The organism is Methylobacterium sp. C33D (assembly GCF_053345825.1).
This window is the reverse complement of record NZ_JBKFAV010000009.1, coordinates 1-188,148: the sequence shown is the minus strand read 5'-3', so window position 1 is coordinate 188,148 and position 188,148 is coordinate 1. Positions and strand designations below refer to the sequence as shown.

General features: G+C 72.8%; 165 protein-coding genes, 1 rRNA gene and 1 pseudogene. 84 read left to right on the top strand and 83 right to left on the bottom strand.

Features of this window, described 5'->3' with window-relative positions; genetic code table 11:
* Window positions 1-121, bottom strand: a 16S ribosomal RNA gene (locus ACLBXO_RS09595); the annotation flags it as partial.
* 1,067 nt (window positions 122-1,188) lie between these two features.
* Here ACLBXO_RS09595 and ACLBXO_RS09590 point away from each other — a divergent pair.
* The 6 genes and pseudogenes from ACLBXO_RS09590 to metB all read left to right on the top strand — a co-directional run bounded on the left by ACLBXO_RS09590 (window position 1,189) and on the right by metB (window position 6,643).
* Window positions 1,189-2,913 (top strand): putative bifunctional diguanylate cyclase/phosphodiesterase, encoded by a 1,725-nt coding sequence (locus tag ACLBXO_RS09590; RefSeq protein WP_447685230.1) that lies wholly within the window; start codon window positions 1,189-1,191, stop codon window positions 2,911-2,913.
* 32 nt (window positions 2,914-2,945) lie between these two features.
* Window positions 2,946-3,176: pseudogene (locus ACLBXO_RS09585) on the top strand (BLUF domain-containing protein); the annotation flags it as partial.
* A gap of 239 nt (window positions 3,177-3,415) precedes the next feature.
* Window positions 3,416-3,667 (top strand): hypothetical protein, encoded by a 252-nt coding sequence (locus tag ACLBXO_RS09580; protein WP_447685229.1) that lies wholly within the window; start codon window positions 3,416-3,418, stop codon window positions 3,665-3,667.
* 56 nt (window positions 3,668-3,723) lie between these two features.
* Window positions 3,724-4,824 (top strand): catalase family peroxidase, encoded by a 1,101-nt coding sequence (locus ACLBXO_RS09575; RefSeq protein ID WP_447685228.1) that lies wholly within the window; start codon window positions 3,724-3,726, stop codon window positions 4,822-4,824.
* A complete protein-coding gene (locus ACLBXO_RS09570) occupies window positions 4,821-5,423 on the top strand; it encodes a cytochrome b (RefSeq protein WP_447685233.1) in 603 nt (200 codons plus the stop codon). The genes ACLBXO_RS09575 and ACLBXO_RS09570 overlap by 4 nt, the downstream gene beginning before the upstream one ends.
* Before the next feature lie 59 nt (window positions 5,424-5,482).
* On the top strand, window positions 5,483-6,643 hold the full coding sequence (gene metB, locus ACLBXO_RS09565; protein ID WP_331316235.1) for a cystathionine gamma-synthase: 1,161 nt from the start codon (window positions 5,483-5,485) through the stop codon (window positions 6,641-6,643).
* A 9-nt stretch (window positions 6,644-6,652) separates the two neighbouring features.
* On the opposite strand, the gene ACLBXO_RS09560 is transcribed toward metB, so the two are convergent.
* Both ACLBXO_RS09560 and ACLBXO_RS09555 read right to left on the bottom strand, forming a co-directional pair.
* Window positions 6,653-7,408, bottom strand: coding sequence for a hypothetical protein (locus tag ACLBXO_RS09560; protein WP_331316233.1), 756 nt, complete (start codon window positions 7,406-7,408; stop codon window positions 6,653-6,655).
* Between the two features lie 153 nt (window positions 7,409-7,561).
* Window positions 7,562-9,691 (bottom strand): TonB-dependent receptor, encoded by a 2,130-nt coding sequence (locus tag ACLBXO_RS09555; protein WP_447685227.1) that lies wholly within the window; start codon window positions 9,689-9,691, stop codon window positions 7,562-7,564.
* Window positions 9,692-10,203: 512 nt separating this feature from the next.
* On the opposite strand from ACLBXO_RS09555, the gene ACLBXO_RS09550 reads away from it, so the two are divergent.
* From ACLBXO_RS09550 to ACLBXO_RS09540, 3 genes are all read left to right on the top strand, one after another.
* Window positions 10,204-11,184: a hydroxyacid dehydrogenase gene (locus tag ACLBXO_RS09550; RefSeq protein WP_331316229.1), complete on the top strand. Its 981-nt coding sequence runs from the start codon at window positions 10,204-10,206 to the stop codon at window positions 11,182-11,184.
* A 301-nt stretch (window positions 11,185-11,485) separates the two neighbouring features.
* Window positions 11,486-13,831 carry an Orn/Lys/Arg family decarboxylase gene (locus ACLBXO_RS09545; RefSeq protein ID WP_331316228.1) on the top strand — a complete coding sequence of 782 codons (2,346 nt, stop codon included), beginning with the start codon at window positions 11,486-11,488 and terminating at the stop codon, window positions 13,829-13,831.
* Window positions 13,831-14,409 (top strand): N-acetyltransferase family protein, encoded by a 579-nt coding sequence (locus ACLBXO_RS09540; protein WP_447685226.1) that lies wholly within the window; start codon window positions 13,831-13,833, stop codon window positions 14,407-14,409. Before ACLBXO_RS09545 ends, ACLBXO_RS09540 begins: the two co-directional genes overlap by 1 nt.
* A 163-nt stretch (window positions 14,410-14,572) precedes the next feature.
* Here ACLBXO_RS09540 and ACLBXO_RS09535 read toward each other — a convergent pair whose 3' ends face one another.
* Genes ACLBXO_RS09535 through ACLBXO_RS09525 form a run of 3 tightly spaced genes read right to left on the bottom strand, consistent with a single transcriptional unit; the run spans window position 14,573 to window position 16,384 of the window.
* Window positions 14,573-15,145 (bottom strand): YceI family protein, encoded by a 573-nt coding sequence (locus tag ACLBXO_RS09535; protein WP_331316225.1) that lies wholly within the window; start codon window positions 15,143-15,145, stop codon window positions 14,573-14,575.
* Entirely contained in the window at window positions 15,142-15,747 is a 606-nt protein-coding gene (locus ACLBXO_RS09530) for a cytochrome b (RefSeq protein ID WP_447685225.1), read from the bottom strand. The genes ACLBXO_RS09535 and ACLBXO_RS09530 overlap by 4 nt, the downstream gene beginning before the upstream one ends.
* 16 nt (window positions 15,748-15,763) lie before the next feature.
* Window positions 15,764-16,384 (bottom strand): YceI family protein, encoded by a 621-nt coding sequence (locus tag ACLBXO_RS09525; protein ID WP_447685224.1) that lies wholly within the window; start codon window positions 16,382-16,384, stop codon window positions 15,764-15,766.
* A 101-nt stretch (window positions 16,385-16,485) separates the two neighbouring features.
* Between ACLBXO_RS09525 and ACLBXO_RS09520 the strand changes: the two genes are divergently transcribed.
* Together ACLBXO_RS09520 and ACLBXO_RS09515 are read left to right on the top strand one after the other, a co-directional pair.
* Complete coding sequence (locus ACLBXO_RS09520) at window positions 16,486-17,442, top strand: LysR family transcriptional regulator (RefSeq protein WP_447685223.1); 957 nt, start codon at window positions 16,486-16,488, stop codon at window positions 17,440-17,442.
* 177 nt (window positions 17,443-17,619) lie between these two features.
* Window positions 17,620-17,982 carry a hypothetical protein gene (locus tag ACLBXO_RS09515; protein WP_331316216.1) on the top strand — a complete coding sequence of 121 codons (363 nt, stop codon included), beginning with the start codon at window positions 17,620-17,622 and terminating at the stop codon, window positions 17,980-17,982.
* 21 nt (window positions 17,983-18,003) lie between these two features.
* Here ACLBXO_RS09515 and ACLBXO_RS09510 read toward each other — a convergent pair whose 3' ends face one another.
* The 3 genes from ACLBXO_RS09510 to ACLBXO_RS09500 all read right to left on the bottom strand — a co-directional run bounded on the left by ACLBXO_RS09510 (window position 18,004) and on the right by ACLBXO_RS09500 (window position 20,170).
* Window positions 18,004-18,552 (bottom strand): hypothetical protein, encoded by a 549-nt coding sequence (locus ACLBXO_RS09510; RefSeq protein ID WP_447685222.1) that lies wholly within the window; start codon window positions 18,550-18,552, stop codon window positions 18,004-18,006.
* 367 nt (window positions 18,553-18,919) lie between these two features.
* Window positions 18,920-19,126 (bottom strand): hypothetical protein, encoded by a 207-nt coding sequence (locus ACLBXO_RS09505; protein ID WP_447685221.1) that lies wholly within the window; start codon window positions 19,124-19,126, stop codon window positions 18,920-18,922.
* A gap of 267 nt (window positions 19,127-19,393) precedes the next feature.
* Window positions 19,394-20,170 carry a hypothetical protein gene (locus tag ACLBXO_RS09500; protein ID WP_447685220.1) on the bottom strand — a complete coding sequence of 259 codons (777 nt, stop codon included), beginning with the start codon at window positions 20,168-20,170 and terminating at the stop codon, window positions 19,394-19,396.
* Between the two features lie 154 nt (window positions 20,171-20,324).
* Here ACLBXO_RS09500 and ACLBXO_RS09495 point away from each other — a divergent pair, with 154 nt between their 5' ends.
* The gene (locus tag ACLBXO_RS09495) at window positions 20,325-20,576 is read left to right on the top strand and encodes a hypothetical protein (protein ID WP_331316215.1); all 252 of its coding nucleotides are present in this window, start codon (window positions 20,325-20,327) and stop codon (window positions 20,574-20,576) included.
* Between the two features lie 48 nt (window positions 20,577-20,624).
* Here the strand turns inward: ACLBXO_RS09495 and ACLBXO_RS09490 are convergent, their stop codons facing one another.
* The 3 genes from ACLBXO_RS09490 to ACLBXO_RS09480 all read right to left on the bottom strand — a co-directional run bounded on the left by ACLBXO_RS09490 (window position 20,625) and on the right by ACLBXO_RS09480 (window position 22,841).
* A complete protein-coding gene (locus ACLBXO_RS09490) occupies window positions 20,625-21,080 on the bottom strand; it encodes an SRPBCC domain-containing protein (protein WP_331316213.1) in 456 nt (151 codons plus the stop codon).
* Between the two features lie 139 nt (window positions 21,081-21,219).
* Window positions 21,220-21,513 carry a hypothetical protein gene (locus ACLBXO_RS09485; RefSeq protein WP_331316212.1) on the bottom strand — a complete coding sequence of 98 codons (294 nt, stop codon included), beginning with the start codon at window positions 21,511-21,513 and terminating at the stop codon, window positions 21,220-21,222.
* 41 nt (window positions 21,514-21,554) lie between these two features.
* Window positions 21,555-22,841, bottom strand: coding sequence for an allantoate amidohydrolase (locus ACLBXO_RS09480; RefSeq protein WP_447685219.1), 1,287 nt, complete (start codon window positions 22,839-22,841; stop codon window positions 21,555-21,557).
* Window positions 22,842-23,325: 484 nt separating this feature from the next.
* Here ACLBXO_RS09480 and ACLBXO_RS09475 point away from each other — a divergent pair, with 484 nt between their 5' ends.
* Window positions 23,326-23,892 (top strand): PAS domain-containing protein, encoded by a 567-nt coding sequence (locus tag ACLBXO_RS09475; RefSeq protein ID WP_447685218.1) that lies wholly within the window; start codon window positions 23,326-23,328, stop codon window positions 23,890-23,892.
* A 13-nt stretch (window positions 23,893-23,905) separates the two neighbouring features.
* Here ACLBXO_RS09475 and ACLBXO_RS09470 read toward each other — a convergent pair whose 3' ends face one another.
* Window positions 23,906-24,340: a GlcG/HbpS family heme-binding protein gene (locus tag ACLBXO_RS09470; protein WP_331303728.1), complete on the bottom strand. Its 435-nt coding sequence runs from the start codon at window positions 24,338-24,340 to the stop codon at window positions 23,906-23,908.
* A 137-nt stretch (window positions 24,341-24,477) separates the two neighbouring features.
* Window positions 24,478-27,783 carry a DEAD/DEAH box helicase gene (locus ACLBXO_RS09465; RefSeq protein WP_447685217.1) on the bottom strand — a complete coding sequence of 1,102 codons (3,306 nt, stop codon included), beginning with the start codon at window positions 27,781-27,783 and terminating at the stop codon, window positions 24,478-24,480.
* Window positions 27,784-28,162: 379 nt separating this feature from the next.
* On the opposite strand from ACLBXO_RS09465, the gene ACLBXO_RS09460 reads away from it, so the two are divergent.
* Together ACLBXO_RS09460 and ACLBXO_RS09455 are read left to right on the top strand one after the other, a co-directional pair.
* On the top strand, window positions 28,163-31,003 hold the full coding sequence (locus ACLBXO_RS09460; protein ID WP_447685216.1) for a PAS domain-containing protein: 2,841 nt from the start codon (window positions 28,163-28,165) through the stop codon (window positions 31,001-31,003).
* 100 nt (window positions 31,004-31,103) lie between these two features.
* Window positions 31,104-31,409 (top strand): hypothetical protein, encoded by a 306-nt coding sequence (locus ACLBXO_RS09455; RefSeq protein WP_331316201.1) that lies wholly within the window; start codon window positions 31,104-31,106, stop codon window positions 31,407-31,409.
* A 143-nt stretch (window positions 31,410-31,552) separates the two neighbouring features.
* Here the strand turns inward: ACLBXO_RS09455 and ACLBXO_RS09450 are convergent, their stop codons facing one another.
* Window positions 31,553-32,608 (bottom strand): DUF2891 domain-containing protein, encoded by a 1,056-nt coding sequence (locus tag ACLBXO_RS09450; protein ID WP_447685215.1) that lies wholly within the window; start codon window positions 32,606-32,608, stop codon window positions 31,553-31,555.
* A gap of 158 nt (window positions 32,609-32,766) precedes the next feature.
* On the opposite strand from ACLBXO_RS09450, the gene ACLBXO_RS09445 reads away from it, so the two are divergent.
* Window positions 32,767-33,570 (top strand): CDP-diacylglycerol diphosphatase, encoded by an 804-nt coding sequence (locus ACLBXO_RS09445; protein WP_447685214.1) that lies wholly within the window; start codon window positions 32,767-32,769, stop codon window positions 33,568-33,570.
* 27 nt (window positions 33,571-33,597) lie between these two features.
* On the opposite strand, the gene ACLBXO_RS09440 is transcribed toward ACLBXO_RS09445, so the two are convergent.
* Window positions 33,598-34,500: a LysR family transcriptional regulator gene (locus ACLBXO_RS09440; protein ID WP_447685213.1), complete on the bottom strand. Its 903-nt coding sequence runs from the start codon at window positions 34,498-34,500 to the stop codon at window positions 33,598-33,600.
* A gap of 170 nt (window positions 34,501-34,670) precedes the next feature.
* On the opposite strand from ACLBXO_RS09440, the gene ACLBXO_RS09435 reads away from it, so the two are divergent.
* From ACLBXO_RS09435 to ACLBXO_RS09410, 6 genes are all read left to right on the top strand, one after another.
* The gene (locus tag ACLBXO_RS09435) at window positions 34,671-36,203 is read left to right on the top strand and encodes an ABC transporter substrate-binding protein (protein ID WP_447685212.1); all 1,533 of its coding nucleotides are present in this window, start codon (window positions 34,671-34,673) and stop codon (window positions 36,201-36,203) included.
* 10 nt (window positions 36,204-36,213) lie between these two features.
* Window positions 36,214-37,131, top strand: a complete 918-nt coding sequence (locus ACLBXO_RS09430; protein ID WP_447685211.1) for an ABC transporter permease — start codon at window positions 36,214-36,216, stop codon at window positions 37,129-37,131.
* A 10-nt stretch (window positions 37,132-37,141) separates the two neighbouring features.
* A complete protein-coding gene (locus ACLBXO_RS09425) occupies window positions 37,142-38,077 on the top strand; it encodes an ABC transporter permease (protein ID WP_447685210.1) in 936 nt (311 codons plus the stop codon).
* A gap of 60 nt (window positions 38,078-38,137) precedes the next feature.
* Entirely contained in the window at window positions 38,138-39,559 is a 1,422-nt protein-coding gene (locus ACLBXO_RS09420; protein WP_447685209.1) for a M20 family metallopeptidase, read from the top strand.
* A 4-nt stretch (window positions 39,560-39,563) separates the two neighbouring features.
* Window positions 39,564-41,168: an ABC transporter ATP-binding protein gene (locus tag ACLBXO_RS09415; protein WP_447685208.1), complete on the top strand. Its 1,605-nt coding sequence runs from the start codon at window positions 39,564-39,566 to the stop codon at window positions 41,166-41,168.
* A gap of 188 nt (window positions 41,169-41,356) precedes the next feature.
* Window positions 41,357-41,701, top strand: a complete 345-nt coding sequence (locus ACLBXO_RS09410; RefSeq protein WP_331316190.1) for a hypothetical protein — start codon at window positions 41,357-41,359, stop codon at window positions 41,699-41,701.
* Here ACLBXO_RS09410 and ACLBXO_RS09405 read toward each other — a convergent pair.
* From ACLBXO_RS09405 to ACLBXO_RS09355, 11 genes are all read right to left on the bottom strand, one after another.
* Entirely contained in the window at window positions 41,674-42,126 is a 453-nt protein-coding gene (locus ACLBXO_RS09405; protein ID WP_012321295.1) for a MucR family transcriptional regulator, read from the bottom strand. The two genes, ACLBXO_RS09410 and ACLBXO_RS09405, sit on opposite strands and share 28 nt — an antisense overlap.
* A gap of 225 nt (window positions 42,127-42,351) precedes the next feature.
* Window positions 42,352-43,440 (bottom strand): YeiH family protein, encoded by a 1,089-nt coding sequence (locus tag ACLBXO_RS09400; protein WP_331316188.1) that lies wholly within the window; start codon window positions 43,438-43,440, stop codon window positions 42,352-42,354.
* 179 nt (window positions 43,441-43,619) lie between these two features.
* Window positions 43,620-44,552 (bottom strand): ABC transporter permease, encoded by a 933-nt coding sequence (locus ACLBXO_RS09395; RefSeq protein ID WP_331316186.1) that lies wholly within the window; start codon window positions 44,550-44,552, stop codon window positions 43,620-43,622.
* Entirely contained in the window at window positions 44,545-45,315 is a 771-nt protein-coding gene (locus ACLBXO_RS09390) for an ABC transporter ATP-binding protein (protein ID WP_020093977.1), read from the bottom strand. Before ACLBXO_RS09390 ends, ACLBXO_RS09395 begins: the two co-directional genes overlap by 8 nt.
* A gap of 169 nt (window positions 45,316-45,484) precedes the next feature.
* A complete protein-coding gene (locus ACLBXO_RS09385; protein WP_331316184.1) occupies window positions 45,485-46,624 on the bottom strand; it encodes an amidohydrolase/deacetylase family metallohydrolase in 1,140 nt (379 codons plus the stop codon).
* A 138-nt stretch (window positions 46,625-46,762) separates the two neighbouring features.
* Window positions 46,763-47,779 (bottom strand): ABC transporter ATP-binding protein, encoded by a 1,017-nt coding sequence (locus tag ACLBXO_RS09380; RefSeq protein WP_331316183.1) that lies wholly within the window; start codon window positions 47,777-47,779, stop codon window positions 46,763-46,765.
* Window positions 47,776-48,786, bottom strand: coding sequence for an ABC transporter ATP-binding protein (locus tag ACLBXO_RS09375; protein ID WP_331316182.1), 1,011 nt, complete (start codon window positions 48,784-48,786; stop codon window positions 47,776-47,778). Before ACLBXO_RS09375 ends, ACLBXO_RS09380 begins: the two co-directional genes overlap by 4 nt.
* On the bottom strand, window positions 48,786-49,760 hold the full coding sequence (locus tag ACLBXO_RS09370; protein WP_419539369.1) for an ABC transporter permease: 975 nt from the start codon (window positions 49,758-49,760) through the stop codon (window positions 48,786-48,788). The genes ACLBXO_RS09375 and ACLBXO_RS09370 overlap by 1 nt, the downstream gene beginning before the upstream one ends.
* Window positions 49,757-50,698: an ABC transporter permease gene (locus ACLBXO_RS09365; RefSeq protein WP_331316181.1), complete on the bottom strand. Its 942-nt coding sequence runs from the start codon at window positions 50,696-50,698 to the stop codon at window positions 49,757-49,759. Before ACLBXO_RS09365 ends, ACLBXO_RS09370 begins: the two co-directional genes overlap by 4 nt.
* 434 nt (window positions 50,699-51,132) lie before the next feature.
* Window positions 51,133-52,719 carry an ABC transporter substrate-binding protein gene (locus ACLBXO_RS09360; RefSeq protein WP_331316180.1) on the bottom strand — a complete coding sequence of 529 codons (1,587 nt, stop codon included), beginning with the start codon at window positions 52,717-52,719 and terminating at the stop codon, window positions 51,133-51,135.
* A 591-nt stretch (window positions 52,720-53,310) separates the two neighbouring features.
* Complete coding sequence (locus ACLBXO_RS09355; RefSeq protein ID WP_331316445.1) at window positions 53,311-54,588, bottom strand: polyhydroxyalkanoate depolymerase; 1,278 nt, start codon at window positions 54,586-54,588, stop codon at window positions 53,311-53,313.
* Between the two features lie 270 nt (window positions 54,589-54,858).
* Here ACLBXO_RS09355 and ACLBXO_RS09350 point away from each other — a divergent pair, with 270 nt between their 5' ends.
* The 5 genes from ACLBXO_RS09350 (at window position 54,859) to purQ (ending at window position 58,359) form a co-directional block, all read left to right on the top strand.
* Window positions 54,859-56,250, top strand: a complete 1,392-nt coding sequence (locus ACLBXO_RS09350) for an ActS/PrrB/RegB family redox-sensitive histidine kinase (protein WP_331316179.1) — start codon at window positions 54,859-54,861, stop codon at window positions 56,248-56,250.
* A 46-nt stretch (window positions 56,251-56,296) separates the two neighbouring features.
* Window positions 56,297-56,896, top strand: a complete 600-nt coding sequence (locus ACLBXO_RS09345; protein ID WP_447685207.1) for an ActR/PrrA/RegA family redox response regulator transcription factor — start codon at window positions 56,297-56,299, stop codon at window positions 56,894-56,896.
* A 127-nt stretch (window positions 56,897-57,023) separates the two neighbouring features.
* Window positions 57,024-57,263 (top strand): hypothetical protein, encoded by a 240-nt coding sequence (locus tag ACLBXO_RS09340; RefSeq protein WP_447685206.1) that lies wholly within the window; start codon window positions 57,024-57,026, stop codon window positions 57,261-57,263.
* 176 nt (window positions 57,264-57,439) lie between these two features.
* Window positions 57,440-57,679, top strand: a complete 240-nt coding sequence (gene purS, locus ACLBXO_RS09335) for a phosphoribosylformylglycinamidine synthase subunit PurS (RefSeq protein WP_020093986.1) — start codon at window positions 57,440-57,442, stop codon at window positions 57,677-57,679.
* The gene (purQ, locus tag ACLBXO_RS09330) at window positions 57,679-58,359 is read left to right on the top strand and encodes a phosphoribosylformylglycinamidine synthase subunit PurQ (RefSeq protein WP_447685205.1); all 681 of its coding nucleotides are present in this window, start codon (window positions 57,679-57,681) and stop codon (window positions 58,357-58,359) included. Before purS ends, purQ begins: the two co-directional genes overlap by 1 nt.
* A 428-nt stretch (window positions 58,360-58,787) precedes the next feature.
* Here the strand turns inward: purQ and ACLBXO_RS09325 are convergent, their stop codons facing one another.
* The 5 genes from ACLBXO_RS09325 to ACLBXO_RS09305 all read right to left on the bottom strand — a co-directional run bounded on the left by ACLBXO_RS09325 (window position 58,788) and on the right by ACLBXO_RS09305 (window position 65,580).
* Window positions 58,788-61,223, bottom strand: a complete 2,436-nt coding sequence (locus ACLBXO_RS09325; protein ID WP_447685204.1) for a penicillin-binding protein 1A — start codon at window positions 61,221-61,223, stop codon at window positions 58,788-58,790.
* A 170-nt stretch (window positions 61,224-61,393) separates the two neighbouring features.
* Window positions 61,394-62,671 carry an N-acetylmuramoyl-L-alanine amidase gene (locus tag ACLBXO_RS09320; RefSeq protein WP_331314750.1) on the bottom strand — a complete coding sequence of 426 codons (1,278 nt, stop codon included), beginning with the start codon at window positions 62,669-62,671 and terminating at the stop codon, window positions 61,394-61,396.
* A 135-nt stretch (window positions 62,672-62,806) separates the two neighbouring features.
* Window positions 62,807-63,265, bottom strand: a complete 459-nt coding sequence (locus ACLBXO_RS09315) for a hypothetical protein (RefSeq protein ID WP_447685203.1) — start codon at window positions 63,263-63,265, stop codon at window positions 62,807-62,809.
* Between the two features lie 352 nt (window positions 63,266-63,617).
* Window positions 63,618-63,974, bottom strand: a complete 357-nt coding sequence (locus ACLBXO_RS09310; protein WP_331314754.1) for a phasin — start codon at window positions 63,972-63,974, stop codon at window positions 63,618-63,620.
* Window positions 63,975-64,305: 331 nt separating this feature from the next.
* Complete coding sequence (locus tag ACLBXO_RS09305; RefSeq protein ID WP_447685202.1) at window positions 64,306-65,580, bottom strand: glycosyltransferase; 1,275 nt, start codon at window positions 65,578-65,580, stop codon at window positions 64,306-64,308.
* A gap of 144 nt (window positions 65,581-65,724) precedes the next feature.
* Between ACLBXO_RS09305 and ACLBXO_RS09300 the strand changes: the two genes are divergently transcribed.
* A complete protein-coding gene (locus tag ACLBXO_RS09300; protein WP_447685201.1) occupies window positions 65,725-66,990 on the top strand; it encodes a glycosyltransferase family 4 protein in 1,266 nt (421 codons plus the stop codon).
* 212 nt (window positions 66,991-67,202) lie between these two features.
* Window positions 67,203-67,379, top strand: a complete 177-nt coding sequence (locus tag ACLBXO_RS09295; protein WP_012321273.1) for a hypothetical protein — start codon at window positions 67,203-67,205, stop codon at window positions 67,377-67,379.
* A 41-nt stretch (window positions 67,380-67,420) separates the two neighbouring features.
* On the opposite strand, the gene ACLBXO_RS09290 is transcribed toward ACLBXO_RS09295, so the two are convergent.
* The 5 genes from ACLBXO_RS09290 to ACLBXO_RS09270 form a co-directional block, all read right to left on the bottom strand.
* Window positions 67,421-69,913, bottom strand: coding sequence for a putative bifunctional diguanylate cyclase/phosphodiesterase (locus tag ACLBXO_RS09290; protein WP_447685200.1), 2,493 nt, complete (start codon window positions 69,911-69,913; stop codon window positions 67,421-67,423).
* Between the two features lie 94 nt (window positions 69,914-70,007).
* Window positions 70,008-71,690, bottom strand: a complete 1,683-nt coding sequence (locus tag ACLBXO_RS09285; RefSeq protein ID WP_331314760.1) for an acyl-CoA dehydrogenase family protein — start codon at window positions 71,688-71,690, stop codon at window positions 70,008-70,010.
* A gap of 232 nt (window positions 71,691-71,922) precedes the next feature.
* Window positions 71,923-72,129 carry a hypothetical protein gene (locus ACLBXO_RS09280; protein WP_331314762.1) on the bottom strand — a complete coding sequence of 69 codons (207 nt, stop codon included), beginning with the start codon at window positions 72,127-72,129 and terminating at the stop codon, window positions 71,923-71,925.
* 119 nt (window positions 72,130-72,248) lie between these two features.
* Window positions 72,249-73,799: an FAD-dependent oxidoreductase gene (locus ACLBXO_RS09275; RefSeq protein ID WP_447685199.1), complete on the bottom strand. Its 1,551-nt coding sequence runs from the start codon at window positions 73,797-73,799 to the stop codon at window positions 72,249-72,251.
* 125 nt (window positions 73,800-73,924) lie between these two features.
* Window positions 73,925-74,833, bottom strand: coding sequence for a DMT family transporter (locus tag ACLBXO_RS09270; protein ID WP_447685198.1), 909 nt, complete (start codon window positions 74,831-74,833; stop codon window positions 73,925-73,927).
* A gap of 229 nt (window positions 74,834-75,062) precedes the next feature.
* Between ACLBXO_RS09270 and ACLBXO_RS09265 the strand changes: the two genes are divergently transcribed.
* Window positions 75,063-75,935, top strand: a complete 873-nt coding sequence (locus ACLBXO_RS09265) for a YihY/virulence factor BrkB family protein (RefSeq protein WP_447685197.1) — start codon at window positions 75,063-75,065, stop codon at window positions 75,933-75,935.
* Window positions 75,936-76,130: 195 nt separating this feature from the next.
* On the opposite strand, the gene ACLBXO_RS09260 is transcribed toward ACLBXO_RS09265, so the two are convergent.
* Entirely contained in the window at window positions 76,131-77,906 is a 1,776-nt protein-coding gene (locus ACLBXO_RS09260; protein ID WP_447685196.1) for a glucan ABC transporter ATP-binding protein/ permease, read from the bottom strand.
* A gap of 367 nt (window positions 77,907-78,273) precedes the next feature.
* Window positions 78,274-78,741: a CAP domain-containing protein gene (locus tag ACLBXO_RS09255; RefSeq protein ID WP_447685232.1), complete on the bottom strand. Its 468-nt coding sequence runs from the start codon at window positions 78,739-78,741 to the stop codon at window positions 78,274-78,276.
* A 219-nt stretch (window positions 78,742-78,960) separates the two neighbouring features.
* On the opposite strand from ACLBXO_RS09255, the gene ACLBXO_RS09250 reads away from it, so the two are divergent.
* Window positions 78,961-80,040, top strand: coding sequence for a diguanylate cyclase domain-containing protein (locus ACLBXO_RS09250; RefSeq protein WP_447685195.1), 1,080 nt, complete (start codon window positions 78,961-78,963; stop codon window positions 80,038-80,040).
* Here ACLBXO_RS09250 and ACLBXO_RS09245 read toward each other — a convergent pair.
* Window positions 79,993-82,710, bottom strand: a complete 2,718-nt coding sequence (locus tag ACLBXO_RS09245; RefSeq protein WP_447685194.1) for a DUF3772 domain-containing protein — start codon at window positions 82,708-82,710, stop codon at window positions 79,993-79,995. The genes ACLBXO_RS09250 and ACLBXO_RS09245 overlap by 48 nt on opposite strands.
* A 509-nt stretch (window positions 82,711-83,219) precedes the next feature.
* On the opposite strand from ACLBXO_RS09245, the gene ACLBXO_RS09240 reads away from it, so the two are divergent.
* The gene (locus ACLBXO_RS09240; protein ID WP_020094004.1) at window positions 83,220-83,768 is read left to right on the top strand and encodes an HNH endonuclease; all 549 of its coding nucleotides are present in this window, start codon (window positions 83,220-83,222) and stop codon (window positions 83,766-83,768) included.
* Window positions 83,769-83,784: 16 nt separating this feature from the next.
* Here the strand turns inward: ACLBXO_RS09240 and ACLBXO_RS09235 are convergent, their stop codons facing one another.
* The 3 genes from ACLBXO_RS09235 to ACLBXO_RS09225 form a co-directional block, all read right to left on the bottom strand.
* Window positions 83,785-84,027, bottom strand: coding sequence for a hypothetical protein (locus tag ACLBXO_RS09235; RefSeq protein ID WP_331314773.1), 243 nt, complete (start codon window positions 84,025-84,027; stop codon window positions 83,785-83,787).
* A gap of 31 nt (window positions 84,028-84,058) precedes the next feature.
* Window positions 84,059-85,003 carry an outer membrane protein gene (locus tag ACLBXO_RS09230; protein WP_447685193.1) on the bottom strand — a complete coding sequence of 315 codons (945 nt, stop codon included), beginning with the start codon at window positions 85,001-85,003 and terminating at the stop codon, window positions 84,059-84,061.
* Window positions 85,004-85,267: 264 nt separating this feature from the next.
* Window positions 85,268-86,260: an outer membrane protein gene (locus tag ACLBXO_RS09225; RefSeq protein ID WP_331314777.1), complete on the bottom strand. Its 993-nt coding sequence runs from the start codon at window positions 86,258-86,260 to the stop codon at window positions 85,268-85,270.
* A 277-nt stretch (window positions 86,261-86,537) separates the two neighbouring features.
* On the opposite strand from ACLBXO_RS09225, the gene ACLBXO_RS09220 reads away from it, so the two are divergent.
* A complete protein-coding gene (locus tag ACLBXO_RS09220) occupies window positions 86,538-86,879 on the top strand; it encodes an MmcQ/YjbR family DNA-binding protein (protein ID WP_331314778.1) in 342 nt (113 codons plus the stop codon).
* A gap of 39 nt (window positions 86,880-86,918) precedes the next feature.
* On the opposite strand, the gene glmM is transcribed toward ACLBXO_RS09220, so the two are convergent.
* From glmM to pal, 6 genes are all read right to left on the bottom strand, one after another.
* A complete protein-coding gene (gene glmM / locus ACLBXO_RS09215) occupies window positions 86,919-88,259 on the bottom strand; it encodes a phosphoglucosamine mutase (protein WP_026605059.1) in 1,341 nt (446 codons plus the stop codon).
* Window positions 88,260-88,328: 69 nt separating this feature from the next.
* On the bottom strand, window positions 88,329-89,141 hold the full coding sequence (locus ACLBXO_RS09210) for a sulfite exporter TauE/SafE family protein (RefSeq protein ID WP_331314779.1): 813 nt from the start codon (window positions 89,139-89,141) through the stop codon (window positions 88,329-88,331).
* Between the two features lie 388 nt (window positions 89,142-89,529).
* Window positions 89,530-91,452: an ATP-dependent zinc metalloprotease FtsH gene (gene ftsH / locus ACLBXO_RS09205; RefSeq protein ID WP_331314781.1), complete on the bottom strand. Its 1,923-nt coding sequence runs from the start codon at window positions 91,450-91,452 to the stop codon at window positions 89,530-89,532.
* Between the two features lie 48 nt (window positions 91,453-91,500).
* Window positions 91,501-92,538, bottom strand: coding sequence for a tRNA lysidine(34) synthetase TilS (tilS, locus tag ACLBXO_RS09200; RefSeq protein WP_447685192.1), 1,038 nt, complete (start codon window positions 92,536-92,538; stop codon window positions 91,501-91,503).
* 71 nt (window positions 92,539-92,609) lie between these two features.
* Complete coding sequence (gene ybgF, locus ACLBXO_RS09195; RefSeq protein ID WP_447685191.1) at window positions 92,610-93,599, bottom strand: tol-pal system protein YbgF; 990 nt, start codon at window positions 93,597-93,599, stop codon at window positions 92,610-92,612.
* A gap of 158 nt (window positions 93,600-93,757) precedes the next feature.
* Window positions 93,758-94,252: a peptidoglycan-associated lipoprotein Pal gene (gene pal / locus ACLBXO_RS09190; protein WP_012321252.1), complete on the bottom strand. Its 495-nt coding sequence runs from the start codon at window positions 94,250-94,252 to the stop codon at window positions 93,758-93,760.
* A 350-nt stretch (window positions 94,253-94,602) separates the two neighbouring features.
* On the opposite strand from pal, the gene ACLBXO_RS09185 reads away from it, so the two are divergent.
* Entirely contained in the window at window positions 94,603-95,007 is a 405-nt protein-coding gene (locus tag ACLBXO_RS09185) for a response regulator (protein WP_331314783.1), read from the top strand.
* Window positions 95,008-95,044: 37 nt separating this feature from the next.
* Here ACLBXO_RS09185 and ACLBXO_RS09180 read toward each other — a convergent pair whose 3' ends face one another.
* Window positions 95,045-96,091 carry a WcbI family polysaccharide biosynthesis putative acetyltransferase gene (locus tag ACLBXO_RS09180; protein WP_447685190.1) on the bottom strand — a complete coding sequence of 349 codons (1,047 nt, stop codon included), beginning with the start codon at window positions 96,089-96,091 and terminating at the stop codon, window positions 95,045-95,047.
* A 73-nt stretch (window positions 96,092-96,164) separates the two neighbouring features.
* Here ACLBXO_RS09180 and ACLBXO_RS09175 point away from each other — a divergent pair, with 73 nt between their 5' ends.
* The 3 genes from ACLBXO_RS09175 (at window position 96,165) to ACLBXO_RS09165 (ending at window position 98,920) form a co-directional block, all read left to right on the top strand.
* On the top strand, window positions 96,165-97,232 hold the full coding sequence (locus ACLBXO_RS09175; RefSeq protein ID WP_042675851.1) for a GSCFA domain-containing protein: 1,068 nt from the start codon (window positions 96,165-96,167) through the stop codon (window positions 97,230-97,232).
* Between the two features lie 90 nt (window positions 97,233-97,322).
* On the top strand, window positions 97,323-97,922 hold the full coding sequence (locus ACLBXO_RS09170; protein ID WP_331314786.1) for a nitroreductase family protein: 600 nt from the start codon (window positions 97,323-97,325) through the stop codon (window positions 97,920-97,922).
* 155 nt (window positions 97,923-98,077) lie between these two features.
* Window positions 98,078-98,920, top strand: coding sequence for an SHOCT domain-containing protein (locus tag ACLBXO_RS09165; RefSeq protein ID WP_447685189.1), 843 nt, complete (start codon window positions 98,078-98,080; stop codon window positions 98,918-98,920).
* 67 nt (window positions 98,921-98,987) lie between these two features.
* Here ACLBXO_RS09165 and ACLBXO_RS09160 read toward each other — a convergent pair whose 3' ends face one another.
* Window positions 98,988-100,013 (bottom strand): KpsF/GutQ family sugar-phosphate isomerase, encoded by a 1,026-nt coding sequence (locus ACLBXO_RS09160; protein ID WP_273560757.1) that lies wholly within the window; start codon window positions 100,011-100,013, stop codon window positions 98,988-98,990.
* Window positions 100,014-100,240: 227 nt separating this feature from the next.
* Here ACLBXO_RS09160 and ACLBXO_RS09155 point away from each other — a divergent pair, with 227 nt between their 5' ends.
* A complete protein-coding gene (locus ACLBXO_RS09155) occupies window positions 100,241-101,674 on the top strand; it encodes an FAD-linked oxidase C-terminal domain-containing protein (protein ID WP_447685188.1) in 1,434 nt (477 codons plus the stop codon).
* A gap of 94 nt (window positions 101,675-101,768) precedes the next feature.
* On the opposite strand, the gene ACLBXO_RS09150 is transcribed toward ACLBXO_RS09155, so the two are convergent.
* From ACLBXO_RS09150 to ACLBXO_RS09135, 4 genes are all read right to left on the bottom strand, one after another.
* Window positions 101,769-102,311, bottom strand: coding sequence for a MucR family transcriptional regulator (locus ACLBXO_RS09150; protein WP_447685187.1), 543 nt, complete (start codon window positions 102,309-102,311; stop codon window positions 101,769-101,771).
* 403 nt (window positions 102,312-102,714) lie between these two features.
* The gene (locus ACLBXO_RS09145) at window positions 102,715-103,935 is read right to left on the bottom strand and encodes an ABC transporter permease (protein ID WP_447685186.1); all 1,221 of its coding nucleotides are present in this window, start codon (window positions 103,933-103,935) and stop codon (window positions 102,715-102,717) included.
* Window positions 103,936-104,032: 97 nt separating this feature from the next.
* Window positions 104,033-104,527 carry a DUF4112 domain-containing protein gene (locus ACLBXO_RS09140; RefSeq protein ID WP_447685185.1) on the bottom strand — a complete coding sequence of 165 codons (495 nt, stop codon included), beginning with the start codon at window positions 104,525-104,527 and terminating at the stop codon, window positions 104,033-104,035.
* Between the two features lie 141 nt (window positions 104,528-104,668).
* On the bottom strand, window positions 104,669-105,838 hold the full coding sequence (locus ACLBXO_RS09135; RefSeq protein ID WP_447685184.1) for an aminotransferase: 1,170 nt from the start codon (window positions 105,836-105,838) through the stop codon (window positions 104,669-104,671).
* A gap of 400 nt (window positions 105,839-106,238) precedes the next feature.
* On the opposite strand from ACLBXO_RS09135, the gene ACLBXO_RS09130 reads away from it, so the two are divergent.
* The 5 genes from ACLBXO_RS09130 to ACLBXO_RS09110 all read left to right on the top strand — a co-directional run bounded on the left by ACLBXO_RS09130 (window position 106,239) and on the right by ACLBXO_RS09110 (window position 116,573).
* Window positions 106,239-106,415, top strand: coding sequence for a hypothetical protein (locus ACLBXO_RS09130; protein WP_331314799.1), 177 nt, complete (start codon window positions 106,239-106,241; stop codon window positions 106,413-106,415).
* A 298-nt stretch (window positions 106,416-106,713) separates the two neighbouring features.
* Window positions 106,714-108,195, top strand: coding sequence for an MdtA/MuxA family multidrug efflux RND transporter periplasmic adaptor subunit (locus tag ACLBXO_RS09125; RefSeq protein ID WP_447685183.1), 1,482 nt, complete (start codon window positions 106,714-106,716; stop codon window positions 108,193-108,195).
* Between the two features lie 64 nt (window positions 108,196-108,259).
* Entirely contained in the window at window positions 108,260-111,379 is a 3,120-nt protein-coding gene (locus ACLBXO_RS09120; RefSeq protein ID WP_447685182.1) for an MdtB/MuxB family multidrug efflux RND transporter permease subunit, read from the top strand.
* Entirely contained in the window at window positions 111,376-114,831 is a 3,456-nt protein-coding gene (locus tag ACLBXO_RS09115) for an efflux RND transporter permease subunit (protein ID WP_447685181.1), read from the top strand. The genes ACLBXO_RS09120 and ACLBXO_RS09115 overlap by 4 nt, the downstream gene beginning before the upstream one ends.
* Window positions 114,832-115,004: 173 nt before the next feature.
* Entirely contained in the window at window positions 115,005-116,573 is a 1,569-nt protein-coding gene (locus tag ACLBXO_RS09110; protein ID WP_447685180.1) for an efflux transporter outer membrane subunit, read from the top strand.
* A 111-nt stretch (window positions 116,574-116,684) separates the two neighbouring features.
* Here the strand turns inward: ACLBXO_RS09110 and dmeF are convergent, their stop codons facing one another.
* Window positions 116,685-117,659: a CDF family Co(II)/Ni(II) efflux transporter DmeF gene (gene dmeF / locus ACLBXO_RS09105; RefSeq protein WP_447685179.1), complete on the bottom strand. Its 975-nt coding sequence runs from the start codon at window positions 117,657-117,659 to the stop codon at window positions 116,685-116,687.
* Between the two features lie 116 nt (window positions 117,660-117,775).
* On the opposite strand from dmeF, the gene zwf reads away from it, so the two are divergent.
* Window positions 117,776-119,302: a glucose-6-phosphate dehydrogenase gene (zwf, locus tag ACLBXO_RS09100; protein ID WP_447685178.1), complete on the top strand. Its 1,527-nt coding sequence runs from the start codon at window positions 117,776-117,778 to the stop codon at window positions 119,300-119,302.
* Between the two features lie 275 nt (window positions 119,303-119,577).
* Here the strand turns inward: zwf and ACLBXO_RS09095 are convergent, their stop codons facing one another.
* The 3 genes from ACLBXO_RS09095 to ACLBXO_RS09085 all read right to left on the bottom strand — a co-directional run bounded on the left by ACLBXO_RS09095 (window position 119,578) and on the right by ACLBXO_RS09085 (window position 122,658).
* Window positions 119,578-120,543 (bottom strand): homoserine kinase, encoded by a 966-nt coding sequence (locus ACLBXO_RS09095; protein WP_447685177.1) that lies wholly within the window; start codon window positions 120,541-120,543, stop codon window positions 119,578-119,580.
* A 117-nt stretch (window positions 120,544-120,660) separates the two neighbouring features.
* On the bottom strand, window positions 120,661-121,662 hold the full coding sequence (gene ispH / locus ACLBXO_RS09090; RefSeq protein WP_331316151.1) for a 4-hydroxy-3-methylbut-2-enyl diphosphate reductase: 1,002 nt from the start codon (window positions 121,660-121,662) through the stop codon (window positions 120,661-120,663).
* 135 nt (window positions 121,663-121,797) lie between these two features.
* Window positions 121,798-122,658, bottom strand: coding sequence for a C40 family peptidase (locus ACLBXO_RS09085; RefSeq protein ID WP_447685176.1), 861 nt, complete (start codon window positions 122,656-122,658; stop codon window positions 121,798-121,800).
* A gap of 347 nt (window positions 122,659-123,005) precedes the next feature.
* Between ACLBXO_RS09085 and ACLBXO_RS09080 the strand changes: the two genes are divergently transcribed.
* The gene (locus ACLBXO_RS09080; protein ID WP_331316149.1) at window positions 123,006-123,338 is read left to right on the top strand and encodes a hypothetical protein; all 333 of its coding nucleotides are present in this window, start codon (window positions 123,006-123,008) and stop codon (window positions 123,336-123,338) included.
* A gap of 60 nt (window positions 123,339-123,398) precedes the next feature.
* Here the strand turns inward: ACLBXO_RS09080 and ACLBXO_RS09075 are convergent, their stop codons facing one another.
* Window positions 123,399-124,109, bottom strand: a complete 711-nt coding sequence (locus ACLBXO_RS09075) for an MgtC/SapB family protein (RefSeq protein ID WP_020094035.1) — start codon at window positions 124,107-124,109, stop codon at window positions 123,399-123,401.
* 233 nt (window positions 124,110-124,342) lie between these two features.
* Between ACLBXO_RS09075 and ACLBXO_RS09070 the strand changes: the two genes are divergently transcribed.
* The 9 genes from ACLBXO_RS09070 (at window position 124,343) to ACLBXO_RS09030 (ending at window position 132,508) form a co-directional block, all read left to right on the top strand.
* A complete protein-coding gene (locus tag ACLBXO_RS09070; protein WP_447685175.1) occupies window positions 124,343-125,407 on the top strand; it encodes an AAA family ATPase in 1,065 nt (354 codons plus the stop codon).
* 146 nt (window positions 125,408-125,553) lie between these two features.
* Window positions 125,554-126,432, top strand: coding sequence for a DUF58 domain-containing protein (locus ACLBXO_RS09065; RefSeq protein ID WP_447685174.1), 879 nt, complete (start codon window positions 125,554-125,556; stop codon window positions 126,430-126,432).
* 36 nt (window positions 126,433-126,468) lie between these two features.
* Window positions 126,469-126,966, top strand: a complete 498-nt coding sequence (locus ACLBXO_RS09060; protein WP_447685173.1) for a DUF4381 family protein — start codon at window positions 126,469-126,471, stop codon at window positions 126,964-126,966.
* Complete coding sequence (locus ACLBXO_RS09055; protein WP_447685172.1) at window positions 126,963-128,006, top strand: VWA domain-containing protein; 1,044 nt, start codon at window positions 126,963-126,965, stop codon at window positions 128,004-128,006. The genes ACLBXO_RS09060 and ACLBXO_RS09055 overlap by 4 nt, the downstream gene beginning before the upstream one ends.
* A 112-nt stretch (window positions 128,007-128,118) precedes the next feature.
* Window positions 128,119-129,048, top strand: coding sequence for a VWA domain-containing protein (locus ACLBXO_RS09050; RefSeq protein ID WP_447685171.1), 930 nt, complete (start codon window positions 128,119-128,121; stop codon window positions 129,046-129,048).
* 13 nt (window positions 129,049-129,061) lie between these two features.
* Complete coding sequence (locus ACLBXO_RS09045; protein WP_447685170.1) at window positions 129,062-129,982, top strand: tetratricopeptide repeat protein; 921 nt, start codon at window positions 129,062-129,064, stop codon at window positions 129,980-129,982.
* Window positions 129,983-130,002: 20 nt separating this feature from the next.
* Window positions 130,003-131,253 carry a hypothetical protein gene (locus ACLBXO_RS09040; protein WP_447685231.1) on the top strand — a complete coding sequence of 417 codons (1,251 nt, stop codon included), beginning with the start codon at window positions 130,003-130,005 and terminating at the stop codon, window positions 131,251-131,253.
* Between the two features lie 96 nt (window positions 131,254-131,349).
* Complete coding sequence (locus ACLBXO_RS09035; RefSeq protein WP_331316146.1) at window positions 131,350-131,820, top strand: EF-hand domain-containing protein; 471 nt, start codon at window positions 131,350-131,352, stop codon at window positions 131,818-131,820.
* A gap of 178 nt (window positions 131,821-131,998) precedes the next feature.
* Complete coding sequence (locus ACLBXO_RS09030; RefSeq protein WP_020094045.1) at window positions 131,999-132,508, top strand: hypothetical protein; 510 nt, start codon at window positions 131,999-132,001, stop codon at window positions 132,506-132,508.
* A gap of 112 nt (window positions 132,509-132,620) precedes the next feature.
* On the opposite strand, the gene ACLBXO_RS09025 is transcribed toward ACLBXO_RS09030, so the two are convergent.
* Window positions 132,621-133,451 (bottom strand): pyruvate, water dikinase regulatory protein, encoded by an 831-nt coding sequence (locus ACLBXO_RS09025; RefSeq protein ID WP_012321220.1) that lies wholly within the window; start codon window positions 133,449-133,451, stop codon window positions 132,621-132,623.
* Between the two features lie 499 nt (window positions 133,452-133,950).
* Here ACLBXO_RS09025 and ACLBXO_RS09020 point away from each other — a divergent pair, with 499 nt between their 5' ends.
* The 3 genes from ACLBXO_RS09020 to ACLBXO_RS09010 are packed head-to-tail and all read left to right on the top strand — an operon-like array spanning window position 133,951 to window position 136,003.
* Complete coding sequence (locus ACLBXO_RS09020) at window positions 133,951-135,144, top strand: uroporphyrinogen decarboxylase (RefSeq protein ID WP_447685169.1); 1,194 nt, start codon at window positions 133,951-133,953, stop codon at window positions 135,142-135,144.
* 3 nt (window positions 135,145-135,147) lie between these two features.
* The gene (gene hemJ, locus ACLBXO_RS09015) at window positions 135,148-135,579 is read left to right on the top strand and encodes a protoporphyrinogen oxidase HemJ (RefSeq protein ID WP_447685168.1); all 432 of its coding nucleotides are present in this window, start codon (window positions 135,148-135,150) and stop codon (window positions 135,577-135,579) included.
* 49 nt (window positions 135,580-135,628) lie between these two features.
* Window positions 135,629-136,003: a lysozyme inhibitor LprI family protein gene (locus ACLBXO_RS09010; RefSeq protein ID WP_447685167.1), complete on the top strand. Its 375-nt coding sequence runs from the start codon at window positions 135,629-135,631 to the stop codon at window positions 136,001-136,003.
* Between the two features lie 34 nt (window positions 136,004-136,037).
* On the opposite strand, the gene ACLBXO_RS09005 is transcribed toward ACLBXO_RS09010, so the two are convergent.
* The 7 genes from ACLBXO_RS09005 to ACLBXO_RS08975 form a co-directional block, all read right to left on the bottom strand.
* Window positions 136,038-136,775, bottom strand: a complete 738-nt coding sequence (locus ACLBXO_RS09005) for an aspartate/glutamate racemase family protein (protein WP_447685166.1) — start codon at window positions 136,773-136,775, stop codon at window positions 136,038-136,040.
* Between the two features lie 107 nt (window positions 136,776-136,882).
* A complete protein-coding gene (locus ACLBXO_RS09000) occupies window positions 136,883-137,734 on the bottom strand; it encodes a LysR family transcriptional regulator (RefSeq protein WP_447685165.1) in 852 nt (283 codons plus the stop codon).
* Window positions 137,735-137,757: 23 nt separating this feature from the next.
* The gene (gene hisG / locus ACLBXO_RS08995; protein WP_447685164.1) at window positions 137,758-138,750 is read right to left on the bottom strand and encodes an ATP phosphoribosyltransferase; all 993 of its coding nucleotides are present in this window, start codon (window positions 138,748-138,750) and stop codon (window positions 137,758-137,760) included.
* The gene (locus ACLBXO_RS08990) at window positions 138,747-139,889 is read right to left on the bottom strand and encodes an ATP phosphoribosyltransferase regulatory subunit (RefSeq protein WP_447685163.1); all 1,143 of its coding nucleotides are present in this window, start codon (window positions 139,887-139,889) and stop codon (window positions 138,747-138,749) included. The genes hisG and ACLBXO_RS08990 overlap by 4 nt, the downstream gene beginning before the upstream one ends.
* 174 nt (window positions 139,890-140,063) lie before the next feature.
* A complete protein-coding gene (locus tag ACLBXO_RS08985) occupies window positions 140,064-140,306 on the bottom strand; it encodes a hypothetical protein (protein ID WP_447685162.1) in 243 nt (80 codons plus the stop codon).
* 92 nt (window positions 140,307-140,398) lie between these two features.
* A complete protein-coding gene (gene hisS / locus ACLBXO_RS08980; RefSeq protein ID WP_331316144.1) occupies window positions 140,399-141,958 on the bottom strand; it encodes a histidine--tRNA ligase in 1,560 nt (519 codons plus the stop codon).
* Window positions 141,959-142,274: 316 nt separating this feature from the next.
* Window positions 142,275-142,778: a DUF3429 domain-containing protein gene (locus ACLBXO_RS08975; protein ID WP_091978948.1), complete on the bottom strand. Its 504-nt coding sequence runs from the start codon at window positions 142,776-142,778 to the stop codon at window positions 142,275-142,277.
* Between the two features lie 458 nt (window positions 142,779-143,236).
* Here ACLBXO_RS08975 and rho point away from each other — a divergent pair, with 458 nt between their 5' ends.
* The 12 genes from rho (at window position 143,237) to ACLBXO_RS08915 (ending at window position 154,191) form a co-directional block, all read left to right on the top strand.
* Window positions 143,237-144,601, top strand: a complete 1,365-nt coding sequence (gene rho, locus ACLBXO_RS08970; RefSeq protein WP_419539366.1) for a transcription termination factor Rho — start codon at window positions 143,237-143,239, stop codon at window positions 144,599-144,601.
* A gap of 318 nt (window positions 144,602-144,919) precedes the next feature.
* Complete coding sequence (locus ACLBXO_RS08965; RefSeq protein WP_447685161.1) at window positions 144,920-145,531, top strand: Maf family protein; 612 nt, start codon at window positions 144,920-144,922, stop codon at window positions 145,529-145,531.
* A 12-nt stretch (window positions 145,532-145,543) separates the two neighbouring features.
* Window positions 145,544-146,539: a cation diffusion facilitator family transporter gene (locus ACLBXO_RS08960; RefSeq protein ID WP_447685160.1), complete on the top strand. Its 996-nt coding sequence runs from the start codon at window positions 145,544-145,546 to the stop codon at window positions 146,537-146,539.
* Window positions 146,536-147,384 carry a shikimate dehydrogenase gene (locus ACLBXO_RS08955; RefSeq protein WP_447685159.1) on the top strand — a complete coding sequence of 283 codons (849 nt, stop codon included), beginning with the start codon at window positions 146,536-146,538 and terminating at the stop codon, window positions 147,382-147,384. Before ACLBXO_RS08960 ends, ACLBXO_RS08955 begins: the two co-directional genes overlap by 4 nt.
* Window positions 147,381-148,019, top strand: coding sequence for a dephospho-CoA kinase (coaE, locus tag ACLBXO_RS08950; protein WP_447685158.1), 639 nt, complete (start codon window positions 147,381-147,383; stop codon window positions 148,017-148,019). The genes ACLBXO_RS08955 and coaE overlap by 4 nt, the downstream gene beginning before the upstream one ends.
* 57 nt (window positions 148,020-148,076) lie before the next feature.
* Entirely contained in the window at window positions 148,077-148,313 is a 237-nt protein-coding gene (locus ACLBXO_RS08945) for a hypothetical protein (RefSeq protein WP_331316136.1), read from the top strand.
* A gap of 133 nt (window positions 148,314-148,446) precedes the next feature.
* Complete coding sequence (gene dnaQ, locus ACLBXO_RS08940; protein ID WP_331316135.1) at window positions 148,447-149,184, top strand: DNA polymerase III subunit epsilon; 738 nt, start codon at window positions 148,447-148,449, stop codon at window positions 149,182-149,184.
* 224 nt (window positions 149,185-149,408) lie between these two features.
* Window positions 149,409-150,626: an extracellular catalytic domain type 1 short-chain-length polyhydroxyalkanoate depolymerase gene (locus ACLBXO_RS08935; protein ID WP_447685157.1), complete on the top strand. Its 1,218-nt coding sequence runs from the start codon at window positions 149,409-149,411 to the stop codon at window positions 150,624-150,626.
* Between the two features lie 116 nt (window positions 150,627-150,742).
* Window positions 150,743-151,648, top strand: coding sequence for a TIGR01459 family HAD-type hydrolase (locus tag ACLBXO_RS08930; protein WP_447685156.1), 906 nt, complete (start codon window positions 150,743-150,745; stop codon window positions 151,646-151,648).
* 230 nt (window positions 151,649-151,878) lie between these two features.
* Complete coding sequence (locus tag ACLBXO_RS08925; protein ID WP_447685155.1) at window positions 151,879-152,277, top strand: DUF350 domain-containing protein; 399 nt, start codon at window positions 151,879-151,881, stop codon at window positions 152,275-152,277.
* 76 nt (window positions 152,278-152,353) lie between these two features.
* Entirely contained in the window at window positions 152,354-153,031 is a 678-nt protein-coding gene (locus tag ACLBXO_RS08920) for a DUF1190 domain-containing protein (protein ID WP_447685154.1), read from the top strand.
* Window positions 153,031-154,191 (top strand): glutathionylspermidine synthase family protein, encoded by a 1,161-nt coding sequence (locus ACLBXO_RS08915; protein ID WP_447685153.1) that lies wholly within the window; start codon window positions 153,031-153,033, stop codon window positions 154,189-154,191. Before ACLBXO_RS08920 ends, ACLBXO_RS08915 begins: the two co-directional genes overlap by 1 nt.
* Here the strand turns inward: ACLBXO_RS08915 and ACLBXO_RS08910 are convergent.
* A complete protein-coding gene (locus ACLBXO_RS08910) occupies window positions 154,178-154,810 on the bottom strand; it encodes an HD domain-containing protein (RefSeq protein WP_447685152.1) in 633 nt (210 codons plus the stop codon). The genes ACLBXO_RS08915 and ACLBXO_RS08910 overlap by 14 nt on opposite strands.
* 291 nt (window positions 154,811-155,101) lie before the next feature.
* Here ACLBXO_RS08910 and ACLBXO_RS08905 point away from each other — a divergent pair, with 291 nt between their 5' ends.
* Window positions 155,102-156,067, top strand: a complete 966-nt coding sequence (locus ACLBXO_RS08905) for a YiiG family protein (protein ID WP_447685151.1) — start codon at window positions 155,102-155,104, stop codon at window positions 156,065-156,067.
* Window positions 156,068-156,098: 31 nt separating this feature from the next.
* On the opposite strand, the gene ACLBXO_RS08900 is transcribed toward ACLBXO_RS08905, so the two are convergent.
* The 4 genes from ACLBXO_RS08900 to ACLBXO_RS08885 all read right to left on the bottom strand — a co-directional run bounded on the left by ACLBXO_RS08900 (window position 156,099) and on the right by ACLBXO_RS08885 (window position 159,431).
* Window positions 156,099-156,950: a hypothetical protein gene (locus tag ACLBXO_RS08900; RefSeq protein ID WP_447685150.1), complete on the bottom strand. Its 852-nt coding sequence runs from the start codon at window positions 156,948-156,950 to the stop codon at window positions 156,099-156,101.
* Window positions 156,947-157,426 carry a hypothetical protein gene (locus tag ACLBXO_RS08895; protein WP_331316125.1) on the bottom strand — a complete coding sequence of 160 codons (480 nt, stop codon included), beginning with the start codon at window positions 157,424-157,426 and terminating at the stop codon, window positions 156,947-156,949. Before ACLBXO_RS08895 ends, ACLBXO_RS08900 begins: the two co-directional genes overlap by 4 nt.
* A gap of 53 nt (window positions 157,427-157,479) precedes the next feature.
* Window positions 157,480-158,538: a DUF4424 domain-containing protein gene (locus ACLBXO_RS08890; protein ID WP_447685149.1), complete on the bottom strand. Its 1,059-nt coding sequence runs from the start codon at window positions 158,536-158,538 to the stop codon at window positions 157,480-157,482.
* 497 nt (window positions 158,539-159,035) lie between these two features.
* Complete coding sequence (locus ACLBXO_RS08885; RefSeq protein ID WP_447685148.1) at window positions 159,036-159,431, bottom strand: hypothetical protein; 396 nt, start codon at window positions 159,429-159,431, stop codon at window positions 159,036-159,038.
* Between the two features lie 135 nt (window positions 159,432-159,566).
* Between ACLBXO_RS08885 and ACLBXO_RS08880 the strand changes: the two genes are divergently transcribed.
* The 8 genes from ACLBXO_RS08880 (at window position 159,567) to ACLBXO_RS08845 (ending at window position 172,478) form a co-directional block, all read left to right on the top strand.
* Window positions 159,567-160,145: a peroxidase-related enzyme gene (locus ACLBXO_RS08880; protein WP_447685147.1), complete on the top strand. Its 579-nt coding sequence runs from the start codon at window positions 159,567-159,569 to the stop codon at window positions 160,143-160,145.
* A 352-nt stretch (window positions 160,146-160,497) separates the two neighbouring features.
* A complete protein-coding gene (locus tag ACLBXO_RS08875; protein WP_331316118.1) occupies window positions 160,498-162,753 on the top strand; it encodes an ATP-binding protein in 2,256 nt (751 codons plus the stop codon).
* A 15-nt stretch (window positions 162,754-162,768) separates the two neighbouring features.
* Window positions 162,769-163,230, top strand: coding sequence for a response regulator (locus ACLBXO_RS08870; protein WP_331316117.1), 462 nt, complete (start codon window positions 162,769-162,771; stop codon window positions 163,228-163,230).
* Complete coding sequence (locus ACLBXO_RS08865) at window positions 163,227-164,954, top strand: response regulator (protein ID WP_447685146.1); 1,728 nt, start codon at window positions 163,227-163,229, stop codon at window positions 164,952-164,954. The genes ACLBXO_RS08870 and ACLBXO_RS08865 overlap by 4 nt, the downstream gene beginning before the upstream one ends.
* A 177-nt stretch (window positions 164,955-165,131) precedes the next feature.
* A complete protein-coding gene (locus tag ACLBXO_RS08860) occupies window positions 165,132-168,359 on the top strand; it encodes a PAS domain-containing protein (protein WP_447685145.1) in 3,228 nt (1,075 codons plus the stop codon).
* A 155-nt stretch (window positions 168,360-168,514) separates the two neighbouring features.
* Entirely contained in the window at window positions 168,515-169,144 is a 630-nt protein-coding gene (locus tag ACLBXO_RS08855) for an SOUL family heme-binding protein (RefSeq protein WP_447685144.1), read from the top strand.
* Window positions 169,145-169,401: 257 nt separating this feature from the next.
* The gene (locus tag ACLBXO_RS08850) at window positions 169,402-172,008 is read left to right on the top strand and encodes a TonB-dependent receptor (protein ID WP_447685143.1); all 2,607 of its coding nucleotides are present in this window, start codon (window positions 169,402-169,404) and stop codon (window positions 172,006-172,008) included.
* Window positions 172,009-172,247: 239 nt separating this feature from the next.
* Window positions 172,248-172,478, top strand: a complete 231-nt coding sequence (locus ACLBXO_RS08845; protein WP_273560702.1) for a DUF6894 family protein — start codon at window positions 172,248-172,250, stop codon at window positions 172,476-172,478.
* A 32-nt stretch (window positions 172,479-172,510) separates the two neighbouring features.
* Here ACLBXO_RS08845 and paoC read toward each other — a convergent pair whose 3' ends face one another.
* From paoC to ACLBXO_RS08815, 6 genes are all read right to left on the bottom strand, one after another.
* Entirely contained in the window at window positions 172,511-174,730 is a 2,220-nt protein-coding gene (gene paoC / locus ACLBXO_RS08840) for an aldehyde oxidoreductase molybdenum-binding subunit PaoC (RefSeq protein WP_447685142.1), read from the bottom strand.
* A gap of 3 nt (window positions 174,731-174,733) precedes the next feature.
* Complete coding sequence (locus ACLBXO_RS08835; protein WP_447685141.1) at window positions 174,734-175,684, bottom strand: FAD binding domain-containing protein; 951 nt, start codon at window positions 175,682-175,684, stop codon at window positions 174,734-174,736.
* Window positions 175,681-176,256: an aldehyde dehydrogenase iron-sulfur subunit PaoA gene (gene paoA, locus ACLBXO_RS08830; RefSeq protein WP_331316105.1), complete on the bottom strand. Its 576-nt coding sequence runs from the start codon at window positions 176,254-176,256 to the stop codon at window positions 175,681-175,683. Before paoA ends, ACLBXO_RS08835 begins: the two co-directional genes overlap by 4 nt.
* A 260-nt stretch (window positions 176,257-176,516) precedes the next feature.
* Window positions 176,517-176,714, bottom strand: coding sequence for a hypothetical protein (locus ACLBXO_RS08825; RefSeq protein ID WP_012321181.1), 198 nt, complete (start codon window positions 176,712-176,714; stop codon window positions 176,517-176,519).
* 141 nt (window positions 176,715-176,855) lie between these two features.
* Complete coding sequence (locus ACLBXO_RS08820; protein ID WP_447685140.1) at window positions 176,856-179,306, bottom strand: bifunctional diguanylate cyclase/phosphodiesterase; 2,451 nt, start codon at window positions 179,304-179,306, stop codon at window positions 176,856-176,858.
* Window positions 179,307-179,495: 189 nt separating this feature from the next.
* Complete coding sequence (locus ACLBXO_RS08815) at window positions 179,496-179,966, bottom strand: NUDIX hydrolase (RefSeq protein WP_447685139.1); 471 nt, start codon at window positions 179,964-179,966, stop codon at window positions 179,496-179,498.
* A gap of 245 nt (window positions 179,967-180,211) precedes the next feature.
* On the opposite strand from ACLBXO_RS08815, the gene ACLBXO_RS08810 reads away from it, so the two are divergent.
* Complete coding sequence (locus ACLBXO_RS08810) at window positions 180,212-180,685, top strand: CYTH domain-containing protein (RefSeq protein ID WP_331316102.1); 474 nt, start codon at window positions 180,212-180,214, stop codon at window positions 180,683-180,685.
* A 370-nt stretch (window positions 180,686-181,055) separates the two neighbouring features.
* Here ACLBXO_RS08810 and ACLBXO_RS08805 read toward each other — a convergent pair whose 3' ends face one another.
* The 3 genes from ACLBXO_RS08805 to ACLBXO_RS08795 all read right to left on the bottom strand — a co-directional run bounded on the left by ACLBXO_RS08805 (window position 181,056) and on the right by ACLBXO_RS08795 (window position 182,968).
* Window positions 181,056-181,637, bottom strand: a complete 582-nt coding sequence (locus ACLBXO_RS08805; RefSeq protein ID WP_447685138.1) for a hypothetical protein — start codon at window positions 181,635-181,637, stop codon at window positions 181,056-181,058.
* A 247-nt stretch (window positions 181,638-181,884) separates the two neighbouring features.
* Window positions 181,885-182,124, bottom strand: a complete 240-nt coding sequence (locus tag ACLBXO_RS08800) for a hypothetical protein (protein WP_331316100.1) — start codon at window positions 182,122-182,124, stop codon at window positions 181,885-181,887.
* A 235-nt stretch (window positions 182,125-182,359) separates the two neighbouring features.
* Window positions 182,360-182,968 (bottom strand): PAS domain-containing protein, encoded by a 609-nt coding sequence (locus tag ACLBXO_RS08795; protein ID WP_447685137.1) that lies wholly within the window; start codon window positions 182,966-182,968, stop codon window positions 182,360-182,362.
* Between the two features lie 168 nt (window positions 182,969-183,136).
* Between ACLBXO_RS08795 and ACLBXO_RS08790 the strand changes: the two genes are divergently transcribed.
* The 5 genes from ACLBXO_RS08790 (at window position 183,137) to ACLBXO_RS08770 (ending at window position 187,624) form a co-directional block, all read left to right on the top strand.
* On the top strand, window positions 183,137-183,433 hold the full coding sequence (locus tag ACLBXO_RS08790) for a hypothetical protein (RefSeq protein ID WP_331316096.1): 297 nt from the start codon (window positions 183,137-183,139) through the stop codon (window positions 183,431-183,433).
* Between the two features lie 73 nt (window positions 183,434-183,506).
* Window positions 183,507-185,078: an ABC transporter substrate-binding protein gene (locus tag ACLBXO_RS08785; protein WP_447685136.1), complete on the top strand. Its 1,572-nt coding sequence runs from the start codon at window positions 183,507-183,509 to the stop codon at window positions 185,076-185,078.
* Window positions 185,079-185,553: 475 nt separating this feature from the next.
* A complete protein-coding gene (locus ACLBXO_RS08780) occupies window positions 185,554-186,876 on the top strand; it encodes an MFS transporter (RefSeq protein ID WP_447685135.1) in 1,323 nt (440 codons plus the stop codon).
* A 130-nt stretch (window positions 186,877-187,006) separates the two neighbouring features.
* Window positions 187,007-187,186, top strand: a complete 180-nt coding sequence (locus tag ACLBXO_RS08775; protein ID WP_012321170.1) for a hypothetical protein — start codon at window positions 187,007-187,009, stop codon at window positions 187,184-187,186.
* A 24-nt stretch (window positions 187,187-187,210) separates the two neighbouring features.
* Entirely contained in the window at window positions 187,211-187,624 is a 414-nt protein-coding gene (locus ACLBXO_RS08770) for a VOC family protein (RefSeq protein WP_331316090.1), read from the top strand.
* A gap of 119 nt (window positions 187,625-187,743) precedes the next feature.
* Here the strand turns inward: ACLBXO_RS08770 and ACLBXO_RS08765 are convergent.
* A partial coding sequence (locus tag ACLBXO_RS08765; protein WP_447685134.1) for an outer membrane protein occupies window positions 187,744-188,148 on the bottom strand: 405 nt, incomplete at its 5' end.

Here is a 188,148-nt window from a genome sequence, read left to right as displayed (position 1 = left end):
GAAGGCACGTTCCCACGCGTTACTCACCCGTCCGCCGCTGACCCCGAAGGGCCCGCTCGACTTGCATGTGTTAAGCCTGCCGCCAGCGTTCGCTCTGAGCCAGGATCAAACTCTCACGTTGAAGAGAAAGATCCGGCCGATCACGTATATTCTCAGACGGAGCCTCACATCGACCAAGCATCCCGACGCTTCACAGCGCCAAAACACCCGTCGGTGAGCTCAGAAAGAAGAACAACAGATCGGCACAAGTCTACTCACGCCAGGCCCTAAGACCCGGCCGCAAGGACAAACGCCGCCCGCGTCTCCCTTCCTCATTCCAACTTGTCAAAGATCAGTAATCACTCTCGTAATTACCGGCTGAGGAGAAGTCAAGTACCTCGGCTCTCGCCAGATCTACTTTTCTAAACCTCTGGAAGTCCGCCCAACCCGTTCCGTTTCTCTTCCGGACCGCGTCGGGAGGCGCCGTATAAGCTGCCCCAGACTTCCGTGTCAACCGCTCTTTTCCCGGCGAAAGAACCGAACCGGCCGGGCCGGATCTCGGTGCCTCCGTCGACAGTACGCCGCGCGGAACGGCCCTGAGGCCCTTCGATGCGGCGCTGGACGATGGACGCTCCCTCAGTCGCCGGGCCCCGGTCGAACCTGGGCCCGCGCCCGACAGCGTCGCGATCCCGGAGGACCGGTGCTGGCCGGTGATGCTGAAGGAAGGACCGGCGGACGGCGTGCCGTCGTGGCCGGTGACAGGGATCTAGTGGTGCGGCCCGCGATGCGCAAGGGGCCGCGCGCAGGACGGCCAAGCCCGTGACGCACGGCTCGCCGCGCCCGGCCGGCTCCCGCGCCCGGCCCGAAGGCCGCCCGAGGACGGCGCGGCAGGCGCCTATCCGGGCACGCGGCGCCGCGCCCGCACCGTCCGCGATCGTCCGCGATCGTCCGCGATCGTCCGCGATCGTCCGCGATCGTCCGCGATCGTCCGCATCGGGGGGCGAGCGCGGATCCGCCGCCCTCGACGCCGTCACCCTCCACGCGCGTCCCGCCGGCGGGCCCGCCGGGTGGGCGAACGGGAGCTATTACCGTCTTAACCTAGGTCAATACGGTATTTATCTGAGGCTTAAATACGGAATTAGCATCTTTCCGACTATCCAGGCGCTGTTTCCCTGCCGCGCGTCGCCCGGCACTCACGCGAGGCCTGGCATGCGTCCGGATCCCCAGCCCGCCCGCCCGCCGCTCCGCGACGCGGGGCTCCCGATCCCGCCCGGGCGGGGCGGGGCGCGCGACCCCCTGGTGCCCTATCTCGACGCGGTCCGGCAGGGCTTCCTGATGATCGACCGCGGCGGGACGATCGTGGCGGCGAGCGCGCCGGCGCGGCGGCTCCTGGCGAGCCCGACCCTCGCGCCGGAGGTCGGCTCGGCCGCGCTGCCGCTGCTGCGGGCTCTCCGGGACGGGTCCGCCCCGGCGCGGCGCGCGACCCTGCGCGCCCTGCGCGGCGCGCTGACCCGGCGGCAGCCCGCCCTGTTCGAGGTGCAGCGCCGGGACGACACGGTCCAGGTCGAGCTCCAACCCCTCGCGGAGGGCGGCTGGGTGGTCGCGCTGGAGGATGTCAGCACCCGCAAGGCCACCGAGGCCCGGGCCGACGCGATGGCGCGGCTCGACCCGCTCACCGGCCTGCCGAACCGCCTGCTCCTGCGCGAGCGCCTCGCCGAGGCGCTCGCCCGCCTCGCGCGCACCGGCGAGAGCTGCGCCCTGCTGCTCATCGACCTCGACCGGTTCAAGCCGGTCAACGACACCCTCGGCCACCCGGTCGGGGACGCGCTGCTGGCGACGGTCGCCGACCGCCTGCGCTCGACGGTGCGGGACACCGACACGGTGGCGCGGATCGGGGGCGACGAGTTCGTCATCCTGCAGGCCGGGATCCGCGACGCGGCCGGCACGCAGGCCCTCGCCCGCCGCGTCGTCGACCTGATCGGCCGGACCTACATGGTGGAGGGCCATCTCCTGACGATCGGCGCCAGCGTCGGCGTGGCGCTCGCTCCCGCGGACGGCGCCGATGCCGAACGGCTCCTGAAGAACGCCGACCTCGCCCTCTACCGGGCCAAGCTCGACGGCCGCGGCACCTACCGGTTCTTCGAGCCGGAGATGGACGCGCGCATGCAGGCGCGCCGGACGCTCGAGCTCGACATGCGCCAAGCGCTGGCCCGCCGGGAATTCCAGCTGCACTACCAGCCGCAGATGCAGCTCGCGAGCGGCACGCTGATCGGCTGCGAGGCCCTGATCCGGTGGCGCCATCCCGACCGCGGGCTGGTCTCGCCCCTCGACTTCATCCCGCTGGCCGAGGAGATCGGGCTCATCGTCCCGATCGGCGAGTGGGTCGTCCGCCAGGCCTGCCGGGACGCCATGTCCTGGCCGGATCCGATGTCAGTGGCGGTCAACGTCTCGCCCGCGCAGTTCAAGAGCGACCGGCTCGTGGAGACGATCATCTCGGCCCTGGCGGGTTCGGGGCTGCCGCCCCGGCGGCTCGAGGTCGAGATCACCGAGGGCGTGCTGCTGCAGGAGAACGACCGGACGCTCCAGACCCTGCACCGGCTGCGGGAGCTCGGCGTGCGCGTCTCCATGGACGATTTCGGCACCGGCTACTCCTCGCTCAGCTACCTGCGCTCGTTCCCCTTCGACAAGATCAAGATCGACCGGTCCTTTGTGAAGGACCTGACCAGCAAGCCGGACGGCGAGGCGATCATCCGGGCCATCGCGGGGCTGGGGAAGAGCCTCGGCATGACCACCGTCGCCGAGGGCGTCGAGACGTCGGAGCAGATGCAGCGCATCCGCCTGGAGGGCTGCACCGACGTGCAGGGCTACCTGATCAGCAAGCCCGTTCCCGCCGAGGACCTGCGCCAGGTCTTCGCCGCCTTCCCGCAGGCCTGACTCCCCGCCCCTCCCCTCCCGGACGCGAAGCCATGAGCGACCTCTACCGCCTCGTCTACGCCAGCAAGAACCTGCTCCAGGGGCCGGAGGCGATGGCCGCGGTCCGGCAGATCCTGGACGCGTCCCGGCGGAACAACGCCGCGCTGGACGTGACCGGCGCCCTGATGTTCAACGCGGGCGCCTTCGCGCAGGTGCTGGAGGGCCCGCGGCGGGGCGTCGAGGCGACCTTCGAGCGGATCCAGCGCGACCTGCGGCACGACGACGTCACGGTCCTGCAATGCGGCCCGGCCGAGAGCCGCGGCTTCGCGAACTGGTCGATGGCGTTCGTGGGCGCGTCGCGCAGCGGTCAGGCGCTCTTCAGCGGCCTCGGGACCGAGAGCGGGTTCGACCTCGCGCGGCTCGACGGCGACCGGGTCTTCACCATGCTGCACGGCCTCGTGCTCGAGGAGGAGGGATACCCGGCTCGGCCGGGACGCGCGGCGCGACCGAGGCCGCCCTCAGCGTGCTCAAGGCGGCGCTGGCGAGCGAGCGGCAGCGCACGACCGAGTTGCGGACGGAGATCGACGCCCTGCGCGTCGCGCTGGCCGCGTCCGAGGACCGTCACGACGCGCTGCGCGACGAGCGGGACCTGTGGGCCGGACGGGCCGGCCTGCTCGCCCGCGCCCTGGCGCAGGAGGCCGACGCTGTGTGCGCCGCCGCACCGGTCGAGGCGGGCGAGCGGCCCCCGGCGCTGCACGGGGCCCGCGCCGCCTGAAACCGCCGCGGCGGGCGGGCGAAGAGGCGTCATCGTGGCCGATCCTGAGGGACCCGATGACGCTGCTGCACGACCTCACGGGTGCGTCCCCCGGCATGACCGGGATCGCTCTGCTCCTGCGCCTGTCCGCCATCGGCGCGGCGCTGGCCGGGACCGCCGGCACCTTCGCGTATGCCGGCGGCTGGCTCTCGCCCGGCCTGCTCACGCCGGCCCGGATCATCGACCGGTTCGAGCAGGTGAACGGGCCGCATCCCGGCTTCCGGCGCAACCACGCCAAGGGGATGTGCGTCGCGGGCCGCTTCACGGGCAGCGGCGCGGGCGCGCGCCTCTCGAAGGCGGGCCTGTTCGCGGCGGGACGCGTGACGCCGGTCGAGGGGCGGGTGGCGCTGGCCGGCGGCCAGCCCTACGCGGCCGACGCCGCCGCCACCGTCCGCAGCCTCGCCCTGCGCTTCCGGTTGCCCGACGGCGAGGAGTGGCGCACCGGCATGAACAACATCCCGGTCTTTCCGGTGCGCACGCCCGAGGCCTTCTACGCGCAGCTCCTCGCGGCCAGGCCCGATCCCACCACCGGCAAGCCGGATCCGGAGCGCCTGAAGGCCTTCTTCGCCGACCATCCGGAGAGCGCGAAGGCGGCCGCGCTGATCAAGGCCCGGACGGTGACCGCGGGTTTCGCCGACAGCACCTACTGGAGCCTCAACGCCTTCCGGTTCGTCGCCGCGGACGGCGCCGCCCGGCCGGTGCGCTGGGCCATGGTCCCCGAGCCGGCGCCGGCGGCCGAGGCCGCGCCGGGCGACGCGAACGCCCTGTTCGACGCGCTCGCCGCGCAGCTCGCGCAGGGCCCGCGCCGCTGGCACCTGATCGTCACGCTCGGCCAGGCCGGCGACCCGACCGCCGACGCGACGCGGCCCTGGCCCGCCGACCGCGAGACCGTCGATGTCGGCACCCTCACCCTCACGGCGGCGGCGCCGGAGGCCGCCGCCACCTGCCGCGACATCAACTTCGATCCGCTGGTGCTGCCGGACGGCATCGCGCCGAGCGACGACCCGCTGCTGAGCGCCCGGTCGGCGGCCTACGCCCAGTCCGTCACCCGCCGCGCCGGCGAGGCCAAGACGCCGAGCGCCGTCACCGGCGCCGCGATCCACGGAGCCGCCCTGTGACCGAGCCCGACCGCTTCAACCGGCCCGCGCGCCTGCTCCACTGGACCATGGCGGCGCTGATCCTGGCCATGCTGCTGATCGGCGTCGCCATGGTGACCTCCCTCGCCGATTACGGCACCCTCGTCGCCCTGCACCGGCCGCTCGGGATCCTGATCCTGGTCCTCGCCGGGTTCCGGCTCGCCAATCGCTGGCGCCACGCGCCGCCGCCGCTGCCGACGGATCTTCCGGGCTGGCAGAAGCGCGCCGCCCACGGCTCGCACATCCTGCTCTACGGCCTCATGCTGGCCATGCCGCTCATCGGCTGGGCGATGCTGTCGGCGGCGCGCTATCCCGTCATCCTCGCCGGCCCGGTGGTCCTGCCGCCGATCCTGCCGCAGGACCCGGCGCTGTACGCGGTCCTGCGCCGGCTCCACACCGCGCTGGCCTACGGACTGTTCGCCGTGATCCTCGCGCATCTCGCGGCGGCGCTGCTGCACGCGCTGATCCGCCAGGACGGGGTCTTCGCCAGCATGGCACCCTGGCGGTCGACGCGGTCCGGGACCGCCGCGCCGCCGCGGCGGCGCTCTCGTTCTCTTGAAAGTCTGATCCGTTCTCCATAAAGAACGCTCGCCCGGTCCGGTAGGACCGGGCGAGCGGTCACGGCGTGGAGGACGCGGCGATGTCAGAGGGATTAGCGGCCCGTACCGTAGCGGCGGCCAACGGCGTGGCCCAGGACGCGGCCTTCGGCGCGGTGATCGCGCCGATCCACCTGTCGACGACCTTCAAGTTCCCGGCCTTCGAGCAGCCCGGCCCCTACGATTACTCGCGCCTGGGCAACCCGACCCGGGACGCGCTGGCCGACACGATCGCCAAGCTCGAGGGCGGCGCCCGCGCCGTCCTGGTGGCGAGCGGCATGGCGGCCCTCGACCTCGCCCTGTCGAGCCTGCGGCCCGGCGATCTCCTGGTCGCGCCGCACGATTGCTACGGCGGAACCCACCGCCTGCTCAGCTTCCGCGCGGAGCGGGGCCATTACCGCGTCGCCTTCGTCGACCAGACCGATCCGGACGCGCTGGCGGCGGCCCTGGCGCAGGGGCCGAAGGTCGTGCTGCTCGAGACGCCGAGCAACCCGCTGATGCGCGTGGTCGATGTCCGGCGGATCACCGCGGCCGCGAAGGCGGCCGGCGCGCTGGCGGTGGTGGACAACACCTTCCTGTCGCCCGCCCTGCAGCAGCCGATCGCCCTCGGGGCGGACCTCGTCGTCCACTCCACCACCAAGTTCCTGAACGGCCATTCCGACGTGATCGGCGGGGCCGTGATCGCCGCCGACAAGGCGATGGGCGAGGACCTCGCCGCCTGGGCGAACACGATCGGCGTGACCGGCTCGCCCCTCGACGCCTACCTGACGCTCCGGGGCCTGCGCACCCTGTTCGTCCGGGTGGAGCAGCAGCAGCGCAACGCCGCCGCCCTGGCGGCCTTCCTCGACGCCCATCCGGCGGTGGCCCGGGTGCACTATCCGGGCCTGCCCACGCATCCGGGGCACGCCCTGGCCAAGGCCCAGCAGGCGGGTTTCGGGGCGATGCTGAGCTTCGAGCTGGCCGGCGGCCGCGACGCGGTGAGAACCTTCGTGGAGGCCCTGCGGGTGTTCACGCTGGCCGAGTCGCTCGGCGGCGTCGAGAGCCTGATCGCCCACCCGCCGACCATGACGCACGCGGCCATGGACCCGGAGGCGCGGGCCATCGCGGGCATCACCGACGGGCTGCTGCGCCTGTCGGTCGGCCTGGAGGCGGAGGCCGACCTGCTGGCCGACCTGTCGCGGGCCTTCAAGGCCCTGGACGGTTGAGCCGGCCGGTCACTCCTCCTCGACCACGCTGAACCCGGACTCGTCCTCGACCACCCGGAAACGGGCGAGCTGCACGGTCCGGGAGCGCTCGGCCGCCTCGTCGCGGCACTTGTCGACATGAGCGGCGCGGTTGACCACCTGCAGGTTCGGCGCGCCCCAGTAGCCGAGAAGCTCCGGCCAGGGCGCGTCGCGGTGCTCCCGCCAGACCCGGTAGAGCGGCAGCAGGTGGTCGACCTCGGCCGTTCTCAGCAGGCGCTTGCCGGTGGTGGTGCAGCGGTGGCGCTGGCGCAGCTTGAGCGCCCGGACCTGGGCGTGGGGCGCGATCCAGAATTTCCAGGCCGCCACACAGGCCGCGTGCCAGCCGGCATTGGTGTTGGGCGCGCCGCGCGCCCAGAGATCCCGGTGCCAGCCGAACCGGTAGACCGGCTGGCCGCAGATGCAGCAGGCCCCGCGGCCGCGGGCGAAGGCCGGATCGCGGAACGGCGCGGGCGGCGTGCGGAAGCTCCCGGCCCGCCCCTCTACGCCGATCTGCCAGGCCCAGCCCTCCGGCGTGCCGGACCGGGCCGCCAGCGCCCGGGCGAGCCGGTCGGCCCGGAGGATGTGGTTGCGCCAGTAGCTCTCGACGGCGAGCCGCGGCGTCGGCGGGATCAGGGGCCGCGCGAGGGCGTGCTGCAGGACCGGCGCCGGGAAGATCGCCGGCAGGGCCTTCTCCAGCCGTTTCCGGGCCTGCACGTTGCGGAGGGTGCGCCAGCTCGATGTCGTCATGCCGGACCGGTGGTACCCCGGCCGTCGCGGCGCCGCGACGGCGCCGGTGCAACAGCTCGCCGGTCCCGCGCGGTCGCCGCTCAGGGTTAAGAAAATGTTTCCCGTGAAACATCGCGCCGCCCGACGGGCCCGGCGCGGCCGCGCCGGTCCGGCTCAGAGATCCACCGCCATCGACAGCAGGTAGGTGCGCGGCGCGCCCTGGAAGAAGGTGCCGAACGAGGCGACCCCGGTCCAGTACCGCGCGTCGGTCACGTTGAGGACGCTGGCCCGGAAGGTCGTCGGCCGCCCGGCGACGCGCGTCGTGTAGCGCAGGCCGAGGTCGAGGCGCGCCCAGTCCGGCAGGGCCTGGGTGTTCGCGAGGTCGACGAACTGTCGCCCGGTATAGATGACCGCGCCGTTGAGCGTCAGGCCGGGCAGCCCGGGCAGGTCCCACTCGGCCCCCAGGCTCGCCTGGACCTCCGGCACGCCGATCGGCCGGTGCCCGCGATTGGCGGCGAGCGCCGTCCTGACGAGGCGTCCGTCCAGCAGGGTCACGCCGCCGACCACCCGGACCTGCGGGGTGATCGCGCCGAACAGGTTCAGCTCGAGCCCGCCGACGCGCTGCTCGGCGGTCGCCGCGAAGCGCCCCTGCGGGCCGAGCTCGCCCGCGGGCTTGGTGATCCGGAAGGCGCCGAGCGTGGCGCCGAACTGGCCGAGATCGAGCTTCACGCCGGCCTCGACCTGCCGGGCCACGTAGGGGGCCAGGATCGTGCCGGAATTGGTCGCCACCGCCGGGGCCACGTCGCCGCGGCTCAGGCCCTCGATGTAGTTGCCGTAGAGCGAGACCGAATCCCAGGGCCGCACCACGAGGCCGACCATCGGGGTCGTGGCGCTCCTGTCGTAGGACGAGGCCAGCGTGCCGACATTCGACACGTAGTTGTGCGCCTCCACGCGCTGGCGGCGCACGCCCAGGGTCAGCAGGACGCGCTCGTCGAGGGCCGACAGCGTGTCGGCCACCGCGATCCCCGACAGGGTGCTGTCGGACAGGCGGGGCCGGCCGACGCCGTAGATCGGCGCGATGTACGGGACGAGGGCCGGCGCGTAGAGGTTCGACAGGTAGGCGCCCCGGCCGGGCGAGAACCGCCGTCCCGTCGCCTCGTCGTACACGGAGCCCTGCACCGTCAGGGCGTGGCGGATGAAGCCGGTCTCGAACCGGGCCCGGACGCCGCCGTCGTAGGTGAGCCGGTCGACGTTCAGGGCGTAGAATTGCGGCGTGCTGGTCGTGTCGCCGCGGCCGTTGAGGATCGTCGGCGCCGACTGGAAGTAGCGCTCCACCCCGGTCTGCCCGCCGCCGACATCCGCGAACAGCGTGACCTGATCGGTCAGGTCGTACTCGGTGCGCAGCAGGCCGCCGCGATCGTCGACGTCCGAGTATTCCCAGGGCTGGGTCAGGTTCAGGCGGCCGTCGGGCGCCCGCGGCACGGGCACGCCGGCCCGCAGGAGGAACGGGCGCAGCGGCGCGTCGAAGCGGTCGGTCTGCGCCAGCAGGTAGAGCCACGCGCGGAACCGGTCGCCCTGGTAGTCGAGGGCGAGGGCCCCGACGCCGGTCGTCTCGGTCTGGCGGTCGAAGGGCGTGGCGCCGCCGTGCAGGCTGCCGACGACGCGGGCCCCCCATTCCCGGCCCGGCCCCCAGCGGCGGGCGACGTCGGCCTGGCTGCCGCCCCAGGCGGACGAGCCGTAATCCAGTGTGACGCGGGTCAGGTCCGCGCCGGCCCGCTTGGGCACGATGTTGACCACGCCGCCGACCGCGCCGTTCGGCGACACGCCGGTGAGGGCGGCGGACGGCCCCTTCAGGACCTCGATGCGCTCCACGTAGTCGGTGAAGATGCGGAAGCTCGGGGCGATGCCGTAGAGGCCGTCGAAGGCGACCTCGCCGCTGGTGTTCTCGTTGGACGGGAAGCCCCGGATGGAGAAGGAATCGAACGGCGCCCCCGTGGTCTGGGTGGCGCGCACCGACGGGTCGAGGACCAGGGCTTCGGACACCGTCCGCGCCTGCCGGTCCCGGACGAGCGTGTCGGTGTAGCTCGCGATGCTGAAGGGCGCCTTCTGCGTCTCGGTATCGCCCAGCAGGCCGAGGCGCCCGCCCCGCGCCACCTGACCGCCGGCATAGGCCGGGACCGGGCCGCGCGGCTCGGCCGCGCTCGCGACCGAGAGCTCGTCGAGCTGGACGTCCCGCCCCGCCCCGGCCTCCTCGGCGCGGGCGGCGTGCAGCCCGGCCCCGACGAAGCCCAGCAGGACGGCCATCGGGAGAACCGGCCGGGCCGCGCGCCGCCGGCGCCGGGTCCGCGCGGAAGCAGGCACTGAGAAGTCGTGGGACCGCATTGTCGTGACGAAGGCTCCGAATCACGGAGCAAGGCAGCAAATATCTCTACATGTGTCAAAAATACATTTGGAGTAATTACAATTCTACTCGGATCAGGCCGGACGGATCTGCGCGATCGACATTGAGTACGCTCTATACTGACTTCCTTCGTCGAACGACATCTCCATCAGGGCTTCGACCATCATCGCACGGTCGAGTCGGCGCTTTCGCGGAAGGCCGGGCCGGATCTCGTCCGAGACGCGCGGCCGGGATCGTCGGGCCGGGCGGGGCGCGCGGGGCTCGACCCGGCCGCGATCGGGTGTGGATCGTGCGCGTCCGATCGGGTCGCCGCGGCGGGGACCGGGGCGCCCGGTTGCCAGGGTTGCCCACCCCGCCTAGACGGGCCCGGCGCGAATTTTGCCCGTCACCCCTCCTCTTGTGCAGAGGTTCCCCCGTGATCACCGGTCCGTGCCTCATCGTCCAGCCGATCCACGCGGCGGGCCTCGACCGGTTGCGCGCGGCCGGGCTGGAGCCCCGCCCGGCGAGCGGGACCGATCCCGGGACGCTGGCCCGCGAGGTTGCCGACTGCGTCGCCGTCGTCACCCGCAACACCGGCTTCCCGGCCCGCGCCATCGCGGCGGCGCCGGCCCTACGGGTGATCGGCGTGCACGGCACCGGCACCGACCACGTCGCCACCGCCGAGGCGACCGGGGCCGGGATCGTCGTGGTCAACACGCCCGGCGCCAACGCCGTCTCGGTGGCCGAGCAGACGCTGGCGCTGATCTTCGCCCTGGCCAAGGCCCTGCCGGAGGCCGACCGCTCGGTCCGGGCCGGCGACGACAGCTTCAAGTTCACCGCCCGGCTGGTCGAGCTCGCCGGCCTGACGCTGGGCCTCGTCGGCTTCGGGGCGATCGGGCAGGCGACCGCCCGGCTCGCCGGCGCCCTGGGCCTGCGGGTGCTGGCCTACGGCCCGAGCCGCCCGGACGCCGATTTCGCCAATGCCGGCGCCCTGCGGGCCGCCTCGGTCGACGCGCTCCTGGCGGAGTCCGACATCGTCTCCCTGCACGTGCCGCTGACCCCGGGCACCCGCGGCCTGATCGGCCGGGACCAGCTCGCCCGGATGAAGCGGGACGCCTTCCTGATCAACACCAGCCGCGGCGGCCTGATCGACGAGGCGGCCCTGGTGGAGGCGCTGGAGGCCGGCACGATCGCGGGCGCCGGGCTCGACGTCTTCGCCCAGGAGCCGCTGCCGGTCGACCACCCGCTGGCCCGCCAGCCCCGGGCGATCCTGACGCCCCATGTCGGCGGCTCCACCGGGGCGGCCCTGATCCGCACCGCCGAGACCGCCGCGGCCCGCGTGGTCGACGTCCTCGCCGGCCGGCGGCCGGGCGGGCTGGTCAACCCGGACGTCTGGGAGCGGCGGCGCGGGGTGTGATGGCCCCCCTCTCTCCCGTGCGGGAAGAGGGTTGGGGAGAGGGACGAGAGGCTTCGGGATCGGGCACCCGATCGACGCGATTCCAGGGGGAAGCCTCGTCCGGTGAGGTCTCACCCCTCACCCTGTCCCTCTCCCGCACGGGAGAGGGGACCCGCGGCCGATCCTGACGGCGCGGCCGTCGTGGCCGGCCCGGATCACGGTGTTTCGTCCGGACCGCGACCGCCCGCCGCGCGCCGTGTCATGCAATCGTCGCAGACGGGCCGGAAAGCCACCCGCTGCATCCGAGGCCAGAGAGGGCTCCATGGACTTCCACCGCCGCTTCACGGTCCTGATGTGCGCCCCGGCCTTCGACCCGGACGATCTCGAGGGCGCGCGCGTCAACCAGATCGTGGCGGCCGTGGAGCAGCGCGGCTTCGAGGTGGTGCGCGCCCGGCGCGTCGAGGACGCGGCCATCGCGGTCCAGACCGATGCCGCGGTCGGCTGCCTCGTGGTCGACTGGGGCAAGCGCGGCCTCGACGGCAAGGCCGCCGCCCTCATCGACATGATGCGCCGGCGCGGCCTGGAGATGCCGATCGTCATCATGGTGCGCCGCAAGCGGCTGGAGGACATCCCGGTCGAGCTCCTCGACTTCATCGACGGCTACATCTTCCTCGCGGAGGAGACGCCGGAATTCATCGCCCGCGGCCTCGTCAGCCGGGTCACGCAGTACGCCGAGACGCTCAAGACGCCGTTCTTCGGCGCGCTCGTCGACTACGCCGAGAAGGGCAACCAGCTCTGGACCTGCCCGGGCCACAACGGCGGCATCTTCTACAACCGCTCGCCGATCGGCCGGATCTTCGTGGAGCACCTCGGCGAGGCGATCTTCCGCGACGACCTCGACAATTCGGTCCTCGACCTCGGCGACCTCCTGACCCACGAGGGACCGGCGCTGAAGGCCCAGAAGGAGGCCGCCAAGATCTTCGGGGCGGAGAAGACCTACTTCGTCCTCAACGGCACCTCCGCCTCCAACAAGATCGTCCTGTCCTCCCTGGTGGCGGAGGACGACCTCGTCCTGTTCGACCGCAACAACCACAAGGCGGCCCACCACGGCGCCCTGTTCCTGGGCGGCGGCATCCCGATCTTCCTGGAGACCGACCGCAACGCCTACGGGCTGATCGGGCCGATCTTCCACGAGGCCCTGGACGAGACCCGGATCCGGGAGAAGATCCGCCGCAACCCGCTGGTGACCGACCCGGAGGCGTGGCGCCGGGAGCGGCCGTTCCGGGTCGCGGTGATCGAGCAGTGCACCTACGACGGCACGATCTACGACGCGCAAGCGATCCTGGAGAAGATCGGCCACCTCTGCGACTACATCCTGTTCGACGAGGCCTGGGCGGGCTTCATGAAGTTCCACCCGCTCTACGCGCGGCGCTTCGCCATGGGGCTGACCGGCCTCGACGAGACCTCGCCCGGCATCGTCGCCACGCAGTCGACCCACAAGCAGCTCGCGAGCTTCTCCCAGGCCTCGCAGATCCACACCCGGGACGGGCACATCCGCGGCCAGACCCGGCGGGTCGAGCACAAGCGGCTCAACGAGAGCTTCCTCGTCCACGCCTCGACCTCGCCCTTCTACCCCCTGTTCGCCTCCCTCGACGTCGGCGCCCAGATGATGAAGGGGCGCTCGGGCATGATCCTGTGGGACGACACGATCCGGCTCGGGATCGAGTGGCGCAAGAAGGTCCGGGCGATCCGGCGCGAGTTCGAGGAGAACGAGCGCGATCCCGCGCGGCGCTGGTTCTTCGACCCCTTCGTGCCGGACGTGACGGTGAACGCCGACGGCGCCGAGGTGCCGTGGGAGAGCGTGCCGACCGACGAGCTCGCCGCCACGCCGCGCCACTGGGAGCTGAAGCCGGGCGCGCGCTGGCACGGCTTCACCCACGTGGCGCCGGGCTACGCCATCACCGACCCGAACAAGCTCACCGTGCTGACCCCGGGCTTCGACCGGCACACGGGGGCCTACGCCCAGCACGGCGTGCCGGCGCCGATCGTGGCGCAATACCTGCGTGAGAACCGGATCGTCGCCGAGAAGAACGACCTGAACTCGCTGCTCTTCCTGCTGACCCCGGGGGTCGAATCCTCCAAGGCCGGCACGCTGATCTCGGGCCTCGTCGCCTTCAAGCGGCTCCACGACGACAACGTCCCGCTGGAGGAGGCCATGCCGGAATTCGTCAACCGCCGGCCGAACCGCTACCGGGGCGTGCGCCTGCGCGACCTCTGCGGCGAGTTCCACGCCTTTCACCGGGAGGCCGGCACCTCGACGCTCCAGCGGCGCCAGTTCGCCCCCGAGCACCTGCCCGAGATGGTGATGCCGCCCAAGAAGGCCGCCCAGATGCTGACCCGCAACAAGGTCGATTACGTGCCGATCGCCGAGGCCGAGGGGCGGATCGCCACCACGCTGATGCTGGTCTACCCGCCGGGCATCGGCACCGTGCTGCCGGGCGAGCGGCTCGACGAGCGGGCCAAGCCCATGCTCGACTATTTCAAGATGTTCGAGGCCTCCGCCAACCTGTTCCCGGGCTTCGAGGCCGAGATCCAGGGCGTCTACCGCGAGGTCGAGCCGGACGGGCGGATCCGTTTCCACACCTACGTCGTGCGCGAGGGGGCCTGATGGAGATCGAGGTCGAGACGCCCGGCCCGGTCCCGGCCCGGTCCTGCCCCGACATCGTCATCCGCCCGTCCTCGGACGCCGATGTCGAGGCCATGGTGGCGATCTACGAGCACCACATCAGCCGGGGCGTCAGCGACGTCGGCGTCGCCGAGGAGGACCGGCTGCTCCCCGACGACCTGAAGCGGCGGCGCAAGACCATGCGCAAGAAGCGCCTGCCGCACCTCGTGGCCGACCGGGACGGCGCGGTGGCGGGCTACGCCTACGCGGTGCCGTTCCGGAAGCGGCCGGCCTACCGCTACACCCTCAAGCACTCGATCTACGTGCATCCCGCCCACCTGCACGCGGGGATCGGCCGGCGGCTGCTGCCGGCCCTGATCGAGGCCTGCGCGGCGGGCGGCTACCGCCAGATGATCGGCTACATCGACGCCGAGAACGCGGCCTCCCTGCGGCTCCACGAGGCCTGCGGGTTCGAGCGGGTCGGCTACCTGCGGGCGGTGGGCTTCAAGTACGGCCACTGGTCGGACAGCGTCATGGTCCAGCGGGCGCTGGGCACCGGGTCGGAGGACCGGCCGGGGTAGCGGGCCGGGACCGGGCGGCCTCCGACGCCCGGCCGCCGTCCTCGCGAGCGTGGCGAAGCAATCCAGGAGCGCCACACGGACGGAGGGCGCGCTGCCCTGGGTCGCTTCGCTGCGCTCGCGATGACGGAGCGCGTGACGTCCGAAGGATCCGACCGGGCGGGGTTCAGTGGCCGGAGGCCGGCCGCGCCGCCGCGACGAGGTCGACCTCGACGCCGACGTCGAGCGCCACCCACTGGCCCGAGGCCCAGGCCCCCTGCCCGACGCCGAACTCGGTGCGGACGAGGCCGACGCGCCCCGCGGCGTGCGCCGTGCCGCCCTCGACGGTCAGGTGGAACGGCAGCGTCACCGGCCGGCTCGTGCCGCGGATCGTCAGCGTGCCGACGGCCGCGTAGTCGCCCTGCCCCTTGTCGACGAAGCGGGTCGCCTCGAAGCGCGCCTCGCTTCCCGCCTTGACGTCGAACCAGTCCTTCTGCGGCAGGGCCTCGTCGCGCTGGACGTCCCCGGTCCGCGCGCTCGCGAGGTCGACCAGCACGAGCGCGTGCCCCGCCTCGGGCTTGGCGGGGTCGAAATCGATGTCGGCCCTGAACCGCTCGAACCGTCCGGTGAAGGGCACGCCGACCTGCACACCCGAGAACCGGATCGCGCTCCTGGCGGGATCCACCGCCCACTCGGCGGCGGCGGCCGGCAGGGCGACGGCCTGCAGCGCCGCGAGCAGGCAGAGGTGACGCGCGTTCATCGGGTCGGCTCCACGGTGGCGGCGGTCGAGGCCGGGCGTCCCGGCAGCATGCGGCGCAGCACGTCGTCGTGCAGGAGGAGGTGGTGGCGCAGGGCCGCCGCCACGTGGACGGCGAGCAGCGTCGCCAGGAACCACGCCCCCAGGGCGTGGACCCGCTTCAGGATCCCCTCGGCGGCGGCGGGGTCGGGAACGAGGCCCGCGAGCGGCAGGTGCGGCCAGGGCACGATCCCGTAGAGCACTGTCGGGATGTTGAACGGCGACAGCGAGACCACGGCCCAGCCGGTCAGCGGCAGCCCGACGAGGAGCAGGTACAGCAGGTGATGGGCCGCCGCAGCCGCCCGACGCTCCCGCGCCGGCATCCCGGCCGGGTGCGGCGGCGGCCGGTGGGTCAGGCGCCAGAGGACCCGCAGGGCCGTCAGCGCCAGCACGGTGATCCCCACCGACTTGTGCCACTGGTAGAGCTGGAACTGGCGCAGCGGCGCCAGGGCCGCGTGCGTCATGGTCAGGCCGAGGCCGATCAGGACGAGCACGCCCAGCGCGCTCGCCCAGTGCAGCAGGATCGCCACGGCGGAGTACCGCCGCGCGGAAACCCCTCGCGCCATGGCGGATCCTCCCGGGTCAGTCCTGCTTCTCGAAGGCGCCCGCGATGGTGAGGTGCAGCTCGTCGCCGATCAGCGGCACGTAGGTCTTCACCCCGAACTCGGACCGCTTGAGCGTGCCGGTAGCCTCGAAGCCGACCGTGTACTTCTTGCTCAGCGGGTTCACGCCGGCGCCGACCAGGGTCACGTCGAGGGTCACCGGCTTGGTCACGCCGTGGAGCGTCAGGTCGCCCGTCACCTTCGCGTGGTCCTTGCCGGCCGGCGCGACCTTGGTGGACACGAAGGTCATGTCGGGGAACTTGGCGGCGTCGAGCCACTGGTCGCCCTTGAGCTCGTCGGTGAGCTTGGCGCTGGTGGTCGTCACCGAGGCGACCGGGATCTTCACCGAGAGCTTGGCGGCGGCCGGGTTCTTCGGCTGCAGCTCCAGCGTGCCGGACACGTCCGAGAAGCCGCCGGCGTAGTTCGAGAAGCCCATGTGGGAGACGCGCCAGCCGACCTGGGTGTGGCCGGGATCGACCGCGTAGGTGCCGGCCTGGATCTGCGCCGGATCGCGGGTCGGCGGGGTCTGGGCCAGCGCGGGGGCGGCGACCGGGGCGGCGACCAGCAGGGCCAGAAGGCCGGAGGCGAGAATCGACTTCAAGGGTGTCTCCTGCAGAGCAGACGGCCGAGCGCGATTCGCTGCGCCGCAGCCGCCGTGTAGACCCGTTCACGGCACCGGTTGAGCCTGCTATCCGGAACCCCATGGTTGCGAGAACGGAAACCTTCGGGGGCGGGCTCGACGATGTGCGGGCCTTCTGCGCCGTCGTGGATCGCGGCACGGTGACGGCCGCCGCCGCGGCGCTGCAGGAGACCAAGGGCAGCGTCAGCCGGCGGATCTCCCGCCTGGAGCGGGCGCTGGGCGTCCGGCTGATGGCCCGCACCTCCCGGGCGGTCTCGCCGACCGCCGAGGGCCTCGCCTTCTACGCCAAGGCCCAGGAGAGCCTGACGCTCCTCGACGAGGCGGCCGAGACCGCCCGGGACGCCCGCACGGTGCCGGCCGGCCACCTGCGGATCACGACCTCGATCGATTTCGGGATCGAGGTGATGCCCGAGATCGTCGCGAGCTTCCGGGCCGCCTACCCGCAGATCACCGTGGAGATGCTCAACACCGACGCGCGCCTCGATCTCGCGGCCAACCGGATCGACCTCGCCCTGCGGCTGGGCGGGGCGGAGGAGACCGGCTACCGCGCGATGGTCCTCGCGACCCTGGCGCTCGCGCTCTACGCCGCCCCCGCCTATCTGGAGCGCCGCCCGGCCCCGGCGGAGCTCGCCGATCTGCGCGACCACGACCTGATCCTCGCGCGGGAACGGATCGGCACGGCCGGGCTGACCCTCTCGGACGGGCAGGGCCGCACGGAGCCGCTGTCCGTGAGCCCGGCGATCCGGGTCAGCGACTTCGCGACCGCGCTCCGGCTGACCCTGGCGGGCGCCGGGATCGGCCATCTCCCGAGCCTCGTGGCCGCCCGGGCCGTGGAGGAGGGGCAGATCGTGCGCGTGCTCAGCCCCTGGGCGACGCGCAGCAGCCGGCTCCGCGCCGTCACCCTGGCGGGGCGCGAGCTGCCGGCCCGCGTCCAGGTCTTCCGCGAGCATGTCCGGACCGTGCTGGCCTCGCGGGGCTGCCCCCGTGAAGTCGCGGAACTCGACGGCGAATACAGATAAATAGATTTGTTTGTCTGTATATGTGCTCTACAGACGTCTATATCGATAAATTTTTACGGGATATCGTAGCGTCCGGTTGAGGCGCGGCGCGCATGCTGCGCCGCAGCGGCAAAATCGGCCGCCCGGTCGGCGCCCCACGGGGTCCGGCCCGCAGCGTGTCACGTCTGGATATCGGTCATGTCCCTCCGCAGCCGGTGCCTGCGCGCCGTCGTGTTCGCCGGGATCCTGGCGCTGGTCGGGATGGGCATCAGCCTCGGGACGGCCCGGGCCTCGCTGCCGGCCACGACCCGGATCGTGCTGCAGAAGGGGGGCCGGTACATGCCGACCGACCTGTACCTGCGCCGCGGCGACACCGTCGCCCTGCGCAACGGCGACGCGCGCCTGACCCACCACGCCTTCATCGAGGCGGAGCGGTTCTCGTTCGATGCCGGCACTCAGGAGCCCGGCGCCGAGACGCGCCTGACCCTGGCCGAACCGGGGGATTTCGTCATCCAGTGCGGCATTCACCCGAAGATGAAGCTCACACTCCACGTCGAGTAGGGCTCCGGCCCCGCGATCGCCTCAGCCGTCGCGGCCGAAGCCGAGACCGCGGATGATGTCGCCGATCGGATCGATCTTCTGCGACGGGGCGGCCGCGGGCGCGGGCTGCGGCGCCGCGGCGGTGGCGGTGGCGGTGGTCGGCCGGTCGGATTCGGCGGTGCGGACCACGGCGGCGTGGCGGAGGCGGGCCGCCCGGTGGACGCCGCGCTCGGTCCCCTTCGCGCGGTGCGCCGCTATCCTGCGCGGCGGCTCGGCCGGGCGCGCCATCTCGGCGGGGAGCGCTGCGGCCGGCATCGCGGCGGCCGGGACGGCCGCCGCCACCCGCGGCGCCGGGACGGCCGCCAGCGCGCCGGTGGTCTCCGGCGCGGCCGGCTTGGCCGGCGGGTCGACCCAGGCGCTCGGCATGCGCGGTGCGGCGACCGGCTTCGCGACCGGTGCCGCGTCCGTCACGGCCGGACGGGCCGGGCGCGTCTGCACCTCGTAATTGCCCGGATGCAGAATATGCGCGGCTGCCACCAGCCCGAATACGGCAACGGCAGCGGTACCGAGGGTGGAGCGATAGTGTTCCATGGCGGAAAAACGTACCGCCAAGCTCCGAGTTCCGCGTGGTCGAAACGTCCTGGGAGCCGCCGCGGGGTGAGGCGGCCGGCGGAAACAAAAAAGGCCACTCCCGAAGGAGCGGCCCGAAGTCTAGGGAGGAAACGCCCAAGAAGGGCAGCGGGATCGCGACGCCATCGCCATCCCGCAGTGCAAAGATAGGATACCGCATTGCGGCATGCAATGGATCGGGGAGCGCAGAGGTATGCATATGTGCCCCGGCGAGGCCGCAGAACCATGCGCATCCTGCATGGCACTGCGCGGAGCCGCGAGCGCGAAGGCCGCTCAGCCCCGGCGCGCTGCGGGCGGGTCTGAAACGCGGCGCGCGCGGGCGGCGGATCTAGGCACCGCCGGACCGGCCGTCCTGGCCGATCAGGCGCTCGACCTCGGCTTCCGCGACGGCGCGCGCCGCGTGCTCGGAGATGTGCGGGCGGTACGATCCCCGGACCAGCTTGCCGCGGTCGCGGATCGCCCAGGTGAAGCGGCCCGGGTCATGCCGGCTCGGCCTGACCTCGACCGTGTAGAGATGCCCGCCCGTCGCACCCATGCCGGGAATGTGCGGAAGCCTCCCGCGTCGCGACAGGGGGTGCGACCGTGGGCGGCAGCCGCGGCCGCCGGAGCCTCTCCCCCGCCGCGCCGCGCCGGGCTCCGGACCGGGGCCGGCTCTCCGATCCGGGCTTCCCGCCCTCAGGGGCCGAGGGGCAGCGCAGGCCCCGCGGGACGAGGGGCCTGGGCCGGAACGCCGTGGCGGCCGCGTCGTCGGTCCCGCCCCTCGCGATCCTGCCACCCGGTCGCGCCATGCGCGGGAATCGCCCTAGCGCGCCGGCCGCCGCCGACCCGGGGCCGGTCCGCGCGGTCCCGACCCGCCGGCCGTCCGGGCGTCGGCCCCGCTCCGGACCGGGCCCTCGGCCGGGCCCTCGGTCCGTGTCCCGAGCCAGACCACGTGCTTCGGGCCGCTGCCCCGGCCGCTCGCGTGGACGCGCTGCTCGTCGACCGCGAAGCCGGAGCGCTGCAGCCGGCTCTTGAACTTCCGGTCCGGGGCGCCCGACCAGACGCCCAGGATGCCGCCCGGCCGCAGGGCCCAGCGGGCGCGCTTCAGGCCCCAAGTGTCGTAGAGCCGGTCGTTCGCCTCGCGCATCAGCCCCTCCGGACCGTTGTCGACGTCGAGCAGGATCGCGTCGTAGCGCCCCGGGCCGGCCTGGATCAGGCGGTTGACGTCGGCCTCCTGCAGGTCGACCCGCGGATCGTCGAGGCAGCCGGCGAAGACGTGGGCCAGCGGCCCCCGGGCCCAGGCGACCACGGCGGGCACCAGCTCGGCCACCACCACCTGCGCCTCCGGCCCGAGGCCCTCGAGCGCCGCCCGCAGGGTGAAGCCCATGCCGAGGCCGCCGATCAGCATCCGGGCCCGGGGCCGGTCCCGGAGCCGCGCGCAGGTCATCGCGGCGAGCGCCACCTCCGAGCCGCTGCGCCGGTTGTTCATCAGCTCGATCGTGTCGGCCATGATGGCGAACTCGTCGCCGCGCCGCATCAGGCGCAGGTCGGTGCCGCCGCCGGGCACGGATCCGGTATCGAGGTGAACCCAGGGTATCACGCGCGCGTCCTCGTTTGCCGGCGCCCGGTCGTGCGGGCGGCGGAGGGATCGCGGCGGGAGCGGGGCGGCGCGCGGGCCCGGCAGTGCGCGCCGCGCAACCCCCCGCCCGGCACCGCGCCTTGCCGCGACCGATTCCGGCGGCGTATCAGCACCTATGGCCAAGCGCATCAAGTCGAGACCGCAGGAGCGGGGCTCCGTCCTGTTCGATATCGTCTTCACGGACGGGTCCCGGGCCTCGAACCGGCGCGTCCCGGCCGAGATCCTCGGCGGCCTCGACGGCGACGAGCCCGCCCGTCAGCTCATCGCCGAGCAGGAGGGCGAGATCGCCCGCAAGGCCGGGCGGCCCGAACGCGCGATCGAGAGCCTGACCCGCTCGCCGATCGTCAGGCCCAAGCCGGTCGCCTGACCGGGCGGACCGGAGCGATCGCGGGCGGCCGACAGCGACCGGGCGCGGTCAGGCGCTCTCGGCCAGCCGGCGCGCGACCTCCTCGCGCAGGGCCTCGTTCATCGCGGCGAACCGGGCCTGCATGCGGGTCCGCAGCCACGGGAACAGGCCGGGGGCGAGCAGGCCCGCGACGGTCTCGGCCTGGACGAGGCGGACCCCGTCGGCGGTCTCGGTGATCCGGACCTCGTGCTCGCCGATGAGCAGGGGCGGCATCGGGATGCCGCCGCGCCACGTGAGCCGCCGGCCGGGCTCCCAGCAGGTCACCGTCACCTCGCGCGCCCGGTAGGCGCGGCCGTTCAGGGTCCGCTCCAGGCGCCAGCGCGCGCCCTCGCGCAGGCGGCCCTCCGCCTTGCGGATGTACGGGTTCCACGCCGGGTAGGAATCCAGATCCGTCAGCACCGACCAGACCAGTCCGGCCCGCGCGGGGATCGCGATCTCCGTGCTGCTGATCCGAGCGCCCGTCATCCGTCCCTCCCGGCGGTCCGGCGACCGTTCGCGCCGGCCGCTCCCGCTCTCCGAGAACGCGCACCGCCCACCCTGCGGTTCAGACCGCGGTTCGGGCCGCAGTTCTGCCGGCGGTTCAGCCGCCGCGCCGGGGCGCGGCTCAGTCCGCGCCCTCGACCACCTCCAGCGCCCGCAGGATGGCGAAGCCGATCCGCTCGGCCTCGGCCTCCGCGTCGGCGGGGACCAGCGCCACGGTCTCGACTCCCGGCTCGTCCTCGGGCCCGACCACGATCCGGATGACGTCGCCCTCGGCCGCCGACGGGTCGTGGATCAGGCCGACCCGGTGGCCGGCCCCCGTGCCGAACACGCGCAGGGGCGCCTGGCCCGGATCGGGCTCCGGCGCCGGATTGCGGGGGACGCCGAAGGCGGGGCGGATGACGTTGTCGTCGGACATGCGGGAACCCAGACTCCGTTCGTGCGCGGTCGGCGCCGCGCTCAGGCCGGCCCGGTCCGGGCGCCGGCGAGGCCCGCCGTCGCCAGCACCGCGTCGGCGAGAACCTCCAGTCCGGCCCCGGCCCAGGCCGGCGTGATGCTCTCGGCCTCGTTGTGGCTGATCCCGCCGTGGCAGGGGCAGAACACCAGGGCCGCCGGCACCGCGCGGGCGCAGTAGACGGCGTCGTGGTAGATCGCGGTCGGCATCCGCGTCCAGGCATGGCCCCGCGCCTCGGCCGCCGCCTGGACGCGGTCCACCAGGACCGGGTCGAACGGCGTCGGCGGCGCCCGCCAGAACTCCGCGACCTGGATGGCGACGCCGCGCGCCGCCGCCAGGGCGTCGGCCCGGGCCCGGATCTGCGCCCTCATCGCCTCCAGCTGCGCGGTGTCGCCGTGGCGGGTGTCGAGGCTGAACCAGACCCGGCCGGGCGTGATGTTGCGGCTCGCCGGCTCCGCCCGCAGCACCCCGACGGTGGCGCGGCCGCGCTCCCCGCCCGCGCCGACCGCCGCCTCCGCGATGCCCTCGAGCGACGCGATCAGCGCCGCCGCGGCCATCATGGCGTCGCGCCGGCCCGCCATGGGGCTGCCGGCATGGGCCTCCTCGCCCAGCACCGTGATCTCGTACCAGATCTGGGCGAGGGCCCGGTCGACCACCCCGATGGTGAGGCCGGCCTCCTCCAGGCGCTTGCCCTGCTCGATGTGGAGCTCGAAATAGGCGCCGATCTCCCGCAGGGCGGCCGGGTCCGCCGCGCCCTGCCAGCCGATGCGCCGCAGCTCGTCGCCGAAGGCGTGGCCCGCGAGGTCCCGGGTGGCCAGGATGTCGGCCTCCGGGACGATGCCCATGGCGACGCCGCTGCCGCTCATCGGCGGCGCGAAGCGCGCGCCCTCCTCGTTGCACCAGTTGATCAGCAGGAGCGGCGCCTCGGTCTCGATCCCGGCCTCGTGCAGGGCGCGCATGATCTCCAGCCCGGCGAGGACACCGAGGGGGCCGTCGAACTTGCCCCCCGTGGGCTGGGTGTCGAGGTGGCTGCCGATGGCGACCGGCTTCCGGCCCGGATCGCGCCCGGGCCGGTGGAACACCATGGTGCCGACCCGGTCCACGGTGAGCGTCAGCCCCGCCGCCTCGCCCCAGCGCCGGAACAGGGCGCGCCCCTCGGCGTCGCGGTCGGTCAGGGCCTGCCGGTCGTTGCCGCCGTTGGGCAGCGCGCCGATCCGGGCGAGGTCCATCAGGCTGGCCCAGAGCCGGTCCTGCGAGAGCGGGAGGTTGGTGCGGTCCATCGTGCGATCCATCCTGCGCCCCATCCGGCGGCCCACGGCGCCTCTGCTGCGGGCCTCTCCGGCCGAATGCCTACCGGAAGATGCAGGTTACGGCGCAGCGACGACCCGCACCAGGGCAGGCCCGGCGCGGATCCCGTGTCGGTCGAAGGCTGGCGGCGCAGGCGCCCCTCGGCGCGCGCCAATCCCCGGGCCGAAGTGCGGATTTCTGCCGGATTGCGGCGTCTACCGATCATTTGTGATCGAACTGTCCCGCCGCAGCGCTGTGAATCCGACCTTTGTGCCGGGCCGGGACGGCCGAGGATTGTCGAGTACGGGATTGTCCGGAGTCGAAGTCTCGATCATCCGCAATGCAACCCGGTGGCGGGAGGCCGCGGCGGCGTGTCAGAAGCCATTCGCGCATCCGATACTGGACTTCGGGCTCGCGGACAGCATGTGTTGCGGGTCAGTCTGTCCGCCATTGTACAATCGTCGATTGTAGCCAGTTCGGAGGGGTTTCATGGTGCTGGCTTCCACGGCCGCCTCTGCCCTGCAGGCGGCCGGATTCGTCGGGATCTGGGATACGGACGTTCGGGCTGGCCGGTCCGTGCTGGATACGGGCGCGGCGTCGCTGATGGCGGGGGATCCGGGGCTCGCCGGGACGCCGCTGCCGCTGGACGCCGCCCTCGGCCGCATCCACCCTGCGGACCGGGACTGGGTGTTCGGCCGGATCCGCCACGTCCGCCAGACCGGCGGCCCGGTCTCGCTGAAGTTTCGCGTCGTGACCGGGACGGGCGAGACCCGCTGGATCCTCAACCGCGGCTGCCTGACGGCCGATCCGGACGGCCTGCTGCACGGGCGCGGCGCCTATATCGACGTCACGGACCTCCACCGGCACGGGATCCAGACCGGGGTGATGGAGGGGGAAGTGGGCGGCGCGGCGGGTGGCGCTGACCTGAACGCCGCGGCCGATCACGGCATCCAGATCCACGCCGCGCTGGAGCGCCACGGCGATCCCTTCCTGCGCTCGGTCTCGGGGATGCTGCTCCTGGGGATCGGCCGCGCGCTGGCGCGGCGCGACCCCTGAGAGGCCCGGCGGCTCAGGTCCGCCAGGGATGGGCCGGCAGCTCGGTCCGGCCGATGGCCTTGGCGCCGGCCTCCGCGACGGCGTGGTCGTTCTCCACCGTCGAACCGCTGACCCCGATGGCGCCCGACATGACGCCGTCGGCGTCGACGATCGGGATCCCGCCCGGGAAGGTGATCAGCCCGTCATTCGAGTGCTCGATCCCGTAGAGCGGTCCGCCCGGCTGGGACAGCTGGCCGATCTGGCCGGTCATCATGCCGAAGAACACCGAGGTCTTGGCCTTCTTGTGGGCGATGTCGATCGACCCGACCCAGGCATCGTCCATGCGGTGGAACGCCTTGAGGTTCCCGCCGGAATCGACCACCGCGATGCACATCTGGGTGCCGAGCTCCACGGCCTTCGCCCGGGCGGCCGCGATCGCCTTCTCGGCCTGCTCGATCGTCACGTGCATGGGACCCTCCCGTTCGCGTTGTTGGCGCGACAGCCTGTGACGGTTTGAAGCGGCCGATGCAAGATCAACCGCAGGTCGGCGGCGGGCGGCCCGGGCCGCCAGTCCGCGCCTCTGGTCCGCGCTTCTGGTCCGCGCTGTCAGCCCGCGCGCTCCCGGGCGGCGCGGATCCGCTCCAGGAGATCGGTCGCGAGCGCCGCGCAGGCGGCGGAATCCGGGCAGGGCCGCTTCCACACCACCCGCCCGTCGCGCAGCACGATCCCGGCCTCGGCGGCGATCGCGGTCAGCGGCCGGTCGGGCCGCAGGTCGGCGGCGACGCCCTGCGGGCCGCCCCGGAGCCGGGCGACGCCCAGCGCGCAGCAGGAGGCGCGCAGCCGCGCGAGGTCGAACAGGGCGAGCACCGGCGCGGGGGCCGCGCCGAACCGGTCCTCGACCTCGCCGGCGAGCGCCTCGATCGCCTCGGCCTCCTGCAGGCGCAGCAGGCGCGTGTAGAGGCTAAGGCGGATCTCGGGCTCGGGGACGTAGTCCGCGGGGATCCGGCTCGGCAGGCCGAGCTCGATCGCCGGGCTCCAATCCTCGGCGCGCTCGCCCTTGGCGGCGGTGAGCGCCAGCTGCAGCAGGTGCTGGTAGAGGCCGAGCCCGACGAGCTTGGCGTGCCCCGCCTGATCCTCGCCGACGAGGTCGCCGGCGCCGCGCAGGTCGAGGTCCCGGGCGCTGACCGCGAAGCCGGCGCCGAGGCGGTCGAGGGCCTCCAGGGCGCGCAGGCGCTGGAGCGCCGCCGCCGGCGGCGGCGCGGCCGGGTCGCTGAGCAGGTGGACGGTGCCGCGGCGCTGGCCGCGGCCGACGCGGCCCCGAAGCTGGTGGAGCTGGGCCAGCCCGAACCGGGCGGCCTCCCAGACCAGCATGGTGTTGGCCCGCGGCACGTCGAGGCCGCTCTCCACGATGGCGGTGGCGAGCAGGACGTCGCCGTCGCCCTCCGCGAACCGGACCATGACCTCGTCCATGGCGGACGGCTTGAGGTCCCCGTGCGCCACCAGGATGTCGAGGCCGGGCACGAGGGCGCGCAGGCGCTCGGCCATGGGGCCGATGTCCTCGATCCGCGGGCAGACCACGAAGCTCTGGCCGCCCCGGCGGTGCTCGCGGACGAGGGCCTCGCGGACCGCCTCGGCGTCGAAGGGCGCCACCACGGTCCGGACCGGCTGGCGCAGGGCCGGCGGCGTGGCCAGCACGCTGAGGCTCTGGAGGCCGACGAGCGCGGCCTGGAGGGTGCGGGGGATCGGCGTCGCGGTGAGCGTCAGCACGTGGCCGCCATCCGCGAGGCGGCGCAGGTCGGCCTTCATCTTGGCGCCGAAGCGCTGCTCCTCGTCGATCACGGTCAGGCCGAGATCCGCGAACGCCACCCCGCTGCCGGCGAGCGCGTGGGTGCCGACCACCAGCCGGATCGTGCCGTCGGCGAGCCCCGCCTTGACGCGCTTGGCCTCGGCCGGCGCCACGAGGCGCGAGAGCTGCGCCACCTCGACGCCGAACCGGCCGAAGCGGCGGCGCAGGGTCTCGGCGTGCTGGCGCGCCAGCACGGTGGTCGGGGCGATCAGCGCCGCCTGCCTGCCGGAGAAGATCGCGGCCGCGAGCGCCCGGAGCGCCACCTCGGTCTTGCCGAAGCCGACATCGCCGCAGACCAGCCGGTCCATCGGCCGGCCGGAGGCGAGGTCGGCCATCAGCGCGTCGACCGCCGCCGCCTGGTCGGGCGTCGGGGCGAAGCCGAAGCCCGCGGCGAACCGCTCCATCTCCCGGGCCGGCGGCGCCAGGACCGGCGCCTCGGTCTGCCGGCGGGCCCGGGCGGCCTCCAGCATCAGGCGGGCGGTCCGCGCCATGGTGGCCTCGGCCTCCAGGCGGCGCCGGGGCCACGTGCCGCCGTCGAGCTTGTCGAGGGTGACGGCGTCGGGCTCCGACCCGTAGCGCCAGATCCGGTCGGCCTGCGTGACCGGGACCATCAGGACCGCGTCGCCGGAAAAGCGCAGGCGCAGGGCCTCGGAGGGCTCCCCGCCCTGGGCAGCACCTTGCGCGGAGACGGGCTCCAGCCCCTCGAACACGCACAGGCCGTGGTCCCGGTCGACCGCCACGTCACCGGGGCGCAGGTCGACCTCGCCCATCGGCAGGATCGCCCGGGCGCCGCCCGCGACGGCGGCCTCCGGACCGAACAGGTCGGCGGCGGCGATCACGGTGGCGCCCTGCTCGGGCACCCGGAAGCCGGCCGCCAGCGGGGCCTCCAGGGCGAGCACGTCGCCGGGCGCGGCCCCGGCGACGTCGGCCCAGGCGTCGATCAGCCGGATCGGGCGCTCGGCGATCTTGCCCGCCTGGCGCACGAGGCGCCGGAGCGGCCGGACCGAGCCGGCGAGCACGACGACGTCGCCGGCCATCAGCCGCGCGCGCAGGACCTTGGCGAAGGCCGTGCCGGGCCGGCGCTCCCCGGCGAAGCACGGCATGGCGCGGGGTTCCCCGGCCGCCTCGGTGGCGGTGAGCCGGCCGCGATCCGCCACGACGGCGCGCCACGCCTCCGGCGTCAGGTAGAGGCCGGCGCCGGGCCCCGCCGGCGCGTCGCGGGTCTTCAGCCGGCCCCGCGCCTCGTCCATCTGCTCGAAGAACGCGTCGATCCGGGCCTGCGTGCCGTCCTCGACCGCGAGGCGCGCCTCGGGCACGTAGTCGAGGAGCGTGACGAGGCGCGGGTAGTAGCGGTCCAGGCGGTGCTCCTGGCCGGTGAACGGCTCGAAGCTCTGGCCGGAGCCGGGCTCCAGGATGATCTCGGTCGCCGGGTCGATGACGAGGTCGTCGGCCTCCGCCAGGGAGCGCTGCGAGATCGGGTCGTAGGAGCGGATCGCGGTGACGCGCCCCCCCGCGTGCTCGATCCGGCAGGGCCGCGGCGCGGCGGCGGGGAACACCTCCACGGTGCGCCCGCGGACGGCGATCTCGCCGGGCTCGTCGACCCGCTCGTCGAGGATGTAGCCGAGGCGCTTGAGGTCGGCGGTCACGGCCGCGACGTCGAGGGGGTCGCCGACCCGCAGGGTCACGCGGGCCGAGGCCCAGGTCTCCGGCGGCGGCACCCGCTGCACGAGGGCGGGGGCGGTCGTCAGCACGAAGTCCGGCAGCGCGGCGCGGTCGGTCAGCCAGCGCATCACGGCGGCCCGGGCGCCCATCGTCGCCCGCGACGGCGAGGCGTGGTCGAAGGGCAGGCAGTCCCACTCGGGATAGACCGCGACCCGCGCGTCGGGATCGAGCGCCCGCAGGGTCGCGGCGAGCTCCTCGAGGCGGCGGGCGTCCCGGGCCACGTGCACCACCGGACCGTGCCCCTCGGCGAAGGCCAGGAGCGCCACCGCCAGGGCGCCGGTCGGCATCAGCGGCGCGTCCTCCAGCCCCTGCCGGGCGACCGCCTTCGTCCTGCGCTTGGCCATGCCTGATCCGAACCCATCCCTCGTGAGCCGGCAACGCCGCACCCGCCCGCGGGCTCCCGACCGCGGCGATCCGATCCACAGGGGCCGCTCGACAGGGGCCGCGCGACAGGGACCGCGCGACAGGGACCGTGCGGCGCCCGCCGGACCGCGTCGCGCGGCCGCGACGGGCGCCGCAGGAAGAGATCCCGTCGGGCCCCCGTCGCTCGGTCGGCCGCACCAGCAAGTCTTGGACGGTGAGCGTGTAGCCGCACCGCCGGGAACAATCCGGCGCGACTGTCGAGTATTGAACCATCGCGGAATGCTTGCGCTGGTCGCGCCGACGGACCTGTGATGCAGAGTTTCACTAGGGAGAAGCGGGAGCGTGGGCTATGACGGCCCTGTGTCGCCGAATGAGACAATACCCCGCCCGTCGGGTTTCGAGCCCCAGCACCCCCAGCGGCTCGCCGCCTTGCGCGCCTGCGCGATCCTCGACACGCCGCCGGAGCGCGCGTTCGACGAGATCGCCGAGATGGCCGCCCAGGCCTGCGGCACGCCGATGGCCCACATCAATTTCGTCGACGCCGACCGGCAGTGGATCAAGGCCGCCTTCGGCCACGCCGCGCGGACGATGCCGCTCGCGTTCGGCTTCTGCACCGAGGCCATGCGCGCGGACGGCGTCCTCGTGCTGCCCGACCTGGCCGCGGAGCCGGAGAGCGCCGCCAACCCCCTCGTGACCGGCGAGCCGCACCTGCGCTTCTACGCCGGCGTGCCCCTGGTGACGCCGGACGGTTGGGCGATCGGGACGCTCTGCGTCCTCGACCGCGTCCCGCGCACGCTCACCGACCAGCAGCGCTTCATCCTGACGGCGCTCGCCCGGACGGTGATGACGCAGCTCGAATCCCGGAACGCCGAGGCGGCCCTGCGGCGGAGCGAGGAGCGCTACCGCTCGCTGTTCACCTTCATCGATGCCGGCTTCTGCCTGATCGAGATGGAGTTCGCCGACGGCGACCGGCCCGTCGACTACCGCTTCCTGGAGGTCAACCCCGCCTTCGAGCGGCAGACCGGGCTGCGGGACCCGGTGGGCCGCCGGATGCGGGACCTCGCCCCCGACCACGAGCAGCACTGGTTCGACCTCTACGGCCGGGTCGCCCTGACCGGCGAGCCGGTCCGGTTCGAGCAGGCCGCCGCGGCGCTGGGCCGCTGGTATGACGTGCACGCCTACCGGGTCGACGGGCCGGCGCGGAACCGCGTCGCGATCCTGTTCAACGACATCACCGAGCGCCGCCGGAGCGAGAACGCGCTGCGGGCCCGCGAGGCGGAGCTCCGGCTGGTCGCGGACGCGATGCCGGTCCTGATCGCCTTCATCGACCGCGACCTGACCTACCGGTTCGCGAACGCCGCCTACGAGGCCTGGACCGGCCAGGCGCCCGACGCCGTCGTCGGCCGGACCGTCGGCGACCTCCTCGGCCCCGGCGCGTTCGAGGCCCGACGCGCCGGCATCGAGCGGGCGCTCGACGGTCAGGAGGTCCGGGAGGAATGGGCCTGGACCTTCCCGGACGGGCAGGCCCGGATCGCCGACACCCGCTACCTCCCGCGCCGCGGTGCGGACGGACGCGTCGACGGGTTCTACGTCTTCGCCCACGACGTCTCCGAGCGGAAGCGGAACGAGGTCCTGCTCCAGTCCCGGGCGGAGCACCTGGAGGCGCAGGTCGCCGCCCAGACCCGCGACCGCGACCGGGTCTGGACGCTGTCGCCGGTGCTGAAGCTCGTCTCGGACCGGGCCGGGCAGGTCCAGTCGGTGAACCCCTCGTGGAGCCGGGCGCTCGGCTGGTCGGAGGCGGAGACGGTCGGGCGGCCGGCGCTGGACTTCCTCGCCCCCACCGAGCGCGCGGCGGCGGAGGCGGCGCTGCGCCCGCTCTGCGCGGACAGCCGGGTCGAGGATGTCGAACTGTCCTGCCTGACCCGCGCCGGCGACCGGCGGCGGGTGCTCTGGACCGTCGTGCCGGAGGACGGGCTGTTCTACGGCTTCGGGCGCGACATCACCGAGCAGCGCCAGGCCGAGGAGGCGCTGCGCCAGTCGCAGAAGCTCGAGGCCATCGGCCAGCTCACCGGCGGGGTGGCGCACGACTTCAACAACCTGCTGACCATCATCCGGTCCTCCGTGGAGTTCCTGCGCCGGCCCGACCTCGCCGAGGAGCGGCGCCGCCGCTACCTCGACGCCGTCTCCGACACCGTCGACCGCGCGGCCAAGCTCACCGGCCAGCTCCTCGCCTTCGCCCGGCGCCAGGCGCTGAAGCCCCAGGTGTTCGACATCGGCGCGCGCCTGCGCAGCATCGCCGACATGCTCGATTCGGTCACCGGCGCGCGCATCCGCGTGGTCATCGACCTGCCGCAGGCGCCCCGCTACGTGCGCGCCGACGAGAGCCAGTTCGAGACCGCGCTGATCAACATGGCGGTCAACGCCCGCGACGCCATGGACGGGGAAGGCAGCCTGACCCTGCGGCTGGAGGGCGACCGTCCGATGCCGTCGATCCGGGGGCATGCCGGCGCGCAGGGGCCGTTCGTGGCCGTGCGGGTCTCCGACACCGGCGCCGGCATCCCGGACGCGGATCTGGGGCGGATCTTCGAGCCGTTCTTCACAACCAAGGAGGTCGGGAAGGGCACCGGCCTCGGCCTGTCCCAGGTCATCGGCTTCGCCAAGCAGTCGGGCGGCGACATCGACGTGGCGAGCGCGCTCGGCCACGGCACCACCTTCACGCTCTACCTGCCGCAGGTCGAGGCGCCCGCCGCGACGTCCGAGGCCGGCCGCGAGGCCCGCCGGGCGGCGGAGCCGCGACGGGGCCTGTGCATCCTCGTCGTGGAGGACAATCTCGGGGTGGGGCGCTTCTGCACCCAGATCCTGGAGGATCTCGGCCACGCGCCGGTCTGGGCGAAATCCGCCGAGGAGGCGCTGGACGAGCTGCGCCGGGCGCCGGACCGGTTCGACGCGGTCTTCTCCGACGTGGTCATGCCGGGGATGGGCGGCTTCGCCCTAGCCCGGCAGCTCCGGACCCACCGTCCCGACCTGCCGGTGGTGCTGACCTCGGGCTACAGCCACGTCCTCGCCAAGGACGACGCGCACGGCTTCGCCCTCGTGCGCAAGCCCTACTCGGCCGAGCAGCTCGCCCAGGTCCTCTACGAGACGGCGCAACGGGGCGGGCGGCGGGCCTCTCCGGCTCGGCCCGACGCCGACGCCGATTAACAGTCTTCGCCATAATTCATCCGCGGACTGGACCGAAATATTCCCGCAGATCGGATCCGGATGTAGTCTATCCCCTTCGACCACCGGGGCATCGACCGCCATGCCGCTGACCGGACGTTTCTGGTTCCGCCGGACCTGGACCGGCAAGCTGATCCTGCTCGTCGAGGAGGAGCGCGGGCGCTGGTTCCGGCGCCGCCTCGGCCGAACCCTGCGCTGGCGCGACGCGCGGCTCCTCGACCTCGCCGAGGGGCCGCTGCGGGGCCTCATGACGCTGGAGCGGACCTACCGCGCCGAGTTCGGCCCCGGCGAGCCGCGCCGCCCCGCCGGCCTCACGGCGGTCCCGGGCGGGCTGGCCCTGCCGCGCGGCGGACCGGAGCCAGGAACAAGGACGCCCCTCTCGGGTTGACCGGAAGCAAGACCGCGACGGCGTCGCCGTCTTGCGGCCCCTCGTGGGCGTTTCCTCCCTAGACTTCCGGACCGTTCCTCTTGAGGGCGGTCCTTTTTTGTTGCCGTCCCCCGCGCCTCGACCGGGCCCGGGACGGACGCTTCTCACGAATCTCTCAAGAACGTCTTCCCGCTCCCGCGGGCGTCGCCCGCGGCGCCGGCCTCGAGGGCCAGCAGCGCGAAGGTCGCGAGCCAGTGCTCGCCCATGTAGTCGCCCGTGACGTGCGGGAGGCCCGCCGCGAGGTGCGCCTCCGCGGCCGCGCGGAGCGGCGGCCGGCGGGGGTCGTCCGGGCCGAGGGAGGCGGCGAGCGCGCGGAAGCACCACGCGCGGCTGAGGTTCAGCCCGTCGAGATGGGCGATCTTCCCGTCCGAGCGGTCGGTCACGCCGACGGGGCGGAACAGGGTCGCGGGCCGGGACGCCGCGAGACCGGGCAGGAACCGGTCGAACCAGGGCGCGAAGCGCGCGGGCGGCAGCAGCCGGCGCATGCACTCCGCCTCGATCAGCGCCGAGGAGAGGAAGTCGTCGCCGCCGGGCTCGCCCCAGGCCGGGCAATCCGCGTCGTCCCCGTACCAGCGGAGGGCGGTGTCGCGCAGCAGGGCGGTCAGCCCGGCATCCCCCGCGCCCTCCGCGTAATCGGCCGCCAGGCGCAGCGCGAAGGCGGTGTTGAAGTGGGTCCCGACCCGCACCGGGTAGGCCGCCACCGGCAGGAACTCCGCGAAGCGCCGGACGATCAGCGCGGCCAGCGGCGCCAGGGCCTCGGACCAGCGGCGCTCGGGGAGCGCGGCGAGCTCGTCGGCGAGCTTCAGGAGCCAGCCCCAGCCGTAGGGCCGCTCGAAGCCCCGGGCGGTCGGGGCGGCGAAGTAGGCGCATTCCCCCGCCACCGTCCCGGGGGTCAGCTGCGCGTCCAGCCGGGCGCGGATCGCCGGGGCCTGCGGGCCGTCCGGGAACAGCCGCAGCACCCGCGCCAGCAGCCACGTGCCGTGGACGCAGGAATGCCAGTCGTAGCTGCCGTGGAAGGCCGGGTGCAGGGCCGCGGGGGTGCGGGCATCCTCCGGCCCGGCCAGAACGTGCCCCGGCTTGTTCGGATACTCGCGGCCGACATGGCCGAGGGCGACGGCGGCGAAGCGCGCGGCGGTGTCGGGGGTGAGAGCGGGCGTCATCGCGGCATTCCGGCGGGCGTTCTGCGGGGATTCGGCAAGCGCCGGCATAGCGGCTTTCCCGGTGCGGCGTCAGGGCCCGCGGATCCTTTGCCGGCGCGGCCCCGGATCGGCTATCGCGGAGGGCCGGGCCGGACGGGCCGGCCTCACCGGGAGCTCCCATGCGCCGCGCGCCGCCCGCCGCCCACCTCGTCGCGGCCCTGTGGGCCGTCGCGGCCTTGTCGGCCGCCGCGGCCCTGTCGGCCGCCGCGGCACCGGCCGCCGCCGCGCCGGACCCGAGCCGCGACGTGCTGTGGGCCGCCCTCAAGACCTGCGTGCTCGCCAAACGGCTCGCCAACCGGACCTTCCCGTGCCTCTCGGTCGATCTCGGGGACGGTGACCGTCCGGGCTCGGCGGTCCTGCGCGCGCCCGGCGAGCCGACCCACAGCGTCGTCATGCCGACCGACACCGTGCCGGGCCTGGAGGCGCCGGTGCTGCGCGGGCCGCGCGGGACCGCCTACTGGCGGGCGGCCCTGGCGGCGCGGCCGCTCGTGTCGGACGTGCTGAAGGGGAAGCTCACCCCCGCGGAGGTCGGGCTCGCGGTCAACTCGGCCCGCGGCCGCAGCCAGGACCAGCTCCACATCCACCTCGACTGCCTGAGGCCGAGCGTGCTCAAGGCGATCCGGGCGCACGGCCGGCAGGTGCGCCACAGCTGGAGCCGCTTCCCGGTGCCGCTGGCCGGCGACCGCTACTACGCCCTGCGCGTGCCGGAGGCGGAGGCCGCGCAGTTCAACCCGTTCGCGGCCCTGCACAGCCTGCCGGGCGCCCGGCCGGACCTGCACCGGACGAGCTTCGCGGCGCTCGCCACGCCCCCGGGCGATCCCGAGCCGGGCTACATCCTGCTGGCCTACCGGGCGCCGAGCGCCAGCGCCGAGGACGTGATGGATCACAGCTGCACCGTCGCCACCGCCCGGGGCGGCGCCTGAGCGCCCGCGGGCCGGGCGTCTCGAGAATCACGGCGATCGCGGCGGCGGCAGCGCGTCGAGCAGCTGGCGCAGGAACGCCCGCACCGCCTTCGGCAGCCGCCGGTCGCGCATCGCCTGGATCTTCACGCTCCGGGCGAGGCTCGCCCGGGACTGGATCGGCAGGCTGACAAGCTCGTTGAGACGCAGGGGCGTCTGCACCGACAGCGCCGACATCAGGGCGATGCCGCGGGAGCGCCGCACGAAGGGCAGCAGCGCCGAGAGCGTGTTGGAGGTCAGCACCGGCTCGACCGCGATGCCCTCGTGCGCGCAGGCGGCGTCGAAGACCTGCCGCAGGGTCGTGTCCCGGGTCGGCAGGGCGACGGGATAGTCCAGCAGGTCGACGAGGCGCAGGGCCGGCGCCCGCGCGAGGGGGTGGTCGGGCGCGGCCAGCGCCAGCATGTCGACCTGCCCGTCGTAGAGCACCTCGACCTGCGCGGTGGGTGTCAGCGCGAAGGTGATCCCGAGATCGGCATCCCCCACCGCCACCGTCTGGGTGACCTGGGCCGGGGGCTGGACCGTGACCTCGAAGCGGATGCCGGGATGGGCCGCGTGGAAGGCCGCGATCGCGTTCGGCACGATGTCGAGGGAGAAGCCCTCCGAGCAGGCGACCCGGATCAGCCCGCGGGCGAGCCCTTCCAGCTCCCGGATCTCGGTGACCACCTGCTCGGAGCGGATCAGCACCTGATGGGCGTGCTGCGCCAGCAGCTCACCGGCCGGGCTCGGCACCATGCCGCGCGGGCGGCGCTCGAACAGCACGCAGTCGAGCTCGGCCTCCAGGTTGGCGATCTGCCGGCTGATCGCCGAGGCCGCGACGTTGAGCTGGGCCGAGGCCGCCGCGATCGACCCGGTGCGGGCCACGGCCAGGAAGTAGCGCAGGGCCGTACTCTGCATTATTGTGCCCGATACGCTGTATGGTGCCGTGCACATTGCCGATATGGCAACGCAGCACTCGCTAAATTCTACTTGTTGCGATCCCAGATGCACAACACCATGGCAGGGTGAAAAACGCGGCAGCCGCGGAACCGTCCGCCGGGCCTGTCCGCCGCGCCGTCGGAGCCTGCATGCCGCTACGGACTCTCACCCGGGCCGCCACCCTGGCCGCCTCGCTCGCCACGCTGATGGCCGCGCACCCGGCGCTGGCCGGCAAGGCCGACGACACGCTGGTCTACGCGTCGGACAGCGAGCCCGAGAACGTCAGCCCGTATCACAACAGCGCCCGCGAGGGCGTGATCCTGGCCCGGAACTGCTGGGACACGCTGCTGTACCGGGATCCCAAGGACGGCACCTACAAGCCGTTCCTGGCGACCGCCTGGACCTGGAAGGACGACACGACGCTGGATCTCACGATCCGCGAGGGCGTGGTCTTCCACAACGGCGATCCGCTCGGGCCGGAGGACGTGGCCTTCACGTTCAACTACGTGCTGACGCCCGAGGCGCGCACGGTCACCCGCCAGAACGTCGACTGGATGAAGTCGGTGGAGGTGACCGGCCCGCACACGGTCCGCATCCACCTCAAGGCGCCGTTCCCGGCCGCACTCGAATACCTCGCCGGCCCGACCCCGATCTTCCCGGCCAACTACTTCAAGAAGGTCGGGCTCGACGGCTTCGCCAAGGCGCCGGTCGGCAGCGGCCCGTACCGGATCACCAAGGTCGACAGCGGCCGCGGCGTCTCCATGGAGCGATTCGACAAGTACTGGGCCGGAAGCCCGTTGGGTAAGCCGAAGATCGGCAAGCTGCAGTTCCGCGTGATCCCGGACGGCGAGAGCCGGATGGCCGAGCTGATGACCGGCGGCGTCGACTGGATCTGGCGGGTGCCGAGCGATCAGGCCGAGCAGCTGCGCGCCGCGCCCAACATCACGGTCCTCAATTCCGAGACGATGCGGGTCGGCTTCCTGCAGTTCGACACGCTGGGCCGCGCCAAGGAGAACTCGCCCCTCAAGGACGTGCGCGTCCGGCAGGCGATCTCCTACGCCATCGACCGCAAGGCGATGGTCGACAACCTCGTGCGCGGCGCCTCGCGGGTGATGAACGCGCTGTGCTTCGTCGACCAGTTCGGCTGCACCGACCAGGGGGTGATGCGCTACCCCTACGACCCCGCCAAGGCCAAGGCGCTGCTCAAGGAAGCCGGCTACCCGAACGGGTTCGAGATCGACCTCGGCGCCTACCGCGAGCGCGACTACGCCGAGGCGGTGATCGGCTATCTCGGCGCCGTCGGCATCAAGGCGCGGCTCAACTACTTGCGCTACGCGGCGTTCCGCGATTCGCTCCGGGCCGGCAAGACCTCGATCGGCTACCAGACCTGGGGCTCGTTCTCGGTGCTCGACGTCTCGGCCTTCGACGGGGTGTATTTCCGCGGCGGCGAGGAGGACCTGACGAAGGATCCGCAGGTGATCGCCGACCTGCAGGAGGGCGACGGCTCCACCGACCCGGAGAAGCGCAAGGCCGCCTACGCCAAGGCGCTCCAGCGGATCGCCGCGCAGGCCTACGCCCTGCCGATGTTCTCCTACTCGACCAACTACGCCTTCACGTCGGACCTCAACTTCACCGCCCAGCCCGACGAGGTGGCGCGCTTCTACGCGGCGTCGTGGAAGTAGGAGGCCTTCCATGCTGGCCTTCACGTTCCGGCGCGTGCTGGTCGCCCTGGCGGTGGCCCTCACGGTCTCGGTGGCGAGCTTCCTGCTCCTCCACCTCTCGGGCGACCTCGCCACCGCCATCGCCGGCCCCGAGGCCACGGGCCCCCAGATCGCGCAGATCCGCCGGGATTACGGCCTCGACCAGCCGCTGCTGACCCAGTTCCTCACCTGGGGCTGGCGGGCCCTGCACCTCGATTTCGGCAACTCGTTCTATTTCCGCGAGAGCGTGATCGACCTGCTCGCCGCCCGCCTGCCGATCACCCTCTACCTGGGCATCATCGCCCTCGGCGTGGCCCTGTTCGTGGCGATCCCGCTGGGCGTCGTCGCCGCGGTGAAGCGGGACACGTGGATCGACCGGACGGCGCTGGCCGTCTCGGTGCTCGGCCAGGCGATGCCGAGCTTCTGGTTCGGCCTCACGCTGATCCTGATCTTCTCCGTCAACCTCCGCTGGCTGCCGGTCTCCGGCAACGCCACGTGGAAGAACTTCGTCCTGCCCGCGGTGGCGCTCGGCTACTACGCGATGCCCGCCGTAATGCGGCTCACCCGCAACGGCATGCTGGAGGTGCTGGCCTCCGACTACGTCCGCACCGCCCGCGCCAAGGGGCTGCCGCCCAGAAAAATCCTGGTGCGGCACGCGCTCCGCAACGCCGTGATCCCGGTGATCGCCCTCTCGGCGGTGCAGTTCGGCTTCATGCTCGGCGGCTCGATCGTGATCGAGGCGGTGTTCTCGCTCCAGGGCCTCGGCCAGCTCGCCTGGGAATCGATCGCCCGCAACGACTTCCCCGTCGTCCAGGCGATCGTGCTGGTGCTGGCCATGATCTATATCGGCCTGACGCTCGCCGCCGACCTGCTGAACGCCTTCCTCGACCCGCGCCTGCGCCAGTCGTGAGGATCCGCCGATGAGCCTCCCCCCCGACACGGCGGCGCTGGCCGCCCCCGCCCTGCCCCCGGACGCGCCGGTCGCGCTGGCGCCGGTCCCCTCCCCCACCCGCCTGATCCTGCGCCGGGGCCTGCGCCACACCGGCTTCCTGATCGGGGCCGGGATCCTCGGGCTGATCGTGCTGGCGGCGCTCGCCGCCCCACTCATCGCGCCGCACGACCCCTACGCGCAGGACGTGTCCCGCCGCCTGATCCCGCCGATCTGGCAGGCCAAGGGCTCCTGGGACCACGTGCTCGGCACCGACAAGCTCGGCCGCGACTACCTCAGCCGCCTCCTCTACGGCGGCCAGATCTCGCTGCTGATCGGGATCTCGGCGGCGCTGATCTCCGGGCTGATCGGCACGACGCTCGGCCTGTGCGCCGGCTATTTCGGCGGCTGGGTCGACTCGGTGGTGAGCTACGTCGTGACCACGCGGCTCGCCATGCCGGTGGTGCTGGTGGCGCTCGCTATGGCGGCCCTGGTCGGCGGCTCGCTGAAGGTGGTGGTGCTGGTGCTGGGCTTCCTGCTCTGGGACCGCTTCGCCGTGGTGACCCGGGCCGCGACCCAGCAGATCCGCAACCAGGACTTCATCTCGGCCGCCCGCGCCGCGGGGCTGACCGACCTGCGCATCATCCGCCAAGAGATCCTGCCCAACATCATGAACGCGCTGATCGTCGTGGCGACCCTGGAGATGGCCCACGCGATCCTGCTGGAGGCCGCCCTGTCGTTCCTCGGGCTCGGCGTGCAGCCGCCCCTGCCCTCCTGGGGCCTGATGATCGCCGAGGGCAAGCAGTACATGTTCTTCCAGCCCTGGGTGATCACCATCCCGGGCGTGGCGCTCCTCCTCCTCGTGCTGGCGATCAACCTCCTGGGCGACGGCCTGCGCGACATCACGGCGCCCGAGGCGCGCCACTGACGTCTCCGCCGGGCCGGAGCCGGCCGACAGATTAACGAAATGTTTCACGGGAAACACACCATGACGCGAGACGCCGCTATCGCGCGCGCCACGGAGGCCTTCGATTCGGGCGCGTTCCTCGCCCTCCTGCGGGAGGCGGTGGCGATGCCGACCGAGAGCCAGGCCCCCGGCCAGGAGGCGGCGCTCCGCGCCTATCTCGACGCCTTCATCGCGCCGCTGGTCGCCCGCCTCGGCTTCGCGGCCCCAAAAATCTTCCCGAACCCGGACGGGGTGCATGGGCCCTTCCTGATCGCCGAGCGGCACGAGGGTATGGGCCTGCCGACCGTGCTGATCTACGGCCACGGCGACACCGTGCGGGGCTATCCCGAGCAGTGGCGCGCGGGCCTCGGCCCCTGGGAGATCGTGGTCGAAGGCGACCGCTGGTACGGCCGCGGCACCGCCGACAACAAGGGCCAGCACGTCCTCAACCTCGCCGCCCTGGAGCAGGTGATCGCGGCGCGCGAGGGCCATCTCGGCTTCAACGTGAAGCTGCTGATCGAGATGGGCGAGGAATCGGGCTCCCCGGGCCTGCGGCCGTTCTGCCGCGAGCAGGCCGATTCCCTGCGCTCCGACGTGCTGATCGCCTCGGACGGGCCGCGCCTCAACGGCGAGCGCCCGACCCTCTTCCTGGGCTCCCGCGGCGCCTACAATTTCGAGCTGAGCCTCAACCTGCGCGAGGGCCCGCACCATTCGGGCAACTGGGGCGGCCTGCTGCGCAACCCCGGCACGGTGCTGGCCTCGGCGATCGCCTCGATGGTCGACGCCCGCGGCAGCATCCGCGTGGACGCCCTGCGGCCGCCGCCGATCCCCGAGGGCGTGCGCGCGGCGCTCGCCGACATCCGGGTCGGCGAGGACCCGACCGCGCCCACGATCGACACCGACTGGGGCGAGCCGGGCCTCACCCCGGCCGAGCGGGTCTTCGCCTGGAACACGCTGGAGGTTCTGGCCTTCAAGACCGGCGACCCGGACGGGCCGCTCAACGCCGTGCCGCCCCACGCCAAGGCGACCCTGCAGCTGCGCTTCGTGGTCGGCACCGACTGGCAGAACCTCATCCGGAACGTGCGCGCCCATCTCGACGCGCACGGCTTCCCGATGATCGAGGTCCGGCCGGCCCGCGCCGCGGAGGTGTTCCAGGCGACGCGCCTGCCCGTGGAGGATCCCTGGGTGGAGTGGGCGCTCCAGTCGATCGAGGCGAGCAGCGGCAAGAAGCCGGCGCTGCTGCCCAATCTCGGCGGCTCGCTGCCGAACGACGCCTTCTCGGAAATCTTGGGCCTGCCGACCCTCTGGGTGCCGCATTCCTACCCGGCCTGCCGCCAGCACGGGCCCGACGAGCACATGCTCGCCTCCGGCACCCGCGAGGGCCTGGCGATCATGGCCGGCCTGTTCTGGGATCTGGCCGAGGCCGGCCCCGACATCCTCCGCCGCCGCACCGCGAGGGCCTGACACGATGAGCGAGCCGGTCGTCCGCATCCGCGATCTGACGATCGCGCTCCCCAAGGGCGCCGACCGCCCGCACGCGGTCGAGGGCCTGAACCTCGACCTCGAGGCCGGGAAGATCCTGTGCGTCGTCGGGGAATCCGGCTCGGGCAAGTCGATGAGCGCCTACGCGCTCACCGGCCTCCTGCCCCGGGCGCTCAAACCCACCGCCGGCACGATCCTGTTCGAGGGCCGGGATCTCCTGACCCTCGACGAGCCGGCGTGGCGCGCGCTGCGGGGCCGGCGCATCGCCATGGTGTTCCAGGAGCCGATGACGGCCCTGAACCCGGTGATGCGGATCGGCGACCAGATCGCCGAGATGTTCGAGGCCCACAACCTGCTCACCCGGAGCGAGCGCTGGGCCCGCGCCGTGGCGCTGGCCACCGAGGTCGGCCTGCCGAACCCCGAGGAGGCAGTGCGGGCCTACCCGCACCAGCTCTCCGGCGGCCAGCGGCAGCGGGCGATGATCGCCATGGCGCTGGCCTTGGAGCCCTCGGTGCTGGTCGCCGACGAGCCGACCACGGCGCTCGACGTCACCACCCAGGCCCAGATCCTCCGGTTGATCCGCGAGTTGCAGCAGAAGCGCGGGATGAGCGTCCTGTTCATCACCCACGATTTCGGTGTGGTGGCGGAGATCGCCGACCACGTGGCGGTGCTCCAGCGCGGGCGACTCGTCGAATCCGGCACCGCCGAGGCGGTGCTGCGCAACCCGCAGGCGCCCTACACCAGGGCGCTGCTCGCCGCCGTCCCGAGCCTGACGCCGCCGCCGCGCGCAGCCCTGGAGGCGGCTCCGGTCGCCCTCTCGGTGACCGGGCTGTCCAAGACCTATTCCGGGCGCTCCGGCCTGTTCGGCAAGCCGCGGGTCGTGGCCGCGGTCAGGCAAGTCTCCTTCGACGTCCGCCGCGGCGAGACCCTGGGCATCGTCGGGGAATCGGGCTCGGGCAAGTCGACGACCGCGCGGCTCGCGATCCGGCTGATCGAGCCCGATGGCGGAACGGTCCGGCTCGGGGATCTCGACTACACGGCCCTCGGGAAGGCGGCTCTGCGCGACAAGCGCAGCCGGATCCAGATGATCTTCCAGGACCCGTTCGCGTCGCTGAACCCGCGGCGCACCGTGGAGCAGATCATCACGGCGGGGCCGATCGCCCACGGGGTCCCGGCCGCCGAGGCGCGGGAACGGGCGCGCAGCCTCCTCGACCTCGTCGGCCTCGATCCGAAGGCCGCCGCCCGCTACCCCAACGCCTTCTCGGGCGGGCAGCGCCAGCGCATCGGCATCGCCCGGGCGCTCGCCATGGAACCGGACGTGCTGGTGGCCGACGAGGCGGTCTCGGCGCTGGACGTCTCGGTCCAGCGGCAGGTGCTGGATCTGCTGGAGGATCTGAAGCAGCGCCTGTCGCTGGCGATGCTGTTCATCACCCACGACCTGCGGGTGGCTGCCACGATCTGCGACCGGATCGCCGTGATGCACCGCGGCGCCATCGTGGAGATGCGGGGCACCGCGGACCTGTTCGCCGCGCCGGAGCACGCCTACACCCGCACCCTGCTCGCCGCGGTGCCGGGGGCACACGCGTCCTGAGCCGCTCCGGCCCCGGACCGGCCAATCTGGGACGCAGAGACAAGTTTTTTGGACGGGACTGCCCTGTCCGGATCCTGCAAGTTCAGTAGGATAGCGCCGTTGTCGAGGGTGGAGCACCCCGGCGGATCCACGGCTGCACCCGCTATCCGTCCCCGCTCGCACCTCGCACGGGGACAGGGTTATCGAGCGTGTCGATCTCAGACAAGACCGACGACATCCGGCCGAACCGCAAGCGCGGCGAGATGGATCTGCCGCCGGTGCTGCGCCGCGGGCGCGAACACCGGATCGTGCGCTGGATCGGCGCCGCAAACCGCAAGGCTCCGCGTCCCGCGGAAGCCGCTGCGCCCGCCGACGACCGGGTGATCAAGCTGAGCTGGGCCGACACGTTCGGCCGACCGGGCCGCGGCGAGCCCGGCCGGTCCGCCCCCGGCTCCGCGCAGGTGCTGCCGTTCCAGGGGCGCCGCAGCGAGACCGCGCCGCGCGCGACCCCGCGCCGCTCCGCCGATCAGCCGCCGGTGCCCGTCCTGCGCTGATCGACGCGCCCGCCGGGCACACCGAGACCGATCGCCTTCGCCAGCGCGGAGCGCTGCGCGGCGTAGCCCGGCGCGGTCATCGGGTAATCGTCCGGCAGGCCGTAGCGCTCGCGGTACCGCTCCGGCGTCAGGCCGTGGGCGGTGAGATGGCGCTTCAGGGTCTTGTAGGTCCGGCCGTCGATGAAGCTGACGATCCCGTCCTCCTGGACCGACTTGCGGATCTGGGCCGGCGTGGGCCGCTCCACGGCCGGTTCGGCGGCCGCCGCCGGCGGCTGCCCGTCGAGGGCCGCCAGGGCCGCGTGCACGCTCGCCATCAGCTCGGGCAGGGCCGTCGGCGGAACGGAATTGTTCGAGACGTAGGCGGCGACGATCTCGCCCACCAGCGTGACCAACCTGAGGCTGTTCTCGGGATTCTTTTCAGGCACTGCGCGAGTCCACACGAAGCTTTCGACGACGACGCCTGCGGTTCCAAAGCAAAAACCGCGTATGTGTCAAGCCGATCTCGACAGAGGAGCGATCTCGCATAGCGCTTTTCGATGCGAGAGCCGGCACCCCGGCGCGAAAGGCCTCGGTCACCTGCACAAAGGTGCCCATTGAATGCCGGTTACAGAGACCGGAGGGACGCAGGGCGGGAAATACCCCGCGCGGCCTCACCCGATCCCGAGGGCGCGGATCAGCGCGAGGCTGAGGGCGATCAGGACCGCCAGCGAGGCGGTGACCGCGAGGGTGACCCGGCCGCCGACCCGGGCCAGGACCCGGACGTCGACCCCGAGGCCGAGGGCGGCCATGGACAGGACGGTGAGCACGCCGGCGAGCTGGGTCAGAGGCTTCACCGCCGGATCCGGCACGAGGCCCAGGGAGCGCAGGGTGGCCAGCGCCAGGAAGCCGAGGATGAACCAGGGCACCAGCTTGGTGAAGCCCGGACGGGCCGGCGCCGCCGGCGCCCCGGCCGCCCGCGGCAGCCGCGGGGCGATCAGCGAGAACGCCACCACGACGGGGCCGAGCATCAGCACCCGCACCAGCTTGACCAGGGTGCCGACCTGGGTCGACAGCAGGCTCACCGGCACGGTCGCGGCCAGGACCTGCGGCACCGCGTAGACGGTCAGCCCCGCCAGCACCCCGTACTGGTTGTCGGTCATGCCGGCGAGGGGCACGAACAGCGGCAGCCCGAGCACCATCAGCACGCCGAGGACGGCGGTGAACGCGATGGCGGCGGCGATGTCCTTCGCCTCCGCGCCGATCACGGGCGCCACCGCGGCGATGGCCGAGTTGCCGCAGATGGCGTTGCCGCAGGCCACCAAGATCGCCATCCGGGCCGGCAGCCCGAGCGCCCGGCAGATCGCCACGCTGGCGGCGATGCCGAGGACGACGGTCCCGACGATGCCGGCCAGCAGCGCCGGACCGGAGGCGAGGATCGCCCCGAGGCTCAGGGAGGCGCCGAGCAGCACCACGGCGACCTCGAGCAGCTGCTTGGCCGAGAAGGCGATGCCGGTGCGGAACTGCGCCGGAGGCGTCCAGGCGGTCCGCACCGCGATGCCGATCAGGATCGCCAGGACCAGGGCCTCGATGTAGGGGTGGCCGGCGACCCGCTCCTCCACCGCCTGCGCGGCCATCGCCACGCCGGTGATCGCCGCGCACAGGCCGATCCCGGGCAGGACCGAGGCGGCGGTGTCAGATCGCCCTCCCCGGTCGGGGCGCGCCGGCGTCGGGGCCGTCTTGGAGGGGGCTTCAGGGTTCACGGGATCGGGCTCCGGGGGTCGTCGGCGGAGCCTATAGGAAGAAAACGTTCGCCGCACCCGCGCGACGGAGAAGTTCGATCTCCATCCGCGCGCCGTGCGAGAAGGTCGATCTCAGACGGTCCTTCCCCCGGAGGCCGTGCAGGCGGGCGGGCGAGGCCGGTGCCGCGCACCGGCCGCGTTCAGGCCTGCATGCCCCAGCGCTGGACGGTGCGCCGCTCGATCGTCTGAAAGATCAGGTTCTCGACGACGAGGCCGATCAGGATCACGGTGAGCAGCCCGGCGAACACGTTCGGGATGTCGAGCATGTTCTTGTTCTCGAAGATGAACCAGCCGAGGCCGCCCGCCCCGGACGACACCCCGAAGACCAGCTCGGCGGCGATCAGGGTGCGCCACGCGAAGGCCCAGCCGACCTTCAGGCCGGTGAGGATCGAGGGAAAGGCCGCCGGGATCAGGATCTTGCCGATCAGCCGCGGGCCCGACAGCCCGTAATTGCGCCCGACCATCTTGAGCGTCCGGCTCACCGACAGGAAGCCCGAATGGGTGTTGAGGGCGATCGCCCAGGTCACCGAGTGGACCAGCACGAAGATCAGGCTGCCGTTGCCCAGGCCGAACCAGATCAGCGCCAGGGGCAGCAGCGCGATCGCCGGCAGCGGGTTGAACATGGACGTCAGCGTCTCGAGCAGGTCGGTCCCGATCCGCGACGCGATGGCGACGCCGGTCAGCACGGTCGCCAGGGCGACGCCGGCGGCGTAGCCCATGAGCAGCACCTTCAGCGAGCTCCAGGCCCGGGCCGGCAGCGTGCCGTCCGCGATGCCACGGAAGAAGGCCTCCACGGTCGCCGAGAAGGTCGGGAACAGGAGGTCGTTGTCGAGGTAGCGCCCGTAGGCCTCCCAGATCCCGGCGAGGATCACGAGGATCACGATCTTGCGCAGCCAGGCCTGGTTGTAGAGCCGCTCGGTGATCGACAGCGGCTTCTCGACCACCGCGGCGCCGTGGGCGTGGCCGGTCTCGCGCACGATCTCGGGCCGGCCGGACGGCGCCAGGGGCGACAGGCGCGGCGCCGCGCCCGTCCCGGCCAGCGGGGCGCCGCTCAGGGCTTGCGCGCTAGACATTCTCCGCCTCCTGGATCTCTTCCGAGAACAGCATGTGCTGGATCCGGCCCTCGAGCTGCAGCGCAGCCTCCGGCGAGGCGGCGCTGTTGAGCTCGGCCTTCACCTCGCCGGGATGGGGCGAGAGCAGCAGGATGCGCGAGCCGACCTTGATCGCCTCGGGGATCGAGTGGGTGACGAACAGGACGGTGAAGCGCGTGCCCTCCCACAGGGCCAGCAGCTCGTCCTGCATGCGCCGCCGGGTGAGCGCGTCGAGCGCCGCGAAGGGCTCGTCCATCAGCAGGATGTCGGGCTCCATCGCCATGCCGCGGGCGATGGCGACGCGCTGCTTCATCCCGCCCGACAGGGTGTGGGGGTAGCTGTCGGCGAACTTCGTGAGGTTGACCTTGTCGATGTAGAGGTTGGCCCGGTCCAGGGCCTCGCGACCTCTCAGCCGGCCCGAGGCCTCGAGGGCGAAGACCACGTTCTGCCGGACCGTCTTCCACGGCAGGAGCTGGTCGAATTCCTGGAACACCATCATCCGGTCGGGGCCGGGCTCGGTGACCGGGCGCCCCTTCAGGCGGATCTCGCCCTCGGTCGGCGCCATGTAGCCGCCCACCGCCTTGAGCAGGGTCGACTTCCCGCATCCGGACGGCCCGAGCAGGACGAACCGGTCCCCGGGCCAGACCCGGAAGCTCACCCGGTAGGTGGCCGTGACGAGGTGCTCGGGCGTCTTGTAGCGGAGCGTGACGCCGTCGACCTCCAGCAGAGGCTGACCCGTGTCCATCCATCCTCCCTGGCGCCGCGGCTTGGACCGCGTTTCGCTGAGGGCCGGAGATGGTCCGCCCCTCACAGGAAAGTGTATCGGGCCGCGGAAGAGGCTGTAAAGGTCGATATTCTGTATGCGATGGGATCTTGGTCCCGATCGTCAGGCCCGACTGGTCAGGCCCGACAGGTCAGGCCGGATGCCACCACCGGCCCTTCAGCACCACGCCCTCGGCGGTGATCCGCCGGTCGCCCGTCATGTGCTCGCCCCGCGTGTCGACGTAGTCGAACGCGCCGTCCCGCACCGCCAGCACGGTGGCGTCGCCGAGCGCCCCGACCTTCAGGGTCCCGTACTCCATCCGCTTGAGCGCCACGGCGGCGTTCACCGTGGAGGCGGCGATCACGTCGGTGAGGCTCATGCCGAGGCAGAGCATCTTCGACATGGTGGTGACTTGGTCGAAGGCCGGCCCCTCGATGCAGAGCTGGTGCACGTCCGACGAGATCGTATCGGGCAGGAAGCCTCCCGCCAGCATGGCCCGCGCCGTCTTGAAGGCGAACGAGCCCTTGCCGTGGCCGATGTCGAAGATCACGCCCCGCGCCCGCGCCTCGCGCAGCGCCGGCTTCACGGCGCCCTGGGCCGTGATGGGGGAGTTCGGGAACGGCCGGAACGCGTGGGTCAGCACGTCGCCGGGCCGCAGCATGGCCAGCACCTGCTCGTAGCTCGGCGGCGGCTCGTCGATATGGGCCATCAGCGGCAGGCCGGTCTCCTCCGCGACCTGCAGCGCGATGTCGAGCGGCGCGGTGCCCTGGTCGCCCGAGGCGTGGCGCCCGACCCGGACCTTGATGCCGACGATCACGTCCCGGTTGGCGTCGGCGACCTCGACCGCCTCGCGGGGCGCCATGAGCCGCGGATCCTCGCTCTCGCCGACCATGATGGTCTTCGAGAACCCGAAGATGCCGGCGAAGGAGACGTGCAGGTAGGCGAGGATCCGCGCCTGCGACCGCTCGATCACGTGGCTGCGGAAGCCCGCGAAGTTGCCGGGCCCGGCGCTGCCGGTATCGACCGAGGTGGTCACCCCGGAGGTCCGGCAGAATTCGTCGGCGTCGATGCCGAGGGAGGTGCCGCCCCAGTAGACGTGGGTGTGCAGGTCGATCAGGCCCGGCGTGACGATCGCGCCTTCCATGTCGCGGACCTGCGTGCCGGGGCCGGCCGGCAGGTCGCGGCCGAAGCCCGAGACCCGGCCGTCCGCGAAGGCGACGTCGCAGATTCCGTCGTGGTTCTGCGACGGGTCGATGACCCGCGCGCCCTTCAGGATGAGGTCGTGCTGCACGGAAGGCTCCGAATGTTGGTCGCGAACAGCTCGACCGTCATCGCGAGCGCAGCGAAGCGAAGCGACCCAGGGATCCGCCATGCTCGGGGATCGCGCGCGACACCGGGTTGCTTCACTGCGCTCGCAAAGACGGCTCCGTCAGGCCGCCCGGGCGGGGGCGGCCGCGTCGTTGAGGTGGCAGGCGGCGAAGTGTCCGGCGCCGACCGCGTCGAGGCCCGGCACCTCGGTCCGGCAGCGGTCGAAGGCGTGCGGGCAGCGGGTATGGAAGCGGCAGCCCGCGGGCGGGTTGATCGGGCTCGGCACGTCGCCCTTGAGCACGATGCGGGTGCGCCCGGCCCCGGGCTCGGGGATCGGCACCGCCGAGAGCAGGGCCTGAGTGTAGGGGTGCTTGGGCGCGAGAAAGAGATCGCGGCGCGGCCCGATCTCGACGATCTTGCCGAGATACATCACCGCCACCCGGTGGGTCATGTGCTCGACGATGGCGAGGTCGTGCGAGATGAACAGCATCGCGAGGTCGAGCTCGCGCTGCAGGTCGCGCAGCAGGTTGACGATCTGGGCCTTCACCGAGACGTCGAGGGCCGAGACCGCCTCGTCGCAGATGATCAGGTCCGGCTCGGCGGCGAGCGCCCGGGCGATGCCGATGCGCTGGCGCTGCCCGCCCGAGAACTCGTGCGGGAAGCGCCCCAGCGCCTCCCGCGGCAGGCCGACCCGCTCCATCAGGCTGGCCAGCCGGCTCTCCAGGTCGGCACTGTTGCGGGCCAGCCCGAAATTGCGGATCGGCTCGGCCAGGATCGCCCGCACCCGCATCCGCGGGTTGAGCGACGAGAACGGGTCCTGGAACACCATCTGGATGTGGCGCCGGAGGGGCCGGAGCGACCCGGCCGAGAGGTCGTCGATGCGCCGCCCGTCGAGCACCACCTGCCCGGCGGTGGGCGCGTAGAGGCGCATCAGCGCCTTGGCGACCGTGGACTTGCCGCAGCCGGACTCGCCGACGAGCGACAGGGTCTCGCCCCGGGCGACCGTGAAGGACAGGCCGTCCACCGCCTTGAGCACGCGCTTGGACTGGCCGAACAGGCCGCCGCCGAGGGCGAAGTGCTTCTTGAGGTCGTTGACCTCCAGCAGGGTGCGGGCGGCGGGTGCGGGCGTGGCGCTCATGCCGCGAGGGCGTCCTTCGGCGCGTAGTGGCAGGCGGCGAGGTGGCCCGGCGCCTTCGGCTCCAGGGCCGGCGCGTAGGCGCGGCACAGGTCGGTGACGTCCGGGCAGCGCCCGGCGAAGACGCAGCCCTCGATCCGGCCCTTGAGGCTCGGCACCATGCCGGGGATCTCGGCGAGCCGTTCGTCGCCGCCGTGCTCGACCGCGCCGAGCTTCGGCACCGCCCCCATCAGGCCGCGGGTGTAGGGGTGGCGCGGCGCCCGGAACAGGTCGCGGACCGGCGCCTCCTCGACCTTGCGGCCGGCATACATCACCACCACCCGGTCGGCGACCTCGGCGACCACGCCGAGATCGTGGGTGATCAGCATGATCGCGGCGCCGACCCGGGCCTTCAGGTCGCGCATCAGGTCGAGGATCTGGGCCTGGATGGTCACGTCGAGGGCCGTGGTCGGCTCGTCGGCGATCAGGAGCTTGGGCGAGCAGGCGAGCGCGATGGCGATCATCACCCGCTGGCGCATGCCGCCGGAGAGCTGGTGGGGGTATTCCCGCACCCGGCGCCGCGGCTCGGGGATGCCGACCAGCGTCAGCATCTCCACGGCCCGCTCCTCGGCCTCCCGGCGGCCGAGCCCCTGGTGCAGGCGCAGGGTCTCGCCGATCTGGCGGCCGACCGTCAGCACCGGGTTCAGGGAGGTCATCGGCTCCTGGAAGATCACGCTGATGTCGTTGCCGCGGATCTTGCGCATGGCGCTGTTCGGCAGGTCGAGGAGGTTCCGGCCCTCGAACTTGATCGCGCCGGCGATGCGGGCCGGCGGCTCGGGCAGGAGCCGCAGGATCGACATCGAGGTCACCGACTTGCCGCAGCCGGACTCGCCCACGATCGCCAGGGTCTCGCCCGACTGGATCGCGAACGAGACCCCGTCCACCGCCCGGTTCACCCCGTCGGGGGTGCGGAAATGGACCTGCAGGTTCTCGATCGACAGCAGGGGGGGGCCGCTCACGCCTGTGCTCATCACACGTCCTTCGCCATGCGGGGGTCGAGGGCGTCGCGCAGGCCGTCGCCGACGAGGTTCACGGCGAGCACCGTCATCGAGAGGAAGATGGCCGGGAACAGGATGATGTAGAACTTCACCTGCCAGAGGGCCCGGCCCTCGGCCATGATGTTGCCCCAGGAGGGCGTCGAGGGCGGCACGCCCGCGCCGATGAACGACAGGATCGCCTCGGTGATCATCGCGGAGGCGCAGATGTAGGTCGCCTGCACGGTCATGGGCGCCAGCGTGTTGGGCAGGATGTGGCGCCAGATGATCGCCGGCATCCGGGTGCCCGTGGTCACCGCCGCCTCGACGTAGGGCTGCTCGCGCAGCGACAGCACCACGCCGCGCACGAGGCGGGCGACGCGCGGGATCTCCGCGATGGTGATGGCGATGATCACGTTCTGGACCGAGCCGCGGGTGAGCGCCATCAGCGCGACCGCGAGCAGGATCGGCGGGATCGACATCATGCCGTCGACGACCCGCATGACGATCCCGTCGAGCCAGCGCACCATGCCGGAGACGAGGCCGACCGCGAGCCCCGCGACCGAGGCGAGGAACGCCACCGAGAAGCCGACCAGCAGCGAGACCCGGGCGCCGTAGACCACCCGCGAGTAGACGTCGCGGCCGAGCATGTCGGTGCCGAACCAGTACTGGGCCGACGGGGCCCGGGTGCGCTTGGCCGGCGCCAGGGCGGTCGGGTCGACGGTGCCGAGATAGGGGGCCAGCACCGCCATCAGGAAGACGATGAGGAGCAGCACGCCGCCGACCACGATGGTCGGGTTGCGGCGCACGTAGGTCCAGACCCGGCCCCGGCGCTTGCGGGCCGGGATGACGTCCGGCAGCGGCGCCGCGACGGCGAGGCCCGGCGGCGGGGGCGCCTTGGGGGCGGCCCCCTCGGGCGGGGTGCCCGCCTGCGGGGCGCTGCTGGGGAAGGGCGCGACGGTCGCGGTCAATAGCGGATCCTCGGGTCGAGCACGGTGTAGAAGAGGTCGATGGCGAGGTTCACGAGCACGTAGACGAAGCTGAACAGCAGCACGACGCCCTGGATGACCGGGTAGTCGCGCCGCAGGATCGCGTCGACGGTGAGGCGCCCGAGGCCGGGAATCGCGAAGACCGTCTCGGTCACCACCGCGCCGCCGATCAGCAACGCGATGCCGATGCCGATCACGGTGACGATCGGCACCGCGGCGTTCTTGAGGGCGTGGACGAACAGGACCGGCCCCTGCGACAGCCCCTTGGCCCGGGCCGTGCGCACGTAATCCTGCTGGAGCACGTCGAGCATGGTCGCGCGGGTCACCCGGGCGATCAGCGCGATGTAGACGAGACCGAGCGTCACCGCCGGCAGGATCAGGTTGGACAGCCAGGGCCACAGGCCCTGCTCGATCGGCGTGTAGCCCTGCACGGGCAGCCAGCCGAGCTCGAGAGCGAAGACGTAGGCCAGCACGTAGCCGACCACGAAGACCGGCACCGAGAAGCCCGTCACGGCGAGCCCCATCACGAGGCGGTCGATCAGGCTGCCGGCCTTCCAGGCGGCGACGACGCCGAGCGGCACCGCCACCACGATGGCGAAGACCAGGGTGACGAGCATCAGCGAGACGGTGGGCTGCACCCGCTGGCCGATCATGGTGGTGACCGGCAGGTTGGTGAAGATCGAGGTGCCGAGATCCCCGTGGAGGATCTGCCACGACCATTCCCAGAACCGCACCAGGAACGGCCGGTCGAGGCCGAGCGTCGCGCGGATGCGGGCGACGTCGTCGGGGGTTGCCTGGTCGCCCGCGATGATCGCCGCCGGGTCGCCGGGGGCGAAGTAGAGGAGGCTGAAGACGAACAGCCCGACCACCGCCATGACGGGGATGGTGGCGAGGATGCGCCTGCCGATATAGCCGAGCATGGGTCCTCGCTATCGTGCCGGGCCGAGGGCGCGGCGGGCGCCGCGCGTCCCCCTCCCCCCTCTGCGGGTGCCGATATTCACACGTCTGGGTCTGGTGCCAACGCTGGCGGCAGAGCGCGAAGGGCCCCCTCTCCCGGGCGGGAGAGGGTTGGGGTGAGGGATGAGAAGGTTCAGGACAGAGCACCGCCTTGCGGCGTGGACCGGTCGCGCCTCCTTCTGAGAGTTCTCGTCCCTCACCCTGTCCCGCTCCCGACGGATCTCGGGCCTGCCCGAGATCCGCACCGCGGAGCCCGGGTCGGGCAAGCCCGACCGGGATGGAGAGGGGATCCGCGCCTGATCCTGCGGCCGCGTCGCCGAGCGCGCTGCCCGAAGCGGGCAGCCGGCACGCGAGACCGGGCCGATCGGGCAAGCCGACGTGGCGAAGTCCTGCGCCATCACGCCTTCGACACGCCCCAGGTGAAGGGGATCGGCCCCTTCACGATGCCCGAGACGTTCTTCCGCCACGCCTGGTAGCCGAGGAAGAACCCGGTGGGCACGTAGACCACGCCCTCGCAGGCGGCGGCGTTGACCTTGTCGATGGCGGCCTTCTCGGCGGCCGGGTCGGCGGCGTCGAACCACTCGGCGATGGCGGTCTCCACCGGCGGGATGTTCGGCCAGCCGAACCACGCCTTGTCGCCGCTCGCCCGCACCGCCGGGTAGCCCGCCGGGTTGATGCAGTCGGCGCCCGCGTGCCAGGTGTGGAACATGTTCCAGCCGCCCTGGGACGGCGGCGCCTTGGAGGCCCGGCGGGTGCCGGTGGTGCCCCAGTCGGTCGCGACGAAATCGACGTTGAAGCCCATCTTCTTCAGGAGGTCGGCGGTGATGTCGCCCTGCGCCTTGGTGATCCCCTGGTCCTGCGCCACGATGCAGACCACCGGCTCGCCCTTGTAGCCGGCTTCCTTGAGCAGCTTCTGGCCGAGCTTGATGTCGCCCTTGCCGACATTGCCGCCGCCCGCCTCGCTGTAGAGGGGCGTCCCCGGCGTGAAGAAGCCCGGCAGCTTCTTCCACAGGCTGTCGTCGTCGCCGACGATCGAGCGCATGTAGTCCTCCTGGCTCATCGCGGTCAGGACGGCCTGGCGGATCTTCGGGTTGTCGAAGGGCGGATGCAGGTGGTTCATCCGGAACGACCCGATATTGCCCAGCGGGTCGGCGATATCGACGTTGAGGCTGCTGTTGTTGCGCAGCAGGGGCACGAGGTCGGAGATCGGGTTCTCCCACCAGTCGACCTCGCCGTTCTGCAGGGCCGCCGACGCGGTTGCGGCGTCCGGCATGATCACCCACTCGACCCGGTCGACCAGCATGCGCTTGCCGCCCGCGAGCCAGGAATTCGGCTCGTCGCGGGGCTTGTAGTCGGTGAAGGTCTCGAACACCGCCCGGGCGCCCGGCACCCACTCGTTGCGGACGAACTTCATCGGGCCCGAGCCGACATACTCGGTGATCTGCGTGAACGGGTCGGTCTTGGCGATCCGCTCCGGCATCATCAGGGCCATCGGCGCGTTGGTCTTGCCGAGCGCGTAGAGCAGCTTCGGGAACGGCTTCTTCAGGCGCCACCGGAAGGTCCTGTCGTCGGTCGCCGCGAGGTCGTCCTGGATCCCGCGGATCATCAGGCCGATCGGGTCCCGGGCCATCCAGCGGGTGAGGCTCGCCACCACGTCCTTGGCCAGCACCGGCTCGCCGTCGTGCCACTTGAGGCCGGGACGCAGCCGGAAGGTCCAGGTCAGCTTGTCGCCCGAGACCTCCTCGGACTCGACCATCTGGCGCTGCGGCTTCAGCTGCGCGTCGACGCCGTAGAGCATGTCCCAGACGAGGGTGCCGGCGTTGCGCACCACGTACTGGGTCCCCCAGATCGGGTCGAAATTGGCGAGGTTCGCCTGCGGCACGAAGCGCAGGACCTTGCCGCCCTGCGCGAGGGCCGGCCGCGCGAGTTGCGGCGCAGCCAAACCGAGCGCGGCCGAACCCTTGAGAAAGGTCCTGCGGTCCATCGTCGTCTCCCTGGCGGTGCGGATCTCAAGCATCGGTCGCCGGCCCGCACCTTGCGGGCGAGTTTGAACGGTTCTGATGCACGGGCGCAATGGCCCGGCGTGACAACGGCGCCCGGCCACGCGCCCGCCCCGCCGCCGGCCCCGGGGCGACGTCGGCGTGGATGGGGGCTGTGGCGGCGCGGCTCGAACTCACGGGGCGCGTCTCGCAAGCCCCGCGCCAGCCCGCCCGTCACTGCGTTATGTATTCAGGACTGTGGCGCGCGCGGCGTTTCGGCCGATCTGTCCCGCACCGTCATCGCGGGCGCCGCGCAGGGACACAGGGCAGCGCGATCCCCGCCGGCGTCGCGCAGCCCGGGTTGCCTCGCTCCGCCCGCGGAGCGGCTATGCCCAAACCGCCGATCGGGGACGGGATCACAGGTCGTTTCGCGGCTTGGATGCGAGCGTGGCGCTTCCCGCACGGTCGCCGGGGGCCGTGCGGGCCTCTCCCGGCGCGAGGGGGGCGAGAGGGCGCCCGCCCTTCGGCCTGAGACGAATCCGCGAGCCTCCGCGGAGGAGGGCCCGGCGGGGGCGGCCGGAGCCGAACCGGGCGCCTCAGCCGACCTGACGCAGGTGGCCGCCCCGCGCGCCCGGCACCGCCTGCATGGCGCGGATGAAGGCCGCGATCCGGGGCGCGATCACCGACCGGTAGCGCGAGCCGTTGAACACGCCGTAATGGCCGACGCCGGCCTGGAGGTGGTAGGCCTTGCGCGCCTCGGGAAGGTTCGGCGTCAGGTCGAGGGCCGCCTTGGTCTGGCCGACGCCGGAGATGTCGTCGTTCTCGCCCTCGACCGCGAGGATCGCGCAGCGGCGGATGGCGCCGAGGTCGACCGGCGCGCCGCGGTGCGTCATCCGCCCCGTCGGCAGGGCGTGGTCGACGAACACGGTCTGCACGGTCTGGAGGTAGTACTCGGCCGTCAGGTCCATCACGGCGAGGTACTCGTCGTAGAACTCGCGGTGCTTCTCGGCCGAGTCGCCGTCGCCCGTCACCAGATGGTCGAACATGTCCGAATGGGCGGTGACGTGGCGGTCGAGGTTCATCGCCATGAAGCCCGACAGCTGCAGGAAGCCCGGATAGACCCGGCGCCACGCGCCCGGGTAGATCGGCGGCACGAGGCTGATCGTGTTCTGCTCGAACCATTTCTGGCCGCGCTCCTGCGCGAGGCAGTTCACCGCGGTGGGCGAGCGGCGGGTGTCGATCGGGCCGCCCATCAGGGTCATGGAGGCCGGCACCGCCGGCTCGTCGGCCGCCTCCATCAGCGCCACCGCGGCGATCACCGGCACCGCCGGCTGGCAGACCGCCATGACGTGCAGGTCCGGCCCGAGGACCGCGAACATCTCCTGCAGATAGTCGATGTAGTCGTCCAGATCGAACTGGCCCGCGAAGAGCGGCACCATCCGGGCGTCGGTCCAGTCGGTGATGAACACCCGGTGGTTCGGCAGCATCGCCTCGACGGTGCCGCGCAGCAGCGTGGCGTAGTGCCCCGACATCGGCGCGACGATCAGCAGCTTGGGCTGCGGCTCCGCGGGGGCCGCCGGGAACGCGCGGTCGAAGGCGATCAGGCGGCAGAACGGCCGCTCCCAGACCACCCGCTCGGTGACCGGGACCGCCACGCCGTCCACCACCGTCTCGGTGAAGCCGAAGGCGGGCTTGCCGTACTGGCGGGTGACGCGCTCGAACATCTCGCAGCCGGCGCTGACCGCGCGGGCATAGGGTCCGTAGGCCAGGGGATTGCCCGGCATCTGCAGCCCGTAGCGGGTGAGGTCGGCGGCGACGCGGGCCGGTGCCATCAGGGCGCGGGCGCCCTCGTACAGGGAATAGGCCAGCAGCATCGTCACCTCGCGGTCTCGGTGTGGCCGCGGGCATCGGGCCGCGCGGCCCACACCCCCTGCAACCCGAATCGATAGGATAATGCTCCAGCCTGAACGCGGGCGGAACATCCCGGAGCTGCGGCGACTTGCCTGTGACCACGTCCGCGGGCGACCGTCCGCAGCGACGACGTGTCCGGGTCGGCGCGCCGGGATCCCGTCGCCGCGTCATGCGAAGGGAGTCCACGGGACGCCGCGCCGGCGGGCCCGTCCGGCGACGCACCGATACAGACTATGCCCGATACCGATCTCAGCGGCCTCGGTCGCGACGCGCGACACCTGCGGCTCGACACCTTCGTCCGCCTGCGCTGGCTCGCCATCACGGGCCAGAGCGCGGCGGTCGTCGGGGCGCAGTTCGGCCTGGGCCTGCCCCTGCCCTTCGGCTGGTGCTTCCTGGTGATCGCCACCTCGTCCTGGCTGAACCTCGCCCTGCGGATCCGCTTCCCGGCGAGCTACCGGCTCAGCGACGATTCCGCGGCCCTGCTGCTCGCCTTCGACATCGTGCAGCTCGCGGCCCTGCTGTTCCTCACGGGCGGGCTCCAGAACCCGTTCTCGCTGCTGTTCCTCGCCCCCGTGCTGATCTCGGCGACCGCCCTGCCGCCTGAGCGGACGCTGGCGCTCGGCCTCCTGGCGGTGGGGCTGGCGACCCTGCTGGCCCTGGTGCACCGGCCCCTGCCCTGGTTCGCGGACGGGCGGATCGAGCTGCCGTTCCTGTACGTCTCCGGCGTCTGGACCGCGATCCTGCTCGGGACCGCCTTCACGGGCGTCTACGCGTGGCGGGTGGCCGAGGAGACCCGGCTCCTCGCCCAGGCGCTCGCCGCCACCGAGCTGGTGCTCGCCCGCGAGCAGCACCTGTCGCAGCTCGACGGGCTCGCGGCCGCGGCTGCCCACGAATTGGGCACGCCGCTGGGCACGATCATGGTGGTGACCAAGGAGCTGATCCGCCAGCTCGGGCCCACCGCCTCGCCGGCGGTGGCGGAGGATCTCAACCTGCTGCGCGAGCAGGTCGACCGCTGCCGCGGCATCCTCGGCAAGCTGACCTCCCTCGACGGGGACGGGGCCGGGGCCGGCTTCCTGGAGACGGTGACGTTCAGCCACCTCGTGGAGGAGCTGGTGGCGCCGCAGCGGGCACTCGGCGCCGCCCTCGCCGTCACCAGCACCGGCGAGGGGCCGGAGCCGGCCTGCCGGCGCAACCCGGGCGTCATGTTCGGGCTCGCCAACATCCTCGACAACGCCGTCGACTTCGCCGAGGCCGGCGTCACCGTGGAGGGGCGCTGGACCCCCGACCGGGTCTGGATCGAGATCCGCGACGACGGGCCGGGCTTCTCCAGCGAGGTGCTGCTGCGGGCCGGCGAGCCCTACGTCACCACCCGCAGCCACGACCGGCCGCAATCCGGCGGGACCGTGGGGGCCGGCCTCGGCCTCGGGCTGTTCATCGCCAAGACCCTGATCGAGCGCTCGGGGGCGCAGCTCGCCCTGATGAACGTCGCGGCGCCGGACGCCCACGGGGCGATCGTGCGCGTCTCCTGGGCCCGTCACATCTTCGAGCGCGGCGCCGCGCCGCGACATTCTCCGGAACTCAGTATCCACGCCCCCCTGCCACCGGGCGATGCCGTCCCTATATGAGGGACAGACCAAGAACCCGACGACGAAAACCCGAAAGGAGTGCCGGATGCTCACGCAGCCCGGGACCTCGGCGGCGACAGACGCCGCCGTGATCAACGATGCCGATCCGCTGGCCGCCTTCTCCGACCGCAGCCTGCTGATCGTCGACGACGACAAGCCGTTTCAGACCCGCCTCGCCCGCGCGATGGAGAGCCGCGGCTACCACGTGCAGGTGGCCGACAGCGTCGCGGACGGCGTCTCCGCCGTCGAGGCCCGCGCCCCGGCCTTCGCGGTGATCGACATGCGCCTGGGCGACGGCAACGGCCTCGACGTGATCGCCCGCCTCAAGGAGCGCAGGCCCGAGGCCCGCGGCGTGATCCTGACCGGCTACGGCAACATCGCCACCGCGGTCACCGCGGTGAAGCTCGGCGCCTTCGATTACCTCGCCAAGCCCGCCGACGCCGACGAGATCCACGGCACGCTGATGGCGCAGCCGGGCGAGCGGGCCGACCCGCCCGAGAACCCGATGTCGGCGGACCGGGTCCGCTGGGAGCACATCCAGCGCGTCTACGAGCTGTGCAGCCGCAACGTCAGCGAGACCGCCCGGCGCCTCAACATGCACCGGCGGACCCTGCAGCGGATCCTGGCCAAGCGCGCGCCGCGCTGAGGCCGGTCCAGATCGGGCCGCGGCCCGGCCCCCGCCCGATCGGTTGCATCGCCCCGCCTCTGTGGGCTAGCTGCGCGGGTCCCGGACGGTTCGTCCGGGGCCCGAAATCTTTTCGAGGGCGGATCTCGTGAACGGGCGCAACGCCATCACCATCATCAGCATGATGGTCCTCGTCGGCACCGAGGTCTTCGCCGTGGCCATCGCGGCGGGCTGGGCCATCGCGGGCATCTTCGATCTCGGCGAGCGGGTCGGACACGTCCTGATGGGCCTGTTCAGCCTGTTCGCGGCCTGGATCATGCTCCAGCTCTGGCGCCGGGCGACCAGCATCGAGCCCCTGCGGGGACCGGTCCCGGCGGCGCATCGCTGACGCGCGCCCGCGCGCGGGTTCCGCGTTCGAGTTGTATCGAACAGCGGAATGATCCCTATGCGTGCGGCGTGTTCGACAGTGCGCCGGCCTTCCTGCTAGAAGCGACCGGCGACGGTCTGTGTGATGTTGTCGCAGGTCACACTCCCGTCCCGGACACGCGTGAGACCCGAAGATCCATGAAAGCCCGTATCATCGTCACCCTGAAGACCGGTGTACTCGACCCGCAGGGCAAGGCGATCGAGGCCGCCCTCAGGTCCCTCGGCATCGAGGGCGTCGACGGCGTCCGGCAGGGCAAGGTCTTCGACATCGAGGTGTCGGCGGCCGACGGCGCCGCCGCCGAGGCGACGCTGCGCACGGCCTGCGAGAAGCTCCTGGCCAACACCGTCGTCGAGAACTACGCGATCGAGATCCTCTGATGCACGCCGCGGTCGTCGTCTTCCCGGGTTCCAACCGCGAGTCGGACGTGGTCCGGGCCCTGCGGCGCTCCGGCGCGCAGGTGAGCCTCGTCTGGCACGCGGACCACGCGCTCCCCGCCGGCACCGACCTCGCCGTCCTGCCCGGCGGCTTCTCGTACGGCGACTACCTGCGCTGCGGCGCCATCGCCGGCCGGGCCGCCGCCATGGACGCGGTCCGGGCCCACGCCGCCCGCGGCGGCCTCGTGCTCGGCATCTGCAACGGTTTCCAGATCCTGTGCGAATCGGGCCTGCTGCCCGGCGTGCTGATGCGCAACATCGACCGGCGCTTCATCTGCCACCGGCAGACGCTCCGGGTGGAGCGCACCGATACCCGCTTCACCAGCGCCTACACCCGGGGCCAGGTGATCGACGTCTGCGTCGCCCACGGGGAAGGCAACTACTTCGCCGATCCCGAGACCCTGGCGCGGATCGAGGGCGAGGGCCGGGTCGCCTTCCGCTACTGCGACGCGGCCGGCGCGATCACCGTCGAGGCGAACCGCAACGGCTCCCTCAACGCCATCGCGGGCGTCCTGTCGGAGACCGGGAACGTCCTCGGGATGATGCCGCATCCGGAGAACTTCGTCGAGGATCTGGTCGGCGGGACCGACGGGCGCGGGCTGTTCGACAGTCTGGCGGCCTGAGATCGCCGGGCGAGAATTGACTTAACTCCGCATTAAGGTTTTCGAGGCATAAACAGGCATCCAGTGATCTGGATGTCGAGTTGGACATGTACGTCCGCTCTGTTTTGATGCCTCCCTGATGACTCCTCGAGCCGCTCCATCCGGGGCGGCTTTTTTCTGCGCGCCTGCGGAGCGCGACGCGGGTCGGTGCTGAGGAGCGGGCCCCCCGCGCGAGAACGGCCCGCACGGACATGACGCCGCGCCTTCCGGCCCTTCGGGCAAAGCTGCGCAATCCCGGACGGCGTCGGGGATCGCGGGCCTCTCGACCCGGCGATGACCCGTCCGTCGCACCGTCGCCCCGGATCCGTAACGCGAAAGCCCAGGCCGGGCGGACCCGACCTGGGCTGAGAGCGATCTCGGCTGAGAGCGGCTGGGCGGGGCGAGCCGCCTCAGTACAATCCGCCGGCCTGCGCGGCCCGGTCGGGATCGGGCGCGACCGCCGCGGGCGCGGCCGCCTGGCCGCCGCCGCCCGAGGAGGACGGTGCCGAGTAGGAATCCGGCGGCGCGGTGCCGGGCTTGAACGCCTCCAGGATCGTCCCGGCGCCCTCCCCCGAGCCGGCGCGGGTGCCGCTCGCGAGGTTGATGCGGATCAGCTTGATCCCCGGGGGCACGCGGAACGGCGTCGGCGGCTTGTCCTTGAGGGCCGTCTTGAGGAACTCCAGGGCGATCGGCGCCGCCAGCCCGCCGCCGGTGGCGCGGTCGCCGAGCGAGCGGGGCTTGTCGAAGCCGATATAGATGCCGACCGCCAGGTCCGGCGAGAAGCCCACGAACCACGCGTCCTTGGCGTCGTTGGTGGTGCCGGTCTTGCCGGCGAGCGGCTTGCCGATCTGCTTCAGGATCGTGGCGGTGCCGCGCTGGACCACGCCCTCCATGATCGAGACCATCTGGTAGGCGGTCAGCGGGTCGAGCACCTGCTCGGAATCGTCCACCAGCTTCGGCTCGTCCTGGCCCGACCACTTCTCGGCGTCGCAGCCGATGCACTTGCGGTTGTCGTGCCGGTAGATCGTCTCGCCGATGCGGTCCTGGATCCGGTCGATCAGGGTCGGCCGGATGCGGCGGCCGCCGTTGGCCAGCATCGAGTAGGCGGTGACCATGCGCATCACCGTGGTCTCGCCCGCGCCGAGCGACATCGGCAGCACCGGCAGCATGTCGTCGTAGACGCCGAAGCGGCGGGCGTACTCGGCGATGAGCGGCATGCCGACATCCTTGGCGAGCCGGACCGTCATCAGGTTCTTCGAGTGCTCGATGCCGTAGCGCAGGGTGTGCGGGCCGCCCGACTTGCCGTCGTAGTTCGAGGGCGTCCAGGCCTCCTGGCCGGGGCCGGCCTCGATGGTGATCGGGGTGTCCTGGATGATCGAGGCGGGCGTGTAGCCGTTGTCCAGCGCCGCCGAGTAGACGATCGGCTTGAACGAGGAGCCGGGCTGGCGCATCGCCTGGGTGGCGCGGTTGAACTCGGACTCGTCGTACGAGAAGCCGCCGACCATCGCGTGCACGCGGCCGGTATTCGGGTCCATGGCCACGATGGCGCCGGACACCTCGGGCTTCTGGCGCAGGCGGAACTGGCCGCGGCCGCCGTCCATCGCCTCGACGTAGACCATGTCGCCGGGCTGGAGATTGGCGCGGCCGGCCCAGCGCATGCCCTCGGGGACGATCACGCCGGTCTCGCGGTCCTTGCCGACCTGGCCGGAGGCCTCGCGCCGGGGCTGCAGGCCGATCTGCACGCCGCCGCCGCCGTTGCCCAGCACCACGGCGAGCCGCCAGGGCGCCACGTCGCCGAGCGCCGGGACCTCGGCCGCCGCCATGCCCCAGTCGCGCCCGGTCAGGTCGACCTTGGTGACCGGACCGCGCCAGCCATGGGCCTGGTCGTAGCGCACGAGGCCGTCGACCAGCGCCTTGCGGGCCCAGGCCTGCATCTTCGGGTCGAGGGTCGTGCGCACCGAGAGGCCGCCCTCGTAGAGCTTCTTCTCGCCGTAGCGCTCGGAGATCTCGCGGCGGACCTCCTCGGTGAAGTAGTTGGCGTTGGCGGCGTTCGGGAAGGCGACGCGCGGGTTGACGCCGAGCGGCATCTTCTTGGCGGCGTCCGCCTCCTCGCGGGTGATGTAGCCGTTCTCCGCCATCAGGCGGATGATCTCGTTGCGGCGGTCGAGGGCCGCCTGGGTCTTGCGGTAGGGGTGGTAGTTGTTCGGCCCCTTCGGCAGGGCGGCGAGGTAGGCCGCCTCGTTGATGGTCAGCTCGTGGACCGACTTGCCGAAATAGTCGAGCGCGGCCGCCGCGACGCCGTGCAGGTTGCGGCCGGGCACGATCGTGCCGAGGAAGATCTCGTTGAGGTAGAGCTCGAGGATCTTGTCCTTCGAGTAGGCCGCCTCGATCCGGAGCGCCAGCAGCGCCTCCTTGATCTTGCGGTCGTAGGTCTGCTCGGAGGAGAGCAGGAAGTTCTTGGCGACCTGCTGGGTGATGGTCGAGGCGCCCTGCCGCTTGCCCGACTTGGCGTTGGTCAGGAAGGCCCGCACGATCCCCTCGGGGTCGATGCCGCCGTGCTTGTAGAAGTTCTTGTCCTCGGCCGACAGGAAGGCCGCGACGACGATCTTCGGCATCGCCTGGATCGGCAGGTACAGCCGGCGCTCGCGGGCGTACTCGGCCAGCAGCGAGCCGTCCGCCGCGTGGACGCGGGTCATCACCGGCGGCTCGTAATTGGAGAGCGCAGCGTGGTCGGGCAGGTCCTGGCTGTACTTCCAGTAGAAGTAGCCACCCACCGCCGCGCCGACCATGAACAGCACCGCGGCGGCGCTGAACAGGATCCCAAAGAAACGGAGGATCAGACGCATCCGGTGTTCCGCTCGTCGCTGGCCCGGCCGAATGCCGGAATCGGCTCATCCGGCGCGTGCAATCCGCGCGCTGCGCGGCCGGCCCCCGGACGGTCCCGTGAGACCCCCTCGGAATGCCGGTTTCGGCGGCCGTGCGACGGGGCGTCGGACGTCCCGTATCGACACTCTATCTATGGTGAAACTGGGGCGGCGGCCGCCGCGCGGCGCGTCGGGGCCGGCCGGCCGAGCGTGGCGCGGTTGGTGAAGAACTGGTCGATCGCCTTGGCCATGGAGCCGGTGACGTCGGCCCGCCACTCCGGCGATTGCAGCATCTCCAGGTCGCGCTTGCTGGAGAGGTAGCCGAGTTCCACGAGCACGCTCGGCACGTCGGGGGAGCGCAGCACCACGAAGCGCGCCTCCCGGTGGGGCTTGGCGCTCATCTTCATCACGGGGGCGAGCTGGCCCATCAGCGTGCGGGCGAAGCCCGACGAGAAGCCCCGCGTCTCGCGCAGGGTCAGCTCCTGCAGGATGTCGGCGATGTCCGGCGGCGCCTCGGCGGCGTCGACGCCCGCGGCGGCATCGGCCCGGTTCTCGCGCTCGGCGAGCTTGGCGGATTCGGCGTCCGTGGCCTTCTCGGAATTGGTGTAGATCGTGGCGCCGCTCACCTGGGGCGCCGCCGAGATCGAGTCCGCGTGGATCGACACGAACAGGTCGGCCCTGGCGTCGCGGGCGAGGCGCACCCGCTCGGCCAGCGGCACGAACACGTCGCGGTCGCGGGTCATCCGGACCCGGTAGCGGCCGCCCGCCTCCAGCCTCGCCACGAGGGCCTGGGCGAAGCCGAACACGATGTCCTTCTCGAACACGCCGCCCACCGCGATGGCGCCGGGATCGGTGCCGCCGTGGCCGGCATCGACCATGATCAGCGGCCGCTGGTCGGCGGGCTCCGGCGGCGCGGCGCGGGCCTGGGCGGGGGCGGGATCGGCGGTGGCGGCGGCCTTGCGGAAGGCGTCGCGGTCGGCGCGCTGGAGCGGGATCGTGAGCAGCACCGCGCCGTCGCGCGGCCGCGTCGCGGTCTCGATCCGGCCGACCGTGGCGGGCGCGGTGAGGTCGATCACGATGCGCGACCGTCCGGGCGCGAACAGGCCGTAGCGGAAGCTCTGCACGAGGCCGTCGCGGCGGCTGCCGGTCCCCGAATCGAGCTGGAAGTTGACCTCGGGCAGGTCGATCACAGCCCGGTCGGGCCGCTCCATCACGAAGCCGCGGGCCTCCACGGACCGGGACAGCGTCAGGGTCAGGCGCGTCGTGCCGGCCTGGCTCGCGAGGTCGGCCCCGATGGCGACGGCCGGCTTCTCGCCGCCCGGCGCGGCCGCCGGGTTCTGCGCGGCAGCCGGCGCTCCCGCCAGCGCCGGCAGCAGCGCGACGGCGAGGCGGAGCCATGCGGAACGGATCAGGCGCGCGCGGTTCGGCATCGGTCCGGTGTCGTCTCCCGTGCCCTCCGTTAAGGCATGGGACCGGCTTGGTTAACGGGAGGTTGCCGCCGCGGGTTCGATCCGGACGGCCTTGTGGCCGGGATGCGACAAGTCCCAGGTCCCGGCGCCGGCGCCTCAGCGGTACGCGACCACCCGGCTCGTCTGCCCGACCACCGTGACCCAGCAGGTCAGGGACGCGTCGGCGGCCCGCTGGACCTCGCCGACCTGCAGGCGGATGACGTCGGCCGGCGAGCGGGCGCCCGAGAGCGCCCGCAGATGCGCGACGGCGGCCTCGCTCTCGCCGCGCACGTAGCGGGCGATGATCGAGCCGATCTCGACGACGTCGAGGCGGTCGGGGGCGAAGACGATTCGGTTGGCGGCCGCGGCGAGGCCCGGACCGGCGATCGCCGCCGGCGCGAGGGCGATGTCGCTCGCCGCCGCGGTTCCGGCTTCGGATTCGGAATCGGTCTCGAACGTGGTCTCGGCGGCCTCTGCCACCACGTCGGACGGGACGTCCACCGCGCCGGCGGGCGTCGCTTCAGCGGAGGATTCGGCAGAGAATTCGGACGCCGCGTCGGGCGTCGTGTCGAACATCGCTGCTCCGAGAGCCTCGACGGGCCGGTCCGTCGCCGTGGCGGGTCGATCCGCCGGGCTCGCGGCGTCCGCGGCCTGGATCTCGGGGGTGGCCGACGCGTCCTGCAACGGCTGGGGCGTCCCGGCGGGACGGCTCCTCGGTCGACGCGGCTTTCCCATCGCGCGATCTCCTCCTGTCGGCGTCGGCCCGTCCCGACGGGGCGGCGGCCGGAGGTCGTGCGCGGCCGGCTCGCCGGCGGTGTCGGCGCCGGGCCCGTGACGCCCGGGCGTCAGAGCGAGGGATCCGGCGAGCCCTCGGCGGCCCACCGGATCCCGGTCTTCGAGCCCCGATCGCGGATCGGGGCGGCCGGCCTCAGCGGGCGGCGGCGTTCTGCGCGAGGGCGCCGTAATCCTTGGCCTGGGCCTGGAGGGCGGCGAACTGGCTGCGGACGAACTCGGACTGGAGCTCGAACGCCTCGCGGAGGTCCTTCGTGCGCACCAGCTTCTGGGCGAAGTCGAAGGTCGCGTTGGCGTTGGCCTGCGCGTGATCGAACCCCTTCGCGACCGCGGCGCTGAGGGTCGCCTGGAAGGTCTGGCCCGAGGCCTGGACCTGCTCGGCGGCCTTCACGGCGTTCGCCATCATGGTGCCGACGGCGGTCCGAGCCTGATCGACGCTCTTGTCGGCGAAGTCGCGCATCTCGGTCGGGATCTCGAAGTTCGGGGTCTGCATCGATGTCTCCAGCGTCATCCTTGGAGCGGGACGCCGCACGCGTCCGCGTTGACGCCCCTCTATATGTTGCACCGCAACAAGAAGTCAAGTGCAGGTTCGGAGGGCAAACGCGCACCCGGAAGCCCGATAAAATGCCGATTCGACGGTCTCACGAAGTCATCGAATCGCAACTGCGACCCGATAGCAGGTTGCGATCAAGCTGCGCCGTTGAGACGGACCACCAAGATTGCCTATTCCGGCGGGGACCCGCTTCGCAAAAAACTATCTCGCTGTCCAGAGGCCCGCGAACGGATCGTGAATTCTTCTGGCATGCCAAATATCACCGCGCTCGTCAGGGTCGGTGCGAGAGGGCGAGCGCGGGCCGATGCTGCGCCGCACCACCAGCCGCCGACTCGGCCAGCCGGGCGTAGAGCGCGCGGAGCGCCGCCGCGTGCGGCTCCAGGCCCATCGGCGCCGCCCGGGAGAGCCGGGCCGCCTCCGCCCCGAGGGCGCCCGCCAGGGCGTCGTCCCGGAGCGCCCCGAACGCCTCGGCGAGGGGGCCGATCGCCGGCGCGACCACGAAGCCGGTCCGGCCGTGCCGCACCTTCTCGGCGGCGCCGGAGCGGTCGGAGGCCACGACCGGGATGCCGGCCGCCAGGGCCTCGTAGACCGTGAGCGGCCCGGTCTCGTACCAGCGGGACGGCGCGGCGAGCGCCCGGGCGCGGGCCCGGAGCGTCGCCCAGACCGCCTCGGGCCGCTGCCAGCCGATCACCTCGACGCCGTCCCGGGCGCGCAGCTCCGCCTCCAGGGGGCCGGCGCCGATGAACAGGGCCGGGAGCCCCGCGGCGCGGGCGGCGTCGGCCACGAGGTCGGCGCCCTTCTCGCGGGTGAGGCGCCCCACATAGGCGATCGCGTCGCCGCGGGCGGGCTCGGCCGCCGGCCCGTCCGGGAGCCGGACGGGATTGTCGACCCGGTGATGCGTCAGGGCGTAGCCGCCGAGGAGGGCGCCCAGCCGCTCCCGGCTGGCGTCGCAGACATGGACGACGTGGAGCGGGCGGCGTCGGCCCGCCCGGCCGACGACCTGCCGCAGCGCCGTGGCGCGGGCGACGCGGACGGCCTTGTGGACCCGGCTGCGCGGGTCGCAGGGCGCCGCCAGGCAGGCGGCCGACAGGGGCGCGAGCCCGCAGGGCTCGGCCCGGTCGAACCGGTAATAGACGCCGTTCGGGCAGGCCAGGGCGTAGTCGTGCAGCGTGACGACCAGCGGCACCCCGGTCTCCGACAGGACGGGGAAGATCGCCGGCGACAGGGTCCGGGTCCACTGGTGCAGGTGGATGCAATCCGGCGGCGCGGCGAGCCCGGCGAGGGCCGCGGCGAGCCGGCGGCCGGCGGCCGCGTGCCAGATCCCGGCGGCGGCCGCCCGCGCGGCGCCGAGCGACCAGATGTCCGGCAGGCCCAGGTCGATCCGGCGGATGCCGGCATGGTCGAGGAGCGGGTCGACGGGGCCCGGGATCGCCTGGATGTAGGTGACGGCGAGGCCCGCCTCGGCGAGCCCGCGGGCCGATTCCAGCGCGACCTTCTCGGCCCCGCCGCTGGCGGCCGCGAACTCGGCCAGGATCACGACGTGCATGGTGACCCTCCCGAGGATCGCGTCGGCCCCGATCGGTGCCGATCGGTCTCGCAGGCCGGGAGGATGGGGCAGACCGGTTTACGGGCGATCAACCGCGGCCGGATACAGATCCCGGACCCGGATCGCAGCGGCGGAAGTCCTGACGTGCACGTCGTCCTCGTCGCAGACCACGCCGCGATCAACGGCGGCCAGGCCAAGGTGGCCATCGAATCCGCCCTGGGGCTCGCCGCCCGGGGGATCCGCGTCAGCCTGTTCGCCGCGGTCGGCCCGGTCGATCCGCGGCTGGAGTTGGCCGGCATCCGGGTGGTCTGCCTGGACCACGACGACGTGACCACCGCGCGCAGCAAGCTCGCCTTCGCGGCCCAGGCGATCTGGAACGGGCCGGCCTGCCGCGCCCTGGCGGCGGAACTCGCCGCCTGCGATCCCCGCGACACGCTGGTCCACGTCCACGCCTTCGCCAAGGCGCTGTCGCCGTCGATCGGAACGGCGCTCCGGGCCTCCGGGCTGCCCTGCCTCTACACGATGCACGAGTTCTTCCTCGTCTGCCCGACCGGCGGCTTCTACGCCTACCCGGCGCAGCGGATCTGCCACCGCACCCCGATGTCGCCGGCCTGCATCGTGGCGAACTGCGACGCGCGCAGCTACCCGCGCAAGGTGGCCCGGATGGTGCGCCATGCCGGCCTCGCCCACGTGGCCCGGCTGCCGGAGCTGTTCGCCCACGTCATCACGATCAGCGACCTGCAGGAGAGCGTCGTGCGGCCGCTCCTGCCCCGCGGCACCGCCTTCCACCGGGTCGACAACCCCATCGCGGTGGCGCGGGCGCCGGTTCACGACGGCCCGCCGGGCGACTTCCTGTTCGTCGGGCGGATCTCCACCGAGAAGGGCGCGCCGATCTTCGCCGAGGCGGCCCGGCGGGCGGGGGTGCGGGCGGCCTTCGTGGGCGACGGCCCCGAGCGGGCCGAGCTCGCCGCGCGCTATCCCGAGGCGGTGATGCTCGGCTGGCGCGACGCCGCGGCCGTGCAGGCGCTGATGCGGCGGGCCCGGGCGCTGGTCTTCCCGAGCGTCTGGTACGAGGGCCAGCCGCTCACCGTCTACGAGGCCCTGGCCTGCGGCGCGCCGGTGATCGTCAGCGACGCCTGCGCGGGCCGCGAGGCGGTGGCCGACGGCGAGACCGGCTTCTGGTTCCGCTCGGGCGACCCGGACGATCTCGCCGCGCATCTGCGCCGCCTGACCGACGACGGTCTCGCCGCCCGGATGGGCCGGGCCGCCCACGAGCGCTACTGGGCCGCGCCCCTGACCCTGGACGCCCATCTCGACCGCCTCGAGGCCGTCTACGGGACGGTGCTGCGCGAGGCCGCGGCCCGCGCACCGGCCCGCGGCCCCCTCGGGCGACCGCTCGCCACCGCCTGACGACGATTCCGGTGCGCGCGTCCTCGCGAGCGCGGCGAAGCAATCCGGGGCAGCGGGACGCCTCGCCCCGTGGCGCCGTCCCGGGGTCGCTTCGCCGCGCTCGCGAGGACGGCGCACACCGATCAGGCCGGAAAGATCGGAAACACCCGCCCGCCCCCGCGTTGTTGCGCACCGGCACCCTTGCGTGCCTCCGTCACCGACGAGCGAGCGACATGGCCGAGACCCACAAGCCGAACGAGACCAAGCCGGGCTTCCAGCAGGGCAGCGCCAAGCCGGGCGACGCCAAGAATCCCGACAACAAGCAGGAGAAGCTGAACGAGCGCCTGGACGACGCCCTCGAGGAGACCTTCCCGTCGAGCGACCCGGTCTCGGTGAAGATCACCAAGTAGGCCCGCAGTAGGCCCGCGGAACCGGCGCGGGCCGGGCGGCGTCAGGCCGCCCGGTCGTCCGGGACCGCCGCCCGCCCGCGCTCGATCAGGCGGCGGGCCTCGGGGCCCGGGACCGCGCGGCTGAACAGGAAGCCCTGGACCTCGTCGTAGCCCTCCGCGCGGAGCATCGCGAGCTGCTCGGCGGTCTCGACGCCCTCGGCGGTGGTCGCGATGCCGAGGCTGGTGCCCAGGCTCGCCACCGCCCGCACGATCGCCGTGCAGTGGGTGTTCTCCCCGACCTGGCTCACGAAGGAGCGGTCGAGCTTGATCTTGTCGAACGGGAAGCTCCGCAGGTAGCTCAGGCTGGAATAGCCCGTCCCGAAATCGTCCATCGCGATCCGGATCCCCATGTCCCGCAGCGCGTGCAGCGTCGCGAGATTGGCCGTGCTGTCGGCGAGCAGGACCGATTCGGTGATCTCCAGCTCGAGGCGCCGCGGGTCGAGGCCCGTGGCGGCGAGCGCGCCGCGCACGGTCTCGACCAGGGTGCGGTTGCGGAACTGGATCGGCGACAGGTTCACGGCGAGCCGGATCGTCTCCGGCCACGTCGCCGCCTCGGCGAAGGCGGTCTGCATCACCCAGGCGCCGATCGGCACGATCAGGCCGGTCTCCTCGGCGAGCGGCACGAACTCGGCCGGCGAGACCGGGCCGTGCTCCGGGTGGTGCCAGCGCAGCAGCGCCTCGAAGGCGAGGATCCGGTCGGCGCGGGCGTCCACGAGCGGCTGGTAGACCAGCGAGAACTGGCCGCGGGCGAAGGCTTCGCGCAGCTCGTTCTCGCGCCGCCGCCGCGCCTGCACCCAGGCATCCATCTCCGGCTCGAAGCACCGGAAGGTCCCGCCGCCCTCGGCCTTCGCCCGGTACAGGGCGAGGTCGGCGTTCTTCATCAGCGTCTCGGGATCGGTGCCGTCCCGGGGCAGGCAGGCGACGCCGATGCTGGTGCCGATGTGGCAGTCCTGACCCTCCAGGCGGAAGGGCCGGCCGAGCTCGGCGATCACCCGGGCGATCGGCCCGTCGACCAGCGCCGGGAGATCCATCCCGCGCACCAGGATGGCGAACTCGTCGCCGCCGAGCCGGGCCACGAGGTCGTCCTTGCGCAGGCAGCCGGCGATCCGCTCGGCCGCCTCGCGCAGCAGCGCGTCGCCGACCGGGTGGCCCAGCGTGTCGTTGACGATCTTGAACTTGTCGAGGTCGAGGCAGAGCAGCACCGCCTCCTCGCCGTCCCGGGCGTGGCGGGCGATCGCCTCGGCGAGGCGGTCGCGGAACAGCACGCGGTTCGGCAGCCCGGTGAGCGCGTCGTGATGGGCCATGTGGGCGATGCGGGCCTCGGCCCGGCGCCGCTCGGTCATGTCGATGGCGGCCTCGAGCACGGCCTGCCGCCCCTCGAACGGCATCGCCCGCCGGAACAGGGAGACCTCGATCGCCGAGCCGTCGGCGCGGCGGTGGAGCGAGCCGGCGGCGGAGGGCGGGCCGAGCCCGGTCGCCTCCTCGGCCGCGATGGCGAGGTCGGCCGGCGCCCGGCTCAGGAACTGCTCGCGGCTGTAGCCGTAATGGGCGACGGCCGCGTCGTTCACCGCCAGGAAGCGGTCGCGCGCGTCGGCCACGACCCACATCGGCACGGGGTTGTTCTCGAACAGGAGCCGGAACGACGCCTCCCGGGCCTTGATGTCGCCGACATCCGTCATGGTGACCGAGAGGAGGTCGCCGACGCAGCCGGCCTCGACCTTGAGGAAGAGCGTGCCGCCGTCGGACCGGGGACGGCTCAGCTCGAAGGCCGAGCGCCCGCCCCGCTCGACCATGGCGGCGAGCGTCGCGATGGTCCGCGCGGTGACCGCCCCCGGGAAGAGCTGGCCCACGCGCTGCCATTGCAGGGCGGCGGCGGGTCGCTCCAGCAGGCGCTCGGCACCGCGGTTGAGGGCGACGATCTTGAAATCGACCGGCCGGCCCGCGGCGTCCCGGACCGTGCTGAGGGCCAGGATGCCCTGGTCGGTGGCGGTGAACAGCGCCTGGACCAGCTCGGTCCGGACGCTCGCCCCGTCGAACCCGACCAGCACGAACGGCTCGCCCCAGCGGTTGCCCAGGGGCACGCCGACGAGGCGGGTCGAGGTCACGACCCCGGCGGCGAGGCGGTCGCACCGGGCGTAGGCGGGCTGGCCGGACGCGCGGGCGGCCGCCACCATCTCGTCGACGGGCTCGCGCAACTCGATCGGGAGCGCGTCGACCGGCAGGGTCCCGGCCGACAGGCCGTCTGCGCCGTCTGCGCCGTCCGCGAGCCAGGCACCGAAGGCCTGGCCCGCCCAGAGGATCCGGGCGGCCCGCCCGTCGCGGGTCGTCACCAGGGCGGCCCGGTCGGCGAGGCGGCCGAGTCTCCCGAGCACGACGGCCTCGTAGGACGGGATCGGCGCCCCCGGCGTCCGGCAATCCTGCCAGTGCCGGAGGAGGCTCTTGCCCGTCTGTCCGTCGTCTCGCTGCGCGCTCACCGAGCCGCCCCAGTTGTTCACCGGGCGCCAGGAAGCAGGGACTTCGTTTAAGCCGGGTTCATATGCCGACTTATAATCCCAAGATACGCACTATTCCCCAGATCTAGCTGGGCTTTCAGGCGGTTTCGAGCAGCCGGCGGGCGATCACCTGGGCCTGGATCTCCGCGGCGCCCTCGAAGATCGACAGGATGCGGGCGTCGCACAGGATCCGGCTCACCGGGTACTCGAGCGCGAAGCCGTTGCCGCCGTGGATCTGGAGGGCGTTGTCGGCGGCCGCCCAGGCGACGCGGGCGCCGAGCAGCTTGGCCATCCCGGCCTCCAGGTCGCAGCGCTTGCCCTCGTCCTTCTCGCGGGCCGAGAAGTAGGTGAGCTGGCGGGCGATGTTGATCTCCACCGCCATCATGGCGAGCTTGTCGGCCACCCGGGGGAAGTTCACCAGCGCCTTGCCGAACTGGACCCGCTCCTCGGCGTAGCGCAGGCCGACGTCGAGGGCCGACTGGGCGACGCCGATGGCCCGCGCCGCGGTCTGGATGCGGGCCGACTCGAAGGTCTGCATCAGCTGGGCGAAGCCCTTGCCCTCGACCTCGCCGAGCAGGTTGCCGCCCGGCACCGCGAAGCCCTCGAAGGCGAGTTCGTACTCCTTCATGCCGCGGTAACCGAGCACCTCGATCTCGCCGCCCGACAGGCCCTCGACCGGGAAGGGCTCCCCGTCGGTGCCGCGGGGCTTCTCGGCGATCAGCATGGAGAGGCCCTTGTGGCCTTTCTCCTCGGGCTTGGTCCGGACGAGCACCGTCATGATGTCGGCCCGGACCGGGTGGGTGATCCAGGTCTTGTTGCCGGTGATCTTCCAGGTGTCGCCCTCCTTCACCGCGCGGGTGCGCAGGCTCGCGAGGTCCGAACCCGTGTTCGGCTCGGTGAAGACGGCGGTGGGCAGGATGTCGCCGCTGGCGATCTTCGGCAGGAAGCGCTGCTTCTGCTCCTCGGTGCCGCCGCACAGGATCAGCTCCGCGGCGATCTCCGAGCGGGTGCCCAGCGAGCCGACGCCGATATAGGCGCGGGACAGCTCCTCCGAGACCACGCACATGGCGGTCTTCGGCAGGCCCATGCCGCCGTACTCCTCGGGGATCGTCAGGCCGAAGACGCCGAGTTCGGCCATCTTCTGCACGATCTCCATCGGGATGTAGGCGTTCTTGAGGTGCCACTCGTGCGCCTGATCGACCACCTCGGCCTTGCCGAAGCGGCGCATCTCGGAGCGGATCGCCTCCATGTCCTCGTCGAGGCCCGAGGCGCCGACGGTCGCCGAGCCGCCGCCGTCGCGCATCTGCGCCACCAGGGCGGCGCGGTTCTCGGGCGTGTTGCCCTCGGCGATCAGGGTCTCGACCGCGTCCGTGCGGTACTGGGCCACCTCCTTGGCGGAGAGGCCGAGCGACCCGGTGAGGCGGACCATCTCGCCCTGGCTCATCGGGATGCCGGAGAACAGCTGGTCGAGATACTCCCCGGCGCCGATCCGGACGAGGAGCGCCTCGGTCTCACCGAACCGGCCCTCGGCCTGCAGGCGCTCGGCGTAGCCGCCGAGCTCGTTCACCGCCTCCGCGTAGGTCGCGAGCCACGCGAGCCCGTGGGCGGCGTGCTGCTGGCTCTCGAGCTTGGCCGCGTCGATCCGCCCGTCCGTCCCGAGGATCCGCGTGCGGACCCGGCGGGTGGCCTCCGCGACGAGGGCCTTGGCGCTCGCGCCGGCGGCCTTGGCGAGGGCGGCGATATCCTGCGGCTCGGTCTGGATGGCGGGGGATGCGGACATGGTTTTTGGCTCGCGTGGCGTCTTCTTGGATCGGCTCTTTTAACCCGTCGCGGTCCGGAGCCGAAGCAGATTTCGTTTGGCCCGCCTTGAACTCAAGTTGAATACCGACCCTGGCGGGCCGGCGCGCAGCCCTGCGAAGTCGAGGCTGGACCGGCGCGGCGACGGGCACATGTCCGGACATTGATGATCGCGCATTCCGCCCGCCGAAAGCTGGGCGCGGGACCGGATCCGCTCAGCGCCTCTGCTCGCAGCGCGTCTTCACGTAGGCCCCGTCCTCGCCCTTGAAGCCGGAATTGGCCGCTAGGACCGGTCCCTGGACGAGGCATTCCTGGAGCGTGTGGGCCGGGCCGGTGACCACGTCGATGGCGGTCTCGCGCGAGCAGTCCGGCGCCTGGACAGAGGCGGCGCAGATGAGGGCGACGACGATGATCTGGTTCATGGGGCCTCCCGTGCGGGCCCGGCTCTCGAGACGGCGGGCGGCGTCTACCGAAAGTGGGACCGCCGCACCTGGTTCCATCCGCCCGGCCGCCCCGATGTCGCGCCGATCCCGCCGGGCCGTCACACCAGAGCGGCGAGATCGGCGCCGGACTCGATCGCGTCGGGGCCGGGCACGCGCCCCTCGCCCAGCAGGTGGAGGAACGCCGTGAAGGCCGGGTTGCGGCCGATGCTGCAGGCGGCCACCGCGCGGCCGTCGCGGACGTAGTAGGCGATGAAGTCGAGCGCCGCCGGGTCGCCCTGCAGGATGATCCGCTCGAAATCCGGCGCGTAGCCGCCGTAATCGAGGCGCTTGTCGCCCTGGTTGCTCCAGAAGAACGGCGCGCCCGCGAAGGCGCCTTCGGCGCCGAGCATCGCCCGGGCGACGTGCGTCCCGTGCTGCTGCGCCAGCCGCCAGTGCTCGATCCGCGCCGTGACGCCGCTGCCGCGCTCCGGGAAGGCCGCGATGTCGCCCGCGACCCAGACGTTGTCGGCGAGCCTCAGGTCGGCGTCGACCGGGAGGCCGCCGGTCTCGTCGGGCTCCGCCCCGGCGACGATCCCGGTCTCCGGCGCGGCGCCGGCGCCGATCAGCACGAGCTCGGCCGGGAGCCGCGCCCCGGCCTCGGTCTCGACCGCCTCGACGGAGCCGGTGCCGGCGATCCGCGCGACGCTGCCCGTGACGAAGGTCACGCCGTTGCCGGCGTGGTAGCGCTTCAGCGCCGCGCCCACGGCCTCGCCGAACCGCTTGGCGAAGGGGACCTCCTCCCGGGACAGGACCGTCACCGACAGGCCGCGCTTGGTCAGGAAGGCCGCCGCCTCCAGGCCGATGAAGCCCGCGCCGATCACCACCACCCGCCGGGCGTGCTCCGCCGCGGCGCTGAGCCGCACCGCGTCGTCGAGGCTGCGCAGGGTCATCACGCCGTCGAGGTCCCGGCCCTCGAAGTCGGGCACCACGGCGCGGCTGCCGGTGGCGATCAGCAGCGCGTCGGCGGTGAGCGTGCGCCCGTCCGCCAGCGCGACGCTGCGGCGGGCCGGGTCGATCCGCGTCGCCTCGGCCTCGACGCGCTCGACCCGGTGGGCGGCGGCGAAGTCCGGCTCCAGCAGGGTCTTCTCCGCCGGAGTCGGCTTCGCCAGGAACTGCTTGGACAGCTTGGTCCGGTCGTAGGGCGGGTGGCCCTCGCGGCCGACCATCGTGATCGTCCCCGCGAAGCCCGCGCGCCGGAGCGCGGTGACGCAGGCCGCGGCCGCCGCGCCGGTGCCGACGATCAGGACCGTCCCGACCGGGGTCTCGGCCTTTCGCGCCGGGCCCGGCTCGGGGGTCAGCGTCGCCACCGCCTCGCCGCCCTCGATCCGGACGGGATAGCGGGTGAGCGATTCCAGCGCCGGCGGCTCCTCCAGGCCGCCGTCGGCGACCGCGAAGGCCGCCTTGTGCCAGGGACAGTAGAGCCGGCCGCCGCAGATCTCGCCCTTGGCCAGCGGTGCCCCGAGATGCGGGCACTTCGCCTGGAAGGCGCGCACCCCGTCGGCGTCGCGCACGAACAGCACGGCGTCGTCGCCGGCCTTGCCCTCGGCCTTGCCGCCGAGCGGGATCGCGTCGAGGGCGAGGCGGATCTCGCGGGGCTTGTCCTGGTTCATCCTCGCCTCGCGCGCTGCCGGCCCGGGCCGATCCGGCCCGCGCGCACCAAACCGCGACGGCGCGAAGGGTTTCCGCGCCTTCCGTCGCAGGGGCGTCGGACCCGGCGCGGGCCTCAGCGGCAAGCTCAGCCGCGGCTCGCCACCGCCACGCCGAGGGCGGCGAGGGCCATGCCGGCGCCCTGCACGGGTGTGAGCACCTCGCCGAACAGCAGGTAGCCGAGGACCGCCGCGACCGGCGGCACGAGGAAGAACAGGGCGGCGACGCCCGCCACCGCCCCCCGCCGGATCAGCACGAGCAGCAGCAGGATCCCCGCGACCGAGTTGACCAGGACCGCCCAGCCGAGGCCGAGCCACAGGGCCGGCGCCGGGTCGAACGCGGCGCCGCCGAAGGCGAGCGCCAGCGGGATGGCGCAGGCCATGCCGCCGACGAACTGGAGGGTCGCGCCGGCCAGGAGATCGACCCGGCCGCCGGTGCGCTTCTGCCAGAGCGTCCCGAGGGTCAGCGCCAGCACCGCCAGGAGGCTGACGGCCAGCGCCGCGGGCGGGATCCCGGACGGGTCCGTGGCGCCGAGCTTCGGGGCGAGCACGAGGCCGGTGCCGACGAATCCCATGAGGATCCCGAGCGCCCGCCGGCCGCTGACCCGCTCGCCCAGCAGCGGCTGCGCCAGGAGCGCGGTGAGCAGCGGCTGGAGGCTGCCGACGAGCGCCGCGATGCCGGCCGGCAGCCCGTGGCTCACCGCCCAGAAGACGCCCGACAGGTAGACCCCCTGCATCAGGAAGCCCGCGATGACCGGGTCGCGCCACCCCGCCCGGTCCCCCGGCCAGCGCACCCGGGAGGCCGCGGCGATCAGGGCCAGGACCAGGGCGACGGCCGTGAAGCGGACGGCCGTGAAGGCGAGCGGATCGACGTGCGGCACCACCGCCCGCGCGGAGATGAAGCCCGTGGCCCAGATCGGGATGAACAGCGCCGGGAGGGCGCCGGACGCGAGCGTCGACGGGCGTGAGAGCAGCGGCATGGCCGCCGGACGGAGCATGCCGGCGCGGCCGGCGCAACGGTGATCTCGCCCGCCCGGCGCGACGGGCACCGGCGTGGCGCGGACGCGTCACCGGCGGCCGATCGGGACCAGAGCGCGCCGGCGGCGTTGACGCGCGGGTGCGGGCGCCGTTCATCGGCGGGCCTCCCTCCGGGAGGAGCGCCCCGAGGATCGCGCGATCGAGGATCGTTGGACACCCGTGAAACCTCTCCGCAGCGGATTACAGGTCATGGGCGTCGCCGCGCAGCGCTTCGTCTCCCACGACGGCTGGGCGATCGCGAGCCACATCGCGCTCTCGAGCCTGACCTCGCTGTTCCCGTTCCTGATCCTGCTGGCGGCGCTCGCCGGCCTGTTCGGCACGCAGTCGCTGGCCGACGAGGCCGGGGTGCTGATCTTCGATGCGTGGCCGCGGGAGATCGCCAAGCCGATCGTCGGCGAGGTCCACCGGGTGCTCACCGAGCAGCGCAGCGGCGTGCTGACGCTCGGCGCGCTGTTCGCCCTGTACTTCTCCTCCTCGGGCGTCGAGAGCCTGCGGGTCGGGCTGAACCGGGCCTACGGCCTGCGCGAGAGCCGGCCCTGGTGGCTGACCCGCCTCGAATCGATCGGCTACGTGATCTGCGGCGCCTTCGCGATGCTGGCCTTCGCGCTGCTCGTGGTGCTGGGGCCGCTGATCTGGCGCAACGTCGTCCTGGTGGCGCCCGGTCTGGAGCCCCTGAGCCTGACGGTGGCGATCGGGCGGATCGCCGTCACGGCCCTGCTGCTCGCCGTCGTGCTAGTCATCGCCCACAAGTTCGTCGCGGCCGGGCGGCGCTCGATCCTGTCGGTGCTGCCGGGGATCGGCGTGACGCTGCTCCTGTGGTTCTTCGCCGGCCTCGGCTTCGGCTACTACCTCGACCGGTTCTCCAACGCCTACGCGTCGACCTACGGGGGGCTGGCCACCGCGATGGTGTTCCTGGTCTTCCTCTACTGGCTCGCCGCCATGTTCCTGTTCGGCGGCGAGATCAACGGCACGGTGATCGCAGCCCGCCGCACCCGCCTGCAGGCGAAGATGCTGGCGCGCCGGGCCGAGATGGAGGGCCGCAGGGCCGCCGCGAACAGCTGACGACCGCCGGGCCGACCTGCCCGGGCACGGGTTTCGACGCCGTCATCCCGGCGCGCCGAAGGCGAGCCCGCAAACCAGGATCCCTGCCGGCGCACCATCTCGGCAGTCGGCGCCTCCGGATCCCGGGCCCGCTGCGCGGTCCCGGGACGAGGAAGTGGGCTCCTGTCCGGCGGGGGATAGCCGGGGCGGAGGCGCTCAGGCCGCCAGCGCCAGCCCCTCCTCCTCGTCGGCCTGGGCGGCCATGAACTGCGCCCGGGCGAGCTCGGCGAAGCGGCCGCCCTCGGCCACCAGCTGGTCGAAAGTCCCGGCCTCGACGATCCGGCCCTCGTGGAACACCAGGATCCGGTCGGCGTCGCGGATCGTCGCGAGGCGGTGGGCGATCACGAAGGTGGTGCGGCCCTCCATCACGGTCTCCAGGGCGCCCTGGAGCTTGCGCTCGGTGGCGGCGTCCAGCGCCGAGGTCGCCTCGTCGAGGATCAGGATCGGCGGGTCCTTCAGGAGCGCCCGGGCGATCGAGAGCCGCTGGCGCTCGCCGCCCGAGAGCGACCGGCCGCGCTCGCCGATCACCGTGTCGAGCCCGTCGGCCTGGCGCGCCATGAAGGCGCTGGCCTGGGCGCGCTCCAGCGCGTCGAGCATCTCGGCGTCGGTGGCGTCGGGGCAGCCGACCTGCAGGTTCTCGCGGATCGAGCGGGCGAACAGCATCGGCTCCTGGAACACCACGCCGATGTTGTGGCGCAGCGAGGCGAGGCCGACGTCGCGGATGTCCATCCCGTCGATCCGGATCGCGCCGGAGGCCGGGTCGAAGCTGCGGTGCAGGAGGCCGAGCGTCGTCGACTTGCCCGAGCCGGTGGTGCCGACCAGCGCGATCGTCTCGCCGGGCTTGGCGGTGAACGAGACACCGTCGAGCGCCTGGCGCCGGCCGTCGTACGAGAAGGCGACGTCGTCGAAGGTCACCGAGCCCTCGAAGCGCGCCACCTGCCGGGCGTGCGGCCGGTCGGCCACCGCCGGGACGGTGTCGTAGATCTCGAAGAACTCGGCGATCTTCGGCGCCTGCTGGAACAGGCCGTTGACGAAGCCGACCACGTGGTCGAGCCGGGCCACGAAGGCGGTGGCGAGGCTCATGAAGGCCACGACCTCGCCCACCGTGGTGGTGCCGGCCTGATAGAGCCAGATGCCGGTGACGAAGATCGCCGTCATGGTGATGGTCGCCGAGGCGCGGGTCGCCACGTTGGCCAGCGCCCACCAGGACAGGACCGGGATCTGCGCGGCGAGCAGGTTGGTGATGATGCCGCGCATCGCCTCCTTCTCGGCCTTGGCGCGGGTGAAGGACTGGATCACCGCGACGTTGCCCAGCGCGTCCGAGGCGTGGGCGGCGAGGCCGGAATTGAATTCCTCGACCTGACCCTGGAGCGTCTCGGTCCGGCGCATCACGAAGGTGGTGAGCGCCGTGAAGGCGAGCACCAGCACTACCAGGATCGAGCCGAGCTGCCAGTTGATGAACAGGGTCATCGGCAGGAGCACGCCGAGCGAGACCAGCGCCACGAGGTGGTCGCGGAAGAAGCCGAGCCACAGCCACGCCATGCCGTTGGTGCCCTCCAGCATCGCCTTCAGGACCCGGCCGGAATGGTTGGCCGAGTGGAAGGCGAGCGGCAGGTCGAGGACGTGCTCGAAGTAGCTCGCCATCGACGACAGGCGGTTGCGGTGGGCGAGCCGGTCGGCGTGGAGCGCGATGAACACGCCGGCCGCGATGGTGAAGAAACCGAACGCCACCCAGGCGGCGAGCAGGGGCAGCATCGTGCCCATGGCGTCGCCGCCGCGCTTGAGATGGGTCAGCTGGTCGATGATCCGGCCCATCAGCAGGGGCTCGGCGAAGGCCGCGATCGCCAGGACCACGTTGGTGGCGGCCAGACCTATGGCCAGCCGCCGCTCCGCCTTCAGGAATCCCAGGACCCGCCCGTACAGACGAACCATCGTACCGCTCCGCCACCCTTGGCGCGGCCCGTGTGACCCGGGTCTCACGCCTTCACCGAGGAGGTCCGCGCGGCCGGCATGGGCGCCGGATCCGAGTCAAACCCCTCGTACGAAACGGGTATGCCAGCGCCTGCCTGAACGGGCGATGACGGGCCGATACAGGTTCGAAACAGTCGCCTTCACGGTTGCCTCAGCAAAGTTTACCAAAGCTTAGCGCGGACCCGCCGCGTCCCGGGCGCGGGCGGTGCCCGACACGCCCGGCGTCGGCGCGGCCTTCGCGCCGTTCAGGACCGATGGCGTCCGGACGACAGATTCGCCTCCGCCGCCGGCAAGGCAGCCCCCCGCCATGCCGTCCGGCGGGGCTCCGCTACTTCGCGGTGAGCAGCGCCCAGTAGACCTTGTACTTGGAGCCCGGCGCGTAGGCGGTGGCGATCCCCATCCGGGTCGCCCCGGGCGCCAGCATGGTGGCGTCGTGGGGCGGGCTCTCGCGCCAGCCCGAGAAGGCCTCGGCCAGGGTGTGGTAGCCCGCCGAGAGGTTGGCGTTGACGTTCGCGTAGCCGAGCCGCTCGACGGCGGCCTTGACGGTCTGGGCCCGGCTCGGCCGGTCGGCGAGCGCCATGGCGGCCGCCTCGGCCTCGGCGAGGCGCTGCAGTTCGGGATCGACCGTCAGCGGCGGCGCGCCGCGGTTGCGGCGGTAGGACGAGATCATGTCGCGGGCCGCCTCGACGTCGATATGCGCGCTGTTACTGGCGAGCGGCAGGTAGATGCTCGGCAACGCGGTGCCGCTCGGCGGCTGGGCGGCGCAGCCGCCGAGCAGCGCCGCAGCCGCCAGCACGGCCGGTCCGGCGAGCCCGGTCCCGATCCCCGCCCGGATCCCCGTCCCGATCCGGCCGAGCCCGCGCCCCGCATGCCGACCGTCCCGATCGCGTCTCGTCACGACTCACCCATCCCTGCGACGGCCCGGCCGCCCCGGCGGCATATAGGGGCTGCCGCGCGGCCGCGCATCGGACGGTTAGGGCTTCCTCAAAGGACTTCCGTCTAAACTTGCACACCGATGACGACCGCGCGCTCCCTGGCCCTGGCGGATCCGCCCCGCGACCGACCCGTCGGCGCGGGCGCCGACCCGTCGGCCGCGGCGGCCGCCGAGACCGCGGCCGCGTGCGCCCTGCGGTGGACGATCATCCGCCAGCAGGCCGGACTGCTGGCGCGGCAGGAGCGCGCCCTGGCGGGCGCCGGGATGGGCCTGTGGTCCTGCCGCCTACGCGACGGCGCCCTCGACTGGTCCGGGGGCGTCCACGACCTGTTCGGCGTCCCCCGGGGCACGGCTCTGCACCGGCCCCGGATCCTGGACCTCTACGAGCCGGCCTCGCGGCGCCTGCTGGAGACGGTCCGGCACCGGGCGATCGTCCGGGGCGGCGCCTTCGTGCTCGATGCCGAGGTCCGCGCCGGAGGCCGGCAGCGCTGGATCCGGATCCGCGCCGCGGTCGAGACCGAGGACGGGCGCCCCGCCCGCCTGTTCGGAACCAAGCAGGACATCACCGAGGAGATCGCCCGGCTGGCCGAGCTGAGCCGGCGCGCCGAGCGCGACCCGCTCACCGGGCTGGCGAACCGGCGCGGCTTCGAGGCGCAGTTCGAGGCCGGGGCGGCCGGCTCCGGTCCGGATCCCCTCGGCGCCCTGCTGCTGATCGACCTCGACGGGTTCAAGCCGGTCAACGACGGCCACGGCCACGCGGCCGGCGACCTGTGCCTCCGGCACTCGGCCGCGCGGCTGGCCGCTGTCTGCCGGGACGCGGCCCTCGTGGCCCGCATCGGCGGCGACGAGTTCGCCGTGCTCCTGCGGGCACCCGTCGACCCGCTCGCGCTGGCGGAGCGCGGCCGGCGCGTCGTCGCGGCCCTGAGCCGGCCAATCCCGTATCGCGGCCGGGAGCTGCGGATCGGCGCCTCCGTGGGGATCGCGGTGGGGCAGACGGCGGGGCTGTCCGCCGGGCGCGGCGGCCGCGCCCGGCTGTTCGGCCGGGCGGACGCGGCCCTCTACGCCGCCAAGGACGCGGGCGGGAACACCGTCCGCATCGCCCTCGGCGGCCGGTCAGGCGCCGGCGCTGCGGAGGCCGCGATCGCGCTGGGGCCGGGCTGAGTCGCCGCCCTCGGGAACCGCGGCCGGCTGGATGAAGCGGCTGGCGATCTCGCCCATGGCGCTCTGCATCGTGTCGAGGCCCTGCACGGTGACGATGCTGGAGCCGGGCCCGAGCGGCGGGATGAAGCCCGCCTCCGACAGGCTCGCGAACACCGAGAAGTTCAGGTCGGTCACCACCTTCTGGCCGAGGCTCACGTCCACGATCCAGACGAGCAGCTCGAATTCCAGGAACGGGTCGCCGATCTTCTTGAACACCACCCGGGGCGGGGGCTCCTTCAGGACGTCGGAATGGCCCTGCGCGCAGGCCGTGATCATCTCGGCGGCGCGCACCGGGTCCTGGTTGCGCAGGACGCTGACCGTGATGCTGACGCGCCCGGTCCGGTCGCCCCGCACCCGGTTCTTCACCACCCCGGAGATCAGGTTCGAGTTCGGCACGATCACGGCCGAGCGGTCGAAGGTCTGGATCTCGGTGGAGCGGACCGAGATCCGCTTCACGATGCCCTCGGAATCGCCGATCACCACCTGGTCGCCGACCCGGATCGGGCGCTCCCACAGGAGCAGCAGGCCGGAGACGAAGTTGTTGACGATCGACTGGAGGCCGAAACCGATACCGACCGACAGGGCGCCGGCCACGATGGTCAGCTTCTCCAGGCTCAGGCCGAGATACGAGAAGGCGAGCGCCAGCGCGATCAGGAACCCGCAATAGCCCGCCACCGTGGTGATCGAGTTGCGCAGGCCGGCGTCGAGGTCGGTGGCCGGCAGGTAGGTGTTCTCCAGCCAGCGCTGGACCCCGCGGGTGATGAACACGCCGACCACCAGGATGCCGATCCCGAAGGCGATGCTGGAGAGCGAGATCGTGACGTCGCCGACCTTGAAGCCGAAGAAGGCCTGCCGGACCGACGAGACGATGTCGGTGGAGTCGAGACCCCAGGGCGCCAGCACGAGGACCGCGGCCGCCAGGAACAGGACGAGCCGGGTCGCGCCCGTCGTCAGGACCGAGATCTGGTTGAGCGAGCGCTTGCGCAGGCCGGTATTGGCCTGGAGCGTGGTGGCGAGCCGCGTCTCGTCGCTGAGCGCGCGGCCGACGAAGATGTCGACGCTCTGGACCAGCAGGTAGAGCAGCACGAGGACGGCCGCGTCCCAGATCAGCTGGTCGATCAGGAAGGCCGCGAAGGCCACGTAGCCCACCAGCGCGCCGAGCCCGATCAGCGCCACCGCGGCCCAGCCGAGGAGCCGCGCCGGCCCGCCGATGCCCGTCGTGGTCTTGGTCGGCACGTAGGGGCCGAAGCAGGCCTCCTCCTCCTGCTCGGTGTCGGCGAACCGGTGGAGGCCGACCGCCAGGATCAGCGCGGTGGCGACCGCCCCGATACCCCGCGTGGCGATCGAGATCGGCAGGGCCGCGGAGATCCCGGAATTGAGCGCCTCGACGGACTTCACCACGGTGATCACCGTGGCGATGCCGACGGCGAGCCGGGTCAGGCGGATGGCCGCCGCGTCGCTCACCGGGGCGGGGCGCCACGCCGGCTTCTCGGGGCTGAGCAGCCCGTCGCAGAGGGCCTCCACGAAGGCGATGAAGGCCAGCCCCCCGAGGATCGCGGCGGCCACCGGCAGGAGCCGGGACGGCAGCAGGTTGGTGGAATCGAGGGCGTAGTAGACCGCGTAGGACCCGGCCACGGCCGGCACCGTGCCGAGCAGGATCACCCGCCAGGCGGCGAGCATCACGGCGCGCCGCGAGGGATCGGCCCTGGCGGCGTCCCGGCGGGCACCCTTGGGGGCGATGTTGCGCCGGCCGAAATACAGCGCCACCGAGATCCCGAAGGCGAGGCCCAGGAACAGCAGGTTGGCGAGGCTGCCGTTGCGGGAGAACAGCAGCCCGATATCCGACACGGCGCTCTGCAGGGCGCGCGTGTCCCGGGGCACGTCGCCCATCACCTTGGTCCAGAGACCGGGACCGACCAGCGGCTGGGAGCGCTGGAGCAGGTCGCGGGTGAACGATTCGCGGCGGCGGTTCGAGACGCGGTCGACGATCTGGTCGCCCTGCACCACCAGGGAGCGGGCCAGCCGCTGGGTCTCGTCGATGCGGGTGACGGCGGCCTCGCGCTCGGCGCGCTCGGCGGCGACGTCGGCGCTCTCCTGGGTGTCCTTCGGCTTCGGCCCGAGCTGGGCCAGGCGCTCGCGGGCGGCCTCCAGCGGCGCGTCGAGCCGGGTGACCAGGGTGCGGATCTCGTCGGTGACCGTGACCGCGCTGTCGCGGATGGCGGTGAGGTCGGCGACCGTCAGCTCCGTGTGGCCGAGCTGCTTCTCGCGGGCGTCGAGCTCGGCCTTGGCGGCGTCGAGCTTGGCCCGGACCTTCTTGAACTGCTCGGGGACCTCGGCCTTGGCGACCGGCGGGGGCGCGGGCTTCGTATCGGGCGCCTTCGTATCGGGCGCCTTGCCGTCCGCGGGCTTGGCCTCGGGGGCCGCCTTCTCGGGCGCGGCCTTCTCGGGCGCGGTCTTGGCGTCCGCGGGCCTGTGATCGGAAGACTTGGCGGCGGGCGCCGGATCCTGGGCGAAGGCCGGCAGGGTCAGGGCCGCCGGGGTTGCGAACACCAGCGCGGCGAGCAGGGCGAGTGCGCGGGACGGGCGCGGGGCGCCCTCCGGCTTCCGGGTCCGCGCGGGGATACGATGCATGAGCAACCTCTCGTCGGGCGCGCGGCGGCCGGCCGGAGTCCGGCATCGGCGAATCGGCGGCGATCGGGGACCGGGCAGGCCTCCTGGCGGCCGGGCGCTCTGGGCGAGCAATAGGGCGAAAGCGTGCCCCTGCCCACCCCGGGCCGCATCCCGCCGCCTCCAGCCCGCTGTGGGTGCGTCCCCGGGGCTCATCCGGAAAAGCTTCACAAGGGTGTCACGCTGGGATTAGATGAACACCTGATGGACAGGGCCTTTTCGTTGCTACGCGAAAGGGCGCGGCCGGTGGCGATACCGGCCCGGCCCGGCCGCGTTCCGGATGCTACCGCATCGACCGGCGCCCCCGCGCGCCGGCCCGCCGCCCTGTTGTTCCCTCCGTCTCTCCCGTCAAGCCGTCGCCCCGCGCGCCGGCCCGTCCTGCATCGGCCCCGGGCCGGTTCGGACGGGCCGGCGGGGCGGCGGCATGGTCCCGCGCGTCTCACGCGCCAGAACTAGTCCGAAGAGTCGCGCCGATGATGGATCTCCAAACCCTCGTCCTCAACGCGGATTATCGGCCGCTCTCGTACAATCCGCTCTCCCTCTGGTCGTGGAAGGACGCCTTCACGGCCCTGTTCCTCGACCGGGTCACCCTGGTGGCGAGCTACGACGTCGAGGCGCGCTCGCCCTCGCGCGCCCTGCGGGTGCCGAGCGTGGTGGCGCTGAAGAACTACGTGGCGCTGGCCCGCAGCCCGGCCTTCACCCGCTACAACATCTACCTGCGCGACGGTTTCAGCTGCCAGTATTGCGGCCTCCGGCTGCCCTCGGGCGGCCTGACCTTCGACCACGTGGTGCCGCGCTCCCGGGGCGGGCTGTCGAGCTGGGAGAACGTCGTGGCGGCCTGCTCGCCCTGCAACCTGCGCAAGGCCAACCGCACGCCGGACGAGGCGGACATGCCGCTGATGACCGAGCCCCGGCGGCCGACGCGCTACGAGCTGCACCACCGGCAGCCCGAGTTCGACCACCGCCAGTACCATCACACCTGGCTCGACTACCTCTACTGGGACAGCGAGCTGGAGAGCTGAGGGCGGCGCGGAGGCGTCACCAGGCCGGCGCGCGCCGGGGCGGCTCGTTGTACATCGGGACGTTGAGGTTGCGCGGCCGGTAATCCCGCACCAGCACGGGCGGGGGGACGGCGGGCACCGGTCGCACCCGCACGATCCGGCGCGTCGGGTGATGCGCCCCGCGGCGCTCCGCGAAGGCCGGTCCGTGGACGAGCACGAGGCCGGCGAGCAGCGCGGCGCGCGACGTCAGGGGCCACAGCCTCGAGAGACGGTCAGTCATGGTCAGGCTCCGGCCGGCGCGGGAGGAAGGGTCAGAACTTGACGGCCGCGCCACCCCGGACGGTGTTCAACTGGGCGTTGTGACCGTTGAAATCCTGGAACCGCACGTACTGGTACTCGCCGCGCACCAGGATGTTGGGCGTGATGGCGTATTCCAGGCCGAAGCCGAGGGCGACGCCGCCGATGGTCTTGGTCCGGGCATTCGCCGTCAGCGTCGTGGGCGCGTACGGGATGGTCTGGGCGCCCTGTCCGGCCGGCGTCGAGTTGTTGAGCGGGAAGTTCGGATTGAAGCTCGCGTAGTCGTGCCTGTAGACCGCCGCGGGCTGCCCGGTGGTCAGGGCCTGGTTCGCCGCGTAGGTGGTGGCGCTGTAGCCGTAATTCTGGACCGCAACGGTGTCGTTGATGGTCACGCGACCGATCGCGGCACCGGCGGTGACATACGGGAGCAGGTTGCCGAACGCGTAGCCGGCGCGGCCCCGGATGGTGCCGTAATCCTCGATCCGCGTGTTCGACGTGCCGAACAGGTTCACCGACTCGGAGTTGCCGGCGGCGGTCGTCACGATCCGGTTGATGCCGTTGGTCGACCAGCTGTTCTGGTCCGTGTGCGTGTAGTCGGCCTCGATGCCGAGGACGATCCCGTCGAACTGCACATTGAATCCGGCGAAGGCACCGAAGCTGGCCCCGCGCGTCCGCGTGCCGGGAAGCGACAGGAATTTCGAGACGCTGAACTCGTTCTCGATGTCGCGATTGCTGAAGTAATTCGCCAGCGTGGACTGCATCGCGTTGCGCTGCGACAGGCCGCCGGAGGTGAAGCCGCCGTGGCCGCCGACATATACGCCGCTCCAGTCGACCACCGGGGCCGGGACCGGGTCGTAATCGGCGCCGCGCAGGTAATCGTAGTCCAGATCGGCGGCGCGCGCGGTGTTCACGCCGCAGAGACCGAGAACCGCCAGCAGCGGAAAGGTGACGGTACGCATCGGGATCGTCCTGGACGGAAAGAGACGGACGGCGGATCGAGCCTCGACACGGTGATACGCCGGTAACCTTAATTCTCCGTTGCTCGACCTGGACAGACAAGTCCCGATCCGGGGGTGTCAGTCCAGGCGCGTCCCGAGGGATACTGGAGCGGGCAAGAACCGCCCGAGAACCGGTCCGGTCGCGGCGGGGCGCCCGAACGCGAAACGGCGCGGAGAGCCTCCGCGCCGTCGTCGTCCGTCCGGGGGATCGCGGTCGAGGCGCGATCAGTACTTGCGCACCAACGGGCCGGGGACCGGCTCCGGCATCAGCGGCGGCAGCGGGGCCGCCACGAAGCCGCCGAGGTAGTAGCGCAGGCCGATCTTCACGTCGTGCGCCTCGATATCCTTCACCTTGATCGCCTGCAGGCTGCCGGTGCAGCAGGGCTCGAAGCCCGCGCCGGTCTGCGCCTTGCCGAGGTTCAGGTAGCGGTAGGCCAGCTCGATCTTCAGCGCGTCGGTCACGTTGTAGGCCAGACCGGCGTGGAGCGCCCAGGCGAAGCTGCCGCTGGTCTTGTCCTTGTAGAACTTGCTGCCGCTGTTGGTGTTGTAGACCGCGTTGCCGTTCGCGTCGTAAACCGGCGCGTAGTTGTAGGAGGGTTGTCCGCAGCCGCAGCCGTAGATCGGGTTCGCGTAATCGTAGCCGTAGGTCGGGCTGGTGAACTGCTGGTTGGTCGAGTAGCTCGAGACGTGGTTGAACGCGTAGCCGACGCCGCCGCCGATGAACGGCGTGATCCCGTACCACGTGCCGAGGTCGAAATACGCGTTGGCCAGAACCACCGCGGAGTCGAAGTTGCCGCTCGACTTGTTCACGCCGTACGAGCCGAGTCCGTTGTCGAAATCCGGACCCTTGTAGTACTCGCTGCCGCGCAGGCCGGTAGAGTAGCGGTACTCACCGGTGATGTCGCCGCGCAGGAACGGGGTGAACTGGTAGCCGACGCCGACGCCCGCGAAACCGCCGCCGCCGACCGCGTTGCCGAAGGCGCGGTTGGACTCGGCGTAGCCGGTGTAGTCGTAGGCGTCGCTGTAGCGCGGACGGGTGTAGATGCTCGCGCCCACGTCGCCGCGCAGGTACCAGCCGCCGCCGACCTCGATCGGCGGGGGCGGCGGAGGCGGGGGCGGCGGGAGCATCAGATCCGCGGCCGCGGCGAGGCAGGGCGCGCCGACGCTCGCCGCGAGCGTCAGGCTACGCACCAAAGCGTTCAGCTTGGAGCGGGCCATGGAGATTCCTTCACTGGACTCGTGAGCCGGACGCGCGGCGCGCGGTCCCGGGGTACGAGGGCAGGATGGAAGGAACGTCTTAAATCCGGCTTAACGTTAAATGTTAGCCTTGCGCATCGGTTGCCGAACTGTCGAATCGGACAACCGGGCGAGACTTGCTTGTTTCCGCCGCGCCGCGCCGCCGGGGTCGGCGCGGTTCATCTGTCGGGGGGGCCGCGTGGGCGACCCGATCGGCGTCGCCCGCTCGTCCGGGCCGCGCGGGAGTTGAGAGATCCGCATGGGGCCCGACGACGTGCGCGTCCTGGCGCTGATGCTGCCCGAGGCGGTGGCGGGCGCCCACAGCGGCAACCCGGATTTCCGGGTCGGCGGCCGGGTCTTCGCGACCCTCTGGGTCGAGGAGGCGCGGGTCGTGCTGCGCCTCGCGCCCGCCGATCAGGCCGCCCTGTGCGAGGCCGAGCCGGACCTGTTCGCGCCCCTCGACGGCGCCTGGGGGCGGCGGGGCTGGACCAATCTCGACCTCGACCCGTGCGCGGAGGAGGCCCTGCGGACGGCGCTGCTCGCGGCGTGGCGGATGACCGCACCCGCGGAGCTGCGCGCCGCCTACGCCGATCTGGGTTGATCCCGCGCCCGGCCCCCTCGGGGTCGGGGGAGCCGGGGATCAGGCCGCCGCGCGGGTGACGGCGTCGACCACCTCGTCGACCACCGCGTTGACGAGGCCGCGATCGTCGCCCTCGGCCATGACGCGGATCACCGGCTCGGTGCCCGAGGGGCGGATCACGAGGCGGCCGGCATTGCCGAGCCGCTCGCGGGCGTGCTCGATGGCGCTGACCACGCTGTCCTCGCGCAGGGGCTCGCCGCTCCGGTAGCGGACGTTCTTGAGGATCTGCGGCAGCGGGTCGAAGCAGTGGCAGACCTCGCTCACGGGCCGGTTCTGCCGCTGCACCACGCTCAGCAGTTGCAGGGCGGCCACGAGCCCGTCGCCGGTGGTCGTGTAGTCCGACATGATGATGTGGCCGGACTGCTCGCCGCCGAGATTGTAGCCGTGCGCCCGCATGTGCTCGAGGACGTAGCGGTCCCCCACGGCCGTGCGGGCCAGGGTCAGGCCGAGGCCGCCGAGGAAGCGCTCCAGGCCGAGATTCGACATGATCGTCGCGACCACGCCCGGCTGCGTCAGGCGCTCGTCTTCCTTCCAGGAGCGCGCCACGACGGCCATGAGCTGGTCGCCGTCGACCACCTGGCCCTTCTCGTCCACGATCAGCACCCGGTCGGCGTCGCCGTCCAGCGCGATCCCGATATCGGCCCGGCGCTCGCGCACCATGTCGATCAGGGCCGCGGGCGCGGTCGAGCCGACATCCCGGTTGATGTTGAACCCGTCCGGCTCGGTGCCGATGGCGATCACCTCGGCGCCGAGCTCCCACAGGGTCTCGGGGGCGACCCGGTAGGCCGCGCCGTTGGCGCAGTCGACCACGACCCGCAGCCCGTCCAGCGTCACCTGCCGCGGCAGGGTCCGCTTGGCGAACTCGATGTAGCGGGCGTGCACGCTCTCGATGCGCTTGGCCCGGCCGAGATCGTTGGAGCCGGACAGGCGCTTGTGCATGTCGGCGTCGATCAGCCCCTCGATCTCGTGCTCGATCGCGTCGTTGAGCTTGAAGCCGTCGGGCCCGAACAGCTTGATGCCGTTGTCCTCGAACGGGTTGTGCGAGGCCGAGATCATCACGCCGAGATCGGCCCGCATCGAGCGGGTCAGCATCGCCACGGCCGGCGTCGGCACCGGCCCGAGCAGCAGCACGTCCATGCCCACCGAGGTGAAGCCGGCGACGAGCGCGGTCTCGATCATGTAGCCGGAGAGGCGGGTGTCCTTGCCGATCACCACCCGGTGGCGGTGGTCGCCGCGCTGGAACACGAGGCCGGCGGCCTGACCGACCTTGAGGGCGAGCTCCGGCGTGATCACGCCGTTGGCGCGGCCCCGGATGCCGTCGGTTCCGAAATACTTGCGCACCATCACGTCTCCGGCGCCCGGCCTCGCGGACCCGGCACAGCTTAGCAGATTATCGCGCCCGTCGGCGGCTCACCGGCCGGCAGAGTCAACGGGGTGCTCCCCGACAAAGGCGGTCGAAATGGGGCGCCCGGCGCGCTGCAGGAGCCGCGGCGCCGAGGCCGAGACCAGCGCGAGGCCCGAGACGGTCAGCAGGCCGAGCACGAGCCGGCGGAAGGCGACCTCGCTGAGGCCCAGATAGATCCGGGTGCCGAGCAGCGTCGGGACCAGCATCGCCGGCAGGACCACCGCCACCATCGGCAGCGTCGCCCGGGTGACGAGCCCCGCGGCGAGGTAGGTCGCCAGGGTGACGCTGAGCATCGCGAGGTTGAAGTTCTGGATCACCGAGCGCTGCACGTCGCGCTCGTAGCGGCGCAGGGTGCACCAGAGGGTCGGCAGCACGCCCGTGAAGCCGCCGAGCCCGCCCATCATCCCGCCGCCGAGGCCCACCGCGGCGTCGGCGAGCCGGCCCCCGACCGCGATCCGCGGCAGGTTCCGGGCGAACAGCATGGTCGGGCACCAGACCATCAGCAGCAGGCCGAGGAGCGTCTTGAACCAGTCGGCGTCGAGCCGCGGCAGCAGCAGGACGCCGAGGGGGATGCCGGCGAGGCCGCCGAGGATGAACGGCGCGAGGCGCCGGGTCTCGAACCCGCGCCGGACCGAGACCGCCGCGATGACCTGGCCCGTGAAGGCGCCGGAGACGGCCAGAACCGCGGCGAGCTGCGGGTCGATCACCCAGGCCCAGAACGACAGGGCCGTGAGTCCGAAGCCGAAACCCGACAGGCCCTGGACGAAGCCGGCGACGACGGCGCCGAGGGCGACGACGAGGTAGGTCGAGACCGGCATCGGGGATTTCGCGGCGGCCTGGGGAAGGGTTCTGTGTTTCCGATTCGGCGGAGTCCGCCGAGCCTCCGGCCAAGCTGACCCCGTCGATCCGCCGACAGGCGGGCCGGTTTGTCACGCGCGATGCGACGATGATCACCCTTCGCCGACGCATGCCGCCGCCGATGAGGGAGCACACCGCGCCCCCGCTCCCGTCGGATCCCGGGCCTGCCCGAGATCCGCCCTGAAATGCCCGGATCGGGAAGTCCGACGCGGGTGGAGAGAGGTCCCGCGCCCGGTCCTGACAGCGCACCGCCGACGCAGGTGCCGGAGCTGCACCCGCGTCGGAGGAGGCCGCATGCGCGAGAAGGGGCGCCTCGCGGCGCCCTCCTCGCTCAACCGACCGTGCGGTTCAGGCCTGCGGCTGCGGCTCCAGCCCGCCGTCGTTCTCCTTGGGCCGGCCGCGGCCCGCCGAGGGGACCGAGGAGCCCCGGGCCGGGGTCGGCGGCACGTCGCCGCCGTCGCGGATCGGGGGCTGGCCCTTGAGCAGGTTGCGGATCTCCTCGCCCGAGAGGGTCTCGTACTCGAGCAGACCCTGCGCCAGGGCCTCCAGGTCGTCCTTGTGCTCGGCCAGGATGCGGCGCGCCTCCTCCAGGCCGGTTTCCACGAGGCGGCGGACCTCGGCGTCGATCTTCTGGGCGGTCGATTCCGAGACCGATTGCTGCCGGCCCATCGACATGCCGAGGAAGACCTCGTCGTTGTTGTCGCCGTACGCGACGGTGCCGAGCTCCGGGCTGAAGCCCCAGCGGGTGACCATCATCTTGGCGAGCCGCGTCGCCTGCTCGATGTCCGACTGCGCGCCCGAGGTCACCTTCTCGCGCCCGAAGATCATCTCCTCGGCGATGCGGCCGCCCATCATGATCGCCAGCCGCGAGGTCATCTGCTCGAAGCTCATGGAGAGCTTGTCGCGCTCGGGCAGCTGCATGACCATGCCGAGAGCCCGGCCGCGCGGGATGATGGTCGCCTTGTGCACCGGGTCGGTCGCCGGGACGTTCAGCGCCACGATGGCGTGGCCGCCCTCGTGGTAGGCGGTGAGCCGCTTCTCGTCCTCGGTCATGACCAGGGTGCGCCGCTCGGCGCCCATCATGACCTTGTCCTTGGCGTCCTCGAACTCGTGCATCGTCACGATGCGCTTGCCGCGGCGGGCCGCCAGCAGGGCCGACTCGTTGACGAGGTTCATCAGGTCGGCGCCGGAGAAGCCCGGGGTGCCGCGCGCGATGGTCTTCAGGTCGACGTCGGGGGCCAGCGGCACCTTGCGGACGTGGACGCGCAGGATGCGCTCGCGGCCGGTGACGTCCGGGTTCGGCACCATGATCTGGCGGTCGAAGCGGCCGGGCCGCAGCAGGGCCGGGTCGAGCACGTCGGGGCGGTTGGTCGCCGCGATGATGATCACGCCCTCGTTGGCCTCGAACCCGTCCATCTCCACGAGGAGCTGGTTGAGGGTCTGCTCGCGCTCGTCGTTGCCGCCGCCGAGGCCGGCGCCGCGGTGGCGGCCGACCGCGTCGATCTCGTCGATGAAGATGATGCAGGGCGCGTTCTTCTTGGCCTGCTCGAACATGTCGCGCACGCGGCTGGCGCCGACGCCCACGAACATCTCGACGAAGTCCGAGCCCGAGATGGTGAAGAACGGCACGTTGGCCTCACCGGCGACCGCCCGGGCGATCAGGGTCTTACCGGTGCCGGGCGGGCCGACGAGCAGCACGCCGCGCGGGATCCGGCCGCCGAGACGCTGGAACTTCTGCGGGTCGCGCAGGAACTCGACGATCTCTTGGAGATCTTCCTTGGCCTCCTCGACGCCCGCGACGTCGTCGAACGACACGCGGCCGTGGGCCTCGTTCAGGAGTTTGGCCTTCGACTTGCCGAAGCCCATGGCGCGGCCGGCGCCGGACTGCATCTGGCGCGAGAGGAAGATCCAGGCGCCGATGAAGACGAGGATCGGCAGCCAGCTCACGAGCAGCTGGATGAACCAGGGGGTGTTGTCGGACGGCGGGCGGGCGGTGATCTGCACGCCCTTGCCCTGGAGCTTGGAGACGAGGCTCGGGTCGTTGGGCGCGTAGCTCGTGAAGTTGCCGCCGCCCACGTAGGTGCCGGACACGTCCTGCCCGGAGATCACCACCGACTGGATCTTGCCGGCATCGGCGTCGTTCAGGAGCTGGCTGTAGGCGATCTCGCTGCCGCCGCCCCGGTGACCCGGGTTCTGGAACAGGGTGACGAGGGCCAGAACCAGCAGGAAGATGACGACCCACAAGGCAAAGTTGCGAAAATTCGGGTTCATCGATCAATCCCTGGCGCGTGCGACCCCCAGGACGGACCTGCCACGCGGCTATTCCGGTCCATCCGTGCACACCTCGCCAATGTAGGCGGGGGGCTCTCCCTTGCCAAGTAAGTCGGGAGACCCTGCGGCGAGGGCAGCACCTGCGGGCCCGTGCCGGCGCGGCGGCGCCGGGGCGAGGGTGACGGCCCCGCCCGCGTCTGCGGAAACGAGGATTCCCGCCAGGGTTCGGCGGACCGGCTCCCGGCGGCGCAGGGCCGGCAGGAGCGATTCGAGGACGAGGGTCTCGAGGCGCTCGAGGCGGCGCGGCGCGGCGCCGGCCCGGGCCAGGGCGCGATCGAGGCAGCGCAGGGCCACGGCGTCCGGCAGGGCCGCCAGGGCGCGCCCGTCGAGGCACAGGCCCGCGCCCGTCTCCGACCCGGGGCGCAGTGCCCCGTCGAGGGCCTGCTCGGCCGCGCTCCGGAGCGCGGCCTCGTCGCGGGCGGCGCGGTCGGCGAGCCGGGCGAGGCGCGCGCGGGTCAGGCCCTCGCGCTCCAGGGCCGGCCACGCCTCGCGCAGGCGGCCGCGGGCGAAGCGCGGATCGCCGTTGGCGGGATCGCGCAGGTAGGCGACGCCCAGCGCCGCGCACCACGCCACCAGGCCGGCCTTCGGCAGGTGCAGGAACGGGCGCCCGAGGGCGAGGCCGGGGCCGAGGCTCCGCTCGGCGCGCATGCCGGCGAGCCCGGCGGGGCCGCTGCCGGCCGCGAGCCGGATCAGCACCGTCTCGGCCTGGTCATCCTGGGTGTGGGCGGTGAGGACGAGGCCGGCTCCGACCGCCCCGGCATGGGCGGCGAGGAGAGCGTAGCGGGCCGTGCGGGCCGCGTCCTGAAGCCCGGTGCCGGGCTTCGCGCCCGCCCAGGTCAGGGTCGCGTGGGGCAGGTCCAGCGCCCGGGCGGCGCGGCCGACGCCCTCGGCTTCCGCGCCGGATTCCGGCCGCAGGCCGTGATCGACGGTCGCCACGCGCAGGGACGCGCCGGTCGCCTCGCGCAGGCGCGCGGCGGCGTGCATCAGGGCGCTCGAATCGGGACCGCCCGAGACGGCGAGGAGCACGCCCCGCCCGCCGCACGCGGCCCGGTCGAGCCAGGGACGGAGGGCGCCGAGAACCGGGTCGCCCGAGACGCTCAGGCGCCGCAGCGGGCGCGCTTCTGCTCGCGGGCGACGCCCTGGCGGACGCCGGTGCCGGCATTCGGGAATTTCCGGTCGAGCTCGGCCAGGGTCGCGCAGGCCTGCTCGCGGGCGCCGAGGGCGTTGAGCGTGACGCCGAGCTTCAGCATCGCGTCGGGGGCCTGGGCGGACCGGGCGTAGTCGGTGGAGACCTTCAGGAACTGCTCGGCGGCCTCGCGGTTGCGGCCGCGGGCGAGGTAGCTCTCGCCGAGCCAGTAGGTCGCGCCGGCGACGCGGTTGTCGCGCGGGTGCGACTGGATGAACTGGCGCAGGCCCATCTCGGCCTGCTCGTACTGCTTGGCGCGGTACAGCTCGACCGCGGCGTCGAAATCGGCGGCCGGATCGCCGGTCCGGGTCGCCGCCACGCTCTCGGCGGGCCGCGCCGGGATCGCCCCGGTCCGGGCCGGCGGCCGCAGGTCCACGGGCTCGTCGTAGCCGGAGGTTCCGGCCTCCGCGTCGTCCTCGCCGGACTCGTTGACCGCGCCCTGCGGCAGGCGCTGCGGCCGCGGCGCCGCCTCGGCGGCCTCCTCGGCCTCGCGGGGCGGCAGCGGCGCGGAGGGCTGCGTGCTGCCGAGCTGCATCGGGGCGCCCGGGGCGCCGGGGGCCTGCGACGGGTCGAAGGCGTCGCCGCGCTTGCCGGGGCGGCCGGCGCCCGGGTTGCCGCCGTTGACGGGCCCCGACGGCGCGGGCGCGGCCGAGGGCTTGCCGCCCTTGCCCTCGTTCAGGCGGTACTCGACGTCCTCCTGGAACTTGCGCAGCTGCTCCTTGAGCTGGCGGTTCTCGTACTGAAGGGTCTCGATCTGCCCGGCCATCATCCGGGACTGGTTCTCGATGCGGCCGAGGCGCACCACCAGTTCCGAAGCGTCCTGCGCGGCGGCCGGGTGGCCGAGGAGCGCGGTACCGAGGGCGGTGGCGAGGGCGAGGCGGGTGCGAAGGCGGGCGGGCATGGTTCGGCTGCGGTCCGGTGTCGGCGCGAGGCCCTAACAGATGCGCCGCACCGCGGCAAAACTGCGGCGCGGTCGAAGGTGTGATCGAAGGCCGCGATCGAGCGCATCGATCGGAGGCGGCGGCCGCGCGCCGCCTCCGAGGTCGTTCGCGCGGCGGCCTACGCGCCGGCGCCGCGGTCGAGGACGATCACCGCGCGGCGGTTCTGCGACCAGCAGGAGATGTCGTTGCACACCGCCACCGGCCGCTCCTTGCCGTACGAGACCGTCCGCATCCGGCTCGCCGCGATGCCGCGGGTGGCGAGGTAGTCGTTCACCGCCTGGGCGCGGCGGGCGCCGAGGGAGAAGTTGTACTCGCGGGTGCCGCGCTCGTCGGCGTGGCCCTCGATGATGAAGGTGTAGCGCGGGTAGCGCTGCAGCCACGCGGCCTGCTTGTCGAGGGTCGCGGTCGCGGTCGGCGTCAGGTCGGTCGAGTCCGACTCGAAGAAGACCCGGTCGCCGATATTGACGACGAAGTCCTGCGCGCTGCCCGGCGTCGCGGCGCCCGCCCCGAAGGCGGAGGCGTCGGCGAGGTCCTTGTCGTTGCTGCAGGCGCCCAGGCCGAGGGCGGCGACGAGCGCGAGGCCGAGGGCGGCGGCGCGGAAACGCTGGGGCATGGTCTGAAAAACTCCTCGAGCGGTGCCGAAGGCCGGCTGCTGGTCTTCGAGGCGGGTCCGCGTATTCCTGGCGCCGTTGGTAGGCGGGGTTGGTTAAGCGACGGTTCCGCCGGGCGGCGCGGGGGCGTGGTGACGGTCCGCACCGGTCGACGGCGTGCGCTGACGCACCCGGACGCGCCTGGAATGCGGCGGCGGCGGGGCGGCGGGCCGCGAGGCGCCATTTCGGCCGCCCCGGTTGCGGCGCTGCAACAGGCGCCGGGCGCCGCCGCGTACCGGGTCCGGACGGGTCTTTAAGAGATCCTCAACCCTGTCGACCCCCTAATCGGCGGGCCGAACACCGGACCTCCCGCATGCGCCCCGCCCAGAGCGTCCTCATCGTCGAGGACAGCTACCTGCTCCTCGAGATCGTCGCGAGCCTGTGCGAGACGCACGGCATCCGGGTGATCGAAGCCTCCACGGGCGAGGCCGCGCTGACCGTCCTGCGCGACCGGGGCGCGGCGATCGACTGGCTGTTCACCGACATCCACCTGCCCGGGCTGATCGACGGCTGGACGGTGGCCCACGCCTTCCGGGCGATCCACCCGGACCGGCCGGTGGTCTACACCTCGACCGACACGCACGGCCGCAGCGGCGTGCCGGGCAGCCTGTTCCTGCGCAAGCCCTTCCAGATGCAGGAGGTCAACCGCCTGGTCCGGATGATGGTCGAGGGCCTCGGCGAGGCCGGCGCCGACAGCCGGCTCTGCGCGGCGGGCTGAGCGGCAGGCTGAGCGGCGCCGCGGGTCCGCGGCCGCCTCAACCCGCCCGGAACAGCGCGACGATCTCGGGCGCGGCGAGCCACGCCTCGACCCGCGGGCAGGCGAGATCCCCGGGGGGCATCGCGTCGTAGAGGGCGTAGCTCGCCGCGACGAAGCCCGGCAGGTCGTAGAGCACCGGGAAGTCGTCGCCCCGCGGCTTGGTCTTGAACAGGTACGAGCCGGTCAGGCCGAAATGCTCGGCGACGGGCGGGTAGATCGGCCAGACCACGTCCTGGGCGAGTTCGTCGCCGAGGTAATCCTCGATCTCCACGGGCTCGGGCGCGAACCCGCTCTCCTGCAGCAGCCGCCGCGCGATGTCGCCGAGGACGTGGACCTTGGGATGGTTCATCAGGTGCATGAAGGCGCCGCGGCGCGCCCAGCGGGTCACCTCGCGCTCCAGGCCGAAGCCCAGGGCGTCGGCCGCGCCGACGAGTTCGTGCACGGCCGGGTCCCAGTGGTCGAGGTAGCCCAGGCGGGCGAACACGTCCTCGCGGAACAGGCCGACGGTGCGGCCGGCATCGAGGCCGAGCCGGTGGGCGGTGACGACGATCGCCGAGTGGTACTGGCCCAGCGGCGACGGCGTCAGCTTCAGCGCGGCGAGGTCCGAGGCCTGCCCGACATAGACCATGTCCGGGTGGAAGGCCGAGAACACGATCGACGGGAACAGCCTGAGCCGCGGGTCGGCCGCGCGCACGGTGGCGGCGTCGCCGCCGGGGATCAGCCCGGCCGGGAAGGCCTGCGAGAAGACGTGGTCGTGGGCGCGCAGGGTCCGGATCAAGCCGTCGACATGGCCGTGGTCGCGCTTCAGCGAGCCCATGGGCAGGTAGCGGACCGGGCTCTTCGGCGCGAGCAGGCGCATGGCCCGGGCGATGCCCCGGGCCTGGCAATTGCCCAGCACCGCGATGCTCGGCCCGTCACGCCCGGTGGCGGCGCGGGCGCGGTTCCGCCATGGTGTCGCCCAGGTGGGGGGCCAACTGGGGGCCCAACTGGGCGTCGGCAGGGTGAACGCGCTGCGGGCGCGCCGGGGCAGGTCGTTCAGGGCCACGTCGCGTGCCGGTGTCAGCGGACGGTTCAGCGGTCCCGAGGGCCGTCGCCGTCGTGAGAAAGAGGGTTCGAAGATGGCGTTGAATCCGTATACGGGTCTACCGGCCGAGCGATTCTGGCGCAAGGTCGTGACCAACGTGCCGCCCTTCGCGGTCAACCCGCACCCGAAGGACACCTTCGTGATCGGGCCGACCGACAAGGTCGCCACCGGCGGCTCCTGCTTCGCGCAGCGGGTGGCCGAGGCGGTGCGCGGCGCCGGGTTCAACTACTACCTGACCGAGCCGCCGACCCCCGGCATGAGCGCCGAGGAGGCCAACGCCCGCCAGTTCGGCACGTTCTCGGCGCGCTACGGCAACCTCTACTACACGCGCCAGTTCGTGCAGCTGTTCGACCGGGCCTACGGGACGTTCGAGCCGGAGCTGAAGGCGTGGCTGCGCGACGACGGCCGCTACGTCGATCCGTTCCGCCCGACCGTCGAGCCGGCGGGCTTCGCCAGCGAGGCCGAGGTGGTCGCCGCCCGCGACGCGCACCTCGCCGAGGTGCGCCGCCTGTTCGAGACGCTCGACGTGTTCGTGCTGACGCTCGGCCTCACGGAGGGCTGGCGCTGGCGGGCCGACGGCGCGGCGCTGCCGCTCGCCCCCGGCGTCGCGGGCGGCACGTTCGACCCCGCGCTCTACGAGTGCGTGAATGCCGGCGCGGGCGAGGTTCTGGGCGACCTCAACGGCTTCCTCGACCGGCTCTGGAGCGTGAACCCGAAGGCGCGGGTGATCTTCACGGTCTCGCCGGTGCCGATGATCGCCACCTACATGGACCGGCACGTGATGGAGTCGAACAGCTACTCCAAGTCGGTGCTGCGGGTGGCGGCCGGCGAGGTGGTCGGCCGCGGCGACCCGCGGGCGGTCTACTTCCCCGCCTACGACATCGTCACGAGCAACGTGAATGCCGGGCGCTACTACAACGAGGACCAGCGCACCATCAACGACGCGGGCGTGCGCCACGTGATGCGCCTGTTCCTGGCGACCTTCGCCCGCGACCGGGTCTCGCCGGCGCCGACCCACGCCCCCGTCGACCTCGCGGCCGAGTTCGAGGGCAATGCCGGCGTGATCTGCGACGAGGAGGAGATCGAGCGCAGCGTGGCTTAACGTGGCGTAGGCCCAAGGTTTGCCTCCGGCCGGCCCTTTCGGGCAAGCTCGGCCTCGCCCGGGCGCCCGCGCCCTTCGGAGACGAATCCCTTGAGCCTGCCCCCGCCCCGCCGCGCCGACCACGACATCGATCCGGTCTTCGTGAAGCGGCACTCGCCCCGCGCCTTCACGGGCGAGGCCGTGCCCGAATCCGAGCTGATGCGGATGATCGAGGCGGCGCGCTGGTCGCCCTCCGCCTACAACTCGCAGCCCTGGCGCTTCCTCTACGCGCTCCGGGGCGACGCCCACTGGGACACGTTCTTCGACCTGCTGGTGCCCGGCAACCAGAAATGGGTTTCCGGCACCGGCGCGATCCTGTTCCTGGTCTCGAACGGGCTCATGAAGGTCGGTGACGAGCTGAAGCCCTCCTACAGCCACTCCTTCGACGCCGGCACCGCCTCGCTGGCCTTCCAGCTCCAGGCGATCCACCAGGGCTGGCACGCCCACGGCATGGTCGGGTTCGACCATGTCCGCGCCCCCGCGGTGCTGCGTCTGCCCGAGCATCACCGGATCGAGGCCGCCTTCGCGGTCGGCCGCAAGATCCCGGAGGCGGACCTCACCGAGGAGCAGCGGCCCCGCGAGACCCCGAACGGCCGCCGGCCGATCACCGACTTCACCATCGCGGGACCGTTCCCGCCGGCCGCCGGCTGAGACGGGCCGGAACCCGCTTGCACGACCGGGGATTGGCTCCGCGACGCGACGCCGTCGCAGGTCCGTGGGCGCAGGCCCACGGGCTCGACCCGGGCCGGCAGGGGGCCGCCGCCGCACGCCTCCTGTCCGCCCTCCGACGCTTCGGGAGCTGGCTCATGGATCCGTCCGACACCACCGCGTCCGACCCGTTCCGGGACGACGGGCCGTTCGACCCCGTCCCCGGGCTGCAGGCCGTCGCCGACCGCCACGGGGTCAGCCCGGACGCCGTGCGCCACCTGGTCCGGGCCCTCGAGCGCGGCCACGGCACGATGGCGCAGTTCGACCATCCCGATCTCGGCGGGATGGGGCAGTGGTTTTCCGGCGGGATGGTGATGGTCGGCCGGATGTTCGACGACGCGCTGAAGGCGCGGGTCGACGCGCTCTGCACCGAACTGGCCGGCGCGCTCCCGGCGGGGGGCTTCTCGGAGGCCGCGCCCGCGGCGCGCCGGGGCGGCGGCGAGTGGTGGCCGGCCGGCCTCGGGGATCCGGCCAGCACCGGCGCGCAGAACGGGCTGCGCTACGCCTATTTCCCGGAGAGACGGCGGCTCGCCGTCGACGCGGGATCCGGGGTCGCGCTGTACGATACCGGCGCGCACCGCATCACCGGCGTCTCCCAGGCGAACGGCAGCCTCGGCTTCACGGGACCGGCCGGGGCCGTCGCCCTCGACCGCCTGCGCCGGATCGAGGCTGAGGTCGCGGCGCCGCGCCAAGCGGATCCGGGCCGAGCGGATCCCGACCATGTGGATCCGGGCCGAGCTGATCCGGCCGAGATCCCGGCGAAGGACGCTTCGCCCACCGCTTCCCACGCCGCTTCGCCTACCCCTTCACCCGCCCCGGACCGGTCGTCTCCGGACGAGGTTCTCGGGACCATCGAGCGGCTGGCCGAGCTGCACGCGCGCGGCGTGCTCACCGACGCGGAATTCGCGACCAAGAAGGCGGAGCTGCTCGCGCGGCTTTGAGCGGCGCCCGACCGCCGCACCTCGCGCCCTCGGCCCGAGGCCTCGCAGGATGCGGGGCCGGACGGCCTCAGGCGATGCCGACGCGCAGCAGGTCGTGGACGTGCACGATGCCGACCGGCCGGCCGTCGGTGACGGCGAAGACCGCCGTGATCAGCCGGCGGTTCATCAGCTCCAGCGCGGCCTGAGCCAGCTTGTGGGGCTCCACGGTCACCGGGTCCCGGGTCATGACCGTCGAGACCGGCGTGTCGAGGAGCGCCGGACCCATGTGGCGGCGCAGGTCGCCGTCCGTGACGATGCCGACGAGGCGCCCGGCCGCGTCCGTGACGCCGACGCAGCCGTAGCGCCGCGCCGCGATCTCGATCAGCACCTCGGACATGAGGGCAGTCTCGTGCACCAGCGGCATGTCCTGGGGGCCGTGCATCACCTGCTGCACCGTCCTGAGGCGGGCCGCGAGGGTGCCGCCCGGATGCAGGGTGTGGAAGCGCGCGGAGGTGAAGCCGCGCCGCTCCAGCAGCGCCACCGCCAGGGCGTCGCCCAGCGCCAGCTGGATCAGGCTGGAGGAGGTCGGCGCGAGGTCGTGCGGGCAGGATTCCCGCACGCGCGGGAGTTCCAGCAGCACGTCGGCGGCCTTGCCCAGGGTGCTCTCGCCGTTGCGGGTGATGGCCACCAGCGGAATCGAGAACCGGCGGCTGAAGCCGACGAGGTCGGACAGTTCCGCGGTCTCCCCCGACCACGACAGCGCGATGATGACGTCGTCCCGGGCGATCATCCCGAGATCGCCGTGGCTCGCCTCGGTCGGGTGGACGAAGAAGGCGTGCGTGCCGGTGGAGGCCAGCGTCGCGGCGATCTTGCGCCCGACATGCCCGCTCTTGCCGATGCCGCTGACGATGACGCGGCCCTTGCTCTGCAGGATCGTCTGCACCGCCTCCTCGAAGGCCGCGCCGAGCCGGCCCTGGAAGGCCGCGCTCGCCTCCTGCAGGGCCGCGATGCCGAGCTGGAGGCTGCGGATCCCGAGGTCGCGGGTGGTGGCGAGATGCGCCGACGGGGCGTCGTAGCGGTCGTCGCGCAGGGCGCTGGAGGCGGGAGCGTTCATCGTGTCCGTTCTTGACCCGTCGACCGGATCCGGCACCGGGGCCGGACTCGGGGAGCGGCGCAGCGAGGCGTCTCCGGCGACGCTAGGCAGCCGTCGTGGTTGAAATGTGACGCGGGGACGACGCAGCGCCGCACGCCGGTTGAAGGCGCGGCCGCCGGGGTCCATGCTCCCGGCACGCCATCCCGCGCGCCATCCCGCGCCGCGGGCCCCAGGAGGGCAAGAGCCCCATGACCATCCGCTTCCCCGACCCCGATCCCGCGATCCTCGCCCGCCGCGAGGCGATCCTGGCCGGTCTCGCCCCCCTGGTCGCGCCGGAGGCGCTGGTGGTGAGCGAGGACGAGCGCCGGGCCTTCGAGACCGACGGGCTGACCGCCTACCGGCAGATGCCCCTCGCCGTGGTGCTGCCCTCCACCACCGCGGAGGTCGCCGCCGTGATGGCCTACTGCCACGCCAACGGCGTGCGGGTCGTGCCCCGCGGCGCCGGCACGTCGCTCGCGGGCGGCGCCATCGCGCAGGCCGACGCGATCATCCTCGGCGTCGGCAAGATGACCCAGGTCCTCGACATGGACTTCGCCAACCGCACCGCCCGGGTGCAGAGCGGCATCACCAATCTCGCGATCTCCGGGGCGGTCAGCCACGAGGGCTTCTTCTACGCCCCCGACCCGTCGAGCCAGCTCGCCTGCACGATCGCCGGCAACATCGCGATGAATTCCGGCGGCGCGCACTGCCTGAAATACGGCGTGACCACCAACAACCTGCTCGGCGTCACCCTGGTGCTCAACGACGGCACCGTCGTGGAGATCGGCGGCCAGCACCTCGACAGCGGCGGCTACGACCTGCTCGGCCTCGTCTGCGGCTCGGAGGGGCAGCTCGGCATCGTCACCGAGGCGACCGTGCGGATCCTGCGCGCCGCCGAGGGGGCGCGGCCGGTGCTGGTCGGCTTCTCGAAGGTCGACGACGCGGGCGCGTGCGTGGCGGCGATCATCGCGGCCGGGATCATCCCGGTGGCGATCGAGTACATGGACCGCGAAGCGATCCTGATCACCGAGGATTTCGCCCAGGCCGGCTATCCCCGCGACGCCGAGGCGATGCTGATCATCGAGGTCGAGGGCTCGGATGCCGAGTGCGACGCGATGCTGGCGCGGATCGAGACGATCGCCCGGGATTTCCACCCGACCAGCGTGCGGGTCTCGCGCTCGGAGGCGGAATCGGCCGCGATCTGGAAGGGCCGCAAGTCGGCCTTCGGCGCCACCGGCCGGATCTCCGACTATATCTGCATGGACGGCACGATCCCCACCGGCCAGCTCGGGCCGGTGCTGGAGCGGATCGGGTCGATCTGCGCCGAGAAGGGCCTGCGGGTCGCCAACGTGTTCCACGCGGGCGACGGCAACCTGCACCCGCTGATCCTGTTCGACATCAACAGGCCCGGCGAGCTGCAGAAGGCCGAGGCGGCGGGCGACGAGATCCTGAAGCTCTGCGTCGAGGTCGGCGGCTGTCTCACCGGCGAGCACGGGGTCGGCATCGAGAAGCGCGAGCTGATGCGCTTCCAGTACGATCAAGTCGACCTGGAGCAGCAGATGCGGGTCAAGGCGGTGTTCGATCCGGACTGGATGCTGAACCCCGCCAAGGTGTTCCCGCTGGACGGGCGCCTCGCGGCCTGAACCGGGCCGCGGGACGGGTCAGGCCAAGAGGTCTGGCCAAGAGGTCCGGACCGGTGCGGGCGCGCTCGCGCCCGTCCGGCCCTCGCGGCCGCGCTCAGGCGGCCTCGACCTTGCGGCTCGCCCGGGCCTTGGTCGACGCGGTCGCGCCCTTGCGGCGGCCGGACGCGGGGGCGGCGGCCGTCTCCTCGGCGGGGGCCGCGGCGGCCTTGTCGCCCGCCGGGGACCGGCCCGGCTGGCCGAGGCCGAGGCTCTTGGCGAGCGCCGAGCGCTGCGCCGAGTAGTTCGCCGAAGTGGTCGGGTAATCGGCCGGCAGGCCGTAGCGCTCACGGTAGGTCTGCGGATCGAGGCCGTGCTTGGTCAGGTGACGCTTCAGCGTCTTGTACGACTTCCCGTCGATGAAGCTGACCAGTCCGTCGGGGCGGATCGACTTGCGGACCTGGGCGGGCGTCGGCCGCTCGACGCTCTCGGTCGCCGGAGCGACGGGGCCGGACCCGATCGTGTTCAGCGCCTCGTGGATGCTCGCGATCAGGGCCGGCAATTCGGCCGAGGGCAGCGAGTTGTTGGAAACGTAGGCCGCGACGACGTCCACGGTCCGCTCGATGAAATCCAATTGCGATGTCGGCGCAGCTTCTGACATTCTCTCGTTCCTCGGCACAAAAGCCTGATGGGGTCCCCACTTTCCGCGAGTTAAGACAGCGTCTGAAAAATGCAAGGCGATTCATACAATTATCTGTGATGAGACCGAAGTCTAACTCTGCATCACACGGCGAGGCTTACAGGGTATGGTTGCATTGGGAGCACTTGAGGGGCACTTCTGAGAGGCTTTATCGGTGTCCGTCCGGCGAATTCTAGTCGCTTCCTCGAAGCGGGTTTTCGCAGCCGGCAGAGACCTTTACCCCCAGGTCCGGGGCCGGATCTAGACGATCGTATAGGGTTGCCGCCCGGCCGGGCGGGCACAATGCGCAATCTTCGTACAGTTGTGCGCGCGCAGGTCGGCGCCCTGCGTCATTTTCGCAATCCGGTCGCGACCTATCGCGGCCTCAGGCGAAAGTCTTGCGCGGATCGAAGGCGTCCCGCACGGCCTCGCCGGCGAAGACGAGCAGGCTCAACATCACGGCGATGACCAGGAAGCCGGTCAATCCGAGCCACGGAGCGGTCAGATTGTCCTTGCCCTGCGCGAGAAGTTCTCCGAGGGACGGCGAGCCCGGCGGCAGGCCGAAGCCGAGGAAGTCGAGCGAGGTCAGCGTGGTGATCGAACCGTTCAGGATGAACGGCAGGAAGGTCAGCGTCGCCACCATGGCGTTCGGCAGCAGGTGGACCGTCATGATCCGGATGTTCGACAGGCCCAGCGCCCGGGCGGCCCGGACATACTCGAAGTTCCGCGCCCGCAGGAACTCGGCGCGCACCACGCTCACGAGCGCGACCCACGAGAACAGCAGCATGATCCCGAGCAGGACGAAGAAGCCCGGGGCGATGAAGGCCGAGATGATGATGATCAGGTAGAGGGTCGGGATGCCGCCCCAGACCTCGATGAAGCGCTGGAAGGCGAGATCGACCCAGCCGCCGAAATAGCCCTGCACGGCGCCCGCGACGACGCCGATCACCGACGAGACCGCCGCCAGGATCAGGCCGAACAGGACCGAGATGCGGAAGCCGTAGATCACCCGCGCCAGCACGTCCCGCGTGGTGTTGTCGGTGCCGAGCCAGTGCCACGGGATGTCCGCGCAGGTGCTGCCGCCGAGCTTCTCGGCGACCGGCCGGCACTGCGCGTCCGTGAGCATCCAGGTCGGCGGCGACGGCGACGGCGTCGGCAGGTCCTCGTTGATCGTGTCGTACGAGAACGGGATCGGCGGCCACAGGGCCCAGCCGTTCGCCGCGATCTCCCGGCGGATCTCGGGGGAGCGGTAGTCGGTCGTGGCGAGGAAGCCGCCGAACTTCTCCTCGGGATAGTCGACCAGGACCGGGACCAGCCACTCGCCCTTGTAGGACATCACGATCGGGCGGTCGTTGGCGATGAACTCCGCGAACAGGCTGAGCACGAACAGGATCGTGAAGATCACGAACGATCCGTAGCCGAGCCGGTTGCGGCGGAAATTGTCGAGCCGGCGCCGGTTGAGCGGCGACAGGCGGGCGCGCCGGCCGGCGGCCTCGGGGAGGACCGGGGGCGGCGCCCTCTCGTCCGGTCGCAGGACCAGCGGCTGGGCGCCGGGCATCGCCGCGGGCACGACCTCGCTGTCGCCGGGACGCGTGACCTCGTTCATCCGTGCCGCCTCCGGGACCGGGCCGCCCGCGCGCCCGCCGCCCCGGGATCGGGGCGGCCGCGCGACCGGCCGGCCGCGGGGCGGGGGCCGGGGACGCTCAGCCGTCGAGCCGGGTCGCGGTGCCGTCGATCTCGGTGGGACGCAGGTTGCCGCTGCGCTCCAGCCAGCCGCGCAGCAGCCGGACGTTGCGGCGGTTGGCCTTGAAGGCGGCGTCGAACAGGTCGCCCGCCACCGGCACCGCGCCGATCAGCCCGTCGAAGGCCACGTTCAGCCCCATCCGGGCCAGCAGCCAGCGCGGCGCGCCGAGGCGCTTCGCCTCGTAGACGATGAAGGACGAGATCACCATGCCGGCCACGTCGCCGATCACCGGCACGAGGCCGATCAGCGCGTCGAAGCCGACCCGCCGGTTGAGGCCCGGGATGACGAAGGCCGTGTCCATCAGATGGGCCAGCGTCTCCAGCCGGGCGAGGCTCGCCTCGCGGCCGAGATCCGCCGACAGGAAGGGGGGCCGGGTCCCGGAGCGGGTCTCGCCCCCGGGGAAGGTCTCGGCACGGGCGAAACGCCCGGCCTGGGCAGCCTGGGTGAAGTCCATGGTCGGGATCCGTCGGGAAGCCATCGTCCCCAACGATGTGGCCCCCCGCCCGGATCCCCGCAAGGACGGCGCCCGCGTGGACCGTGCCGCCCGTCGAGCCGTCGCTCGCGCCGTGCCCCACGCCGTGCCTCACGCCGGCGCTCATGCCGTCCCCTCGGGGAGCCCGCGCATGCGGTCGAGCGCCGCATCCAGGGTCGCGTCGTCCTTGGCGAAGCAGAGCCGGACGAGGCCCCGCACGGAGGCGTCCGGGTAGAAGGCGCTCACGGGGATCGCCGCGACGCCGTGACGGGTGACGAGCGCCTCGCAGAAGGCCACGTCGTCGGCGTGGCCGCGCGCGGCGATGTCGACGTTGAGGAACCACGTGGCCTGGGCCGGCAGCACCGTGAAGCCGAGGCCGCGCAGGCCGTCCGCGAGCCGGTCGCGGGACCGGGCGTAGCCGGCCCGCATGGCGTCGAACCACGGGGCCGGCTTACCCAGCCCGTAGGCGACGGCCTCCTGGAGATTCGGGGGCGTGGTGAAAGTGAGGAACTGGTGCGCCTTGGCGAGCCCGCGCATCAGCCGGGCATCGGCCATCACGAAACCGACCTTCCAGCCGGTGAGCGAGAAGATCTTGCCGGCCGAGCCGATCTTGACGGTCCGCTCCCGCATCCCCGGCAACGCCATCAGCGGCCGGTGGCGCGCGCCGTCGAACACCACGTGCTCCCAGACCTCGTCGCAGAGGGCGGTCACGTCGAAGCGCTGGCAGTAGCGGGCCAGCAGGTCGAGGTCCTCCGGCGCGAACAGGGTGGCGCTCGGGTTGAGGGGATTGTTCAGCACCACGACCCGGGTCCGCGCCCCGAAGGCCTCCGCCAGCGCGGCCTCGTCGAGGCGGAAGGCCGGCGGTCGCAGCGGCACGATCCGCGGCACGCCGCCGGCCCTTCGGACCAGGGGCAGGTAGGCGTCGTACATCGGCGCGAACAGCACGACCTCGTCGCCGGGCTCGATCAGCGCCAGGAGCGCGCCGGCCAGGGCCTCGGTCGCCCCGGAGGTGACCATCACCTCGGTCTCCGGGTCGAGGACGAGCCCCTGGTGCTGCGCGTAATGGTCGGCGACCGCCGCGCGCAGGGCCGGCAGGCCCATCATCGGCGGGTACTGGTTCCAGCCGTCCAGCAGCGCCCGGGCGCCCCGCGCGCGCACGTCCTCCGGACCGGGATCGTCCGGGAAACCCTGGCCGAGATTGATCGCGCCGTGGACCCGCGCGAGCCGCGACATGGTCTCGAACACGGTGGTGGGCAGCGCGTCGAAGACGGGGTTGATGAAGGCGGGCTTCATGCGGCGCGGCGAACGGCGCGGCCCGGGGTGCGGCCCGGGGTGCGGCTCGCGGCGCCGGGCATCGAGAAGGTCGGCATGGCGGGTCTCGGCATCGCCGGCCTGTAGCATGGTCCAGCATGGCCGTCGCGCGTCGCGGCATGTGCGCGGTCGCACAGACCTGGTCTCCGGCGCGCCAGCGTCGGCTGACGAATGTTGACATTCATCAGCCGTCTCGTAGGTTCGGGTCACGGCCGGAGTGGCGCACTCGCCGACGGGGCTTCGCCCCCTCGCCCCGTCAGCGGGGTGCCGCTCCGGTCCCCAGAAGGGCCATCGACTTGCGGGTCGGTGGCCCTTTCGGCATGCGCGGCGGTGCCTGCCCCGAACACCCGCCGATCCTCGGGCCGGCCTCCCGGATACGACGATGCGGCCCTCCTCACGCGCGTTCCTCGGCTGCCTGGTCCTGGCACTGCTGATCGGCGGCCTCGGACTCGGCCTGCGCCGCGCCGTGGCCGTCGCCCCGGTCGATCCGCCGTTCCGGGCGGTGCTGCGCGCTTATGCAGCACCGGAGGCGGCGGGCGGGCCGCAGCAACACGACTGAAACGTCGCCGCCCTAGTGACGGCGCATTGGCCGGGCACCGGTGGAGCGCACCGCGAGGTGCGCGAGCGGCGCGACCGCGGGCGACCATGGCGCCGCGGTAAGGAGCCGTTCGGGGCCCGGACAGCTTTATGGGCTTACGCTCCCGCAGACGGGATCGGAGCCGCCGGTTCCCGCGGGATCGGGCGGCTTCAGGACGGGCTTCCGGGACGCGGCGTTCCGGGGGCGGCATGGGGGCTTGGACAGCGAGGGATAGGGTGCCGCCGGTCGCGCTGACGACCGTCCTGTGCTCTAGTCAGGCATGAACGAGAGTTCACCGATCCGGACCGACACGGCCCGCGCCTACCAGCCCGGCGAGGCCCCCGCGCGCGAGGTCCGGACGCGGCGCTTCCGGCCGATCCGCTGGCTCGTGATCCTGGTGCTGCTCGCCGGCGCCGGGGCGATCGGCCACCGCTGGTACGAGGCGCGCACCGACAAGGGCGCGGGGCCCGCGACGGCGCATCGGACCGGCGGACGCGGCGGCCGGCACGGCGGCTCCGACATGCCGCAGGCGGTGGGCATCGCCGGCGTCACGACCGGCGACATGCCGGTGGTGCTGCAGGGCCTCGGCACCGTGACGCCGCTCGCCACCGTGACGGTGAAGTCGCAGATCAGCGGCTACCTCACGCAGGTGCAGTTCCGCGAGGGCCAGATGGTCAAGGCGGGCGACGAACTCGCCCGGATCGATTCCCGGCCGTACGAGGCCCTGCTCGCCCAGTACCAGGGCCAGCTCGCCCGCGACCAGGCGCTCCTGCAGAACTCGAAGCTCGACCTGCAGCGCTACCAGACGCTGAACCGGCAGGACTCGATCTCCAAGCAGAACGTCGACACGCAGGGTGCGCTGGTGAAGCAGAACGAGGGCACGGTCGCGGCCGACCAGGCGCTCGTCGATCAGCAGAAGCTCAACATCGCCTACACGCACATCACGTCGCCGGTGGACGGCCGGGTCGGTCTGCGGCAGGTCGACCAGGGCAACTACATCTCGGCCGCCTCGACGGCGATCGTGGTGGTGACCCAGTTGCACCCGATCTCGGTGGTGTTCACCCTGCCGGAGGACGACGTGGCGCGGGTGATGCGGCAGGTGCGCGCCGGCGCGAAGCTCACCGTGCGGGCCTACGACCGCGGCGACGCCCACGAGATCGCCACCGGCCGCCTCGACACGGTCGACAACCAGATCGACACGACCACCGGCACGGTGAAGCTGCGCGCGCTGTTCGACAACGCCGACGAGGAGCTGTTCCCGAACCAGTTCGTCAACGCCAAGCTGACCGTCGACACGGTGCGGGGCGCGACGCTCGTGCCGAATTCCAGCCTGCTCCAGGGCACGCCCGGCACCTACGTCTACCTGATGGACGGGGACAGCAAGGTCACGGTCCGGCCGATCAAGACCGGCGAGACCGACGGGACCCACACCGTGGTGGTCTCCGGCCTGAATCCGGGCGACCGCGTCGTCACGGACGGCACCGACCGGCTGAAGGACGGCGCGCCGGTCCGGATCACCGAGGGCGCGCAGGCGGCCGCGGGCGACGGCAAGTCCGCCGAGGCCAAGTCCGCCGACGCCAAGTCCGCCGACGCCAAGTCCGCCGACGCCAAGTCCGCCGACGCCAAGTCCGCCGACGCCAAGTCCGCCGACGCCAAGCCCGACGGCAAGGGGGATGTGAAGCCCGGCGCGCCCGCCGGCGCGGCGGATTCCCAAGGGACAGCGGAGGGCGGTCGTCGGCACCGGCGCCGTCAGGCGCAGTGAGGACGGCTCTGGCGCGACGCTCCCCCTCCCCCCTCTGCGGGGTGAGGGATGACGGGAGCGCGTCATGAACCCGTCCCGCCTGTTCATCCTGCGGCCGGTGGCCACGACGCTCTTGATGCTGGCGATCCTGATCGTCGGCGGCGTGTCGTACCTGAACCTGCCGGTCTCGGCGCTGCCGGCGGTCGACTACCCGACGATCCAGGTCCAGACCTTCTATCCCGGCGCCAGCCCCGAGGTGATGACCTCCTCGGTCACCGCGCCGCTGGAGCGGCAGTTCGGCCAGCTCGCCAACCTCAACCAGATGACCTCGCAATCCTCGGCGGGCGCCTCGGTCATCACCCTGCAATTCAGCCTCGACCTGCCGCTGGACATCGCCGAGCAGCAGGTCCAGGCGGCGATCAACGCCGCCGGCAACCTCCTGCCCTCGGACCTGCCGGCGCCGCCGATCTACGCCAAGGTCAACCCGGCCGACGCGCCGGTCCTGACGCTCGCGCTGACCTCCAAGACCCTGCCGCTCACCCAGGTGCGGGATCTGGCGGAATCGCGGTTGGCTCAAAAAATCAGCCAGGTGGCGGGCGTCGGCCTCGTGAGCATCTCGGGCGGCCAGCGCCCGGCCGTGCGGGTGCGGTTCAACGCAAGGGCGCTCGCCGCCTACGGGCTCAACATCGACGACCTGCGCACCACCATCACCAACCTCAACGTCAACACGCCGAAGGGCACGATCGACGGGCCGAAGCAGTCCTACGCGATCAACGCCAACGACCAGATCCGCGACCCGAAGGCCTACGACGCGGCGATCATCGCCTACCGCAACGGCGCCCCGGTGATGCTCTCGGAGGTCGCCGACGTGGTCGAGGGGCCGGAGAACACCAAGCTCGGCGCCTGGGCCGACGCGACGCCGGCGGTGATCCTCAACATCCAGCGCCAGCCCGGCGCCAACGTCATCGCCACCGTCGACAAGATCAAGGCGCTGCTGCCGCAACTCCAGGCGAGCCTGCCGGCCGCCGTCGCGGTGGCGCCGCTCACGGACCGGACCACCACGATCCGCGCCTCCGTGGAGGACGTGCAGTTCGAGCTCGGCCTCGCCATCGCGCTCGTGGTGCTGGTGATCTTCCTGTTCCTGCGCAGCCTGTCGGCGACCCTGATCCCGAGCCTGTCGGTGCCGCTGTCGCTGGTCGGCGCCCTGTCGGTGATGGACCTGTACGGCTTCTCCCTCGACAACCTGTCGCTGATGGCGCTGACCATCGCCACCGGCTTCGTGGTCGACGACGCCATCGTGGTGATCGAGAACATCGCCCGCCACGTGGAGGCCGGCGATTCACCGCTTGAAGCGTCGCTGAAGGGCTCCCGCGAGATCGGCTTCACCATCATCTCGCTCACCGTCTCGCTGATCGCCGTGCTGATCCCGCTCCTGTTCATGGGCGACGTGGTCGGGCGGCTGTTCCACGAATTCGCCATCACGCTGGCGGCCACGATCGTCATCTCGGCGGTTGTGTCGTTGACCCTGGTGCCGATGCTGTGCGCCCGGCTCCTGAAGCACGTTCCCGAGGCGGCCCACCGCCGGGAGGGCGTCCTCTCACGCCTGGGCCGGCGCGCCATCGACGGCACGATCGCGTCCTACGGCCGCTCCCTGCGGGTCGTCCTGAACCACCAGGGCCTGACGCTGCTGGTGGCCCTCGGCACGCTCGGGCTCACGATCTACCTGTTCGCGGTGATCCCGAAGGGCTTCTTCCCCGTGCAGGACACGGGCGTGATCCAGGGCATCACCCAGGCCGACCAGTCGGTCTCCTACGCCGCCATGGCCGAGCGCCAGCAGCGCATGGCCGAGATCGTCCTCAAGGACCCGGACGTGGCGAGCCTGTCGTCGTTCATCGGGGTCGACGGCCAGAACGTCACGCTCAATTCCGGCCGGATGCTGATCAACCTGAAGCCGCGCGAGGAGCGCACCGCGACGGCCAGCGCGATCATCCGGCGGATCTCGGCGGCCACCGCGAACCAGCCCGGCATGCGGCTCTACATGCAGCCGGTCCAGGACCTGACCATCGACACCGCGGTCTCGGCGACCCAGTACCAAGTGATCCTGGAGAGCCCGAACATCGACGATTTCGAGACCTGGGTGCCGCGCTTCACCGAGGCGCTGGCGCAGTCCCCCGTGGTCACCGACGTGGCGAGCGACCACCAGGGCCAGGGGCTCGCCGCCTACGTGACCATCGACCGGCCCACCGCCGGCCGCTACGGCATCACCCCGGCCACCATCGACAACGCCCTCTACGACGCCTTCGGGCAGCGGATCATCTCGACGATCTTCACCCAGTCCAACCAGTACCGGGTGATCCTGGAGGCCGACCCGAAGCTGCACACGACGCTCCGCAGCCTCGACGCGATCTACCTGCCCTCGTCGACGGCGACCAACGGGCAGGTGCCGCTCTCGGCGGTCGCGCGGATCAGCGAGCGGCGGGCGCCGCTGCTGATCTCGCATCTCGGCCAGTTCCCCGCGACCACCGTGTCGTTCAACCTCGCGCCCGGCGCGGCGCTCGGTCAGGCGGTCGAGGCGATCGACAAGGTCAAGGCCGCGATCGGGCTGCCGCCCTCGTTCCGGGTGGTGCCACAGGGCTCGGTCTTCGCCTTCCAGTCGGCGCTCGGCAACGAGCTGTTCCTGGTGCTGGCGGCGATCGTCACGGTCTACATCGTGCTGGGCGTGCTCTACGAGAGCTTCATCCACCCGATCACGATCCTCTCGACCCTGCCGTCGGCGGGGATCGGCGCGCTGCTCGGCCTGATGCTGTTCGGCCTGTCGCTCGACATCATCGCGGTGATCGGCATCGTGCTGCTGATCGGCATCGTGAAGAAGAACGCCATCATGATGATCGACTTCGCGCTCCAGGCGGAGCGCGAGGACGGGATGGAGCCCCGCGAGGCGATCTTCCAGGCCTGCCTCCTGCGCTTCCGGCCGATCCTGATGACGACGCTGGCGGCGCTGTTCGCCGCGGTGCCGCTGATCCTCGGCACCGGCGTCGGCTCGGAATTGCGCCAGCCGCTCGGCATCTGCATCGCGGGCGGCCTGATCGTCAGCCAGGTGCTGACGCTGTTCACGACGCCGGTGATCTACTTGGCCTTCGACCGGCTGGAGCGGCGGATCTCGGGGCGGCGGCCGGATCTCGCGCCCGGCGAGGCGCTGCCGTGAACATCTCCGAGCCGTTCATCCGGCGGCCGGTGGCGACCACGCTGCTCACGATCGGCGTGCTGCTCGCCGGGCTGTTCGCCTTCCTGAAGCTGCCGGTGGCGCCGCTGCCGCAGATCGACTTCCCCGTGATCCTCGTCCAGGCGCAGATGGCCGGGGCCTCGCCCGACACCATGGCGACCACCGTGGCGGCCCCCCTGGAGCGGCGGCTCGGCGCCATCGCGGACGTCAACGAGATGACGTCCACGAACTCCCTCGGCTCGACCCGGATCGTGCTGCTGTTCGGCCTGAACCGCGACATCGACGGCGCGGCCCGCGACGTCCAGGCCGCCATCAACGCGGCGCGCGCCGACCTGCCCGCCTCGCTCCGGCAGAACCCGACCTACCGGAAGTTCAACCCCGCCGACACGCCGATCATCATCCTCGGCATGACCTCGGAGACGCTGACCCGGGGCCAGGTCTACGATTCCGCCGCCACGGTGGTGCAGCAGAAGCTCTCGCAGCTGCCGGGCGTCGGCAACGTCGATATCGGCGGCTCGTCCCTGCCGGCGGTGCGGGTCGAACTCGACCCCACGGCCCTGTTCAACTACGGCATCGGCCTCGAGGGCATCCGGGCGGCGCTCGCCTCCGCCAACGCCAACTCGCCCAAGGGCGAGATCGACGCGGGCGACCGCCGCTACCAGCTCTACGCCAACGACCAGGGCCGCAAGGCCGCCGATTACCGCGACATCATCGTGGCCTACCGCAACGGCGCCGCGGTGAAGCTCACCGATGTCGGTCAGGTGCTCGACGGGGTCGAGGACAAGCGCAACCTCGGCATCGTCAACGGCAAGCCGGGCGTGCTGCTGTTCGTCTACAAGCAGCCCGGCGCCAACGTGGTCGAGACCATCAAGGCCGTGAAGGAGGCGCTGCCGCAGATCACCGCGGCCCTGCCCGGCGGCATCGACATCAAGCTCACCGGCGACCGCAGCGCCACGATCCGCGCCTCGCTCTCGGCCACCGAGGAGACTCTGCTGGTGGCGGTCGGCCTCGTGATCCTCGTGGTGTTCGGCTTCCTGCGCTCCTGGCGGGCGACGCTGATCCCGGCGGTGGCGGTGCCGATCTCGATCATCGGCACCTTCTCGGCGATGTACCTCCTCGGCTACTCGCTCAACATCCTGTCGCTCACCGCGCTGATCATCGGCACCGGCTTCGTGGTCGACGACGCGATCGTGGTGCTGGAGAACGTCCAGCGGCACATCGAGGCGGGCAAGCCCCGGCTCCAGGCGGCGCTGATCGGCGCCCGGGAGGTCGGCTTCACGGTGATCTCGATGAGCCTGTCGCTCATCGCGGTGTTCCTGCCGATCCTGCTGATGGGCGGCCTCGTCGGCCGCATCTTCCAGGAATTCTCGGTGACCCTGTCGCTGTCGATCCTGATCTCCTTGGTGCTCTCGCTCACGACCACGCCGATGATGTGCGCCCGGCTGCTCCGGGCCGAGGGGCACGGCCCCAACGGCGAACCGCCGGCCGGCCGCCGGCCGAACTGGCTGATCCGGATCCTGGAGGGCGGCTTCGCCCGGCTGCTCGGCGCCTACGCGCGGACGCTGGAGGTGGCGCTCGCCCATCCGCGCCTCGTCCTGCTGAGCCTGCTCGCCACGGTCGGGCTCAACGTCTACCTCTACATCATCGTCCCGAAGGGCTTCTTCCCGGAGCAGGATACCGGGCAGATGATGGGCGGCATCCAGGCCGACCAGCGCATCTCGTTCCAGTCGATGGAGCACAAGCTCAAGCAGGCGACCGCGATCGTCGGGGCGGATCCGGCGGTCGAGAGCGTCGTCGGCTTCACGGGCGGCCGCGGCACCAACTCGGCCAACGTGTTCGTCGGCCTGAAGCCGCTCAACGAGCGGGCGCCGATCTCGGCCGTGATGGCGCGGCTGCGGCCGAAGCTCGCGCAGGTCGCGGGCGCGCGCCTCTACGTCTTCCCCCGCCAGGACCTGCAGATGGGCGGCCGCCAGAGCTTCGCCCAGTACCAGTACACCCTCCAGGGCGACACAGCCGAGGAGCTGTTCGCCGCCGCCCCGAAGCTGGTGGCGGCCCTGCAGAAGGACCCGACCTTCGCGGACGTGACCTCCGACCAGCAGGAGGGCGGGCTGGAGAGCCGGGTCGTGATCGACCGGGCGACCGCGTTCCGCTACGGCATCACGCCGAACAAGATCGACAACACCCTCTACGACGCCTTCGGCCAGCGCCAGGTCTCGACGATCTACAACCCGCTGAACCAGTACCACGTCGTGATGGAGATCGCGCCGCGCTACCTGGAGACGCCGGAGACGCTCAAGCAGATCTACGTCTCGACCTCGGGCGGCAACGCGCCGGGCTCGGCCACCACCAACGCGGTCGCCGGCACGGTGGCGGCGGGCGGGACCGTCAACACCAACGCGGCGACCGGCACCAGCAGCCCGGGCAGCGGGTCGTCGGCGAGCGCCGCGGGCGGCGTCGCGACCGGCTCCGGCGCGGTCGGCAGCGCGGGCGCCGGTGCGGCGGCGGCCGCCGCCTCCGCCAGCACGGCCGACACCGCCTCGAACGCCGCCGCCATCGCGTCCGACTCGGCCCGGAACGCCTCCGCCAACGCCATCGCGGCGAGCAAGGGCGGCGCCTCGTCGAGCGCGCCGGTCTCGGCCGCCAAGGAGACGATGGTGCCGCTCTCGGCCTTCGCGCGGATCGAGCCCGGCAGCGCCCCCGTGCAGGTGAGCCACCAGGGCCTGTTCGTGGCGACCACGATCTCGTTCAACCTCGCCCCGGGCAAGAGCCTGTCGGACGCCACCGACGCCATCGACCGGGCCATGGCGTCCCTGCAGCTGCCCGCCACGATCCACGGCGAGTATGCCGGCGCGGCCAAGAACTACGTCGCCTCCGCGTCGCGCCAGCCGCTGCTGATCCTGGCGGCGATCCTGGCGGTCTACGCGGTGCTGGGGATCCTGTACGAGAGCTTCGTGCACCCGCTGACGATCCTCTCGACCCTGCCCTCGGCCGGCGTCGGCGCCGTGCTGGCCCTGCTGGTGACCGGCACCGACTTCACCATCATCGCGCTGATCGCCGTGTTCCTGCTGATCGGCATCGTGAAGAAGAACGCGATCATGATGATCGACGTGGCGATCGACGCCGAGCGGACCCGGGCCGCGAATCCCGTGGACGCGATCCGCGAGGCCTGTCTCCTGCGCTTCCGGCCGATCATGATGACGACGCTGGCCGCCATGCTCGGCGCCGTGCCGCTGATCCTGGCCAACGGCGAGGGCGCGGAGCTGCGCCGCCCGCTGGGCATCGCCATCGTCGGCGGACTGATTGTGAGCCAGATCCTGACCCTCTACACCACCCCCGTCGTCTACCTCACCCTCGATCGCCTCCGGCACAGGGTGCTCAACCGGCGCCGGCGCGCTGGGCGGGGCGGAGAAGCGGCGCTGCCGGCCGGAGAGTGATGGTTAAGGTTTCACGTGAAACAGCGGCGGCTCCGGTCGGGTGTGAAGGTCTGTCCGACCCGCGGCCTCGTCCCGAGGCGCCCAGGGCAGAGGGCCTCGGAGGAGGATTCCAGGGATCGCGCGGCTGGCTGGAGCCGTCCCTCGCGGCCTCCGCCGCGCGCCGGCACCTCGGGATGAGGGCGCGGGCGGGCCTCCGGCCTGCGTGCGTCCGACCGTCGCGCCACGAACCCGCGGCGGCCGATCGTCGGCGTCGCACCCTGGCATCCCTGCTCCTCGCCGCCCCGCTCCTCGCCGGCTGCGTGGTCGGCCCCGACTACACCCGGCCCTCGGTGGAGACGCCGCTGGCCTACAAGCAGGGCGGTGTCCGGGAGGACAGCCCGGCCTACGTCGCGGCGCGGAAGAAGGGCTGGCGCGAGGCCCGGCCGAGCGACGCGGTCGAGCGCGGCGACTGGTGGCGGGTGTTCAAGGACCCGACCCTCGACCGCTTGATCCGCCTCGTCGACGTCGACAACCAGTCCCTCCGGCAGGCGGTGGCGAATTACCGGCAGGCCCGGGCGCTCGTCGCCTCGGCGCAGGCCGCCCTGTACCCGACGGTGATCGGCGCGCCGAGCATCACCCGGACCGGCAGCGGCACCACCACGCGCACCAACGTGGCGCTGCTGGGCCAGGCGAGCTGGGAGCTCGACCTGTTCGGCGGCACCCGCCGCACCATCGAGAGCGAGGCGGCCCTGGCGCAGTCCGACGCCGCCACGATCGCGCTGACCCGGCTGAGCATCCAGGCGGAGATCGCGGCCGATTACCTGACCGTGCGCTACGCCGACTCCCTCCAGAAGGTGCTCGACGAGAACGTCGAGAACTTCAAGAAGACCCTGGCGATCACCGAGAACCAGTACGCCGCCGGCGTGGCCGCGCGCTCCGACGTGATCACCGCCCAGACCCAGGTCCAGACCATCGAGGCCCAGGCCATCGCGGTGCGGCTGACCCGGGTTCAGTACGTCAACGCCATCGCCACGCTGATCGGGCGCCCGCCCTCGGAGGTGTCGATCCCGGTGGCCGGCATCCCGCGCAGCCCGCCGGGCGTGCCGGTGGGCATCCCCGGCGACCTGCTGGAGCGGCGGCCGGACGTGGCCCAGGCCGAGCGCCTCGTGCAGGCGCAGAGCGAGCGCATCGGCGTGGCGGTGGCGGCCTTCTACCCGACCGTGACGATCTCGGCCCAAGGCGGCATCTCGGGGGCGACCCGCAACGGTCTGCTCTCGGCGGCCAACCAAGTCTGGTCGGTGGCGGCCTCCGGCAGCGAGGTGCTGTTCGACGGCGGCGCCCGCACGGCGGCCCTGCGCTCCGCCGAGGCCGGCTACGATTCGGCGGTGGCCAATTACCGTCAGGTGGTGCTCGCCGCCTTCGCGGAGGTCGAGAACCAGATGGCGGCCGTGCGCATCCTCGGCCAGCAGCAGCGGGCCCAGGACACCGCGGTGGACCTGTCGCGCAAGGCGGTGGAGATCACCCTCAACGAGTACCGGGCCGGTACCCAGAACTTCACCACGGTGGTGACCGCCCAGAACCTGCTCGTGAACAACGAGGTCAACGCCCTCCAGGTGCGGCTGAGCCGCTTCACCGCGGCGGTCACGCTGATCCGGGCGCTCGGCGGCGGCTGGGACGTGCGCGCCCTGCCGAGCGATTCCGAGCTGAAGGGTCCGAGCCTGCCGATCGACCGGAGCGGCCAGGCGGTCCGCCCCGACGAGTAGCGGCCTCCGAGCCGAGCACCCGAGCGGCGCGCACCGTCCGGCCCGCGCCCGCATCCCGAGGCGCGGACGGGGTGCGGACGGGGTGCGGGCCTCCGCCGGGGGGCGGGGCCGTCAGGCCACCACCGCGTGCCCCCCGCAGGGCTGGACCTCGACGGTGACGTGGCTCAGGCCCTTCATCCCGGCGAGCCGCGCCTTGTAGTGCGCCGGCGGCCGGGGATCGTCGCTGACGAGGGCGATGACGGCGGCCCGGTGGCCCGGCCCGACCTGCCAGAGATGCAGGTCGCTGACCCGGTCGCCGCCGATCTCCAGGCGCTCCCGGATCTCCCGGGTGGCGGCGGGCGAGGGCCGCGCGTCGAGGAGCACGAGGCCGGACGTCCGCAGCAGGCTCCACGACCACGCCAGGATCACCGCGGTTCCGAGGAGGCCCATGGCCGGGTCGAGCCAGGCGAGGCCGAGATAGCGCCCGCCGAGCAGCGCCACGATGGCCAGGACCGAGGTCAGCGTGTCGGCGAGGACGTGGACGTAGGCGGCCCGGAAGTTCGTGTCATGGCCGCCGTGGCCGCCGTGGCCGCCGTGGCCCCCATGCGCGTGGCCGCCGTGATGGTGACCGTGGCCCGCGTGATCGTCGGGGTCGTCGTGCAGCAGCCAGACGCTCGCGAGGTTCACGGCGAGCCCCACGACGGCGATCGGGATCGCCTGACCGAAGCCGATCGCCACCGGGTGCAGCAGCCGGTCGAGGCTCTCGGCGCCGATCAGCAGGGCGATCAGGCCGAGCAGCAGCGCGCTGGCGAAGGCCGCGAGGTCGCCGAACTTGCCGGTGCCGAAGCTGAAGCGGGGATCGTCCGCGTGGCGCCGGGCGAAATGGTAGGCGAGCGCCGCGATGCCCAGCGCCGCCGCGTGGGTCGACATGTGCCAGCCGTCGGCGACCAGGGCCATCGAGCCGAGCCACGTGCCGCCGACGATCTCCACCACCATCGTGGCGGCCGTGAGCGCGACCACCGCCCAGGTCCGGCGGGCATGGCGATCGTGCCGGTCGCCCAGGAAGACGTGGCTGTGGGCCCAGGGCTCGAGGGAGTGGGTATGCATGCGGGGTTCCTTGATCCTAGACTCGGCGCAGCATAGCCCAGCGGGCACCGGAACGGGCCTCGCCGCGGCGGGTTGTCAGGCCGGTTTGCCGCGCCGCAGCCACACGGGAGTCAGGGATGGCCGAGCCGACGACAGCCCTCAAGGACACGGCCGCCTGCGGCACGCAGCCGGCGCCGCCCTGCACGCTGGTGATCTTCGGGGCCGGCGGCGACCTGACCAAGCGCCTGCTGATGCCCTCGCTCTACAACCTCGCCGGCGCCGGCCTGCTGTCCGAGGGCTTCTCGATCCTCGGCATCGATCACAATGACGGGACCGACGAGTCGCTCCGCGAGAATCTCACCCAGACCCTGGAGGCGTTCAGCAAGGACCCGACCTCGGAGTTCCACGCCGACCACATCGACCCGAAGAGCTGGGGCTTCATCCGGGACCGGCTCCACTACCTCAAGGGCGATTTCGAGAAGCCCGAGACCTACGCGGCCGTGAAGCAGCGGGTCACCGGCAGCGCGGTGTTCTACTGCGCGGTGGCGGCGCGCTTCTTCGGGACGATCGTGGACGGGCTCGGCCAGGCCGGCCTGCTCAAGCAGGAGGGCGACAGCTTCCGCCGCGTCGTCATCGAGAAGCCGTTCGGCTCCGATCTCGCCTCGGCGCGGGAGCTGAACGCCCGCATCCTCCGCCAGGGCGACGAGAGCCAGTTCTACCGGATCGACCACTTCCTGGGTAAGGAGACGGTGCAGTCGATCATGGCGTTCCGCTTCGCCAACGGCCTGCTGGAGCCGGTCTGGCGGCGGGAATACATCGACAGCATCCAGATCACGGCGGCCGAGACCGTGGGCGTCGAGGAGCGGGGCGGCTTCTACGAGCCGACCGGGGCGCTGCGCGACATGGTGCCGAACCACATGTTCCAGCTGCTCTGCATGGTCGCCATGGAGCCGCCGAACTCCTTCGACGCGGAGGCCGTCCGCACCGAGAAGGCCAAGCTCGCCGAGGCCGTCAAGCCGATCCCGGCCGAGGACGCGGTCCGCGGCCAGTACACGGCCGGGACCTCGGAGGGGCGCGACGTGCCCGCCTACCGGGACGAGCCGCACGTGGCGAAGGACTCGGTCACCGAGACCTACATCGCCCTGAAGCTCAACATCGAGAACTGGCGCTGGGCCGGCGTGCCGTTCTACGTCCGCACCGGCAAGCGCATGACCGGGCGGCGCACCGAGATCGCGGTGCTGTTCAAGCCCGCGCCGTTCAAGATGTTCGAGGACACCCCCACGGCCGACCTCGCGCCCACCGTGATGCGGATCCAGATCGATCCCGATCACGGGGTCAGCACCGAGTTCAACGTCAAGGTGCCGGGGCCGCAGATGAAGATCGGCCGGGTGCGCTCCGGCTTCCGCTACAAGGACTTCTTCGCCGACCGGCCGAATGTCGGCTACGAGACGCTGCTCTACGATTGCATGACCGGCGACGCGACGCTGTTCCAGCGCGCCGACAACATCGAGGCCGGCTGGGCGGCGGTCGATCCCCTGCTCGAGGGCTGGCCGCAGGCGGAGGTGAATTTCTACCCCGCGGGCAGCGCCGGCCCGGCGGAGGCCGACGCGCTGCTGGCCCGCGACGGCCGCCACTGGCTGGGACTGGACGGCGAGACCGACTGAGCGGCCTGACGATCCGCTCGCACGCGTGGGTCGTCGGTTCCGCGCCGCCCCTTCCCGGAGCCCCTTCCCGGAGCGGTGCGGCCGCCTGCGGTTCCCCGCGGCCCAGCCGTCATCGCGCGTGCAGCGAAGCGATCCAGGGCAGCGCCACGGCGACGAGCGGCGCGCGACCCCGGGTCACCGCGCGGCACCCGTGACGACGCGGTCGGGCTCTGCCAGACCGGTCGTGGCAGACGGATCGACCCGGTTGGTCAGCGGATCGCCGGCTCGTCCGCGTCTCAGCCCGCCCGCCCGTAATCCCGCGCGTCCCGCGCCTGCCGGTGGAAGGTGAGCCGGCGGTCGAATTCCCGCGGGTCCTTCGGCTTCACCAGGGCGCCCGGGGGCACGTTCAGCCAGTCGACCAGCCGGGTGAGCATGAAGCGGAGCGCGGCGCCCCGGCACAGGATCGGCAGGGAATCGACCTCGGCGCTCTCCAGGGGCCGCACGGCCTCGTAGCCGGCGATCAGCGCGGCGGCCATGTCCCGGTGGAAGGTGCCGTCAGGGTCGAAGCACCAGGCGTTCAGGCAGACCGCGAGGTCGTACGCGAAGGCGTCCGTGCAGGCGAAGTAGAAGTCGATCAGGCCCGACAGGGCGTCGCCGATGAAGAAGACGTTGTCGGTGAACAGGTCCGCGTGGATGACGCCGCCCGGCAGATCCCGGGGCCAGTGCGCCTCCAGGACGGCGAGGTCCGACCGGGTGCGCGCCGCGAGGCCGGGCTCGACCGAATCGGCCTGGGCCTCGGCCTGGGCGAAGAGCGGGCGCCACGCGGACACCGAGAGGTTGTTGTCCCGCACCATCGGGAAGTCCCGGCCGGCGGCGTGCAGCTCCGCGAGCGCCCGGCCGAGTTCCCGGCAATGCTCGACGCCCGGTGCCTTGACCGAGACGCCCTCCAGGAAGCTCACGATGGCGGCGGGCCGGCCGCAGAGCCGGCCGAGGGCCTGGCCGGCCCGGTCGCGCACCGGCTGCGGGCAGGCGAGGCCGCGGGCCGAGAGGTGCTCCATCAGCCCGATGAAGAACGGCAGGTCCTGTTCCCGGACGCGCTTCTCGTAGAGCGTCAGGATGTAGGCGCCCTCGGTGGTGTGCAGGAAGAAGTTCGAGTTCTCGACCCCTTCGGCGATGCCCTTGAAGGAGAGCAGGCCGCCGATCGCGTAGGCGGACAGGAACTCGGCGAGCGCCGCGTCGGATACCTCGGTGTAGACGGCCACGTGTCTGCGCTCTGATGTCGGAAGTTCGATACGGCAAGGGGCGCCGAAGCGCCCCCGCATAAAGCCTGCCGCGCCCCGAGCCTGAAGGGTCGGGCCGGCGCCGTCGGACCGGACCGCCTACTCGGCGGCCTCGCTGCGCAGTTCCCGCGGCAGCGGGAAGACCATGTCCTCGATCACCGTCGAGACCGTGTCGACGATCACGTCGTAGCGGGCCGCGAAGGCGTCGATGATCTCCTCGACCAGGACCTCGGGGGCCGAGGCGCCGGCCGTGAGGCCGAGCTTGCGGATCCCCTCGAAGGCCGGCCAGTCGATCTCCTCGGCGCGGAGCACGAGGCGGGTGATCGGGCAGCCGACGCGCTCGGCGACCTCGCGCAGGCGCTGCGAGTTCGACGAGTTCGAGGAGCCCACCACGATCAGGGCGTCGACCAGCGGCGCCACCTGCTTCACCGCCTCCTGGCGGTTGGTGGTGGCGTAGCAGATGTCGTCCTTGTGCGGCCCGGTGATGTTCGGGAACTTCTTCTTCAGGGCGTCGACGATGTGGCGGGTGTCGTCCACCGACAGGGTCGTCTGGGTGACCCAGGCGAGGTTGTCGGGATTGTCGGGCGTCAGGGCGGCGATCTGCTCGAGATCCTCCACGAGGGTGATCGAGCCCTTGGGCAATTGGCCCATCGTGCCCACCACCTCGGGATGGCCGGAATGGCCGACCAGCAGCACGTGGCGGCCGCGCTTGTGGTGAATCTCGGCCTCGCGGTGGACCTTGGTCACCAGCGGGCAGGTCGCGTCGATCGTGGTCAGCCCGCGCGAATCAGCGTTGGCCGGCACGGTCTTGGCCACGCCGTGGGCGGAGAAGATCACCGGGGCGCCGCCGTCCGGCACCTCGTCGAGCTCGCGGACGAACACGGCGCCCTTCCGCTTCAGGCTCTCCACGACGTACTTGTTGTGCACGATCTCGTGGCGGACGTAGACGGGCGGCCCGTAGATGGCGAGCGCCCGCTCCACGACGTCGATGGCCCGCACCACGCCGGCGCAGAAGCCGCGCGGGGCGCAGAGCAGGATCTCCAGCGGCGGCTTGCCGGCGGTGCCCGGGACGGGCTCGGGGGTCGCGATATCGGCGGTCATGCGGGGGATGTGGCGAGGGCGGGGCTGTCCTGTCAACAGGACTGGCCCAGGAACCGGGCGGGAAGAGGGAAGCGGGGCCGCTCCGTGGCCCGTCTGTAGCACGATTGCCGCGGGAATGGGACCCGCGCCGCCCCTTCAGAGGCGGCGGATCCCCGTCACGGCGCCGAAGCTGTGCGCCGCGATGCGGGCGACCGCTTCGGCGAGCGGCTCCGCGGCGACCGCCATGTGGTGGCCGTTGGCGTGGATCAGCGTCTCGGGATCGGCCATCAGCCCGACATGGCCGCGCCAGAACACGAGGTCGCCCCGGCGCAGGCCCGCGCGGTCCGGGCGCGCGGGGTCGAAGGGCAGCGCCTGACCGAGGGCTTGCTCCTGCATGTCGGCGTCGCGCGGGCAGGGCAGCCCCGCCGCGTCGAGGCAGAGCTGGACGAGGCCGGAGCAGTCGAGCCCGAGGCTGGTGCGGCCGCCCCAGAGGTAGGGCGTCCCGGCGAGCCGCGCGGCCGTCGCCGCGTAGTCCGGCGCGCGGGCGTCGACGGGCGCGCAGTGGCGGGCGAACACGTAGCCGCCCGGCGTCTCCAGGTAGGCGCCGGTCTCCCCCGTCGCGGCGAGGCGGGCGCCGAGACTGAGATGGCCCAGGACCGCGCGTTTCAGGTCCGGCTCGGAATACAGGAAAGTGCGCAGGGCCGTGACGCGGTGCGTCGGCTCCGGATCGACCGGACCGAGGCTGTCGGCCGGCAGGTAGCCGACGTAGCCGTCGCGGACGAGCTGCACGAAGGCGAAGCCGTCCGCCGCGTCGTAGAGATCGACCGCGTCGCCGAGCAGCGCCTCGGTGTCGAGCCCGGCATCGGCGGCGGGCGCGCGGCGCAGCGGCGCCGACGGGGCGGTCACCCGCCGCGGCGTGCCGGCGACGTAGCGCGCCGCCGCGACGCGGTCCCGCAGGCGGAGATCGGCGACGTGCGGCCGGGCCGGGGTCAGCCGGGGATCGAGGCTCTCGGTCATGCGCGCACCCTACCATGCCGGCCTGAAGCGCGGGTAAGCGCGGGTAAGCGCGGGGCCGCCGACCTACGCCATCGGTGCGTCACCTCTGCGCCACTGTGACGCATAGGGGCGCCCGTCGCGACCGGGGCGGCCGGCATCTGCCCGCGGGATCGCCGGACGGCCCCGCCGATCGGGCACCGGGGGCCCGGGGCTGCACAACGCGGCGGCAGCCGGGCTCGAACCGGCATCACATCCGCGTCACCCGGACGCGAGACATGTGCGGGAGGCGCCCATCACACGTTTTTGATGCACTGCACAACCTGCCCGGAAGGCGCTATGTCTGGCGCATGAAGACCGCGAGTCGCCCCGTGAAGAAGACGCAGAAGAGCTTCGCCGACCTGCCGCCGATCCGCGTCCGCCGCGAGCCGCCGACCGTGAGCGAGGCGGTCGCCGCCGCGCAGGACCTCGCGGACGACGTCGAGCAGCAGGTCGAGATCGCCGCCGGCCTGATGGGCCTTCCGGCCGACGAGGTCCGCCCCCACGTCCTGGCGGCCAAGAAGGTCAAGCCGGAGCGCGCGCCCGAGCGGATCCTGACCCATGCGAGCCCGAGCCGGGCCCCACGCACCGTGGTGGTGGAGCGCCGGACGCGCCCGACCGTGGTGATCGAGCGCCGCAGCCGGCCCCTCGACCCGCGCCGCTGACGGCCCGGGCCCGCCGCCGGAGGGCGCGCTGTCCGGATCACACGGCCGGATCGCCCGCGCTCAGTCGGCGGTCTGCACCGACCACGTGGCGTGGCGGATGCCGGGCATCCGGGCCAGCTCGTTGGTCACGGCGTCGAGTTCCTCCGCCTTGACCGCGCTGGCCGTGAGCGTCGCCACCACGTCGACCGCGCTCTCGCCGCGCTCCTCGATCTCGACGCTGCCGACCGGGTAGTTCGCCGCCTCCAGGCGCTCGACCAGCATGTCCTGGGCCGGCCCGGCCTCGCCGGGCGCCGTGGTGACCTGGACCTCGTAGGTCGCCTCGGTGGCGGATTCGCGGATCGGCGCGCGGTTGATGGCGTTCACCAGCGGCCGGAGCGCCGTGTTGCAGGCGAGCACCGTCACCATCACGAACACCGCCTCCAGGGGCAGGTCCGCGCCGCAGAAGGCCCCGACCGCGGCCGAGCACCACAGGGTCGCGGCCGTGTTGAGGCCGCGGACGTTCATCCCCTCCTTCATGATCACGCCGGCGCCGAGGAAGCCGATGCCGGAGATCACGTAGGCCACCGTGCGGACGCCCCCGTCCGGACCGGTCAGGCGCATGCCGAGATCCACGAAGGCGCTGGCCCCGACCGCGACCAGCACGGCCGTGCGCAGGCCCGCGGTGCGCTGCCGGTACTGCCGCTCGGCCCCGATGATCGTGCCCAGCACGAAGGCCACGAGCAGGCCGATGGCGGATTTCAGTTCTTCGGGGAGGGCGGCGTAGCTGGTCATCCACCGTCTCATGAAAGCGGGGAGGTGACGGAACCGTGACACCGTGGCCGCGTCCCGACCGGAAAGCGTGCCCGAAGCGGGATTGACGGCCGCACCGGGCAGCGGGCACACCGGCAAGAGCCTGAGGATCCCTTAAGAATTCGGGACCCGGCCGAGGAGACGTGCAGGATGCAGCACACGGCCCAGGACAAGGCCCGACGGGCGGATTCGGTCCGCACCGGATCGTTCTCCGCATGAGCGGCGCCACCAGCGGCGCCCTCGCCGAACGCCGGCCCGACACCGCGCCGAGCAGCACGCCCGGCAGCACGACGCCCGGCAGCGCGCCCGACGCCGCCCTGCACGGCCGCGTCATGGCGCTGCGCGAGGGGCTGGAGCGCGGCCTGATCGGCAGCGCCGGCCTCGTGGAGCGCCTGCTGATCGGGCTCCTGACCGGCGGCCACCTGCTGATCGAGGGCGCGCCGGGCCTCGCCAAGACCCGCGCGGTCAAGCGCCTCGCCGACGGCCTCGACGGCTCCTTCGCGCGCATCCAGTGCACCCCGGACCTGATGCCGGCCGACCTCACCGGCACCACCGTCTGGCGCCAGGCGAACGGCCAGCACAGCGGCACCTTCGAGTTCCTGCCCGGACCGCTGTTCCACGCCCTCGTGCTGGTGGACGAGGTCAACCGCGCGCCCCCGAAGGTGCAGTCGGCGCTGCTCGAGTCCATGGCCGAGGGGCAGGTGACGGTCTCGGGGACGACCCACCGGCTCTCCGACCCGTTCATGGTCGTGGCCACCCAGAACCCGATCGAGCATGCCGGCACCTTCCCGCTGCCGGAGGCGCAGCTCGACCGCTTCCTCCTCCACGTCGTGGTCGACATGCCCGACGAGGCCACCGAGCGGGCGATCCTCGACCTGGTCGAGGGCGAGATCACCCACCACGTCGACGCGATGACCGTGCGGCTGTCGCTGGCGGACGTGCGGGCCGCCCGGGAAGCGGCGCTCGCCACCTACGTGTCGCCGGCCCTCAAGGACTACCTCGTCCGGCTGGTGGCGGCGACCCGCACCGACGCGGCCGCCCCGGACCTGCGCGCCCTGATCGAGCACCCGGCCTCGCCGCGCGGCACCCTGGCGCTGATGATGGCCGGCAAGGCCCGGGCCTGGCTGCGGGGCCGCGACCACGTCACGCCCGAGGACGTCGCGGAGCTGGCCCGCGACGCCCTCTCCCACCGGATCGGCCTGACCTGGCGGGCGGCCGCCGAGGGCCGGACGGCGCGCGGTGTGGTCGGCGAGCTGGTGCAGCGGGTGCGGGCGCTCTGACGGTGTTCGGGTTCGGGCAGGCGCGCCGCAGATCCCCTCCCCCCGCCGCGGGGGCGGCTGGCCCGACCGCCGGGGGGCCCTTCCCTGCCCGGGAGGCGGGGCGAGACCGCGCCGAGCACGGCATCCATCTCTCGGGCGAGGCCCTGATGGGCCTGCGCCACCTCGCCCGCCGGGGCTCGGCCCCCGCCACCCGGACGCTGGCGGGCCTGCCGGGCGGCATCGTCACCCGGCGCCGAGGGCGCGGTTCCGAGCCGGAGGATGTCCGCCTCTGGTCCGAGGGCGACGACCGCCGCTTCATCGACCGCAACGCCACGGCCCGCACCGGGCAGCTGCACGTCCGCACCCACCACGACGAGCGCGACCGCGCGGTGGTGCTGCTCGCCGATTTCCGGCCCGGGATGCTGTTCGGCACCCGCCGGGCCCTGCGCTCGGTGGCGGCCGCCGAGGCCCTGGCGCTGCTCGGCTGGCGGGTCGCCGCCGACGGCGGCCGGGTCGGCCTCGCGGTCGCCTCCGCCGGGGCGCCGACCGTGCTGCGCCCGGCGGGCGGCGAGCGCGCCATGATCGCCGTCACCGGCGCCCTCGCCCAGGCGCACGCCGACGCCCTGGCGGCCGAGACCGGTGCGCCGACCCGCGCGGAGCCGCTGGAGGCGACGCTCGCCCTCGCCCGCAGCCTGCTGCCGGCCGGCGGCCACCTCGTCATCGCCAGTGCCCTGGACGATCCCGGCCCGGGCTTCGACGAGCTCCTGACCCTGCTCGCCGAGCGGATCGCCATCCGGCTGATCCTGGTGAGCGACGCCTTCGAGCGCGCCCGGCCGCCGGGCTACTACCCCTTCGCCCTGGCGGATGGCCGCCGCGGGACCGCGCTGCCGACCGTTTCGCCGACCGCGGCTGGAGCTGCGGGGGAATCCGCCGAGGCCCGGCTCGCCGACTACGCCCGCCGGGGCATCGCGGGCGTGCGCCTCGACGTCGAGACCGGCCCGGAGGCCTACGCGCCGCTCATGGAGCGCCTCGATGCGGTGCTGTGAGGCCGAAGCCGGCGACCCGATCCGCGGCGCGACCCGATGAACCCCGTCGCGCCCGCCGAGATCCCCCTGACCCTCGACCAGCTCCGGGGCCTGCACCTGCCCGGCGGCGCCGCGGGCGCCGTGCAGGGCGAGGTCGTGGCGGCGGCCGCCCTGGGCTTCCTCGCAGCCCTGCTGGTGGGGCTCGTGCGCTACGGGCGCGGCCGGGCGCGGGCCACGCTGCGCCGGGCGGCGCTCGCCGAGCTCGCCCGGAGCCGCGGCCTCGACCCGGAGGCGCGCCTCGTCGCCCAGGCCCGGCTGCTGCGCAGACTCGACCGATCCCTCGACCGGTCCCTCGACCGGCCCGGCGAGACTCGGGCAGGGACCCGGGCGGCGGGCGCGGCCTGGGCGGCCCGGCTGGACGGGCTGTTCCGGACCGACTTCTTCACCCGGGGCGCCGGCCGGGTGCTCGCCGACGGGCTGTACCGGCGGCAGGATCCCGACCTCGACGCCCTCGACGCCGAGCTCGCCCGCCTGATCGGGCGGCTGCGGGCATGAGCGGATCCCTGCCCGCGTGGCTCAGCGCGCTCCTGTCGGCCTTCGACCTCGCCGCGCCCTGGGCGCTGCTGGCGCTGCCCCTGCCGCTGCTGGCCGCGCGCCTGATCCCCGCGGAGCCGGAGGGCGGCAGCGGCGCCCTGCGCGTCCCCGCGACCCTGGTGGCCGGCGCGCGCGCCGGCGCCGACCGCGCGGCCCGGGGGCGGCGGCGGGCCCTGCTCACCTGGACGCTCTGGATCGCCCTGGTGGCGGCCCTGTCGGGCCCGCGCCTCGTGATGCCGGCGGCCGCCCTCCCGGCCTCGGGCCGCGAGATCATGATCGCCATGGACCTGTCGGGCTCGATGGAGCGGCGCGACTTCGCCCTCGACGGCGAGACCGTGAACCGGCTCACCGCGGTCAAGCGCGTCGGCACCGACTTCATCCGGCGCCGGGCCGGGGACCGGATCGGCCTCGTGATCTTCGCCGACCAGGCCTACGTGGCGGCGGCGCCGAGCTTCGACACCGCGGCGGTCGCCCGGGCGCTGGACGAGGCCACGATCGGCATCAGCGGCCGCTCCACCGGCATCGGCGACGGCCTCGGGCTCGCCCTGCGCCGGCTGGACCCGCGGGACGCGGCGGGCGAGACCGCCGGAGCCAGGCCGGGCGAGACGGCCGCGAAGGCCGCGAAGGCCGTGATCCTGCTGTCGGACGGCGCCAACAATGCCGGCCAGACCGCCCCCAAGGACGTGGCCGAGCTCGCCAAGGAACTCGGCATCAAGGTCTACACGATCGCCCTGGGGCCCCGCGACATGGCCGACGCCGACGGCGAGCAGGACGTGGTCGACACCGAGACCCTGCGCGACATGGCGCGGGCGAGCGGCGGCGAGGCATTCCGGGTACGCACCACCGAGGATCTGGTCCGGGTCGCCGACGCCATCGACCGGCTGGAGGGGGGCCGCGCCCTCGCCCCGCCCCTGCCGCTCCGCCGGGACCTCTGGCCCTGGCCGGCCGCCCTGGCATTCCTCAGCGCCGCGCTCCTGCTGGCCAGCCGGAGGGGAGCGTGATGGTTCGGCACCCCGCGCCCCCGACCCTCCCCCTCCCCCTCCCCCTCGTCCCGCGGTGCCGGGGCGCGGCGCGGGCCTCGGGGGCGGGTATTCGGGTCGGAGGACACGCCCGATGAGCGCCCTCGACGCCGTCGCCCTCCTGCGCCCCTGGTGGTTCCTGGCGATCCCGGTCGTGGTCCTGCTGGCCTTTCGCGCCGCGTGGCGCTCGGCGCCGCTCGGCGACTGGGCCCGGGCGGTCGACCCGGCCCTGATGGCCCATCTCGCCCGGGCCGGCGCGGTCCTGGGCGGCCGGCGGCAGGCCAATCTCGCCGCCGCGCTGGCGGCCGGGCTGATCGCCCTGGCGCTGACCGGCCCCGCGGTGGAGCGGGCGGACGGGCGGACCTACCGCAACCTCGACGAGACCGTGCTCGTCGTCGACCTGTCGCGGTCGGTCACCGAGGGCGGCAACCTCCAGGGTGTCCGGCAGGCCGCCGCCGCCGTGGCGGAAGCCGCCGGTACCCGGGCGGTCGCCCTCGTGGTCTACGCGGGCGACGCCTACCTCGCCGCCTCGCCCACCACCGACCGCGACAGCCTCGGCACCACCCTGTTCGCCCTCGACGCCGACACGGTGCCGGACCGCGGCTCCCACCCCGAGCGCGGGCTGGCGCTGGCCCGCCGCACCCTCGCGGAGGCCAACGTGGTGGCGGCCGACGTGGTGCTGATCAGCGACGGCGACGGCATCGGCGAGGCCGCCACCCGCGAGGCCCGCGCCATCGCCGAGCACGGCTGGCGGCTCCAGGCCCTCTACGTCCCCGCCGACAAGCCGCTGCCGCCCGGCGCGCCGAGGCCCGACCGGACCGCCCTCGACGCCCTCGCCCGGGCCGGCGGCGGCACGGCCGCCGACATCGCCGCCCCGGGCCCGGTGCTCGACGCGGTCGGGGCCGGGCTCGCCCAGCACCTCGCGGCGGGCGGCTACGGCGTCCTGGCCTACGCGGATCTCGGGCGCTGGCTGCTGCTGCTGGCGGCGCTGCCGGCGCTGCTGCTGTTCCGCAGGAGCGCGTGATGCGGAGCGCCCGATGCGGCTGACCCTCCCCGAGACCGGCCTCGCCGCACCGCTCCGGGCCGGCCTGCCGCCGCGCTGGCGGCGGCGCGCCCGCGTCGCCGGCCTCGCGCTCGCCGGGATCGGCCTCCTCGCGCTGCTCGCGGTCTCGCAGCCCCGCACCGGCTTCGGGCGGCTGCTGATGGGCCTCGGCCTGCCGGGCCTCGCCGCCGACGTGTTCGTCGATCCGGCCTGGCGCGCCGCCGCGCTCTACGAGGCGGGCCGCTACGCGGACGCGGTCGCGCTGTTCCGCGCCGGCGGGCGGCGGGCGAGCTACAATCTCGGCAACGCGCTGGCCAGGGCCGGCGACCTCGACGGGGCGCTCGCGGCCTACGACGAGGCCCTGCGCTTCAACCCCCGCGACGCCGACGCCCAGGCCAACCGCTCGCTGATCGCCCGGATGCGGGCCGAGGTGATCGACCGCGGGCCCGGCGGCGGCATCGCCAACGGCACCGCCCAGTACGGCGCCCGCTACAACAACACCGCCAACCAGGACCAGAACAACGACATCAACGCCGCCTCCAGCGGCGAGGGCCTCGCCGGCAACAAGGAATCGAACGCCAGCGCGTCGCTGCCCGGCAACAGCAAGGTCGCCCGCCGCGGCAAGGCCGAGCAGCAGTCGATCGACGCCGGCAAGGGGCAGGCCCGGGGCTCGGCCGGCGACGCGGCCGGCCGCGGCCGGACCGGCGGCGGCTCCGCCATGGTGGCCGAGGCGCCGGAGCGGGAGGTCCGCCGGGTGACCAAGAGCTTCGAGGCCCACGAGATCCGCCCGGACCGGCTCTGGCTCCAGACCCTGCCGGACGATCCCGGCCGCTATCTCAAGCTGCGCCTGCGCGCCGAGCAGACCCGCCGGGTCGAGGCCGGCACCGCGATGCCCGCCGGGAGCAACCCGTGGTGACTTCTTTCGGGCTGGCCGAGATGCGCGCCCCGGCTCTCGCCCTCATCCTCCTCGCCCCCCTCCCCGCCCGGGCCGAGATCGAGCCGGGCGACCTCACGCTGGCGGTGACCGCGGAGCTCAACGGCAACAGCGCCCCCTTCCCCCGCGAGATGGTGCTGCTGAAGATCCACGGGGTCTACAAGCAGCCGATCCTGCTCGAGGAGGTGGTTCAGCCCTCCCTCGCGAACTTCTCCTGGACGCAGCTCGGCCGCGACCACTGGAGCCGGACCAAGCTCCCCGACGGCCAGAGCGCCATCGCGTTCGACCGGACCGTGGCGGTGTTCCCGCACCATGCCGGGCAGTTCACCATCGAGCCGTTCGTCCACAAGCTCACCGTCAACGATGTCGGCGAGCGGCGGGTGGTCGAGGTCCGCTCGAAGCCGATCCCGTTCCCGGTGGCGCCCTGGACCGCGCCCACCGGCGGCCCCGACGCCAAGGAGCCCTGGTGGCTGCCCGCCAAGGACGTGGCGATCACCGATTCCTGGAGCCCGGACCCCGAGACCATCAAGGTCGGCGAGACCGCCCGCCGGATCGTCACCCTGGAGGCCCAGGGCATGGTCGCCGAGGGCCTGCCGCCCCGGCCGGTCATGCGCACCCGCGGCATCATCACCTTCGCGGGGCCCGTCACCCGCGAGACCCTGCTGACGCCCTCGGGGCCCGTGGCGCGGGCCACCTACCAGTGGGACGTGAAGCCTGGCGTGCCGGAGATCATCCCCCTCGACGCCATCGCGATCCCGTGGTTCGACACCAACACCCGCACGATGCGCGAGACCGAGATCCCGGCCCGCCAGATCGGCGGAGGCCTGCCCGACCGCGAGACCGACCGGGCGCCGCCCGCGATCCCGTCGCCGCTGGTGGTCGCCGCCGCGGCGCTCGCGGCCTTCGGGCTGGGCCTCGCGCTGATCGGCTTCGGCCTCGGGCGGCCGCGCCTGCGCCTCTCCGGCGCGGCGCGGCGCTCCTTACGCGCGGCGGCCCGGGCCGGCGACCCGGCCGGGTTCCGCGCGGCCCTGGACGCGGCCCAGCGGGAAGCCCCCGACCTCGCCCGGACGTGGCGGGCGCGGCCCGACCTCGCGACCGCCTTCGCGGCCCTCGACCGGGCGGTCTTCGGCGCGGCGGGCGCCCCCGTCCCGGATCTGCGGGCCCTGGCCCGGACCCTGTCGCGCGCCGCGCCGGGCGGAGCCGCGGCCGCGGCCCCGGACCGGCTCGCCCCGCTCGACGGCCCGGTCCGCTGAGCGCGGCGCGGCTCCGTATCTCGTGAAGGCGGGCGCGGGAACGCCGGACGGGATCGGGATTTGGGCTGCCGGAACCGACCGGCACCGGAGATCCCCATGCCCGCGACCCCGCACAGATCCACCCGCGCCGCCAAGGGCGCATCGACCCTGCGCATCCCGTCCGTCGCCCTCGCCACCGCCCTCGTGACCCTCCTGGTCCTGCCGGCCGCGCTGCCGTCGGCGGCCCTCGCCCGGTCCTCCGGCACCGAGCGCACGCTGAAGAGGGTCGACACCGACCACGACGGCACGATCGACCTGGCCGAGGCCCAGGCCGCCGCCGGCAAGGTCTTCGACGCCGCCGAGGCCGACAAGGACGGCACCGTCGACGCCAAGGAGCTGAAGGGCCGGCTCAGCAAGAAGGACCTGAAGGCCGCCGACACCGATTCCGACGGCACCCTCGACCGCAAGGAATACCTCGCCCTGGTCGAGCAGCGCTTCAAGGCGGCCGATCCCGACAACGACGGCACCCTCGACGCCGAGGAACTCAAGTCCCCAGCGGGGCGCAGCCTGCTGCAGCTCCTGAAGTAGGCGCGCCTCCCGGGCCCGCGGCCGTTGCACAGTTCATGAGCAAGTACTATTCCTGTGCAACGGCTCACGTTCTGAGCAGGCATCAATATTTTGCACTATCTTGCGTCATCTGAATTGGCCTCGTAGGTTTCGGTTATCCGGTCAGCAAAGCATCGGTAAACCACCAGGGAGGAGCGCGATGGCACGCGCCAACGAGGTCAAGGACAGGTTTCGCGCGCGGCTGCAGGCGGCCGACGAGCGCAGCAACGACTTCCGGCGGAAGCTGCTCGAGGACGGGTCCCGGGCGCTCCAGCCCGTCATGGGCGTGCTGAACCTGATGGCCGAGGTCCTCAACGAGGAGGACAACGTGCACGGCAGCATCACCGGGCTCGAGGCGAAGATCGATCAGGACAACTTCATCAGCCTGTGCGCGCAGCTGCGCGGCACCGAGTCCGAGCAGAAGATCAAGATCAAGTACGGTCCGGAACTCGGCGGCAGCAACTACATCTCGGTCTCGGGCCTGAACCAGCGCTACAACGAGCGCCTCGTGCCGGGGGCGGCGAGCTGCTCCATCGGTCGGACGGTCGGCAGCGACATCCAGCTCGACGAGCACCGGGGCGACGAGCTGGCCGAGGTGGTGCGCGAGGTCGTCGAGGACTTCTACGCGGCCCAGATCGAGCAGCGCAGCCACTTCGCCTCCGCGCGCTGACACCGGCGGCTCCGCGGACCGATCCGCGCGCCGCCGGCATCAGGCGGCCCGCCCCGTCCTCGGGGGGACGGCCGGACCCCGCCGAAGGGCTCGGCCCTTCGGAGGCCCCGCCTCAGTCGGCGATGAATTTCAGCCGGTGGTCGCGGTAGAGGTCGACGATCGCCGCGGCGGTCTCCTCGATGGACCGGCGGGTGACGTCGATCGTCGGCCAGCGGTTCTTGGTGAACAGCCGGCGGGACATCGTGATCTCGTCCGCCACCGCCGAGCGGTCGACGTAGAGGGACGATTCGTCGGCGTTGAGGCTCGACAGCCGGTTCTGCCGGATCTGCACGATCCGCTCCGGCGAGGCGAACAGGCCGACCACGAGGGGCTTGCGGGCCCGCTCGATCGCCGGCGGCAGCGGCATGCCCGGCACCAGCGGCAGGTTGGTGGTCTTGAGGCCGCGGTTGGCGAGGTAGATCGAGGTCGGCGTCTTCGACGTCCGGCTGACGCCGAGCAGGATCACGTCGGCCTCCTCCAGATCGTCCGGCAGGTTGCCGTCGTCGTGGGCCAGCGTGAAGTTCATCGCGTCGATGCGCTTGAAGTACTCGGCGTTCAGCATGTGCTGGGCGCCGGGCCGCGCCGTGGTCTCGGCGCCGAGATACGCGCGCAGCAGGTCGTGGACCGGCCGCAGCACCGACAGGCAGGGCGAGCCGGTCTCCCGGGCGACCTCTTCCAGCCGCTCGCCGAGGTCGCCCCCCACCAGGGTGTAGAGGACGAGGCCCGGCGCCGCCCGGATCTCCGAGATCACCCGGTCGAGCTGCGCGGCCGAGCGCACCAGCGGGTAGACGTGCTCGATCGCCGAGACGCCCTCGTACTGGGCGGCGGCCGCGCGCCCGACATTGATCAGCGTCTCGCCGGTGGAGTCCGAGACGAGGTGGAGGTGGAAGTAGCTGCGGCCCATTCCGATCGCCTCTGCGGTCGACCTCGCAGCCGACTGTGCGGTCGCCTCGCTCGGCGCCCACGTTGTCCACCGCCGGCCGCCGAGGGAGTCGATGAGTGTGGATAGGATGCCCCGCCGGGCCGGTCCAGGGCGATCCCGGTGCGCGCTGTCGACTCCGCCGTTCACAGGCAGATGATCGGGACGCGCCGAATCCGACTCTCTGGACGAATCGGCCGCGAATCCGGCGCCCGCACACGACTCGGCGTTGCCAAGGCGCTGTCGGACCATCCGGTTCTCGCAAGTTGGAGGAAATCCTTTAAAGCCCCGTTAACGGCGCGGCGGCGGGGACCGCCTGTGGACGCTTTTGTGCCCCCGAGATTCGGCCCCCCAAGAGAAAAAACAGACTCCAAGAGTCTCTCTTATCTTTTCGAAGGGGCCTGTGTGGGGATCGGCGCGCCTCGACTCGACAGGACGCCCGCCGACGGGCATGCGGGGTGAGGGATACGGGATGGGAGCGACCATGACGGGGACGGAGCGCGGGCCCGAGCGGGAGACGTCCGGGACGCCGTCCGAGCGCAAGGTGCTGCGCGTCCTCGAGGGCGAGGCGATCGGGCCGCCCCCCGCCTGGATGATGCGCCAGGCCGGCCGCTACCTGCCGGAATACCGGGCGACCCGGGCCGAGGCCGGCTCGTTCCTCGACCTCTGCTACAGCCCGGACTTCGCCGTCGAGGTGACGCTCCAGCCGATCCGGCGCTTCGGCTTCGACGCGGCGATCCTGTTCTCCGACATCCTCGTCGTCCCCCACGCGCTCGGGCAGGACGTGCGCTTCGTGGAGGGCGAGGGGCCCCGCCTCGACCCGCTCGACGGTCGGGACGCGTTCGCGCGCCTGCGCGAGGCCGGCGACCCGGCGATCATGACCCACCTCGCGCCGGTCTTCGAGACGGTGACGCGGCTGCGGGCCGAGCTGCCGGGCGAGACCACGCTCCTCGGTTTCTGCGGCGCCCCCTGGACGGTGGCGAGCTACATGATCGGTGGCCGCGGCACGCCGGACCTCGCCCCCGCGCGGGCGCTGGCCGAGGGCGACACGGCCCTGGTCGACACGCTGATCGACCGCCTCGTCGCGGTGCAGACCGAGTACCTCGTGCGCCAGCTCGAGGCCGGTGCCGACGCCGTGCAGATCTTCGAGTCCCACGCCGGCACCCTGCCGCGCGCCGTGCCCTCCGCCGTTCCGGCCTCGGACGGCACGGTCGAGCCCGTCGGCGACGTCGCCGCGAGCGCCCTGCCGGCCGCGCTTGCGGCGCGTGAACCGGCGGCCGATGCCCTCACCCGCTGGTCGCTGCGGCCGATCGCCCGGATGGTGGCGGGCGTCCGCGCCCGGGTGCCGGGGGCGAAGATCATCGTGTTCGCCCGCGGCTCGGGCCTCGACGGCCATGCCCGGGTGGTGCCGGAGACCGGCGCCGACGCCGTCGGCGTCGACTGGGGCGTGGACCTGAAGGCCCTGCGGCAGACGGTGCCGGCCGCGACGGTGACGCAGGGCAACCTGCATCCCGACACGCTGATCGCGGGCGGCGCGGCCCTCGACGCCGCCGTGGACGCGGTGCTGGCGGCGACCGCCGGCCTGCCGCACATCTTCAACCTCGGCCACGGCATCACGCCGCAGACGCCGGTGGCCCATGTCGAGCGGATGCTCGCGCGGCTGCGCGGCCAGGGCTGAGCCGTGCTGTACGACTGGATCAAGGCCCTCCACGTCATCAGCCTGATCGCCTGGATGGCCGGGATGCTCTACCTGCCCCGGCTGTTCGTCTACCACGCGAGCCTGCCGCCCGGCGCGGAGGCGCAGTCCGCGACCTTCAAGGTGATGGAGCGCCGGCTGCTCAAGGCGATCATGAACCCGGCCATGATCGCCACCTGGGTGTTCGGGCTGGCGCTCGCCTGGATGAGCGGCTTCTACGCGAGCGTCTGGCTGCAGGCGAAGTTCGTGCTGGTGCTGGCGATGTCGGGCATCCATGGCTGGCTCGCCCGGATGGTCAAGGATTTCGCCGCCGACCGGAACACCCGCGGGCACAAGTTCTACCGGGTGCTCAACGAGGTGCCGACGCTGCTGATGATCGGCATCGTCATCCTGGCGATCGTCAAGCCGGGCCTCTGATCCCGCGATGCCGGTCGGAGCCTTTCCGCGGCCGGCCCGTTGGGAGGCCATGTCGAAGCCCCTCATCCGCGCCCTCGCGCCGGCCGTCCTGGCCGTCCTGGCCGTCCTGGCCGCCGGCGCGATCACCGCGTCCCCCGCCCGGGCCGCGAGCTTCCCGTGCGACAGGGCCGAGGCCGCCGACGAGAAGGCGATCTGCGCGCATCTCCCCCTCAACGACCGGGACGTCGAGATGGCGACCCGGTTCGAGATCCTGAAGAGCGTGCTGCCGATGGGCGGCCAGGCCAAGCTGCGCGACGACCAGGAGGCGTGGCTGACGGAGCGTCGGGCCTGCGGCGGCGACGTCGGCTGCCTGACGGCCGCCTACGACGCCCGTCTCAAGGTGCTGCGCGGGGTCCTGGCGGAGTTCGCCAAGCAGGGCCCGTGAGGGTGCCCGCGCGGGTTCCGGCTCTCGCCCGCGGTCAGGCCGCGCGCGGCAGCGCCGCCTGCGCGGCGTATTCCGGCCGGCACGCGGCCACGCAGGCGCGCGCCAGCGCCTCCGTGGCGTCCACCAGCAGGCCCGACGGGTCGCTCCCGGCGAGCGCGAGCGGGATCTCCGTGCAGGCCATCACCACCCGGTCGCAGCCGGCCTCCGCCAGCGCCCGGACCTGCGCCTCCAGGAGCGGCGTCGCCTCGGCCACCCGGTGCGCCTTCACCAGCCGGATCGCCGACGTCACCGCGGCCTGACCCGCCGCATCGGGCGCGCGGCACGCGAGCCCGTGCCGCGCCAGCCGCTCCGGGTACAGCCCGGACCGCAGGGTGCCGTCGGTGGCCAGCAGGCCGATCCGGCCGCCGCTCCCGGTCCGCGCCGGGGTCTCGGCCAGGGTCTCGGCCAGGGTCTCGGCCACCGCGTCGACGATGTGGAGGATCGGCAGGGCGGTCCCGGCCTGCAGCGCCGCGTGCCAGTGATGGGCGGTGTTGCAGGGGATCGCGATCCGGGTGGCGCCGCCGGCCTCGAGCCGCGCCAGGGCGGCGCGGAGCGCCGGCAGCGGGTCCGGGCCGGCACCCAGGATCGCGGCGGCGCGGTCGGGGATGTCGACGGCCGAGCAGACCAGGGTCGGGATGTGGTCCTGGTCGCGCCCCGCGGGCGTCGCCCGCACGAGCTTGGCCAGGAAGTCCACCGTGGCCATCGGGCCCATCCCGCCGAGTATGCCGAGCATCGCCGCCTCCGACCGTCGCGGCCGCCCTGATGGGCCGCGGCGGCGCGGGAATCCAATGCCGTGTCGGCACCGGCCATGCCGATCCGGCACCGGGCGCGCGGCGGCGCCTAGGGTTCGGCCGCCAGGGCGGCGGCCGCGGCCCAGACCGCCCCGACCGCGCCGCCGCGGCCGGCCCTGCGGTAGAGCCGGATCTCCAGCGGCGTGCCCGGCCCGGCCGCCACGAGGCTGCCGTCGGCGAGCTCGCGGGCGACGAGGCTCTCGGGCAGCCACGCGCGGCCGTGGCCCGCGAGGACCATGAACTTCAGGGCCTCCGCCATGGCGTTCTCGTTGACATGGGCGGCTTCCGCCACGTCGCCGGCCAGCGCCGCGACCCGGCCCAGGAACGAGTCCCGGGGATAGCCGAGCCCGGGCCGGTCCGCGGCCGGCCCGGGCCGCTGCACCGGCACGAGGCTGTCCCGGCCGATGACGAGGTGCGGGAAGGCCGCCGGGTCGAGGGGTATCGGCACGAGGGGATGGTGGTAGGTCAGCAGCAGGTCGTAGCCGCCCTCGGCCAGCGCCTGCGTGCAGGCGTGGAAATCATCGGGCAGCAGCCGGCTGCCGAGGGGCCCGGTGCGGGCCTCGACGTCCCGGAACCAGCGCGGGAAGACGGTCAGCGCCAGGGTGTGGAGCGCCGCCACCGACACGGTCCGCGGCGGCGGCCGGATCCGGGCCCGGAGCGCGTCGCGGCTGCCGTGGAGCCGCCGCACGGTCTCCTCGGCGGTCTCCAGGAACAGCCGGCCCTCCGGCGTCAGGGCGGTCGGGTAGGTGCTGCGGTCGACCAGCGCGACCCCGAGCCAGCCCTCGAGCGCCCGGATGCGGCGGCCGAAGGCCGGCTGGGTGACGTGGCGCTCGACCGCCGAGCGCGAGAAGCTGCCGGTGCGCGCGAGGCTCAGGAAGTCCTCGAGCCATTTCAGCTCCATCTCGGCTCCATCGCGCGGCGGTCTCAGAGCCGCGCCAGGAGCCGCTCCGCCAGCGGGTTCTCGGCCGCGAAGGCGTAGTCGACCCGCCGCACCGTGACGGCCCGCGCGCCGGCCTCGACCAGGGCGCCGGCGAGGTCGAACACCGCGGCCTCCCGGCAGCGCAGGACGATCTCGCCGTCGGCTCCCCGCGGCGCGCCGTAGGGCAATTCGGCCTCGTGCAGGCCCGCCAGGGTGGCGAGGTCGATCGTGCCGCTCTCCGGCAGGGCGGCGCGCACCTCCCGGGTGGTCCGGGCGCGCTCCTCGGCGGCGATGCGGCCCAGCACCGTGCGGAGCGCGGCCCGCTGGCCCGCGCCCCAGGGCGCCTTCAGCGAGGCGACGAGGTTCGCCTCCGAGCGCAGGATGATGCCGTCGTCCAGCACCTTCAGGGCGTTGGCCGAGAGCGTCGCCCCCGTTGTGGTGATGTCGACCACGATCTCGGCCGAGCCCGCCGCCGGCGCCCCCTCGGTGGCGCCCAGGCTCTCGACGATCCGGTAGTCGGCGACGCCCTTCTCGGCGAAGAACCGGCGGGTCAGGTTCACGTACTTGGTGGCGACCCGCAGGCGCCGGCCGTGGCGGGTCCGCATGCCGGCCGCGACCTCGTCGAGGTCGGACATGTCGCGCACGTCGATCCAGGCCTGGGGTACGGCCACCACCACGGTGGCGTTGCCGAAGCCGAGCGGGGTCAGCAGCTCGACCTGGCCGCGCACGTCCGGCAGGGTCTCGCGGATCAGGTCCTCGCCGGTGACGCCGAGATGGGCGGCGCCCGAGGCGAGCTGCGCGGCGATCTCGGAGGCCGAGAGGTAGCGCACCTCGACGTCGGGCACGCCCAGGAGCTTGCCCCGGTAGTCGCGGGCGCCCGCTCCTTGAGCGAGCTTCAGCCCGGCCCGGCCGAAGAACGCGCTGGCATTCTCCTGCAGGCGGCCCTTGGACGGGACGGCGAGGATCAGCGGCATGGGGGTCGCGTCCGGAGCACTCATCGGCCGGCTCCCGCCACGCGCTCGATCCAGAAGGTGCAGCCCACCGCGGGCAGCGGCGCCGGGCTGCCGAGATGGCCGAGCAGGCCGTCGTAGCGGCCGCCGCCCACCAGGGTCGGGCCGTCCCGCTCGGTCACCTCGAAGATGAAGCCGGTGTAGTAGTCGAGGTTGCGGGCGAAGCCGCCCTGGAAGCGGAAGCGCTCGATCGGCAGGCCGCGGGCCGCGATGAAGCCGGTGCGCTCCTCGAACAGGTCGAGGGCGGCCGCGAGGGCGTCGTGCCGGATGCCCGCGTCGGCGACGAGCGCCCGCAGGTCGCGGGCGGCGGCGTCCGGATGGCCGGCGATCGCCCGGTAGCGGTCGAGGAGCGCGCGGTTCTCGGCGTTGAGCCCGGCCCCGCCATGGGCCTGCGCGGCGGCCTTGGCGAGGAAGCGCTCGGCGATCTCCCCGGCGCTGCGGCCGCCCACCGCGGAGATCCCGGCGATCGCCAGCACGTCCTCCACGAAGGCGCGCACGCCGCGCGGGTCCTGGCCCTGGATCGCCGCCAGCAGGCCGGCATGGGGATCCTCGGGGCGCGTGCCCTCGGCGCCGTTGGTCACGGCGTCGAGCGAGCGCCCGGCTGCCAGCGCCCGGAGCGTCCGGCGCTTGGCGGCGGGCGGGACCGCGAGCCCGTCGAGGAGCGCCACGGTCAGGCCCATGTCGCCGAGGCGCACCGCCGGGTCGGTCCGGCCGAACAGCGCGAGGCCCTCCAGGGCGAGGCCCAGCACCTCGGCGTCGGCCGCCGGCGTGTCGGTGCGCCCGATCGACTCGATGCCGGCCTGGAAGAACTCGTCGGGCTCGTCGGCGGCGAGCCGGAAGACCGGGCCGCAATAGCTGTAATCGGCCGCCCGCCCGTCGGCCTCCGCCCGGTGCAGGCGGCAGACCGGGATGGTGAATTCCGGCCGCAGGCACAGCTCGGCGCCGCCCGCGTCCTGGGTGACGAAGATCCGCCGGCGGATGTCCTCGCCCGACAGTTCGAGGAACGGCTCCAGCGGCTGCAGCACCGGCGGCGTCACCGGCCGGTAGCCCGCCGCCGCCAGATGCGCGGAGAGCCGCGCGCGCGCCGCGTCCCCCGCCCCCGTCTCGCCCGCCTCCGGTCGTGTCATCGCGATCCACCTCGCGGGGCAATCCACCTCGCGGGCGCTCTGTAGCAACCGCGACCGGACTTGGCGACACGCACCCGGGAAGCGTGGGGCCGGCGCACCGCGCAGGACTGCGCAGACCCCGCGCCGCGGCCGGATTCCGCTCCGGCGCCGGTGACCGGACCGGCTCAGAGCGGCTCAGAGCGGCCGGAGGCTGCCGAGGCGCGCGCCGCGCGGGCGCCGGGCCGGCTTGCGGCGGGCGAGCGCGGTCAGGGCGGGCGCCCCCGCGATCCCGGCGCTCAGGATCGGCGCGCTGCCGGTCCCGGGCGTGGCCTGCGCGACGGCGCTGGGCAGCCGGCCGAGGACCGGCCGGGCGGCCCAGACGGGTCCCGCGCCGGCGCAGATCAGGCCGACGGACAGGACGAGGATCTTCGCGCGCATCCCGACATCTCCGCGGCACCGACCGACGACAACGCCGCCGGAGCCTCTGCGTTCGACGTGCGGTTCGACTTACGGTTCGATGCGCGAGTGTCTCAGATCTCCGTTGACGGAAAATGCCGGGCCAGCACGGCGCGGACCTGCGCCACCAGGTCGGCCTCGGGACACGAGACCTGCGCGGGTCGCGCGGCCTTCCACTCGGCGTTGCTGGCGATGGACTCGGCCGCCCGGGCACCCTCGATCAGGTCCTTGATCTGGACCTCGCCGGCCAGGCGCTCGTTCGAGCCCTGGATGACGGCCACCGGGGCGCGGCGCCGGTCGGCGTACTTCATCTGCGCCTTCATGCCGGCGGCGCCGAGGTAGAGCTCGGCGCGGATGCCGTCGGCGCGCAGGAGCGCGACGAGCCGCTGGTAGTCGGCCATGTTCTCCCGGTCGAGGACCAGCACCACCACCGGCCCGGGCGCCTCGGCGCCGGCGATCAGGGGGCTGTTCACGAGCTGCAGGGCCGAGAACAGCCGCGAGACACCGATCGAGAAGCCGGTCGCCGGGACCGGCTCGGCCCGGAACCGCCCGACGAGGCCGTCGTAGCGCCCGCCGCCCGCCACCGAGCCGAAGCGCACGGTCTGGCCGTCCTCGTTGGTGACCGGGAAAGTCAGCTCGGCCTCGTAGACCGGGCCGGTATAGTACTCGAGGCCGCGCACCACGCTCGGATCGGCCCGGATCACGTCGTGCCCGTAGCCGGCGGCGGCGCAGAGGCGCATGATCGCGTGCAGCTCGGCGATGCCCTCCCGGCCGGTCTCGGAGTCGCCGACCGCCTCGTGCCAGCCGGCGAAGAACTTCTCCCAGAACGCCACCTTGTCGGCGCCGTCGCCGGCATCGGCCTGGAACGACACGTAGGCGAGGATCCGGCCGATCGCCGTCGCGTCGAGGCCCGCGCCCTTGGTGAAGTCGCCGCTCTCGTCCTTGCGGCCGCCGCCGAGGAGGTCGCGCACCCCGTCGACGCCCAGCCGGTCGAGCTTGTCGATCGCCCGCAGCACGGTGAGGCGCTGGCCGGCCTTGTCGGGACCGGCGAGCCCGATCGCCTCCATGACGCCGTCGAGCACCTTCCGGTTGTTGACCTTGACCACGTACCGGCCGCCGAGCCCGAGGCGGTTCAGCGTGTCGGCCATCAGCATGCAGGTCTCGGCATCGGCCGCGACGCTGCCGGCCCCGACGATGTCGGCGTCGAACTGCATGAACTGGCGGAAGCGGCCCGGTCCCGGCTTCTCGTTGCGGAACACGTAGCCGGCCCGGTAGCTCCGGTAGGGCTTGGGCAGCCCGTCGTAGTTCTCGGCCACGAACCGGGCCAGCGGCGCCGTCAGGTCGTAGCGGAGCGACAGCCACGCCTCGTCGTCGTCCTGGAACGAGAACACGCCGGCGTTCGGACGGTCGAGGTCGGGCAGGAACTTGCCCAGGGCCTCGGTATACTCGACGAACGGCGTCTCCAGGGCCTCGAACCCGTAGAGTTCGAAGCTCTTGCGGATCGTCTCCAGCATCCGGCCCTGCGCGGCGATCTCGCCGGCGCGCCGGTCGACGAAGCCGCGCGGCAGGCGGGGCTTCAGGGTCTCGGCCTTCTCGGCCTTCGGGGTGACGGGCGGTGTGTCGGGCTTGGACATGGGTGCATTCGCTTCTCGCGGACCCGAGTCCTGGGTCCCGCATCGAATCTTCGATCGTCTCCGGCGGGCGGAGATCCTGCGGCCGGGCTCTAGAGCATGCCGGGCGAAAGGGGAATTCGGTTCGCGGGCGCTCTGGCCGCCCGACCATCCGGCGTTGTCGTCCTCGCGAGCGGAGCGAAGCAGTCCAGGCAGCGCCGCGCTTGTCGAGGTCGCGCCGCCCTGGGTCACGTCGCTGCGCTCGCGATGACGGAGAGGGCGCATCGACCGGAGCGGAACCCGGTCCGGCACGGGGCGCGGTTCACCCAGACCAGAGACCTCAGTACGGCGCGGTCAGCTTCAGCCAGAGCAGGGCCGCGAGACTCACCACGGCGATCGGCATCTGCAGCGGGCGCAGGCGGGCATGCGACAGTGGCACCTCGCCGGCGCGCGCGGCGATCGGGTCGAGGATCCCGATCGCCGCGTAGCCGAGGATCAGCATCGCGAGCGCCGGCACCGCCTTGCCCATCACCGCCGCGAACAGGCTGCCCAGCCCGAGGCCGTAGAGGACCAGCATGGTGACGATCTGCGACACCTGCGGTCCGCCCTCGGTCCGGAAGCTGACGCCACGGCGCACGCCGGCCAGGAACAGCAGGATCGAGGCGGCGTAGAGCAGGGTGAACAGCGCCACGAGGTAGTCGAGGGGCTTGCCGTTCAGCCACCACGCCACGGCGGCGCCGACGGCGATCGGCAGCATCGGGCCGAAGCCGAAGACGATCTCGAGCCAGGGAATCCGGCGCGGCTCGTGCGTGGTGAGGGTGCGTCCGGTGGCGTCGTCGCGCATGGCGGTCCGGGGGAACTCTCGATTCGACGGTCTGCTGCGCTGCAGCACCGGGACAGGGAACGGCCGCGCACCGGCCCGGTTCCGAAACACGGCCCCGCGCCTGGCGCGACGCTGACTGTGTAGCGCCGGCGCGGCGCTGCGGCGAGGCCCGCGGACCCCCCGCCGGTCGCCCCACCGGTCCTCCGGGCCGCCCCCGGGCCGCCCCCGGGCCGCTGACGCCTCCGTCGACCAGCCCGGGCCCTTGAGTGCGGGCGAAAAAGGCGTTATCTGTGTCGGGCCCTCATCACAAGGTCTGCGCCGCAGCGCGCCCGTGAGCCGCGAGGGTCCTGCCTCATCGGTTTCGCCAACCTGACCCCGGGCCCCTCGCCGCAGCGCGGCCCGCTCTCCGGCGCCCGTCCCCCGGGCACCTGGCACTGAACCGGCCCTCCCACCACCTCCGTCGGTCGCAAGATACCCCCATGACGCCAAATCCCGACGCCCTCGCCGACGACATCGAGACCGCGGAGCCGGCCGATGTGTCCGCCGATCGCCCCACCATGCCGGCCGCCCTCGAGGGCGTTCGCGAGGTCAAGCTCCAGGACCTCAAGTCGAAGACGCCGACCGACCTGACGGCCTTCGCCGAGGAGGTCGAGGTCGAGAACGCCTCGACCATGCGCAAGCAGGAGCTGATGTTCGCCATCCTGAAGCAGCTCGCTGCCAAGGAGGTCGAGATCATCGGCTCGGGCACCGTCGAGGTGCTGCAGGACGGCTTCGGCTTCCTGCGCTCCTCCGACTCGAACTACCTGCCCGGCCCGGACGACATCTACATCTCGCCGACCCAGATCCGCCGCTTCGGCCTGCGGACCGGCGACACCGTCGAGGGCCCGATCCGCGGCCCCAAGGACGGCGAGCGCTACTTCGCGCTCCTGAAGGTCAACACGATCAACTTCGAGAACCCGGAGAAGATCAAGCACAAGGTCCATTTCGACAACCTGACGCCGCTCTTCCCGACGAAGCGGTTCAAGCTCGAGCTGGACAACCCGACCAAAAAGGATTTCTCGCCGCGGATCATCGACATCGTGGCGCCGATCGGCAAGGGCCAGCGCGCCCTGATCGTGGCGCCGCCGCGCACGGGTAAGACCGTGCTGATGCAGAACATCGCGCAGTCGATCACCCTGAACCATCCCGAGTGCTACCTGATCGTGCTGCTCATCGACGAGCGGCCCGAGGAGGTCACCGACATGCAGCGCTCGGTGAAGGGCGAGGTCATCGCCTCGACCTTCGACGAGCCGGCCACCCGCCACGTGCAGGTCGCCGAGATGGTGATCGAGAAGGCCAAGCGCCTCGTGGAGCACGGGCGCGACGTGGTGATCCTCTTGGATTCGATCACCCGCCTCGGCCGCGCCTACAACACCGTGGTGCCGTCCTCCGGCAAGGTGCTGACTGGCGGTGTCGACGCCAACGCCCTGCAGCGGCCCAAGCGTTTCTTCGGCGCCGCCCGCAACATCGAGGAGGGCGGCTCGCTCTCGATCATCGCCACCGCGCTGATCGACACCGGCTCGCGCATGGACGAGGTGATCTTCGAGGAGTTCAAGGGCACCGGCAATTCCGAGATCATCCTGGACCGCAAGGTCTCCGACAAGCGCATCTTCCCGGCGATCGACATCACCCGCTCGGGCACCCGCAAGGAGGAGCTGCTGGTCCCGCCGGATTCGCTCAAGAAGACCTACGTGCTGCGCCGCATCCTCAACCCGATGGGCGTCACCGACGCGATCGAGTTCCTGCTCGACAAGCTGCGCCAGACCAAGAGCAACGGCGACTTCTTCGACTCGATGAACACCTGAGGTCGCCGCCGGTCGCGGGCATCACCGCCCGCGTGGCGAGCGGCGCGGAGCGATCCGGGGCGCGCTCTGCCCCGGGTCACGTCGCTGCGCGCGCGGGTGCGCCCGCCGCGACGCCTGTCCCGCGGCGGCACGAAACGCGATTCCGGCCCGATCGGGCCGTTGACCGTCCCCTAACCGGCCTCTGCCAAGGTCACCTTCGGGCGCCAGGTAGCGTATCGGCGCCGCGACAGCCCCGCCGGCCGGTCCATCCCGGCGGCGGGGCTCGTCGCAGCCCGGCTCCCCGCTTGCACCGATCCCCGGATCCGTGACACTGGCGCGATGCCCCGCTCGCCCTGGACCGGTCCGGATCCGCTCCTCCTCGCCTCGACCAGCCCGACGCGGCGCCTCCTCCTGGAGAGCGCCGCCCTGCCGGTCGAGACCGCCGCCCCGGACGTCGACGAGCGCGCCCTGGAGGGGGCGAGCGCCGGCCTGTCCCCGCCCGATCTCGCCCTGCACCTCGCCCGGGCCAAGGCCGAGTCGGTGGCGGCGCGCCATCCCGGGCGGGTGGTCCTCGGCGCCGATCAGGTGCTCGACCTCGGCGGCACCGTGTTCCACAAGCCGACCGACGGCGCTTCGGCCCGGGCGCAGCTCGCCCGACTCGCCGGCCGCACCCACGCCCTGCACGCCGCCGTGGTCCTGGCCGGGGCGGTCGAGGACGCCTTCGTGGAGACCGCCCGGCTGACCCTGCGCCCCCTCGATGACCGGGCGATCGCGGCCTATGTGGACTGCGCCGGCGCGGAGCGCGTGCGGGCGAGCGTCGGCGGCTACCAGCTCGAAGGGCCGGGGATTCACCTGTTCGAATCGGTCGCGGGCGATCACAGCACCGTGCTGGGCCTGCCGCTTCTCCCGCTCCTCGCGCGGCTGCGCGCCGCCGGGCTTCTGGCTTTCTGAGGGAGTACCGCCTTGGCGGCACACGACCATGCGCACGGCGGCCACGGCGGCCACTCCCACGGCGGCCACTCTCATGGTGGCCACTCTCATGGCGGTCTCGGCGGCCACGCGCACGCGCCGAAGGATTTCGGCACGGCCTTCGCCATCGGCATCGTGCTCAACACCGCCTTCGTGGTGATCGAGGCGGCCTACGGCTATCTCAGCAACTCCATGTCGCTGGTGGCCGATGCCGGCCACAACCTCTCGGACGTGCTGGGCCTCGCGGCCGCCTGGATCGCCGCGATCCTGGTGCGCCGCCGCGCCAGCGCGCGCTTCACCTACGGCTACCGCGGCTCCTCGATCCTGGCCGCCCTGTTCAACGCGGTGTTCCTGCTGATCGCCATGGGGGCGGTGATCTGGGAGGCGCTGGTCCGGCTGGTCCACCCGGAGCCCGTCGCGGGCACGACCGTGATGGTGGTGGCCGCGGTGGGGATCCTGGTCAACGGCCTGACCGCGTGGCTCTTCGCCAGCGGCGCCAAGGGCGACATCAACGTCCGCGGGGCGTTCCTCCACATGGCGGCCGACGCCGCCGTCTCGGCCGGGGTCGTGGTGGCGGGCCTCGTGATCCAGCTCACCGGCCTCGCCTGGCTCGACCCGGCGGTCAGCCTCGTCATCGCCGCCCTGGTGGTCTGGGCGACCTGGGGCCTGCTGCGCGACAGCGTGGCCATGTCGCTCGACGCCGTGCCGCCGGAGATCTCCCCGGACGCGGTGACCGGCTTCCTCCTCGAGCGGCCGGGCGTCGCCGGCCTCCACGACCTGCATATCTGGTCCATGAGCACCACCAGCGTCGCCCTGACGGTCCATCTCGTGATGCAGGAGGGCCATCAGGCCCACCGCCTGCCCGGCAACGGCTTCCTCACCGAGACCGCCGAGGGCCTGCGCGCCCGGTTCGGCATCGGCCACGCCACCCTCCAGGTCGAGGAGGCCGGCGGCCCGGCCTGCCGCCTCGCGCAGGATTGCGCGGCGTGAGCGGCGCCCAGCCCCGCGCCTTCGTGGTCGGCCACCCGATCGCCCACTCGCGCTCGCCGCTGATCCACGGCCACTGGCTCGCCGTGCACGGGATCCCGGGCTCCTACGAGCGGCTCGACGTGCCGCCGGCGGCGTTCCCGGACTTCGTCCGGGCCCTGCCGGATTCGGGGTTCCGGGGCGGTAACGTCACGCTCCCCCACAAGGAGGCGGCCTGCGCGCTCGCCGAGACCCTGACGGCGCGGGCGGAGAAGATCGGGGCGGTCAACACCCTGGTGGTCGGGCCGGACGGGCGGATCCGCGGCGACAACACCGACGCGCCGGGCTTCTGCGCCCATCTCGACCACAGCCTGGGCGCGGCCTGGCCGGACCGGGCGGGCGGCACCGCCCTGGTGCTCGGCGCCGGCGGCGCGGCGCGGGCGATCGTGGTCGGGCTCGCCGAGCGCGGCCTGCGGCGCGTCTGGGTCGCCAACCGCACCGCGGCCCGGGCCGAGGCGGTGGCCGCCCTCGCGCCGGGGGTCGGCGCGGCGCTCGCCTGGGACGACCTGCCGGCGGCGCTCCCCGGGACCGGGCTCCTCGTCAACACCACGTCCCTGGGCATGAAGGGCCAGCCGCCCCTCGCCGTCGACCTGTCGCCCCTGCCGGCGGACGCGGCCGTGGCCGACATCGTCTACGCGCCTCTGGAGACGGAGCTCCTAGCGGCGGCGCGCCGGCGGGGGCTCGCCGCCGTGGACGGGCTCGGCATGCTGCTGCACCAGGCGGTGCCGGGCTTCGCGGCGTGGTTCGGCCCGCGCCCCGCCGTCACCCCGGAGCTGCGCGACCGGATCGTGGCGGACCTCGCCGGATGACCCCGAAGGCCGGCTCCGGACCCGTCATCCTCGGGCTCACCGGCTCGATCGGCATGGGCAAGTCGGCCACGGCCCGGATGTTCGCCGACCGCGGCGTCCCGGTCCACGACGCCGACGCCGCCGTCCACGCCCTGTACGGGCCGGGCGGCGCGGCCGCCGCGGCGATCGGCGCGGCCTTTCCCGGCGCGCTCGACGACGACGGCGGCGTCGACCGGGCGCGGCTGCGCGCCGCGGTGCTCGACGCGCCGGACCGGATGGCGGCGCTGGAGGCCATCGTGCATCCCCTGGTCCGGGCGGCCAGCGCGGACTTCCTGGCGCGGCACGCGGCGGCGGCGCTGGTCGTCCTCGACGTCCCGCTCCTCTACGAGACCGGCGGCGAGGGCCGCTGCGACGCGGTCGCGGTGGTGAGCGCCCCGCCCGAGATCCAGCGCGAGCGGGTGCTCGCCCGCCCCGGCATGACCGAGGCGGCCTTCGCGGCGATCCTCGCCAAGCAGATGCCCGACGCCGAGAAGCGCGCCCGGGCGGATTTCGTGATCGACACGGGCCGGGGGTTTCCCGCCGCCGAGGCCGAGGTGGCGCGGATCGTCGCGCGCCTGACGGCGCGCCGTGCGCCGCCGCACGCCGGCGACGGGTGACACGCCCGGCGGATTGAATATCTGCGGTTGTGTTCCGGTGGGAACACGAACGGCGGGATGGACGTGATGGCGCGGCGCTCGGGCGGGATTGATCCGGTTCGGTCCGGCGGCATCCGGGCCGCGGCCCTTCTCGTGCTGCCGGTCTTGCTGCTGGCGGCCGTGCCCGCGCGGGCCCAGTACGCCGCCAGCTGCCCGCCGCCGAAGAAGTTCGCGGCCGGGGCCTGCGTCACCGCCTGCCCGGGCGGCTACGAGGACCGGGGTCCGGTCTGCGTCTACCGCAACACCTCCCGCTAGGCGGGGCGGTCGGCGCGGCGGTGGACGGGTCGATGGACGGGCCGATGGACGGGGACGGCCGTGCAGGGCGGGTTAACCGTCCGGGCTTATCCCGCTAGGGTCCGCCCCCACCCCCCCGCGAGCCGCGAGACCCATGCTGCGTGAGATCGTCCTCGACACCGAGACCACCGGCACGGAGGCGAAGGGAGGCGACCGGCTGATCGAGATCGGCGCGGTGGAACTCCTCAACCACATCCCCACGGGCCGGACCTTCCACCGCTACTGCAACCCGCAGCGGCCGGTCTCCGAGGGCGCGTTCAACGTCCACGGCCTGTCGGACGCGTTCCTCGCCGACAAGCCGCTCTTCGCCGAGATCGTCGGCGAGTTGCTGGCCTTCCTGGGCGACGGGCGGCTCGTGATCCACAACGCGCCCTTCGACGTCGGCTTCCTCAACATGGAATACGCCCGGCTCGGCGCGGGTGCCCCGCCGCCGATCCGGCTGGAGGACGTGGTCGACACCCTGCCGATGGCCCGGCGCAAGCACCCGGGCGCGGCCAACAACCTCGACGCCCTCTGCAGCCGCTACGGCATCGACAACACCCGGCGCACCAAGCACGGGGCGCTCCTCGACGCGCAGATCCTCGCCGAGGTCTACGTCGAGCTGCTCGGCGGCAAGCAGACCAGCCTCGGGCTCCTGGAGGCGGAGACGGCCGCCCCGGCGGCCGGCTCCGCGGCCGGCTCGGCGGCCCTGGCGTCGGCGGCTCCGGCGGCGCCCCGCCCCTACCGGTCTCGCCTCACGGATGCAGAGCGCGCCCGGCATGACAGCTTCCGCGCGAGCCTCGGTCCTGCCGCGATCTGGGCCGAGTATATCGGGGCGGACGATCCGGCCTGATCCGCCGGTCCGACCCGCTCTCCGATCCGCACGCCTGCCGCGCGGCGCCGGCTGTTGCCGCATCGCACAGGGGTGTTTATTGCAATGCACAAAACGCCGTCGACGGACCCCCTCGCGGGGTGACGGAGGCTGGCCCGCGCGGTGCCGGTGCGGTCCTCAGGGGCCGGCGCGGGCGCGCCGGATCCGGCCGTGGCGGAGATGCTGAGGCAGTGAGGCGCGCACGCATGACCGAGGATTTCGGCAGTCGCGACGGACGGCGCGACGACAAGACCGGCCCGTCACCCTTCGCCGACATGATCGAGGCCACCCGCCTGACCGGCCTCGGCCGGCTCGAGGAGGCGACTGCCCTCATCCAGCGCAGCCTCGGGGGCCAGAGGCCCGTGCCCGCCGAGCACGCTCCCGCACGCCGCGACGAGCCGGCCGCCGAGGCGCGCAATCCCGCGGCGGAGTCCGGCACGCGGATGCGCGAGGTGGTGGGGCAGGTCGTGCGCGGCCTCGCGCCGGTGCTCAAGGGCCTGGGCAACCCGCTCCGGCCGCCGGCCCCGCCGCCGGCCGACCGGGCGGGCGCGACCGGGGGCCGCTTCGTGTCCCTGACCCATGCCGAGCCCGCCGGCACCCGCGAGTACAAGCTGTTCATCCCGAGCCACCCGGACCGGGCGGCGCCGCTGATCGTGATGCTGCACGGCTGCACGCAGAACCCGGACGATTTCGCCGCCGGCACCGGCATGAACACCCTCGCCGAGCGCGCCGGCGTGTTCGTGGCCTACCCGGCCCAGAGCCGCCAAGCCCACGCCCAGCGCTGCTGGAACTGGTACGAGCCCCGGGACCAGGGCCGCGGCGCGGGCGAGCCGGCGATCATCGCGGGCCTCACCCGCGCGATCATGGCGGAGCACCCGATCGACCCGGCCCGGGTCTACGTCGCCGGCCTGTCGGCCGGCGGCGCCGCCGCCCTCAACATCGCCCGCGCCTACCCGGATCTCTACGCCGCTGTCGGCGTGCATTCGGGCCTCGCGGCCGGCTGCGCCCGGGATCTCGGCTCGGCGCTGATGGCCATGCAGGTCGGCGCGCCGGGCCTCGGCTCATCGACGGCCTTCGGCACCCCGGCGCCCGCCACCCGCGTGCCGACGATCATCTTCCACGGCGAGGACGACGGCACGGTGAGCGTGCGCAACGCCGACCAGGTGCTGGCCCAGGCCAAGGTCGCCGGGCTGACGCCCCGGTCGGAGACCTTCGAGGGCCGCGGCCACCCCTTCACCCGCACCCGCTACCGGGACGAGGCGGGCCGGGTCGTGGTCGAGGATTGGCGGGTGCGCGGCGCCGGCCACGCCTGGTCCGGGGGCCGCCCCGACGGCAGCTACACGGATCCCGAGGGACCCGACGCGTCCCGGGCGATGCTCGACTTCTTCGCCGAGCACCGGCTGGGACCGGCGGGGCGCCCGTAAGCGGTTTCCGGAGGGCCGCGCGCGCCGGCGGGTTGTCAGGGCGCGGCCCTGCTGTATCGCAGGGCTCTGCCCCGCTCCCACAAAAGGTCCCGGACCTTTTGCATCCAGGACCTCCCATGAGCACCACCCCCGCGCCGATCCCGACCCTCCAGGGCCTCGCCGAGGTCGCCGACCGGTACGACCTGATCCTCTGCGACGTCTGGGGCGTGCTGCACGACGGCCAGAAGGCCCACACGGCCGCCGGCGAGGCGCTGATCCGCTTCCGCGGCCTTCCGGGCGCGCGGCCGCGCCGGGTCGTCCTCGTCTCGAACGCACCCCGGCCCGGCGACGGCGTCGGCCGCATCCTCGACCGGTTCGGCGTGCCGCGGGAGGCCTACGACGCGATCCTGACCTCGGGCGACCTCACCCACGACCTGATCGCCGCGCGCCCGGGCGCGCGGATCCGGCATCTCGGGCCGGAGCGGGACCTCGGCATCTTCCAGGGCCTCGACCTCAGCCTCGTCCCGGAGACGGAGGCCGACCTCGTCGTCTGCACCGGCCTGTTCGACGACCGCAGCGAGACCCCCGACGATTACCGGCCGGAGCTGGAGCGCCTGGCGGCCCGCGGGCTGACGATGATCTGCGCCAATCCCGACCTCGTCGTGGAGAGCGGCAACCGCCTGATCCCCTGCGCGGGCCTGCTCGCGGCGGCCTACGCGGAGATCGGCGGCCCCGTGGTCTACGCCGGCAAGCCGCACCGCCCGGTCTACGAGGCGGCGCTCGCCAAGGGGGCGGCGCTCACCGGGGCCGCGCTCACCGGGGCCCCGGTGGACCCGGCGCGGGTCCTGGCGATCGGCGACGCGATCCGCACCGACATCGCGGGCGCCCGCGGCTTCGGCATCGCCAGCCTGCTGGTGGCCCGCGGCATCCACGCGGAGGAACTCGGCGTCACGGCCGCCCATCACCGCCTGGGCGACGTGGCGGAATGGCTCGGCCGGCAGGCGGTGCATCCGGACGCGGTGATCGAGCGGCTGGTCTGGTAGCGGCCGGTCCTCCGAGGCGGGCCCTGCGCGTATTGCCGCCAGTCTAACTCCCTGAAATCCGCGACAAGCTTGACATCGCGCGGGAAATTGCGTGGATTCGCGCGTGTGAATCGGTCCCGCGCGCAGCAATCAGCCCCGACATACGCCTCGCGCGTCGGGCGATTCGACCGGAAGACCTGTCCGGTGGCGGCGCGCGCGACGATCGGGACCGGCGAGACGGCGGGTCTTGCGTGACCCTGGTCTCCGGGCTGCCCGATTTCCTGCTCTATCTCGGCACCGCGACCGGGCTGATCGGCCTCTACCTGCTGATCTACACCCTCGCCACCGCGCACAACGAGCTCGCGCTGATCCGCCGGGACGTGACGGCCGCCGCCGTCGCGCTGGGCGGGAGCCTCGTCGGCTTCACCCTGCCGCTGGCGGTCGCGGTCTACAACGCGCGGTCGCTGCTCGACTGCCTGATCTGGGGGCTGATCGCCCTGGTGATCCAGATCGCGATCTACTGGCTCGTGCGCCTCGCGGTGCCGGACCTGTCGCGGCGCATCGAGGAGGACCGCGCCGCCGCCGCGATCCTCCTCGGCGCGGCCTCGCTGGCGGGCGGCGTCGTGAACGCCGCCTCGATGACCTACTGAGCGGCCGGTGACGGAGACCGCGCCACGTCCCGAAGCAGCCTTGGACGCAGCCTTGGACGCAGCCTTGGACGCAGCCTTGGACGCAGCCTCCGGCGGGCCCGGGGCCGGCTTCGCCGCCACCCGCCGCGCCAAGCGCTCGGCCGCCGTGTCGCTGGTCCTGGTCGCGGGCGCCGGCGCGGCCGCCCTGACGCTCGGCGGCCTCGACCCGTCCCAGCGGGAGGAGGAGGCGCTCGTCTACGGGACGCTCGGCGCCTGCATCGCCCAGCAGCTGCGCGGCGCCGAGGCCTGCATCGCCGCCTACAAGAGCGCGCAGGAGACCTACGCGGCGACGGCGCCGCGCTACGAGACCGAGGCCGATTGCCAGCGCCACCACGGGACCGGCGGCTGCACCCCGGGCGCGCAGGTCACGGAGGCCGCGCGCGGCCGCTACCTGCCGGTGATGGCCGCCTTCATGATGGGGCGCACGGACGCGCAGGACCTGCCGGTCCAGCCGCTCTACCCGCACGCGCCCGAGGAGGCGCGCGACGAGGCCGGGGCCGCGACGGCCGGGCACGGGGGCGGCTACTGCACCGGTGCGGGCGGGCGGGTCGCCTACGCGGGCGGCGCCTCGCGGGTGCACGTCCCCGCCTCGGTCGCCCGGACCACGAGCGCGACCCCGCGCACGATCAGCCGCGGCGGCTTCGGCGGCACCGGGCGGGCGACGGCGTTCTCCGGGGGCTCGGGCGGCCGCGCGGGCGGATCCGGCGGCGGCTGATGCGCCGCGTGCCGATCCCGGAGCGGCCCGACTGGCGCCAGCACGCCGCGCGGGCCGGCTTCACCTTCCACACGTTCGACGGCGCCCCCTACTGGGACGAGAGCGCCGCCTACGCCTTCGGCCTCGCGGAGATCGAGGACGCCATCGAGGCGCCGAGCGCCGCGCTGCACGACCTCTGCCTCGCCTTCGTGGACCGGGCGGTCCGCGACGCGGCGATCCTCCGCTCGCTGCGGATCCCCGAGCACGCCTGGGACGCGATCCGGGCGAGCTGGGCGCGGCGCGATCCCAGCCTCTACGGGCGCTTCGACTTCAGCTACGGGGGCGACGGGCCGGCCAAGCTCCTCGAGTACAACGCCGACACGCCCACCGCCCTCTACGAGAGCGCGGTCTTCCAGTGGCTGTGGCTGGAGGACGGGCTGGCGCGGGGGCGCCTCCCCGCCGGCGCCGACCAGTTCAACACCCTGCACGAGGCGCTGGTGGCGCGCCTCGCCGCCGTGGCGCCCCCGGAGGGCGTCGCCTTCGCGGGCTTCCCCGACGCGCCGGAGGATCGCGGCACGCTGGCCTATCTCCAGGACTGCGCGCTCCAGGCCGGCCGCCCCGCCCCCTTCCTGCCGGTCGAGGCGATCGGGCTCGACGCGGACGGGCGCTTCGTGGACGCGGCCGGCGCCCCGATCGGCTGCCTGTTCAAGCTCTACCCGTGGGAGTGGATGTTCGCCGACCCGTTCGGCCGCGCGGTCGGCGCGGCCGCGACCCGGTTCCTGGAGCCGCCCTGGAAGGCGGTGCTCTCCAACAAGGGGCTGCTGGCCCATCTCTGGGCGATGGCGCCGGGCCATCCCAACCTGCTGCCGACCTATTTCGAGGCGGATCCGGCCAAGGCCGCGCTGGGCCGGAGCTTCGTGAGGAAGCCCCTCTACGGGCGCGAGGGCGCCAACGTGCTGATCGTGCGCGACGGCGCGGTCGCGGCGCGCGGCGCGGGGCCCTACGGCGGCGCGGGCTACGTGCGGCAGGCGCTGGCGGAACTGCCCGATTTCGCGGGCCGCCGCGCGCTGGTCGGCAGCTGGATGGTCGGCGACCGGCCCGCCGGCCTGTGCGTGCGCGAGTCGGACGGCCTCATCACCACCGACCGGGCCCGGTTCGTGCCGCACCTCATCGATCCGTGACCGGGTCCCGCGCCGCCGCGGCTCGCCGGCCCAGCGCCGCGAGCTCCCGCCGCATGTTCGACCGCGCCGGCCCCTCCAGCTCCGCCCGGGCCCGGTCGGTGGCGAACAGCGGCCGGCCGGATGCGAGGGCCCCCCGCAGGAAGGCCGCGCGCCCCTGCCGGTAGGCGGCCGCGCCCACGACCGGGACGAATTCCCGCGCCACGCCGGCGGCGTAGCCGTCGTAGGCGGCGGGTGCCGCACCCAGGATCGCCATGTCCATGTCGAGGAAGAGCGCGACGTCCGCGGCGAGCGCGGCCGGGAGGCCGTCCGGGACGGCGTGCCGCTCGGTCGCCAGGATCATGGTCTCGGCCGCCGCCAGCGTGGGCGCCGGGACCGCGCCCTCCGGCAGCGCCCGCAGGAGCGCGGCGCTGCGGCGCTCGTTGTCCGCCGCGCCCGGCCGGTAGACGGCGTCGTGGAACCAGATCGCCAGTTCCACCGCGTCGGGATGCCGGACCGTCCCGCGGCGGGCGCGGAACGCCGCCAGCAGCGCGTCGATATGCGCCTGGCCGTGATAGACCCGGTGCGGCTCGGCCAGCCGGGCGCGCAGGTCAGCCAGGATGCGGGGATGGCCGTCGAGCATCGCCCGATCCTCTACCCGATCCGCCGCCGCGGGACGAGGCGGATCGTGCCGAAGGTCCGCGGCGCGGCCTCCGGGCGCCGCGATAGACTTTCCCGGCCTCGACCTCCGGGTCTGCGCGAGATCATCGCCTCGGTACCGATGATCGGTGATGTGATCGCCGATCGCGCCGATAGACGCGTCGCTGTCGATCCGGAGGGATCTATTGGGCGCGAGACACCCGTTGCCGCATCTGGTCTCCGCGCCGGACGCCGGCTACAGGGGCTGAACCCATCCGGAGGATCCCCCGCGCCCATGAGAGCCACGGCCCTGAGAACGACGACTGGGTTGATGCTGGCGGCGCTGCTCGCCGCCGCCCCGGCCCGCGCGCAGGACCCCGCGCAGGACCCCGCCCCGGTGCCGGCGGGGCCGGCGAGCAGGGCCGAGAGCGATCCCGCTCAGGAGACGATCCGCAAGCTCAACGCCTATGTCGGGCTCCTCAACCGGACCCTGCGGGCGCAGGAATCGCTCAGCCGCTATCAGAGCTGGGTCAACATGAAGACCGGCCCGACCGGCCGCGAGCGGACCATCTACGGTCTCTACGGGCTCTACGACGTGCGCGGCGAGATCGCGAAGGCGGAGGCCGCGACGGCGCAGCCGCCCGCGATGCCGGAGCTCGACGGCGCCGTGAAGACCTACATCGCCGCCTACCGGGTGCTCGCCCCGACGGTCACCGAGGCGGAGGGCTACTACGAGCGGCAGGATTACCGCGCGGACAAGATGGAGCAGGGCAAGGCGCTCCACGCCAAGCTCGCCGTCGCGGGGCCGGCCTTCCTGGCGGCGCGCGCCCGGGTCGAGGCCGCGCTGCGGGTCGAGAAGGAGACGAGCGACGCGCTGGAACTCGCCGCCCTCGAGGCGCGGGAGGGCCGCAAGGCGCGCTGGCACGTCGCGAACGTGATGACCGCCTGCCGCAAGGTCATGGACCTGCTGCCCACCGACGCCAAGCCGGTCGTCGACAGGGCGGCCTTCGACGCCGCCCTCGGGCGCTACGCCGTCGCCGTGAAGGACATGGACGGGTACAGCGCCGCCAACCCGAACGCCTTCCACGTGTTCGAGAGCCGGCCGCGCGCGCTCCTGGGCAAGCTGCGCGAGTTCGACGACAAGCTCGCCAAGGCCAGGGGCGACGCCCGGCGCGGCGCCGGGCGCGACGTGACCTGGATCGTGAACGACTACAACATGATGGTGTCGACCGCGCAGACGGCCACGACCTTCTCGCGCTGACCGGGGGCGTCCGGGGGCGTCCGGGCCCCCGTCAGCGGGCGCTCCGGCCCGGTTCCGTCAGCCGCAGCGAGGTCGCGGCCGCGGTGACGGCCGCCTGCCAGCGCGCCTGCTCGGCCGCGGGGTAGCGGACGCGCAGGGTGACGAAGGCGCCGCCGCGGCCGCCCGCCAGCAGGGTCTTCCGGTACAGGATCCCGGCCGCCGTCGTGCAGGAGAGCACGATCCAGCCGGGCTTGCGCGCCGCGTACTCGGGCGGCTGCCGCAGGCAAGTCTTCCGATCCGCGGCCACGACGGCGTCGAGATCCTCGTCGAGCACGGCGTTCAGGCCCGACACCGTCAGGTGCAGGTGGCCGTCGGCCGAGCGGAAGCTCTGCCCGTCACCGTTGTCCGGCGGCGGCTCCGCGACGAGGTCGGCGGGCACGTCGACGGAGAAGCCGAAACGGGCGTTGACCACGTGCCGCGGCGCCGGCGTGTCCGGCAGCGCCCGGCTCCAGTCGCGCCGGACCTGCGCGATCCGCGCGGTGTAGGCCCGCGTCAGGCAGGCCGTGTCCGGGCAGGCGTCGCGAACCCGCGCGCGCCAGCGCGCGTGGTCCTCGCCGAAGGTGTCGACCGTCTGGCCGGTCTCGCCGTCGACCCCGCGCGTCTCGCCGACGATCCGGTCGAACAGGCGCCGGAGTTCCTCGTCCAGCCGCGTCAGGGCGGGGTCGGCACAGATCAGCGTCTCGACCCTGTCCCGGATCCCGGCGCAGTCCGCGGCCGCCCGGGCGACGGGGACGCCGGCGCTGACGCCGAGGCCCAGCGCCAGCATGCGGAACGCCGCCCGCCATCGCGGCGGCCGCGAGATCGGGCGCTCCGCGAAGGGGGCTCTCGGCGCGGCCGCGCTCACAGGCTGTCATCCTCGATCCGGTCGAGCGTCCAGCAGGCCGTTCGGCGGAACGTGTAGGTGATCTGCAGGCCCGTATCGGGCTTGAACAGCTTGACGCGCATCGCGTCGGCCCCCGCGGCGCTCAGCGCCTGTTTCAGGCCGTCCGCCCTCTGCTTCCGGAGGCTCGGCATCAGCGGGAAGCGCAGCGCGTCGGCGCCGAGCATCGTCGTCACGGGCTTCGGTTCGGGCTGGGCCTCGGGATCGATCGCGTCGCTGCGCAGCGGCACGGTGACGAAGGCCTTCTGGACCGCGACGTCGTCGGCGAAGGCGGCCAGGAAGCGCGGGAAGTCCTGCGCGGGACAGGCCGGCGCGGCCCGGGCGCCGACGGTGCAGAGCGCGCCGAGCGCGCCGACGAGGCCCGGTCGGAGGATCGATCGGAGGATCGATCGGAGGATGGGTCGCGGGCTCGGGCGCCCCGGATGGGCTCGGAGATGCACGGAATCCCTCCTGTGGCGGTCTCGAAGTGGTCGGCCGGCCGGCCTGTCGCCGCTCATCGGCCCGTCGTGGTCTTGAGCAGCAGGATGTCGATGTCGCGCCGGGGCACGTAATCCGTCGCGACGCTCTCGAAGGTCGTCGGGCCCGTCTTGCGGACGCCGGTGCCGCAGAACGACACGAGCGTCGCGGGATCCCCCTTGTCGACGGTCAGCGTGAACGTGCCGATCGGCCCGGCCCAGTTGCCGCCGGAGGTGATCACGTAGGACAGGTACTGCTCGAAGGCCTGGATCCCCCGTCCGCCCGCCGCCTCGATCCTGCGGGCAAGCCCCTGGGCCGCCTTCAGGAAGGCGGCGTCCGTGCAGTATTTCCGCGCGTACTCGGCCCGCTCGTCGGCGCCCTCGGTCGGGGTCCCGAACGACAGGCTGGAGAGGCCGCCCAGGCCCGGAACGTAGCTCTGCCGGACGACGACGTCGCGTCCCGCCGGGAAGACCTGCCGGCGCCAGAACTTCGACCTCAGGGTCCAGACCGGGAACAGGCTCGTCGTGCCGTTGCCCATGTCCTGGGCCTCCAGGAGGCCGTCCGCCACGAGGCGGCGGCGCTGATCCGCGCCCAGGGCCGCCAGGGCGGCCTCGGTCGCCTCGACCGTCGGGACGAGGGGGATGCCGAGGCCCTTCAGCCGCCCGGTCACCTCGACCTCCGGCTTGCCGGCCTGCGTGACGAAGGCGCGCTGCTCCACCTGCGACTCGACCGGCCGGCCGTCGACCTCGGTGGTGAAGCGGAGGAAGTTGTCGTGCTTCGGGTCGGCGATGCTCAGCATCGCGTCGGGACCCCCGGAGATGTCGGGCATCGGGAACGCGATCGTCGTCTCGATGTCCCGGTCGGTCAGGTTGTGGAAGCGGTAGGCGATCCGCACCGCCTTCTCGGACAGGAAGAGGTCCTCGGAGACGAGGGCGATCCGGTCCGTCCTCTCCAAGACGAGGCCGCCGGCCGCGAGGGCCGCGACGCTGTCGTCGGCCCGGGCCGGACGCGTCGGGGCCGACGCGAGGGCTGCCGACAGGATCGTCGTCAGGAGCAGGGCCAGGCGCGGGACGCGGGTCGTGGGCGGTGTTCGCACGGCTGTCGGGCTCGCGGGTTGGATCCGTCGGTGCGGGGCGGGGTGAGAACCGGCGCGTCGCCGGTGAGGGATCGGCGAGCGGGTTTCAGACGGCCCGGTCACGCCTCCGGCTCAGTGGCAAGGCGGGTTCGGCAACCGTCGGCCCCGGTGGGAGACGGGCCTCGGTCCGCCGCCCCATGGCGGCGGGCGCTTCGGCGAAGGCGTCATCCGTCGCGGCACACCATCCTCCCCGCGGCGCGCCCTCACGCGCACCGCCGAATCTCCGACGGACCGAACGGAAGCTTTCGGGCAGAGTTGAGGCCGACCGAGCTGCCATGTCGGGTCGCGGCGTCAGGTCGAGGCCGTGATGAAACATCGCCGTCGGCGCTGCGCGCGGATCCTTACGCTCCGCGCGGCGGATGTCCGTCTCTGCCGCCAAGGGGCGATACGGGCGCGAGCGACGCCACGTCCGGCAACGGTCTCTCTCGAAGATCTTCGCTGATGAGCGGTCGAAGTATTTACGTCTCGGTTTTACTGCCGAACCAGACCGGCGTGTCGCGCCCCCTGCACCAGAAATGCTCGAATTCGCTTCGGGTCATTTCGGTCACCGGCACCTCTGAGAACGCGACAACCGTCGAACAATCGATGAGCGACGGACAGGGACTGCCGCTCCTCTCCTCCAGAGCGATGCTGTTTCGCGCGATCCGTCCGTCGGCGAAGATCTCCACGATGCGCAGAACCGCGTCCCGGGCTTTGCTGACTTCGAAGAGGATCCATTCCGGTTCGCCGGCGGGGACATCCGCGTCGGGCCAGCGCCCTCTGATGTAGGCGAGCGCGTCGCGAGACGTCACGTCGGCGGCCCCCGTCACGCGAGCATCGCGGTGGCGAAGCATCGCCCGATCATAGCGCGCCACGCTCCTCCCCGGGGCCGAACCTCGCCCGACCGCGCGCGATTGCGGCGACGGGACCGTTCGGTCTATCGGCTGCCCGGGATGGCCGGCGGCCCCGGGCGCCGGCTCGAGCCGCGACGATCTGCGAGGAGCGCGCCCGTGTCAGCCGAAGACGCCCCGATCGGCCGCTTCCCGATCCCCCGCCTGGAGACGCTGCCGGACGACATCCGCGCGCGGATCGCGGCGGTGCAGGAGAAGTCCGGCTTCGTCCCGAACGTGTTCCTGGTGCTCGCCCACCGTCCGGACGAGTTCCGGGCCTTCTTCGCCTATCACGATGCCCTCATGGACCGACCCAGCAACCTGACCAAGGCCGAGCGCGAGATGATCGTGGTGGCGACCTCGGCCATGAACCAGTGCCAGTACTGCGTGATCGCCCACGGGGCGATCCTCCGGATCCGCGCCAAGGACCCGCTGATCGCCGATCAGGTGGCGATCAACTACCGCAAGGCCGACATCACCGACCGGCAGAAGGCGATGCTCGACTTCGCCGTGCTGGTCAGCCAGTCCGCGCACCAGGTCGGGGAGGCCGCGTTCGCGGCGCTGAGGGCCCACGGCTTCGACGACGCGGATGCCTGGGACATCGCCGCCATCGCGGCCTTCTTCGGCCTGTCGAACCGGCTGGCGAACGTGAGCAACATGCGGCCCAACCCGGAATTCTACGCGCTGGGACGCGGCTGACGGCGCGGCGCCCCGCGCCGAAGAGGCTCCGCGCCGAAGGAGCCCCGCGATCCAGGCTCCGCGATCCACGCTTCGCGTGTCCGCCCGCCCGGTCCGCAGGCGCGGCGCCTGCGGCACCGCCGGATGCCTTGCCGGATACCTTGCCGGAAGCCCCGCCGTGCGACCTGGCGTCGCGCGCGGGGGCGGATGCGATCGCGCCCGCCCTCTGAGCCCCTCCGGAGACCCCGCGGCGCCCGCGCGCGGACGGGGCGCGCCGTCCCGGCCCGTGCTTTAGGCCTATAGGAGCCGCCCGGTTGGACTGTTAACACGCTTTACATTTCGCGGCCGACCCGGTGAGGAGGCGAATCCCGGCTTGAACCTTCGAAGCGGCGCGGCCCAGCGTCTCGACCTGACCGCGTGCGACCGCGAGCCCATCCACATCGTCGGCAGCGTCCAGCCGCACGGGTTCCTGCTCGGCCTCGAGGCCCGGTCCCTCACCATCGTCCAGGCGAGCGCCAACGCCCCCGCGGCGGCCGCGGTCGGGACCGTCCTCGACGCGGCCCTGCCCGACCTCGCGGCCGTCGTCCGCCACCATCTCGAGGGGGCGGAGCCCCAGGACGGCGCCCTCTATCTCCGGACCGTGACGCTGGAGACCGCCGGCCGGCGCCAGGCCTACGAGGTCGCGGCCCACCGGGTGGACGATCTCGTCGTGCTGGAACTGGAGGAGATCGACGCGGCCGCGGCCGAGATCGGCGTCGACGTGCTCACCCCGCGCCTGCGGGCCTTCGTCGAGCGCCTGCAGACCGCCCGCACCGTCGAGGACCTCTGCCAGTTCGTCGCCGAGGACATCCGCCAGATCACCGGTCTCGACCGGGCCCTGGTCTACCGGTTCGACCGCGACTGGCACGGCACGGTGCTGGCGGAGGCCGGCAACGGCGTCCTGCCCTCCTACCTCGACCTGCGCTTCCCCGCCTCCGACATCCCCGTCCAGGCGCGCGAGCTCTACCGGCGGAACCGCCTGCGCATCATTCCCGATGCCGGCTACGTTCCGGTGCCGATCCGTCCGGCCACCACGCCCTCCGGTAGGCCGCTGGACCTCAGCCAGTCGGTGCTGCGCTCGGTCTCGCCGGTCCACGTCGAGTACATGCGCAACATGGGCACGATGGCGTCCATGTCGGTGTCGATCCTCGTGGACGGCGCGCTCTGGGGCCTGATCTCCTGCCACAACCGCGCGCCCAAGCGCGTGCCCCTCCAGGCGCGCAACGCCTGCGACGTGCTCACCCAGATCTTCGCCCTGCAGCTCTCGGCCCGCGAGCGCGGCGCGCAGTCCGAGAAGCGGCTGGCGCTGGGCGCCGTGCAGGCGCGCCTCCTCGCCTTCATGGCCGAGGAGGACAGCTTCGTCGACGGCCTGCTCAACCACCCCGACGACGTCCTGGCCCTGGTGGACGCGACCGGCGCCGCGGTGGTGACGGCGGACCGCTGCCGGCTGCTCGGGGCGACGCCGGCCGAGCGCGAGGTCCGCGCCCTCTACCGGTGGCTGTCCGAGCGCGACGATGCCGAGGAGGTCTTCGTCTCCGAGTCGCTGTCGGAGGCGTTCCCGGCCGCCGGCGCCTTCGCCGACCGGGCGAGCGGCCTCCTGGCGATCTCGGTCTCGAAGAAGTACGCGAGCTACATCCTCTGGTTCAGGCCCGAGGTCGTGCGGACGGTGAAGTGGGGCGGCAACCCCGTGAAGGCGGTCCGGCCCGATCCGGAGGGCGGGCCGGACCGGCTCCACCCGCGCAAGTCGTTCGAGATCTGGAAGGAGACCGTGCAGGGCCGCTCCCTGCCCTGGTCCGACCCGGAGGTGGAGGCCGCCAAGGACCTGCGCGCCTCGGTGCTCGGCATCGTGCTCCGCCGGGCCGAGGAGCTCGCCGCCATGAGCGAGGAGCTGCAGCGCTCGAACAAGGAGCTGGAGGCGTTCTCGTACTCGGTCAGCCACGACCTGCGCGCCCCGTTCCGCCACATCGTCGGCTACGCGAACCTGCTCAAGACCCGCGAGGGCGCCCAGCTCTCCGACAAGGGCCGGCACTACGTGGAGACGATCATCGAGGCGGCCTTCTCGGCCGGCACCCTGGTCGACAGCCTGCTGAGCTTCTCGCAGATGGGCCGGCACGCCCTCAACAAGGTCTGGGGCGACATGAACGCCCTGGTCGAGGAGGTCCGCCGGAAGGTCCTGCGCGACGTCACCCCCGACCGGACCCTGCGCTGGGAGATCGCGCCGCTGGGCCGGGCCTACGCCGACCCGGTGATGCTGCGGCTCGTCATCGAGAACCTGCTGTCGAACGCCGTGAAGTACACCCGCGGCACCCCGGAGGCGGTGATCGCGATGGGCAGCCTCCCGCCCCGGGACGGCGAGGCGGTCTACTTCGTGCGCGACAACGGCGCCGGCTTCGACATGGCCTACGTCGACAAGCTGTTCGGCGTCTTCCAGCGGCTGCACCGGGTCGAGGAGTTCGAGGGCACGGGCATCGGCCTCGCCAACGTCCGGCGCATCGTCGAGCGCCACGGCGGAAGGACCTGGGCCGAGGGCAGGCTCGGCGCGGGCGCCACCTTCTACTTCACCCTGCCCATCCGGGAGGAGGCGCACTGACATGGCGGAATCGACATGGCGGGACTGAAGCCCATCCTCTTGGTCGAGGACAATCCGAACGACATCGAGCTGACGCTGGCGGCGCTCGAGTCGAGCCAGCTCGCCAACGAGATCGTCATCTGCCGCGACGGCGCCGAGGCCCTCGACTTCATCTACCGGCGGGGCGTGCACGAGAAGCGGCAGGTCCAGGATCCCGCGGTGGTGCTGCTCGACCTGAAGCTGCCGAAGGTCGACGGCCTGGAGGTGCTCGCCAAGATCAAGGGTGACCCGGTCACCCGCCAGGTGCCGGTGGTGATGCTGACCTCGTCCCGCGAGGAGACCGACCTCGTGCGCTCCTACGATCTCGGGGTGAACGCCTTCGTGGTGAAGCCGGTCGCCTTCGAGGAGTTCTTCGCGGCGATCAAGGAGATCGGCGTGTTCTGGGCCCTCCTCAACGAGCCGCCGCCGTACCGGGGAGGCTGGCCATCGAACGCGTGATCGGAGCTTCCGCGGGGCCGCTGCGCATCCTCCACCTGGAGGACAGCGACCTCGACGCCGAGCTGATCGAGGCCGAGCTGGAGACCCTCGGGCACCCGGTCGCGATCGAGCGGGTGATGACCCGCGACGCCTTCGCGCGCGCGGCGGTCGCCGGCCGGCACGACCTCATCCTGGCCGACTACGTCCTGCCGACCTTCGACGGCGTGAGCGCCCTCGGCATCGCCCAGGCGCAGTGCCCCGACACGCCGTTCATCTTCTGCTCGGGCACGCTCGGCGAGGACGTCGCCGTCGAGGCCCTGAAGAACGGCGCCACCGACTACGTCGTCAAGCAGCGCCTCGACCGGATGCCGCGCACGATCGTCCGGGCGCTGGCCGAGGCGCGGGCGCGCGCCGACAAGCGCGAGGCCGAGGCCGCCCTGCAGGCGCTCAACGAGACGCTGGAGGTGCGCATCGCCGAGCGGACCCGGGAACTCGCCACGGCGAACGAGGCCCTCCAGGCCCAGATCGTCGAGCGGGAGCGGGCGGAGGACGCCCTGCGGCTCGCCCAGCGCCTGGACGCGGTCGGCCAGCTCACGAGCGGCGTCGCGCACGACTTCAACAACCTGCTGACGGTGATCGCCGGCAACATCGAGTTCCTCGAGAGGGTCGTCTCCGACACCCGCTCGAAGCGCCGCCTCGCCATGATGCGCGGGGCCGCCGAGCGCGGCGCCCGGCTCACCGCGCAGCTCCTCGCCTTCTCCCGGCGCCAGCGACTGGAGCCGACGCCGGTCAGCCTGAACCAGACGGTCGCGTCGATGCGCGACCTGCTGCAGAGCTCGATCGGCGGCGCGGTCCGCATCGAGACGACCCTCCAGCCCGACCTGTGGCCGGCCCTGGTCGACGCCACCCAGATCGAGCTCGTGATCCTCAACCTCGCCATCAACGCCCGCGACGCGATGGCGGTGGGCGGCCGGCTCGCCATCGAGACCGCCAATGTCAGCGTCACCGGGGCGCCGACCCGGCCGGAGCAGCCCGCGCCCGGCGCCTACGTCATGGTGGCGGTGAGCGACACCGGCACCGGGATGACGCCGGACGTTCTGGCGCGGGTGTTCGAGCCGTTCTTCACCACCAAGGAGGTCGGCAAGGGGTCGGGCCTCGGGCTCGCCCAGGTCTACGGCTTCGTCAAGCAGTCGGGCGGCGGCATCCGCATCGACACGGTCGCGGGCGAGGGCACCTCGATCAAGGTCTACCTGCCCCGGGCCGCGGAGCCCGAGGGCGCCGTGCCCCGCCTGCCGGCCGCGGCCGAGGCCGCGCGGACGCACCCGCCCGGGAGCGGTCCCCGGCTCTTGGTGGTCGACGACGACGCCGAGGTGCGCGAGGTGACGACGACCCGCCTGATCGAGGCCGGCTACGCGGTGCGCGAGGCGGCGTCGGGCCTCCAGGCGCTGGCCGCCCTCGAGGCCGATCCGGGCGTCGACCTCGTCGTGATGGACTTCGCCATGCCGGGCATGAACGGGGCCGAGACGGCCCTGGAGGTCCGGAAGCGCTGGCCGGCGCTGCCGGTCCTGTTCGTCACCGGCTTCGCCGACACCACCGCCCTGACCGAGGCCGGCGCCGTCGGCACCGACGCGATCGTGCTGAAGCCGTTCCGGGTCGGGGAACTCGAGGGCAAGGTCGCCGCCACCCTGGCGGCCCGCCCGCCGGCGCAGCTCCGGCTGATCTCGGGCCGCGACAGGAGCGCCTGAGGGGCGTCGCGCTGGCGTTCTCCCGGGCGTTCTCCACACGCCGTGCGGCCGCCGCACGGCGTCCCGGACGGCGCGGGCGCGCCGCCGCGGTTGCGCGGACCCGCCCGCTGGGGCACCGATGGGGCTGTCCTGTCCCGCCGGTTCCTCGCCCCATGTCCGAGTCACGCGCCTGGTCCGATGCCTGAGATCGCCGGGACCGCGCCCCCGGCCTTCCTCGCGGAGGGCGGCGCGATGGGCGCCCGGATGCGCGCCCACGACTGGTCCGGCTCGCCGCTCGGGCCGCCGGACAGCTGGGCACCCTGCCTGCGGGCGACCCTGAGCCTGATCCTGGGATCGCGGTTCCCGATGTTCGTGGCGTTCGGGCCCGACCTCGTCTTCCTGTACAACGACGCCTACGCGGAGATCCTGGGCAGCAAGCATCCCGCGGCGCTCGGCGCGCGCTTCCGCGACGTCTGGCCGGAGATCTGGCCGGAGATCGGCCCGCTGATCGACCGGGCGCTCGCCGGCGCGGCGACGTGGTCCGAGAACATGCCCCTGATCATGAACCGGCACGGCTACGACGAGCCGACCTGGTTCACCGTCTCGTACGCGCCGGTGCGCGACGAGGACGGCCGGGTCGCCGGCCTGCACTGCGCCTGCACGGAGACGACCGGCCGCGTCCAGGCCGAGGCGCGCCTGCGCGAGGCGGAGGCCCGGATCCGGGCGCTCGCCGACCACCTCCCGGGCGGCTACGTCTACCAGCTCGCCATGGCCCCCGACGGCGCCGACCGGCGCTTCCTCTACGTGTCGCAGGGCTTCGAGCGCATGACCGGCGTCGCGGCCGGGGACGTGCTCGCCGACCCGGCCGTCGCCTACGACCTGATCCTGCCGGAATACCGCGCCGCCATCGCCGAGGCGGAGACCGCCGCGATCCGCGACCTCGCGCATTTCGACGTCGCGGCGCCGATGCGCCGGCCGGACGGCACCCGCATCTGGACGCGCATCATCTCGGCCCCCCGCCGCGTCGGCGACACGCTGGTCTGGGACGGGCTGCATCTCGACGACACGGTGCGCCGCCGGACCGAGGAGCAGCTGCGGGAGAGCGAGCGGCGCCTGCGGCTCGCGACCGAGGCGGCCGAGATCGGCCTCTGGGACGTCGACGTCGTCGCCGACACCCTGTACTGGCCGGCGCGGGTCAAGGCGATGTTCGGCATCTCGGCCGACGTGCCGGTCACGATGGCCGACTACTACGCCGGCCTGCATCCCGAGGACCGGGAGGCCACGAGCGCGGCCTACGCCTCCGCCCTCGATCCCGCGCGGCGCGCCGTCTACGACGTGGAGTACCGCACCGTCGGCAAGGAGGACGGCGCCGTGCGCTGGGTCGCCGCCAAGGGGCGCGGGATCTTCGAGGGCGGGCGCTGCGTGCGGGTGATCGGCACGGCGATCGACATCACCGCCCGCAAGCAGGCCGAGGAGGCCCTGCGCGCCAGCGAGGCGCAGTTCCGGGTCCTGTCCCAGGTGCTGCCGAACTTCGTCTGGGCGACCGACCCGGCCGGGGCGGCGGACTGGTTCAACGCGCGCGTCTACGCCTACGCGGGCCGGGAGCCCGGCACCCTCGACGGTGCGGGCTGGCGGGGGATCATCCATCCCGACGATCAGGACCGGGTCGCCGCGGAGTGGCGGGCGGCCGTCCGGTCGCGGGCCGACTACCAGTCCGAGTACCGCCTGCGCCGCGCCGACGGCGCGTATCGCTGGTTCCTGGCCCGGGCGCAGCCGGTCCTGGGCGCCGACGGCGCGGTCACCCGCTGGGTCGGCACCAGTACCGACATCGACGACCAGAAGCGGCTCATGGCCGAGCTCGTGCGCTTCAACCTGACCCTGGAGCAGCGCGTGGCCGAGCGCACGGCCGAGCACGACCGGGTCTGGCGCAACTCGCGCGACCTGCTGGCCGTGGTCGGGGCCGACGGCATCTTCCGCGCGGTCAATCCGGCCTGGCAGACGATCCTGGGGCACGAGCCCGCCGCGGTGGTGGGGCGCAGCTTCCTGGACTTCATCTGGCCCGAGGATGCGGGCGCGACCCAGGAGGCGCTCGAAGCGGCCGCCGCGGCGCGCGACCTGACCGATTTCGAGAACCGCTACCGGCACAGGGACGGTACCCCGCGGCTGATCTCCTGGCGCACCTCCGTCGAGGGCGCGCATGTCTACGCCTACGGCCGCGACGTCACCGCCGAGAAGGCCCAGGCCGAGGCGCTCCGGCACGCCGAGGAGGCGCTGCGGCAGTCGCAGAAGCTGGAGGCGGTGGGCCAGCTCACCGGCGGCGTCGCCCACGACTTCAACAACCTCCTGACGATCATCCGCTCGTCGGTGGACTTCCTCCGCCGGCCGGACCTGGCGGAGGAGCGGCGGTCCCGCTACCTCAACGCCGTCTCGGAGACGGTGGACCGCGCCGCCAAGCTGACCGGGCAGCTCCTCGCCTTCGCGCGGCGGCAGGCGCTGAAGCCCGAGATCCTCGACGTCGGCGCGCGGCTGCGCGGCGTGGCCGACCTCCTCGACACGGTCACGGGCGCCCGCATCGCGGTCGTGACCGAGTTGCCGGAGCAGCCCTGCTTCATCCGGGTCGACCTCAGCCAGTTCGAGACCGCGCTGGTCAACATGGCGGTGAACGCCCGGGACGCCATGGACGGCGCCGGCACCCTGACGCTGCGCCTGCGCTGCGGCGCGGCGCTGCCGCCGATCCGTGGCCATGCCGGCGCCCCCGGCCCGTTCGCGGCGATCGCCCTCGTCGACACCGGCACCGGCATCGCGCCGGACGTGCTGGCGCGGGTGTTCGAGCCGTTCTTCACCACCAAGGAGGTCGGGAAGGGCACGGGCCTCGGCCTGTCCCAGGTCTTCGGCTTCGCCAAGCAGTCCGGCGGCGACGTCGCGGTCGAGAGCGCGCCCGGCCGCGGCGCCACTTTCACGCTCTACCTGCCGCAGGTCGAGCCCGAGGCGCCCTGCGCGGCCGCCGCGGAGGCCGCCGCCCTCGACCCCGGCGGAGCGGGGCAGCGGGTTCTGGTGGTGGAGGACAACATCGAGGTCGGCCGCTTCGCCACGCAGATCCTGGAGGATCTCGGCTACGCGACGACCTGGGCGACCAATGCCGAGGAGGCGCTGGACCAGCTCGGGGCCGACGGCGCGGCCTTCGACGTCGTGTTCTCCGACGTGGTCATGCCCGGCATGGGCGGGATCGCGCTGGCCCGGCTCCTCCGGCGGCAGATGCCGCACCTGCCGGTGGTGCTGGCCTCCGGCTACAGCCACGTCCTCGCCCAGGAGGGGATCCGCGACTTCGAGCTGCTGCACAAGCCCTACTCCGCCGACCAGGTCTCGCGCGTGCTGCGCAAGATCGTCGGCGCGCGGCGGGCGCGGCCGAAGGGCGGCCGGCCCTGAGGGCTGCTCCGAGACCAGCTCCGAGGGAGGCCTGACGCCGCAGCCGGGCGGCGACGGGCCGTCCCGGCGCCATGTTCCCGCAGGCGGGTCCCGCGCGCGGTTGACGCGTGCGGGTGGTGCGCGCAGGTGACGCGCCGCCGCCTCCGGAGGTCGCCATGGACAGGGTCATGTACGCGCTCGTCACCCTGGCGGAGGCCTTGCTCGGCATCTTCGGCGTGCGGACGCTCTACGAGCAGCCCGCCTACACGGTCGTCGAGCGCCTCGACCGCGGGGTCGAGATCCGGTCCTACGCGCCGCGCCTCGCGGTCGAGACCGACGCGCGCGGCCAGGGTGACGGCGACGCCTTCGGGCGGCTGTTCCGCTACATCACCGGCGCGAACCGCGCGGGCGACCGCATCGCCATGACGGCGCCGGTGGAGAGCGGCGGCCAGCGCATCGCCCAGCGCATCGCCCAACGCATCGCCATGACGGTCCCGGTGGAGCAGGCCGGGACCGGCACGATGCGGTTCTTCCTGCCGCGCGCGGTGGCGGCGGCCGGGGCACCGGCGCCGACCGAGCCGGGGGTCCGGCTGGTCGAGGTTCCGGCCGAGCGGGTCGCGGCCCTCCGCTTCTCCGGCCGCCTCACCCCGGAGGCGCGGGCCGCGCAGGCGCGCATCCTCGCGGCGGTCCTGGCGGCGGCCGGCCGCGCGCCGGCGGGCGCGCCCTTCGTCATGGGGTACGACCCGCCCTTCGCGATCCCGTTCCTGCGCCGGAACGAGGTCGCGGTCCGCCTGCCGCCGCCGTGAGGGCCGGACGCCGCCGAACGCGACCGGGCTCGTTGCGCAATTGTCCCGGGACATCCTTCACAATAATCCCGAAGACTTGCGCCGGTCTTCGTGCCTTGTTGTCTGCGTGCAACAGGCTCGATCATTCGGGCCCGCAGGTCGTCCCCGGCAGGGATTAAACAGGATGTGAATTGAGATCCCGACCCGACCCGAGATCAGTGAGGCTCGCGCAGCCGACGAGAAGCGGCGCGTGCCGTGAATCCAGGTTGGGGGAAGATATGCGTGCCCTGCGAGGCAGCTTGATCGCGTCCGTGGCTCTGTTGCCGGGTATCGCGCAGGCTCAACAAGCCGTCACCCTCGGTGAGATCAGCGTCGTCTCGACGTCGCCGGTGGGTGCGGGTGGCGGCAATTCCAGCGGCGCCCAGAATCTCGATACGCTCGCCCAGGCCGCCCCGACCTTGCCGGTCCCGGCCGGCGGGGTGCGCCTGCGCGGCTCCGAGCAGCCGCTCAACAAGATCCCCAGCACCGTCGAGACCGTCACGGCGCGGCAGATCGAGGTCGATCAGGGCTCCGACAACGTGATCGCCACGCTGGCGCGGCGCACCCCCGGCGTGAACCTCAACGATTCGCAGGGCAACGCGAACCGGGTCGACCTCAGCTATCGCGGCTTCACGGCCTCGTCGGTGCAGGGCGTGCCGCAGGGGCTGGCCGTCTACCAGAACGGCGTGCGCATCAACGAGGCCTTCGGCGACGTCGTCAATTTCGACCTGATCCCGCCGCAGGCGATCCAGCGCATCGACGTCGTCACCGGCAACCCGGTCTTCGGCCTCAACGCCATCGGCGGCGCGGTCAACATCCAGATGAAGAACGGCTTCACCTGGCAGGGCACCGAGATCTCGGCCTGGGGCGGCTCGGACGCGCGCACCGCCGGCTACCTCGAGTACGGCAAGGTCTCCGGTCCCTGGAGCTTCTACTTCACCGGCGACGGCCTGAACGACCGCGGCTGGCGCTACCAGAACCCGAGCACGATCGGCCGCCTCTACGCGGATCTCGGCTACCGCTCGCAGGATTCGGAGTTCCACCTGATCGGGCTCGCCGCCCGCAGCTTCTACGGCGCCGCCGCGGCCACCCCGGTGGACTTCACCCATCTCGACCCGCGGGCGATCTTCACCTACCCGCAGACCCAGACGACGCAGGTGGGCACGCTCCAGCTGACCGGCCGGGTCGACCTCTCGCCGACCTGGGATCTGGCCGGCAACGCCTATTACCGGCGCTTCAGCGAGAATTACGTCGACGGCAACCAGGGCAACTTCGAGAACTGCAGCAGCCGCAGCAGCTTCCGGGGCTCCCTCTGCTACCAGGACGACGCGTTCAACGTGAACGCGCCGCCCACCAGCCAGGTGGCGGCCCGCCGGGCCTACGCCAACCAGTTCGCGATCCTCGGCCTGAACAACCGGACGATCCCGTTCGTGCGGAACATCCCGTACGGCACGATCGACACGACCCTGACGGAGGCCGAATCCTACGGCGGCTCGCTCCAGGCCGCCAACCGCGACCGGATCTTCGGCCTGAACAACGCCTTCGTGGTTGGCGGCAGCGTCGACGCCTCCACCTTCGCGTTCAAATCGTCGAGCCAGCTGGGCGTGATCAACCCCAACCTGTCGATCACCACCGACCCGAACAACCCGTATTACGGCACGATCCCGGGCCTCGGCACGCCGGACATCCGCACGCTGGGGGCGATCGGCCTCGCGCCGAGCAATGTCAGCGGCTCGACCCTGTATCTCGGCCTCTACGCCACCGACACGCTGGACGTGACCGACCGGCTGTCGCTGACCGGCGGCTTCCGGCTCAACTACGCCCGCATCCAGACCCGGGACCAGACCGGGTTCGCGCCGGACGTCACCGGCGTGCACGAGTACACCAAGGTCAACCCGCTCGCGGGCCTGACCTACCAGTTCGATCCGGCCCTGAATCTCTACGGCGGCTACTCGGAATCGAACCGCGCCCCGACCCCGCTGGAGCTGTCCTGCTCCAGCCCGACCCAGCCGTGCCTGCTGCCGAACTCGCTCGTGGCCGATCCGCCGCTCAAGCAGGTCACCGGCCGGACCTACGAGGCCGGCTTCCGCGGCGTGATCCCGGCCTTCCTGTCGGGCGGTGCCCTCACCTACAAGGCCGGCGTCTACCGCACTGACCTGAGCAACGACCTCTACCAAGTGGCCGTCGCCGGCAATGCCGCCCGCGCCTACTACATCAACGTGCCCTCGACCCGGCGCCAGGGCATCGAGGTCGGCGCCGAGTACGCGGTCACGCCCGACCTGATGGTCTATGCCAACTACGCCCTGGTCGACGCGACCTTCCAGTTCAACGCGACCCTCTCGTCGCCCAACAACCCGCTGGCGAGCACCGGCGCGGCCGGCGGCGCCGTGGGCGGCGACGTGATCCCGAACGGCGGCATCCGCGTCCGGCCGGGCGACAAGATCCCGCTGATCCCCGATCACCAGATCAAGGCGGGCTTCGAGTACAGCATCACCCCGAACTGGCGCTTCGGGCTCAACGTCTCGGCCTTCTCGTCGTCCTACTACCGGGGCGACGAGTCGAACCTCAACCGCAAGCTGCCGGCCTACTACGTGATGAACCTGACGACGAAGTATCAGGTCACCAAGAACCTGGAGATCTTCGGGCTGATCACCAACCTGACCAACAACCGCTACGCCACGTTCGGCACCTTCGCCGAGACGGGGGCGGTCGCCGGCAACCTGTCGATCAACGACCCGCGGACCACGACCCTGGCGCAGCCGCTCTCGATCTACGCCGGCCTGACCTACCGGTTCGGGGCGGATCCGGTCCCGATGGCGCCGGAGCCGATCATCCGGAAGTACTGATCCCGTCCGCGGGAGGACGATGCGAGGGGCCGCGGGATCCGCGGCCCGTCTTCCGGTCCGCGTCATCGGTTCTCCGCGGCCGAGAGACGAGGCCCGGCATTTCAAACTCAGCCGAGAGACGAGGCCCGGCATTTCAAACTCAGATGAGTGCGGCGGCCGACCCGATCTGTATCCCTGATCGGCCGCCGACGAGGCTTGCGGGCGCTCCCGCCCCGATCATCCCGATCCCGGAGATCCCCATGCCGCGCTACTTCATCGACACCGCCGACCACGTCGACGTCCGGGACGACGAGGGCACCGTGCTGGCGGACCGGGCGGCCCTGCGGGACCTGCTGCGCCGGACCCTGACGGCGCTCCTGCACGACGAGGGCGAGGCGACCGGGGTGAACGACTTCACCGCCCGGGCCTACGACGAGGACGGTCGCCTGGTGATGCGGGCCCGGGCCAGCTTCCACATCGTGGACCCGTAGGGGACGCCCGGCAGGACGTCCCCGCACCCCGGTCAGGCCGCGTCCGGCATGCGGTCGAGGAGCTTGTCGAGGGTGATCGGGTAGTCGCGCACGCGGATGCCGGTGGCGTTGTAGATCGCGTTCGCCACCGCGGCGGCGATCCCCGAGATGCCGAGCTCGCCCACGCCCTTGGCCTTCATGGGCGAGGACATCGGATCGGTCTCGTCGAGGAAGATCACCTCCTGGTGCGGGATGTCGGCGTGGACCGGCACCTCGTAGCCGGCCAGATCGTGGTTGGCGAAGAAGCCGCGCTTCGCGTCGACCGCCAGTTCCTCCATCAGGGCCGCGCCCGTGCCCATGACCATCCCGCCGATGACCTGGCTGCGGGCCGATTTCGGGTTGAGGATGCGGCCCGCCGCGCAGACCGCCAGCATCCGCCGGACCCGCACCTCCGCGGTATCGGCATCCACCGCGACCTCGACGAAGTGGGCGCCGAAGGTCGAGACCTGCTGGGTCTTCGAGAACTCACCGAACTCGATCGCGTCCTCGGCCACGAGCTCCCCGTCCGCGGCGGCCCGGGCGAGCGCGATGGCGCGGTTGCCGGCGCGGACCTCGCCCTCCTCGAACACCGCGTCGGTGGCGTTGAAGCCGAGCTTCTGCGCGACGGCCTCGCGCAGCTTCACGCAGGCGGCGTAGACGCCCGCGGTCGAGGAATTGGCGCCGAACTGGCCGCCCGAGCCCGAGGAGACCGGGAAATCCGAGTCGCCGAGCCTCACCGCCACCTTGTCGAGGGGCACGCCCATCATCTCGGCGGCGGTCTGGGCGATGATCGTGTAGCTGCCGGTGCCGATATCGGTCATGTCGGTCTCGACCGTGACCGTGCCGTCGGCGGAGAGCCGAACCCGGGCGCCCGACTTCAGCACCATGTTGTCGCGGAAGGCCGCCGCCATGCCGTGCCCGATGAGCCACTGCCCCTCCCGGACCTGCCCGGGCTTCGGGTTGCGCCTGGCCCATCCGAACCGCTCGGCGCCGAGCTTGAGGCAGCCGACGAGGTCGCGGTGGGAGTAGCGCAGGTCCGGCTGGGTCGGGACGACCTGCGTGTCGTTGCGGATGCGGAACTCCACCGGATCGAGGCCGAGCTTCTCAGCCATCTCGTCCATGGCGACCTCCAGCACCGCGAGGCCGGGGGCCTCGCCGGGGGCGCGCATGGCGTTGCCCTCGGGCAGGTCGAGCCGGGCGAGCTTCATGGCGGTCAGGCGGTTCGCCCCCGCGTAGAGGTACTTGGTCTGGTTCACGGCCGTCTCGGGATCGCCCTCCGGCAGGTTGCCCGAGACGCTCTCGTGCGCGATCGCCGTGATGGTGCCGTCCCGCTGGGCGCCGATCCGGACCCGCTGGATCGTGGCCGGGCGGTGCGTGGTGTTGTTGGCGATGAGCGGGCGCGTCAGCGCCACCTTCACGGGCCGCCCGGTGGCCTTCGCGGCGAGCGCCGCCAGCACCGCGTCGGCGCGCACGAACAGCTTGCCGCCGAAGCCGCCGCCGACATAGGGCGCGTCGAGCCGGACCTTGTCCTTCGGCAGGCCCAGCATCTTGGCGAGGCTGCCGTGGCCCCAGCCGATCATCTGGTTGGCGGTCCAGAGCGTGACCCGGTCGCCGTCCCAGGCCGCCGTCGTGGCGTGCGGCTCCATCATGGCGTGGCTCTCGTCGGACGTCGTGTAGCTCGCGTCGAGCGTCACGGGCGCCTGCGCGAAGGCGCCCTCGAAGTCGCCGGTCCGCTCCTCGCCGTTGCCGCCGCTGCCCTCGCCGCTGTCGGCCGGGACCGGCGCGGCGGTCTTCGCCGCGGTGGCGAGGTCGAACGCACCGGCCTCGGGGGCGTACGCGACCGTCACCAGGAAGGCGGCCGCCCGGGCCTGCTCGAAGGTCTCGGCCACCACGACGGCGATCGCCTGATGGTAGTGCTGGATCACGTCGCCGCCGAACAGGTGGGCGACGTTCATGACGCCGCGCTCGATCCGCGGCGTGTCGAGGGTGGTGACGACCCCGATGACGCCGGGCGCCTGCCGGGCCGAGGCCGTGTCGATGCTGCGCACCCGGCCCTTGGCGATGGCGGAGCCCAGCACGTAGCCGTAGGCGGCGTCGGGGGCCGCGTCGTGGCGCTCGTACGCGTAGGGCGCGGTGCCGGTGGTCTTGTACTTGCCGTCGATGCGGTCGGTGGGCAGGCCCACGACCTTGAGGCGGTCGATCGGGTTCGGGCCGGCGGCGGTGTCGAACTTCATGGCTCAGGCCCTCGCTTGGTTGAGCGCGGCGCCGAGGGTCCGCTCGGCGAGCTTCAGCTTGTAGGCGTTCTCGTGGGTGGGCTCGGCGTCGGCGAAGACCCGGTCGGTCACGGCCCGGGCGCCCTTCGGCAGGTCGGCCTCGGCCGCCTCGACCCGCCAGGGCTTGTGGGCGACGCCCCCGAAAGCGACGTGGCCCGTGCCGTCCTTGCCCAGGATCGCCGCCACCGAGACCAGCGCGTAGGCGTAGGAGGCGCGGTCGCGGACCTTGCGGTAGATGTGCGTGCCGGCCACCGGCTTCGGCAGCGTCACCGCGGTGATGAGCTCGCCGGGCTCGAGATTCGTGTCGCGCGACGGGTCGTCGCCCGGCAGGCGGTGGAACTCGGCGATCGGGATCTTCCGCGCGGCGCCCTGGGCGTCGATCGTCTCCACGGTGGCGTCGAGGACGCGCATGGCCACCGCCATGTCGCCCGGATGCGTGGCGATGCAGGCCTCGCTGCCGCCGATCACCGCCAGCTGGCGGCTCACGCCGTCGAGCGCCGAACAGCCGGAGCCCGGCTGGCGCTTGTTGCAGCCTTGCGCGGTGTCGTAGAAGTACGGGCAGCGGGTCCGCTGCAGCAGGTTGCCGGCGGTGGTCGCCTTGTTGCGCAGCTGTCCCGAGGCGCCGGCGAGCAGCGCGCGGGCGAGGACCCCGTAATCGGCGCGCACTCGCGGATGAGCCGCGAGGTCGGTGTTGCGCACCAGGGCGCCGATGCGCAGGCCGCCCGCCTCGGTCGGCTCGACCGCGTCGAGGCCGAGGCCGTTCACGTCGACGAGGTGGCGCGGGGTCTCGATCTGCAGCTTCATCAGGTCGAGCAGGTTGGTGCCGCCGGCGATGAACTTGGCGTCGGGCGTGGCGGCGACGGCGGCGGCGGCTTCGGCGGGCGTGCCCGGGCGCTCGTACGTGAAGGATTTCATGCGCGGCTCCCGGCGACTTCGGTGATCGCCTCGACGATGTTGGAATAGGCGCCGCAGCGGCAGAGGTTGCCGCTCATGCGCTCGCGGATCTCCGTCTCGGTCACCTGCGGGGCGGCGCCGAGATCCGCCGTGACGTGGCTCGGGATGCCGGCCCTGATCTCCTCCAGGACGGCCACGCCCGAGCAGATCTGGCCCGGCGTGCAGTAGCCGCACTGGTAGCCGTCGTGCTTGACGAAGGCCGCCTGCATCGGGTGCAGGCTGTCGGGTTGCCCGAGGCCCTCGACGGTCACGATCTCGGCGCCCTGGTGCATGATCGCCAGCGTCAGGCAGGCGTTGATGCGCCGCCCGTCGACGATCATCGTGCAGGCGCCGCACTGGCCGTGATCGCAGCCCTTCTTGGACCCGGTGAGGTGCAGGTGCTCGCGCGCGGCGTCGAGCAGGCTGGTGCGGGTGTCGAGTTCGAGCGTGCGCCGCTCGCCGTTCACCGTGAACGTGACCGTGGCGAGGACCGGTGCGTCGGTCCGCGCAGGTCTGGCGCCCCGGTCCTGGGGCACGGCTTCAGCGCTCACCATCAAGTCTCTCTCCGATTCAGATCAAAGGCGCGGACGGGATCGCGGTCTCCGGGGCCGGCGGCCCCGTCGCGGGCGGGCCCCCGGCGGGACATCCCGGAAACACCGACACCCTGGATTGGCTCCAAGGTAGAGCCCGCCCCCGCGCTCGTCAGGGGGGCCGCGCGGCCGGGGCACGAATAATGGGGCGGTCCGCGCCGGGGCGCGCCCAAACGAAAGGGCCGACCCGAAAGCCGGCCCCGATCCTCGCGCCGCGGACGCGCCTACTCGGCCGCGGTCATCTCGGCGGTGTAGTGGCCGCACCAGTCCTGAGCGGCGACCACCGGCCAGAGGCCCTTCGACTCGGGCGCGGGCTGGCTGACCGGCGGGTTGAAGCGGCACAGGCCGGCATCGTTCTGCGCGACGGCGCCGTTGCCCTTGTGCTCGTCGAAGAACCGGCAGGTCTCGCACTTGGCGTTCATGGTCGGGCTCCTGTGAGGCCGGCGGCCCCGGGGGCCGCCCCGGCGAGGGACGAGAGCTTGGACCTTAGAAGTGATCCAATCTGCGGGGCCAACGTCGGAAAGATCCGGCGGGTTCCCGGCCGCGGCGGGGGGCGAGCCCGCTCAGCCGGCCGCCGCGAAGACCGGCTCGGCCGGAGCGGCGGCCCCGGCGGGACCGCCGACCGCGTCGGCATAGTCGGTGATCGGGCGCGGTCTGCCGAACAGGTAGCCCTGCATCTCGCCGCAGGCCTCCTCGGTCAGGAACTTCATCTGCGCGTGGGTCTCGACGCCCTCCGCGACGACGCCCATCCCGAGACTGCGGCCGAGGCTGAGCACGGCCCGCACGATCACGGCGGCCTGGGGCCCGGTCCCGAGCTGCGCCACGAAGGAGCGGTCGATCTTCAGCTTGTCGAACGGGAAGGCCTGGAGGGTCGCGAGCGACGCGTAGCCGGTCCCGAAATCGTCCATGCTGATCCGGATGCCGTAGCTCTTCAGGCGGCGGAGGATGCCCACGGCCCGGGCCATGTCGTTGATGATGATGCTCTCGGTGACCTCCAGCTCCAGGCGGTCCGGCGACAGGCCGGTCTCCGCCAGGATCGCCAGGACGGTCTCGGGCAGGTCGGGCTTCTGGAACTGGCGGGGCGAGAGGTTGACGGCGACCTTGAGGGGCTGCGCCCACTGGGCGGCCTCGCGGCAGGCCTCGCGCAGCACCCAGTCGCCGAGCGCCACGATCAGGCCGGTCTCCTCGGCGAGCGGCACGAACAGGTTCGGCGAGACGCTGCCGCGCACAGGGTGGGTCCAGCGCAGCAGCGCCTCGAACCCGACGAGCGCCCCCGTGTAGCCGTCGACCTGCGGCTGGTAGTGCAGGCTCAGGGTGTGGTCGTCGAGGGCCTGGCGCAGGTCGCGCTCGAGCACCCGCCGCTCCTCGGCCTCCTCGTCCATGGCGGGGGTGAAGGTCCGGTACGTGCCGCGGCCCTCGGCCTTGGCCCGGTAGAGGGCGAGGTCGGCGCGGCGGTACAGCGGCTCGGCATCCGTCCCGTGCTCGGGGGCCAGCGCGATGCCGACGCTGAGGCCGACGCCGACGCGGTGCCCGCCCACGCTGAACGGGCTCTCGAACAGCGCGATGAGGCGCTCGGCCAGGGCGCCGGCCTCGGCCGCGCCGCCGGCGGCCAGCACGGCGAACTCGTCGCCCCCGAGCCGGGCCACCGACCCGTCCCCCGCCACCCCCCGCAGGCCCGCCGCCACGCGCCGGAGGAGCTCGTCCCCGGCCTGATGGCCGAGGCTGTCGTTCACGCTCTTGAAGCCGTCGAGGTCGAGGTACAGGACCGCGCAGGCACCGCCGCGCTGGACGATGTCGGCGAGGCTGCGTTCCAGGGTCTCGTGGAACAGCGCCCGGTTCGGCAGGCCGGTCAGCACGTCGTGGCGGGCGAGGCGCGCCACCTCGGCCTCGGCGGCCTTCCGCTTGGTGATGTCGGTGAAGGTCCGCACGAAGCCGCCATCCGCCAGGGGCACGGTGCGGATCTCCAGCACGAGGCCGTTCGGCCGCGCCCGCTCGTGGACCTGCGTCTGGCCGGCCTCGCCGCGCTCGATCCAGGTCCGGACCGCGCGCTCCGGGCGCCGGCGCCCGCGGCGGCCCGCCTCGTGGCGCAGCACCGCCCGGTAGCTCGGCCGCGCCTGCATCATCGCCCGGGGCAGGTCGAGGAGCGCCAGCGCCCGCTCGTTGCAGACCCGGACCACGCCGCCCGCGTCGACCATGATGAGGCCCTGGTCCATGCTGTCGAGGGTGGCGTCGAGGAGCAGGGTCTTCTCGCGCAGCATGCGGCCCTGCCGGGCCAGGGCGACGTTGATCCGGCGCAGGTGGTCCAGCATCAGCGTCAGCGCCGCGAAGGCCAGGATCACCGCCATGATGCCGGCGATGCCGCCGGCCAGGACGCCCCGGGCGAGGCCGAGCTGCGGGACCGCCAGGGCCGGGTCCGGCACCACGCGGGCGGCCGCCATGGCCAGGAAGTGCAGGAGTGCGATGGCGAGGGTCAGGACGGTCGCGGCCGCGAGCCGGGCCCGCGCGCCCGCGCTGCCGACATGGATGGCCATGCCGGCGGCCGCGAGCCCGCAGCCCGCCGCGATCGCCGTGGCGGCCATGGCGGGGTCCCAGGTGAAGTGCCCCGGCAGCCGCACGCCGGCGATGCCGAGGAAGTGCATGCAGGCGATGCCGATCCCGAGCACGAGGCCCGCCCCCGCCCCGGCCCAGCGCGACGGCGTGGCCCGGGCGAACAGGAAGGCCGCGGTCGCGGCCCCGATCGCGACGATCAGCGAGAGCAGGGTCGTGCGCGGCTCGTAGCCCAGCACCACGCCGGGATCGTAGCCCAGCATGCCGATGAAGTGGGTGCTCCAGATCCCGGCGCCGATCGAGAAGCCCGAGGCCAGGAGCCAGACCGGCCCGTGCCCGTCGGCGCGAACCTGGACGCGCTGCTCGAGCTTGAGGGCGACCGCGCAGGAGATCCAGCACAGGCAGGCGGCCAGGGCGACCACCCAGCCGGTATGTTCCTCGGTCAGGCAAGCGAACGCGCGATACATCGAGGTGCCCCGCCCATCTGCGACGGCCGGAACCTTAACCCGCGGATACTAATCAGAAGTTGCATGACGGCCGATCGCGATCCGGAGCGCGCGTGAGGGCGCGGTCGTCGGGGCGTCGTCGCCCGGCTGTCCGGCAGGGGATCCTGGAGATCAGGAGTTGTATCTTCGGGCGCCGCGACGGGCCGCGCGTCAGCCGCGCCCGTCGCCCCGGACCTCGACGGGCCGCGCCGCGAAATCCGTCAGCAGCTCCTGGAGCTCGTCCTCGTGGACGAGGCGCGCCGCCTCCTCGGGCGGGAACCATTGCAGCGTGCGCTGCGCCTGTTCCGGCCAGCGCTCGTGCTGGGCCTCGACCCGCAGCGGATAGACGCGCACCATGCAGGGGAAGGCGCGGCCGTGATCGAAGCGCTTCTGGTAGTGGTACCGGCCGACCGGGTTCGGGGCGATCTGCCCCTTGAGCCCGGCCTCCTCGTAGGCCTCCCGCGCGGCGGCCTGATGGGCCTTGCGGCCGGCCATCGGCCAGCCCTTCGGGATGATCCAGCGCCCCGTATCCCGCGAGGTGATCAGCAGGACCTCGATCCGGCCGTCCGCGCCGACGCGAAACGGCAGGGCCGCGACCTGCTTGAGCGGTTTGACCTGCGCCTTCCGGAGCAGCTTCTTCAAATTCGGCCGCTTGGATGCCGTCTTCAGCGCTGACCTCGGGGGCGAAGGGGGGCGGGATTTCTGATGATGCTTCTGCAAGCGCAGGACTCCTCACGCTTTTACATAAGTTTAACACGCTCCCATTGCAGCCCGCGCGCATGGGCACCGAGCCATGCCTGTAACGCTGTGCTCGTTCCTGCCAGCCGGCTTGTCTCGGGCCGGCTTGTCCGCGAAGACTGTGGCGTCAAACGTCCACGAGGCGCCGCATGGCTGTCGAGATCGAGCGCAAGTTCATCGCGAACCCGACAGTCCTGGAGCTGTGCCGGGCGGGGACGCCCCTGGTCCAGGGCTATCTCTTCACCGACGCGGCCAACACGATCCGGATCCGCCAGGCCGGCGAGCGGGCGCTCATCACCTGGAAGAGCCCGCGCCGCGGCACCAGCCGGGACGAGATCGAGTTCGCCATCCCCCCGGAGGACGGCGCCGCGCTCCTCGCCACCGTGCCGCCCGGCCGGCGGCTCGAGAAGACCCGCTACCGGGTCGCGCATGCCGGGGCGGTGTGGGACGTCGACGTGTTCGGCGGGGGCCTCGCGGGGCTGATCCTGGCCGAGATCGAACTGGAGCGGGAGGACCAGCCGGTGGTGCTTCCCCCGTGGGTCGAGCGCGAGGTCACCGGCGACGCGCGCTACCGCAACTCGCGGCTGGCCGCGGGGCCGATGCCGGAGCGGCGGGTGGCCTAGAGCCCCGCCGCGCCCGGCGGATCCGTCCGGTCGAGCATCCGGGCGCGTGAACATCCGGGGACGGCCGCCGTTTTAACGGCATGACCCGGACCCTCATCAACTGGACGCGGGACGAGACCGCCGGCGCGCCGCTCCCGCGGTTCGTCGGCCGGATCGGGGCGGTCGTCGTGGGGATCTGCGCCTAGGACGGGTCGAGCCGGTTCTGGACCTGGTGGAGCCCGCGGGCCGAGACATCTGGGGCCAGGGCCAGGACGCCGAGGGCGCCCGGCAGGGCCGCGCGGCTTGGCTGCGCGGCGAGCTCGAGAATTTCACGCCGTTCTTCACCTGCCGGCGCGGGCCGCGGCGGGCGCGGCCGGGCCGTCAGAGCGGATCAGCGCATGAAGTGCGGCAGGCGCCGTTTCCAGCGCTCGCCGAGCCGCAGCTCGTTCGTCCGCCGCCCCGCCGAAGACCGCCCCGCCGAAGACCGCGGCGACGGGCCCGGACCGGGCGCGGCCGGTGGGCTCTGGGCGGGCGCCTCGTCGACGGGCGGGTCCGGAGGCGCGACCGGGCGCGGCGGCGGGGCCGTCTGCTCCTGCGGACGCGGCGCGGCCGCGCGCGGCCGTCCGCGCCGCGCCCGCGGCGCCGGGACGGTCTCGGCGGCGGGTTCCGCCCCGACATCGCCGGCGGCCTCGAGGGCCGGCTCGAGGGCCGGCTCGACCGGGACCTCGAACATCGGCATGAGGCTCGGCAGGACGCGGCGCGCCGGTGCATCCGGCACCTTCCGCTCCGGGCGCGGCGCCGGCATCGCCTGCGGGGCGGGCGCGGGTGCGGGCGGCTCGAGGGCAGCCTGCGCCAGTTCCGGCCACAGGATCTTGTCCGGGCGCGGTCGCGCCTCGGTGGCAGTCAGCGATGTGCGGGCCGAACGAGTCTGCTTGACTTCGACCATGAACGGTCGCGCGCTGCGGCGCTTCATGTAAGATGATCCTTGGAAGCATTCGAACCGGCACTTCGGCCGAACGAACGCGCCGAGGTTAAGCCTGATCTCGGCCATTGTCCAGAAAGACGACGTCGTACTGGTCAAATTTCTCTTTAGTCGAGATCGGCCGCGGTCCTTTCCAGGCCTCGGGTCGTGAAACGGAAGTCGTGTTCGCTCCAGCTCCGCCCGGGTACGGGGTGATCTGCTGCGGGACGGGCGTCGCGCGCGATCAGATCTTCCGGGATCAGGCGGCCTGCGCCTGCCGCGGCGCGGGCGCCGGGCGGCGGCGCAGGGGACCGGGCGCCCCGAACAGAGACTGGTACAGCGCGGCCGGGGTCCGGGCCTCGCCGCTGCCGTCCGTGATCGTCACTTCGGCCATGCCGGCCGCGATCAGGCTCATGCCCTGATCCAGGGCGGTCAGGACCGAGGCGTGCTGGTAGGCGAACCGGCGCGCGGACAGGCGTGCGGTGACGGTGAAGTGCATGACGACGATCCCGGAAATCCGGACCCCGCCGGGGTCGGGACGGCAACGGCGCGCGCGGCGCGCTCAGGTGAGGACGGGGCTCCGGCGCCGCTGCCGGCATCCGGTCCCGCACCTGATCGCCGCTGATAAAGTCGTTATCTTGACGAAAGCTTGTTCATCCCCGCTTTGCTCGCGACAAGGCGGGTCATCGACGGCACGAGTCCAGTGTTTGCCGGGGCGCCTTCGCCGTCGGGCTTCAGTTCAGGAGCCGGCGCCGCTCCGCGACCTGCCGCCGGGCCAGATGCCGCCCCAGCGCCAGCAGCAGCGCGTCCGCCTCGGCCTTCAGGGCCGGATCGCCCAGCGCCGCGACGGCGTCCTGCGCGGCGAGGGCGTGCTCGACCGCCCGGTCCAGGGCCGTCTCGCCGATGACAGGCGCGGTCGCGCCGCCGGTCTCCGCGCGCTCCCTCAACCCCGTGATGTCCACGAGGATCCCGCGCCCGCCCGTCGGCCGGCCGGCCGGATCGCGGGTGAACCGGCCGCGCGCCAGGACCCAGCGCGTCCGGCCGTCGACGGAGATCACCCGGTACTCGGCGATGTAGGAGTTCCCCGCCGCGACGCTGCGGCGGATCAGGCCGACGACCCGGTCGCGGTCGTCGGCGTGGATCGCCCCCTCGTAGATTGCCAGCGGGATGCCGGCTTCCGCCTCGATCGGGTCGACCTTGAACAGGAGCGCCACCAGGGCGTCGACCCGCACGCGGTCCGTCGCGGGATCCCACGACCAGTGCCCGATCATGTCGGCGGAATCGAGCGCGATCTGGAAGGCTTCGAGACAGGTCTGACCGACGGGCGCGTTGGTCTTGGGCATGGCGGGATACGTGTGCGGTTCCGGGCCGGTCGATCTACGGGGGCGGTGGCTGCAACCTCAAGAGTTTCTTGACGCTTTCATGCAACTGTTGCGTGCTGGCCACTCGCTTCCCAATGGTCTTCTGTATTATGAATGCTTAGGCGCCCGCGCGCCGGAGCCTGACCGCCGATGGGATCGAAATCACCTGTCCAGGGCAGACCCTCCGGGGATGCGGCGCCCGAGGACGACCTGCTCGAGCGCTCCGCCCTACCGCACGCGCCGGCTTCCGGGCGGCTGCTGCGGCGGATCGCCGACGCGCTGCAGGTTCCGGCCGCCTCCCTGTACGGCCCGCGGGGCCCTGAGCGCGACGCGGGCGGCCGGGCCGACGAGGCGGACGCCCTGCTGAACGCCTACAGGCGCATCGACGATCCCGAGATTCGCCACCGCGTCCTGGCCCTCGTGCAGGATCTGGCGGCGGCAGGCTGACCGGCGGGCCCGTGATGCGCTTGGCCCGCCCCGTGCTACCCTGGGCTGGATTGCAACGCTCGGGCGAGTCGGCATGCTGAACAGACGATCCTTCATGGCCCTGTCGGGTGCCGCGCTCGCGGCCCCCGCCCTGGCACAGGGCAGCGCCGCCCGGACGCTCAAGTTCATCCCGCAGGCCGACCTGACGGTGCTCGATCCGATCTGGACGACCGCCTACGTCACCCGGAACCACGGGCTCGCCGTCTTCGACACGCTCTACGGCACCGATGCAGCCTACGCCGCCCAGCCGCAGATGGTGGCGGGCCACACGGTGGAGCGCGACGGCACGCTGTGGCGCCTCACCCTGCGGTCCGGGCTGACCTTCCACGACGGCAGCCCGGTGCTGGCCCGCGACTGCGTGGCCAGCGTCGCGCGCTGGGGCAAGCGCGACGCGATGGGCCAGACGCTCATGGCCTACACGGACGAACTCTCCGCCCCGGACGACCGGACGATCCAGTTCCGCCTGAAGAAGCCCTTCGCGCTCCTGCCGGACGCGCTGGGCAAGGTCGGCTCCTCGATCTGCGCCATCATGCCGGAGCGCCTCGCCAAGACCGACCCGTTCACGCAGGTGACCGAGATGGTCGGCAGCGGCCCGTTCCGCTTCAAGGCGGACGAGCGCGTGGTCGGCGCCCGGGTGGTCTACGAGCGCTTTGCCGGCTACGTCCCCCGCGAGGGCGGCGCGCCGCAATGGACCTCGGGCCCGAAGCGTGTCCACGTCGACCGGGTCGAGTGGAACGTCATCCCCGACCAGGCCACCGCCGCCTCGGCCATGCAGACGGGCGAGATGGACTGGTGGGAGCAGCCGCCGGCCGATCTCGTCCCGACCCTCGGCGGGCTGACGACGCGGATCACCGATCCGACCGGCCTGATCGGCTGCCTGCGGATGAACCAGCTCCAGCCGCCCTTCGACAATCCGGCGATCCGGCAGGTGCTGCTGAAGGTCGTCGACCAGACCGACTTCATGCAGGCGGTGACCGGCACCGATCCCAAGCTGATCCACGTGCCGACCGGCTTCTTCTGCCCGGGCCTGCCCATGGCGAGCGATGTCGGCCTCGACGCCCTGACGAGCAAGCGCGACTACGCGGGCGCCAAGGCGGCGCTGGCGGCGGCCGGCTACAAGGGCGAGAAGGTGGTGCTGATGGGCGCCTCGGACTTCCCGAGCCTGAAGGCGCTCGCCGACGTGGCGGCCGACATGCTCACCCGCGCCGGCTTCAACGTCGACTACCAGGTCATGGACTGGGGCTCGGTGGTGCAGCGGCGCGCCAAGAAGGAGCCGGTCGCCCAGGGCGGCTGGAGCGCCTTCTGCACCTTCTGGGCGGGGCTCGACCAGGCGAATCCCGCGGTCAGCGCCTTCCTGCGCGGGACCGGCCAGAGCGCCGCGATCGGCTGGCCCACCAGCGAGAAGATCGAGGCGCTGCGGGACCAGTGGCTGGACGCGCCGGACACCGCCGCGCGCAAGCGGCTGGCGGGCGCCCTTCAGCAGCAGGCCTTCGTCGACCTGCCCTACCTGCCCCTCGGCCAGTACTTCAACCAGACCTCGTACAAGCCGTCCCTGACCGGCGTCCTCGACGGCGTGCCGGTGTTCTGGAACGTCAAGAAGGGCTGAGGGCGACGGTCGAAGGCGGTGGGGGCGGACGAGAAGCGCCCCCTCGTCCGTCTCGGCGCGCGCCGCGAAGCCATCCGACGGCGGCCCGCCCGCAGGTGGCGGGCTGCCCCGCGCGTCGCCGCCCCGGTGCGATATCCGGCCCGGCGCTCTCCGACGATCTCTTCGACGACCTCTTCGACGGTATCCTGACGGACGAAGACGCCGTCCCACGTCGACAGATCCGCCCGGTTGAAGCCCGGCGGCGCTTCCCAGCCGCGGCGGCCGCGGGTTAAGCAGGGTCGGCACAGGTCACAACCCAGAGATGACCGGCCCGCGAGGAAGCCCGAGACGACGCGCCTGCCCGCCGCCCGCGCGGCGGCGCCCGGCATCGTCCCGCCCCGCGCGGGCCCGGCCCTGACCCGGAGACGTGACCTGGATCGACCCGGACCCCCGCGGGGGCCGGCCCGACCCCCGACACGCCGCGAGGACAGGCCCGATGACAGGCTCCCCGGACGAGGCCGCCCTGGAACGCTCGGCGATGCGCAGGATCAGCTGGCGGCTCGTGCCGTTCCTGATCCTCGCCTACTTCGTCTCCTTCCTGGACCGCGTGAATGTCGGCTTCGCGGCGATCCAGATGAACCACGATGTCGGCCTGTCGGCGACCGTGTTCGGCTGGGGCGCCGGCATCTTCTTCCTCGGCTACTTCCTGATGGAGATCCCCAGCAACCTGATGCTGGAGCGCTTCGGGGCGCGGCTGTGGATCGCCCGGATCATGGCGACCTGGGGTCTGATCTCCGCCGCCATGGCGCTGGTGCAGGGGCCGTGGTCGTTCATCGGCCTGCGCTTCCTGCTGGGGCTCGCCGAGGCCGGCTTCTTCCCCGGCGTGATCCTCTACCTCACCTACTGGTTCCCCTCCGCCTACCGGGCGCGGATCATCGGGATCTTCATGATCTCGATCCCGATCTCGTCGTTCCTGGGATCGCCGATCTCCGGCGCGCTGCTCAACGTGACGGGGTTCGGCCTCGCCGGCTGGCAGTGGCTGTTCATCCTCGAGGGCCTGCCGGCGGTGGTCCTGGCCGTCGCGGTCCTGTGGTTCCTGCCGGACGGGCCGCGGGACGCGGCGTGGCTGCCGGCGGCCGAGCGGGACTGGCTGGAGCGGCAGCTCCGGGCCGAGGCGGCGCGCAACACCCGCCGCGGCCAGCCCGCGAAGCCGCCGCTCTGGGACATCCTGCGCGACCGGCGGCTCGCCCTCTTCGCCGCGATCTATTTCGGCTCGACGGCGAGCAGCTACGGGCTGTCGTTCTGGACGCCGCAGATCGTCAAGAGCTTCGGCCTCGGCAACGTCGAGACCGGGCTCCTGAACAGCATCCCGTACGGGTTCGCGTCCCTGGCGATGGTTCTCTGGGGCCGGCACAGCGACCGGACGGCCGAGCGGCGCTGGCACCTCGCGCTCTCGTTCCTGATCCTGGCGCTGGGGCTCACGGGCGGCACGGTCCTGTCGGAGCTCGGCCCGGTCGTGGCGGCGCTGACGATCGCCGCCATGGGCGTCTACATGCTGAAGGGCCCGTTCTGGGCGCTCGCGACCGAGCAGATGCCGCCCGCCACGGCGGCGGCGAGCATCGCGGCCATCAACGCGGTCGGCAATCTCGGCGGCTTCCTCGGCCCGTACCTGATCGGCGCGATCAAGGACGGGACCGGCAGCTTCACCCTGAGCCTCCTGCCGCTCGTGGTCTTCGCCCTGCTCTCGGCCGCCCTGTCGCTCGTGCCGGGCCGCGCCCCGCGTCCGGATCAGGGAGCGCCGCGGCCGTCGGCCGTCTGAGCCCGGCCCGGCGGCGAACCGGGCGCCGGGCGCGCCGGTTGGCCCGGTACAGCCGCCGCCCGGAGCGGGGCCGATCCGGACCGGATCGGGGCCCGCGGGCCGGGCGCGGCGATGAGCGGGAGCCGGACCCATGAAGCTCGACGACGCCTTGCGGGACGCCATCCTGGCGGAGCTGACGCGCCAGGCCGAGGCGGAGGATCCCGCGCCGCAGGTCGACCTGTCGGAGCCGGGCTACGCGCGGATCTCGGGGCGGATCGACCTCGAGGCCCTGCTGATGGTGATCGCCGGCGCGGTCGCCGGCGGGCCGTGACCGAGGCGCCGCCGGGAGATCGCCGTGCCCCAGCTCAACGCCATCCTGGAGACGGCGCTGTACGTCGCGGACCTCGACCGCGCCGAGGCCTTCTACCGCGACACGATGGGATTGCGCTGCCTCTTCACCGACTTCCGCATGCGCGCCTTCGACGTCGGCGGCCGCGGCGTCCTCCTGCTCTTCGCGGAGGGCGGGTCCCTGCAGCCGATCGAGACGCCGGGCGGTCTCATCCCGCCCCATGACGGCCACGGCCCGGCCCATATCGCGTTCTCGATCGACGCGGCCGCCCTCGCGCCCTGGGAGGATCGTCTCGCGGCTGCCGGCGTGGCCGTCGAGGGCCGCACGCGCTGGCCGCGGGGCGGCGTCAGCGTCTACTTCCGCGACCCGGACGGGCACCTGCTCGAGCTGGCCACCCCCGGCCTCTGGAAGGGCTACTGAGGCGGCGCCGGGCCGCGCTCCGGCCGCCTGAACGGCGCAGGGGCCGCGTCCTCTCGGACGCGGCCCCTGCGCGTGTTCGGTCCGGCGCGACGGTCGGATGCGACCGTCGCGGTGTGGTCTCAGTAGGAGCCGAACTTGTAGTTCAGGCCGGCGCGGACGACGGCGAACTCGTCGGAGCGGCGTCCGATGCCGCTGTAGACGACCGGGAAGTTGTTGGCGGCGTTGATGACGAACGCGCCCTGGTTGCGAGTGTTGCGGTCGAGGTTGACGTACAGGCCTTCGACCTTGAGCGTCACGGCCGAGGAGCGGAAGAAGTTCAGGAACGAGTCGGTGGGCAGGGCGTACTCGATGCCGCCGCCGACGGCCCAGCCGGTGCGGAAGCTGTCGTTGCCGGCGTAGCCGCCGAAGGAGCGGTCGGCGCTGCCCGAGCCGTAGGCGAAGCCGCCGGTGCCGTACACGAGGGTGCGGTCGAAGGCGTAGCCGAGGCGGCCGCGGACGGTGCCGAAGAAGTCGAGGCTGGAGAG

Coding starts and splice junctions, on each gene's coding strand:
- ACLBXO_RS09590 (WP_447685230.1), top strand. CDS start 1,189: ATGCGTCCGGATCCCCAGCCCGCCCGCCCGCCGCTCCGCGACGCGGGG.
- ACLBXO_RS09575 (WP_447685228.1), top strand. CDS start 3,724: ATGACGCTGCTGCACGACCTCACGGGTGCGTCCCCCGGCATGACCGGG.
- metB (WP_331316235.1), top strand. CDS start 5,483: ATGTCAGAGGGATTAGCGGCCCGTACCGTAGCGGCGGCCAACGGCGTG.
- ACLBXO_RS09560 (WP_331316233.1), bottom strand. CDS start 7,408: ATGACGACATCGAGCTGGCGCACCCTCCGCAACGTGCAGGCCCGGAAA.
- ACLBXO_RS09555 (WP_447685227.1), bottom strand. CDS start 9,691: ATGGCCGTCCTGCTGGGCTTCGTCGGGGCCGGGCTGCACGCCGCCCGC.
- ACLBXO_RS09545 (WP_331316228.1), top strand. CDS start 11,486: ATGGACTTCCACCGCCGCTTCACGGTCCTGATGTGCGCCCCGGCCTTC.
- ACLBXO_RS09540 (WP_447685226.1), top strand. CDS start 13,831: ATGGAGATCGAGGTCGAGACGCCCGGCCCGGTCCCGGCCCGGTCCTGC.
- ACLBXO_RS09535 (WP_331316225.1), bottom strand. CDS start 15,145: ATGAACGCGCGTCACCTCTGCCTGCTCGCGGCGCTGCAGGCCGTCGCC.
- ACLBXO_RS09530 (WP_447685225.1), bottom strand. CDS start 15,747: ATGGCGCGAGGGGTTTCCGCGCGGCGGTACTCCGCCGTGGCGATCCTG.
- ACLBXO_RS09520 (WP_447685223.1), top strand. CDS start 16,486: ATGGTTGCGAGAACGGAAACCTTCGGGGGCGGGCTCGACGATGTGCGG.
- ACLBXO_RS09515 (WP_331316216.1), top strand. CDS start 17,620: ATGTCCCTCCGCAGCCGGTGCCTGCGCGCCGTCGTGTTCGCCGGGATC.
- ACLBXO_RS09510 (WP_447685222.1), bottom strand. CDS start 18,552: ATGGAACACTATCGCTCCACCCTCGGTACCGCTGCCGTTGCCGTATTC.
- ACLBXO_RS09505 (WP_447685221.1), bottom strand. CDS start 19,126: ATGGGTGCGACGGGCGGGCATCTCTACACGGTCGAGGTCAGGCCGAGC.
- ACLBXO_RS09495 (WP_331316215.1), top strand. CDS start 20,325: ATGGCCAAGCGCATCAAGTCGAGACCGCAGGAGCGGGGCTCCGTCCTG.
- ACLBXO_RS09490 (WP_331316213.1), bottom strand. CDS start 21,080: ATGACGGGCGCTCGGATCAGCAGCACGGAGATCGCGATCCCCGCGCGG.
- ACLBXO_RS09485 (WP_331316212.1), bottom strand. CDS start 21,513: ATGTCCGACGACAACGTCATCCGCCCCGCCTTCGGCGTCCCCCGCAAT.
- ACLBXO_RS09480 (WP_447685219.1), bottom strand. CDS start 22,841: ATGGATCGCACGATGGACCGCACCAACCTCCCGCTCTCGCAGGACCGG.
- ACLBXO_RS09475 (WP_447685218.1), top strand. CDS start 23,326: ATGGTGCTGGCTTCCACGGCCGCCTCTGCCCTGCAGGCGGCCGGATTC.
- ACLBXO_RS09470 (WP_331303728.1), bottom strand. CDS start 24,340: ATGCACGTGACGATCGAGCAGGCCGAGAAGGCGATCGCGGCCGCCCGG.
- ACLBXO_RS09465 (WP_447685217.1), bottom strand. CDS start 27,783: ATGGCCAAGCGCAGGACGAAGGCGGTCGCCCGGCAGGGGCTGGAGGAC.
- ACLBXO_RS09455 (WP_331316201.1), top strand. CDS start 31,104: ATGCCGCTGACCGGACGTTTCTGGTTCCGCCGGACCTGGACCGGCAAG.
- ACLBXO_RS09450 (WP_447685215.1), bottom strand. CDS start 32,608: ATGACGCCCGCTCTCACCCCCGACACCGCCGCGCGCTTCGCCGCCGTC.
- ACLBXO_RS09445 (WP_447685214.1), top strand. CDS start 32,767: ATGCGCCGCGCGCCGCCCGCCGCCCACCTCGTCGCGGCCCTGTGGGCC.
- ACLBXO_RS09440 (WP_447685213.1), bottom strand. CDS start 34,500: ATGCAGAGTACGGCCCTGCGCTACTTCCTGGCCGTGGCCCGCACCGGG.
- ACLBXO_RS09435 (WP_447685212.1), top strand. CDS start 34,671: ATGCCGCTACGGACTCTCACCCGGGCCGCCACCCTGGCCGCCTCGCTC.
- ACLBXO_RS09430 (WP_447685211.1), top strand. CDS start 36,214: ATGCTGGCCTTCACGTTCCGGCGCGTGCTGGTCGCCCTGGCGGTGGCC.
- ACLBXO_RS09425 (WP_447685210.1), top strand. CDS start 37,142: ATGAGCCTCCCCCCCGACACGGCGGCGCTGGCCGCCCCCGCCCTGCCC.
- ACLBXO_RS09420 (WP_447685209.1), top strand. CDS start 38,138: ATGACGCGAGACGCCGCTATCGCGCGCGCCACGGAGGCCTTCGATTCG.
- ACLBXO_RS09415 (WP_447685208.1), top strand. CDS start 39,564: ATGAGCGAGCCGGTCGTCCGCATCCGCGATCTGACGATCGCGCTCCCC.
- ACLBXO_RS09395 (WP_331316186.1), bottom strand. CDS start 44,552: ATGTCTAGCGCGCAAGCCCTGAGCGGCGCCCCGCTGGCCGGGACGGGC.
- ACLBXO_RS09390 (WP_020093977.1), bottom strand. CDS start 45,315: ATGGACACGGGTCAGCCTCTGCTGGAGGTCGACGGCGTCACGCTCCGC.
- ACLBXO_RS09380 (WP_331316183.1), bottom strand. CDS start 47,779: ATGAGCGCCACGCCCGCACCCGCCGCCCGCACCCTGCTGGAGGTCAAC.
- ACLBXO_RS09375 (WP_331316182.1), bottom strand. CDS start 48,786: ATGAGCACAGGCGTGAGCGGCCCCCCCCTGCTGTCGATCGAGAACCTG.
- ACLBXO_RS09365 (WP_331316181.1), bottom strand. CDS start 50,698: ATGCTCGGCTATATCGGCAGGCGCATCCTCGCCACCATCCCCGTCATG.
- ACLBXO_RS09360 (WP_331316180.1), bottom strand. CDS start 52,719: ATGGACCGCAGGACCTTTCTCAAGGGTTCGGCCGCGCTCGGTTTGGCT.
- ACLBXO_RS09355 (WP_331316445.1), bottom strand. CDS start 54,588: ATGCTGCTGGCCTATTCCCTGTACGAGGGCGCCCGCGCCCTGATGGCA.
- ACLBXO_RS09350 (WP_331316179.1), top strand. CDS start 54,859: ATGCCCGATACCGATCTCAGCGGCCTCGGTCGCGACGCGCGACACCTG.
- ACLBXO_RS09345 (WP_447685207.1), top strand. CDS start 56,297: ATGCTCACGCAGCCCGGGACCTCGGCGGCGACAGACGCCGCCGTGATC.
- purS (WP_020093986.1), top strand. CDS start 57,440: ATGAAAGCCCGTATCATCGTCACCCTGAAGACCGGTGTACTCGACCCG.
- purQ (WP_447685205.1), top strand. CDS start 57,679: ATGCACGCCGCGGTCGTCGTCTTCCCGGGTTCCAACCGCGAGTCGGAC.
- ACLBXO_RS09325 (WP_447685204.1), bottom strand. CDS start 61,223: ATGCGTCTGATCCTCCGTTTCTTTGGGATCCTGTTCAGCGCCGCCGCG.
- ACLBXO_RS09320 (WP_331314750.1), bottom strand. CDS start 62,671: ATGCCGAACCGCGCGCGCCTGATCCGTTCCGCATGGCTCCGCCTCGCC.
- ACLBXO_RS09315 (WP_447685203.1), bottom strand. CDS start 63,265: ATGTTCGACACGACGCCCGACGCGGCGTCCGAATTCTCTGCCGAATCC.
- ACLBXO_RS09310 (WP_331314754.1), bottom strand. CDS start 63,974: ATGCAGACCCCGAACTTCGAGATCCCGACCGAGATGCGCGACTTCGCC.
- ACLBXO_RS09305 (WP_447685202.1), bottom strand. CDS start 65,580: ATGCACGTCGTGATCCTGGCCGAGTTCGCGGCCGCCAGCGGCGGGGCC.
- ACLBXO_RS09295 (WP_012321273.1), top strand. CDS start 67,203: ATGGCCGAGACCCACAAGCCGAACGAGACCAAGCCGGGCTTCCAGCAG.
- ACLBXO_RS09285 (WP_331314760.1), bottom strand. CDS start 71,690: ATGTCCGCATCCCCCGCCATCCAGACCGAGCCGCAGGATATCGCCGCC.
- ACLBXO_RS09280 (WP_331314762.1), bottom strand. CDS start 72,129: ATGAACCAGATCATCGTCGTCGCCCTCATCTGCGCCGCCTCTGTCCAG.
- ACLBXO_RS09275 (WP_447685199.1), bottom strand. CDS start 73,799: ATGAACCAGGACAAGCCCCGCGAGATCCGCCTCGCCCTCGACGCGATC.
- ACLBXO_RS09270 (WP_447685198.1), bottom strand. CDS start 74,833: ATGCTCCGTCCGGCGGCCATGCCGCTGCTCTCACGCCCGTCGACGCTC.
- ACLBXO_RS09265 (WP_447685197.1), top strand. CDS start 75,063: ATGGGCGTCGCCGCGCAGCGCTTCGTCTCCCACGACGGCTGGGCGATC.
- ACLBXO_RS09260 (WP_447685196.1), bottom strand. CDS start 77,906: ATGGTTCGTCTGTACGGGCGGGTCCTGGGATTCCTGAAGGCGGAGCGG.
- ACLBXO_RS09250 (WP_447685195.1), top strand. CDS start 78,961: ATGACGACCGCGCGCTCCCTGGCCCTGGCGGATCCGCCCCGCGACCGA.
- ACLBXO_RS09245 (WP_447685194.1), bottom strand. CDS start 82,710: ATGCATCGTATCCCCGCGCGGACCCGGAAGCCGGAGGGCGCCCCGCGC.
- ACLBXO_RS09240 (WP_020094004.1), top strand. CDS start 83,220: ATGATGGATCTCCAAACCCTCGTCCTCAACGCGGATTATCGGCCGCTC.
- ACLBXO_RS09235 (WP_331314773.1), bottom strand. CDS start 84,027: ATGACTGACCGTCTCTCGAGGCTGTGGCCCCTGACGTCGCGCGCCGCG.
- ACLBXO_RS09230 (WP_447685193.1), bottom strand. CDS start 85,003: ATGCGTACCGTCACCTTTCCGCTGCTGGCGGTTCTCGGTCTCTGCGGC.
- ACLBXO_RS09225 (WP_331314777.1), bottom strand. CDS start 86,260: ATGGCCCGCTCCAAGCTGAACGCTTTGGTGCGTAGCCTGACGCTCGCG.
- ACLBXO_RS09220 (WP_331314778.1), top strand. CDS start 86,538: ATGGGGCCCGACGACGTGCGCGTCCTGGCGCTGATGCTGCCCGAGGCG.
- ACLBXO_RS09210 (WP_331314779.1), bottom strand. CDS start 89,141: ATGCCGGTCTCGACCTACCTCGTCGTCGCCCTCGGCGCCGTCGTCGCC.
- ftsH (WP_331314781.1), bottom strand. CDS start 91,452: ATGAACCCGAATTTTCGCAACTTTGCCTTGTGGGTCGTCATCTTCCTG.
- ybgF (WP_447685191.1), bottom strand. CDS start 93,599: ATGCCCGCCCGCCTTCGCACCCGCCTCGCCCTCGCCACCGCCCTCGGT.
- pal (WP_012321252.1), bottom strand. CDS start 94,252: ATGCCCCAGCGTTTCCGCGCCGCCGCCCTCGGCCTCGCGCTCGTCGCC.
- ACLBXO_RS09185 (WP_331314783.1), top strand. CDS start 94,603: ATGCGCCCCGCCCAGAGCGTCCTCATCGTCGAGGACAGCTACCTGCTC.
- ACLBXO_RS09175 (WP_042675851.1), top strand. CDS start 96,165: ATGGCGTTGAATCCGTATACGGGTCTACCGGCCGAGCGATTCTGGCGC.
- ACLBXO_RS09165 (WP_447685189.1), top strand. CDS start 98,078: ATGGATCCGTCCGACACCACCGCGTCCGACCCGTTCCGGGACGACGGG.
- ACLBXO_RS09160 (WP_273560757.1), bottom strand. CDS start 100,013: ATGAACGCTCCCGCCTCCAGCGCCCTGCGCGACGACCGCTACGACGCC.
- ACLBXO_RS09155 (WP_447685188.1), top strand. CDS start 100,241: ATGACCATCCGCTTCCCCGACCCCGATCCCGCGATCCTCGCCCGCCGC.
- ACLBXO_RS09150 (WP_447685187.1), bottom strand. CDS start 102,311: ATGTCAGAAGCTGCGCCGACATCGCAATTGGATTTCATCGAGCGGACC.
- ACLBXO_RS09145 (WP_447685186.1), bottom strand. CDS start 103,935: ATGAACGAGGTCACGCGTCCCGGCGACAGCGAGGTCGTGCCCGCGGCG.
- ACLBXO_RS09140 (WP_447685185.1), bottom strand. CDS start 104,527: ATGGACTTCACCCAGGCTGCCCAGGCCGGGCGTTTCGCCCGTGCCGAG.
- ACLBXO_RS09135 (WP_447685184.1), bottom strand. CDS start 105,838: ATGAAGCCCGCCTTCATCAACCCCGTCTTCGACGCGCTGCCCACCACC.
- ACLBXO_RS09130 (WP_331314799.1), top strand. CDS start 106,239: ATGCGGCCCTCCTCACGCGCGTTCCTCGGCTGCCTGGTCCTGGCACTG.
- ACLBXO_RS09125 (WP_447685183.1), top strand. CDS start 106,714: ATGAACGAGAGTTCACCGATCCGGACCGACACGGCCCGCGCCTACCAG.
- ACLBXO_RS09120 (WP_447685182.1), top strand. CDS start 108,260: ATGAACCCGTCCCGCCTGTTCATCCTGCGGCCGGTGGCCACGACGCTC.
- ACLBXO_RS09110 (WP_447685180.1), top strand. CDS start 115,005: ATGAGGGCGCGGGCGGGCCTCCGGCCTGCGTGCGTCCGACCGTCGCGC.
- dmeF (WP_447685179.1), bottom strand. CDS start 117,659: ATGCATACCCACTCCCTCGAGCCCTGGGCCCACAGCCACGTCTTCCTG.
- zwf (WP_447685178.1), top strand. CDS start 117,776: ATGGCCGAGCCGACGACAGCCCTCAAGGACACGGCCGCCTGCGGCACG.
- ispH (WP_331316151.1), bottom strand. CDS start 121,662: ATGACCGCCGATATCGCGACCCCCGAGCCCGTCCCGGGCACCGCCGGC.
- ACLBXO_RS09085 (WP_447685176.1), bottom strand. CDS start 122,658: ATGACCGAGAGCCTCGATCCCCGGCTGACCCCGGCCCGGCCGCACGTC.
- ACLBXO_RS09075 (WP_020094035.1), bottom strand. CDS start 124,109: ATGACCAGCTACGCCGCCCTCCCCGAAGAACTGAAATCCGCCATCGGC.
- ACLBXO_RS09070 (WP_447685175.1), top strand. CDS start 124,343: ATGAGCGGCGCCACCAGCGGCGCCCTCGCCGAACGCCGGCCCGACACC.
- ACLBXO_RS09065 (WP_447685174.1), top strand. CDS start 125,554: ATGGGCCTGCGCCACCTCGCCCGCCGGGGCTCGGCCCCCGCCACCCGG.
- ACLBXO_RS09060 (WP_447685173.1), top strand. CDS start 126,469: ATGAACCCCGTCGCGCCCGCCGAGATCCCCCTGACCCTCGACCAGCTC.
- ACLBXO_RS09055 (WP_447685172.1), top strand. CDS start 126,963: ATGAGCGGATCCCTGCCCGCGTGGCTCAGCGCGCTCCTGTCGGCCTTC.
- ACLBXO_RS09050 (WP_447685171.1), top strand. CDS start 128,119: ATGAGCGCCCTCGACGCCGTCGCCCTCCTGCGCCCCTGGTGGTTCCTG.
- ACLBXO_RS09045 (WP_447685170.1), top strand. CDS start 129,062: ATGCGGCTGACCCTCCCCGAGACCGGCCTCGCCGCACCGCTCCGGGCC.
- ACLBXO_RS09040 (WP_447685231.1), top strand. CDS start 130,003: ATGCGCGCCCCGGCTCTCGCCCTCATCCTCCTCGCCCCCCTCCCCGCC.
- ACLBXO_RS09035 (WP_331316146.1), top strand. CDS start 131,350: ATGCCCGCGACCCCGCACAGATCCACCCGCGCCGCCAAGGGCGCATCG.
- ACLBXO_RS09030 (WP_020094045.1), top strand. CDS start 131,999: ATGGCACGCGCCAACGAGGTCAAGGACAGGTTTCGCGCGCGGCTGCAG.
- ACLBXO_RS09025 (WP_012321220.1), bottom strand. CDS start 133,451: ATGGGCCGCAGCTACTTCCACCTCCACCTCGTCTCGGACTCCACCGGC.
- ACLBXO_RS09020 (WP_447685169.1), top strand. CDS start 133,951: ATGACGGGGACGGAGCGCGGGCCCGAGCGGGAGACGTCCGGGACGCCG.
- ACLBXO_RS09010 (WP_447685167.1), top strand. CDS start 135,629: ATGTCGAAGCCCCTCATCCGCGCCCTCGCGCCGGCCGTCCTGGCCGTC.
- ACLBXO_RS09005 (WP_447685166.1), bottom strand. CDS start 136,775: ATGCTCGGCATACTCGGCGGGATGGGCCCGATGGCCACGGTGGACTTC.
- ACLBXO_RS09000 (WP_447685165.1), bottom strand. CDS start 137,734: ATGGAGCTGAAATGGCTCGAGGACTTCCTGAGCCTCGCGCGCACCGGC.
- hisG (WP_447685164.1), bottom strand. CDS start 138,750: ATGAGTGCTCCGGACGCGACCCCCATGCCGCTGATCCTCGCCGTCCCG.
- ACLBXO_RS08990 (WP_447685163.1), bottom strand. CDS start 139,889: ATGACACGACCGGAGGCGGGCGAGACGGGGGCGGGGGACGCGGCGCGC.
- ACLBXO_RS08985 (WP_447685162.1), bottom strand. CDS start 140,306: ATGCGCGCGAAGATCCTCGTCCTGTCCGTCGGCCTGATCTGCGCCGGC.
- hisS (WP_331316144.1), bottom strand. CDS start 141,958: ATGTCCAAGCCCGACACACCGCCCGTCACCCCGAAGGCCGAGAAGGCC.
- ACLBXO_RS08975 (WP_091978948.1), bottom strand. CDS start 142,778: ATGCGCGACGACGCCACCGGACGCACCCTCACCACGCACGAGCCGCGC.
- rho (WP_419539366.1), top strand. CDS start 143,237: ATGACGCCAAATCCCGACGCCCTCGCCGACGACATCGAGACCGCGGAG.
- ACLBXO_RS08965 (WP_447685161.1), top strand. CDS start 144,920: ATGCCCCGCTCGCCCTGGACCGGTCCGGATCCGCTCCTCCTCGCCTCG.
- coaE (WP_447685158.1), top strand. CDS start 147,381: ATGACCCCGAAGGCCGGCTCCGGACCCGTCATCCTCGGGCTCACCGGC.
- ACLBXO_RS08945 (WP_331316136.1), top strand. CDS start 148,077: ATGGACGTGATGGCGCGGCGCTCGGGCGGGATTGATCCGGTTCGGTCC.
- dnaQ (WP_331316135.1), top strand. CDS start 148,447: ATGCTGCGTGAGATCGTCCTCGACACCGAGACCACCGGCACGGAGGCG.
- ACLBXO_RS08935 (WP_447685157.1), top strand. CDS start 149,409: ATGACCGAGGATTTCGGCAGTCGCGACGGACGGCGCGACGACAAGACC.
- ACLBXO_RS08930 (WP_447685156.1), top strand. CDS start 150,743: ATGAGCACCACCCCCGCGCCGATCCCGACCCTCCAGGGCCTCGCCGAG.
- ACLBXO_RS08915 (WP_447685153.1), top strand. CDS start 153,031: ATGCGCCGCGTGCCGATCCCGGAGCGGCCCGACTGGCGCCAGCACGCC.
- ACLBXO_RS08910 (WP_447685152.1), bottom strand. CDS start 154,810: ATGCTCGACGGCCATCCCCGCATCCTGGCTGACCTGCGCGCCCGGCTG.
- ACLBXO_RS08905 (WP_447685151.1), top strand. CDS start 155,102: ATGAGAGCCACGGCCCTGAGAACGACGACTGGGTTGATGCTGGCGGCG.
- ACLBXO_RS08870 (WP_331316117.1), top strand. CDS start 162,769: ATGGCGGGACTGAAGCCCATCCTCTTGGTCGAGGACAATCCGAACGAC.
- ACLBXO_RS08860 (WP_447685145.1), top strand. CDS start 165,132: ATGCCTGAGATCGCCGGGACCGCGCCCCCGGCCTTCCTCGCGGAGGGC.
- ACLBXO_RS08855 (WP_447685144.1), top strand. CDS start 168,515: ATGGACAGGGTCATGTACGCGCTCGTCACCCTGGCGGAGGCCTTGCTC.
- ACLBXO_RS08850 (WP_447685143.1), top strand. CDS start 169,402: ATGCGTGCCCTGCGAGGCAGCTTGATCGCGTCCGTGGCTCTGTTGCCG.
- ACLBXO_RS08845 (WP_273560702.1), top strand. CDS start 172,248: ATGCCGCGCTACTTCATCGACACCGCCGACCACGTCGACGTCCGGGAC.
- paoC (WP_447685142.1), bottom strand. CDS start 174,730: ATGAAGTTCGACACCGCCGCCGGCCCGAACCCGATCGACCGCCTCAAG.
- ACLBXO_RS08835 (WP_447685141.1), bottom strand. CDS start 175,684: ATGAAATCCTTCACGTACGAGCGCCCGGGCACGCCCGCCGAAGCCGCC.
- paoA (WP_331316105.1), bottom strand. CDS start 176,256: ATGGTGAGCGCTGAAGCCGTGCCCCAGGACCGGGGCGCCAGACCTGCG.
- ACLBXO_RS08825 (WP_012321181.1), bottom strand. CDS start 176,714: ATGAACGCCAAGTGCGAGACCTGCCGGTTCTTCGACGAGCACAAGGGC.
- ACLBXO_RS08820 (WP_447685140.1), bottom strand. CDS start 179,306: ATGTATCGCGCGTTCGCTTGCCTGACCGAGGAACATACCGGCTGGGTG.
- ACLBXO_RS08810 (WP_331316102.1), top strand. CDS start 180,212: ATGGCTGTCGAGATCGAGCGCAAGTTCATCGCGAACCCGACAGTCCTG.
- ACLBXO_RS08805 (WP_447685138.1), bottom strand. CDS start 181,637: ATGAAGCGCCGCAGCGCGCGACCGTTCATGGTCGAAGTCAAGCAGACT.
- ACLBXO_RS08800 (WP_331316100.1), bottom strand. CDS start 182,124: ATGCACTTCACCGTCACCGCACGCCTGTCCGCGCGCCGGTTCGCCTAC.
- ACLBXO_RS08795 (WP_447685137.1), bottom strand. CDS start 182,968: ATGCCCAAGACCAACGCGCCCGTCGGTCAGACCTGTCTCGAAGCCTTC.
- ACLBXO_RS08790 (WP_331316096.1), top strand. CDS start 183,137: ATGGGATCGAAATCACCTGTCCAGGGCAGACCCTCCGGGGATGCGGCG.
- ACLBXO_RS08785 (WP_447685136.1), top strand. CDS start 183,507: ATGCTGAACAGACGATCCTTCATGGCCCTGTCGGGTGCCGCGCTCGCG.
- ACLBXO_RS08780 (WP_447685135.1), top strand. CDS start 185,554: ATGACAGGCTCCCCGGACGAGGCCGCCCTGGAACGCTCGGCGATGCGC.
- ACLBXO_RS08775 (WP_012321170.1), top strand. CDS start 187,007: ATGAAGCTCGACGACGCCTTGCGGGACGCCATCCTGGCGGAGCTGACG.